The 227213-nt window shown below is 73.1% G+C and carries 206 protein-coding genes, 2 pseudogenes and 1 riboswitch (1 of these 209 running past the window's edge); of the genes and pseudogenes, 105 read left to right on the top strand and 103 right to left on the bottom strand.

Going from position 1 to position 227213, the window contains the following annotated elements; translation table 11 throughout:
• The 3 genes in view from EV562_RS24790 to EV562_RS24780 are tightly spaced (at most 54 nt apart) and all read right to left on the bottom strand, a layout consistent with a single transcriptional unit that may run on beyond the window.
• A protein-coding gene (locus tag EV562_RS24790) for a flavoprotein (RefSeq protein WP_133889054.1) crosses the window boundary here: on the bottom strand, positions 1–209 show its start. 337 nt of this gene lie to the left of the window's left edge; the window shows 209 of its 546 coding nt (coding positions 1–209); its start codon is at positions 207–209; its stop codon lies off the left edge, out of view.
• A 54-nt stretch (positions 210–263) separates the two neighbouring features.
• Entirely contained in the window at positions 264–494 is a 231-nt protein-coding gene (locus EV562_RS24785) for a DUF397 domain-containing protein (protein ID WP_133889053.1), read from the bottom strand.
• Positions 491–1372, bottom strand: a complete 882-nt coding sequence (locus EV562_RS24780) for a helix-turn-helix transcriptional regulator (protein ID WP_133889052.1) — start codon at positions 1370–1372, stop codon at positions 491–493. The genes EV562_RS24785 and EV562_RS24780 overlap by 4 nt, the downstream gene beginning before the upstream one ends.
• A gap of 183 nt (positions 1373–1555) precedes the next feature.
• On the opposite strand from EV562_RS24780, the gene EV562_RS24775 reads away from it, so the two are divergent.
• The gene (locus tag EV562_RS24775) at positions 1556–2878 is read left to right on the top strand and encodes a hypothetical protein (protein WP_133889051.1); all 1323 of its coding nucleotides are present in this window, start codon (positions 1556–1558) and stop codon (positions 2876–2878) included.
• 19 nt (positions 2879–2897) lie between these two features.
• Positions 2898–3614 (top strand): 2'-5' RNA ligase family protein, encoded by a 717-nt coding sequence (locus EV562_RS24770; RefSeq protein ID WP_133889050.1) that lies wholly within the window; start codon positions 2898–2900, stop codon positions 3612–3614.
• Here EV562_RS24770 and EV562_RS24765 read toward each other — a convergent pair.
• Entirely contained in the window at positions 3592–3996 is a 405-nt protein-coding gene (locus tag EV562_RS24765; protein WP_166661972.1) for an ATP-binding protein, read from the bottom strand. The genes EV562_RS24770 and EV562_RS24765 overlap by 23 nt on opposite strands.
• Positions 3997–4320: 324 nt before the next feature.
• Between EV562_RS24765 and EV562_RS24760 the strand changes: the two genes are divergently transcribed.
• From EV562_RS24760 to EV562_RS24745, 4 genes are all read left to right on the top strand, one after another.
• On the top strand, positions 4321–4749 hold the full coding sequence (locus tag EV562_RS24760; RefSeq protein WP_243860147.1) for a DUF6415 family natural product biosynthesis protein: 429 nt from the start codon (positions 4321–4323) through the stop codon (positions 4747–4749).
• Positions 4746–5450, top strand: a complete 705-nt coding sequence (locus tag EV562_RS24755; RefSeq protein ID WP_133889048.1) for a hypothetical protein — start codon at positions 4746–4748, stop codon at positions 5448–5450. Before EV562_RS24760 ends, EV562_RS24755 begins: the two co-directional genes overlap by 4 nt.
• 422 nt (positions 5451–5872) lie before the next feature.
• Entirely contained in the window at positions 5873–6628 is a 756-nt protein-coding gene (locus EV562_RS24750; protein ID WP_133889047.1) for a phage Gp37/Gp68 family protein, read from the top strand.
• Between the two features lie 99 nt (positions 6629–6727).
• Positions 6728–7855: a three-Cys-motif partner protein TcmP gene (locus tag EV562_RS24745; protein ID WP_133889046.1), complete on the top strand. Its 1128-nt coding sequence runs from the start codon at positions 6728–6730 to the stop codon at positions 7853–7855.
• Positions 7856–8328: 473 nt separating this feature from the next.
• Here EV562_RS24745 and EV562_RS24740 read toward each other — a convergent pair whose 3' ends face one another.
• Positions 8329–8778, bottom strand: a complete 450-nt coding sequence (locus EV562_RS24740; RefSeq protein WP_087808829.1) for a DUF1931 family protein — start codon at positions 8776–8778, stop codon at positions 8329–8331.
• Positions 8779–9154: 376 nt separating this feature from the next.
• Here EV562_RS24740 and EV562_RS24735 point away from each other — a divergent pair, with 376 nt between their 5' ends.
• Both EV562_RS24735 and EV562_RS24730 read left to right on the top strand, forming a co-directional pair.
• The gene (locus EV562_RS24735; protein ID WP_133889045.1) at positions 9155–10273 is read left to right on the top strand and encodes a hypothetical protein; all 1119 of its coding nucleotides are present in this window, start codon (positions 9155–9157) and stop codon (positions 10271–10273) included.
• 132 nt (positions 10274–10405) lie between these two features.
• Entirely contained in the window at positions 10406–12619 is a 2214-nt protein-coding gene (locus tag EV562_RS24730; protein WP_133889044.1) for an FUSC family protein, read from the top strand.
• A 35-nt stretch (positions 12620–12654) separates the two neighbouring features.
• On the opposite strand, the gene EV562_RS24725 is transcribed toward EV562_RS24730, so the two are convergent.
• Positions 12655–14436 (bottom strand): helix-turn-helix domain-containing protein, encoded by a 1782-nt coding sequence (locus tag EV562_RS24725; RefSeq protein ID WP_133889043.1) that lies wholly within the window; start codon positions 14434–14436, stop codon positions 12655–12657.
• 319 nt (positions 14437–14755) lie between these two features.
• Here EV562_RS24725 and dnaK point away from each other — a divergent pair, with 319 nt between their 5' ends.
• The 10 genes from dnaK to EV562_RS24675 all read left to right on the top strand — a co-directional run bounded on the left by dnaK (position 14756) and on the right by EV562_RS24675 (position 24797).
• Positions 14756–16651, top strand: coding sequence for a molecular chaperone DnaK (dnaK, locus tag EV562_RS24720; RefSeq protein WP_133889042.1), 1896 nt, complete (start codon positions 14756–14758; stop codon positions 16649–16651).
• Positions 16652–16659: 8 nt separating this feature from the next.
• Positions 16660–17271, top strand: a complete 612-nt coding sequence (locus EV562_RS24715) for a nucleotide exchange factor GrpE (protein WP_133889041.1) — start codon at positions 16660–16662, stop codon at positions 17269–17271.
• 6 nt (positions 17272–17277) lie between these two features.
• On the top strand, positions 17278–18231 hold the full coding sequence (locus EV562_RS24710) for a J domain-containing protein (protein ID WP_133889040.1): 954 nt from the start codon (positions 17278–17280) through the stop codon (positions 18229–18231).
• Positions 18228–18635 carry a chaperone modulator CbpM gene (locus EV562_RS24705; RefSeq protein WP_133889039.1) on the top strand — a complete coding sequence of 136 codons (408 nt, stop codon included), beginning with the start codon at positions 18228–18230 and terminating at the stop codon, positions 18633–18635. The genes EV562_RS24710 and EV562_RS24705 overlap by 4 nt, the downstream gene beginning before the upstream one ends.
• Positions 18626–21268 (top strand): ATP-dependent chaperone ClpB, encoded by a 2643-nt coding sequence (clpB, locus tag EV562_RS24700; protein WP_133889038.1) that lies wholly within the window; start codon positions 18626–18628, stop codon positions 21266–21268. The genes EV562_RS24705 and clpB overlap by 10 nt, the downstream gene beginning before the upstream one ends.
• A complete protein-coding gene (gene trxA / locus EV562_RS24695) occupies positions 21265–21735 on the top strand; it encodes a thioredoxin (protein ID WP_133889037.1) in 471 nt (156 codons plus the stop codon). The genes clpB and trxA overlap by 4 nt, the downstream gene beginning before the upstream one ends.
• A complete protein-coding gene (locus EV562_RS24690) occupies positions 21735–22229 on the top strand; it encodes an Hsp20/alpha crystallin family protein (RefSeq protein WP_087808819.1) in 495 nt (164 codons plus the stop codon). The genes trxA and EV562_RS24690 overlap by 1 nt, the downstream gene beginning before the upstream one ends.
• Positions 22230–22299: 70 nt before the next feature.
• Positions 22300–22728 carry a DUF2267 domain-containing protein gene (locus tag EV562_RS24685; protein ID WP_087808818.1) on the top strand — a complete coding sequence of 143 codons (429 nt, stop codon included), beginning with the start codon at positions 22300–22302 and terminating at the stop codon, positions 22726–22728.
• 63 nt (positions 22729–22791) lie between these two features.
• Positions 22792–23055: a UBP-type zinc finger domain-containing protein gene (locus EV562_RS24680; RefSeq protein ID WP_087808817.1), complete on the top strand. Its 264-nt coding sequence runs from the start codon at positions 22792–22794 to the stop codon at positions 23053–23055.
• Complete coding sequence (locus tag EV562_RS24675) at positions 23055–24797, top strand: cyclic nucleotide-binding domain-containing thioredoxin-disulfide reductase (protein ID WP_133889036.1); 1743 nt, start codon at positions 23055–23057, stop codon at positions 24795–24797. The genes EV562_RS24680 and EV562_RS24675 overlap by 1 nt, the downstream gene beginning before the upstream one ends.
• Positions 24798–24998: 201 nt before the next feature.
• Here the strand turns inward: EV562_RS24675 and EV562_RS24670 are convergent, their stop codons facing one another.
• The 5 genes from EV562_RS24670 to EV562_RS24650 form a co-directional block, all read right to left on the bottom strand.
• Positions 24999–26192: an alcohol dehydrogenase catalytic domain-containing protein gene (locus EV562_RS24670; RefSeq protein ID WP_133889035.1), complete on the bottom strand. Its 1194-nt coding sequence runs from the start codon at positions 26190–26192 to the stop codon at positions 24999–25001.
• A 79-nt stretch (positions 26193–26271) separates the two neighbouring features.
• The gene (locus EV562_RS24665; RefSeq protein WP_133889034.1) at positions 26272–26829 is read right to left on the bottom strand and encodes a type 1 glutamine amidotransferase domain-containing protein; all 558 of its coding nucleotides are present in this window, start codon (positions 26827–26829) and stop codon (positions 26272–26274) included.
• 450 nt (positions 26830–27279) lie between these two features.
• Positions 27280–27588, bottom strand: a complete 309-nt coding sequence (locus EV562_RS24660) for an antibiotic biosynthesis monooxygenase (RefSeq protein WP_133889033.1) — start codon at positions 27586–27588, stop codon at positions 27280–27282.
• A gap of 241 nt (positions 27589–27829) precedes the next feature.
• The gene (locus tag EV562_RS24655; RefSeq protein WP_133889032.1) at positions 27830–28663 is read right to left on the bottom strand and encodes an aldo/keto reductase; all 834 of its coding nucleotides are present in this window, start codon (positions 28661–28663) and stop codon (positions 27830–27832) included.
• A 113-nt stretch (positions 28664–28776) separates the two neighbouring features.
• Positions 28777–29874 (bottom strand): hypothetical protein, encoded by a 1098-nt coding sequence (locus EV562_RS24650; RefSeq protein ID WP_208298412.1) that lies wholly within the window; start codon positions 29872–29874, stop codon positions 28777–28779.
• A gap of 599 nt (positions 29875–30473) precedes the next feature.
• Between EV562_RS24650 and EV562_RS24645 the strand changes: the two genes are divergently transcribed.
• The 7 genes from EV562_RS24645 to EV562_RS24610 all read left to right on the top strand — a co-directional run bounded on the left by EV562_RS24645 (position 30474) and on the right by EV562_RS24610 (position 37516).
• Positions 30474–30932: an Imm10 family immunity protein gene (locus tag EV562_RS24645; protein WP_133889031.1), complete on the top strand. Its 459-nt coding sequence runs from the start codon at positions 30474–30476 to the stop codon at positions 30930–30932.
• 199 nt (positions 30933–31131) lie between these two features.
• The gene (locus tag EV562_RS24635; protein WP_243860146.1) at positions 31132–31848 is read left to right on the top strand and encodes a transporter substrate-binding domain-containing protein; all 717 of its coding nucleotides are present in this window, start codon (positions 31132–31134) and stop codon (positions 31846–31848) included.
• Between the two features lie 358 nt (positions 31849–32206).
• A complete protein-coding gene (locus EV562_RS24630) occupies positions 32207–33037 on the top strand; it encodes an alpha/beta hydrolase (RefSeq protein ID WP_133889029.1) in 831 nt (276 codons plus the stop codon).
• Between the two features lie 86 nt (positions 33038–33123).
• Positions 33124–33324 carry an SCO3870 family protein gene (locus EV562_RS24625; protein WP_133889028.1) on the top strand — a complete coding sequence of 67 codons (201 nt, stop codon included), beginning with the start codon at positions 33124–33126 and terminating at the stop codon, positions 33322–33324.
• A 423-nt stretch (positions 33325–33747) separates the two neighbouring features.
• On the top strand, positions 33748–36414 hold the full coding sequence (locus EV562_RS24620; RefSeq protein ID WP_133889133.1) for a LuxR C-terminal-related transcriptional regulator: 2667 nt from the start codon (positions 33748–33750) through the stop codon (positions 36412–36414).
• Positions 36415–36640: 226 nt separating this feature from the next.
• On the top strand, positions 36641–37177 hold the full coding sequence (locus EV562_RS24615) for a hypothetical protein (RefSeq protein ID WP_133889027.1): 537 nt from the start codon (positions 36641–36643) through the stop codon (positions 37175–37177).
• A gap of 141 nt (positions 37178–37318) precedes the next feature.
• Positions 37319–37516: a hypothetical protein gene (locus EV562_RS24610; protein WP_133889026.1), complete on the top strand. Its 198-nt coding sequence runs from the start codon at positions 37319–37321 to the stop codon at positions 37514–37516.
• A gap of 69 nt (positions 37517–37585) precedes the next feature.
• Here the strand turns inward: EV562_RS24610 and EV562_RS24605 are convergent, their stop codons facing one another.
• Together EV562_RS24605 and EV562_RS24600 are read right to left on the bottom strand one after the other, a co-directional pair.
• Complete coding sequence (locus EV562_RS24605) at positions 37586–38995, bottom strand: DUF2252 domain-containing protein (RefSeq protein WP_133889025.1); 1410 nt, start codon at positions 38993–38995, stop codon at positions 37586–37588.
• On the bottom strand, positions 38992–39621 hold the full coding sequence (locus EV562_RS24600; protein WP_133889024.1) for a potassium channel family protein: 630 nt from the start codon (positions 39619–39621) through the stop codon (positions 38992–38994). The genes EV562_RS24605 and EV562_RS24600 overlap by 4 nt, the downstream gene beginning before the upstream one ends.
• Before the next feature lie 380 nt (positions 39622–40001).
• Here EV562_RS24600 and EV562_RS24595 point away from each other — a divergent pair, with 380 nt between their 5' ends.
• Complete coding sequence (locus EV562_RS24595; protein ID WP_133889023.1) at positions 40002–40466, top strand: SHOCT domain-containing protein; 465 nt, start codon at positions 40002–40004, stop codon at positions 40464–40466.
• A gap of 31 nt (positions 40467–40497) precedes the next feature.
• Positions 40498–40938: a hypothetical protein gene (locus EV562_RS24590; RefSeq protein ID WP_133889022.1), complete on the top strand. Its 441-nt coding sequence runs from the start codon at positions 40498–40500 to the stop codon at positions 40936–40938.
• On the opposite strand, the gene EV562_RS24585 is transcribed toward EV562_RS24590, so the two are convergent.
• From EV562_RS24585 to EV562_RS24575, 3 genes are all read right to left on the bottom strand, one after another.
• Positions 40925–42520 carry an oxidoreductase gene (locus EV562_RS24585; protein WP_133889021.1) on the bottom strand — a complete coding sequence of 532 codons (1596 nt, stop codon included), beginning with the start codon at positions 42518–42520 and terminating at the stop codon, positions 40925–40927. The genes EV562_RS24590 and EV562_RS24585 overlap by 14 nt on opposite strands.
• 106 nt (positions 42521–42626) lie before the next feature.
• A complete protein-coding gene (locus EV562_RS24580; protein WP_133889132.1) occupies positions 42627–43421 on the bottom strand; it encodes an MBL fold metallo-hydrolase in 795 nt (264 codons plus the stop codon).
• 234 nt (positions 43422–43655) lie between these two features.
• Complete coding sequence (locus EV562_RS24575) at positions 43656–44219, bottom strand: hypothetical protein (protein ID WP_133889020.1); 564 nt, start codon at positions 44217–44219, stop codon at positions 43656–43658.
• Positions 44220–44403: 184 nt separating this feature from the next.
• Between EV562_RS24575 and EV562_RS24570 the strand changes: the two genes are divergently transcribed.
• The 3 genes from EV562_RS24570 to EV562_RS24560 all read left to right on the top strand — a co-directional run bounded on the left by EV562_RS24570 (position 44404) and on the right by EV562_RS24560 (position 46702).
• On the top strand, positions 44404–45012 hold the full coding sequence (locus tag EV562_RS24570) for a TetR/AcrR family transcriptional regulator (RefSeq protein WP_133889019.1): 609 nt from the start codon (positions 44404–44406) through the stop codon (positions 45010–45012).
• Between the two features lie 123 nt (positions 45013–45135).
• Positions 45136–45543, top strand: coding sequence for a YciI family protein (locus EV562_RS24565; protein ID WP_133889131.1), 408 nt, complete (start codon positions 45136–45138; stop codon positions 45541–45543).
• Positions 45544–45550: 7 nt separating this feature from the next.
• Positions 45551–46702 carry a DUF6596 domain-containing protein gene (locus tag EV562_RS24560; protein WP_133889018.1) on the top strand — a complete coding sequence of 384 codons (1152 nt, stop codon included), beginning with the start codon at positions 45551–45553 and terminating at the stop codon, positions 46700–46702.
• On the opposite strand, the gene EV562_RS24555 is transcribed toward EV562_RS24560, so the two are convergent.
• Complete coding sequence (locus EV562_RS24555; protein WP_133889130.1) at positions 46674–48248, bottom strand: MFS transporter; 1575 nt, start codon at positions 48246–48248, stop codon at positions 46674–46676. The two genes, EV562_RS24560 and EV562_RS24555, sit on opposite strands and share 29 nt — an antisense overlap.
• A gap of 229 nt (positions 48249–48477) precedes the next feature.
• Here EV562_RS24555 and EV562_RS24550 point away from each other — a divergent pair, with 229 nt between their 5' ends.
• On the top strand, positions 48478–49377 hold the full coding sequence (locus EV562_RS24550) for a virginiamycin B lyase (RefSeq protein ID WP_133889017.1): 900 nt from the start codon (positions 48478–48480) through the stop codon (positions 49375–49377).
• 95 nt (positions 49378–49472) lie between these two features.
• Here EV562_RS24550 and EV562_RS24545 read toward each other — a convergent pair whose 3' ends face one another.
• Positions 49473–50690 carry an MFS transporter gene (locus EV562_RS24545; RefSeq protein WP_133889016.1) on the bottom strand — a complete coding sequence of 406 codons (1218 nt, stop codon included), beginning with the start codon at positions 50688–50690 and terminating at the stop codon, positions 49473–49475.
• A 79-nt stretch (positions 50691–50769) separates the two neighbouring features.
• Here EV562_RS24545 and EV562_RS24540 point away from each other — a divergent pair, with 79 nt between their 5' ends.
• From EV562_RS24540 to EV562_RS24530, 3 genes and pseudogenes are all read left to right on the top strand, one after another.
• Positions 50770–51753 carry a winged helix-turn-helix domain-containing protein gene (locus tag EV562_RS24540; RefSeq protein WP_133889015.1) on the top strand — a complete coding sequence of 328 codons (984 nt, stop codon included), beginning with the start codon at positions 50770–50772 and terminating at the stop codon, positions 51751–51753.
• A gap of 10 nt (positions 51754–51763) precedes the next feature.
• Positions 51764–52285: a glutathione peroxidase gene (locus EV562_RS24535; protein WP_133889014.1), complete on the top strand. Its 522-nt coding sequence runs from the start codon at positions 51764–51766 to the stop codon at positions 52283–52285.
• Positions 52286–52341: 56 nt separating this feature from the next.
• A pseudogene (locus EV562_RS24530) lies at positions 52342–52548 on the top strand (MerR family transcriptional regulator); the annotation flags it as partial.
• Positions 52549–52650: 102 nt separating this feature from the next.
• Here EV562_RS24530 and EV562_RS24525 read toward each other — a convergent pair.
• The 3 genes from EV562_RS24525 to EV562_RS24515 all read right to left on the bottom strand — a co-directional run bounded on the left by EV562_RS24525 (position 52651) and on the right by EV562_RS24515 (position 55020).
• Positions 52651–52842: a DUF397 domain-containing protein gene (locus EV562_RS24525; RefSeq protein ID WP_133889013.1), complete on the bottom strand. Its 192-nt coding sequence runs from the start codon at positions 52840–52842 to the stop codon at positions 52651–52653.
• A 213-nt stretch (positions 52843–53055) separates the two neighbouring features.
• Entirely contained in the window at positions 53056–53913 is an 858-nt protein-coding gene (locus EV562_RS24520; protein WP_133889012.1) for a helix-turn-helix transcriptional regulator, read from the bottom strand.
• Positions 53914–54261: 348 nt separating this feature from the next.
• Positions 54262–55020 (bottom strand): GPP34 family phosphoprotein, encoded by a 759-nt coding sequence (locus EV562_RS24515; RefSeq protein WP_133889011.1) that lies wholly within the window; start codon positions 55018–55020, stop codon positions 54262–54264.
• A 189-nt stretch (positions 55021–55209) separates the two neighbouring features.
• Between EV562_RS24515 and EV562_RS24510 the strand changes: the two genes are divergently transcribed.
• From EV562_RS24510 to EV562_RS24500, 3 genes are all read left to right on the top strand, one after another.
• Positions 55210–58122: a D-alanyl-D-alanine carboxypeptidase gene (locus EV562_RS24510; protein WP_133889010.1), complete on the top strand. Its 2913-nt coding sequence runs from the start codon at positions 55210–55212 to the stop codon at positions 58120–58122.
• Between the two features lie 258 nt (positions 58123–58380).
• Positions 58381–60309: an MFS transporter gene (locus tag EV562_RS24505; RefSeq protein WP_133889009.1), complete on the top strand. Its 1929-nt coding sequence runs from the start codon at positions 58381–58383 to the stop codon at positions 60307–60309.
• Positions 60310–60546: 237 nt separating this feature from the next.
• Entirely contained in the window at positions 60547–62130 is a 1584-nt protein-coding gene (locus EV562_RS24500) for a sodium:solute symporter family protein (RefSeq protein WP_133889008.1), read from the top strand.
• A 66-nt stretch (positions 62131–62196) separates the two neighbouring features.
• Here the strand turns inward: EV562_RS24500 and EV562_RS24495 are convergent, their stop codons facing one another.
• The 3 genes from EV562_RS24495 to EV562_RS24485 all read right to left on the bottom strand — a co-directional run bounded on the left by EV562_RS24495 (position 62197) and on the right by EV562_RS24485 (position 64398).
• Positions 62197–62607 carry a VOC family protein gene (locus EV562_RS24495; RefSeq protein WP_133889007.1) on the bottom strand — a complete coding sequence of 137 codons (411 nt, stop codon included), beginning with the start codon at positions 62605–62607 and terminating at the stop codon, positions 62197–62199.
• Between the two features lie 51 nt (positions 62608–62658).
• The gene (locus EV562_RS24490; RefSeq protein ID WP_133889006.1) at positions 62659–63774 is read right to left on the bottom strand and encodes an ADP-ribosylglycohydrolase family protein; all 1116 of its coding nucleotides are present in this window, start codon (positions 63772–63774) and stop codon (positions 62659–62661) included.
• 189 nt (positions 63775–63963) lie between these two features.
• Complete coding sequence (locus tag EV562_RS24485) at positions 63964–64398, bottom strand: ATP-binding protein (RefSeq protein ID WP_133889005.1); 435 nt, start codon at positions 64396–64398, stop codon at positions 63964–63966.
• A 112-nt stretch (positions 64399–64510) separates the two neighbouring features.
• On the opposite strand from EV562_RS24485, the gene EV562_RS24480 reads away from it, so the two are divergent.
• The 3 genes from EV562_RS24480 (at position 64511) to EV562_RS24470 (ending at position 66135) form a co-directional block, all read left to right on the top strand.
• Entirely contained in the window at positions 64511–65323 is an 813-nt protein-coding gene (locus EV562_RS24480; RefSeq protein ID WP_133889004.1) for a helix-turn-helix transcriptional regulator, read from the top strand.
• Positions 65320–65535 carry a DUF397 domain-containing protein gene (locus EV562_RS24475; protein ID WP_133889003.1) on the top strand — a complete coding sequence of 72 codons (216 nt, stop codon included), beginning with the start codon at positions 65320–65322 and terminating at the stop codon, positions 65533–65535. Before EV562_RS24480 ends, EV562_RS24475 begins: the two co-directional genes overlap by 4 nt.
• A gap of 90 nt (positions 65536–65625) precedes the next feature.
• Positions 65626–66135, top strand: a complete 510-nt coding sequence (locus EV562_RS24470; protein ID WP_133889002.1) for a DUF2165 domain-containing protein — start codon at positions 65626–65628, stop codon at positions 66133–66135.
• Here the strand turns inward: EV562_RS24470 and EV562_RS24465 are convergent.
• Positions 66119–66682 carry a hypothetical protein gene (locus EV562_RS24465; RefSeq protein WP_166661971.1) on the bottom strand — a complete coding sequence of 188 codons (564 nt, stop codon included), beginning with the start codon at positions 66680–66682 and terminating at the stop codon, positions 66119–66121. The two genes, EV562_RS24470 and EV562_RS24465, sit on opposite strands and share 17 nt — an antisense overlap.
• A gap of 106 nt (positions 66683–66788) precedes the next feature.
• Positions 66789–69392, bottom strand: coding sequence for a bifunctional FO biosynthesis protein CofGH (locus tag EV562_RS24460; protein ID WP_133889000.1), 2604 nt, complete (start codon positions 69390–69392; stop codon positions 66789–66791).
• Positions 69393–69600: 208 nt separating this feature from the next.
• On the opposite strand from EV562_RS24460, the gene EV562_RS24455 reads away from it, so the two are divergent.
• Positions 69601–71145 (top strand): CehA/McbA family metallohydrolase, encoded by a 1545-nt coding sequence (locus EV562_RS24455; RefSeq protein ID WP_133889129.1) that lies wholly within the window; start codon positions 69601–69603, stop codon positions 71143–71145.
• A gap of 680 nt (positions 71146–71825) precedes the next feature.
• Here EV562_RS24455 and EV562_RS24450 read toward each other — a convergent pair.
• Positions 71826–72656, bottom strand: coding sequence for an endonuclease/exonuclease/phosphatase family protein (locus tag EV562_RS24450; protein WP_133888999.1), 831 nt, complete (start codon positions 72654–72656; stop codon positions 71826–71828).
• A gap of 94 nt (positions 72657–72750) precedes the next feature.
• On the opposite strand from EV562_RS24450, the gene EV562_RS24445 reads away from it, so the two are divergent.
• From EV562_RS24445 to EV562_RS24430, 3 genes are all read left to right on the top strand, one after another.
• Positions 72751–73164: a nitroreductase/quinone reductase family protein gene (locus tag EV562_RS24445; RefSeq protein WP_133888998.1), complete on the top strand. Its 414-nt coding sequence runs from the start codon at positions 72751–72753 to the stop codon at positions 73162–73164.
• Between the two features lie 93 nt (positions 73165–73257).
• A complete protein-coding gene (locus EV562_RS24435; protein WP_133888997.1) occupies positions 73258–76233 on the top strand; it encodes a BTAD domain-containing putative transcriptional regulator in 2976 nt (991 codons plus the stop codon).
• 200 nt (positions 76234–76433) lie between these two features.
• The gene (locus EV562_RS24430) at positions 76434–76628 is read left to right on the top strand and encodes a sigma-like protein (protein ID WP_133888996.1); all 195 of its coding nucleotides are present in this window, start codon (positions 76434–76436) and stop codon (positions 76626–76628) included.
• Between the two features lie 75 nt (positions 76629–76703).
• On the opposite strand, the gene EV562_RS24425 is transcribed toward EV562_RS24430, so the two are convergent.
• From EV562_RS24425 to EV562_RS24415, 3 genes are all read right to left on the bottom strand, one after another.
• Positions 76704–77252, bottom strand: coding sequence for a hypothetical protein (locus tag EV562_RS24425; RefSeq protein WP_133888995.1), 549 nt, complete (start codon positions 77250–77252; stop codon positions 76704–76706).
• Positions 77253–77377: 125 nt separating this feature from the next.
• On the bottom strand, positions 77378–79762 hold the full coding sequence (locus tag EV562_RS24420) for a PQQ-binding-like beta-propeller repeat protein (protein ID WP_133888994.1): 2385 nt from the start codon (positions 79760–79762) through the stop codon (positions 77378–77380).
• 200 nt (positions 79763–79962) lie between these two features.
• Complete coding sequence (locus EV562_RS24415) at positions 79963–80742, bottom strand: VOC family protein (RefSeq protein WP_133888993.1); 780 nt, start codon at positions 80740–80742, stop codon at positions 79963–79965.
• A 122-nt stretch (positions 80743–80864) separates the two neighbouring features.
• On the opposite strand from EV562_RS24415, the gene EV562_RS24410 reads away from it, so the two are divergent.
• The 3 genes from EV562_RS24410 (at position 80865) to EV562_RS24400 (ending at position 82822) form a co-directional block, all read left to right on the top strand.
• On the top strand, positions 80865–81512 hold the full coding sequence (locus EV562_RS24410; protein WP_208298411.1) for a TetR family transcriptional regulator: 648 nt from the start codon (positions 80865–80867) through the stop codon (positions 81510–81512).
• Positions 81513–81692: 180 nt separating this feature from the next.
• On the top strand, positions 81693–82118 hold the full coding sequence (locus tag EV562_RS24405; protein WP_133888992.1) for a pyridoxamine 5'-phosphate oxidase family protein: 426 nt from the start codon (positions 81693–81695) through the stop codon (positions 82116–82118).
• Positions 82119–82153: 35 nt separating this feature from the next.
• Positions 82154–82822: a pyridoxal 5'-phosphate synthase gene (locus EV562_RS24400; RefSeq protein ID WP_133888991.1), complete on the top strand. Its 669-nt coding sequence runs from the start codon at positions 82154–82156 to the stop codon at positions 82820–82822.
• 7 nt (positions 82823–82829) lie between these two features.
• Here the strand turns inward: EV562_RS24400 and EV562_RS24395 are convergent, their stop codons facing one another.
• The gene (locus tag EV562_RS24395; RefSeq protein ID WP_166661984.1) at positions 82830–83432 is read right to left on the bottom strand and encodes a GNAT family protein; all 603 of its coding nucleotides are present in this window, start codon (positions 83430–83432) and stop codon (positions 82830–82832) included.
• 115 nt (positions 83433–83547) lie between these two features.
• Here EV562_RS24395 and EV562_RS24390 point away from each other — a divergent pair, with 115 nt between their 5' ends.
• Positions 83548–84753, top strand: a complete 1206-nt coding sequence (locus EV562_RS24390; RefSeq protein ID WP_133888989.1) for an NAD(P)/FAD-dependent oxidoreductase — start codon at positions 83548–83550, stop codon at positions 84751–84753.
• Between the two features lie 414 nt (positions 84754–85167).
• Here the strand turns inward: EV562_RS24390 and EV562_RS24385 are convergent, their stop codons facing one another.
• Both EV562_RS24385 and EV562_RS24380 read right to left on the bottom strand, forming a co-directional pair.
• The gene (locus EV562_RS24385; RefSeq protein ID WP_133888988.1) at positions 85168–86058 is read right to left on the bottom strand and encodes a hypothetical protein; all 891 of its coding nucleotides are present in this window, start codon (positions 86056–86058) and stop codon (positions 85168–85170) included.
• Between the two features lie 20 nt (positions 86059–86078).
• Positions 86079–87389, bottom strand: a complete 1311-nt coding sequence (locus EV562_RS24380) for an MFS transporter (RefSeq protein ID WP_133888987.1) — start codon at positions 87387–87389, stop codon at positions 86079–86081.
• A 71-nt stretch (positions 87390–87460) separates the two neighbouring features.
• Here EV562_RS24380 and EV562_RS24375 point away from each other — a divergent pair, with 71 nt between their 5' ends.
• Positions 87461–88552: a helix-turn-helix domain-containing protein gene (locus EV562_RS24375; RefSeq protein WP_243860145.1), complete on the top strand. Its 1092-nt coding sequence runs from the start codon at positions 87461–87463 to the stop codon at positions 88550–88552.
• 297 nt (positions 88553–88849) lie between these two features.
• Here EV562_RS24375 and EV562_RS24370 read toward each other — a convergent pair whose 3' ends face one another.
• The 3 genes from EV562_RS24370 to EV562_RS24355 all read right to left on the bottom strand — a co-directional run bounded on the left by EV562_RS24370 (position 88850) and on the right by EV562_RS24355 (position 90835).
• Positions 88850–89326 (bottom strand): ATP-binding protein, encoded by a 477-nt coding sequence (locus EV562_RS24370; protein WP_166661983.1) that lies wholly within the window; start codon positions 89324–89326, stop codon positions 88850–88852.
• Between the two features lie 487 nt (positions 89327–89813).
• The gene (calD, locus tag EV562_RS24360) at positions 89814–90326 is read right to left on the bottom strand and encodes a calcium binding protein CalD (RefSeq protein ID WP_133888984.1); all 513 of its coding nucleotides are present in this window, start codon (positions 90324–90326) and stop codon (positions 89814–89816) included.
• A gap of 128 nt (positions 90327–90454) precedes the next feature.
• The gene (locus tag EV562_RS24355; protein ID WP_102927498.1) at positions 90455–90835 is read right to left on the bottom strand and encodes an STAS domain-containing protein; all 381 of its coding nucleotides are present in this window, start codon (positions 90833–90835) and stop codon (positions 90455–90457) included.
• A gap of 319 nt (positions 90836–91154) precedes the next feature.
• On the opposite strand from EV562_RS24355, the gene EV562_RS24350 reads away from it, so the two are divergent.
• A complete protein-coding gene (locus EV562_RS24350; RefSeq protein ID WP_133888983.1) occupies positions 91155–91748 on the top strand; it encodes a sigma-70 family RNA polymerase sigma factor in 594 nt (197 codons plus the stop codon).
• Complete coding sequence (locus EV562_RS24345) at positions 91745–93136, top strand: maleylpyruvate isomerase N-terminal domain-containing protein (RefSeq protein WP_133888982.1); 1392 nt, start codon at positions 91745–91747, stop codon at positions 93134–93136. Before EV562_RS24350 ends, EV562_RS24345 begins: the two co-directional genes overlap by 4 nt.
• 120 nt (positions 93137–93256) lie before the next feature.
• Here EV562_RS24345 and EV562_RS24340 read toward each other — a convergent pair whose 3' ends face one another.
• Positions 93257–94000 (bottom strand): helix-turn-helix domain-containing protein, encoded by a 744-nt coding sequence (locus EV562_RS24340; protein WP_133888981.1) that lies wholly within the window; start codon positions 93998–94000, stop codon positions 93257–93259.
• A gap of 227 nt (positions 94001–94227) precedes the next feature.
• Between EV562_RS24340 and EV562_RS24335 the strand changes: the two genes are divergently transcribed.
• Genes EV562_RS24335 through EV562_RS24325 form a run of 3 tightly spaced genes read left to right on the top strand, consistent with a single transcriptional unit; the run spans position 94228 to position 96689 of the window.
• On the top strand, positions 94228–94893 hold the full coding sequence (locus EV562_RS24335) for a DUF4097 family beta strand repeat-containing protein (RefSeq protein WP_133888980.1): 666 nt from the start codon (positions 94228–94230) through the stop codon (positions 94891–94893).
• A 12-nt stretch (positions 94894–94905) separates the two neighbouring features.
• Complete coding sequence (locus tag EV562_RS24330) at positions 94906–95907, top strand: ATP-binding cassette domain-containing protein (protein WP_133888979.1); 1002 nt, start codon at positions 94906–94908, stop codon at positions 95905–95907.
• Positions 95904–96689, top strand: a complete 786-nt coding sequence (locus EV562_RS24325) for an ABC transporter permease (RefSeq protein ID WP_133888978.1) — start codon at positions 95904–95906, stop codon at positions 96687–96689. Before EV562_RS24330 ends, EV562_RS24325 begins: the two co-directional genes overlap by 4 nt.
• A 146-nt stretch (positions 96690–96835) precedes the next feature.
• On the opposite strand, the gene purU is transcribed toward EV562_RS24325, so the two are convergent.
• Positions 96836–97729 carry a formyltetrahydrofolate deformylase gene (gene purU, locus EV562_RS24320; protein WP_133888977.1) on the bottom strand — a complete coding sequence of 298 codons (894 nt, stop codon included), beginning with the start codon at positions 97727–97729 and terminating at the stop codon, positions 96836–96838.
• A 47-nt stretch (positions 97730–97776) separates the two neighbouring features.
• Complete coding sequence (locus tag EV562_RS24315) at positions 97777–98277, bottom strand: hypothetical protein (protein ID WP_133888976.1); 501 nt, start codon at positions 98275–98277, stop codon at positions 97777–97779.
• A gap of 116 nt (positions 98278–98393) precedes the next feature.
• On the opposite strand from EV562_RS24315, the gene EV562_RS24310 reads away from it, so the two are divergent.
• On the top strand, positions 98394–99716 hold the full coding sequence (locus EV562_RS24310) for an ABC transporter substrate-binding protein (RefSeq protein ID WP_133888975.1): 1323 nt from the start codon (positions 98394–98396) through the stop codon (positions 99714–99716).
• Between the two features lie 39 nt (positions 99717–99755).
• Here the strand turns inward: EV562_RS24310 and EV562_RS24305 are convergent, their stop codons facing one another.
• Complete coding sequence (locus tag EV562_RS24305) at positions 99756–101525, bottom strand: hypothetical protein (protein WP_243860144.1); 1770 nt, start codon at positions 101523–101525, stop codon at positions 99756–99758.
• A gap of 201 nt (positions 101526–101726) precedes the next feature.
• Positions 101727–103112: a transcriptional regulator gene (locus EV562_RS24300; protein ID WP_133888974.1), complete on the bottom strand. Its 1386-nt coding sequence runs from the start codon at positions 103110–103112 to the stop codon at positions 101727–101729.
• 319 nt (positions 103113–103431) lie between these two features.
• On the opposite strand from EV562_RS24300, the gene EV562_RS24295 reads away from it, so the two are divergent.
• The 3 genes from EV562_RS24295 to EV562_RS24285 all read left to right on the top strand — a co-directional run bounded on the left by EV562_RS24295 (position 103432) and on the right by EV562_RS24285 (position 106671).
• Complete coding sequence (locus tag EV562_RS24295) at positions 103432–104085, top strand: bifunctional DNA primase/polymerase (RefSeq protein ID WP_133888973.1); 654 nt, start codon at positions 103432–103434, stop codon at positions 104083–104085.
• Between the two features lie 142 nt (positions 104086–104227).
• The gene (locus tag EV562_RS24290; protein WP_133888972.1) at positions 104228–105019 is read left to right on the top strand and encodes an ABC transporter ATP-binding protein; all 792 of its coding nucleotides are present in this window, start codon (positions 104228–104230) and stop codon (positions 105017–105019) included.
• A complete protein-coding gene (locus tag EV562_RS24285) occupies positions 105016–106671 on the top strand; it encodes a transporter (protein WP_133888971.1) in 1656 nt (551 codons plus the stop codon). Before EV562_RS24290 ends, EV562_RS24285 begins: the two co-directional genes overlap by 4 nt.
• A gap of 115 nt (positions 106672–106786) precedes the next feature.
• Here the strand turns inward: EV562_RS24285 and EV562_RS24280 are convergent, their stop codons facing one another.
• Together EV562_RS24280 and EV562_RS24275 are read right to left on the bottom strand one after the other, a co-directional pair.
• A complete protein-coding gene (locus EV562_RS24280; RefSeq protein WP_133888970.1) occupies positions 106787–107677 on the bottom strand; it encodes an alpha/beta hydrolase in 891 nt (296 codons plus the stop codon).
• A 517-nt stretch (positions 107678–108194) separates the two neighbouring features.
• A complete protein-coding gene (locus tag EV562_RS24275; RefSeq protein WP_133888969.1) occupies positions 108195–108887 on the bottom strand; it encodes a metal-dependent transcriptional regulator in 693 nt (230 codons plus the stop codon).
• Between the two features lie 221 nt (positions 108888–109108).
• Here EV562_RS24275 and EV562_RS24270 point away from each other — a divergent pair, with 221 nt between their 5' ends.
• Positions 109109–109864 (top strand): SIS domain-containing protein, encoded by a 756-nt coding sequence (locus tag EV562_RS24270; protein WP_133888968.1) that lies wholly within the window; start codon positions 109109–109111, stop codon positions 109862–109864.
• A 551-nt stretch (positions 109865–110415) separates the two neighbouring features.
• Here EV562_RS24270 and EV562_RS24265 read toward each other — a convergent pair.
• The 3 genes from EV562_RS24265 to EV562_RS24255 form a co-directional block, all read right to left on the bottom strand.
• Positions 110416–111819 (bottom strand): PAS domain-containing protein, encoded by a 1404-nt coding sequence (locus EV562_RS24265; RefSeq protein WP_133888967.1) that lies wholly within the window; start codon positions 111817–111819, stop codon positions 110416–110418.
• Positions 111820–111964: 145 nt separating this feature from the next.
• The gene (locus EV562_RS24260; RefSeq protein ID WP_133888966.1) at positions 111965–112858 is read right to left on the bottom strand and encodes a GNAT family N-acetyltransferase; all 894 of its coding nucleotides are present in this window, start codon (positions 112856–112858) and stop codon (positions 111965–111967) included.
• Between the two features lie 340 nt (positions 112859–113198).
• Positions 113199–114299 (bottom strand): citrate synthase 2, encoded by a 1101-nt coding sequence (locus EV562_RS24255; protein ID WP_133888965.1) that lies wholly within the window; start codon positions 114297–114299, stop codon positions 113199–113201.
• Positions 114300–114538: 239 nt separating this feature from the next.
• Between EV562_RS24255 and pdxH the strand changes: the two genes are divergently transcribed.
• The gene (pdxH, locus tag EV562_RS24250; protein WP_133888964.1) at positions 114539–115243 is read left to right on the top strand and encodes a pyridoxamine 5'-phosphate oxidase; all 705 of its coding nucleotides are present in this window, start codon (positions 114539–114541) and stop codon (positions 115241–115243) included.
• Between the two features lie 105 nt (positions 115244–115348).
• On the opposite strand, the gene EV562_RS24245 is transcribed toward pdxH, so the two are convergent.
• From EV562_RS24245 to EV562_RS24195, 11 genes are all read right to left on the bottom strand, one after another.
• Positions 115349–115975, bottom strand: a complete 627-nt coding sequence (locus EV562_RS24245; RefSeq protein ID WP_166661970.1) for a TetR/AcrR family transcriptional regulator — start codon at positions 115973–115975, stop codon at positions 115349–115351.
• On the bottom strand, positions 115963–116697 hold the full coding sequence (locus EV562_RS24240) for an enoyl-CoA hydratase family protein (protein ID WP_133888963.1): 735 nt from the start codon (positions 116695–116697) through the stop codon (positions 115963–115965). The genes EV562_RS24245 and EV562_RS24240 overlap by 13 nt, the downstream gene beginning before the upstream one ends.
• The gene (locus tag EV562_RS24235) at positions 116694–118262 is read right to left on the bottom strand and encodes a 4-coumarate--CoA ligase family protein (RefSeq protein WP_133888962.1); all 1569 of its coding nucleotides are present in this window, start codon (positions 118260–118262) and stop codon (positions 116694–116696) included. The genes EV562_RS24240 and EV562_RS24235 overlap by 4 nt, the downstream gene beginning before the upstream one ends.
• Before the next feature lie 28 nt (positions 118263–118290).
• The gene (locus EV562_RS24230) at positions 118291–119439 is read right to left on the bottom strand and encodes an acyl-CoA dehydrogenase family protein (protein ID WP_133888961.1); all 1149 of its coding nucleotides are present in this window, start codon (positions 119437–119439) and stop codon (positions 118291–118293) included.
• Between the two features lie 58 nt (positions 119440–119497).
• On the bottom strand, positions 119498–121342 hold the full coding sequence (locus tag EV562_RS24225; protein ID WP_133888960.1) for a biotin carboxylase N-terminal domain-containing protein: 1845 nt from the start codon (positions 121340–121342) through the stop codon (positions 119498–119500).
• An 8-nt stretch (positions 121343–121350) separates the two neighbouring features.
• Complete coding sequence (locus tag EV562_RS24220; RefSeq protein WP_133888959.1) at positions 121351–122949, bottom strand: carboxyl transferase domain-containing protein; 1599 nt, start codon at positions 122947–122949, stop codon at positions 121351–121353.
• Entirely contained in the window at positions 122946–123140 is a 195-nt protein-coding gene (locus EV562_RS24215; protein ID WP_133888958.1) for a hypothetical protein, read from the bottom strand. Before EV562_RS24215 ends, EV562_RS24220 begins: the two co-directional genes overlap by 4 nt.
• Entirely contained in the window at positions 123137–124807 is a 1671-nt protein-coding gene (locus EV562_RS24210) for an acyclic terpene utilization AtuA family protein (RefSeq protein WP_133888957.1), read from the bottom strand. Before EV562_RS24210 ends, EV562_RS24215 begins: the two co-directional genes overlap by 4 nt.
• Positions 124804–125616, bottom strand: coding sequence for a TIGR03084 family metal-binding protein (locus EV562_RS24205; RefSeq protein ID WP_133888956.1), 813 nt, complete (start codon positions 125614–125616; stop codon positions 124804–124806). Before EV562_RS24205 ends, EV562_RS24210 begins: the two co-directional genes overlap by 4 nt.
• A 132-nt stretch (positions 125617–125748) precedes the next feature.
• Positions 125749–127554, bottom strand: a complete 1806-nt coding sequence (locus EV562_RS24200) for a serine/threonine-protein kinase (RefSeq protein ID WP_133888955.1) — start codon at positions 127552–127554, stop codon at positions 125749–125751.
• A 90-nt stretch (positions 127555–127644) separates the two neighbouring features.
• Positions 127645–128580, bottom strand: a complete 936-nt coding sequence (locus EV562_RS24195) for an EamA family transporter (RefSeq protein ID WP_133889124.1) — start codon at positions 128578–128580, stop codon at positions 127645–127647.
• A gap of 360 nt (positions 128581–128940) precedes the next feature.
• Between EV562_RS24195 and EV562_RS24190 the strand changes: the two genes are divergently transcribed.
• Positions 128941–129393, top strand: coding sequence for an NUDIX domain-containing protein (locus EV562_RS24190; RefSeq protein WP_133888954.1), 453 nt, complete (start codon positions 128941–128943; stop codon positions 129391–129393).
• A 140-nt stretch (positions 129394–129533) separates the two neighbouring features.
• Positions 129534–130154 (top strand): SUKH-4 family immunity protein, encoded by a 621-nt coding sequence (locus tag EV562_RS24185; protein ID WP_133888953.1) that lies wholly within the window; start codon positions 129534–129536, stop codon positions 130152–130154.
• A 125-nt stretch (positions 130155–130279) separates the two neighbouring features.
• Here EV562_RS24185 and EV562_RS24180 read toward each other — a convergent pair whose 3' ends face one another.
• Entirely contained in the window at positions 130280–130852 is a 573-nt protein-coding gene (locus tag EV562_RS24180; protein WP_166661982.1) for a DinB family protein, read from the bottom strand.
• Positions 130853–131053: 201 nt separating this feature from the next.
• On the opposite strand from EV562_RS24180, the gene EV562_RS24175 reads away from it, so the two are divergent.
• Complete coding sequence (locus EV562_RS24175) at positions 131054–131698, top strand: dihydrofolate reductase family protein (RefSeq protein WP_133888952.1); 645 nt, start codon at positions 131054–131056, stop codon at positions 131696–131698.
• 128 nt (positions 131699–131826) lie between these two features.
• Here the strand turns inward: EV562_RS24175 and EV562_RS24170 are convergent, their stop codons facing one another.
• Both EV562_RS24170 and EV562_RS24165 read right to left on the bottom strand, forming a co-directional pair.
• On the bottom strand, positions 131827–132255 hold the full coding sequence (locus EV562_RS24170) for a VOC family protein (protein ID WP_133888951.1): 429 nt from the start codon (positions 132253–132255) through the stop codon (positions 131827–131829).
• A gap of 467 nt (positions 132256–132722) precedes the next feature.
• Complete coding sequence (locus EV562_RS24165) at positions 132723–134282, bottom strand: FG-GAP-like repeat-containing protein (protein WP_243860143.1); 1560 nt, start codon at positions 134280–134282, stop codon at positions 132723–132725.
• Between the two features lie 246 nt (positions 134283–134528).
• Between EV562_RS24165 and EV562_RS24160 the strand changes: the two genes are divergently transcribed.
• On the top strand, positions 134529–135689 hold the full coding sequence (locus EV562_RS24160; protein WP_133888950.1) for an alpha/beta hydrolase: 1161 nt from the start codon (positions 134529–134531) through the stop codon (positions 135687–135689).
• 18 nt (positions 135690–135707) lie between these two features.
• On the opposite strand, the gene EV562_RS24155 is transcribed toward EV562_RS24160, so the two are convergent.
• On the bottom strand, positions 135708–138560 hold the full coding sequence (locus EV562_RS24155; protein WP_133888949.1) for an FAD-binding and (Fe-S)-binding domain-containing protein: 2853 nt from the start codon (positions 138558–138560) through the stop codon (positions 135708–135710).
• A gap of 111 nt (positions 138561–138671) precedes the next feature.
• On the opposite strand from EV562_RS24155, the gene serC reads away from it, so the two are divergent.
• A complete protein-coding gene (gene serC / locus EV562_RS24150) occupies positions 138672–139790 on the top strand; it encodes a phosphoserine transaminase (RefSeq protein WP_133888948.1) in 1119 nt (372 codons plus the stop codon).
• Between the two features lie 73 nt (positions 139791–139863).
• Here serC and EV562_RS24145 read toward each other — a convergent pair whose 3' ends face one another.
• Positions 139864–140787, bottom strand: coding sequence for a hypothetical protein (locus tag EV562_RS24145; protein ID WP_133888947.1), 924 nt, complete (start codon positions 140785–140787; stop codon positions 139864–139866).
• 159 nt (positions 140788–140946) lie between these two features.
• Here EV562_RS24145 and EV562_RS24140 point away from each other — a divergent pair, with 159 nt between their 5' ends.
• Positions 140947–142146: a methyltransferase gene (locus EV562_RS24140; protein WP_133888946.1), complete on the top strand. Its 1200-nt coding sequence runs from the start codon at positions 140947–140949 to the stop codon at positions 142144–142146.
• Positions 142147–142226: 80 nt separating this feature from the next.
• Here EV562_RS24140 and EV562_RS24135 read toward each other — a convergent pair whose 3' ends face one another.
• A complete protein-coding gene (locus tag EV562_RS24135; RefSeq protein ID WP_133888945.1) occupies positions 142227–143051 on the bottom strand; it encodes an ABC transporter permease in 825 nt (274 codons plus the stop codon).
• Positions 143048–144019, bottom strand: coding sequence for an ATP-binding cassette domain-containing protein (locus tag EV562_RS24130; protein WP_133888944.1), 972 nt, complete (start codon positions 144017–144019; stop codon positions 143048–143050). The genes EV562_RS24135 and EV562_RS24130 overlap by 4 nt, the downstream gene beginning before the upstream one ends.
• A 101-nt stretch (positions 144020–144120) precedes the next feature.
• Between EV562_RS24130 and EV562_RS24125 the strand changes: the two genes are divergently transcribed.
• Positions 144121–144936 (top strand): TetR/AcrR family transcriptional regulator, encoded by an 816-nt coding sequence (locus EV562_RS24125; RefSeq protein ID WP_133888943.1) that lies wholly within the window; start codon positions 144121–144123, stop codon positions 144934–144936.
• Here the strand turns inward: EV562_RS24125 and EV562_RS24120 are convergent.
• A complete protein-coding gene (locus EV562_RS24120) occupies positions 144910–145899 on the bottom strand; it encodes a WD40 repeat domain-containing protein (protein ID WP_166661968.1) in 990 nt (329 codons plus the stop codon). The two genes, EV562_RS24125 and EV562_RS24120, sit on opposite strands and share 27 nt — an antisense overlap.
• A gap of 112 nt (positions 145900–146011) precedes the next feature.
• Here EV562_RS24120 and EV562_RS24115 point away from each other — a divergent pair, with 112 nt between their 5' ends.
• The 3 genes and pseudogenes from EV562_RS24115 (at position 146012) to EV562_RS24105 (ending at position 148112) form a co-directional block, all read left to right on the top strand.
• The gene (locus EV562_RS24115) at positions 146012–146692 is read left to right on the top strand and encodes a GDSL-type esterase/lipase family protein (RefSeq protein WP_133888941.1); all 681 of its coding nucleotides are present in this window, start codon (positions 146012–146014) and stop codon (positions 146690–146692) included.
• A 101-nt stretch (positions 146693–146793) separates the two neighbouring features.
• A pseudogene (locus tag EV562_RS35680) lies at positions 146794–146985 on the top strand (Uma2 family endonuclease); the annotation flags it as partial.
• 134 nt (positions 146986–147119) lie between these two features.
• Complete coding sequence (locus EV562_RS24105) at positions 147120–148112, top strand: aldo/keto reductase (protein ID WP_133888940.1); 993 nt, start codon at positions 147120–147122, stop codon at positions 148110–148112.
• 143 nt (positions 148113–148255) lie between these two features.
• On the opposite strand, the gene thpR is transcribed toward EV562_RS24105, so the two are convergent.
• The 3 genes from thpR to EV562_RS24090 form a co-directional block, all read right to left on the bottom strand.
• Entirely contained in the window at positions 148256–148828 is a 573-nt protein-coding gene (gene thpR / locus EV562_RS24100) for an RNA 2',3'-cyclic phosphodiesterase (RefSeq protein ID WP_133888939.1), read from the bottom strand.
• 190 nt (positions 148829–149018) lie between these two features.
• Positions 149019–150386 carry an MFS transporter gene (locus EV562_RS24095; protein ID WP_133888938.1) on the bottom strand — a complete coding sequence of 456 codons (1368 nt, stop codon included), beginning with the start codon at positions 150384–150386 and terminating at the stop codon, positions 149019–149021.
• 27 nt (positions 150387–150413) lie between these two features.
• Complete coding sequence (locus EV562_RS24090) at positions 150414–150851, bottom strand: MarR family transcriptional regulator (protein WP_133888937.1); 438 nt, start codon at positions 150849–150851, stop codon at positions 150414–150416.
• A 155-nt stretch (positions 150852–151006) separates the two neighbouring features.
• On the opposite strand from EV562_RS24090, the gene EV562_RS24085 reads away from it, so the two are divergent.
• Positions 151007–151189, top strand: coding sequence for a ribbon-helix-helix protein, CopG family (locus tag EV562_RS24085; RefSeq protein WP_133888936.1), 183 nt, complete (start codon positions 151007–151009; stop codon positions 151187–151189).
• Between the two features lie 24 nt (positions 151190–151213).
• Here EV562_RS24085 and EV562_RS24080 read toward each other — a convergent pair whose 3' ends face one another.
• On the bottom strand, positions 151214–152671 hold the full coding sequence (locus tag EV562_RS24080) for an NCS2 family permease (protein WP_133888935.1): 1458 nt from the start codon (positions 152669–152671) through the stop codon (positions 151214–151216).
• Between the two features lie 203 nt (positions 152672–152874).
• On the opposite strand from EV562_RS24080, the gene EV562_RS24075 reads away from it, so the two are divergent.
• Positions 152875–153162 carry a DUF2530 domain-containing protein gene (locus tag EV562_RS24075; RefSeq protein ID WP_133888934.1) on the top strand — a complete coding sequence of 96 codons (288 nt, stop codon included), beginning with the start codon at positions 152875–152877 and terminating at the stop codon, positions 153160–153162.
• Positions 153163–153272: 110 nt separating this feature from the next.
• A complete protein-coding gene (locus tag EV562_RS24070) occupies positions 153273–155672 on the top strand; it encodes an HAD-IC family P-type ATPase (RefSeq protein WP_133888933.1) in 2400 nt (799 codons plus the stop codon).
• A 4-nt stretch (positions 155673–155676) separates the two neighbouring features.
• Here EV562_RS24070 and EV562_RS24065 read toward each other — a convergent pair whose 3' ends face one another.
• From EV562_RS24065 to EV562_RS24055, 3 genes are all read right to left on the bottom strand, one after another.
• A complete protein-coding gene (locus EV562_RS24065; RefSeq protein ID WP_133888932.1) occupies positions 155677–156435 on the bottom strand; it encodes a calcium-binding protein in 759 nt (252 codons plus the stop codon).
• A gap of 157 nt (positions 156436–156592) precedes the next feature.
• On the bottom strand, positions 156593–159721 hold the full coding sequence (locus tag EV562_RS24060; RefSeq protein WP_133888931.1) for a molecular chaperone Hsp90: 3129 nt from the start codon (positions 159719–159721) through the stop codon (positions 156593–156595).
• A gap of 397 nt (positions 159722–160118) precedes the next feature.
• Positions 160119–161045: a DUF3027 domain-containing protein gene (locus EV562_RS24055; RefSeq protein WP_133888930.1), complete on the bottom strand. Its 927-nt coding sequence runs from the start codon at positions 161043–161045 to the stop codon at positions 160119–160121.
• Between the two features lie 343 nt (positions 161046–161388).
• Here EV562_RS24055 and EV562_RS24050 point away from each other — a divergent pair, with 343 nt between their 5' ends.
• Genes EV562_RS24050 through EV562_RS24035 form a run of 4 tightly spaced genes read left to right on the top strand, consistent with a single transcriptional unit; the run spans position 161389 to position 164905 of the window.
• Positions 161389–162780 carry an MFS transporter gene (locus tag EV562_RS24050; RefSeq protein ID WP_133888929.1) on the top strand — a complete coding sequence of 464 codons (1392 nt, stop codon included), beginning with the start codon at positions 161389–161391 and terminating at the stop codon, positions 162778–162780.
• Positions 162781–162838: 58 nt separating this feature from the next.
• Positions 162839–163348, top strand: coding sequence for a DUF2771 domain-containing protein (locus EV562_RS24045; RefSeq protein WP_208298410.1), 510 nt, complete (start codon positions 162839–162841; stop codon positions 163346–163348).
• 11 nt (positions 163349–163359) lie between these two features.
• Positions 163360–164067: a futalosine hydrolase gene (locus EV562_RS24040; RefSeq protein ID WP_133888928.1), complete on the top strand. Its 708-nt coding sequence runs from the start codon at positions 163360–163362 to the stop codon at positions 164065–164067.
• Complete coding sequence (locus tag EV562_RS24035) at positions 164057–164905, top strand: 1,4-dihydroxy-6-naphthoate synthase (RefSeq protein ID WP_133888927.1); 849 nt, start codon at positions 164057–164059, stop codon at positions 164903–164905. Before EV562_RS24040 ends, EV562_RS24035 begins: the two co-directional genes overlap by 11 nt.
• 19 nt (positions 164906–164924) lie before the next feature.
• Here EV562_RS24035 and EV562_RS35905 read toward each other — a convergent pair whose 3' ends face one another.
• Positions 164925–165308: a cold-shock protein gene (locus EV562_RS35905; RefSeq protein WP_003974650.1), complete on the bottom strand. Its 384-nt coding sequence runs from the start codon at positions 165306–165308 to the stop codon at positions 164925–164927.
• Positions 165309–165484: 176 nt separating this feature from the next.
• Between EV562_RS35905 and EV562_RS24025 the strand changes: the two genes are divergently transcribed.
• Complete coding sequence (locus tag EV562_RS24025) at positions 165485–165763, top strand: hypothetical protein (protein WP_133888926.1); 279 nt, start codon at positions 165485–165487, stop codon at positions 165761–165763.
• On the opposite strand, the gene EV562_RS24020 is transcribed toward EV562_RS24025, so the two are convergent.
• Together EV562_RS24020 and EV562_RS24015 are read right to left on the bottom strand one after the other, a co-directional pair.
• Positions 165712–166374, bottom strand: coding sequence for a haloacid dehalogenase-like hydrolase (locus EV562_RS24020; protein ID WP_133888925.1), 663 nt, complete (start codon positions 166372–166374; stop codon positions 165712–165714). The two genes, EV562_RS24025 and EV562_RS24020, sit on opposite strands and share 52 nt — an antisense overlap.
• Before the next feature lie 34 nt (positions 166375–166408).
• Positions 166409–167416: a hypothetical protein gene (locus EV562_RS24015; protein ID WP_133888924.1), complete on the bottom strand. Its 1008-nt coding sequence runs from the start codon at positions 167414–167416 to the stop codon at positions 166409–166411.
• A gap of 148 nt (positions 167417–167564) precedes the next feature.
• Between EV562_RS24015 and EV562_RS24010 the strand changes: the two genes are divergently transcribed.
• Together EV562_RS24010 and EV562_RS24005 are read left to right on the top strand one after the other, a co-directional pair.
• Positions 167565–170144: a helicase-associated domain-containing protein gene (locus EV562_RS24010; protein WP_133888923.1), complete on the top strand. Its 2580-nt coding sequence runs from the start codon at positions 167565–167567 to the stop codon at positions 170142–170144.
• A gap of 602 nt (positions 170145–170746) precedes the next feature.
• Positions 170747–172390, top strand: a complete 1644-nt coding sequence (locus EV562_RS24005; RefSeq protein ID WP_133888922.1) for a DNA repair helicase XPB — start codon at positions 170747–170749, stop codon at positions 172388–172390.
• 11 nt (positions 172391–172401) lie between these two features.
• Here the strand turns inward: EV562_RS24005 and EV562_RS24000 are convergent, their stop codons facing one another.
• Positions 172402–172587 carry a hypothetical protein gene (locus EV562_RS24000; RefSeq protein ID WP_208298409.1) on the bottom strand — a complete coding sequence of 62 codons (186 nt, stop codon included), beginning with the start codon at positions 172585–172587 and terminating at the stop codon, positions 172402–172404.
• A 283-nt stretch (positions 172588–172870) separates the two neighbouring features.
• Here EV562_RS24000 and EV562_RS23995 point away from each other — a divergent pair, with 283 nt between their 5' ends.
• Positions 172871–174916, top strand: a complete 2046-nt coding sequence (locus tag EV562_RS23995) for an ATP-binding domain-containing protein (protein WP_133888920.1) — start codon at positions 172871–172873, stop codon at positions 174914–174916.
• A 386-nt stretch (positions 174917–175302) separates the two neighbouring features.
• Here EV562_RS23995 and EV562_RS23990 read toward each other — a convergent pair whose 3' ends face one another.
• From EV562_RS23990 to EV562_RS23980, 3 genes are all read right to left on the bottom strand, one after another.
• Entirely contained in the window at positions 175303–175992 is a 690-nt protein-coding gene (locus EV562_RS23990; protein ID WP_133888919.1) for a copper homeostasis protein CutC, read from the bottom strand.
• An 84-nt stretch (positions 175993–176076) separates the two neighbouring features.
• Positions 176077–176760, bottom strand: coding sequence for a maleylpyruvate isomerase family mycothiol-dependent enzyme (locus EV562_RS23985; RefSeq protein WP_133888918.1), 684 nt, complete (start codon positions 176758–176760; stop codon positions 176077–176079).
• 10 nt (positions 176761–176770) lie between these two features.
• Positions 176771–177421, bottom strand: coding sequence for a TetR/AcrR family transcriptional regulator (locus EV562_RS23980; protein ID WP_133888917.1), 651 nt, complete (start codon positions 177419–177421; stop codon positions 176771–176773).
• 93 nt (positions 177422–177514) lie between these two features.
• Between EV562_RS23980 and EV562_RS23975 the strand changes: the two genes are divergently transcribed.
• Positions 177515–178195, top strand: coding sequence for a hypothetical protein (locus tag EV562_RS23975; RefSeq protein WP_133888916.1), 681 nt, complete (start codon positions 177515–177517; stop codon positions 178193–178195).
• Positions 178196–178204: 9 nt separating this feature from the next.
• Positions 178205–179293 (top strand): GNAT family N-acetyltransferase, encoded by a 1089-nt coding sequence (locus tag EV562_RS23970; RefSeq protein WP_133888915.1) that lies wholly within the window; start codon positions 178205–178207, stop codon positions 179291–179293.
• Here EV562_RS23970 and EV562_RS23965 read toward each other — a convergent pair.
• Together EV562_RS23965 and EV562_RS23960 are read right to left on the bottom strand one after the other, a co-directional pair.
• Positions 179275–179589: a DUF4031 domain-containing protein gene (locus tag EV562_RS23965; protein ID WP_133888914.1), complete on the bottom strand. Its 315-nt coding sequence runs from the start codon at positions 179587–179589 to the stop codon at positions 179275–179277. The two genes, EV562_RS23970 and EV562_RS23965, sit on opposite strands and share 19 nt — an antisense overlap.
• Positions 179590–179599: 10 nt before the next feature.
• On the bottom strand, positions 179600–179980 hold the full coding sequence (locus tag EV562_RS23960) for a hypothetical protein (RefSeq protein WP_133888913.1): 381 nt from the start codon (positions 179978–179980) through the stop codon (positions 179600–179602).
• A gap of 67 nt (positions 179981–180047) precedes the next feature.
• Here EV562_RS23960 and EV562_RS23955 point away from each other — a divergent pair, with 67 nt between their 5' ends.
• The 4 genes from EV562_RS23955 to EV562_RS23940 all read left to right on the top strand — a co-directional run bounded on the left by EV562_RS23955 (position 180048) and on the right by EV562_RS23940 (position 183436).
• The gene (locus tag EV562_RS23955) at positions 180048–181007 is read left to right on the top strand and encodes a MurR/RpiR family transcriptional regulator (RefSeq protein WP_133889120.1); all 960 of its coding nucleotides are present in this window, start codon (positions 180048–180050) and stop codon (positions 181005–181007) included.
• Positions 181008–181141: 134 nt separating this feature from the next.
• The gene (gene murQ / locus EV562_RS23950) at positions 181142–182077 is read left to right on the top strand and encodes an N-acetylmuramic acid 6-phosphate etherase (protein ID WP_133888912.1); all 936 of its coding nucleotides are present in this window, start codon (positions 181142–181144) and stop codon (positions 182075–182077) included.
• Positions 182078–182187: 110 nt separating this feature from the next.
• Positions 182188–182757, top strand: a complete 570-nt coding sequence (locus EV562_RS23945) for a hypothetical protein (RefSeq protein ID WP_133888911.1) — start codon at positions 182188–182190, stop codon at positions 182755–182757.
• 85 nt (positions 182758–182842) lie between these two features.
• Positions 182843–183436, top strand: coding sequence for a TetR/AcrR family transcriptional regulator (locus EV562_RS23940; protein WP_133888910.1), 594 nt, complete (start codon positions 182843–182845; stop codon positions 183434–183436).
• Between the two features lie 25 nt (positions 183437–183461).
• On the opposite strand, the gene EV562_RS23935 is transcribed toward EV562_RS23940, so the two are convergent.
• Positions 183462–184211, bottom strand: coding sequence for an SDR family oxidoreductase (locus EV562_RS23935; RefSeq protein WP_133888909.1), 750 nt, complete (start codon positions 184209–184211; stop codon positions 183462–183464).
• 93 nt (positions 184212–184304) lie between these two features.
• On the opposite strand from EV562_RS23935, the gene EV562_RS23930 reads away from it, so the two are divergent.
• Positions 184305–184913: a TetR/AcrR family transcriptional regulator gene (locus tag EV562_RS23930; RefSeq protein WP_133888908.1), complete on the top strand. Its 609-nt coding sequence runs from the start codon at positions 184305–184307 to the stop codon at positions 184911–184913.
• A gap of 27 nt (positions 184914–184940) precedes the next feature.
• Here the strand turns inward: EV562_RS23930 and EV562_RS23925 are convergent, their stop codons facing one another.
• The 7 genes from EV562_RS23925 to thrC form a co-directional block, all read right to left on the bottom strand.
• Positions 184941–185288: a hypothetical protein gene (locus EV562_RS23925; RefSeq protein ID WP_133888907.1), complete on the bottom strand. Its 348-nt coding sequence runs from the start codon at positions 185286–185288 to the stop codon at positions 184941–184943.
• The gene (locus tag EV562_RS23920; RefSeq protein WP_133888906.1) at positions 185285–186826 is read right to left on the bottom strand and encodes a carboxylesterase family protein; all 1542 of its coding nucleotides are present in this window, start codon (positions 186824–186826) and stop codon (positions 185285–185287) included. The genes EV562_RS23925 and EV562_RS23920 overlap by 4 nt, the downstream gene beginning before the upstream one ends.
• A 49-nt stretch (positions 186827–186875) precedes the next feature.
• On the bottom strand, positions 186876–188006 hold the full coding sequence (locus EV562_RS23915; RefSeq protein ID WP_133888905.1) for an NADH:flavin oxidoreductase: 1131 nt from the start codon (positions 188004–188006) through the stop codon (positions 186876–186878).
• 258 nt (positions 188007–188264) lie between these two features.
• Positions 188265–189890: a chaperonin GroEL gene (groL, locus tag EV562_RS23910; RefSeq protein WP_007388714.1), complete on the bottom strand. Its 1626-nt coding sequence runs from the start codon at positions 189888–189890 to the stop codon at positions 188265–188267.
• Positions 189891–190216: 326 nt separating this feature from the next.
• Positions 190217–190420 carry a cold-shock protein gene (locus EV562_RS23905; RefSeq protein WP_004929928.1) on the bottom strand — a complete coding sequence of 68 codons (204 nt, stop codon included), beginning with the start codon at positions 190418–190420 and terminating at the stop codon, positions 190217–190219.
• Positions 190421–190837: 417 nt separating this feature from the next.
• Entirely contained in the window at positions 190838–191113 is a 276-nt protein-coding gene (locus EV562_RS23900) for a MoaD/ThiS family protein (RefSeq protein WP_133888904.1), read from the bottom strand.
• A complete protein-coding gene (gene thrC, locus EV562_RS23895; protein WP_166661967.1) occupies positions 191110–192429 on the bottom strand; it encodes a threonine synthase in 1320 nt (439 codons plus the stop codon). The genes EV562_RS23900 and thrC overlap by 4 nt, the downstream gene beginning before the upstream one ends.
• 17 nt (positions 192430–192446) lie before the next feature.
• Positions 192447–192594, bottom strand: a riboswitch (SAM riboswitch).
• A 141-nt stretch (positions 192595–192735) separates the two neighbouring features.
• Here thrC and EV562_RS23890 point away from each other — a divergent pair.
• The gene (locus tag EV562_RS23890) at positions 192736–193680 is read left to right on the top strand and encodes a glucosyl-3-phosphoglycerate synthase (protein ID WP_133888903.1); all 945 of its coding nucleotides are present in this window, start codon (positions 192736–192738) and stop codon (positions 193678–193680) included.
• A gap of 12 nt (positions 193681–193692) precedes the next feature.
• Here EV562_RS23890 and EV562_RS23885 read toward each other — a convergent pair whose 3' ends face one another.
• A complete protein-coding gene (locus EV562_RS23885) occupies positions 193693–194427 on the bottom strand; it encodes a hypothetical protein (RefSeq protein ID WP_133888902.1) in 735 nt (244 codons plus the stop codon).
• A gap of 146 nt (positions 194428–194573) precedes the next feature.
• Between EV562_RS23885 and EV562_RS23880 the strand changes: the two genes are divergently transcribed.
• Positions 194574–195977 carry a trehalose-6-phosphate synthase gene (locus tag EV562_RS23880; protein ID WP_133888901.1) on the top strand — a complete coding sequence of 468 codons (1404 nt, stop codon included), beginning with the start codon at positions 194574–194576 and terminating at the stop codon, positions 195975–195977.
• A gap of 14 nt (positions 195978–195991) precedes the next feature.
• Here the strand turns inward: EV562_RS23880 and EV562_RS23875 are convergent, their stop codons facing one another.
• From EV562_RS23875 to EV562_RS23860, 4 genes are all read right to left on the bottom strand, one after another.
• Positions 195992–196576 (bottom strand): hypothetical protein, encoded by a 585-nt coding sequence (locus EV562_RS23875; RefSeq protein ID WP_133888900.1) that lies wholly within the window; start codon positions 196574–196576, stop codon positions 195992–195994.
• Between the two features lie 143 nt (positions 196577–196719).
• Positions 196720–197589 (bottom strand): trehalose-phosphatase, encoded by an 870-nt coding sequence (otsB, locus tag EV562_RS23870; RefSeq protein WP_133888899.1) that lies wholly within the window; start codon positions 197587–197589, stop codon positions 196720–196722.
• A gap of 79 nt (positions 197590–197668) precedes the next feature.
• The gene (locus EV562_RS23865) at positions 197669–197902 is read right to left on the bottom strand and encodes a DUF3263 domain-containing protein (protein ID WP_133888898.1); all 234 of its coding nucleotides are present in this window, start codon (positions 197900–197902) and stop codon (positions 197669–197671) included.
• Between the two features lie 46 nt (positions 197903–197948).
• The gene (locus EV562_RS23860) at positions 197949–199193 is read right to left on the bottom strand and encodes an extracellular solute-binding protein (protein WP_243860142.1); all 1245 of its coding nucleotides are present in this window, start codon (positions 199191–199193) and stop codon (positions 197949–197951) included.
• 197 nt (positions 199194–199390) lie between these two features.
• On the opposite strand from EV562_RS23860, the gene EV562_RS23855 reads away from it, so the two are divergent.
• The 4 genes from EV562_RS23855 (at position 199391) to EV562_RS23840 (ending at position 203097) form a co-directional block, all read left to right on the top strand.
• On the top strand, positions 199391–200374 hold the full coding sequence (locus EV562_RS23855; protein ID WP_133888896.1) for an ROK family protein: 984 nt from the start codon (positions 199391–199393) through the stop codon (positions 200372–200374).
• Positions 200374–201519 carry an N-acetylglucosamine-6-phosphate deacetylase gene (nagA, locus tag EV562_RS23850; protein WP_133888895.1) on the top strand — a complete coding sequence of 382 codons (1146 nt, stop codon included), beginning with the start codon at positions 200374–200376 and terminating at the stop codon, positions 201517–201519. The genes EV562_RS23855 and nagA overlap by 1 nt, the downstream gene beginning before the upstream one ends.
• 144 nt (positions 201520–201663) lie before the next feature.
• Positions 201664–202596 (top strand): 1-phosphofructokinase family hexose kinase, encoded by a 933-nt coding sequence (locus tag EV562_RS23845; protein WP_133889118.1) that lies wholly within the window; start codon positions 201664–201666, stop codon positions 202594–202596.
• Positions 202597–202701: 105 nt separating this feature from the next.
• Complete coding sequence (locus EV562_RS23840) at positions 202702–203097, top strand: hypothetical protein (protein WP_133888894.1); 396 nt, start codon at positions 202702–202704, stop codon at positions 203095–203097.
• 58 nt (positions 203098–203155) lie between these two features.
• Here EV562_RS23840 and EV562_RS23835 read toward each other — a convergent pair whose 3' ends face one another.
• Together EV562_RS23835 and cdgB are read right to left on the bottom strand one after the other, a co-directional pair.
• Complete coding sequence (locus tag EV562_RS23835; RefSeq protein ID WP_133888893.1) at positions 203156–204139, bottom strand: CBM35 domain-containing protein; 984 nt, start codon at positions 204137–204139, stop codon at positions 203156–203158.
• A gap of 121 nt (positions 204140–204260) precedes the next feature.
• A complete protein-coding gene (gene cdgB / locus EV562_RS23830) occupies positions 204261–205925 on the bottom strand; it encodes a diguanylate cyclase CdgB (protein ID WP_133888892.1) in 1665 nt (554 codons plus the stop codon).
• A gap of 422 nt (positions 205926–206347) precedes the next feature.
• On the opposite strand from cdgB, the gene EV562_RS23825 reads away from it, so the two are divergent.
• A complete protein-coding gene (locus tag EV562_RS23825; protein WP_243860150.1) occupies positions 206348–206839 on the top strand; it encodes a flavin reductase family protein in 492 nt (163 codons plus the stop codon).
• Between the two features lie 266 nt (positions 206840–207105).
• Here EV562_RS23825 and arfB read toward each other — a convergent pair whose 3' ends face one another.
• Entirely contained in the window at positions 207106–207543 is a 438-nt protein-coding gene (gene arfB, locus EV562_RS23820; RefSeq protein WP_133888890.1) for an alternative ribosome rescue aminoacyl-tRNA hydrolase ArfB, read from the bottom strand.
• Between the two features lie 200 nt (positions 207544–207743).
• On the opposite strand from arfB, the gene EV562_RS23815 reads away from it, so the two are divergent.
• A complete protein-coding gene (locus tag EV562_RS23815; protein WP_133888889.1) occupies positions 207744–208319 on the top strand; it encodes a TerD family protein in 576 nt (191 codons plus the stop codon).
• 145 nt (positions 208320–208464) lie between these two features.
• Here the strand turns inward: EV562_RS23815 and EV562_RS23810 are convergent, their stop codons facing one another.
• On the bottom strand, positions 208465–209121 hold the full coding sequence (locus EV562_RS23810) for a response regulator transcription factor (protein ID WP_133888888.1): 657 nt from the start codon (positions 209119–209121) through the stop codon (positions 208465–208467).
• Positions 209118–210359: a sensor histidine kinase gene (locus tag EV562_RS23805; protein ID WP_133888887.1), complete on the bottom strand. Its 1242-nt coding sequence runs from the start codon at positions 210357–210359 to the stop codon at positions 209118–209120. Before EV562_RS23805 ends, EV562_RS23810 begins: the two co-directional genes overlap by 4 nt.
• A gap of 249 nt (positions 210360–210608) precedes the next feature.
• On the opposite strand from EV562_RS23805, the gene EV562_RS23800 reads away from it, so the two are divergent.
• Entirely contained in the window at positions 210609–211169 is a 561-nt protein-coding gene (locus EV562_RS23800; RefSeq protein ID WP_133888886.1) for a heme-binding protein, read from the top strand.
• 78 nt (positions 211170–211247) lie between these two features.
• Positions 211248–212687 carry a M1 family metallopeptidase gene (locus tag EV562_RS23795; protein ID WP_133888885.1) on the top strand — a complete coding sequence of 480 codons (1440 nt, stop codon included), beginning with the start codon at positions 211248–211250 and terminating at the stop codon, positions 212685–212687.
• 20 nt (positions 212688–212707) lie between these two features.
• Here the strand turns inward: EV562_RS23795 and EV562_RS23790 are convergent, their stop codons facing one another.
• Complete coding sequence (locus EV562_RS23790; protein WP_133888884.1) at positions 212708–213670, bottom strand: bifunctional GNAT family N-acetyltransferase/NUDIX hydrolase; 963 nt, start codon at positions 213668–213670, stop codon at positions 212708–212710.
• Positions 213671–213733: 63 nt separating this feature from the next.
• Between EV562_RS23790 and EV562_RS23785 the strand changes: the two genes are divergently transcribed.
• Positions 213734–214234 (top strand): hypothetical protein, encoded by a 501-nt coding sequence (locus EV562_RS23785; RefSeq protein WP_133888883.1) that lies wholly within the window; start codon positions 213734–213736, stop codon positions 214232–214234.
• A 70-nt stretch (positions 214235–214304) separates the two neighbouring features.
• On the opposite strand, the gene EV562_RS23780 is transcribed toward EV562_RS23785, so the two are convergent.
• Complete coding sequence (locus EV562_RS23780) at positions 214305–215000, bottom strand: pentapeptide repeat-containing protein (protein ID WP_166661966.1); 696 nt, start codon at positions 214998–215000, stop codon at positions 214305–214307.
• A gap of 164 nt (positions 215001–215164) precedes the next feature.
• On the opposite strand from EV562_RS23780, the gene EV562_RS23775 reads away from it, so the two are divergent.
• From EV562_RS23775 to EV562_RS23765, 3 genes are all read left to right on the top strand, one after another.
• A complete protein-coding gene (locus EV562_RS23775) occupies positions 215165–216325 on the top strand; it encodes an FAD-dependent oxidoreductase (protein ID WP_133888881.1) in 1161 nt (386 codons plus the stop codon).
• Positions 216326–216535: 210 nt separating this feature from the next.
• Positions 216536–218038, top strand: coding sequence for an MFS transporter (locus EV562_RS23770; RefSeq protein ID WP_133888880.1), 1503 nt, complete (start codon positions 216536–216538; stop codon positions 218036–218038).
• Positions 218039–218092: 54 nt separating this feature from the next.
• Positions 218093–218974 (top strand): aminoglycoside phosphotransferase family protein, encoded by an 882-nt coding sequence (locus tag EV562_RS23765; RefSeq protein ID WP_133888879.1) that lies wholly within the window; start codon positions 218093–218095, stop codon positions 218972–218974.
• A gap of 28 nt (positions 218975–219002) precedes the next feature.
• Here EV562_RS23765 and EV562_RS23760 read toward each other — a convergent pair whose 3' ends face one another.
• Entirely contained in the window at positions 219003–222362 is a 3360-nt protein-coding gene (locus tag EV562_RS23760; RefSeq protein WP_133888878.1) for a LuxR family transcriptional regulator, read from the bottom strand.
• Between the two features lie 309 nt (positions 222363–222671).
• Here EV562_RS23760 and EV562_RS23750 point away from each other — a divergent pair, with 309 nt between their 5' ends.
• From EV562_RS23750 to EV562_RS23740, 3 genes are all read left to right on the top strand, one after another.
• Positions 222672–223373, top strand: a complete 702-nt coding sequence (locus EV562_RS23750; protein WP_243860141.1) for a response regulator transcription factor — start codon at positions 222672–222674, stop codon at positions 223371–223373.
• A 184-nt stretch (positions 223374–223557) separates the two neighbouring features.
• Entirely contained in the window at positions 223558–224244 is a 687-nt protein-coding gene (locus tag EV562_RS23745) for a DUF4255 domain-containing protein (protein WP_133888876.1), read from the top strand.
• A gap of 5 nt (positions 224245–224249) precedes the next feature.
• Entirely contained in the window at positions 224250–226316 is a 2067-nt protein-coding gene (locus EV562_RS23740; protein ID WP_133888875.1) for an ATP-binding protein, read from the top strand.
• Positions 226317–226337: 21 nt separating this feature from the next.
• Here the strand turns inward: EV562_RS23740 and EV562_RS23735 are convergent.
• Positions 226338–227213: RICIN domain-containing protein (locus tag EV562_RS23735; RefSeq protein WP_166661965.1), on the bottom strand; the 876-nt coding region annotated here is incomplete at its 5' end.

Genomic DNA, 227213 nt, shown 5'->3' with positions numbered 1-227213 from the left:
CCCGGTGACCGCCAGCCCGAGCGGATGGGGCGGCCGGTCTGGGCTTCCACCGCCGCCGCGTCAAGGAAGCCGAGCCCTTGCGGGGTGGCCACGACGCCGACGTCCCAGTGCCGCTCCTGGGCTGCCGTGATCAGTCGGCCGACGTCGGCGGCGACCCCGGCCGCGCAGACCACGATCTGCAGGAACGGCTTGTCGTGCTGGTCACTCACGCGGGCACTCCCAGGTGGCTGCTGACACGGTGCACGTGCGGATTGGCCAGGGTTTCAGCCGACGCAAGTTTCGCCGTCCGTAAAAAGGCCCAGCAGATCATCCAGGGCGGAGCGGCTGAGAATCACCGGTGACAGTTCAAGGTCTTTTGAGTCGCGTACCGCTGCGTACGCACCGAGGTCGGCGATCTCGACGCAATCGTTGGCGCCGCCGCTGTAGGAACTCTTGCGCCAGCGCGCCTTCTGAAGTTCCTCGGCGTGGAGGCGGCGGGGCGGGGGCGTGCTCACGGTTCGAGCTCCTCGGCGGTGCGGGTGAGATGGGTACGGGTCTCGGCGGGGCTGAGGGCCGAGGCCCTGAGCTGGTCGAAGATGTACGTGTAGTTCTGGATGTCGCTCTCGGACTCCAGGTACACGGAGTTGTTGGGGTTCTCCAGCCAGACCAGCGGTGCCGTGGGCTGGGGGAAGGTGAGGATGACGAAGGGCCCGTAGAGGCCGGGGTGGGCGCCGGCGGAGAACGGGAGAAGTTGGATGGTGACGTTGGGCTGCTCGCCGGCCTGGACAAGGTGGGCGAACTGCTGGCGCATCACGGCGGGAGAGCCGATAACCCGGTGGAGGACGGCTTCGTCCAGGACGGCCCACAGGTCGGTGGAATGCTCGCCGGACAGGCGGCTTTCCTGGCGTTCCATCCGTACCTTGACCAGGGCGTCCACCTGGACAGAAGTGAGTTCGGGACGCATCTGGGCGATGACTGCGCGAGCGTAGTCCTCCGTCTGAAGCAGGCCGGGAACGAGCAGGGGCTGGTAGTTGGCCAGCCCGATGGCACCTGCCTCCAGGGCGAGGTAACCGTCGTAGCGGGTCGGGGTGAGAACCGTGGAGTACTTCCGCCACCAGGGCCTCTGCTGTTCCTTGTCGGCACGCACCAGGTCAAGGATGTCGTCACGCAGTTCGGTGTCGGCGACGGCGTAGCAGTCGAGGAGAGCCCGGACCAGTATCGGGGTGGTGCCGCGCTCGCCGGTCTCGATCCGGCTGAGAGACCCCTGGTTGACCTCGATCTTTTTCGACACCTCGGTGAGGGTCAGGCCGGACGCCTCCCTCAACTCGCGCAGCCGTGTGGCGAGCTGGCGTCGGTAAACCGACTGAGGGGCCAGCTTCCTCTTCAGTGCCATGAAGGCAGTCTGTCCATCCACCCGTTGGCGGACAACCCGAATGGGCCAACTTAGCCAGACATATTGCCTAGTTGCGCTTTGCGTCGGCACTCTTGCGTAGGACATCCCGTACGCCGCACGGTCCGGCGTGCGTGCCGTTCACCGAGGAGCCCCTGGTTCCGCCGACGTGTTGGGAGGTCTTCCATGCCCCGGAACACGCTGCTGCGGCAGTTACTCGAAGAGCGCCACCTCACGACTTACACGGCATTCGAGGTGCAATTCTTCCGCGCGGCCAAGAACCTGGCCAAGCAGGCGGATGACCCTCGGCTGGCCTCGGTCGCGGTCTCATCGCGGCAGTTCGACCGGTGGATGAGTGGGGAACTGAAGCAGCTTCCCCGCCCGGACACGTGCCGCATTCTGGAGGAGCTGCTGGGCAGGACTGCCCGCGACCTGTTCGCTTCGCCCTCGGCCTATCCACCGTCCGCCCCGGAACCCCTACCTGCGGACGTTCCACCTTCTCCCCAGCCCGGCCCGCCCGCCCCCGCCGACGACCCGACGGACATTGTCGCCCGAGCCCGCCAGCTGGCCTCCGGCAACGTCGACCAGACCACTCTGTCCTTTCTCGCCTCCCGGATCGAGGGAATCACCGAGCGGTACGAGAAGCACGGGCCGGATGGCCTGTGGGGGCAGACGAAGAGCCTGCACAGCATGGGGCACACCCTGCTCGCCGGTCAGCAACCTCCGGCCGCACGCAAGGAACTGTTCCGGATCGCCGCACGCGCCGGCGGACTGCTCGGCTACATGGCGGTGAACACCGGCGCGTTCCCCCTGGCTGAGGCGTACTGCGCCGAAGCGCTGGAACTGAGTCGGGCGATCGGCGATCTCGACACCGAGCTGTGGGCCTGCGGCACCCACTCCTTCGCGGCGTACTACGCAGGCCGCTACGACGAGGCCGACGCGCGGGCCGCCGCTGCGGTGGACCGGGCGCCGAACCACCCGCAGGCCATCCGGCTGCTGGTCAACGGCCGGGCCCGGGCGCTCGGCAAGCTCGATGACAGGGCCCAGGCCGAGCGGGCCATCGGGCGGGCTCTGGAGCTCTCCGATCAGCATGACGTGGCTCCTGGTCTGACCTCCTGCATCTCCTTCTCGCCGTATGGGCGGGCCCGCACCTTGGCCAATGCGCTGACCGCCCGTGTCGCTCTGCAGGACACCGGGCACGTGCTGCGAGACGCCGAGAACCTCGACGACCTAGTCGAGAAGTCCGACTCCGCGTGGAGCCGCTCGCTGGTCCGCCTCGACGTGGCCACCGCGATGCTTCAACAGCGAGCACCGGACGTGGAGCACGCCATGTCCCTCGGGCAACAGGCGATCACTCTGGCCAGCCCGCTGCCGATCAGCTCGGTGCGACAACGCTCCCGGGACCTGTACGAGCGAGCAGCCCCTTGGCGGTCCCGGCCGGCGGTGCGCGAGTATGGCGAACAGCTCCGCGCCTGGGGCTGTCAGTTCCCGCCTGCTGAGGCAGGGTGATCACGGAGGAGTTCGCCGGGTGTCTTGGCCGCACGTCCAGCTCAGCGCCGATCCCGCAGCCTTCCCTGCCCACCCGCCGGCCGACCTGAGTGACCCGGCGGTGATTGCGGCGCACGACCAGGGCGCCTTCGACGCCGTGGAGACCATGGTCGATCACTGGGACCGACCCGGCTGGACGGCACAGACCCGGGCGTACTACTGGATGCTCACCTTCCCGGACAGCCCAGCGCTGGCCGACCTCGCTCTTCGCTGTCAGCAGCACCTCGCGCCGCTTGGCCTGGATCCGGTCCCCGACGACGGGTTGCACATCACGCTCACACGCGTCGGTTCCGCCGCAGCGCTGCCGCTGAGCCGTCTCGATGACGTCATCAGCACGGCGGCACCGCTTCTCCCGGCGGCCTTCCGCCTGCGGGCGGTCCCGCTCGCGGGTTCTCGGGGAGCCGTACGCCTGTCGGTCGCGCCCTGGGGCCCGGTACTGGCGCTGCACGCGGCCCTCAGCAAGTCCATGGCTTCCCTGGAGCTGACTCCCCGGAAGCCGACCGCGCTGTTCCGCCCCCACCTGAGCCTGGCCTACAACAACCGGCCACGCCCCGCTGCCCCGGTCATCGAGGCCGTCACCCCCCTCCGCGGCCTTGCACCAGTCGATCTGCACGTCCAGGAAGTGCAGTTGGTGGAGCTGCGACGCGAGGAACGCACCTACCGGTGGAACGTCGTCAAGAGCCTGCCGCTCGGCTGATCGCTGCTTTCCCGCGCGGCAGGACGGCAACGACCGCCTTGCCGACGGCAGTGGTCTCCACATACCACCGACGTGCCAGCGTCTGCACCAGCCACAGTCCACGGCCGGACTCGGCAAGCGGATCCGCAGCCGTCTCCGACAGGCGCACCCGACCGTCGTCAGGCTCCGGGTCGTGGACCGCGACGACGACCTGATCCCCGTCGATGTCGATGGTCAGACGGTCAGGGCCGGCAGTCGTGTGTCGCACTGCGTTGCCCACCAGCTCGGATACGACCAGCACTGCGTCGTCCACGCTGAGGACGACGCCGGCCAGGACGGTTCGAACCCGGTCACGGGCCAGGGAGAGCGGCTCGCACCGACCGGTCAGAGGCATCCAGTGCATGTGCGGACTGTGCACTGCCGGGCTTGAGTCGTTCAGCATCGCGGTCGCTCTTCCGGTCGTACGAATGGGCGTGCCCCACAGGGTCCGCTTGTCCGCAGCGCGTCTCCACGCCGTCCCCCCGACGCTTCTCCGCCGCCCGGACGGCGGGGAGACGGCGTATCGGCGGCGTGGAAACGCCCCTACCGCGACGGGAGCCTCGAAGCCGATGGCCGGCCCTCTCCAGAGCCGTCCGGATCGCCGACTTCGCGTAGAGGAGATCACCGTGCCCGCCCCCGTACGAGCTACCTACCGGCTACGCCTCGCTGTGCCAGAGGAGTCGGGGCGATGACGGCCACCACCCTCCGCCCCGGTTGGTCCCATCCCGTGCGAGCCGCCGTACCGCCCTTCACCGAGGCCGGCTTGAGAAGGGTCCTGGAGAAGGTGCAGTGCTGGGCCCCGTATGTCGACGGCTTGCTGCTCGATGACGTGGCAGCCGTCCTGGACGACTACACGCCCACCGAACACGAGGTCGACGAGCACGCGCAGCGCCTTCGCGGCCACCTGATGCGACTCGTCCACCTCGCCGTGGTCTCCAAGGCGGCCGAGAGGGACGAGCAAACAGCCGGCCTCGTCGAGCGCGGGCGCACCATCCGGTCCGAGGAAGTGCCAACGGATCACCGACGTGCCGTCGGACACATCCGACGTATGGCGTGGACGCTCGACGCACTCATTGAACGCCTGGTGGCCCACCAGTGCCTTACGGAGGCGCCGTGACTTTCCCGCTCCTCCGCCTCACGTACAGCCCGCGGGCTGTCGGGTCGAGTGACAAGAGTCTCTCCCTGGTCCCGTACGTCACCCAGAGGGAAGGGGAGGACGCGGCGCCGGACAACCTCGTCATCACGCGCCATTCCTCCGGCCCGCGGCTGTACTACGCGGACGAGGACCCTCGGGACCGAGACCCGCGGGGCGTGCTCTGGGCACGGTGCGGGTGGAACCCTGTCGACGCCGAAGGTCGGATCTCCGGTGTGCCGCAGTGGAAGCTGATGCACCCCCACCGGCAGATGGTGTGCATGCAGACGCTCACCTGCCAGGTCTGCACAGGCCCCGCCCGCACGCCCCTCGGCTTCATCTTTCTCGCCAGCCCCCGGGATCACGATCCAAGTCGGCCGAACATCCTCACCAATCAACCTCCGGTGTGCCGCAGGCACACCCGTGCCGCCGCGAGGCTTTGTCCGCACCTGGAGGACGACCCGACGGTGTTCCTGGCCAGGAGCGCACCCCTGTACGGCGTGCACGGCACTCTGTACGGCCGGGACGAGGGCGGTGTGAAGGTCATCGCACGGCCGGATGCGCCCTTGCCGTACGGCCATCCGAACATCGGGACGTTCCTCGCCTCGCAGCTGGTTCGCCGCCTCACGTCGTTCCGTGTCGTCGGCCTCGACGAGCTGCTCGACGATCTGGCCACTGCCTCATAGATCCCCGCGTCGGGGCCCTCCAGCCTCACCGGCCAGCCAACCGAAGGACAGGGGGCCGGTGAGCGGGGCGGGTCCGAGGAGTTCCCCCGACTCCACCTCTGCACGGACCCGCCCCACCTTCTGCCAGACGACTTGGAGGCAACGTGCACCAACTGATCGCGAGTCCGTTCCTGGGCCAGTACCTCCTCCTCCGGCCCGGTCACGCCAAGGGAGTGGCCATCCCCGAGTCCCGCTTTGCTGACTACTACCCCGGCAGCTCAGGTTCGGCCCCAACACCCCCTTCACAGAACGTACGTTCGACGGGAAGGATGGCGTGATCGATCGCGTGTCAGTTCGGCACGTCGCTCGTTAGGCAGCGCAGTCGAAGCGCCGGGTGGGAAAGACGCTGATGACCAGCGTCCACCCGCTACGGGAGGGGACCCATGGGCGATCGCAGCACAATCGAGTGGACCGAGGCGACCTGGAATCCCACCACAGGATGCGACCGGATCTCCCCCGGGTGTGACAACTGCTACGCCTTGACGTTATCCAGGCGCCTCAAGGCCATGGGTGTCGCCAAGTACCAGACTGACGGGGATCCCAGGACGTCCGGCCCGGGCTTCGGCCTCAGCCCTCACCCAGACGCATTGGCCATTCCCCACCAGTGGAAGGCCCCACGAATGGTCTTCGTCAATTCCATGAGCGACCTCTTCCACGCCAAGGTCCCTCTGGACTTCGTCCGGCAGGTCTTCCAGGTGATTGCCGAGACCCCCCAGCACACCTACCAACTACTGACCAAGAGGGCCCGCAGGCTGCGGCGCGTTGCCGACGAACTCGACTGGCCCTCAAACCTCTGGATGGGCGTCTCCGTCGAAGACGCAGAGCACCTGGATCGTGCCGACGACCTTCGACAAGTGCCTGCTGCTGTGCGCTTCCTGTCCTGTGAGCCTCTTCTCGGTCCGCTTACCGGTCTGCAACTGGACGGCATCGGCTGGGTTATCGCCGGAGGCGAGTCCGGGCCCCACCATCGCCCCGTAGAGGAGGAGTGGCTGGTGGACATCCGCGACGCCTGCAACCACGCCGGAGTGCCCTTCTTCTTCAAGCAATGGGGTGGCCGCAGCCCGAAGTCAAGGGGACGCGAACTCGACGGAGCGACCTGGGACGAGATGCCACCTCGACTGCCAGTCGCAGCCCATTAACGGCCAAAGTCCAGCAGACGCCGTACGCACTCTGGTGGCGTATGGCAACGATGTGTGACCCTCTCCCCAGCGAGGCCGACGGGAGTAGGGGGACCGAAGGTGGCCGTACCGAAGGATGCCGTGTGGGAACGCGATCCGCACACGGCGGCCAAACATGACTTACTCAAGCAGTACTTGGCCGCATGGGCGCCGATTCTGCTGTCACGACTCGACGTGATCACTTATGCCGAAGGCTTCGCGGGTGCCGGCATCTACAAAGAGGGCGAGCCAGGCTCCCCGGTCATCGCCTACGAAGTCTTCGCCGACGCTCTGCAAAGGTTCCCGAAACGTATGCGCGTGATCCTCATGGAGGAGGACGCCCGGCGCGTCAAAGAGTTACAGCGCCAGATGGAGCTCGTCCGCTCCCGGCAAACGGACGACATCACCAAACGATTAGCGGTCGACGTACATCACGGAGATTTCCACCCGGCCCTCCTGGAGAAGCTGCGCGGCATTGGAGCGTTGGGGAAGCCCCTCTTCGTCCTGCTGGACAGCTTCGGCGGGCCCGACATCCCCTTCTCGCTGCTCCAAGAGCTGGGGCGTCATCCCAGCACCGAAGTGATGGTGACCTTCGAGCCCAGCTTCCTCACCCGGTTCGCCGAGAAGCACGACGGTCACCGCCAGCTCGGCGACGAAGCATTCGGGAGCCCGGAGTGGCAAGGGGTCTTCCAGCAGTCCCCCTCGGGCAAGTTCACGTTCCTGCGCGAGCAGTACCGGAACACGCTGCGCCAGGCCGGCTTCACGCACACGCTGTACTTCGAGATGGTCGATGAGGGCGGCAGGATGCTCTACCTGATCTTCGGCACCCAGCACGAGCTGGGGCTGGAGAAGATGAAGGACGCGATGTGGAAGGTGGACCCTTCCTATGGCGTCCGCTACCGCGACCCCAGAGACACTCAACAGCAGATGCTTGATCTCGTCTTCGAGCCGGACACGGCTCCGCTGCGACGGATCCTGCACGACTTCATCTCTGAAACGCCCGACGGGCGAACTATCCCAGAGCTCAAGCGATACGCCCTCTTGGAAACCGTCTACCGGCCCGCCCAGGTGATCGAGACCGTCCGGCAGCTGCGTGAGGCGGGCGCCGTGACGACGGAACCTCGTGCCATCAACGCCAAGACGCGAGTGAGCCTGGCGACGACGCCGCCCACTACCCGTCCGACAGCCGAGCAAGGCGCCCTCTGGTGAGAGGCCGGGAGGGCACATCCAGGGCACATGAGCCTGGGAAACGGCGTTGACCCGTGAGAACTACCGAGAGGAGTTTTCCCAGGTCAACGCACATTCTTGTGCGAAATCCCAGGTCCGCGCCCTCCCGCCCCAATCCCTGCACAAGTGGCAGGACGTCTCATATCGGCCGCACGAGGCGGCACACGGGCCGTACTGCTCGGTGTGGCCCTGAGCTGGGGTTTCCCCTGGCTGGGCGGGCCCTGCCCTAGATACGGCGGCAACAGCCCGAGGCAAGCACCGCCAGCGCTTACTCCCCGCGGTAGCGGTCGGCCCCATCGCTCCCTGGCCGGCGAGGCCCGGCCTGGGCGGAGTTCACGTACGGCAACACGGCGCCAGCCGGACAACGTGCTCCGCCAGGCCGTCGCCTCGGCGGTACCGGTCAAGGACCACGGGCAGTCCCGGCCGTGGCCCGCGCCGCCTGTTCCGGTCCCCACTCACAGCAGGAGGTCGAAGACGGCTCGGGCCTCGTCCCAGTGCTGGGTCTGGGGGTTCTTCAGGTCGGGGTGGAGGATCTTGAAGCTCTGGCCAAGGGCGAGGCTGAGGCCGCCCACGATGTCGGGATAGGCCGCCTCGGTCTCCTCATCGGGCGTGCGGTCCAGAGCGGGATGGGTGGCGAGCTGCTCCAGGATCGGTTTGATCTCCACCTCCTGATCGATCTTCCGGAAGCGGTGAATGCTCTCCTGCAAGCCCTTCGTGATCGGCAGGTCACAGGTACGGATGATGTCGCGCCCGTTGGCCTTGGCCGTGGCCTGGGCGACGGTCAGCAGATCGTAGAGCTTGGCGTCGACGAAGTCGCTGTAGCGCTTGAGATCGTTCTTGTCGACGTTCAGCCCTGCGGCCGCGCGAAAGAACCTCTCGAATCTGGCGATGGACATCACTGTCATGGCGCAACCTCCGGCTGCGGGGGACGGCTGATTCCCGGCCCGTGGGCTGTCCAGCCAGCCTGGCCGACGGGAGCGCGTGAACGCATGCGCATGCCGGGCCGAATCAGGCTCGTTGTCTCGCCCTGCCAGGTCCATGCCTCCCGATCGCCGGGGTTGTCGGACGGATGTGCGGGGCGGGAGAGCCGGGTGGGCAGCAGCCGGGGCCGGCTGACGCGGTTCATCCCGCCCACCAGCCGTTACGACACCGGGCGGGGCCCAGCGCTGTCGCCTGCGCAGGCCGGCGGTACGGCCGGCAGGAGCAGGCGGCGTCGGCGTTACCCCGGACGCGTCTGCGGGAACTTGGGGTCGCGGGGCGGCCGACGAGGAGGTTCCTGTCATGCGGGTGTCGTCTCACGGCGTTACGGTCGTGGCTCTCCTGGCGGATCCGTACACACCGACGGAGATCGCGCAGCGCATGGCCCGGACACTTTCCACTCGGCTCGCCGACAAGGCGGGCCAGGGGCGGCGTTTCGTCGTAGAGGTGGTCAGTGAGCCGTTCACCTCGGGGACGGAGGACCCGCCCACCTTGATGCGCCGGATCATGGACCGCGGGAGTGCGGAGGACTGGGACATCGTCGTGGCCCTCACCGACCTTCCGCTGCACACCCACGGTCGCAGGCTCGCTGTGGATCTGAATCACGAGCACGGCTTGGCGCTGCTCTCTCTTCCTTCGCTGGGGGGCCTGCGGCTGCATTCGAGGGCCCGGCGGGCCGTCGAAGAAGCCGTGCTCGGCCTGGCGGGTCCCCAGACCACGGCGGTCGAAGGACTTCCGCTAGGTCAGCCGTCCCCGCCTCCAGACGATCGTCTCGAGCCTGTTCATCCGGGCCCGATCGGTGAGACGGAAGCCGACGATCTCCGGTACGTCGTCAGCGGACCGCGTGGTTACCTGCGGATACTCGTCGGTATGGTCCGCGCCAACCGGCCGTGGCGGTTGGTGACGGGCTTGTCGAAAGCCCTGGCCGCCGCACTCGCCACCGGGGCCATCGCCACCCTCGACTCCACCACCTGGAGCCTTGCCGAGGCCCTGAGCGCACCGCGCCTCGTGATCGCCATGGTCGGGTCCGTCGGGCTCATGATCGGCTGGCTGATCGTGGACGGAGAACTGTGGCATCGATCAACAGAAGGCTCACCGGAGGCGAGGCAGAGGGCCAGGCTCTACAACGCCTCGACGGTCGTGACCGTGGGTATCGGGGCCCTGGTCTGCTACGTGGGTCTGATGGCCATCAACTTGGTGTGGGCCCTGTTCATCCTCAACGACCAGGTGTTCGCTTCCATGACGCGATCCCCGCTGCACGCCACGGAGTACCTGACGCTGTCCTGGTTCGTCGCGTCGGTCGCCACCGTGGGGGGCGCGCTGGGATCGGGCTTGGAGAGCGACGAGGCCATCCGTGCAGCCGCCTACTCCAAGCGCGAACAGGAACGTCGCCACAGGCTCCAGGGCGCCCACGATGACTAGCCGGGGTCCGAGTCGGACATACGTCGCCGACCGGTGGTCGTTCTTGGGCCCTGCGGCAGTCTCGCCCGCCCGGGTGGTCCACCTCGACCAAGCCGTCGAGCCCCGGCAGGGCGTTCCGGCCGGGCTCACGCCGTGAGGTGGCTTCGGACCTTCGGGGAGGTCGTGCGATCCGGGCTCACGATCGAGGAGACCCGGCTGGAGCCTCTGCTCGCGCTGCGCACGGCTGCGGGGGTGGCGCTGGTCGTCGGGCCCGCGCTGTGGCTGGTCTCGCCCGCGTTCGCCGCGTCCGCCGCCCTCGGGGCCTTCTCCGCGGGTACGGCCACCTTCCAACGCACCTGGCGTCCGCGCAAGGTGATCGCGCTCGGCGCGGGGTCGGGCCTGGCGCTGAGTACCTTCGTGGGCTACCTGGCGGCGGGGCGGCTCGCGACTTTCCTCCCGCTGCTGGCCGTATGGGCCTTTGCCGCAGGGATGGCGTGGGCCCTCGGATCGACCGCTGGGATCGTCGCGGCGACGACGGTCGGCAGCATGCTGGTGACCGTCACTCTGCCCACGAGCGTCGGGCTGGCCCTGGAACACGCCGGCGTCATCGCGCTCGGAGGCGTGGCGCAGGCCGTGCTGATCCTGCTGTTCCCGATCCGGCGGTGGGGGGCGCATCGCGACGCGCTCGCCGACGCGCTGGCCGCCGTGGCCGACTACGCCCGTCGGCTGCAAGACGACCCGGCTGCCCCGTTCGACCCGGAGCCCCTGATGACGGCCCGGGACGCGGCCACCGTGACGCCGTCGCAGGCCCGCACCCGGCCTCCCGTCCTCCACGGCCCCCGGGGCCTCGCCGAGCGCATCGTGCCGGTCGTCGCCGCGCTCGCCGACCCGGACGTCGGCGCCCCGGCGGAGGGGCCCGGGCGGGACCGCGTACGGGAGCTGCTCAATGCGGCCGCCGACGTGCTGGACACGGCCGCGCGTTCGATCCGCCGCGGCACTTCCACCGAGGTTCCGCCCCGCAGCGCGGACGTGCTGAGCCTCAACGGGCAGGGTGAGATACGGGAGGGCCATGCCCGGCAGGCCGGGCAGGGCGAGGTGCTGGAGGGCCATGCCCGGCAGGCCGCCGAAGAGCTCGTGAAGCTGCTCGCCGAGACGTTGGAGGTCGCCGGGGGCGTTGGCGCGCACGAGAAGGCGCCTGCGTCGTCCCGCCCCGCGAGCGCTCAGTTCCTGGTGCGCCCGACCTTGTTCCGGCTGCTCCCTGTTGTCGTCCGGGCGGTCCGCCGTGAGCTGCGCCGCGACTCACCCGTGTTCCGGCACGCCGTCCGCCTGGCGGCGGTGGCCCCGCTCGGTTATCTCATCGCTTCCCCGCTGCCCGTGGGCCACGGGTACTGGGCGCCCATCGCCTCGGTCATGGTCATGCGGCCGGACTTCCACCGGACGTACGCGCGTGCGGTGGGCCGCCTCGCAGGGACCCTGGCGGGCGTGGCCCTCGCCACCGGGATGGTGCGGGCCCTTGGCCCGGACGCCCAGGTGTTCGGCGCGCTCGCGGTGGTGTCGGCGGCCCTGTCGTACACGCTGCTCCGTACCGGCTACGCGTATTCCCAGTGCTTCACCGCCGCCTACGTCGTCTTCCTGCTCGGCATGGGGGGCCATGCGTGGGAGCAGACGGTCCCGGAGCGGGTGGTGCTCACCTTGCTGGGCGGGGCCCTGGCAATGCTGGCGTACGTCGTGTTCCCCGCGTGGGAGACTCCCCGGCTCACGAGTCGGCTTGCGGACTGGCTCGCCGCAAACGGCCGCTACGCGGCGGCGGTGCTCCGCGGCTACGCCGAACCGACCCGGGAGCATCGCGCCGACATGCGCGGGGCCCTGCTGGCGAGCCGGGAGGCACGTGCCGCCTGGCAGGAAGCCTATGACCAGGCGAGGCAAGAACCCGTCCGTCCCAGGGGCCTGACGTCCCGCGAGGCGGAGGAGGCGCAGGAGGCGCTCAAGGGGTTCGACCGAGCGACGATGCTCATGGAGAGCCACCTCCCGGGGGCCGACAGTCGTCCTGCCCCCGAGGTGGAGAGGTTCGCCGAGGCTCTGGAAGCGAATACCGCCCAGGCGGCAGAAGACATGCGCGAGCACAGGAACCCGGACTGGGGGCGCGTGGCGGAGGCGCTCGACACCTGGGAGGGTGCCGCCGGGGACCGCAGCCCGGTCCTGCGACGCGGTGCGGAACTGCAGAAGAAGGCCCTGGACAACCTCGCGACAGCCGTGAGCCGCACACCCTTGGAGCGGGACGTCGGCTCTGCTCGCGAGGAGCAACGGGTGCGGGCGGCTCTGGCTTCGGAGAGTGACGGATCAACGCCCGCCCGCGGGGGTGGGTGAGGGTTTCGGCGTCGAGGAGCGCGGCGTCTCCCGAGTCAGCCGGATCCGCCCAGCACGATCTTCCATACGCGGGTCGCCACCTGGAGGTTGAGCCGGTCCTCGACGTTCGCGAGGTCGTTGCCGCTGATGTCACGGATTCGCTGCAGCCGATAGCGCAGCGTGCTTCGGTGGATCGCGAGGGACGCGGCGGTCTCGTCGTAGTTGCCGCCGCAGTCGAAGTACCGGGTCAGGGTGTCCACCATGGTCGCGTGGTGCCGGGAGTCGTACTCGATGAGCTGCCCGATCCACTCGTGGACGAATGCCTCCAACTGCTGGTAGTCGTTGCCGGGGCCGAGGATGCGGTAGAGGCCGAGCTCGTCGAAGAACGTCGTGCCGTGGCCCTCACGGGAGTGACGGCGCACCTCCAGGGCACGCTGCGCCTCCTGATAACCCCGGGGAATGCTGTTCGGGGAGTCGCACGGGGCGCTCACCCCGATGACCCCTGAATGTGTCCCCGTCTCCACGGCGAGCGCGTCGTACAGCGCCTGGGCGCGCGGCCTGGCGTCGGCGACCAGGACCACGTGATCGGAGCGCCGGGTCAGCAGCGAGCGCATGCCCTGGGCTGTGGCCGCCCGGCCCACGGTCTCCGCGAAGGAGTCATCCGCCGTGCGGTTCGACCACTGCACCACGACGATGTAGTGGCTGCGGTGCAGGTCGTGGCCGATGGCCTCGGACCGGGCGTAGGCGCTCGCCGTGTCCGTCCCGGCCAGGAGGTCGTCGGCCAGCTCGCGGCGCAGTCCCAGCTCGACTTCGGCAAGGTTGCGCAGGTGCGCCAGCTCAAGGGCGAGTGACGTGGCGGCGTGTTCCAGCGCGAGCACGGTGTGCTCGTCTGCCTCGCCTCCGGCATCGATCAGGGCGAGCACGCCCAGGATCTCGCCGTGCGGGCGGACCAGGGTGAGCAGCCGGTCCTCTATCCGTACCGGCCCGGCCTCCCGTGCCACGGCGTGCAGCATCTCGTCCTGACGCACGGGGTCCGGTTCCGGATAGGGGTCGGGCCGGCTGGGGCCGCTCCAGGACCTCAACCGGCCGAAACGGTCCTCGACCAGCGCGGGGAGTCCGGTGAGACCGTGGAGTGCCCGCGTGACGGCTTCCTCTCCGCCGCCCGCGGCGGCGACGTCGGTGATGAGCGTGTGAACGGCCCGCTGGTACCGCTGCTCGGCCACGACCGAGATGAGCTGTCGCTGAAGGGCGGTGCGTTCCTCCCTCACCCGGTGGAGCTCCACCGCCTGGTCACGCAGGCGGCGGTGTGCAAAAGCGAGCGAGAGAGCGGCGGCGGTGTGCCGGACGAGCGTGGCCAGCAGGAATCGTTCCGCCTCGGTGGGCTCGGAATCGGACGTCACCACAAGGTAACCGTGGAGTCGCTCCAGCCCGTGCAGCCCGAGGGCGCGGCCCCAGGGCCTGTCGGGTACGGTCACCGGCCCGTCCTGGCCGGCCAGCTCCCGCACTCTCTGGTCCACCGCCGAGGCGTGATTCCGTCCGTTGGCCGGAGCCGGAAACAGATCACCACCCCTTTCGACGAATCCGGCCTCGGCTCTGTAGGCCCCTACGGCCTCCACGTGGGCCATGGCCAGCCCGAGGATCTCAGCTTCGTCCAGGGTGTCGAGCAGAGCGTAGGAGAGCGCCGCCAGGTCGTTGAGGGCACGGTCGAACTGGCCGGCCGATGGTGGCCGGCCCGCCGCCGGGGCGGCCGCGGGAGCCAGCCCGGCGCCGCCCCGTGGGAGATCGTTCTCCCGGTCGGGGCCGCTGGAGTACGGATCCTGCACCCGGCTGCCGGCCATGAGTGGCTCCGTCCGCCCGAGCCGTCGGTGGACGAGCTGACGGGTACCCGTCCACAAGCCGACTCATTCGAGATACACGACTTGCACCGTCTTGTGCCGACGGTGCGAACGGCCGCGGGCAATCTCGACTCGCCGGGAGCAGGCGTGCTCCTTCTCGTCTCACCACCCTGGGGTGTGTCCGAGAACCTCCGTCCACACCGGCGGCAAGAGCTGGGCGATGCCCGAGGAGCCCGCCCTGCAGGCCAGGAGGTTCCGGTCGTAAGTGAACCCACGCGATCCGGAGAGTCGGCGCGGGCCGCCAGAGCAGGAGGAGATCCTCATGGCCAAGGCAGTGGGCATCGATCTGGGCACCACCAACTCGGTGATCGCCGTGTGGGAGGGCGGCGAGCCGTCCGTCGTGCCCAACAACGAGGGCAACCGCACCACACCATCCGTGGTGGCCTTCACGGACAGCGGTGAGCGCCTGGTGGGCCAGCTGGCCCGTCGCCAGGCGATTCTCAACCCCAAAGGCACCATCTACTCGGCCAAGAGGTTCATCGGCCGGCACTTCGACGAGATCTCGGACGAGGCCAGAGCGGTGGCGTACGACGTCGTCGAGGGCGACGGCGGGGCGGCCCGCTTCAAGGTGGGCGACAAGCTGTACGCGCCTGAGGAGATCAGCGCACAGGTGCTGCGCAAACTCGCCGACGACGCTTCCAAGCAGCTGGGCGAGCGGGTGACGGAGGCGGTCATCACGGTGCCGGCCTACTTCAACGACGCGCAGCGCACCGCCACCAAGGATGCCGGACGGATCGCGGGACTGGAGGTGCTGCGGATCATCAACGAGCCGACGGCGGCCGCCCTCGCGTACGGCATGGACAAGAAGCAGCACGAGACGGTGCTGGTCTTCGACCTGGGCGGCGGCACCTTCGACGTGAGCATTCTCGACGTGGGCGACGGCGTGGTGGAGGTACGGTCCACCGCCGGCGACAGCCACCTGGGCGGTGACGACTTCGACCGGCGTCTGGTGGATCACCTCGCGGACGACTTCCAGAGGGAGAACGGCGTCGATCTGCGCAAGGACCCGCAGGCGCTGCAGCGGCTTTTCGAGGCGGCGGAGAAGGCCAAGACCGAGCTGAGTTCGGTGACGCAGACGCAGGTCAGCCTGCCGTTCATCACCGCCGACGCCTCGGGTCCCAAGCACCTCACCGACTCGGTGATGCGCTCCACGTTCGAGCAGATCACCAGCGACCTGGTGGAGCGGTGCCTGGGGCCCGTCCAGCAGGCCATGGCCGATGCCAAGGTCGGCGAGAGCGACATCGACGAGGTCATCCTCGTCGGCGGTTCCACCCGTATCCCCGCCGTCCAGTCGCTCGTGCGCCGGCTGACCGGCGGCAAGGACCCCAACATGAGCGTCAACCCCGACGAGGTCGTGGCCCTGGGCGCCGCGATCCAGGCCGGGGTGCTCAAGGGCGAGGTCAAGGACGTCCTGCTGCTCGACGTCACGCCCCTGTCGCTCGGGGTGGAGACACGTGGCGGCGTGATGACGAAGATCATCGAACGGAACACCACCATCCCGGTACGCCGCAGCGAGACCTTCTCCACCGCCGAGGACAACCAGCCGGCCGTCGACGTGGTGGTCCTCCAGGGCGAGCGCGAGCGGGCCGCCGACAACCGGGTGCTGGGCCGGTTCCAGCTCACCGACATCCGGCAGGCGCCGCGGGGCGAACCGCAGATCGAGGTCACCTTCGACATCGACGCCAACGGCATCCTCGAGGTCAAGGCCCGCGACCGGGACACCGGCAAGGAACAGGGCATCACCATCAGCGAGAGTTCGAACCTGGACCGCAGTGAGGTCGAACGGATGGTCCAGGAAGCCGAGCGCAACCAGGGCGAGGACCAGGCACTCCGCGAGGCCGTCGACGCCCGCAACGAGCTGGACGCCGTCGCCTACCAGGTCGAGAAGCGCCTCGCCGAACTGGGCGACACCGCCCCGGCGCACGAGAAGGCACGCGCCGAGATGCTCGTGTCCGACGCTCGGGCGGCGGTCAAGGAAGAGGCGGGCGTGGAGCGCGTACGGCCGCTGACCTCCGAACTCCAGCAGGTGCTGGCCGGACTGACGGCTGCCCAGCAGAGCGCCACCGCCGGGGGCGTGCACGGCCAGGACACCGCGGACGGTGGCGCTGCCGGTGGCGGCGACGACGACGTCATCGACGCCGAGTTCGACAAGGACTGAGGCACGCCATGCCCACCCACCCGAACGAACCCGACCGCGCCGCGTCGGACCCGGCCGGGCCGGCGCCGGAAGCCGAACGTCCGCCTCACGGGGATGTGCCGCGACCGGACCCCTCACCGCCTGGACCGGAAGCGGCGCACGGCGAATCGGAACCCGACGCCGTCCGCCCCGAGCCCGCCGACGACGAGTACACGACCGCGGTCCAGGAGCTCGAAGACCGCTGGCGGCGCGCGCTCGCCGACCTCGACAACCTCCGCAAGCGTCATGCCAGGGAGCTGGAGCGGGAACGGGCGGCGGAACGGTCCCGCACCGCCGCCGCCTTCCTCCCCGTCATCGACAACCTCGAACTCGCCCTGAACCACGCCGGTGCCGCCCCCGGCGCGATCGTGGAGGGCATCCGGGCGGTCCGCGACCAGGCGGTGAACGTCCTCGAACTGCTGGGCTACCCGCGACACGCGGAGACCGGCGTCGCCTTCGACCCGGCCCGGCACGAGGTGGTCGGCGTCGTCCAGGACCCCGACGCCCCACCGGGCACCGTCGTCGAGGTGCTGCGCCCCGGCTACGGCGACGGTGAGACGCAGCTCAGGCCCGCCGCCGTGACGGTCGCGAAGCGGGAGTGACGGGTCATGGCACGGGACTTCTACGAGGTGCTGGGCGTGTCACGGACCGCGAGCCAGGACGAGATCCAGCAGGCGTACCGCAAGCTCGCCCGCAGGTACCACCCCGACGTCAACAAGGATCCGGGGGCGGAGGAACGCTTCAAGGATCTCAACGAGGCGTACAGCGTCCTCTCGGATCCGAAGACGCGCGGCCGTTACGACCGCTTCGGCGAGGACTTCCGCAAGATCCCCGAGGACTTCGACGAACGGGTCGCGGCCGGAGCGGGCGGCGGGTTCCGCGCTCGCAGGACCGCGGGCACGGGTGGCCCCCGCGCCCGGTACGCCACCGGCTTCGGCGACGACTTCGCGGGGGAGGGTGTCGACATCGAGGACCTGCTCGGTTCGCTCTTCGGAGCGGGCGCGGCCCCCGGCGGCGTACCGGGAGCCGACCAGGAGGCCGAGCTGCCGCTCACCGTCGAGGAGGCGTACAGGGGCGGCCGCCGCACCGTCACGCTCGCCGGCCCCGGCGGGCAGCCGCGGCGGTACGACGTCGACGTGCCGCCGGGCGTCACCGACGGGCAGCGCATCCGGCTGGCCGGCGAGGGCGGCCGGGGCAGCGGCGACGCCCCGGGAGGCGACCTGTACCTGAGGGTGCGTCTCCAGCCCCATCCCCGGTTCCGGCTGGAAGGCCGCGACGTGCACGTGCAGCTCCCGGTGGCCCCCTGGGAGGCGGCGCTGGGCGCGACCGTGCCGGTGCCCACCCCCGGCGGTGGCACGGCCAAGGTCACGGTGCCCGCGGGCTCGTCCAGCGGCCGGCGGCTGCGACTGCGCGGCGAGGGCATGCCCAATCCCCGCGGTGCCGACGGCGACCTGTACGCCGAAGTCCGTGTCATGGTGCCGTCCACCCTCGGCGACCGGGAGCGCGAACTGTTCGAGGAGCTCGCCGCCACCTCTTCCTTCGACCCCAGGAGGGCACGATGAAAGACCGACCCGAGAGAGCGGCAGGCCCCGTCCGGACCGGGCTGGGCGACCGCCCGGCCCGGACGCCCGCCGAGGTGACCGCCTCCACGGCCGTCCGGTTCGCACTCGTGCCCGCACCGAGGCTCTCCTTGGACGCCGTGGCCCGCCGCTCGGGCCTCCACCCCGATCTCGTCCGCCGGTTCGTCGCCCTGGGACTGGTCGACGCCGAACGCGACGCCGCGGGACAGCTGGTGTTCGATCCCACCGCCCCAGCGGTACTCGCCCGCATCCAGCGGCTGCGCGCCGGACTCTGCCTCAACTACGCGGCCATCGGCCTGGTGCTCGACCTGCTCGACCGCATCAGTCTGCTCGAGTCCGCCCTGCGCGTCCGCGGCACGAGGAGTGAAACACCCCCATGGACATGAACCGTCTCACCCAGAAATCCCAGGAAGCCCTCCAGGAGGCCCAGACCGCGGCCGCCCGTATGGGACAGACCGAGGTCGACGGGGAACACCTGCTGCTCGCGCTTCTCGACCAGGAGGACGGTCTGATCCCGCGGTTGCTGCAGCAGGCGGGAGCCGAGCCGAAGGAACTGCGCGAGGCCGTGCGCGACGAACTCTCCCGCCGCCCGCGGGTCACCGGTCCCGGCGCGGCGCCCGGCCAGGTCTTCGTCACTCAGCGCCTCGCCGGCCTGCTCGACACCGCAGAACAGGAGGCCAAGCGCCTCAAGGACGAGTACGTGTCCGTGGAACACCTCCTGCTCGCCCTGGCCGGGGAGGGCTCCTCGACCGCCGCCGGACGACTGCTCGGCCGGGCCGGCATCACGACGGACTCGTTCCTGGGCGCGCTCACCCAGGTGCGCGGCAACCAGCGCGTCACCTCCGCCAACCCGGAAGTGGCCTACGAGGCGCTGGAGAAGTACGGCCGGGATCTCGTGGCCGAGGCCAGGGACGGCAGGCTCGACCCGGTCATCGGCCGGGACTCCGAGATCCGCCGCGTCACCCAGATACTCAGCCGCAAGTCCAAGAACAACCCCGTCCTGATCGGCGACCCCGGCGTCGGCAAGACCGCCATCGTCGAGGGCCTCGCCCAGCGCATCGTCCGCGGGGACGTACCCGAAGGACTCCGCGACAAGATCGTCTTCGCCCTCGACATGGGCTCCCTGGTCGCGGGCGCCAAGTACCGCGGTGAGTTCGAGGAACGTCTGAAGGCCGTGCTCAGCGAGGTCAAGGCCGCCGAGGGAAACATCCTGCTCTTCGTCGACGAACTGCACACCGTGGTCGGCGCCGGCGCCGCCGAAGGGGCCATGGACGCGGGCAACATGCTCAAGCCGATGCTCGCCCGCGGCGAACTGCACATGATCGGCGCGACCACTCTCGACGAGTACCGCCGGCACATCGAGAAGGACGCCGCCCTCGAACGCCGCTTCCAGCAGGTCCTGGTGGACGAACCCAGCGTCGAGGACACGATCTCCATCCTGCGTGGACTGCGGGAACGCCTGGAGGTCTTCCACGGCGTCAAGATCCAGGACACCGCGCTGGTCTCCGCGGCCACCCTGAGCCACCGATACATCACCGACCGGTTCCTGCCCGACAAGGCCATCGACCTCGTCGACGAGGCATGCGCCCGGCTGCGTACCGAGATCGACTCGATGCCCGCCGAACTCGACGAGATCACCCGCCGGGTCACCCGTCTGGAGATCGAGGAGGCAGCCCTGTCCAAGGAGACCGACCCCGCCAGCGAAGCCCGCCTGGAGGAACTGCGCAGGGAGCTGGCCGACCTGCGCGGCGAGGCCGACGCCAAGCACGCCCAGTGGGAGGCCGAACGGCAGGCGATCCGCCGCGTGCAGGAACTGCGCGAGGAGCTGGAGCAGGTCCGCCACGAGGCGGAGGAGGCCGAACGCGCCTACGACCTCAACCGCGCCGCCGAACTCCGCTACGGACGCCTCCAGGACCTGGAGCGCCGGCTCGCCGCCGAGGAGGAGCAGCTGGCCTCCAAGCAAGGGGAGAACCGGCTGCTGCGCGAGGTCGTCACCGAGGAGGAGATCGCCGAGATCGTCGCCGCCTGGACCGGCATCCCCGTCGCCCGTCTCCAGGAGGGGGAACGGGAGAAACTGCTGCGTCTCGACGAGATCCTGCGCGAGCGCGTCATCGGCCAGGACGAGGCCGTCAAGCTCGTCGCCGACGCCATCATCCGCGCCCGCTCCGGCATCCGCGACCCGCGCCGCCCCATCGGGTCGTTCGTCTTCCTCGGCCCCACCGGCGTGGGGAAGACCGAGCTGGCCAAGACCCTCGCCCGGGCTCTGTTCGACTCCGAGGAGAACATGGTCCGCCTCGACATGAGCGAGTACCAGGAACGGCACACCGTCAGCCGGCTCATGGGCGCACCGCCCGGATACGTCGGATACGAGGAGGGCGGCCAGCTCACCGAGGCCGTACGCCGCAAGCCGTACTCCGTTGTGCTGTTCGACGAGATCGAGAAGGCGCACACCGATGTCTTCAACACGCTGCTGCAGGTCCTCGACGACGGCCGCATCACCGACGCCCAGGGCCGTACCGTCGACTTCCGCAACACCGTGATCATCATGACGTCCAACATCGGCTCCGAGCACCTCCTGGACGGCGTCACGGCCGAGGGGGAGATCAAGCCGGACGCCCGCGCCCTGGTCATGGGCGAACTGCGCGGGCACTTCCGCCCGGAGTTCCTCAACCGCGTGGACGACATCGTGCTGTTCAAGCCGCTCGGCGAGCGGCAGATCGAGCGGATCGTGGAGCTGCAGTTCGACGAACTGCGACAGCGGCTCGCCGAGCGCCGCATCGAGGTCGAACTCACCGATCAGGCGCGTGAGGCGATTGCCCATCAGGGCTACGACCCGGTGTACGGGGCGCGCCCGCTGCGGCGTTACATCTCCCACGAGGTGGAGACACTGGTCGGGCGCGCCCTTCTGCGCGGCGACGTCCAGGACGGCGCGACGGTCCGTGTGGACACCGAGAACGGAGAGCTGGTGGTCACCTACGACCAGCGGGAGGCCGCCGCCCGGGAAGCGAGGGCCGCGTGAACACCAGCCGGACGACGACGGTGACCTGCCCGCACTGCGAGCGCGAGAACCGGATTCCCGTGACCGCCGAGGGACGCCCCAGGTGCGGTCACTGCAAGCAGTACCTGCCCTGGATCGTCGACGCGGGCGACGGCGACTTCCGCGAGGTCGTCGAGCAGGCCACGGTGCCCGTCGTCGTCGATCTCTGGGCGACCTGGTGCGGCCCCTGCCGCATGGTCAGCCCCGCCCTCGAACAAGTGGCTCGCGACCTTGCCGGACGGATCAAGCTCGTCAAGGTCGACGTCGACAAGAACCCACTGCTCAGCCAACGGTTCGAGGTGCAGGCGGTGCCCACACTGCTTGTCCTGGACCGGGGCGAGACGGTCGCCCGGCAGGCCGGCGCGGCACCCGCGCACGTCCTCCGGGATTGGGTCGAACAGGCCATGGCAGGCCGACCGGACCGACGAGAAAGCAGAGGTGATCGGTGATGAACATGCCCGTCCGCAGCCACCGCGGTGGCGCGACAGCAGAGCGGCCTCTCGGGTGGGCCCGTAATCCACTGACGGAATTCGACGAACTGCTCAACCAGATGAGCGGACTGCTCGAATCGACGGTGGGCGGGGCGGCCGCGCCCGCAGCCGCCTGGACCCCCCTCGCGGACGTCACGGAGACCGATGACGCCTTCGAGGTCGAGATCGAACTTCCTGGCGTCAAGAGCAAGGACATCCACGTCGAGGCCAACGGACAGGAACTGGTGGTCACCGGAGAGATCAAGGAAAAGGAGCGCAGCGGCGTCCTGCGCCGCCGCGCCCGCCGAACCGGTGCCTTCGAGTACCGGCTGCGGCTGCCGGGCGAGGTGGACACCGAAAAGGTCACAGCGGAGATGTCGGCCGGTGTACTCACGGTCACCGTCCCCAAGGCGGAGGTCGCCAAGCCCCGTCACATCCAGATCACCGAGAGCGGCGAGAGCGGCGATCGCTGACCCGGGAGCCCGGCGGTGCGGGACCGCGGTCCGGCACCGCCGGCCCGCCGGGAGCGAAGGGAGCCCGGTCATGACCGAGACAGGATTTTCCTCTTTCGACACCATGGTGGACAAGGCGAACCGGCTCCTCAGGGAGATCGAGGAAGCCAACGGCTGGCCCAAAGAGCGCCGTAAGCAGTCGTACGCCGCACTGCGCGCCGTCCTGCACCGGCTACGGGACCGCCTCTCCGTCGACGGGGCCGCGCACTTCGGGGCGCAGCTGCCCACTTTGATCCGAGGCGTCTACTACGACGGCTGGAAGCCGTCCGAGACACCGGTGAAACTCAGCGGCGAGGAGTTCCTCCAGCGCGTGCGGGACGAGTTTCCCTACGCGGTCGACGGTGGCGTCGAACGAGTCGTGCACACCGTGCTGGAGGTTCTGGAACGCCACGTGAGCGAAGGCGAGTGGAACCACCTCAAGTCCGGACTGCCGAAGTCACTGGCCTCCGTGCTGCCGTAGACGCTCGGCGCGCTGCCGCGCACAGCTGCGAAGCGGCCCCTGTCCAGGAAGGAGCACCCCCTCATGGTTACGATCCCCGACCCGCACCTGGCGATGGTGCGTCCCGTGAGTCCGCGTACCCCGGAAGGATGCGAGGAGTGCCTCAGGGTCCACTCCCCGTGGGTGCACCTGCGGCTCTGCCTCACCTGCGGGCACGTCGGCTGCTGCGACTCCTCGCCCCTCAAGCACGCCAGCCGCCACGCGGCCGGCGTCGGTCACCCCGTCGTGCAGTCCTTCGAGCCCGGGGAGAATTGGCGCTGGTGCTACGTCCACGAGGCGATGGTCTGATGAGCAGCGCCGAGCACGGGCAGGGTGGCCCCCGCGAGACACCGGACCAGTACGGGGCGTTCCCGCGCCTCTCACCGGAGCAGCTCCAGGTCCTGACCCCGCACGGGGAGCGCCGCAGGACGGCCGAGAACGAGGTGCTGTACCGCGAGGGTGAGCCGTTCCGGGAGTTCCTCGCGATCCTCAGCGGGACCGTCGAGATCGTCCACGACCACGGCGGACCCGAGGAGCGCACGGTGGCGGTCCACGGACCCGGCCGCTTCCTGGGCGAACTCGGATTGCTGGAGGGCCAGGCGGCCTTCGACACCGCCGTGGTGCGTGAGCCGGGCGAGATCCTCGCCGTACCGGTGGACCGGCAACGCGCCCTGGTCGGCCGCGATCCCGTCCTCGGTGACCTGATTCTCCGCGCATACCTGGGCCGCAGACATCTGCTCATCGGCCTCGGTGCGGGCTTCCGGATCCTGGGATCGTGCTATTCACCGGACACGTTGCGGCTGCGTGAGTTCGCCGCCCGCAACAGGCTGCCCCACCGCTGGGTGGATCTGGAGAAGGACAGGGAAGCGGAGGCGCTGCTGCGTCGGTTCGCGATCCGCCCCGAGGAGACTCCGGTGGTCCTCTGGAAGGGCGACCAGGTGCTGCGCAACCCGAGCAACGCCGAACTCGCCCGGATCATCGGGCTGCCCGCTCCTTCGCCGGAGACAGGGCGGTACGACGTGATGGTGGTCGGTGCGGGCCCCGCGGGACTCGCCGCCGCCGTGTACGGCGCCTCCGACGGCCTCACCACCGCCGTCGTCGACGCTGTGGCCACCGGTGGCCAGGCCGGTACCTCGTCCCGCATCGAGAACTACCTCGGCTTCCCGTCGGGCATCTCCGGGGGCGAACTCATCGAACGCGCGGTGCTCCAGGCCCGCAAGTTCGACGCCCGCCTCATGGTGCCCGCCAAGGTCACCGGGCTCACTCCTCAGAACGACGAGTACGTCGTCACCTTCGCCGACGGGTCGAGGGCTCGTGCGAACGCCGTGGTGCTCGCTTCGGGCGTCTGGTACCGCAGACTCGAGGTGCCCGGCATCGACCGTCTGGAGGGCATCAGTGTCTACTACGCGGCGACCGTCCACGAGGCCGGCCTCTGCCGGGCCGATCCGGTCGCGGTGGTCGGCGGCGGGAACTCCGCCGGACAGGCGGCGCTGTTCCTCGCGAACCACGCGTCCAGGGTCCAGCTCCTCGTCCGGGGCGACGACCTCAACGCGGACATGTCGCGCTACCTCGTCGACCAAGTGGAACGGCACCCGAAGATCGAGGTACTGCTGCACACCGAGGTCCGACGCGTCTTCGGGTCGGAAAAGCTGGAAGCTCTGCTGGTGGAGGACAACACGAGCGGCCGACGGCGAGAACTGCAAGCCGCGGCGCTGTTCGTGTTCATCGGAGCCCGGCCGCGCACGGAATGGCTCAGGGATGTGCTGGCTCTGGACGAGAAGGGCTTCGTCCTCACCGGCGCCGACGCCCAGCCGTTGGCCGATCCGGCCCGGTGGGCTGTTCTCGGCCGTGGTCCGTTGCCATTGGAGACCACCCTTCCCGGCGTCTTCGCCGCCGGCGACGTCAGAAGCGGTTCGGTCAAGCGGGTGGCCGCGGCGGCCGGTGAGGGTGCGATGTCGATCCACCTGGTGCACGAGCACCGCGAGCAGACGGGCAACCTGGTCCGTGCCGCGGGCCCGGAGGGGCGTCGGCCGGTGAGGGGCAGTCGGTGAGCGGACCTGCGGCAGGCGTGTGATGGGTGCTCCCCCCGTGTGGTGAGAAGAAGAACCGCCCACCCCCGGCCCGACTTGCACTGATTGCAGAAGCCGCAGGCGAAGCCTGCGGCTTTCAGGCATCCTGGGCGTCAAGGGACGGGAAACCCGTACGCGAGTCCCAGAATCACGGAGCCGCGCGTACGGGTTGGGTCGCGGGCCTCAGGCGGGAATGAGGCCGTGGGGATCGATGATGAACTTCTCGGCCACTCCCGTGTCGAAGGTCGCGTAGGCGTCGGGGGCGTCGTCGAGGCTGATCACCTTCGTGTTGAGCATCGCGCTCAGGTAGGGCATGCGGTCCCACAGGATCGCCATCATCAGCTCGCGGTTGTAGTGCATGATCGGTGCCTGCCCGGCGGCGATCCGCGGCGACTTGATCCAGGCCTTGCCGAAGTCGATCGGGTACGTTCCCTCTTGCTCGGCCTTCGACCCGGCGAGCGGGTCGGCGCCGTAGACGCCGATGACTCCGGTGGCTCCGCCGGCGCGAGTGGCGTCGATCACCTGGTTGAGGGCGTAGGCCGGGTCCATGTCCTCGGCCTCGCGGCCGATGCCGTGTGCCTCGGTGCCGACGTAGTCGACTGCGCAGTCGACCATGGGTTCGCCCAGGATGGCCTCGATCTGGTCGGTGAGCGCTGCGTCCTGGCTCAGGTCGATCGTCTCGCAGCCGTTCTTCTTCACCAGCTCCAGGCGGTCCTTGTGGTAGTCGCCGACGATGATGCAGGACGCCCCGAGGAGGCGCGCCGCCGCCGCGCCGCAGCGGCCGACCGGGCCGGCGCCGGCGAGGTACACGGTCGAGCCCGGCTTGGCACCGGCCTCCATGAGACCGTGGAAGGCGGTGGGCAGGATGTCCGAGAGCAGCGCCAGGTCACGGATCTTCGCCATGGCCTGGTCCCGGTCCGGGAAGCGCAGGAGCTGGAAGTCGGCGTACGGGACGAACAGGTACTCGGCTTGTCCGCCGGCCCAGTCGCCCAGGTTGAAGCCGTACGCTCCGCAGGACACCTCGGGGTTCGTGGTCTCGCAGACGTCGGTCCGGCGCGCCCTGCAGTTGCGGCATCGGCCGCAGGCGACGTTGAACGGGACGGAGACGAGGTCGCCCTCACTGAGGAACTCGACGTCGGGGCCGATTTCGACGACCTCACCGGTCATCTCATGCCCCATCACCATGCCCTGGGGGACCGGGAAGGACCCGCGGTATATGTGCAGGTCGCTCCCGCAGATGTTGGTGGCGACGATCCTGAGGATGACTCCGTGCGGAGCCTTCTTCCCGTTCGGCATCTGGAGCTTCGGGAAGTCCAGGGACTCAACGCGCATGTCTTTCGGGTTCTGGAAGGTGACGGCGCGGTTGCTGCTTGCCATGACGATCTCCTCTGCCGATCCACGGGGCCTGTCCGTGGGACTGCCGGATGTCAATTCGGTGGCTTGCGACTCCTTCCGATCAGGCGGGCTGGGGTGCGCTGGCGAAGCGTTCGACGATCGCCTTGCAGAAGGCGGGGAGGTCCTGCGGGCCGCGGCTCGAAATCAGCTGGCGGTCGATCACGACCTCTTCGTCGGCCACCTCGGCGCCGGCGTTGCGCAGGTCAGTCCGAATGCTGGGCCAAGAGGTGAGGCGGCGACCGTGCAGCACGTCAGCCTCCGCCAGGGTCCAGGGTCCGTGGCAGATGGTGGCAACGGGCTTCCCGGTCTCCACGAACTCCCCTACGAAGGCGACGGCGTCGGGGTCGGTGCGCAGCTGGTCGGGGTTCATGGTGCCGCCGGGCAGCAGGAGCGCGTCGTAGTCCCCCACACGGGCGTCGGCGACCTTCTTGTCCACGGAAAAGGTTCCGGCCGGGTCGATGTCCAGCTGGCGTGCGTTGATCTCGCCGGTGTGGAGGGACAGGAGTTCAGCCTGCGCTCCAGCGCCCAGCAGTGCGCCGAGAGGCTCTTCGAGCTCGACGCGCTCAACGCCGTCCGTGGCCAGGATTGCGACCTTCCTGCCGTGCAGTTCGTTGGTCATGGTGCGTCATTCCTTCCGGTGGTCGGCGGGCGGCCGGTTCGGGCCCGTGCTGCCGCCGCTCAGCTGCCGTCGAGGTGGAAGAGGACCTGGACCAGCCGTCCTCTCGGTGGCCGAAGGTTGCTGGGACGACTGCCGGTTGTACGCCTTGACGTCGGCCTGGCCCGTCCCCACGGTCTGGTGTGCACATCACCGTGGACGAAGTGCCGCACGAAAAAAGGCCTCACCACTTCCACTGTCCCATCCTCGCAAGACATATCAAAGGGGATGAATCGTTGCGCATGGCCGGTTTTGCGCAGAAAACCCGGCATGCGCTGAGGCATGCCGGGTTCGAGTCCGGCGGGTACACGGCCGCCGTGCGTGCCTACCAGTTGGGTCCGCGCACCGCCGCCGTGTTCAGGGCTGGCTTACGGCCACTGGCTGATCCCCGCCGCCCCGCGGGCAGGACCTGCTCTACGCGGGCTGCTTCTCCACGACGACGTCGAGCTGCTCGATCGTGGGCTCCTCGAAGAGCTTGCCCGTGTTCTCACCGAGCGCTTTCGCGACCGCACCCGACAGATGCGCCTGGCGCCCGTCGTCGTCGGGAAAGGCATCGAAGATTCCGAACGACGAGGGTCCGAACTGAATCCCGAACCACCTGACGGTCTTGGGCTCCCCCTCGACGATCGACAGCCCTTGGTTCAAGAAGTCGCGGACGTCGTCCTCCCTGCCGGGCAGTGCCTCGAGGCGTACCAGAAGCGCTTTGCTGACCTGCGTTGCCATCTTGGGTCTCCTCTGCCTCTACTCGGTTCGCGTGGTCCGTGACCGGGAACGCCGCTACGACCGAGACATTGGCCGTCGTAAAGACTCCTCAGCGGACTGTCGAAGACACGCGCGGTGGAGGCCTCCATCGCCTCCGTGGAACCGTTTGATCCATCCACCGTCACCTGGGACCGCATCACGCGCAAACGCAGTCGGGCTACCAGGCTCAGGGCGGAGCCCAGTCAGGCACGCTGCAGGGGTGTCACAGCATCTCCAGCGGCCGTTCACTCTCCGGCGGCGGGAACGCCCGGTCCAGCATCGCGAGGTCCTCGGCGGTCAGGTCCACGTCCAGAGCTGCTCTGTTCTCCTCGACGTGCGCGCGGGAGGACGCCTTCGGGATCGCGATGACGTCCTCGTGCCGCAGGACCCAGGCCAGGGCGATCTGCGCGGGCGTCGCACCGTGGGCGGCTGCCACGTCCCGCAGCGCCGGGTGGCCGAGCAGTCGGCCCTGCTCGACCGGCGAGTACGCCATGACGGGGATTGACAGTTCACGGCACCTGGGCAGCAGGCTGTACTCAGGACCCCGACGGCTGAGGTTGTACAGCACCTGGTCGGTCTGCGGCGAGGCTCCGGGCGGCAGGTCCGCGAGATCATCCACGTCCAGGTTGCTCACCCCCCAGGAGCGGATGGCACCCTCCCGCATCAGGGACTCGAACGCCTCCACCGTCTCCTCCAGCGGCACGGCACCACGCCAGTGCAGCAGGTACAGATCGATCCGGTCCGTACGCAGCCGGCGCAGGCTCCCCCGGCACGCCTCGGCGACTCCACGGGCGTCCGCGTGGGAGGGGAGCACCTTGCTGACCAAGAAGACCTCGTCCCGCCGGCCGGCCACCGCCTCGGCCACCACTTCCTCCGCCGCGCCGTCCCCGTACATCTCCGCGGTGTCGACGAGGGTCATCCCCAGGTCCAGCCCGGCGCGCAGGGCCGACACCTCGGCCGCGCGGCGCCCGGGATTCTCCCCCATCCCCCAGGTGCCTTGACCAAGCGCCGTGACCGCAACCCCGCAAGGAAGGACGACCGCCCGCGGATCCACCATGGCTTCCTCCTGGGTGTAACGGCGGCCAAGGCCGCCAACCACCAACAGACACGCACTGCCCGATCAGCGCGATTTTTCCGGACCCGGTCGACGGCGCGTCGACGCATCTGCTGTTAACGGTCCTGGTCGCCCTCCAGCATGCGGCGACGCTCTTGCTCACGCTTGGAGTAGGCGGCTGCCCGGATCGCCTCGTCAGTCTCCAAGCCCGATCCAAGGGCGCCGCCCACCGTGGCGATCGAAGCGACGAACCAGGACAGCGTCCAGTACGCCGTGGCGTCCAGCGGGTTTCGAGTGAAGGAGGCGAACACCCTGTCGTTGAGGATGAACAACGCCCACACGAAGTTGATGACCAGCAGACCCACGTAGCAGACGACTACCCCGATGCCCACAGTCAAGACGGTCGAGACGTTGTAGAGGGCTGCCTGCTTCCTCGCCTCCGGTGACTCCTCCGCCGTTCGATGCCACAGTTTCGCATCCACGATCAGCCAGCCGATCATGAGCGCGACAGACCCGACCGTGGCGATCACGAGACGTGGCGTGCTCAGAGACGCGGCGAGGCTCCAGACGGTGGAGTTCACCGTGGCGATGGCTCCCGTGGCGAGTGCGGCTGCCAGGGCCTTCGACAGACCCGGCACCAACCGCCAGGGCCGGTTGGCGCGAACCATGCCGACCAGGACCCTGAGGTATCCGCGCGGCCCACTGGTGACGTACCTCAGATCGGCAGATTCCTCCTCTGCGACCGGGTCTGGTTGGACAGGCGCGTGACGGCCGACGGAAGGCTCCAGCGACAGCCGACTCGATCCAGCCTCTTCACCCTCCCTGGCACGCGCGCCGGCCAAGCTGAGTACGGCTTCCTCCACGGCCCGTCGAACCCTTGTCTGCAGCCGCAGACCCCCCAGCGAGGGAAGGGACAGCAGCGCCAAACCGTCTTCATGACTCAGATCGACCACGAGTTTGCGCCCATGCGAGTGCAGCGGGAGATCGGTGAGGGCCACGACGATGTCCCAGTTCTCCTCACGCCCGCGGTCCCTGATCCGGCGCATCAAGGTGGGCGGATCCTCCGTCCCCGAAGTGAACGGCTCACTGACGACCTCTACGTCGAACCGTCTCCCCCGGCCCGACTTGCCGGCGAGTCGATCAGGAAGTCTCCGCGCCACACGCTGAGCGATCTCCGTCGGTGCATCGGGATCCGCCAGGAGAACCACCCGCATGACTGGACCCTTCTCGTCGGTCGCCCGCGATCGCAGGTGACCAAAGATTGCCTCCGCGGACGTGTCGGCGCACCCCGGCCTGCACCGTTTGCCACGCCGGACCACGATCGGCGCCCAACCCGGAGGCCGGCATCGAGCCGCATCCCTGTCGTCAGTCGGGGCGACCCATGCCCTGACCAGCGGATCCATCGTTTTTACGGAGCACCGACCTTGCCCGCCCCGCACGTCTCCCGCCCACACGACGGGACCTCTCTCGGTGTCCCGAACAGCACATGTTCAGCACATATGAACGCGGGAAGCCCCGCGAAGATGTGAGAACTATGGCGTCATGATTCCCTGACCAGGGCGCGTGTTGCCAGCATTCCCGCAGGTCAAGGCCCAGGTCATAAGGACCTCCTAAAGCGGGTGTCGCAGGTTCGAATCCTGCCGGGGGCACCAGTTCAGCAGGGGCCCACCTCCGGATTTTCGGAGGTGGGCCCCTGCTGACGACCAGGTCCGGGATCTGGGGAGATCCAGCCCGTGCTGTGGCCGCGGCACGCTCCACCGGCCTCTCATCGCACGTGATCACGGCTGTCGGACACCAGTGCTAGAACTCATGCATGGCGTACAGATTCACGGCACGGGTTGCTTGCGGGCTCGACGACCCGGACGAAGACGACTGCATGATGGCGGGTCTGGCCGAGTCGGACGACGAGGAAGCGTTCTCCCTGTTGTTCATGTGCGACTTCGACGAGCCCGACGCTCAGGAAGTGTCCCTGGGCATGGACACCCATTGCCTTGTCACACCCGACCAGGGCACCGCCTACGGCTGCGTCCGCGAAGTCGAGCTGAGCGGCGATGTGCTGCGGGTGCTCCTGGACCCTGCCTCGTTGACCGCCCTCGGTTTGACCGATCCCGTCGTCGAGGCGGTGCTTCGTGCGCCGGCGGCGGACCTGGCACGCATGCGTGACGTGCTACCGCGCATCCTGGAGTACGGACGCCCAGCTGCCCGCCCCAGCCTGATCAGGCTGTCTCGCAGCAATGGCTCTGCCGGTGACGCGGGAGCATTCACTACGTGACCACGGGGACACCGACCTCCGTTTCCCGCGAGGTGTCGGGACGCAGGCACAGGTGGAGCCTGTACCTGCCCACCTTCGGTTCCGGTACCTCGTTGAGGTGAAACCCACCGAGCCGGAGTGGCTCAACCTCCCTTACTGTCCCGAGGCTTTGGCCTCGAATGAGCAAGCAACAGCCGCCTAGGCTCGGGCCATGACGCCAATGGCCGCAGAGCTTGCGCACGACCTGGCCCCCTGCGGGGTGCTGCGGGTCTCCATCAACCTGGGCAATCCGGTCCTTGCTCAGGGGACTCCCGACGAGCCGTCCGGGGTCACTGTCGAGCTTGCCCGTGAGGTGGCCGCGCGTCTGGCGCTCCCGGTGGAGTTCATCTGCTTCGACGCGGCCCGCAAGTCGTACGCCGCGATGGCCGAGGGCCACGCCGACCTGTGTTTCCTGGCAGTGGATCCGGACCGCGAGAAGGAGGTCGCCTTCAGCCCGCCGTACGTGCACATTGAAGGGGTGTACGCGGCACCGGTGGACTCGGCGTTCGTCTCTGCCGACGACGTGGACCGGGAAGGGGTGCGCATCGGCGTCAAGAAGGGGTCCGCGTACGACCTCTACCTGAGCCGCACCCTGCGTCACGCCACCGTGGTGCGCGGCGACGAGGGGATCGGCGTCTTCCACGCCGAGGACCTGGACGTGGCGGCCGGCATCCGCCAACCGCTGACCGCGCATGTTGCCCGGCGGGCCGAACTGCGCCTGGTGGAACCCTCGTTCATGACGATCCGGCAGGCCATGGGTACCACGAAGGAGCGGCGTCCGGAGACCACACAGTGGCTCAGTGACCTCGTGACCGAGCTGGTGACGTCCGGATTCGTCGCCAAGGCACTGCGCCGCTCCGGCCAGGACCCGACGCTGACTGCCCCCATCGCGGTGTGACGCGGGCCTGGACGTCGGCAGCGCCTCGTGGCCCCTACGTGACCGATGGAGCGGTACGGAGCGGGGAACGAGGGTCGTCGTCCTCCATGGAGAAGTGCAAGGACCGGCGGTCGGACCGGTCGCCGTGGGTTGAGCAGGCGACTCGGCGGCCGTGACCGCGGCTCTGGAAGCCTCCGCCGCCGACGGTCGCAGCTTCCGTCCGGGGCTCGGCGGGCGGCGGCAATCTGCGGGTGTGGCCCGCGGGGGCGGGGCGTAACGTGGGCCGTGCATCTGGAGCGCCCGCTGGCGTGCTGATCCCGCGTACCCCCCACCGATTCCTCCGTGGCTGGGGTGCGCCCGGACGAGCGGAGAGTCACCGATGGGTACAGTCACCACCGACGACGGCACCACGATCTTCTACAAGGACTGGGGTCCGCGGGAGGGGGAGCCGATCGTCTTCCACCACGGGTGGCCCCTGAGCGCCGACGACTGGGACAACCAGATGTTGTTCTTCCTGGCGCAGGGCTACCGGGTCATCGCCCATGACCGCCGGGGCCACGGACGCTCCACCCAGACCGCGACCGGCCACGACATGGACACCTACGCCGCGGACGTGACCGCCCTGACCGACGCGCTCGACCTGCGGGGCGCCGTGCACATCGGCCACTCCACCGGCGGCGGCGAGGTCACCCGCTACGTGGCCCGCGCCAAGCCCGGACGTGTCTCGAAGGCGGTCCTGGTGGGTGCCGTTCCTCCGCTGATGCTGAAGACGGAGTCCAACCCGGGCGGCCTGCCGAGGGAGGTCTTCGACGGCTTCCGTGAGGGCGTCGCCGCGAATCGGGCTCAGTCGTTCATCGACATTCCCTCGGGGCCGTTCTACGGCTTCAACCGTCCCGGAGCCGAGGTGTCGCAGGGCCTGATCGACAACTGGTGGCGCCAGGGCATGATGGGCGCCGCGAACGCGCACTACGAGTGCATCGCGGCGTTCTCCGAGACCGACTTCACCGAGGACCTGCGGCAGATCGAGGTCCCCGTCCTCGTCGCGCACGGAACCGACGACCAGGTCGTCCCGTACGACGACTCGGCGCCTCTGACGGTCAGGCTTCTGAAGAACGGGACCCTCAAGTCCTACGAGGGCTATCCGCACGGGATGCTGTCGACGCACCCGGAGGTCCTCAACCCGGACATCCTCGCGTTCATCCGTTCCTGACCCCGGTGGTCCGGCCGGGCGCCCGCGATCACGGCGGAGGTAGCCTCGATGGCGACCAGTTGTCTCTCGGCTTGGGGGAAACACCGATGACCAAGGGCCCGTTCGTCGCCATGGCCGCCGCTACTGCCACGTTGGGGACCGTGCTCGGCGCTCTGACACTTCAGTTGCGCGCGGACGGCTACGAGCAGTACGTCGAGTCCGTGGGCACCTTCAGTGTCCTGATGTTCGTCACGGCGATCCTGACCATGGTCACGTGGGTTCGCGACGGCCGGCCGAACGCGAACTGAGCTGCCGGCCGTGCCGCCGGAGTGGGCACGGCGGAGCACCAGGGAGGCCCTTCCGTCCGAGCGGCGGGAGGGTCTTCGTGCGTCGTACGGGAGGGGACCGGGGCCCCACGCCCGGGCGGTGGTCGGCTGCGACGTCGCGGTGAGCGGCGCCGGGCGGGGTGCGTCGGCCGAGTGAGGGCTCTGCGTCGGCGTGCCCGGGCGGCTGCCCGCAGCGATACTGGGAGCAGCCGCGGGACGACGCTCGCCGGGCGCCGGAGCGACCCCCCGCGGCAGGCCACCGTGGTGGCGACGTCGCCGCCGTCGGAAGGGGGTCGCGATGCACCGCTGGATCGCCCGCTCCGGCACCGTCCTGTCGAGCACCGTCCTGTCCGGCACCGGCGGCCCAGGGCCGTGGGGGTGAGGGGCGTGGTCACGACCGGTGGGATGTCCCCGGAGCCCGTCGGCGCCGGCACCGACCCGCTGGGGGACCCGTACCTGCGTACACGGTTCGCCCCGCCGTCGCGGCCTGCCACCTTCCTGCGGCGGCCGAGGCTCGTCGCGCATCTGGATCAGGCGTCGCGTACGCCGCTGACGCTGGTCAACGGTTCGGCCGGGGCCGGCAAGACGCTCCTGACGGCGGACTGGGCGTCGGGGCTCGGGCTGCCGGTCGCCTGGCTGACCGTCGAAGCCGGGGATCTGCGGCCCGGGGTCTTCTGGGCCTACGTCTTCGAGTCGCTGCGCAGGTGCGGCGCGCGGGCGGACGGCGGCGCCGGGAGGCCCGCGGACTCGGGCGGCGTGGGGCGCGGGCTGCTGTCCTCGCTCGCCGCCGAGCTGAACGCCCGTGAGCGTCCCGTGGTGCTCGTGCTGGACGAGTACGACCGGATGACCGCGCCCGAGGTGGCGGAGCAGGTGGAGTTCGTCCTGCACCACGCGGGGCAGGGGCTGCGCCTGGTCCTCGTCACCCGGACCGAGCCGCTGCTCCCGCTGCACCGGTACCGGACCGCGGACCAGCTGACCGAGATTCGCGGCGCTGAGCTGTCCTTCACCCCGCAGGAAGCGGAGGCGCTGCTGCGACTGCACGGGCTGCGCCTCTCCCCGCCCGCCGCGTCCGCCCTGGTGGAGCGCACCCGGGGCTGGGCCGCCGGGCTGCGGCTGTCCGCCCTGGCGGCGCGGGAGAGCAGCGACCCGGAGCAGTACCTGAAGGAGTTCGAGGCGGACCACAGTACGGTCGCGGACTTCCTGCTGGCGGAGGTCCTGAGGGGGAGGCCGGAGGAGGAGCAGGACCTGCTGCTGCGGGTCAGCGTCCTGGACCGTTTCTGCCCGGCCCTGGCCGACGCCCTGACGCTGCGGACCGATGCCGAACGGATCCTGGCGGGGCTGTACCGGGAGAACGCGTTCATCGAGCGGCTGGGGCACTCCTGGTACCGGCTGCACCCGCTCTTCCGGGAGATACTCCGGGCCCACCTGCGCGCACGCATGCCCGAGGCGGAACCGGAGCTGCACCTGCGGGCCGCCCGGTGGCTCCGCCGTTCCGGCTTGCTGGCGGAGACGCTGACCCATGGTGTCGCGGGCGGCGACTTCGATCTGGCCGCCGGGGCGCTCGTCGACGACCTCGCCATCGGCCAGCTCTTCACGGGCCTGCGCTCGGACGCCCTGGCCCAGCTCTTCGCCGGGATGGGGCCCGAAGCCGCAAGCCCGGCCAGTGACCTCGTACGGGCGGCCGGGGCGCTGACCCGACGCGACCTCGATCGCGGTCTGGACCGGCTGCGGCGGGCCCGGGACCAGTTGTCCGACGCCGAGGAGTCCGGCTCCCCGGGGCCGGCGGCGGCCCGGCTCAGCTGCGCGCTGCTGGAGGCGCTCGCCGCCCGGCTCACCGGGTGCCCTCCGAAGGCCGAGCGGGCCGCCGTGGCGGCCGAGGAACTCCGCCGGGACCTGCCGGACCGGCTGCTGGACGAGCATCCGGAGCTGACCGCCCTGCTGCTGACGCACGTGGGGTCCGCCCGCCTGTGGGAAGGACGCTTCGACGACGCGCGTGCCGTGCTGAGCCGGGTGACCGACGCCCGGGGCGGCTCCGCGACCGTCCTGCCCCGCGCGGAGTCGATGGGGCACCTGGCGCTGATCGACTACCTGGGCGGCTGGCTCGGCCGGGCGGAGCGCAGGGCTCTGGCCTCCGTGTCCGAGGCGGAGCGGGCGGGCCTGCCGCGGCCGCCCGGTGCGGGTCTGGGCCGGCTGGTCCTGGCCGCGGTGGCGGTGGACCGCCAGGAGCTGGACCGGGCGCGGGCCCTGCTCGACGAGACGGCCGGACTGCCGGCCAGGGAGCACGACCCCGTGCCGACCGCGGGGCGAGCGCTTGCCCTCTCCCGCCTCCTCCTCGACGCCGGTGAACCGCACGCCGCCGCCGAGGCGGTGGAGCCGGTCCTGTCCGCGGCCGTGGCGTCCCCCTGGGCGGAGAGCCACGCGGCAGTGGTCCGCTCCGCCGCCTGCCTCGCCGACGGGCGGCCGGACGAAGCCGTACGGCTGCTCCGGGGCGTACGCGGCGATCAGCCCGTGTGCGCCGTGGAGGCGGCGGCGATCCAGGTCGCCGCGGGGCGGCCCGGTGCGGCGGCCGAAGTACTCGGTGCCGTCCGGGCACAGGGACGCACCGGCCCCGCGGTGAGCGTGGGGGCGGCGCTCGCCCGGGCCCGGGCGGCTCAGCAGTCGGGGGACACGGTCGGCGCGCGCGGATTCGTCGCACGCGCTCTTCTCGACGCTCGGCGTGAGCGTCTGCGGCGCCCCTTCCTTCAGGCAGGGGACTGGATCGAACCGCTGCTGGCCACGGCCTCGCTGCGCGACCTCGCGGACGGCTGGCTGCTGCCCGGCCGGCCGCGGGGGCGAGGCGAGCCGCCGCCGCCCGTGTCCGATCAGGCGCCCCTGGTACCGGTGGAGCTGAGCGGACGGGAGCGCGACGTCCTGCGGCGGCTGGCGCGCATGATGACCACCGAGGAGATCGCCGCCGATCTGTACGTGTCCGTGAACACGGTCAAGACCCACCTCAAGAGCGCGTACCGGAAGCTGGCGGTGAACCGGCGCGGCGACGCGGTGCGCCGTGCGCGCGAGCTCGGTCAGCTGTGAAGAGGCGCCGCCTGGACGTGTGAGGGCCCCTCGGCCACGGTGAGTGCGTCAGGGCAGTGCGGCACGGCCTCCCCCGCGGAGGGTGAGGCGCGCGGCGCCGCACTCGGCTGCGATGGGAGAACGCGGGCCGGAGCGCGGTGCCGGGGGCGACGCGGTGCGGGGCGGGGCCGCCGCTTCGTGGACGACCCGGTTCCGGCGGGCGTGGATCCGGCCTCGGAAGGAGAACGTGGTGTCCAGGGACACGGGCAGGGCCGTGCGGGCCGCGGACCGGCGGGAGCGCCGCGCCGACCACCGGGCCCACGCGGACTACACGGGTGGCGTCTACGGCTCCATGCTCGCGGCCTCCGTCGTCGTCGGGGCCGGCTCCCTGGGCTCCTTCCCCCGTGCCGAGCTGGTCCTGTTGCTGTTGCTCACCAGCCTGGTGTTCTGGCTCGCCCATGTGCACGCGGAGCTGTTCGGGGCGCGCCTCGCCCGGCATCCTCCGGACCGCGGGGTGATCCGGCGTGTGTGCCGCGACGAGTGGCCGATCGTCAAGGCCGCGGTACCGCCGGCCGCGGCCGTCGCCGTGAGTCCCCTGCTGGGCCTGAACGTCCAGGGCGCCCTGTGGCTGGCGCTGTCCGTCGCCGTCGCCGGGCAGGTGGGCTGGTCCGTCGCCGCGGCACACCGCGCGGGGGCCTCACGGTCGCTCGTGGTCACCACCGCCTCGGTCAACGCACTGCTCGGTCTGCTGATCGTCGTCGTCAAGATCGCGGTGACGCACTGAGACTCCGGCACTGCCGTGGGAGTCACCTGTAGCGGGTGAGGGCGCCGGAGGGTGACCGGGCGCAGGATCGTCACGGGGGGGGCACCGTCCGCCCCGGACTCCCGGGCGGTGTCCCGAGCCCGTCCAGGGGAAGGACCGCTCGTGCGCTACGAGATCCGCGTCGAGGGACATCTGTCGGAGACGCTGGCCAACGCGTTCCCGGAGCTGGAGCACGTCGTCATGTCCGGTCAGACCGTCCTGTTCGGCACCGTGATCGACGACGCCCAGCTCTACGGGCTGCTCACCCGCTGCCAGTCGCTGGGCCTGCGGGTCATGGAGATGCGGCAGCTCCCGGAATGACTCCGCCGGACGGAACGACATCGGCGGACGGCGTCGCCCGGTCGCACGGCGGCCGGCTCCGGGGCGCCGTCAGGACCGGGCGGCCGTGATCCGGCCGGAGCGGCAGGCCGCCCTCAGGGCCTCGTAGTCGCGTTCGTTCTGGTCGGCGTACGACTGGGCGAACTCGGCGAGCGCCCGGTCGAAGCGGTCGCCGCTCCCCAGGTACGCGGCCAGCGCGACGGGGTCGCCCGAGCGGGCGTGGGCCCTCGCCAGGCAGGCCCCGCACAGCCGGCCGAAGAGGGACAGCAGGTTCGGCCCCATGGTCTCCGGCCGGGCGATGCCCTTCCAGTCCCACAGCTGGCGCACGTAGAAGTCCCGGCCCTTCCCGTCGAGGCCGGTGACGTGGGTCCAGCCCAGGAAGATGTCGCTGGTCGTCTGGATGAGACGCTGGCCCGTCACGACCCTGCGGCCCTGGTTGTCGTGGCGTTCACCGCCCGTGTGGGGGGCCAGCACCGATTCCGAGGCCTCCTTGGCCTGGAGCAGCAAGGGGTCGTCGTCGTCCCTGCCGAGCAGGAGCAGCACCCAGCAGCGGGTGCCGACACTGCCGACGCCGACCACCTTCCGGGCCATGTCCACGAGCCGGTAGTGGCGCAGCAGGTGCCGTCGCTCGGGTGACAGGGTCCGCGCGTAGCCGCTCACCAGGGAGCGCAGTTCCTCCTCCCGGCCCGCCTCGGACGGTTCGTCCAGCAGGTCGCCGAGCGGGGTGATCAGCGGCGGGTCCGGTGTGATGCGCCGGCCCTCGGCCGTGACGCGGGTGAGTTTCGCGAACGCCTTCAGGTGCGTGCGGGTGCGGGCCTTCGCGGCCGCGTCCCTGAGCCGGCGCTCCGCCTCCCCCTCGGTCTCCGTCGCCAGCAGCCGCCGTACGTGTTCGGCGTCGTCCTGGGCGTACCAGATGTCCAGGGTCGGCAGGCCGGCGAACTCCCGCATGCGCGACCGGTAGGCCCGTGCGCAGGCCCGTACGGTGCGGTTCTGCTCCTTGGGGGAGAAGCCGTTCGCCCGGGCCGCGATGACGAAGCCGGCCGCGAGCCGCTTGACGTCCCACTCGAAGGGGCCGGGCGAGGTCTCGTCGAAGTCGTTGATGTCGAAGACCAGGCGCCGCTCCGGTGAGGCGAGGAGCCTGAAGTTCAGCGGGTGGGCGTCCCCGCACAGCTGCGCCCGGAGTCCGCTGTCGGGCAGCCGGGCCAGGTCCGCCGCCATGATCGCCGCCGCGCCGCGGTAGAAGCGGAAGGGCGATTCCAGCATGCGGCCGTAGCGGATCGGCACCAGAGCCGGGACGCGCTCGGCGGACTGGCGCTCCAGGAGGTCGACCGGGTCGGCGCGCCGTTGCCCCGTGTCGTACCGGCCGTGGCTCGAACGGGGTGCCCGTTCGCGGGCCTTCCTGCCGTACGCGGCTCGCTCCGCGGGCGGCAGGGAGGCGGTGAAGGCGCTGGGTACGGTCATGGTCCGGCCTCCGGTTCCTGTACGGGTCCGGTACCGGCGCCCGGTGCGCCCGTCCGTTCCCGGCGCTGTCGGTCCAGTCCGGTCTGCACCGCGCTCGCCAGCACGCGGGCGGCGACACCGACGAGCAGCAGCCCTCCCGCCATCTGCGCCATGGTGAGCACCCGCCCCGTCTCGGAGCGGGCCGTGATGTCGCCGAAGCCGACGGTGCTGAACGTGGTCAGGGTGAAGTACAGCGCGTCCGTCCTGTTCAGCGGCTCGCTGAAGGCGCCGGGCGCGGAGCGGTCCAGCAGGTAGTAGGAGCCGGCGAAGAGGACGAGGAAGAGCATCAGCGTCGCGGCCAGGCCCTCGACGGCTCTCAGCCGTGGGTGAGGGGACCGCGCGATGGCGCGCACCTCCCAGCAGAACACGAGAAGGACCGCGAGCAGGCCGCACACCAGCAGCACCGCCGTGCCGGCCGTGAGCCGCTCGTCCAGGGGCAGCAGGTAGTAGGCGGTGACGAGTCCTACGGCGACGAACACGGCACGCGCGACGGCGACCGCCGTGGCGCCCCGGCGGGAACGGAGCCGTCCGCGTGCGGGCGGTCCTGAAGGGGGTCGGCTCCTGTCTCCTGAGGTCGCTTCGTTCATCTCACGCCACTTCGTCTCGTCCGGGCCGGTGGGCGGATCGTTCCCGAAACCCACCTCAGCGTCCCGACGGCGGCCCGGGATCACCCGTGAGGGGTGACCCCGGCCTCGTCGGCGTGGTCCGGCCGGTGCCCTCTCGGCGCGGTGAGACGCCGGCCGCCGCGGACCGGCGGCCCGCTCGGCGCCGGGGACGCGTTCCCACCGGACACCGGCGGCCCGGCACCCGGCCGCGACCGCCGGGACGGCTCAATCACCCGTGCCGGGTGATGCCTCCACGGTGCGCACGTGACCACCGTGGATCAGGTACGGGACGACGGCCGCCGGGCCACCGTGGATTCCGTACGGGACGACGGCCGCCGGGCCGTCCGGAACGGAGGACGGACATGAGCGCACAGACCTACCTGGCGTACGACTACCCGCTGCTGGGGGCGTTCTGGACGATGCTGATGATCTTTCTGTGGATCATGTGGCTCGTCCTGCTCTTCCGCGTCGTCACCGACATCTTCCGGGACGACGGACTGAGCGGCGGGGCGAAGGCCGGCTGGCTCGTTTTCTGCATCCTTCTGCCCTTCCTGGGCGTGTTCGTCTACGTGGTCGCCCGCGGCAGGAACATGGGGCACCGGGAGACGACCCGGGCCCGGGCTCAGCGGGAGGAGTTCGACGCCTACATCTGGAAGACCGCGGCCGGCGGGACCAACAGCGTCGACGAGCTGGCCCGGCTCTCCGACATCCGGGACCGGGGTGCCATCACGGACGAGGAGTTCCGCAGGGCGAAGGAACTGGTCCTGTCCGGTCACGGCCCGGCAGAGCGGTCGGGCGCGCCGGGCACCGGCGCCTCCGCCCGCTGAACCGTCCGCATCCCACGAAACGAGGTCCGAGATGACCGCGACACACATGCACCACCCGGCACACACCGCGAGGCAGGAATGGGCGACGGGGCTGACCGCCTTCGCGGCGGTGATGCTCTTCCTCGCCGGGCTGCTCAGCCTCTTCCGGGGCATCATGGCCATCGCCGAGGACGACGTCTTCGTCACCACCCCCAACTACGTCTTCCAGTTCGATCTCACCGGGTGGGGGTGGATCCATCTCGCGCTGGGCGTGCTCGCCATGGTCGTCAGCGCCGGGCTGCTCAGGACGGCGATGTGGGCACGCGTCACCGGGGTCGCCATCGCCGGGCTGGTGATCATCGCCAACTTCCTCTCGCTGCCGTACTACCCGGTGTGGTCCGTCATCATGATCACCATCTCGGGCTTCATCATCTGGGCCCTGTGCGTGGTGCAGCGCGGCGGTCGCCCGGCGGGCGGCGTCACTGGCGGCTGAGGGCCCGGGAGGCTCCCGCGGTGACCGTGGTGGCCAGGATCCAGCCGGAGGCGATCAGGGCGTAGGACAGCCACTGGCCTGCGCCCCGGGGGGCGAAGGCGGGTTCCTGGCCGAAGGTGACGACGGGGACGAGGAGGTCGAGGGTGTAGAAGACGGCGTTGAAGGGCGGGGCCTTGCCGGGGTCGAGGGGGGCGGGGGTGTGCAGGGCGAAGTAGAGGGCGCCGCAGGCCAGCAGGGCCAGGAGCCACAGGCCGGCGCGCAGGGGGCGGTAGCCGTAGCCGACGGAGACGTCCTGGACGTGGCCCCACAGGCGGGTGGGCGCGGGGAGACCGGCACGGCGGTCGCGTTGCTTGGCCAGCAGGACCGTACGGGCCTCGTCCTCGTGGCCCATCCTCCGGTAGGTCGCCGCCAGTTGCTCGTAGGGCTGGGGGTGGTAGCCGCCGGGTGAGCGGCGGATCCAGCGGACCCGCTCGGTGGCCGGCAGGGGCGAGGCCAGCGTGTCGTACGTCGTGTCGGTCAGGCGGAGGTCGGCGGGCCAGGTGTCCCGGGCGTCGTGGAGCGTGCCGAGGTGGGCCTTGCGGGCGTCCACCGCTCCGTCGACGGGGCGCCCGGTGCGCAGGTCCGTGTCCCGGGCCTGGGTGGCCCGCAGGGACAGGGCGGTGCCGTCCGGGTGGGTCAGTTCGGCGTCGCGGAAGCTGAGTTCCGTGCCGACGCGCGTGCCGTCGAGTTTCACCCCTCCGTCGACGGTGAGTTTGACGCCCAGGTCGAAGTTGCGGGCGATCGTGACGTCCACCGCCTCCAGGGCGATGTCGCCGGGATTGCTCAGTCGGGCCCCGCAGAATCCGACGGCCGCCCCGACGGTGGCGCCGGAGAGGATGATCCGGCCCTCGGCGCTGAAGCGGGGGTGGCAGGTGAAGCCCTCGGTGACCCGGACGTGGTAGGCGTCCAGGGCGTGGCGGCCGGGGGCCCGGAGCGAGGCGCCCTCCAGGTCGAACTCGCCGTCGATGGACGCTCCGGACAGCCGGAAGGCCCCCTCGACGGCCAGGTCGGTGCACAGTGCGTTGCCTCCCACCTGGGCGTGGATGGCCGTGATGGCCTCGCCGTCGGGGTGGCGGACCGAGGTGCCGGACAGGTTCAGGTCTCCGTGGATCACGGTTCGGGTGAGGACCAGGGGGCCCGTCACGCGGCAGCGGGAGACGACCAGTCCGCCGTCGATCTGCGCCGTGTCGGCCACCAGGCCGGCCAGGGCGCAGTCCCTCAGTATCAGCTCGCGGGTGCGGGCGCCCCGCAGCAGCGGTGCCTCGTCGAAGCGGCAGTCGGTCAGGCGGACCGGTGCCACGACGTCGGTGAAGGCGAGGTCCAGGCGGCCGGTGATGCGGGCGCCGGTCAGCCGCAGTGCGGGGTGGTCACCGGGGGCGTGCTCGGTATGCGCGCCCAGGAGCAGCGCCGTGATGACGTCGGCGCGGACCACCGGGTCCTGTGGTGCCGGGGTGTCCCGGGTGTCCCGGGTGTCGACGGGGCCGCCCTGCGGGTAGGCGTCCCACAACCGGCGTTCGTGGACGTTGAGTTCGTTGAGGCGCACGGGTGGTGATCTTCCTCGGGTGTCCGTGCGCCGGGCAAGCCCCGGGTCTCCTTGCTTGCTGCGGGCGCCGCGTCCGTCAGGCTCCCGCCTGCGCGCGCCGTGTCCGTCAGGCTCCCGCCTCCGCGCCCACCCGCACGTGTTCGCCCGGTGCGCACCGCAGCAGGCGGGCGGCGTGGCCGCGGCGGGCGGCCTCGGCGAGGAAGTCGTCCAGCGGGGAGCGGAAGACCGTGTAGTCGTCGTAGTGGACGGGCAGGGCCCGGCGGGGGCGCAGCAGGTCGAGCAGGTCGGCGCCCTGCTCGGCGTCCATGGTGACCACGAGGCCGCCGGGCAGGGTGGTGCCGCCGAGGTGCAGGACCGCCAGGTGGATGTCCGGGTACCGCTCGGCGATCTCGCGCAGGCCCTCGTACATCAGGGTGTCGCCGGAGAGGTAGAGGACGAGCCGGGTCTCGCCCGTACGGTCGCCGAACTCCAGCAGGCTGCCCATCACGGGCGGCAGCAGGAACCGGGCGGGGCCGGGGGCGTGGCGGCCGGGGAGCGAGGTGACGCGGACGGTGGAGTCGCCGTGGCGCACGGTGTGGGACTGCCAGGTGTGCAGTCCGGTGGCGCGACGGAAGCCGTACAGGCCCTTCAGCAGGCGGGAGCCGTGCGGGGTGGTGACGAACGGCAGGCCCCGGTCCAGGCCGCGGCGGGCCACCCGGTCGAAGTGGTCGCCGTGCAGGTGGGAGAGCACGACGGCGTCCAGGTCCTCGTGCGGCAGTTCCGTCACGTCGAGGGCCGGTTCGGTGACCCGGCGCGCGACCAGTCCGTAGCCCAGGTGGGCCCGCTGCCCGCGGTGGAGGAAGTTGGGGTCCGTGAGGAGGGTGAGGTCGCCGTAGCGGATCAGCAGGGTGGCGTTGCCGATGAACTGGAGGTCCGCGACGCCCTCGGGCGGCTTTCCCTCGGCCCTCGGACCACGCCTCCCCGGCTCCGGCGGTGTGGGCGAGTGGTGCGGCACGGTCGGCTCCCTTCCGTCGCTCGCGGCTCCCCCGGTACTGCCCGAGTGCTCGCGTCGCCCGGGGTCACACCCCCGGCCGGGACCGGCCTGGCTCGGGTCACGCCCGGGTCAGGACCGGCCGGGCTCCGGGTCACACCCCGGTCAGGACCGGCGGCGTGTCCCCCGGGCCAGGCGGACCGCCGACGCCAGGAAGAAGACCCCGCCGAGGAAGGCGTACCCCGCGAGGCTCCCCAGCGACGGGTCGCCGGCGCCCGCCTGCGTGACGAACGAGATCCCGGCCAGCGTCGAGACGGCGCCGCTGACGATCATCGGCCACTGACCGCCCAGCCTGCGGCGGACGGCACCCGTGACGAGCTGGACGATGCCCGCGGTGACGGCCCAGGCGCCCCAGACGCGCAGGACGGCGGGGATGCCCGAGGTCGCGGCGAGGGCGAGGGCCAGGACCGTGAGGGAGCTGATCGCGATGTTCGCGTACAAGGGGACGGCCGGTCCGCCGTTCGCCTTCGCGGACCGTACGTCGACCACCGCGGCCGCGACGTCGAACAGCGGGTAGACCAGCAGCAGCGTCGTGCTGAGCGGGCCCAGCGCGCCGGCGGTGGCGAAGAGCAGGGCGGCCCATACGGCGGCGAACGCGAAGCGGACGAAGTACAGCTTGCGGAGGGTGACGGGGACGCCCGCGGACGCTGCGGCGACGGCGGCGTCCACCGAAGACGCAGAAGGTACAGAGGACACGGAGGGCACAGGAGGCACGGAGGGCACAGGAGGGCCTTTCGGAAGAGGGGGCCGAACCGGTGAGGTAGAACGTTCGGTCTCATCTCGTAGTCAAGAGCCACCCGCCCCCCTTGTCAAGACCGAACGTTCTACCTCACCCCCTTGATAGGCTGTCCGCATGAGTCCGAGCGCGGAAAACCGCACCACCTCCGAAGCGCGAGCCCGGCTGCTCGGCACCGCCACCGAGATCTTCTACGCGGAGGGCATCCACTCCGTCGGCATCGACCGGATCACCGCACAGGCGCAGGTCACCCGGGCCACGCTGTACCGGCACTTCGCGGGCAAGGAGGACCTCATCCTCGCCTACCTCGACCAGGCCGACCGGGGCATCCGGGGGCAGGTGGCGGCGGCCGCGGACAGTACGGCCTCGGCCGTGGGACGGGTCCGGGCCGTGGCGCGGTCCATCGTCGACGGGATCCGGTCCCCCGGTTTCCGCGGCTGCGCCTTCCTGAACGCCGTGGCCGAGTACCCGGACCCGGACCATCCCGTCCACCGGGCCGTACTGGGCCACCGGCAGTGGTTCCTCGACACCGTCACGGAGTTGCTGACCCGGGCCGGCGAGGCCGGTACGCCCGCCGAGGCCGCCGGGCGGCACTTCGTGATGCTCCGGGACGGTGCGATGGCGGCCGGGTGCCTCTTCGATCCCGAGCTGGTCTCCGAGACCTTCCTGCACGGCGTCGAAGGGGTGCTGCGAGACGTCGCGGGGCGGGCGCCCGAGAAGGGCTGAGAGGGGCTCCCGGAAAAAACTTCCGGCCGGCGGCTCCCTCCGTGTCGAGAACGCGCGTCCGGCTCCGTCCCAGAGGTGAAGGCGGCCACAATGGGCCGCACCAGCACCGAGGAGACGACCACCATGGCCAAGTACCTGCTGCTCAAGCACTACCGAGGCGCCCCGGAAGCGGTCAACGGCGCACCGATGGACCAGTGGACGCCGGAGGAGATCTCGGCCCACATCCAGTACATGCGGGACTTCGCGGACCGGCTCGAGAAGACCGGGGAGTTCGTCGACGGGCAGGCGCTCGCACCCGAGGGGACGTGGGTCCGGTACGACGGTGAGGGGAAGCCGCCGGTCACCGACGGGCCGTTCGCCGAGACCAAGGACCTCATCGCCGGCTGGATGGTGATCGACGTCGACGGCTACGAGCGCGCCGTGGAGCTGGCCGGGGAGCTGTCCGCCGCCCCGGGCGCGGGCGGCAGGCCGATCCACGAGTGGCTGGAGCTGCGTCCGTTCATGGCCGAGCCGCCGACCGTCACGGAGTGACCCGACCATGGACGAGGCCCTGATCAGGAGCCTCACGCCCGGCGTGCTGACCGTCCTCGTCCGCCGCGGAGCCGACTTCGCGGCGGCCGAGGACGCGGTACAGGACGCGCTGGTCGAGGCGGTCCGCGGGTGGCCGGACGACCCGCCGCGGGACCCGAAGGGGTGGCTGGTCACCGTGGCCTGGCGGCGGTTCCTCGACGCGACCCGCGCCGACACCGCCCGCCGGCGGCGCGAGGACCGCGTCGAGGAGGAGCCGGCGCCCGGACCCGCGCCGGACGTGGACGACACCCTCCAGCTGTACTTCCTGTGCGCGCATCCCTCGCTGACGCCGTCCTCGGCCGTGGCGCTCACCCTGCGCGCCGTCGGCGGGCTGACCACCCGGCAGATCGCGCAGGCGTACCTGGTGCCCGAGGCGACCATGGCGCAGCGGATCAGCCGGGCCAAGCGCACCGTCTCCGGCGTCCGGTTCGACCGGCCCGGTGACGTCGCCACCGTCCTGCGCGTGCTCTACCTGGTCTTCAACGAGGGGTACTCCGGCGACGTCGACCTCGCCGCCGAAGCCATCCGGCTCACCCGGCAGCTCGCCGCCTCGGTCGACCATCCGGAGGTGGCGGGGCTGCTGGCGCTGATGCTGCTCCACCACGCGCGGCGCGCCGCGCGGACCGCGCCCGACGGCTCCCTGGTGCCGCTCGCCGAGCAGGACCGCGGGCGGTGGGACACCGCGTCGATCGCCGAGGGGGTGCGGATCCTCCAGACGGCGCTCGCCCGGGACCGGCTGGGCGAGTTCCAGGCCCAGGCCGCGATCGCCGCGCTGCACGCGGACGCGCCCACCGCCGGGGAGACCGACTGGGTGCAGATCGTGGAGTGGTACGACGAACTGGCGCGGCTGACCGACAACCCGGTGGTACGGCTCAACCGTGCGGTCGCCGTCGGGGAGGCCGACGGGCCGCGCGCGGGCCTTGCGGCGCTCGCCGCACTGGACGGCTCGCTGCCCCGGTACACGGCGGTGGCGGCGTACCTGCACGAGCGCGACGGCGACCTGGACACGGCGGCGCGGCTGTACGCCGAGGCGGCGCACAAGGCGTCCGGGCTCGCCGAGCGCGACCACCTGACGCGTCAGGCCGCCCGGCTCAACTCCCGTCACCGGCGGGGCCGCTGACCGGGCCGCGAGGAGCGGAGGAGCGGGGAGCCGGCGCGCCCGGCGCCGCGTCCACGCCCGCCGCCCGGCCGCCCGGGTGCCGCAGCGCGCAGAAGTAGCCGACGGCGAGGGCGACGGCCATGCCGTAGAAGACGTACTGATTGGCCTCGGCGAAGTCGAGGCGGACGGCGGACATCGCGTCCCGCATGGCGCTCTGGGCCGGGCCGTCGCCCGTCGGGGTGCGGGCGTCCGCGTTGCCGGTGATCGCCTCCGTGACGTCCCGGGCCATGGAGTGCCGGGCGTCCGGCGGTACCCCGCGGGTGCTCAGGGTCTCCTCGACCCGGTCGGTCATGGAGTGCGTCAGCAGGGTGCCGAAGACGGCCAGGCCGACGCTGGCGGCGTAGTTGCGGACGGTCTGGGTGATGCCGGTGACCTCGCCGTACGAGGAGTCGATCGAGCGGTTGACGGCGTCCGTCGACGCGGGGGCGAGGACGAAGCCGATGCCCGCGCCGGCGAGGGCGGCGTAGGGCCACTGGTCGTGCATGGACAGGTCGGTCAGCTTGCCGGCCCACAGGGCGAAGCCGACGGCGCCGAGGGCGCAGCCGATCCGCATCGCCGGGCGGGCGCCCCGCTTGTCGAGGATGCGGCCGCCCCACTGGGAGGCGAGGGCGAACCCGGCGAAGAAGTACAGCAGGTACAGGGCGGCCTGGTTGGGTGAGGCGCTGAGCGAGACCTGGGCGTAGACCGAGGCGAAGAAGAACACCGGGACGAACGCCAGCATGGCGAAGAAGAGGACCAGCGCGTCCACGGTGAAGGCGCGGTCGCGGAAGACGGCGAGGTTGACCAGGGGGTGGCGGGTGCGCAGTTCGTAACGGCAGAAGGCGTAGAGGACGGCGAGGCCGCCTGCGATGCAGACCCAGGTCGCCGCGTTGTCCCAGCCCCAGGCCGCCGACTGCTGGAAGCCGAGCACGCTCAGGCCCATGCCGGCGACGATCAGCAGGGCGCCCTTCACGTCCAGTGACTCCTCGCGCCGCCGGTCGGGGATGCCGGCCAGCGCGGTCAGGACCAGCGCGGCGACGGCCACGGGGACGTTGACCCAGAAGATCGCCCGCCAGGTCCAGGACGTGAGCCAGCCGCCGAGCAGCGGCCCTACGGCGGTCAGGGCGCCGGTGAGGCCGAAGAAGAGGGCGAGCGCGCGGCCCCGGCGCTCGACGGGGAACACGGCGACGACCACGGCGAGCGCGGCCGGGAAGAGCAGTGCGGCGCCCAGGCCCTGGACGGCGCGGAAGACGACGAGCCAGGTCAGCGCGTAGTCGCCGGAGGGCACGCAGCCGCACAGGACCGAGGAGAGGACGAAGACCAGGGTGCCGACGACGACCACGCGGCGCGGTCCCCACAGGTCCGCGAGGCGGCCGCCCAGGGCGAAGAAGGCGGCCAGGGACAGCAGGTAGGCGTTGACCACCCACTGCATGCCCGAGGCCGACAGGCCCAGTTCGGAGACGATGTCGGGAGCGGCGATCGAGACGATCGTCTGGTCGATGAACGTCATCGCCACCGCGAACATCATGGCGGCGAGGGCCAGGGACTGGGAGGGGGCGCGGCGACCGGCACCGGGCGCGGTCTCGTCCCGCTTGGTGTGGGGTCCGCTCACCAGGTCAGTCTGCGCTCGCGCGGGCGCCCCCGCATCCGCACGCCGGGGCCGTACCGGCGACCCGTACGGCGCCCCGGGCACGGCGCCCGTACGCCGCGGGCAAATGCGTTGGCGGGCGGCATCGGCTCCCCCTAGCGTGGCGTCGGTGAACACGTTCAGCGAGAAGCAAGGCACCGGCTCCGTAGAGGAGTTCACGGTGAGCGACGCGGACGCCGGTCCGTACGCGCTCGCCGAGGGACCCGACGGCGCCCTGTGGTTCACCCTCGTCCACCGGGGTGCGGTCGCCCGCCGGGACCCGGACGACGGGCGGGTGACCGTGCATCCGGTCGGCGAGGGCCCGACCGTGATCGTGCCGGGGCCGGACGGTGCCCTGTGGTTCACCGAGTACCGGACCCACCGCATCGGCCGGATCACGCCCGGGGGCGACTACGCGTCCTTCGCTCCGCTCACCCCCGGGGGCGGGCCGTTCGGGATCACCGCGGGACCGGACGGTGCCGTGTGGTTCACGCTCTCCGCCGCCGACCGCATCGGCCGCGTCACCATGGACGGCGAGGTCACCGAGTACCCGGCGCCCGGCGCCTTCCCGTCCGCCCTGACGACCGGGCCGGACGGCGCCCTGTGGTGCACGCTCAACCAGGGCGACGCCGTCGGACGGCTGACCACCGACGGCCACGGCACCGCGTACCCGCTGCCGGCGGAGGGCGCCGCGCCGGTCGGTATCGCCGCCGGGCCGGACGGTGCCCTGTGGTTCACCGAGATCGGGGCCGGGCGTATCGGGCGGATCACCGTCGGCGGCGACATCACCGAGTACCCGCTGTCCGACCCGGCGGCCAGGCCGCATGCGGTGACGGCGGGGCCGGACGGCGCGCTGTGGTTCACCGAGTGGGGCAGCGGCCGGGTGGGCCGGATCACCGTCGACGGTGACGTGACCGCGTACGCGCTCTCCCGCCCCGACAGCGAACCGCACGGCATCGCCGTGCACGACGGCGCCCTGTGGTGCGCGCTGGAGACCGGCTCCCTGGCCAGGATCGAGGTCCGGTCCTGACCGGTCCCCGGCCCGGTACCGGGCGGCCGGCGACCCGCGCGTCCGGTCCGGTACGGGGCGCCGCGCCCTCCCCCGGCCGGGCGCCCCGCGTCACGTCACGCGGACCGCACCGCCGCCCGCGTCGGCAGCAGGCCGCCGTCGGCCGCGTCCCGCCGGCTCACCGCGGTCAGCGTCAGCGTGACCGTGAGCGAGGCGAGCGCCATCACGGTCATGGCCGTCGCGGGTGAGGTGAACTGGGCCACCGTGCCCGCCAGGGTCGCCGCGACGCCCTGCAGGGTGAGCATCCCGGAGGAGTGCAGTCCCAGGGCGTGCCCGGACAGCTCGTCCGGGGTCAGGGCGATCAGGCGCTCCTGCTGCACCAGGGTCGCCCCGAAACCCACCGAGGCCACGGCCACCAGTACCGCCGTCAGCGGCAGCGGCGGGCGCAGGACGAGGACCAGGTACGGCGTGGCCAGCAGCACCAGGAGCGGCACGCCGAGACGCGGACGGGTCCCGGCCGGGAGCAGCCGGCCGACCGTCACGTCCCCGGCGAGCATGCCGAGCGCGGCACAGGCGAACAGCGTGCCCGCTGCGCGGGGATCGTAGGAGACGTACAGCGACTCGCAGCCCACGACGAGGCCGTTGGGGAGCCACAGCGCCAGGTACAGGTGGCGGCGCGGGCGGGAGGAGAACAGCACGGCGTTGGCCCGCCAGGTGGCCCGTACGGAGGGGCGGCCCGCGGTGCGCGGCGGGCGGCGGCTCAGCCGGAGGGCGACACAGGCGGCCGTGGCGTACAGACCGGCGGCGAGCAGCAGGCACAGGCGCGGTGACAGCAGGACCACGAGGACCCCGCCGACCGCGTAACCGGCGATCTGCAGCAGGCCGTGCATCATGTTGAAGAGGGAACGCCCCGTCAGGTAGCCGTCCCTGGTCAGGATCTCGGTCAGCAGTCCCCAGCGGACCCCGCCGCCGACAGAGGCGATCAGGCCCTTCACGAGGACGACGGCGAGCATCCCCCACACCGGCAGGCCGGGCAGCGCGAGAGCCGCGGTGGTGAGGGCGAAGCCCAGCGAGAGTCCCACCAGCGTCGCCCGCGGCGGCAGCCGGTCGGCGGCGGACAGGAAGAACGTGGCGCCCACCACCTGGGCGAGCGCCGGGCCGAACATGCTGACCGCGGACAGCAGCGGCGAGTTCGTCGCCCGGAAGACCAGGGTGCCGAGGGCGAGGCCGCTCACCGTCTGGGCGGCGACGTTGGCGGCGGTGGAGAGGAAGAGCGGGGTGAACTCCCGGGTGCGGAAGAGGCTCGCGTAGCTTCTGCGGCTCGTGTCTGGCATGTCCGGAGTGTGGGGCGGGCGGGAGACCGGCCGTTAGTGTTTCGCACGGACGCGAAAGGTGAGGTCCGAAGGGGGCCGCATGGGCTGGTGGGAGGTCAACGCCGACACGCTCGCCCGCAGCCGTTTCGTCGTCTCGCCGCTCGACGAGACGCTGGCCTGCCTGAAGCTGCTGCACTCCGGGGCGGCCGGGCACCCCGGCGAAAGGGCGTGGCTCGACACCCACCGGCCCGCCCACCTGCGCCGCATGGCGGCCGACCCGGTGGCCGCGCTGCTGGTCGGCGCGGGGCTCGGCCGGGGGTGGAACGCCGACTTCCTCACCCCCGCCCCGGCCGAGGGCCTCACCTTCGAGGAGGGCGTCGAGCGGATCCGGTCGGCACGGCCCGACCGGGCCCGCGCCGACCTCGCCGTCTCCTGCGGGGGCCCGCTCCCGGCCGCCCTGGACCGCGACGACCTGCCCGAGCGGGCCGCCGCGCTCCTGGAGGAGGTCTGGGCGCGGGCGGTACGGCCGGACTGGGAGCGGCGCCGCCGGGTCCTGGAGGCGGACGTCGTCGCGCGGACCGCCCAGGTGAGCCGGGGCGGCTGGGCGACGGTGCTCGACGCGCTGCGGCCCGGCACCCGCTGGCTGGGCGGCAACCGGCTCCAGATCAACCTCAACCCGTACCCGCCGCGCGAGCTGGCCGGTGCCGAGCTGGTCCTCGTCCCGGTCACCGCGCAGCGGCAGGGCTGGGTCGCGTGGGAGGAACCCGAGCGGTACGCGGTGGTCTATCCGTGCGCGGGCGCCCTCGCCGACGACGGGGCCCGGCGGGTGCCCGCCGCCCTCGGCACGCTGCTCGGACCGGCCCGCGCGGCCGTGCTGACGCTGCTCGCCACCCCCATGAGCACCAGCCAGCTGGTCGGCGTGACGGGGCAGGGCCTCGGCTCGGTCGGCCGGCATCTGCGGGTGCTCCTCGACGCGGGCCTGGTGGAGCGGCGCCGCGCGGGCCGCTCGGTGCTGTACTCGCGGACGCCGGCCGGGGAGGTGCTGACGGAGGCGGGGAGCCGGGGAGGCACCGGACCGGACTAGCATCCGGTGCATGACGAGCTCACCGAACACGCGGAACGACGACAGCCTCCCCCTCGACGTCGAGATCGGCGCCCTCCAGGGCGGGGCCGCGGACCTCTCCCAGTACGCGGGCCGGGTCGTGCTGGTGGTCAACGTGGCCTCCAAGTGCGGGCTCACCCCGCAGTACTCCGGCCTGGAGCGGCTTCAGGAGCGGTACGCCGAGCAGGGGTTCACCGTGCTGGGCGTGCCCTGCAACCAGTTCATGGGCCAGGAGCCGGGCAGCGCCGACGAGATCGCCGAGTTCTGCTCGGCGACGTACGGCGTCACCTTCCCGATGACCGAGAAGGCCGAGGTCAACGGGGAGGGCCGGCATCCGCTGTACGACCGGCTGACCGGCTTCGCGGACGCCGAGGGCCACAGCGGGGACATCCGCTGGAACTTCGAGAAGTTCCTGATCGGGCGGGACGGCAAGGTCGCCGCCCGGTTCTCCCCGCAGACCGAGCCGGAGTCGGCGGAGGTCGTGGCGGCGGTGGAGGCGCACCTCGCCGGTTGACCTACCGGTTGCACCGCGCCGGCCAGGCCGAGGACGCCCGGCTCGTGGCCCTGCCGCGCCGGCCGGCCCGCACCCGGATCACCGAGGCCCGGGTGCGGTACCCGCAGATCCTGGCCGCCTTCGAGGCGGTGGAGGAGTGGATCACGTGGATCACCGTGCGGGGACCGACGGCGGCGGGGTCGTGCCGCGAGGTGTGTTTCACCGACTGGGACGCCGCCGGCGCCGAGGACCCCGTGTGCGACATGGCCTTCCCGGTGAGGTGAGGCCGGATCGGGTGGGTTGGGGTGACGAGGCCCTCTCGGCAAGGTCGGCGAACTGGTCGAGAGGGCTCCGTCGGCGGTACGGGCGGGTGACGCGTGGTGGCGTTACTCCTTGACCGAGGTCACGAAGGCGTTCCACGCGTCGGCGGGGAAGGCGAGGACCGGGCCGGCGGTCACCTTGGAGTCACGGACGGCGAGCGCCGCCACGAGCGGTGACCTGACCTCGACGCACGCGCCGTTTCCCCCCGAGTAGGAGGACTTGGTCCACGAATCCTGGGCGCCCTGAACAATTGCCATGTCTGCTCCGATGGCGAGTCGCGAGTGTGGTTCACGCCAATGACGTTTGATCTTTGGCGTGATCGACGCTACTCGCTGGCCTTCCTGCACGGAGCAGCCATTCACTCGACCGGGTGGCATATTCCAGGTGAGTCTTCCAGTACCCCATGGCGGGGATGTACTATCCCGCCTCCCCCGGCCTTGAGGGCCTGAACGGCCCAGCGACTCAGCGACTCAGCGGGCGTATTCCTTCGCCACGTCCTCGATGAGCTGCCGCGACTGCTCCACGTTGAGGGCCTGCGCCCGCAGGTGCTCGTACATCACCGTGTACTTCTGCACGTCCGGCGCCTTCTCCAGGTACAGGTCGCTGGTCACGCCCTCGATGTACACCACGCTGGAGTCGGCGGTGTCCGCGAACTCCAGGATGGAGTACTGGCCGTTGATGCCGGGGTGCGCCCCGACGTCGAACGGCAGCACCTGCACGGTGATGTGCGGGAGCTGCGACATCTCGGCGACGTGCTCCAACTGCTCCCGCATCACCTGCTTGCCGCCCACCACCCGGCGCAGGCTGGCCTCGTCGAGGACCACCCACAGCCGCAGCGGGTTGTGCTCGGCGGAGATGCGCTCCTGCCGCCGTATGCGGACCTGCACCCGCTTCTCCACGTCGGCGACCGACGTCTCGGGCAACGCGCCCTGGATGAGGGCCTCGGCGTAGGGCCGGGTCTGCAACAGGCCGGTGATGATCTGGGGTTCGTAGGTGCGCAGCGACTCGGCGTCGGTCTCCAGGCCGATGTAGACGCTGTACGGGATGTCCCCGAAGGCGTGCCACCAGCCCTGCTGGCGCGAGTCCTTCGCCATCTGCATCAGCGAGTCGACGATCCGCTGGTCCTCGACCTCATACACCCCGCACAGGTCGCGGACGTCCCGCTGACTGATGCTGCGCCGCCCGTTCTCCAGACGGCTGATCTTCGACTGGGAGACCAGCAGCCGCTCGGCGACCTCCTCGGCCGTCATGCCCTTCTGCTCCCGGAGCCGGCGCAGCTCCTGGCCCAGCCGACGCCGCCTTACGGTGGGATTGACACTCGACGCCACGGGACGTGCACCTCCGGCTGGGTGACTCGCACTTGCCACTTTGTGTATCTGCTGTTGAGCAGACTGCCACCAAGGTGCTTTCCACCGCTGGGAAACGGTCGATATGCGCCGCGTACACGCCGGTTCGGAACACCACCCCCACATGCGGCCGCGCGGAGTGGCGGAACCTTTCCGCGGTCCGGGTGGGCCGGACGTGCGGTCGGTTCCGCCACCCCGCGCGGACCTGCGGCTCCCGTGACCGGGCTTGGGGACTGGCGGTGCGGCGGTGCTGTGGTACGGGTGCTCGTGCTGACGGTGCTGTCGGTGCTGTGGTGCGGTGCGGTGCGGTCGTGCGGTGCGCTCGTGGGGCTAGTGGGCCACCGCTCGCGCCATGGATCCGTGGCGTGGTTGCGCCGGAACACCGTGGGCGGGTTCCGGGGCGGGCCTGCCCCCCGGTCCCGGGGCCTGACGGCCGGCCGGGGCCGGACTGCGGCGTGGCTGTGCCGCAGCGCCGTTCTGGACGTCCATCACCGCGTGCGCCACCAGTCCGCCCATGGGGTCGTGTCTGATGAGGTCCCGCAGCCGGGACCGTGACGAGCGTCCTTCGTTGCCCGGGTAGAGGTGCTTGCCGAGCCCGACCGCGTGGGCCAGGGCGGCGAGCGCCGCGGTCCGCGGGTCCGGCGGGACGCCGGTGCGGATCGCCGAGTCCAGCCGGGCCTTGATCTCCCTGCTGATCGCCGTGTCCGTCGCCTGGTAGCGAGTCGTCGGCAGCACCCCGCACATCTGGCCCTCCACGGCATGCACCATGCCGCATCGCTCCAGATGCGAGAGATAGGTCTGGCGCAGCCCCAGGCGGGGCCCGCCTATCCAGTTGACCGCCCGCACGGGAGCGCCACGCCTTCGCAGCAACTCCAACGCGCAGTCCAGTGTTGGATCTCCTGTCGGCCGTGGGGCCACCACGGCGATACGATCCCCGTCTGGGGCTATCCGTCCGGCCAGCGCCAGCTCCACCAGCTGCGCTCCGGCCAGACCGAGGTCGAGCGACTGCGGCTGCGCGGTGGTACCCGTGGTCGGGTCCAACGCCAGCAGCAGAAGCTCCTCCGGAATTGTTCTGCGGCTCCTGCCCATCCATGCCTCCCCGCGTGGATGACAGACAGGGTGACCCCTCTCACATTGGTCTGTCGAGGGTGCGTGACCGCTTCGTAGTGGAACCAGTAGGTATGTCGTTCTCGTCTTCCGCGTGGGTTCCACCCGTACACAGGACACTGGTAAATGGTTTCGGTACGGGTTCGGTAGCGCGCACAGGACGTGCGGCGCATGGAGGAGGCATCGGTGGCGGGCGAGTCCCCCGACAGGTCGAAGCAGCGCGAGTCGTCGGAAGAACCGACGTCGGGGAGCGCGGGTCCGGTTCCCGAAGCCAGGACCGAGGCGAGCGAACATCGTGATCCGCGGCTCGGGGCGGCACGGGAGGACGCGAAGCGCTCCGCGGGGGGCACGGGGTCCCGCGGCGGCGTCGACACCGCGACCCGGGTGCTGTCGGCCCGTGGGTCGGCTCCGGAGGCGGACGCCGCCGACGGGGCGGCCGACGACGAGGCGTCCGGCACGTCGGACGGCTCGGGCGCGCCGGAGGCGTCCGGCACGCCCGGGGCCGACCGCGAGAAGCCTGCCGCCACGAACGAAGGCCGGCTGCGGGACGTCGTCGCGGCCTGGGTGGCCACCGCGGACGAGCGTGCCGCCGCCAACGCACGACTGGAGGGCGGCGAGGGCGCTTCGGCCGGCGCCGACGCGCCCGAGGGCCAGTCCGAGGGCCAGAAGGCCGCCCCGGCCGAGGACGGCGACAACGGCGAGCCCGGCCCGCGGCAGGGCGCCGAGGAGTCCGAGGCAGCCACCGCGGACGCCACCGGCTCCGACGCCGAGGCCGAGGCCGGTACGCCCTCGGCCTCCGGTCCGGACACGGGTGCGGGTGCGGGTGCGGGTGCGGACGCGGCGTTCGGCTCGGGCTCCGCCACGGACTCGGCTTCCGGCCCGGGCAGGGACGCGGCTTCACGTTCCGACGCAGCGGGCGGCTCGGACCCGGACTCGGCCGCCGGTACCGACACGGGTACGGCTTCCCGCCGGGACGCGGGCTCGGGCTCCGGCACGGGCGCAGCCGGCGGCTCGGACCCGGACACGGGCGTGGGCTCCGGCTCCCGCTCGGACGCCGCTACGGGCACGGACTCCGGCTCGGACACGGGCGCGGACGACCGCTCCGATGCGGCCACCGGCTCGAAGACCGTCACGACCACGGGTTCCGGCGCCGGCACGGGCGCGGACGTCACGTCCCGGCCGGACTCCGGCTCGGACACGGGCGCCCCCACGGGTCGGGATTCGGCCTCCGGGGCAAAGGCGTCCGCCGGGTCCGGCTCGGGTCCCGCTTCCGGCGCGGGCAAGGGCCCGGCGGCCGACGCGGACTCGGGCGCCTCCGCGGGCTCCGGCGCCGCCTCGGCGTCGGACGAGGACGACGGCGAGGGCGAGGGCGACGGCGGCGGCGAGCCGCCGGTGGATCAGCCCACAGCCGTGTTCAAGGCGCCGCGACCCGCCGTCGATCAGCCGACGACCATGCTGAAGCTCGGCGACGCCGCCTCCGCCGCCGGCAGGACCGGCCCGAGCGCCGCCGGCAAGACCGGTCCGGGTGCCGCAGGCAAGACCGGTCCGGGTGCCGCAGGCAAGACCGGCCCCGGAGCCGCCGGCAAGGCCGACCCCGGCGCCGCCGAGCGGACCAGCAAGTTCGTGGCGCTGCGGAATCCGGACGACCCGGCGACCCGCAGGCCCCCGCAGGCACCGCAGGCGACGAAGAGCCCCGAGGCGGCCCCCGAGGAGGCCCCCGCGGCGGCCCGGACGCCACGCACCGGGGTCACCGCGCCCGTCTCGCACGTCGGGCCGGACCGGACCACCCAGCAGCCGCTGCCGCCCAAGCCGCCGCTGGACCTGCTGGCGGAGCTGACCAACACCCCGCCGCCCCCGGAGACCCCGCTGCGGACGACGGTGCGCCGGGTCAAGATCTGGACGCCGCTGGTCATCCTGCTGGTGATCATCATCGGCGTCGTGCAGTCCATGCGCCCGCTGCCCGCGCCGACCCTCGACCTCACGGCGCAGGACAGCTTCACCTTCGAGGGCGGCAAGCCGGAGATCCCGTGGCCGTCCAGCGGGCAGGCCGCGCTCGACGTGCAGGGCATCGGCACCTTCGGCTCGTCCGGCGACCAGAAGCCGGTGCCGATCGCGAGCGTGGCCAAGGTCATGACCGCGTACGTCATCCTGCGCGACCACCCGCTCAAGAGCGGCGCCGAGGGTCCGAAGATCAAGATCGACCAGGCGGCGGAGGAGCAGTCGGAGGCGGGCGACGAGTCGACCGTCCACGTCTACGCGGGCGACTCGATCTCCCAGCGCGAGGCCCTCAAGGCCATCCTGATCGCGTCCGCGAACAACGTGGCGCGGCTGCTCGCCCGCTGGGACTCGGGGTCCGAGAAGGGGTTCGTCGAGAAGATGAACGCCGCCGCGAAGGACCTCGGCATGACCAACACCACGTACACCGACCCGTCGGGGCTGAACAACACGACGGTGAGCACGGCCGTGGACCAGGTGAAGCTGGCCAAGGAGGCGATGAAGGAGCCCGCGTTCCGCGAGGTCGCCACGATGATGTCGTACGACGACTACAAGGGCGCGAACCACGGCAACTGGAACCAGCTCGTCGGTCACAACGGCGTCGTGGGCATCAAGACCGGCACCACCACCTCCGCGCTCGGCAACCTCGTCTTCGCGGCGAAGAAGGAGGTCGGCGGTGAGACCCGGACCATCGTCGGGGCCGTGGTGCGCCAGCCGGCCACCGCGGACAAGGGCATCCTCGCCGCCGCCCTGGACGCCGGCGACCAGCTGATCCGGGCCGCGCAGGGCACCCTGAAGTCGTCGACGATCATCGAGAAGGGCAGCGTCGTCGGGTACGTCGACGACGGTCTCGGTGGCCGTACGCCGGTCGTCGCCACGCAGGACGTCAAGGCCGTCGGCTGGGGCGGACTGACCGTGAAGCTGACCTTCGACGCGGACGAGGTGCCGCACACGGCGAAGGCCGGTACCAAGGTCGGCACCCTCACGGTCGGCGACGGCGGCACCAGCGGCGCGGTGAAGGTGCCGGTGGCCCTGCGGGACGACCTCGCCGAGCCCGGCTTCTCGGACAAGCTGACCCGGCTGGGCTGACACCGGGCCCGTCCGGGCCGCCCGCGACACACACCCCACGCCCCCGCGGTCACCCGGCCGCGGGGGCGTTCGCGTCCCCCGGGGCGTCACCGGAACGCCGGAGGGCCCGCGAGGGGGCCCCGGGGCGCCGGGAGGCCCCGGAAACGGAGGAGGCACCCGTGCGGGGCCGCGTGCTAGCGTCACGAAGCGGGGCAGTCGCCGGTCGTGGGAACGGGACACGGCCCAAAGAAGAAGACGGGACACGGGGAGTGCCTTCAGGTGGCCACTGCGGAGCCGACACGCGCCGACGACGCCGATCCGGGGCCGGGAGCCGGCCCGCGACCGCGGGTGCCCGGGCCCCGCAGGGACGCCGGGGCGAGCCCGGCGGGGGCGGAGAACCCGGTGGACCGGCGCGACGGGCCCGGCCCGGCGGACGGCGACGGTGAGCCCGAGCCCGGCGGCCCGAAGGCGCCGTCGGCCGTGAACACCGCCTTCCTGGCCCTGCGCGAGCGCATGCTGCGCCACCCCGTGCTGTCCGTGACCGTCCTCGCCGGGGTGCTCCACATAGTGTGGTTCTTCACCTTCGCGAACAGCGGCGGCGACCTCGCGGCGCAGGACGCCTGGGCCGAGTTCGTCGGCCGGCACCCGGACTCGGCGTACAACCTCGCCTGGTACGGCGGCATGCACCCGGTCTCGTACAGCGTGATCTCGCCGTACCTGATGTCGGTGCTCGGCGTGCGCACCACGATGATGATCGCGGGGACGATCTCGGCCGGGCTGCTGACGATGATCCTGATCCGCAGCCGGGTGGTCCGCAATCCGCTGTGGGCGTCGCTGGCGGGCCTGTTCGGGCTGCTGGCCAACGCGGTGTCGGGCCGGGTGACGTTCGGGCTCGGCATGATGTTCGGGCTCGGCGCGGTCGCCGCCGTGTTCTGCTGGCCGCACCGCTGGCGGTACGAGCGCTGGGCCAAGGGGCTGTGCGCGGCGCCGCTGGCCGCGCTGTCGACGATGGCCTCGCCGGTCTCGGGGCTGTTCGTGGGCCTGGTGGCGGTGGCGCTGTTCCTGCAGAAGCGCCGGCCGGGTGCCTGGTCGCTGGGCCTGGCCCCGAGCGTGGTCGTCGGTCTTTCGGCCGTGCTGTTCCCCTTCTCGGGCACCCAGCCGATGGGGTTCGGTTCGACGGTGCTGCCGATCCTGTACGCGGGCCTGGTGTACTGGCTCGTGCCGAGCACCTGGAAGACCGTGCGGATCACGTCGGCGGTCTACGGCCTGGCGGTGCTGCTGGTCTGGCTGATCAGCTCGCAGATCGGCTCCAACATCACCCGCCTGCCGATGCTCTTCGCCGGGGTGGTCCTGGTGGCGGCGCTGCCGTTCACGGTGACCAAGTCGCGCAAGTGGTACGCGCTGGTGGCCTCGCTCGCCGTCTTCGCGGGCTGGATCGGCTTCAAGTCGGCCGACGACGCCGTCCACACCACGCCCGCCGCCTCCTGGGCGCGTGAGCTGGCGCCGCTCGTCAACGAGCTGCAGGAGGTCGGCGCGGAGCAGGGCCGGGTGGAGGCCGTGCCCGCCCGCTCCCACCGGGAGGCGTCGGCGCTCGCGCCGTACGTGAACCTGGCCCGCGGCTGGACCCGGCAGGCCGACATGGAGCGCAATCCGCTCTTCTACGACGACACGCTCAACTCGGCGAACTACCACGAGTGGCTGAAGCGCTGGGCCGTGCACTTCGTGGTGCTGCCCAAGGGCGAGCCGGACGGTGACGGCGGCAAGCGGGAGCGGGAGCTGCTGCAGCGGGGCCTGCCCTATCTGAAGCAGATCTGGGGCGACGCCAACTGGCAGCTGTTCCAGGTGACCGACCCGACGCCGCTGGCGGAGCCCGACGCGGTGGTCCGGCGGGCCGAGCAGGACGAGTGGGTCATCGACGTGCAGCGGCCCGGGCGCATCCTGATCCGGATGCCGTACTCGCCGTGGCTGAGCCTCGTCGACGAGGAGGGCGGGAAGCTCCAGCCGCCCCAGGAGACGGAGGCCTCCAGGAACGCCCCGGAGGGCACGCCGAAGACGTACGACAACGTGAACGGCTGTCTGGCGGAGACCGAGGAGACCGCCGAGGGTGACGTGTGGACGACGCTCGTCGCCCCCGAGGCGGGGACGTACCGGCTGGCGTCGCCGTACGGGCTGAAGCGGGGCACGCCGTGCCCCGACGAGCTGAAGTAGCGCCCGGCGCGGCCCGGGCGGTCTCTTCGGAGGCCGCCCGAGATTGTTCATGTAGGTGAACACAGGTCAGCGATCCGAACCTTTTTACTCTCTCTTGACCTTCCCCTTCCTTGTCGTGCCCGCGTCGTCGCACCCACGATGAGCGGGCACTTCGCGGCCTGCCACGCCCTTGCTCCGCTCTAGCGAAGTGCCAACCGGCTGAGCGGAGTTCACAAGGCGGACCCCGGAAGGGGGCACATGAACGGTCTCGACTGGTCCGTGCTCATCGGCTACTTCGCCGTCATGGTGGCGATCGGCGTCTGGTCGCACAAACGCGTGGACGACGTCAGCGACTTCTTCACGGCCGGCGGCAAGATGCCCTGGTGGCTGTCCGGCATCTCGCACCACATGTCGGGCTACAGCGCGGTGATGTTCACCGGCTACGCCGGCATCGCCTACACCTACGGCGTCACGTCCTTCGTGACGTGGTCGTTCCCCATCGCCCTCGGCATCGCCATCGGCTCCAAGCTGTTCGCGCCGCGCATCAACCGGCTGCGCTCACGGCTGCACGTGGCCTCGCCGCTGGAGTACCTCAAGAACCGGTACAACCTGCCCACCCAGCAGGCGCTGGCCTGGTCCGGCATGCTGCTGAAGATCGTGGACGTGGCCGCGAAGTGGGCGGCCATCGCCACCCTGCTCTCGGTCTTCACGGGCATCACCCTCAACCAGGGCATCCTGATCACCGGTGTCATCACGGGCATCTACTGCACGATCGGCGGTCTGTGGGCGGACGCGCTGACCGAGCTGGGCCAGTTCATCATCCAGCTGCTGGCCGGTGTCGCGATGTTCGTGGCCGTCGTGATGAAGCTCGGCGACCACGGCGGCTTCTTCGGCGTCTGGGACGAGCCCGCCCTCCAGGGCCACGGAAAACCGCTGGTCGGCCCGTACGGCACGGTGTTCCTGCTCGCCTTCCTCTTCATCAAGCTCTTCGAGTACAACGGCGGCATGCTCAACCAGGCCCAGCGCTACATGGCCACGCGCAACGCCCGCGAGGCGGAGCGTTCGGCGCGGCTGTCGGCGGTGCTGTGGCTGGTCTGGCCGCTGGTGCTGTTCTTCCCGATGTGGATGGCGCCGCTGCTGGTGGAGTCGCAGAAGCCGGACGGTTCCGACTCCTACGCCCTGATGACCGAGCAGCTGCTGCCGCACGGGCTGCTCGGCCTGGTCATCGTCGGGTTCTTCTCGCACACCATGGCCATGTGCTCGTCGGACGCCAACGCCATCGCGGCCGTCTTCACCCGTGACGTGGCGCCGGTGCTGTCGAAGGCGGCGCGCAACTGGGGTCAGCGGTCGGGGCTGCTGGCGGCCCGGCTGACCACCGTGGTCTTCCTCGGTCTCTCGATGGCGGTGGCGACCCAGGTCGACTCGCCGACGTTCAAGGACATCATCACCGTCGTGATCAAGTGGGTGGCCGGCCTGATGGGCCCGATCGCGATCCCGATGATGCTCGGGCTGCTGCGGCCCTTCCGCCGCTCGGGCCCGACTGCCGCGCTCACCAGCTGGGGCCTGGGCCTGCTCGCCTTCTGGCTGGTCAACTACCCGATCAACTGGAACGTGGACGGCGGGGTGCCGCTCGAGTACCAGGTCTCCATCCCGCTGGCGGTCTCGCTGGTCCTGTACGTCGTCGTCGGCTTCCTGAAGCCGGAGGACACCCCGGAGCGGCTCGCGATCATCGAGCGCGTCAACACGGACGGGGACGACGGCCACTCCGGCGCGGCGGCCGCGGTCCCGGCGCCCGCGGGCGGGGTGGACGACGTGGTGGGCCGCAACCGGGTGGGCGACTAGAGATCCCACCCGAGGGCGCACGTCCGGCCGGCCCGGCCGGTGACCGCGGTCACCGGCCGGGCCGGTTCAGCGCAGTTCCTGGATGCGGATCTGGTTGCCGGCGGGGTCCCGGAGGGCGCAGTCCCGGATGCCGTACGGCTGCTCGGTCGGCTCCTGGACGATCTCGGCGTCCTTGGCGCGGGCCTTCTCGAAGGTGCCGTCGAGGTCCTCGGTGGCCAGGAGGAGCCACCCGTAGGTGCCCTTGGCCATCATCTCGGCGACGGTGCGGCGCTCGGCGTCGGTGATGCCGGGGTCCGCGGCGGGCGGCGCGAGCAGCAGCGAGACGTCCGGCTGGCCGGCCGGACCGACCGTGATCCAGCGCATCCTGCCGTCGCCGACGTCCTTGCGGACCTCGAAGCCGAGCACGTCCCGGTAGAAGGCCAGGGACGCGTCCGGGTCGTCGTGCGGAAGCACCGTGGTGTGAATGCTGATGTCCATGGCCGCCACGCTAGCGGCGGCCCCCGGTGCGGCGCTTCCCGAGACGTGGCCTCAGGCTCGCGGGTACCGCGCCAGCCATCCGGGGGACGAGCCCGCCGGGCCGTGCAGGGCGGGGCCCTGGGTCATCTCCATGGCGAAGTCGTCGGCCAGCTCCAGGAGGGTCGGCCGGCCCTCCAGTTCGGCCAGCCAGGCCGGGGGCAGAGCCGTCTCGCCGTGCAGGGCGCCGAGCAGGCCGCCCGTCAGGGCGCCGGTCGCCGCCGAGGCACCGTCGTGGTTGACGGCGAGCCGCAGCCCGTGCCGTACGTCCTCACCGACGAGGGCGCAGTACACGGCGGCGGCGACCAGGCCCTCCGCCGTGCCCGCGCCGATCAGCTCGGTCACCCGCGCCGGGGTCGGCAGCCCTTGCCGCACCGCGCCCAGCGCGTGCTGCAGGGCGTCCGCCACGGGCTCGTGTCCCGGCCGGGCGGCGAGCAGCGCGAGGGCCCGCTGCACGGCGGCGTCCAGGCTCTCGCCGCGCGCCAGCCCGTGCACGATCACGGCGTACGCGCCCGCCGCCAGGCGCCCGGTGGGGTGGCCGTGGGTCTGCGCGGCGCACTCCACGGCGAGCTGGGCGACCAGTTGCGGCTCCCAGCCGACCAGGAGCCCGAACGGCGCCGAGCGGGCGGCGGCCTCCGGACCGCGCTCGTCGGGGTTCTTGGGTGCCTCGGGGGTGCCCATCGTCTCGTCGCCGAGGCCCAGCAGCAGGGCGCGCGGGGCGTCCCGGCGGACGTACAGCCACTCCTCGTGGGCCAGCCAGCCGTCCTCCTTGCGCCGCAGGTCGGGCCCCCAGTCGCGCTGGGTGGCGGCCCAGCGCCGGTAGGCCCGGTGCAGGTCGGTCGGCGGGTGCCAGGCGCCGGTGTCCCGCCGTACCTGGGCGCGGATCAGCCCGTCCACGGAGAACAGGGTGAGCTGGGTGAGGTGGGTGACGGCACCGCGCCGGCCGTAGGCGGTGGCGAGGTCGGACAGCCCTTCCGCGCCGTGCGCCTCCCGGATCTCGTCGAGGGCGAGACCGTCGACGGGCGCTCCCAGGGCGTCCCCGACGGCCGCACCGAGCAGCGTGCCGCGCACCCGGCTGCGGAAGTCCTGCTGCTCGGCACGCCCCCACACGGCACGGGCTGTCGCGCCCACCTGGACCTCCGCTCGGCGCTGTGCGTACGTACGACGCCCAGCACTGTATGCGAACAGAAGTGGTCGGTCAGGGCTGGAACGGTGTGGAAACGTTCACGCGCGCGTGCCGGTGCACACCTCACGGCAGCGGCGGACGAAGTCCCGGACGTCGGTCTGCCGGGCCTCGTCGCGACTGCCTGACCGTCCGGGTCACGTCCGGCCACGACCCGGTGGCAGTTCGGCCCAGACGGTCTTCGCCGGGGCCGGTCCCGCGCGGACACCCCAACGGTCCGCGTACGCCGCCACGATGCGCAGTCCGCGCCCGGCCTCCGCGTCGTCGGACGCCGGGTCGGGGAGACGCGGGACCCGGTCGCCCCGGGCGTCGGTGACCTCGACACGGAGGGCCCCGCCCGGCAGCAGCCGCAGAGCGAGCCGGAAGTCCCGTCCCGGCACCCGGCCGTGCAGCACCGCGTTCGCCGCGAGTTCGGCGACGACCTGGACCGCCCCTTCGGACGGCACTCCCCAGTCGTCGAGTTGGCGTTCCGTGAGCAGCCGCGCCAGCCGGGCGCCTCTGCGGGTTGCGGACAACTGGACTGCGAAGTGGGGCGCGTTCGGCGTGAAAGGTAGGTCCAATTTCTGATTCACGTCACCCAGCGTGGCCGCCCGTCCCTACTCTGAACAGCGACGACCTCGGTACCGAGAGTGACTGTCCGGGTGCCTGCCGTGGTCGTACGGGTCGTACGTCGGGAGGGAAGACGTGGAGGACGAGGAGGCCGCGGCCGTGCTCAAGGCGGTCGGGCGGCAGATCAAGCTGTGGCGGGAGGCGGCGGGCCTGCGCCAGGCCGAACTGGGGGCCGCCATCGGGTACGGCGAGGACATGGTCTCGTCGGTCGAGCGCGGCCGCCGGGTGCCCAAGCCCGATTTCCTGGACAAGGCCGACGAGGTGCTGGGCGCGGGCGGGAAGCTCGCGACGATGAAGGAGGACGTGGAGAAGGCCCGCTACCCGAAGAAGGTGCGGGACCTGGCCAAGCTGGAGGAGGAGGCGGTCGAGCTGGGGGCCTACGCGGGCCACCACATCCACGGTCTGCTGCAGACCCCCGAGTACGCGCGCGCGTTGTACGCGATGCGCCGACCGGCGTTCACGGAGGAGGAGACCGACCGCTACGTCTCCGCTCGTATGGCGCGAAAGGCAGTCTTCGATCGCGTCCCCCGGCCACAGCTCACCTTCGTCCAGGAGGAAGTGACGCTGCGGCGCCCGCTCGGGGGCAGGACCGTGCTCCGGCAGCAACTCGAACACCTCCTGGACGTCGGGAGGTTGCGACACGTCGAGATCCAGGTCATGCCGACGGACCGCGACGATCACGCCGGGATGGCCGGGTCGCTGCAATTGTTGAAACTGCGGGGCGGCACGGCGTTCGGCCACTCGGAAGCCCAACTGCACAACCGGGTCATCACTGATCCGTACGAGGTCCAGACCCTGGATCTGCGCTATGGGATCATCCGGGCGCAGGCGCTCACGCCCCGTGAGTCATTGGCCTTCATCGAGAAAGTCATGGGAGAAGAGACATGACCCCCGCCCTCGAATGGTTCAAGAGCAGCTACAGCAGCAACGACGGCCCGGAATGCGTCGAGGTCGCCATAGCCCCCGCCCACCCAACCGTCCACGTCCGCGACTCCAAGGACCGCGAAGGCGCCCGTCTGACCTTCGCCGACGTCTCCTGGACGGCGTTCGTGCACACCGTCGCGACGGACGGCCGACGGGCACCCTCCGTGCTCCGTTAGCGCGGCGAGGGACCGCCGGAACGCTGCGAAGAGATCACGTTTCCCGGACCCTCCCGCCCGCCCGCTGTCCGGCTTCGGGATAGTGCTGCCATGACCAAGAACCCCCGCAGCGCCCTTTTACTCGCCTCCACCGTGCTCACCGCGGTCCTCGCCCTCTACATCGCCCTCGTCGCCCTCGGGAACATCACCGACTTCGACAACAACCAGCAGTACGTGCACCACGTCCTCGCCATGGACACCACGTTCAAGGACGACGACCTGATGTGGCGGGCGATCACGAGCAAGGGTCTCCAGGACACCGCCTACGTGGCGATCATCGTGTGGGAGACCGCCGCCGCGCTCGTGCTGATCTGGGCGACCTGGCTCTGGATACGCCGGCAGCACGCTCCCGCGCGGCGCTTCACCACGTACGGCACGCTCATGCTGATGCTGCTCTTCGGTGCCGGATTCCTCGCGATCGGCGGCGAATGGTTCGCGATGTGGCAGTCGGAGGACTGGAACGGGCTGGAGGCGGCGACGCGCGTGCTGCTGTTCAGCGGCGTCGTGCTGATCGTGGCGCACCTGCCGTCCGGAGAGGCGGAGGCTAGGCGACCACAGTGACCGTCGTGCCGGACGTGCCGAACTCCCAGAGCGCGTCACCGTCCGCCTTGGGCAGCCGTATGCCGCCGGTCTTGGCGCCGGAGGCGGCCGGCGGCGGCGAGGAGCCGTCCACCGCGTTGGAGAAGGCGACCCAGACGCCGTCCTCCTGGGTGAAGTACAGGATCTGCTCGATCCGGACCCCGTCGGAGCCCGTCGTCGGTTCCTCGCGGCGGGTGCCGACGCTGTACTTTCCCGGATCGGGGTCGACCGTGCCCGGCCACACCTTGAAGGAGCGCCGGGTGGCGTCGCTGGCGTCGACCAGCCACACCCGGTCCTGGCCGACCGAGTAGACGACGCGCCGCCCGGTGCCGGAATCCTCCGGTACCCGGGCCGGCGCGGTCTCCTTCGGTTCGGGGTGCGCGTCCGCCGACGCCGACGGCTTCGGCTTGGTCGCCGCGGCGGTGGGCTGGGGCCCCTGGTCCGCCTGCACGGCCAGGACGGTCACCGCCGCGATCGCCCCCACGGTCAGACCGGAGACCCACGCCCATGAGGGAAGTCGGGCTGGCACGGGCACGCATCTCCTCAGCTACGAGAACCCCGACACACCGGGGGCCAGATCATCGTACTGCGCGTCCGCCGCTCTCCCGAAGCCTGCGCCCCGGCCCCGTGCCTCCTCAGTCCAGGACCGGCAGCAGCTCCGGCAGGTGCCCGTCCGAGTCCCGCGCCGCCCGCTGCCGCTCCTCGGGGACCGGGCCGTACAGCGTGGTGCGCGGCTTCGCCGGGCGGCCCGCCGCGTCCGCGACCGCGACCAGGTCCTTGACCGACTTGTACGACCCGTAGGACGAGCCCGCCATGCGGGAGATCGTCTCCTCCATGAGGGTGCCGCCCAGGTCGTTGGCGCCGGAGCGGAGCATCTCCGCCGCTCCCTCCGTGCCCAGTTTCACCCAGCTCGTCTGGATGTTGGGGACGTGCGGGTGCAGGAGGAGACGGGCCATCGCGGTCACCGCGCGGTTGTCGCGCAGGGTGGGGCCCGGCCGTGCGATGCCGGCCAGGTACACCGGGGCGTTGGTGTGGATGAAGGGGAGCGTCACGAACTCGGTGAAGCCGCCGGTGCGCCGCTGGATGCCGGCGAGGGTGCGCAGGTGGCCCAGCCAGTGGCGGGGCTGGTCGACGTGGCCGTACATCATCGTGGACGAGGAGCGGATGCCCAGCTCGTGGGCCGTCTCGATCACCTCGATCCAGGTCGCCGTCGGCAGCTTGCCCTTGGTGAGGATCCAGCGGACCTCGTCGTCGAGGATCTCCGCCGCCGTGCCCGGGATCGAGTCCAGGCCCGCCTCCTTCGCGGCGGTCAGCCACTCGCGGATCGACAGGCCGGTGCGGGTGGCGCCGTTGACGACCTCCATCGGCGAGAAGGCGTGCACGTGCATGCCGGGCACGCGGGCCTTCACCGCCCGCGCGATGTCGAAGTACGCGGTACCGGGCAGGTCCGGGTGGATGCCGCCCTGCATGCAGACCTCCACCGCGCCCACCTCCCACGCCTGCTGGGCGCGGTCGGCGACCTGGTCGAGGGAGAGCGTGTAGGCGTCGGCGTCGGTGCGGCGCTGGGCGAAGGCGCAGAAGCGGCAGCCGGTGTAGCAGACGTTGGTGAAGTTGATGTTGCGGGTGACGATGTACGTCACGTCGTCGCCGACGGTGCTCCGGCGGACGTCGTCCGCGATGCCGCACAGGGCGTCCAGCGCGGGGCCGTCGGCGTGCAGCAGGGCGAGTGCCTCGTCGTCCGTCAGCCGCGTGGGGTCGTCGGCCGCCGTGGCGAGCGCGGCGCGCACGTCGGTGTCGATGCGCTCGGGCGCCATGCCGGGGGCGGCGGCCTCGCGCAGGGCGCCCCAGTCGCCGTACACCTCGTCGAAGTCGTCGCGGCGGTCCGACGTGCGGCCCTCGGTGTCGATGGTGGCGTGCAGATCGGTGCGGCCGGTGGCGGTGAACGCCTCGTCCGGCTCCTGCCACGCGTGTCCCTCGACCACCGCGTCCGCGCGGGCCAGGCCGGTCTCCGGGTCGGCGAGCGCGGCCACGTGCGGGCGCAGCCGCGGGTCCAGCCAGGGCTCGCCGCGCTTGACGAACTCCGGGTACACGCAGAGACGTTCCCGCAGCGCGAACCCGGCCGCCCGGGACTTCGCGGCGAGTTCGTCGATCTGCGGCCAGGGGCGCTCGGGGTTCACGTGGTCGATGGTCAGCGGGGAGACGCCGCCCCAGTCGTCGATGCCCGCGCCGATCAGCCGCTCGTACTCCGCGTCCACCAGGTTCGGCGGCGCCTGGAGGCAGGCGGAGGGGCCCATGATGTGCCGGGCGACGGCGACCGTGGCGACCAGCTCGTCCAGTTCCGCGTCCGGCATGCCGCGCATCGCCGTGTCGGGCTTGGCGCGGAAGTTCTGGATGATCAGCTCCTGCACGCCGTGGTAGGCGCGGGAGACCTTGCGCAGCGCGAAGAGGGACTCGGCCCGCTCCTCGTACGTCTCGCCGATGCCGATGAGGACACCGGAGGTGAAGGGCACCGAGGAGCGCCCGGCGTCCTCCAGGACGCGCAGCCGTACGGCCGGTTCCTTGTCCGGGGAGCCGTGGTGCGGGCCGCCGGGCTCGGACCACAAGCGGGTCGCGGTGGTCTCCAGCATCATGCCCATGGAGGGGGCGACGGGCTTGAGCCGCTGGAAGTCCGTCCAGGTCATGACGCCGGGGTTGAGGTGCGGGAGCAGCCCCGTCTCCTCCAGGATGCGGATCGAGATCGCGCGGACGTAGGCGATCGTGTCGTCGTATCCGTGCGCGTCGAGCCACTCCCGGGCCTCGGGCCAGCGCTCCTCGGGCTTGTCGCCGAGGGTGATGAGGGCTTCCTTGCAGCCGAGGGCCGCGCCCTTGCGCGCGATGTCGAGCACCTCGTCCGGCGACATGAACATCCCGTGGCCCGCCCGGCGCAGCTTGCCGGGGACGGTGACGAAGGTGCAGTAGTGGCACTTGTCCCGGCACAGCCGGGTCAGCGGGACGAAGACGCTCTTCGAGTACGTGATGACGCCGGGCCGCCCGGCGGCCTCCAGGCCCGCGTCCCGGACCCGGGCGGCGGACGCGGTGAGGGCGTCGAGGTGCTCGCCGCGCGCCTGGAGCAGCACGGCGGCCTCGGACACGTCGAGGGCGACGCCGTCCCGGGCGCGTTTGAGGGCGCGACGCATGGAGTTCTCGGTGGGGCCGGCGGGGTCGGCGGGTCCGGTTCCGGGGGTCGCGGAAGTCGTCATCCTTCGAGCATACGAGCGGCGTGATCGGCTCCGCCCGCCCGTCCCGGCGACCCGGCCGGCGTTTCCGGACCTCAATGCCCCCTCAATGCGCCGAACCCCTTTCCTTGCCCGGGAGTTCACGGCTCAATACGAGGGTTGCACGCACCACCCCTGCACCACCGACGTCATGTCACCGACGACACGCGACGACGACACCTGGAGCAGCAGCATGTGCGAGGACGACCACGAGCAGGAGCACGGGCACGGGCACGGGCACGGCCGCACCGGAGTCGGCAGACGCGCCGTGTTCGCGACGGGCGCCGCCGCCGCGCTTACCTTGGGAAGCGTGAGCTTCGCCGCGGCGGCACCCCGGGAACAGCGCAGGAGAACCGTGCGCGGCACCCTGCCGCCCGGCTCCCCCGACTTCGTGTACGTGCCGGTCGACGTCCCCCGCGGGGTCCGCGAGATCCACGTCGCCTACACCTACGACCGCCCCGCCGTCCCGGCCGGCACCCAGGGCAACGCCCTCGACATCGGCCTCTTCGACGAGCGCGGCACCGAACTGGGCGGCCGGGGCTTCCGCGGCTGGTCGGGCGGGGCGCGCACGGAGTTCTTCGTCCGCGCGGACGCCGCCACGCCGGGCTACGTCGCGGGGCCGGTGCGGGCGGGCACCTGGCACATCGCGCTCGGCCCGTACACCGTCGCACCGCAGGGCCTGGCGTACGAGATCACGATCACGCTGACCTACGGCGAGGAGGAGCCGGCGCCCCGGCCGGTGTACCCGCCCGAGCGCGCCCGGGGCCGGGGCCGGGCCTGGTACCGGGGCGACTGCCACCTGCACTCCGAGTACTCCGACGGCCGCTACACCCTCGCCGAGATCGCGGAGCAGGCGCGCGCGGCGGGCCTGGACTTCATCAACTCCTCCGAGCACAACACGCACTCCGCGCACCCGCACTGGGCCGGCCTCGCCGGGGACGACCTGTTGATCCTGCTGGGCGAGGAGGTGACGACCCGCAACGGCCACGTCGTCGCCCTGGGCACCGATCCCGGCACCTTCGTCGACTGGCGCTACCGGGCGCGCGACAACCGTTTCGGCCGGTTCGCCCGGCAGATCCGCGGCGCGGGCGGCCTGGTGGTGCCGGCCCATCCGCACGCCACCTGCATCGGCTGCAACTGGAAGTTCGGGTTCGGGGAGGCGGACGCGGTCGAGGTGTGGAACGGGGCCTACACGCCGGACGACGAGGTGGCGCTGGCCGACTGGGACGGCATGCTCGTCGCCGCCGTACGGGACGCCGGGCGGAGCTGGCTCCCGGCGATGGGCAGCAGCGACTCCCACCGCTCCCCCGACGTGATCGGCCGCCCGCAGACCGTCGTCCTCGCCGACGACCTGACCCGGGAGGCGATCCAGGAGGGCATCAGGGCCGGGCGCTCCTACGTGGCCGAGTCGTCGAAGCTGTCCCTGTCCTTCACCGCGTCCGGCGGCCGGGGCGAGCACGCCGGCATCGGCGAGCGGCTGCGCGTGGACCGCGACACCCCGGTCACCGTCCGCCTGGAGGTGACCGGCGCCCCGCGCTGCACGGTCCGCTTCGTGACGGACCAGGGGGTGCTGTTCACCGGCGATCCCCTGCCGGTGTCCGGCGCGGGCACCGTGGAGTGGCGCACGACCGCCTCGTACGCGGCCTACGTGCGGGCGGAGGTGCGGCACGACACGGCGGCGGGCCCCCTGCCGGGGGCGCTGGCCGCCTTCACCAACCCGGTGTTCCTCGGGCGGTAGCCGACGCAGTGCCCGCGGGGCGGTGGCCGACGCAGTGCCCACGGGGCAGTGGCCGACGCAGTGCCCACGGGGCGGTAGCCGACGCAGTGCCCGCGGGGCAGTGGCCGACGCAGTGCCCACGGGGCAGTGGCCGATGCAGTGCCCACGGGGCAGTGGCCGACGCAGTGCCCCACGGGGCGGTAGCCGACGCAGTGCCCACGGGGCGGTAGCCGACGCAGTGCCCACGGGGCAGTGGCCGACGCAGTGCCCCACGGGGCGGTAGCCGACGCAGTGCCCGCGGGGCGGTGGCCGACGAGGCGGCGGCCGGCGGGGCGGCGGCCGACGCGGTGCCGGCGGGGCGGTAGCCGACGCAGTGCCCGCGGGGCGGTAGCCGACGAGTGCCCGCGGGGCAGTGGCCGACGAGGCGGCGGCCGACGCGGTGCCGGCGGGGCGGTGGCCGACGCGGTGCCCGGTCCCGACGTCCACGTCCGTGCCGGGGCGCCGACCGCCGGCACCGACCCGGTGTTCCCGGGGCGCCGGCCGCCGTCATCGTCCCGGTGTTCCCGGGGCGCCGGCCGCCGTCATCGTCCCGGTGTTCCCGGGGCGCCGGCCGCCGTCATCGTCCCGGTGTCTCCGGGGCGGCAGGCGGCGCGGTGACCGGGCCGGCGTCGGCCAGGCGCACGACGAGGTGCCGGCCGCCGTCACCGATCCGGTGTCTGCGGCGCGGTGGCCGCCCCGGTGTCGGCCAGGTCCGCGACGACCGCCGCGTGGTCGGAGGGCCAGACTCCGTCGACGGGACCGGCACCGGCCCGCCGCACCGCGAGGACCCGGCCGAGTCCGCCGGGGCCCGGCGGGCCGACGCGGACGTAGTCGATCCGTACGCTCGGCTCGCCGTCCGCGTGGTCCACGTACGGGTTCGCGGTGTCCCAGGTGCCGGACGGCTCGTCCGGGTCGGCCAGCGCCCAGGCGTCGCGCAGCCCCGCGGCCCGCAGCAGGCGGACCTCCGGCGACTCGGGACGGGCGTTGAAGTCGCCGGTGACGACGGCCGGGTGGGCGGTGCCGTGCCGGTGCCGGTCGACGAACTCGGCGAGGGCTGCGGCCTGTTCGCCGCGCACCGCACCGGCGTGACCGCCCGAGGTCAGATGGACGGTGAAGAAGGGGACCCGGCGCCCGGGCGCGTCCAGCAGGGCGTACGCCGCCAGCCGCCCGTCGTCCAGTTCCGCCGGGGCGGGCAGCCTCAGCACCGCCCGCTCCACGACGGGCCAACGGCTGAGCACCGCGGTGCCGACGCCCACCGCGTGGTCCCCGATCCGCCGCTGCCACCGCTCGGGCGCGGGCGAGGGCCACCAGGCGCAGTGCAGGCCCAGGTCGTGGGCGAGCGACTCGGCGAGGTTCTCGCCTCCGTCGACGGCCCACACCTCCTGGAGCCCGACGACGTCCGGCTTCAGCTCCCGCAGCACGGCGAGGATCGCCTCGCGCCGGTCGGCCCACGGGCCGAACCTCCACCACAGGTTCCAGGTCACGACCCGCACGCCCGCACCACCCGTCTCTCGGCCCCGTTCACACCGTCCCCTTGAGGTTTTCCGGGGAACATGGAGCCACACGAGACGGGAGCGTGAACGGACGATGTCTTCCAACGCCGAGAAGAAGTACCGGGCCGTGACGGCCTTCCAGCGCCGGCTCAACGCGGTCGTGCGCCGGCTGCCCGGCCAGACCCTGCTGGAGACCACCGGCCGGGTCTCCGGCCTCCCCCGCCGGACCCCGGTGGGCGGGCGCCGCACCGGCGACTCCTTCTGGCTGGTGTCGGAGTTCGGCGAGCGGTCCCAGTACGTCCGCAACATCCGGGCCGATCCCCGCGTCCGGGTCCGGCTGCGGGGCCGCTGGTACCCGGGGACGGCCCGTCTCCTGCCCGACGACGACCCGCTCGCCCGGCTGCGCCGCCTCCCCCGCTACAACAGCCTGACGGTACGGGCGATGGGCGCCCGGGCGGGACTGCTCACGGTGCGGGTGGAGTTGGAGGGGCCGGGGGAACGAAGCTGATGGAGAACCTGTGATCGGCGTCTCCCACGGCTGACGTGGTCGGCATGAACAAGGCAAACTGACCTGGTTGCTCAGGATGTCTAGGGGGACGGCATGGACGGTGTACCGCGCGTTCCGGAGCAGCGGCGTCCCGGATTCCCGGCGGAACCGGACGGGCCGGCCGCGCTCCGCTTCGGCGTGCTCGGACCGGTGCGCGCCTGGCGGGGCGAGGAGCCGCTGGCCACCGGCTCGCCCCAGCAGCGGGCGCTGCTGGCCGCCCTGTTGCTCCGCGAGGGCCGTACCGCCACCGCGGCCGAGCTGATCGACGCCCTGTGGGGTGAGGAGCCGCCCTCGCAGGCGCTGGCGGCGGTACGGACGTACGCGTCCCGGCTGCGGAAGGTGCTCGACCCGGGGGTGCTGGCCAGCGAGTCGGGCGGGTACGCCGTACGGGGCCTGGCCGAGGGGGCGTTGGACCTGACGCGGGCCCAGGACCTGGCGGCCGGGGCCGAGAAGGCGCGGAGCTCCGGCGACCTGGGTCACGCCCGTGAGCTGCTGCGCCGCGCGCTGGACCTGTGGGACGGCGAGGTACTGGCCGGCGTGCCGGGTCCGTACGCCCGGACGCAGCGCGTCCGGCTGGACGAGTGGCGGCTCCAACTGCTGGAGACCCGGCTGGACATGGACCTCGACCAGGGGTGCCACGCGGAGGCGGTCTCGGAGCTGACGGCGCTCACGGCGGCCCACCCGCTGCGCGAACGCCTGCGCGAGCTGCTGATGCTGGCGCTGTACCGCAGCGGCCGCCAGGCGGAGGCCCTCGCCGTCTACGCGGACACGCGCCGTCTGCTCGCCGACGAGCTGGGCGTCGACCCGCGGCCCGGCCTCCGGGACCTGCAGCAGCGCATCCTGCGGGCCGACCCCGGCCTGGCCGAGCCCTCGGCACCGGCCTCGGCGGCGGCGACGCCCCTGGTGCGCCCGGCGCAACTCCCGGCCACGGTGCCCGACTTCACCGGTCGCGCGTCCTTCGTCCGCGAGCTGAGCGACGTGTTGTCCTCGGCCTCCGGGGACCCGGCGACGGGCCGCGTGATGGCCGTCTCGGCGCTGGCCGGGATCGGCGGCGTCGGCAAGACGACTCTCGCGGTGCACGTCGCCCACCAGGCGCGGTCCGCCTTCCCCGACGGACAGCTGTACGTCGACCTCCAGGGCGCCGGCGCGCGGCCCGCGGAGCCGGAGACGGTGCTGGGCTCCTTCCTGCGCGCCCTGGGCACCGCCGACTCGGCGATCCCCGACTCCCTGGAGGAGCGCGCCGCCCTGTACCGCTCCGTCCTGGACGGCCGCCGCGTCCTCGTCCTGCTGGACAACGCCCGGGACGCCGCCCAGGTGCGGCCCCTGCTGCCCGGCACGGAGGGCTGCGCCGCGCTGGTGACGGCACGGGTGCGGATGGTGGGCCTCGCCGGGGCACACCTGGTCGACCTGGACGTGATGTCGCCCGAGGAGGCGCTGGCCCTCTTCACGAGGATCGTCGGCGAGGAGCGGGTCGCCTCGGAGCGGGAGGCGGCGCTGGACGTGGTCGGTGCGTGCGGATTCCTGCCGCTGGCGATCCGCATCGCCGCGTCCCGGCTGGCGGCCCGCCGCACCTGGACCGTCTCCGTCCTCGCGGCCAAACTGGCGGACGAGCGGCGCCGGCTGGACGAACTGCAGGCCGGGGACCTCGCGGTCGAGGCCACCTTCGAGCTGGGCTACGGCCAGCTGGAGACGGCCCAGGCCCGCGCCTTCCGGCTGCTGGGCCTCGCGGACGGCCCGGACATCTCGCTGGCGGCCGCGGCGGCGGTCCTCGACCTCCCGGTGGAGGACACGGAGGACCTCCTGGAGTCCCTGGTGGACACCTCGCTGCTCGAATCGGCGGCGCCGGGCCGCTACCGCTTCCACGACCTGGTCCGCCTCTACGCGCGTGCCTGCGCGCAGCGGGACGAGGACCCCCCGAGCGAGCGGGCGGCGGCGCTGTCGCGGCTGCTGGACTTCTACCTGGCCACGGCCGCGGGGGTGTACGCGATCGAGCGGCCGGGCGACCGGACGGTCGAGCACCTGGAGCCCACCTCCTACACGGGCCTGGTCTTCGAGGACCGGGGTGACGCCCTGGACTGGCTCTACACGGAGGCCCAGAACCTGCTGGCCTGCGCACAGCAGCAGGTGACGGGCAGCGAACTGCGCCGGGCCGTCGACCTGCTGTGGGCGACCAAGGACCTGGCCGAGTCCGGGGCCAACGCCAGGCAGTACGAGACGGCCGCGACGGCGCTGCGCGACGCCGCCAGGGCCACCGCCGACATCCGGGCGGAGAGCCGGGCCAGGACCGCCCTGTCCAACGTGTGCCTGGCGGCCGGCCAGTACGCGCGGGCGGACGACGAGGCGCGGATCGCCATCGAGCTGGCCACCGAGGCGGCGGACTCCACGCCCATCGGCTGGGCCGCCACCGACCGGGGCATCATCGCCCTGAGCCAGGGCCGGTACGAGGAGGCGGAGGAGCTGCTGACGACCGCCCGGGACGGCTACCGCGCGGACGACAACCGGCCCGGCGAGGCGAGCGCCCTGTGCAACCTCTCGCGGCTGCACGAACGCATGAACCGGACCAGCAGCGCGATCGCGCTGGCGCAGCAGGGCGTGGAGATCTTCCGGCAGCTCGGCCTCACCCTGCGCCTGGCGAACGCCCGTTACGCGCTCGGGGTGGCGCTGCTGCGGGCGGACCGGCACGCCGAGGGCCTGCGGCAGATGCAGGACGCCCTGGTGATGTTCGGCAGCAACCGCCAGCGGTTGTGGGAGGGCACCGCCCACTTCCGCATCGCGCAGCTGCACCTGGCCGCGAACCGTCCCGCGGCGGCGGCCCAGCACGCGGAACAGGCCCTGGCGATCGGCTTCATCGGCGGCGACCTCATCCGGGGCAGCATCCTGAACACCCTGGGGCGGAGCCTCGGCGCCCTCGGGCAGAGCGACCGGGCGCGAGCCTGCTGGCTGGAGGCCCTGACGCTGCTGGAACGCGCCGACGCCCCCGAGGTGTCGGAGGTGCGCCGCCTGCTCGGCTCACCCGTCGACGCCGCGTGACGGGGCGGCGGCACGGGCGTTCATCGAACGTTTATGGCCGCGGGCCATGCTCTTACCCGGATCCGTCGCGTCGGGGGGCAGGCGGGTCACCGCGGCCGCCCACCCGGGAGGCCGCGCGGAGCCCCTGTCCGGCGATACTCGGGGGAGTCGCCGGACAGGGGCGATCGGCAGCCGTACTCCACGAGTTCCAGGGGAGCAGCATGAGCGAGACCGAGAAGAAGCCGGCAGAGGTCGTCACCATGGAGAACCACGCTCCGGCCCCGCCCGTCGGCGGTGGCGAGGCCAGGCTCCTGGAGAACCACGCTCCCCAGCCCCCGGCCGAGGAGCAGATCACGACGCTGGAGAACCACGCCCCCGCCCCTCCGGCCCTGGGCCTGGGCGGCGGCGCCAAGTAGACCTTCTTCCCGCACGGGGATCGGCCGCGGCGGCGCGGAGGGGAGCCGCCGCGGCCGACGCGTGCGCGGGGGGATTCAGGAGACGGGCTCCGTCACCGTGTGGTCCAGTTCGCAGTGGTCCGGCACGGCGGAGCCGTCGTAGGGGACGCGGACCGGGGTGACACCGTCCGCGGGGACGGTGACCTCCTCGCTGCCTTCGGTGAGTGTCGTGCCGTCCGCGTCCTTGAAGAGGACCGTGACGGGAAACGTGTACTCCACGGCGTTCGGGTTGGTGACCTCGACGGTGGCGTACGGCTGGCCCTCCTCGGCGCAGGCGACCAGCGACAAGACGGCGGCCTCGACGGCGTCGGTGCTGCCGCCGTCCCCGCTGCCGGTGTCGTCGCCGTAGGTGTCGTCGCCGTGGTCGTGGTAGCCGCTGCCGCCGCTGCCGTAGGTGTCGTCGTCCTTGTAGGCGCCGCCGCCCGACGTGGACGACGAACTGTCGTGGTCCTGGCCGGAGCTGCTGCAGCCGCCACCGTCGCCTCCGTGACCGTGGCCGTGGCGGCCGGTCGAGAAACCGGTCAGGCTGAGGACCACCAGTGCCGAGATCGCCGTGTACCTGAGTGCTCGCCCCCGTGTCGTCATGACGATCACGCTAGGGCGTGGATGTCACGGACACGTCACCAGCCGGGCACGGCCCTCCACGCTGTACGGGCCACGGCGGTACGGCCGTCCGCGCGACGCGGGGGCCCGCGGACGTACCGCCTTCCTCACGTCGTGCGGGCCGTCCCCGTGCCCTTCTCCGCGTCCAGGGCGTAGACGCAGCGGTCCTTGCTGCACGCGTACACGATGCCGTCGCGGACCACCGGGGACCCGGTGATCTCGCCGCCGGTGGCGAGCTTCCAGCGCAGGCGGCCGTCGTCGGCCTTCAGCGTGTAGAGGAGGTGGTCGGTCGAGCCGAAGTGGATGCGGCCCTCGGCGACCGCGGGCGCGCCCACGATGTCGCCGCCCGCCTGGAAGCGCCACTTGGGAGTGCCGGTGACCGCGTCCAGCGTGTAGAGGCCCTTGCCGCTGCCCACGTGGACGTGGCCGGCGACGACCAGCACCGGGTCGGTCGAGGAGCGGGCCTCGGTCGCGATGCGCCAGCGGTCGCGGCCGTCGGTGGCGTCCAGGGCGTAGACGGTGCCGAGGTAGTCGGCGAGGTAGACCCCGCCACCGGTCACCGCGGGGCCCGGTACGAAGGTGGGCGGGGCGAGGAAGACCGCGGGGGCCTCGAAGTGCCAGCGGACGTGGCCCGAGGCGGCCTCCAGGGCGAGGACCCGGGTGCCGGCCGCGACGTACACGTAGCCGTCGGGTGCCTGGGTGAGGCGGACCGGGACGCCGCCGCAGGAGGCCGCGTCGCCGATCGGGTACGACCACCTCTCGTCGCCGGTGCGGGCGTCCAGGGCACGCAGGCGGGCGTCCTGCCAGACGTACGCCGTGCCGTCGTGCAGCGCGGCGCCCGCCTCGGGTGACTCGAAGTCGGTCTGGGCGCCGGTGATCTCCCACAGCTTCTGCCCGCCCGAGGCCTCCCAGGCCTGGACGCCGCCACCGCGGGTGGCGGTGAGGACGGTGCCGCGCTCGGCCCGCAGCGCGTACACCCAGGCGTCGGTCTGGACGCGCCACAGGTCGGCGCCCTCGCGGGCGTCCAGGGCGAAGAGGGTGGGGCCGTCGGAGGCGTGCACACGGTCGTCCGCGACCGCCATCGACCAGGCGACGTCCCTGGTCTTGAAGCGGCGGCGTCCGGTGCCCACGTCCAGGGCGTGCACCTCGAAGGAGGTGACGTAGACCAGCTCGTCGGCGACCCGGGGCGTGCCCCAGACGTCGTTGGACATCCGGAACCGCCAGGGGCGCCAGCCGGCCGGCGAGGCCTCCGGGGCGGACACCGGCGCGGACGTCGGGGCCGGTACGGCGGGGTCGGCGCCGTTGACGCCCGGGCGCGGGCGGGACCAGGACGCGGCGAGGGCGGACTCCGGCGGGGGCGCGGCGACGACGGCGGCGCGCATGTCGGCGACGCGCGGTCCCGGGCCGATGGGCACCGCGGCACCGGGCAGCCGGACCGGCCCGCCGTCGGGGGCGGGCACCGCCGGGCCGTGCGCGGGCCGCGCCGGTACGACGGGGTCGTGTGCGGGCGGGGGCGGCGGCGCGTGGCCGGGGCCGCGGGCACCGGACGGGCCCGGTACCCGGCCGCCCGCCGTGGTGGCGGGCTTGATCGCGGGGCGGCCGCCCCGGCGGCCCTCGATCAGGCTGACGGCCCGCTCGGGCAGCCAGGCCGACGCCGTACCGCTGTCGTCGGAGCCGGAGCCGAAGAGGTGCGGGGCGAGCTGGGCCTGGAGGTCGGCCGGGTTGGGCCGGCCGGTGGCCTCCATCTGCATGCAGGACTCGATGAGCGGGCGCAGCTCGTCGGGCAGTCCCTCCAGGTCGGGGCCCTCGCGCAGCAGCATGAAGACCGTCTCGACCGGGTTGGCGCCGTGGAAGGGCGGGTGCCCGGTGGCGGCGAAGACCAGCATCGAACCGAGCGAGAACACGTCGCTGGCGCCGGTGACGCTGCGGGAGTCCTTCGCCTGCTCGGGGGACATGTAGGCCGGGGTGCCGACGGCGACGTTCGTCATGGTCAGCCGGGTGTTGGAGACGCCGGACGCGATGCCGAAGTCGATCACGCGCGGGCCGTCCTCGACGACGAGGACGTTGGAGGGCTTCAGGTCGCGGTGGACCAGGCCCGCGCCGTGGATGGACTGGAGCGCCTCCGCGACGCCCGCGGCCAGCCAGCGCACCGCCTGGGCCGGCAGCGGCCCGCACTCGTTCACTATCTCCTCGAGGGAGGGCGCGGGCACGTAGGCCGTGGCCAGCCACGGCACCGCGGCGCGCGGGTCGGCGTCGACCACGGCGGCGGTGTAGAAGCCGGAGACCGCGCGGGCCGCCTCCACCTCGCGGGTGAAGCGGACGCGGAACAGCTGGTCCTCCGCCAGCTCCGTGCGCACCGTCTTGATCGCCACGCGCCGCCCGGACGCCGAGCGCGCGAGATAGACCAGCCCCATGCCGCCGGCGCCGAGCCGCCCCAGCACCTCGAACGGCCCGATCCGCCGCGGATCGTGCTGCGTCAGCTGATCCACCACTTGCCTGCCACCTCCCCGTACGAGCCGCGCCACCCACATATGTACGCGACCGAAGTGCAGCGTCTCACCACCGCACCCGTGTGGCGCCACGCACCCCGATTCTTCCTGTCCGAAGCGCTGGTGGCGAACCTGGCGACAATCGGGGTGTCTTGCCCGATTACGGGCAAAGGGGCTCTCGCGCGGCCCTTCCCCGCCCCCGTTCAGCGCTCCAGCAGCGCGAACGACGCTCCCTGCCCGTCGGAGACCACGGCCACCCGCCCGTACGACGCCTCGAAGGCCGGCACCCGCACCCGCCCGCCGAGCCGCGTCACCGCCGCGAGCCCGGCGGTCAGGTCCTCGACCAGGAAGTGGACGAGGAAGTGCGGCGGCATCTCGGCGGGGAAGACGTCGGAGACCCGGGCCCGGCCGAAGTCCGGGGAGGCGTCCTCGGCGAAGAGGGCGTCGTGGAACAGGTCGCCGTAGAAGGCGTTGGCGGCCTCCGTGTCCCGCGTGTACAGCTCGGCCCAGGCGAAGGTGCCCGGCTCGCGCCGGCGCCCGAAGCCGGTGAGGCGGCCCGGCTGCCAGAGCCCGAAGACCGCACCGTCGGGGTCGGCGGCGAGGGCGGCGGCGCCCAGGTCACCGACCCGGTGGGGCGGGATGACGAGCCGGCCGCCGCCCGCCCGGACGCGCGCGGCCAGGGCGATGACGTCCGGGGTGTGGAAGTACACGGACCACACGGTGGGCATCCGGCCGTCCGTCTTGCGGACCAGCGCGGCGACCGGCTCGCCGTCCAGGCACGCCCGCACCGACTCCCCCGCAGGGCCCTCCCCCGCGTCCGCGTCCCCGTCCGCGGTCCGGAAGGTCCAGCCGAACAGCTCGCCGTAGAAACGCCTGCCCGCCGCCACGTCGGAGAGCTGTGCGTCCACCCAGCAGGGGACGCCCTCCCGGCGGGCGGCCGGACCGTTTGACGCGCTGTTCTCGAATGCCCCGTTTTCGGCCATGCCGCCAAAGTAACCGCGTCGAGAGCACCGCGCAGACCAGGCGCACCAGCCTCTCTTCGCTCCCGCACCCCATTTGCAGTCGGCCGAATAGCGCTCCGATCACCCGTCGGTAAGCTGACGGCATGACAGGACAAGTGCGTACCGTCGACGGCCGCGTGGCCGGTCGACGTGGGCAGGCGACCCGGCAGAAACTGCTCGACTGCCTCAGCGAAATGCTCAGCTCCTCCCCCTATCGCGATGTCAAAGTCATCGATGTCGCCCGCCGGGCGGGTACGTCGCCCGCGACCTTCTACCAGTACTTCCCGGACGTCGAGGGCGCCGTCCTGGAGATCGCCGACCGCATGGCCGCCGAGAGTTCCTCGCTGGCCGAACTGACGGCGGGCCGCTCGTGGGTCGGCAAGGCCGGCTGGCAGACGGCACAGGAACTCGTCGACGGATTCCTGGAGTTCTGGCGGAAGAACGACGCCATTCTGCGCGTCGTGGATCTCGGTGCGGCGGAGGGCGACAAGCGATTCGCCAAAATCCGCATGAAGATCCTGAATTCGGTGAATTCCTCCCTCACGGATTCCGTCGCCGATCTCCAGGCAAAGGGCAAGGTCGACAAGGACGTGAACCCCGCGGCGATCGCCGGGTCCTTGGTCGTCATGCTCGCGGCCGCCGCCTCGCACCAGAAGGGGTTCTCCTCGTGGGGCGTGAAACAGGCGGAACTCAAGCCGCATCTCGCCCTGTTGACGTATCTCGGCATGACCGGGAAGAAGCCCGCGAAGTAACACCGCGCAATCAGCGGCCCGTCGCGCGGCATCCTGTCATCCCGGCCGCGTCACCGTCCGCCGCTCCCGGCCCACCGCGCCTCCAGCACCTTCGCCGCCCGCCCGGGGAACAGCCGCCCGTCCGGCCGGTGTTGTGCCCGACGGCGACATCCGCTTCCGCACCCGCTGGAGGAGACCGACATGGCCCTGACCCGCGAAGAGCGTGAGACGTTCCTGGCCGAGCCGCACATCGCCGCGCTCGCCGTCGACGCGGGAGCGGGTCGCGCCCCGCTGACCGTGCCGATCTGGTACCAGTACGAGCCCGGCGGCGAGGTGTGGATCATGACGGGCCTGAACAGCCGCAAGAACGAGCTGATCGGCCGGGCGGGCCGGTTCTCCCTGATGGTCGACCGGCTGGAGCCCACCATCCGCTACGTGTCGGTGGAGGGGCCGGTCGTCGAGACGGCCGCCGCGACCGAGGAGGCCCTGCGGGAGATGTCCGCGCGCTACCTCCCGGCCGAGAAGGTCGACGGTTACGTCGCCTTCGCCTGGGCGAACCACGGGGAGCAGGTCATCCTCCGGATGCGGCCCGAACGCTGGGTCTCCACCGACCTCGGCTCCGTATGAGCCCCTGGCGCCCCTGAGGGGACGACAATCGGGGGATGGGAACCGATCTTCACGAGCTGCTGAGGTCGCTGCGGGTGTGGGACCCCGCGGTCACCGCACTGCCGCCCCTCGACCCGGCCGGCGCGCCCGGTGACCCGCTGGAGCTGTTCACCCGGTGGTTCGCCGAGGCGGCCGAGGCCGGCGAGCGCGAGCCGCACACGATGTCGCTGGCGACGTCGGACGCCGAGGGCCTGCCGGACGCGCGCGTCGTCATGCTGCACGGCGCGGACGCGGACGGCTGGGCCTTCGCCACCCACGCCGGCAGCCGCAAGGGCCGCCACCTCGACGCCCGCCCGTACGCCGCGCTCGTCTTCTACTGGCCGGTGCTGGGCCGCCAGGTGCGGCTGCGCGGCCCGGTGGCCGCCGCTCCGGCCGAGGAGGCGCTGGCCGACCTGCACGCGCGCTCGACCGGCGCCCTGGCCGCCGCGCTCACCGGACGGCAGAGCGCGGAGCTGGGCTCGACGGACGAACTGGCCCGCGCCTCCGAGGCGGCCTGGGAACGGGCCGGGCGGGAACCGGACGCGCCGGCCCCGTCCTGGACCCTGTACCGGCTGCGCCCCGACGAGGTGGAGTTCTTCCAGGGCGAGGCCCGCCGGCGCCACGTACGGCTGGTCTACCGGCGCACCCGGGACGACGGCTGGGACCGGCGGCTGCTGTGGCCGTGAGCGGCGGTCAGCGCGTGCCGGGCGGCGCCGGCTCCTCGTCCGTCGCCAGCCGCGCGTGCAGGTGCACGTCCCGGAAGGCGTCGTGCCGCCCGGCCTCGAACATCGCCTCGCGCAGGGTCCCCTCGGCGCGGTAGCCGCTGCGCTCGGCGACCCGGCAGGAGGCCTCGTGCCCCACCGCGTGCCCCAGTTCCAGGCGGTGCAGGCCGAGTTCGGCACAGGCCCAACGGGTGGCGAGCAGCAGGGCCCGGGTCGCGACGCCCCGGCCCCGGGCCTCGGGGAGCACCCAGTAGCCGACCCGGGCCGTCTTCATCGGCAGGCTGATCTCGTTGACGCCGACGTGCCCCAGGGCCGCGCCGCTCTCGTCGTCCGTGATCCGGAACGAGGCCGACCTGCCGTCCGCCGCGTCCCTCGCCCGTGCCCGCAGCGACTCCCGGGCACCGGCAAGGTCGGTCCACGGCTTGAGCGGAGTGTTCCAGCGCTGGAAGTCCGGGTCGAGACAACCGCGCAGCCACGTCTGGGCGTCCTCGTCGGAGGCGGCGTCCCAGGCCCTCAGGCTCAGGCCGCCCTCGCGGGGTTCGGAGGGGACGAGGGAGGGGTCGAGGGTGTACATGCGTGTGTGGGCCATCCGGCCATTCAAGCCCACCGGCCCCCAGGCGTGACCGATCCGCAACCGATTCCGGTCTTGACCGAGACCCATCAACCCAGGGCGCGATTACGCTCGCCGCATGGCCGACTCCACAGCGTCCGCTGAACCGCAGCAGCCCGCCCACCCCGCGGGCCGTCCCGTGTACGTCATAGGCGCCGGCCCCGGCGGTCTCGCCGTCGCCCAGGCGTTGCGCGCCCGCGGGCTGCGGGCCGTGGTCCTGGAACGGGCCGAGCACGTCGGGTCCTCCTGGCGGCGGCACTACGACCGGCTGCGGCTGCACACCACCCGACGCCTGTCGGCGCTGCCCGGCCTGCCGATGCCGCGCCGCTTCGGACGCTGGGTGGCCCGGGACGACGTGGTCCGGTACCTGGAGAAGTACGCCGAGTACCACCAGCTGGAGATCGTCACCGGGGTGGAGGTCTTCCGCGTCGAGCGCGCGCCCGACGGCGCCGGCTGGCTGCTGCACGCCTCCGGGGGCCGGGAGCTGACCGGCGCCGCGGTGGTGGTCGCCACCGGCTACAACCACACCCCGCGCCTGCCGGACTGGCCCGGCCGGGACACGTACACCGGCGAGTTCCGGCACGCCGCCGAATACCGCTCCCCGGCCCCGTACGCAGGCCGGGACGTCCTGGTGGTCGGAGTGGGCAACACCGGCGCCGAGATCGCCGTGGACCTGGTGGAGGGCGGGGCCGCGCGGGTCCGGCTCTCGGTGCGCACCGCGCCGCACATCGTCCGCCGCTCGACGGCGGGATGGGCCGCCCAGTACAACGGCGTCCTGGTCCGCCGCCTGCCGACCGCGCTCGCCGACCGGCTCGCCCGTCCGCTGGCCCGGATCAGCACGCCCGACCTGTCGGCCCACGGGCTGCCCCGCCCGGAAGCGGGCCTGCTGACCCGGGCCGCCCAGGGCGCGATCCCGGTCCAGGACGTCGGCCTGATCGACGCGGTCCGCTCGGGCCGGGTGGAGGTGGTGGCCGCCGTCGAGGCCTTCGAGGACGGCAAGGCGGTCCTCGCCGACGGCACCCGCGTCGCCCCGGACGCGGTGATCGCGGCCACGGGGTACCGGCGGGGCCTGGAGGGGCTGGTCGGGCACCTCGGCGTCCTCGACGGCACCGGCCGCCCGGTCGCCCACGGGGGCCGCACCCCGGCCGGCGCGCCCGGCCTGTACTTCACCGGGTTCACCAACCCGATCAGCGGGATGCTCCGCGAGCTGGCGATCGACGCCGGGCGCATCGCCGCGTCGGTGGCGAAACGGGAGGCGGGGCGGGCGTCCCGGCTGCCCGGCTGACCCCGGCCCCGACGGCCCGGCCGGTCCCTGACCCCGGCCGCCTGGCCAGCCCCGAGTCCCGGCCCGCCCGCGCGGCCGGGGCGGCTCGCCCCGAGCCCCGGTGTCCCGGACAACCGACCAGCACCGGGGGCTCGACCGCCCGGCCAACAGCAGATCCGGGCGGCACGGCAAGCCCCGAGTCCCGGCCGCCCGGCCCGGGACTGGCCCCCGGCCCGCCCCGAGCCCCAGGTCTCAGCTGCGCGGACAGTCACGGGTCCCAGCTGCCCGGTCAGCCCGGGCTCCGTCCGGCTCGCCGCGGCCCCCGGCGAGCCGGCCAGGTCCGGTCCCGGGCCGCGTGTCCGACCCCAGGGCCCGGCGGCACGGCCTGCCCAGGGCTCCGGCCGCCCCGGCCGACCCCCGGTCCCGGCCGCCCGGCTAGTCCCGGGTGAGGATGCGCAGTTCGCCGCCGTCGGGGTCGCCGAAGCGGACGAAGAGCTCGGGGTCCTGCTCGGTGCCGCCGATCGTCCAGTACGTCTGCCCGCCGCACGCGCCGTCGATACGCAGGAGGACGCCGTCGCGGTCGGTGTCCATGAGCTCGTCGTCCCGTTCGAACGTCCACGTGCCGGACCCGTCGCACAGGGACAGGTCGCCCTCCTCGTCGTCACCCGCCTGGACCGGCAGGCGGGTCAGCCGGGCCTCGCCGCCCGGATTCAGCCGCAGCAGGCTGCCGTGCGTGCCGTGCCAGTCCCCGGCGACCCGCGCCGCGGACAGCCGGGGAGGCTCGTAGTCGTCGACCAGGGCGTCCGCCGTCACCGCGCACACCGCCAGGAGGACGAGACTCGCGCCCGCCGAACCCAGCCAGACCGTCCGTCCCCGCCACGACCGTCCGCGCAGGCGGTCGAGGACCAGCACCGGCAGGACGCCGACCCCGGCGAACCACGGCAGGGTGTCGCCGACCGGCCACCCCCACAGCACGCGCACCAGGACCGACCAGCCCGCGCCGATCAGTACGGATCCGGCCAGGTGCCAGGCCCACCGCGGGCCGCGCAGGACGCCGGGCCGCCGGGCCGCCAGGGCTCCCGCGGGCGTGATCTGCAGGGTCGCGTGCGCGAGCCCGAGCAGCGGGAGGACCAGCGGCACGCACAGGATGCCGAGGTAGGCAGCGCCCCCGTACCCGTAGTCGTCCTCGCCCGCCTCCATGGTGAACCACGAGGCGAGCCACACCAGCGGCAGCTGGCCCGCGCACAGCGCGGCCGCCCGGTTCCATTCGTCCTTCGGCCGCACGGGCCGCCGTCCGCCGGGCTTCCCCGTCCTCCCCCACCCCATGCCCGCAGCTTAGGACCTGCTCATGACAGGGCGGGCGCCGGTGCCGGCCTCCGCCGGATCACCAGGGCCATCAGGGCCGCCGCCGCGCACAGCGCCCCGGAGGCGATCCACACGACGTCGTACGAGCCGAAGCGGTCGCGGGCCAGGCCGCCGAGGAAGGCGACGAGGGCGGCGCCCACCTGGTGGGAGGCGAGCACCCAGCCGAAGACGATCGCGCTGTCCTCGCCGTACTGCTCGCGGCACAGGGCGAGGGTGGGCGGGACGGTGGCGACCCAGTCGAGGCCGTAGAAGACGATGAAGAAGACCATCGGCGGGTGGACGCTCGGCGCGAGGAGCATGGGCAGGAAGAGCAGGGAGACGCCGCGCAGGGCGTAGTACACGGCGAGCAGGCGGCGCGGTTCGAAGCGGTCGGTGAACCAGCCGGAGGCGATCGTGCCGACCACGTCGAAGACGCCGATGACGGCGAGCAGCGAGGCCGCGGCGGTGATCGGCATGCCGTGGTCGTGGGCGGCGGGCACGAAGTGGGTCTGGATCAGGCCGTTGGTCGAGGCGCCGCAGATCGCGAAGGTGCCGGCCAGCAGCCAGAACGGGCCGGTGCGGACGGCGGAGAACAGGACCGTCACCGCGCGCCGGGCGGCGCCGGGCACGGGGGCGGGCTTGGGCACGAACGCCTCGGCGCCGTACGGCTTCTGGCCGAGGTCGGCCGGGTGGTCGTGCAGGAGGAGCCAGACGAAGGGGACGACGGCCAGGGCGGCGAGGGCGACGGTGACGGCCGCCGGGCGCCAGTCGTACGTCTCGACGATCCAGGACAGCAGCGGCAGGAAGATCAGCTGCCCGGAGGCGGAGGCGGCGGTGAGCACGCCGGTGACCAGGCCGCGCCGCTCGGTGAACCAGCGGTTGGTGACCGTGGCGGCGAAGGCCAGGGCCATCGAGCCGGAGCCGAGGCCGACCAGCAGGCCCCAGCACAGGATGAGCTGCCAGGCGGAGTCCATCCACACGGTCAGGCCCGAGCCGAGCGAGATCACCATCAGGGCGACGGCGACCACCCGCCGGATGCCGAAGCGGTCCATCAGCGCGGCGGCGAAGGGGGCGGTCAGCCCGTACAGGGCCAGGTTGACGGAGACGGCGGCGCCGATCGTGCCGCGCGACCAGCCGAACTCCGTGTGGAGCGGGTCGATGAGGATGCCGGGCAGGGAGCGGAAGGCGGCGGCGCCGATGATCGTCACGAAGGTGACGGCGGCGACCCACCAGGCGCGGTGCACACGCCGACGGCGGCGGGCCGGCTCCTGCGGGGCCCGCGGGGCTGCGAGGGCGTCGGTTGTCTCGGTCACGTCAACGAGTCTCGGCAGCGCGCGCCGTCCGGACGAGTGGCCCGAAGGACAGGGTTCGCTAGGATCGGGCCATGCCCTCCGCCCCCGCCGCCGCCTCCACCTCAGCCCCCGCCCCCGCCGCCGTCCCCGTCCCCGTCCCCGTCCCCGTCCCCTACGGGACCACCGGCACCCCCGACCGGCCGCACCGCGTCGCCGTCCTCGCCCTCGACGGTCTGCTCCCCTTCGAACTGGGCATCGCACAGCGCATCTTCGGCCTCGCCCGCGACGAGCGCAGGCGCCCGCTGTACGAGGTCGTGACCTGCTCGGTCCGGCCGCCGGGCCCGGTCGCCACGGACGCCGACTTCGACATCCTGGTCGGCAACGGCCCCGAGGCGCTGGCCACCGCCGACACGGTCGTGGTCCCCGCCTCCTACGAGCTGGGCCCGGTCCACGAGGAGGGTGTGCTGACCGCGGAGCTGGCCGCCGCGCTGTCCTTCGTGCGGCCCGGCACCCGGCTCGTGGCGATCTGCACCGGCGGTTACGTACTGGCCGCCGCCGGGTACCTCGACGGCCGCCCGGCGACCACGCACTGGGCCTCGGCCGAGCACTTCCAGCGGCTGTTCCCGAAGGTGCGGGTGGACGCCGACGTGCTGTTCGTCGACGACGGCGACGTGCTCACCTCGGCCGGGGTCGCCGCCGGGATCGACCTGTGCGTGCACATCGTGCGCCGGGACCACGGCACCGCCGTCGCCAACGAGGTGGCCCGCCGCACCGTGGTGCCGCCCCACCGGGACGGCGGGCAGGCGCAGTACATCGAGCGGCCGGTGCCCGATCCGCAGCAGTCGTCCACGACGAGCGCCCGGGCCTGGGCACTCGGCCGCCTGCACGAGCCGATCCAGCTGCGGGACATGGCGGCGCGGGAGTCGATGTCGGTACGCACCTTCACCCGCCGGTTCCGCGAGGAGGTCGGGGTCAGTCCGGGCCAGTGGCTCACCCGGCAGCGCGTCGAACGGGCCCGGCACCTGCTGGAGTCCACGACGCTCTCGGTCGACCAGGTCGCCCAGGACGCCGGGTTCGGCACGGCGCAGTCGATGCGGCAGCACCTGCAGGCGGCGCTCGGGGTCACACCGACCGCGTACCGGCGGACCTTCCGCGCGGAACTGTCCACAGCCTGTGGAGAATGAGCGGGCCCTCCCGAACTCGTCGGCCGGCGGCGCGGCACTGTCCGCCCCGAGCACGGCATCGCGCGCCGCCACCCGACTCCGGCGCTCCCGCCCGGCCCCCGTCGCCCCCGAGGGAACCGCCGCCGACACGATCCGCGCTCGTCGAGGGCTCCGTCACCGAGCCCTCGTCGTCCCCTCGCGGCGGATCGTGGCTACCAGCGTGAGGACATGGTCACGATCCGTCAACCGGCGGGCGGGGGCTCCTCCCGCGCGGCCCGCTCCGCCGGGACGCGCACGGAAGCACACCCCGGCGCACGGCTACACGACCTCGTACGCGAAGCCCTCGTACGCCACCGCGCCGCCGCCGCTGCCGCGGACGGGTGCGGTGTCCTCACCGCCGGAGGAGCGGTCCAGTTCGCACCAGATGCTTTTGCCGGTGCCCTCCCGGCTCCAGCCCCAGCGGTCGGCGAGGCCGTCCACGAGGGCCAGCCCCCGGCCGCCCGTCGCCTCGCCGCCCGCGCAACGGGGCACGGGGGCCCGGTCGCTGGCGTCCTCCACCTCCAGGCGGACGACCGCTTCCTCCGTCTCCCCGGTCACCGGGCCCGGCAGCACCAGCCGCAGGACTGCCGAACGCCCGGTGTGCACCACGGCGTTGGTGACGAGTTCCGAGACGAGCAGGACCAGCGTCTCGGCGACCGGTTCATCGGCACGTATCCCCGACCCGGCGAGCCGCGACCGCGCCCAGCGGCGGGCGCGACCCACTTCCGAGGGGTCTGGACGGACCTCCAGCTGCACTTGAAGCACCTGCACCGCTCACACCATCCGAACCGGCGGACACAAAGGCTCGCGCCTCATGAGGGCCACGATCATGGCCATTTCCAGCATGGCCAGAACAACGACCGGGACGAGGATCACCGAACGTGAATCCCTTGTGGCACAGCATGGTTGACGGACAGTCACGTCAACAAGCGCTTCGGGCATATTCCAGCGCGAAGGAGTACGTGTGCGGCATACTGTGCGACGCACGTTCCGGGAAGTCGAACAGGCGGCGGCCGACGGCCGTTCCACCCTGCGGGGCAAGGCGCACACCGCCGGCTCCGGAGCCGCCCCAGGGGCAACTCCGGCACGGACGGCGCTCGGGAGCACTCGCATCCCGCACAAGGTACCGGAGCGTGGCACCGACTCCGGGCCGTGACGGGTCACACCGCGGACACCACCCGGTAGCGACGCTCCGTGACGCCGCTCTGCCACGATCCGCGACATGCGGCGTCCGAGCGGGGGGCTACTCCGGGACGGTGAAGTAGCGGGCGAAGGCCGGCACGATCTCCGACTCCCCCACCTTGCCGTCGCCGTCCGTGTCGAGCGCCTCGGCGGCCGGCCGGGCGAGCTCCTCGGGCACGCCGAACGCGGTCAGCGCCCGCGCGGTGTCCGCGACGGTGGCCGCTCCGTCACCGTCGGCGTCGGCGACGTCCAGGGCGGCGTGCAGGAAGGGGCGGGCGATCTCGGCGAACCGGTCCGGCTTGTCCCGCAGCCGCTTGACCGCCCCCGTGACGAACTCCTCACGGGTGATGCGCTGGTCGCCGTCCCGGTCGGCGATGCCGGCCAGCCCCTGCCAGAGGGCCTCCGCGCCGCCGTACAGGGCCTGGCCCTTCTCGGAGCGGGCGGCGACGCCGAACTCGGCGAGCAGCGCCTTGGCCGCTCCGCTGAAGTCGGAACGGTCGATGTGGCCGTTGCCGTCCTGGTCGAAGGTGGTGAACCGCGCGGCAATCCTGCGCTCGTACTCGCTGTTGACCATGGTTCTCTCCGGCCGCCTCACGTCGGTGTTCGGGTACGTTCCGCCCGGAGCGTACGTCGCCGGACGCCGTCGCGGACGGGACTTGCCGCGATGGGTCGCGGCGTGCCGTGCCGGTGCCGCGGCACCGGTCACGCGGACAGGGGGCGCGGCTCGTCCCCGGTCGCCGAGGCGAGGTCGGGGTGGCAGTCGAAGAGCCGGCGCACGCCGAGCGCGCCGAGGACGCGGTTGACGTGGGAGCCGTCGACGGCGCCCTGGGCGGGCAGTATCAGACGCAGCCTGCCCTGGCAGGAGCGGATGAGCCGCCGGGAGGCGATGAGGACGCCGACCCCGCTGGAATCGCAGAAGAGGACCTCGGAGAGGTCCAGGACGAGGCTGTGCCGCCCCTCCGCCACCTCGTCGTGCACGCGCTGCCGCAGCACCGGTGACGTCACCAGGTCCAGTTCGCCCGACACCTGGAGCACGGCCCACGGGCCCCGCTCGCCGCCGGTCACATTGAACGTCACCACCATGCCCTTCATTCGTCGGAACGCCTGGCTCCGGCCGAACCGGAAGACCTACTTACGCTTCTTGGCCGCGCGCCTGCCCAGCGGCCGTTCCCGCAAACGCCGTGACGGAAACGGAGCCCGATCAGAAACGGCTTGTTCCAGACGCTTTCGATCCCATTCGATCGATTCCGGTCGCACGTTAAAGGGTAGTGGAGGCGCATATCACCTCCGGTCGACCGGGGGCGCACATTGCCACAAAGGGGCGTGCGCGGTCGGACGTGCCGACTACATTCGGGGACGGGGAGGCCACAGGCTGGGTCCGAAGAGGGGGCGGAGGGACCGCATGGCGAAGAGGGACGTGCCGCTGCGCTGGGACCGCAAGATGCAGCAGCGGCTCGCACGCGGCGAGGCAGCCGCCCTGGGCGAGCTGTACGACCGGTTCGCCTCGCTGGTGCACGGCCTGGCGCACCGCGTGCTCGACGACGAGCGGGCCGCCGACCGCATCACGCGCGACGTCTTCGCGCACGTCTGGGAGCACCCCGACGCCTACGACCCCCGGCAGGGCCCGCTGCGCACCTGGGTCGCCGCGCTCACCCACCGGTTCGCCGTCCAGCGGCTGCGTGCCACCGAGACGGCGGCCCTCGTCCGGGGCGGCACCGGCACCGCTGAGGAGCTGGAGACCAAGGTGCGCCGCGCCTCGGTCGCCGCCCGCGCCGACTACATCGTCCAGTCCATGCCGGCTCCGCTGCGCGCCGCCCTGGAGCTGGCCTACTTCCAGCGCCGCGACTACCGCCAGACCGCCGTCGACCTCGGCGTCACGGAGGACGAGGCCCGCCGCCGGCTGCGTCTTGGGCTCCAGCTCCTGGCCACGGCCCGCGACGCCGGCACCGCGGCGCGACCGCCCGGGGCACCGCCCGGATACGGGGGTGCGGCATGACGGCGTACGACGGGGACGGCGCGTACGGCGAGTACGACGGGAACGGCGAGTACGACGGGTACGAGGGGTACGACAAGAACGGCGGGAACGGCGAGGCCGTCGAGAACGACCGGGACGTCGGGGACGACGGGGGTCGTGGGAGCCACGGCCCTCCCGAGCGTCCCGGGACCGAGGGCCACGACCGCCATGACGGCCGCGGGAAGGGCGCCGGAGCGCGCATACCCCTGCCCCGGGCCCCCGTCGAGGACGGTGGGCGAGCGCTGCCCGAGGTGGCGCCGGCCGCACTGGAGCACCACGTGCTGACGTCGCTGCTCGGGGCGTGGGCACTGGCCGCCTGCTCGGCGCAGGAGGCGGCCGCCGTCGAGGAGCACCTCGGGGAGTGCGACGCCTGCGCCGACGAGGCGCTGCGCCTGCGCGAGGCGGTCACGCTGCTCCAGCGGCCGGAGAGCCTCGATCTGGACCCCGCGCTGCGCACCCGCGTCCTGGACGGCTGCCTGGAGCGGCGCCCGCCCCGGATCCCGGTGCCCGACTGGGCCGCTCCCTACGACGCCGAGACCGCGCGCCTGGACGCGCTGCTCCAGGACTTCGGGGACGCCGAGTGGCACGCCCCGGTCCGGCTGCGCTGGTACGAGGAGGACGGCGCCGCGAGCCGCCGCACCACCGTCGCGGGGGTCATCGCGCACCTGCTGTCGGTCGACGGGACCGTGGCGAGCGCCCTGGGCCTCGACGACCCCCTCGGGGACGTCGCCGCCCCGACCCGGGCACCGGCCGCCCGCACGGAGGCGTACTGGCGGGCCTCGCACTACCCGCCCACCCGCGCGGTGCGGGCGCCCTGGCGTGAGCAGAGTCACGGCATCGTCCGGACGGTGGCGTTCACCGGTGACGCGGGCGGGATGCCGGTCTCGTACGGCGACTTCGAGCTGCCGCTGCGGGACGCCATGCTGGACCGGGCCTTCGAGTGCTGGGTGCACGCGGAGGACATCGCCGACGCGGTGGACTACCCGTACGCGCCGCCGTCCGCGCGTCATCTCAACCGCATGATCGACCTCGCGGCCCGGCTGCTGCCCGGGGCCCTCGCGGCCCGTCGCCGGGCCGGTCGGGCCGCGCCCGGCGACCGCCCGCACCTGGTGACCGCGGGAGAGCCGGGACGCAGCCTGCGGCTGGAGATCGAGGGCTCGGGCGGCGGCGAGTGGCTCATCCCGCTGGACTCGCCCGGAGCGGTGGGTTCCGCCGACCACGAGGTGGCCCACATCGCCCTGGACGGCGTGGAGTTCTGCCGGCTGGCGGCGGGCCACGTGCCTCCGGCCGAGGCGGCGGCCGGTCAGGTGGGCGACCGTGAGGCGATCAGGGACGTCCTGTTCGCGGCGGCCTGCCTGAGCCGGATGTAGGGGGCCGGTCCCGGACGCGGCGCGGGCCCCGGCGCGCCGGGGGGCCGGGGGCGTCGGGGGGCGCGGGCCCTGACGTGCCGGGGGCCGGGGTGTCGCGCGGCGGGACCCGCCCGGCCGGGTTCACTCGGTGTCGGCGTCGGCGTCCGCAGGCGCGGTGGGCGCGGTGTGGAGGACCTCCCGGGCCTGGTCCGCGGCCCGGATGATGCTCTCGGAGATGTAGTCGAGGAAGCGGGCGATGTTCTCCAGGCGCTCGGCCGCCGGGGTGCCGGAGCCCAGGACGGCCACGCCCTGGCGTGCGGTCTCGGCCACCTGGAGGGTCCCGCGGGCGCTGGCGACCATGGACTGGTACCAGACGTCGTCGTCGATGACGTAGCGCTCGCGGCGCGCATCGTCGCGTTCCCGGCGGACGAGGCCCTGGCTGTCCAGGAACGCGACCGCCTTGGAGATGGACGCCGGGCTGACCTGGAGGCGCCCGACGAGTTCGGACGCGGTCAGGCTGCCGGTGTCGCTGACGCAGAGGCACGCCATCACCCGGGCCATCATCTTCGGCGTGCCGTTCTGCATGAAGACGGTGGTCAGCGTCTCCTCGAACTCCCGCACCGCCTCGGTGTCCCGTCCGTGGACGGGCGGGGGCGCCTCCGCTCCCCGGGGGGCCGCCTGCCTGCGCCGGTGGGAGCGACGCTCGGTGGCCCGGTGGGCGAGGTCGGCGCGGTAGGCGGTGGGACCGCCGTTGCGCATGACCTCGCGCGTGACGGTCGAGGTGGGCCGGTCGAGACGTCGGGCGATCTCCGCGTAGGCGAGGCCGTCGGCCAGCCCCAGTGCGATCTGCTGACGTTCCTGCTGGCTGAGCCTGCCTCCCGGCATGGTGATCTCCTTCGCGCTCCTCGGTGGGTCCGACCATAGCGTTCACTCCCACTTCATTGCAATGGACGCACGCCTGACGTTGCATTACTTCACGGTTCGTTGCAACGAAATACTAGCGTTGAACTGCGGTTATCCGAGGATAAGGCAACAACTGTCTTGAGCAATCCATGAACGCAACGTAGCGTTTCCGGTGTCAGAAAGATCGAACGACAGCCCGGGAGGGCACCATGCAGACCTTCGACACCCCCGCCCCGATCTCCGCCGTCCTCGACGTTCCGGCCGGCCGCGTCCAGGTCATCGCCGCCGACCGGGCCGACGCCACGGTCGAGGTCCTGCCCGCCGACGCGTCGAAGGGGCGGGACGTGAAGGTGGCCGAGCAGACCAGGGTCGAGTTCGCCGACGGCGTCCTGCGGATCGAGACCCCGGCGAAGAACCAGTTCATGGGCCCCGCCGGGTCCGTCGAGGTGACGCTGCGGCTGCCGGCCGGCTCCCGCGTCGAGGCCAGGACGGCCGCCGCCGAGTTCCGGGGCGTCGGACGGCTCGGCGAGGTCGGCTACGAGGGCGCGCAGGGCCCGGTCAAGCTCGACGAGGCCGCGAGCGTCCGCCTCACGACCAGCGCCGGCGACATCACGATCGGCCGCCTGGGCGGCCCGGCCGAGATCCGCACCGAGAAGGGCGACATCCGGATCACCGAGGCCGTCGGCGGCGAGGTCGTGCTGCGCACCCGGTCCGGCGACATCTCGGTCGGCGCCGCCACCGGCGTCAGTGCCGCCCTGGACTCCGGCACCGGCTTCGGCCGCGTCCACAACGCGCTCCGCAACACCGACGGCACCCCCGCCCTCACCATCCACGCGACCACCGACCACGGCGACATCACCGCCCGCAGCCTCTGAGGAGCAACAGCCATGACCGACCTTGCCATCGCGGCGAACGGACTGCACAAGTCCTACGGCGACAAGACCGTCCTCGACGGTGTCGACCTGGCCGTGCCCGAAGGAACGATCTTCTCCCTGCTCGGCCCGAACGGCGCCGGCAAGACCACCGCCGTCAAGATCCTCTCCACGCTCGTCACCGCCGACGCGGGCACCGTCCGCGTCGGCGGGCACGACCTGGCCACCGCGCCGCAGGCCGTGCGGGCCGCGATCGGGGTCACCGGCCAGTTCTCCGCCGTGGACGGCCTGATCACCGGCGAGGAGAACATGCTCCTCATGGCGGACCTGCACCACCTGCCCCGCGCCGAAGGCCGGCGGGTCGCCGCCGAACTGCTGGAACGCTTCGACCTCACCGAGGCCGCCAAGAAGCCCGCCGCCACCTACTCCGGCGGCATGAAACGCCGCCTCGACATCGCCATGACCCTGGTCGGCGACCCCAGGATCATCTTCCTCGACGAACCCACCACCGGCCTCGACCCGCGCTCCCGCCACACCATGTGGCAGATCATCCGCGACCTCGTCACCGGCGGCGTCACCGTCTTCCTCACCACCCAGTACCTGGAAGAGGCCGACGAACTCGCCGACCGCATCGCCGTACTGGACGGCGGCCGGATCGTCGCCGAAGGCACCGCCGACGAACTCAAACGCCTCGTCCCCGGCGGACACGTCCGGCTCCGCTTCACCGACCCCACCGCCTACCGCGAGGCCGCCACCGCCCTGCCCACCGGCGCCCGGCACGACGACTCCCTCACCCTCCAGGTCCCCAGCGACGGCAGCCAGCGCGCCCTGCGCACCGTCCTCGACCGCCTGGACCGCGCCGGCGTCGAAGCCGACGAACTGACCGTGCACACCCCCGACCTCGACGACGTCTTCTTCGCCCTCACCGCCACCACCACCCTCCCCGCCCAGACCGCCCAGACCGACCCGGCCGACCCGGCCGACCCGGCCGACCCGATGAAGGAGACCGTCCGATGAGCACCCTCTCCCTCGCCGTGCGCGACTCGTCCACGATGCTGCGCCGCAACCTCCTGCACGCCCGGCGCTACCCGTCCCTCACCCTGAACCTGCTGCTCACCCCGGTCATGCTGATGCTGCTCTTCGTCTACGTCTTCGGCGACACGATGAGCGCCGGCATCGGCGGCGGCGACCGGTCCGCCTATGTCGCCTACCTCGTGCCCGGCCTGCTCCTGATGACCATCGGGTCCACCACGATCGGCACCGCGGTCTCCGTCTCCAACGACATGACCGAAGGCATCATCGCCCGCTTCCGGACCATGGCCATCCACCGCGGATCCGTCCTCGTCGGACACGTCGTCGGCAGCGTGGTGCAGTCGGTCATGAGCGTGGTCCTCGTCGGCGCCGTCGGCGTGGCCATCGGCTTCCGTTCCGCGGACGCCGGCGCCCTGGAATGGCTGGCGGCCTTCGGGCTCCTCGTGCTCTTCACGCTGGCGCTGACCTGGATCGCGGTCGGCATGGGCCTGAGCAGCCCGAACGCCGAGGCGGCCAGCAACAACGCGATGCCGCTGATCTTCCTCCCGCTGATCTCCAGCGCCTTCGTCCCCGTCGACGCGATGCCGGGCTGGTTCCAGCCGGTCGCCGAGTACCAGCCCTTCACGCCCGCCATCGAGACCCTGCGCGGCCTGCTCCTCGGCACGGAGATCGGGCACAACGGCTGGCTCGCCGTCGGCTGGTGCCTCGCCCTGACCGTGCTCGGCTACCTCTGGTCGACCTCGAAGTTCAACAGCGACCCGAAGTGACCGCGGTGACCATCCGGAACCGCACGTCTTCGCCCGGAACCCGTCCGACGGGTCCCGGGCGAAGACGTGCGGTTCCAGGCGAAGACGACCGTGCGGTTCTACGCGAAGACGACCGTGCGGTCCCGGGCGAAGACGACCGTGCGGTTCTAGGCGAAGACGACCGTGCGGCGGCCGTTCAGCAGGATCCGCCGCTCCGCGTGCCACTTCACGGCGCGCGCCAGCGCCTGGCACTCCACGTCCCGGCCGATCGCCACCAGCTGGTCCGGGGTGACGTCGTGGCCGACCCGCTCGACCTCCTGCTCGATGATCGGCCCCTCGTCGAGGTCGGCCGTCACGTAGTGCGCGGTCGCGCCGATCAGCTTCACGCCCCGCGCGTGCGCCTGGTGGTACGGCTTCGCGCCCTTGAAGCTCGGCAGGAAGGAGTGGTGGATGTTGATGATGCGGCCGCTGAGCCGCTTGCAGAGGTCGTCCGACAGGACCTGCATGTAGCGGGCCAGCACGACGAGTTCGACGTTCTCCTCGCGCACGAGCTCCAGGACCCGGGCCTCGGCCTCCGGCTTGGTGTCCTTCGTCACGGGGATGTGGTGGAAGGGGATGCCGTAGGACCCCACCAGCTCCGCGAAGTCGGTGTGGTTGGACACCACGGCCGCGATCTCCACGGGCAGCGCGCCGATCCGCGCGCGGAAGAGCAGGTCGTTCAGGCAGTGACCGAACCTGCTCACCATGAGCACGATGCGCATCTTCGCGTCGGCCCGGTTGATCTGCCAGTCCATGTGGAAGGCGTCCCCGATCGCGGTGAAGCTGGCGCGCAGCTTGTCCACGGTCACCGGCTCACCGGCCGAGAAGTGGACCCGCATGAAGAACAGACCCGTGTCGTGGTCCCCGAACTGCTGACTGTCCTCGATGTTGCAGCCGGTCATGAACAGGTAGCTCGAGACGGCGTGCACGATGCCCTGCTTGTCGGGGCAGGACAGGGTGAGGACGTACTGGTCGGCCGGGGCGTCGGCCGAGGGGACGGCGGCGGAGGACTGCGCGTTCATGCAGCACAGGGTCCCATATCCGGCCCCGCGGCCCGCGTGCCGTCCCGTCAGGCGGACCGGGTGAGGATCTGCAGCACCTCGAGCGTGCGCGGCTCGGCCTCCGGGTCCTCGCCGTCGCTGGTGGCCAGCCGTACGTGCGCGTCGCGGGCCGCCCGCACCGCTTCCGGCCAGTCCGTGTGCTCCAGGTACGCGGTCACCGGCGCGTCCGGCCCGACCTGGTGCATGATCCGCAGGACCCGCAGCACGGCGGTGTCGACGAGCGCCGCCTCCTGCGAGTCGCGGAAGACCGTGCCCACGTACTTCTCGGCCGACCAGTGGTCGAGCCAGGTGTCCTCCACCAGTCGGTACACGGCGTCGGTGACGTCCCCGTAGCCGTCGACGCCGGCCAGCCAGACGTCCCGCTGGAAGGCGGGGGCGGAGAGCATGTGCAGCGCGGAGCGCACCTGACTGCGCCAGCGCCACCACGGCATGTCGTTGAGAGGCATGCCGCCCATGGTGGTGGAGCGACGGCCGCGACGGGAAGACTTCTCCGAACCTTGCACGGTCATCGATCCTACGTTCCCCCTCCCCGCGCACCGCCGGCCCCCGCAATTCACCTCCGCGTCACCACGCGTCGACCGCCGGTCACTCCCGGGTTGGCCGGGTGACGGAATCGTGCCGGGACATGACCGGCAGGCGACCCACCCGCAGCACCCTCCCCGGCGGCCCCCGCGGCCGTTCCCGGGCCACCCGCACCGGCGCGCTGTCCGCAGGTGCGCTGGTGGCGTGCGCGGCGCTCGCCGTCGGCTGCGGGGTCGTCCCCGGTGCCACGGGGGGCTCCGGGGACGACGGCCCGATCACCGTCATGACCTGGGCGCCGCAGGACACCGGCGCGACCAACAAGCCGGGCATGCCCGCGCTCGCCCAGGCCTACGCCCGCTGGGTCAACGCCCAGGGCGGCCTCGGCGGCCGCAAGCTCAACGTCCTGACCTGCAACGACCACAACGACAGCGTGGCCGCGGCGAAATGTGCCCGCCGTGCCGTCAAGGAGAAGGCGGTCGCCGTGGTGGGCTCCTACAGCCAGTACGCCGACTCGTTCTTCCCCGTGCTGGAGGGCGCCCGCATCCCGTACATCGGCGGCTACGGGCTGACCAACACGGAGTTCACCAGCCCGCTGTCGTACCCGGTCAACGGGGGCCAGCCGGCCCTGCTCGCGGGGCTCGGCAGCACGCTCGCCGGGTCCTGCGGGCCGGTCACGCTGGTCCGCCCCGACACCATCGCGGGCGACGAGCTGCCCGCGCTGCTGGACTCGGGGCTGGTCTCCGGCGGGCACGAGCGGTCGCACGACCAGCGGGCGGCGGAGGACGCCACCGCCTACGACGACCAGTCCGCGCAGGCGCTGGCACGGGAGGAGCGGACCGGCCGGGGGGCGCCGGGGTGCGTGGTGCCCGTCCTCGGGGACCGCACCGGCACCTTCATGGACTCCTTCCGGCGCGCCCGCGAGGACCACCCCGGCGTGCGGACCGCGACCGTGCTCGGCAGCGTCGACCAGACGACGATCAACGCGAGCGGCGGGGCGTCCGGGCCCTACGAAGGGGCGTACGTCACCGGCTGGTACCCGCCGGCGGGCGACCCGGCCTGGGCCGGGATGAAGGAGCTGATCGAGGAGCAGGCGTTCGGCGACAACGCCGTCGACGCGGCGGACGCCGGGGTGCAGACGACCTGGATCGCGTACACCGTGTTCAGGGGGGTCGTCGACTCGCTCGGCGACGGCGAGGTGAGCGCCGACACCGTCAGACGGGCCCTCGACGACGGCCTGGAGGTCGGCACGGGCGGGCTCACGCCCGCCCTGCGGTGGACCTTCGCCGACAAGCTGGCCTCGGTCGGCTTCCCGCGCCTGGTGAACGCCGAGGTCACCCTCCAGGTCGTGCGCGAGGGCCACCTGGCCTCGGCCCGCGAGGGCGCCGTGGACACCACGCGCACGCTGCAGAGCGCGAACGTGCTCTAGGGGGTGCCCCGGCAGCCCCCGGAAGGGCGGCCCGGTGGCTCAGAGCTGGGTGGGCTGCCGCTCGGTGAGGCCGTACTGCTTGGCGATGGCGTTCCACAGCTTCGCCGCCTCGGCCTTCTCCTTGCTGGCCGTGCCGCTCTCCCGGTTGGCCGCCGAGGGCTGCGTGGTGGCCTTGCCCTTCTTGCAGCCCTTCTTGCCGGCCGTGCGGTCGGCCCAGGCCGCGTAGTGGTTGTCGGCCGACGCCGAGGCCTGCCACGCCTTGGTGAGCGCGGCGGTCAGCTCGGTGTGCCGGGGCAGCTTGTCCACGGAGAGCTTGCCGAGGCTGTCGACCAGCCCGCTGCGCTGCTGGGCGGCGTCGCGCAGGTCCTTGGCCGCCTGGGACAGGTTGTCGCAGGTCCGCACGTCGCTCACGGCGTTGATCACCGTGGTGCGGCTGTCGCCGCTGTCGGCGAGCAGCTTGTCCAGCTCGACGGCCTGCTGCCGGACCGGGTCGACGGACGGCGAGGCCGAGGCGGCCTCGGACTCGGAGGCGGGGGCCGTCGCGGACACCGTCTGGTTGCCGCCCTTGTCCTCGTCTCCCCCTCCGCTCGCCATCATCGCGCCGGCGCCGATCCCGACGACCGCGATGCCCACACCGACGGCCGCGATCAGCGGCAGCCGCGAACCGGAGCGCCCGCCCCGGCCGCCGTCGTCGCCGCCGGTCCCGCGTCGCCTGCCGTCACCGCCGCCGCCCGGACCCTGCGGGGCGGCGTATCCGGGCCGGTCGCCGGGGTACTGCGCCTGGGGCGCGTCGAAGCGGGGCATCTGCTGGGTGGCCGAGGCCGGGCCGTCGGCGCCGGGTGCGCCGCGGAAGAGGTTGTCGAACTCGGCGGGCGGCTGACGCCCCTCGTCCGCACCGGGGCCGGCACCGAACGGGGCGGGGCCGCCGGGCACCGGCGCGATGTACTGCGTGGCCTCCGCGTCGGGGTGGGACGCCGGGGGCTGGTGCCCGGCCGCGGGCTGCGCGGGGTACTGCGGGGCCTGGCCGAGGTACTGCGTCGACTCGGCGGCGTGCGGCTGCGCGGGTCTCTCCGGCGGCAGCGCACCCGGCCCCGTGGGCGGTATGTGCGGTATGTACTGGGTGGCGCCCTCGTCGGCGGACGGCACGACCGGCGGCATGTACTGCGTGGCACCCTCGTCGGCGGGCGGCAGGGGCGCGGACGGCAGCGGCGCGGCCGTCCCGCCGTACTGCTGCTGGTGCTGCTCGTGCTGCTGATCCGGCTGATGCTGGTGGTGCTGCTGGTACTGGTGCTGGTGGTGCTGCTCGTATTGCTGATGCTGCTGGTACTGCTGCTGTTGGTGGTGCTGACCGTACGGCGGCTGACCGCCCTGGTACGCGTCGACCGCAGACCCTCCGTACGCCGGGGGCTGCGCGCCCTCCGGCGGGAGCGGACCGGGGCCTGCCTGCGGCGGCAGGGCACCGGGCGCCTGGGTCTGGCCGCCCTGCGCGGGTGGCCAGGCGTGCGGCGCGTAGGACGGGTCGGGCGACGGCGCGGACGGCTGGGGGGACTCCGGTGCACCCCACGGCTGGGCTCCGGGCGGGGTGGGCCAGCCCGGGTCCGCCGGCGGGCTCTGCTGCTGCTCGGGCCCCCAGGGCCGGTCCCAGGCCTGGCCGCCGGGTGGCGCCGATGCGGGCGGGCCACCGGCCTGCGGGCCGACGGGCGTGCCGGCCCGGCCGGGCAGCAAGGGCTCCCCGCCGTCCGAGGGCAGCACGATGCCTTCGCGCGCTTGCCGCGCCGAGGGCTCCTCGCCCTGTCCACTCTGCGTCACCGGGACTCCTACGAATGGGGGACCTTCGGAATCGTCGGCTCACGCTACCGGGTCCCCCGAGCCCACTGCCACGCCGCCCGGGGCGTCAACTCCTTCCCTGTGACTGCGGTAACAAAACCCGGCCGCGGCACGCTGTTGATGTCCCTTCGCGCTCACCGCGGCGGATTCTCACGCCGGTTCACGCATCCGCGCCCCGTCCCCTCACGCGGCGGCCTGCAGATCGAGCCGCGCGCCGAACTCCCTGACCACGGCTTCTTCCCGGTACGGCTCGAGCCGGGCCTGGAAGTCGTCCAGGTACTCGGCGCCCCGGTTGGAGCGCAGCGTCTCCAGCAGTTCCACCGCCTTCGTCGCCGTGTGGCAGGCCTGTTCGATCTCGCGCTGCTGCACCTGCGCCGTGGCCAACAGCACATGGCCGATGGCCCGCCTGCGGGCCCGCGACTCGGGGTGCCCGTCCAGGGACTGGCGGGCGTAGCGCGCCGCAGCGTCGGCCTGTCCGAGGTCGCGGTGGCAGTGCGCCAACTCGTCGGCGAGGTAGGCCTCGTCGAAGTGCGCGATCCACACCGGGTCGTCCCCGGCGGCCGCGTCGGCCGACTCCATCGCGCCGACCGCCCGTCCGGCCGCCTCGTGGGCCGCCCGGACGTCGCCGAGGAGCGCGTGGCCTCGGGCCTCGGCCGCGTGGAACATCGACTCCGCGCGCGGCGTCACCCGCCCGCGTGCGCCCTCCTGCGCGGCCCGGGCCAACTGGGCGATCTCGCGCGGGTTCCCGAGCTGTGCGGCGAGGTGGCTCATGGAGGCGGCCAGGACGTAGCCGCCGTAGCCGCGGTCCCCGGCGGCCTGCGCGAGCCGCAACGACTGGATGTAGTACCGCTGGGCGAGACCCGGTTGGCCGGTGTCGACGGCCATGTACCCGGCCAGCTCGGTCAGGCGGGCGACCGTGGCGAACAACTCACGTCCGACCGCCTCCCGGTAGGAACCGGCCAGCAGCCCGGAGACGACGCTGTTCAGGTAGTGCACGAGGACCGGGCGCACGTGCCCGCTGCCGTACTGGTGGTCCAGGTCCACCAGCGCCTGCGTCATCGCCCGCACCGCCGCCACGTCGGACGGGCCCACCCGCGGCCCGGCCGAACGCGACACCTGCGAGTCGGGGGCGGAGATCAGCCAGTCCCGGCTGGGTTCCACCAGCGCCGAGGCGGCGACCGAGGAGCCGGACAGGAAGTCCCGGCGGCCCACGTCGCTGCGCCACAGCTCGCAGACCTGCTCGATGGCTCCCAGCACCGTCGGCGAGAACTGGAGGCCGACGCCGGAGGCGAGGTTCTTGCCGTTGGCCATGCCGATCTCGTCGATCGTGACCGTGCGGCCGAGCTTGCGTCCGAGCGCCTCGGCGATGATCGCCGGTGCCCGGCCCCGCGGTTGCTGTCCGCGCAGCCAGCGGGCCACGGAGGTCTTGTCGTACCGCAGGTCGAGACCGTGCTCGACCCCGCACACGTTGACCCGGCGGGCGAGGCCCGCGTTCGAGCAGCCCGCTTCCTGAATGAGCGCCTGCAGTCGTTCGTTCGGCTGCCGCGCGACGAGAGGCCTTGCGGCCATGGCGTAACCCCCATGCGGTCTCATGCGGTCTCGATCTGTCCCGGCGGATCGTCGGACGAGACGGATCCGGCCCTGAAGATCAATGCCCCGTCGATGTGCCGACAATGCGAGACTTGCGGAGCTTGCGAGGATTGCGTGAACTTCGGGGGCGCCGGCACACGTCGGCCCGTCGGCCCCACCCGTGGCTACCCAGCTCCCGCGGTGAATCCTCCCGCGCGCCCCCGGATGTGCACCCGTGCGCCCCGACCGCGGCGCCGATGCCCCTCCCCCGCGCGCACGGCTCCCGTAACCCCCGGTGGGCGCGGGAGTTGAGGTTCTCGTGGAAGAGACCATCCCCGGCACCGAAGCCGCCCAGATCCCGCAGCAGCGCGGCACGTCGCTGCTGGAGGCCGCCGTTCGCTACGCCGAGGAGCGTCACTGGGACGTGTTTCCCGGCACCTGGCTGGTGCCCGTCGGCGGGGGGCAGTGCTGCTCCTGCGGGGACGCGGCGTGCGCCGCCCCGGGCGCGCATCCGGCGCGCGAGGACTGGGCGGCCCAGGCGTCCGGCAGCGCGACCGTCGTCCGGCGCATGTGGCAGAAGCAGCAGACGGCGTCGGTCCTGCTGCCCACGGGGCGGACCTTCGACGCGGTCGAGGTGCCCGAGACCGCCGGGTTCCTTGCGCTGGCCCGGATGCAGCGGATGGAGCTGACCCTGGGCCCGGTGACGCTGGCGCCGGACCGGCGGATGCGGTTCTTCGTCCTTCCGGGGGCCGGGGTGAAGGTGCCCGACCTGGTGCGTCGGTCGGGGTGGTCGCCGCGGGCACTCGACCTGGGCGTGCTCGGCGAGGGGGCGTACGTGGCGGCGCCGCCGACGCGGATGGGGACGTGGGGGGCGGTGCAGTGGGCCTGCCGGCCGACGCCCGCGAACCGGTGGCTGCCGGACGTGGAGGAGTTGATCTCGGCGTTGGCGTATGCGTGCGGTCGGGATCGTTAGGGGGCGCCGCCCCTTCATCTGCCGGGTGGCTGTGTTCTGGCGGCTGCCGGCCGTCCGTGGTTGATCGCGCTCACGCGGCGGAGCCGCATGTCGACACGGTCCCGCGCCCCTTGTCGGCGCTTCTCCCCCGTAGGGTGCGCAGTTGACGGAGGGAGACGTGGTGAGTGGTAGCGCCGTGCGGGTTCAGGGGCTCTGGAAGCGGTTCGGGCAGCAGGTGGCCGTGGGCGGGATCGATCTGGAGCTGCCGGCGGGCAAGTTCATCGGGCTGGTCGGGCCGAACGGGGCCGGGAAGACCACCACGCTCTCCATGGTGACCGGACTGCTGCGGCCGGACCAGGGGACGGTCGAGGTCGTCGGGCACGACGTGTGGCGCGATCCGGTCGAGGTGAAGGCCAGGATCGGCGTGCTGCCCGAAGGACTGCGGCTGTTCGAGCGGCTCTCCGGCCGGGAACTGCTCGGCTACACGGGCCGGTTGCGCGGGCTGCCCGGCGACGAGGTCGACAAGCGGGCCACGCAGCTCCTCGACGTGCTCGACCTCGCGGGTGCCCAGCACAAGCTGGTCGTCGACTACTCGACCGGCATGCGGAAGAAGATCGGGCTGGCGGCCGCGCTGCTGCACAACCCGGAAGTGCTGTTCCTGGACGAGCCGTTCGAGGGCGTCGACCCGGTCTCCGCCCAGACCATCCGGGGCGTCCTGGAGCGTTACACCGCCTCCGGCGCCACCGTCGTCTTCTCCTCCCACGTCATGGAGCTGGTGGAGTCCCTGTGCGACTGGGTGGCCGTCATGGCCGCCGGCCGCATCCGCGCCACCGGCACCCTCACCGAGGTGCGCGGCGGGGCGGCGTCGCTGCAGGAGGCGTTCCTCGAACTCGTCGGCGCACAGGGCCGGGACGCCGGTACGGACCTGGACTGGCTGGGCGGCGGGGCCCGATGAGCGCGCCGACCTCGCCGGACGCGTCGGTTCCGCCCGCGCCGTCCCCGCCGGGCCCACCGCGCGGCTCCGTCCCCTCGCTCACCTCGGTCTTCGTACGGCTGAAGCTGTCGCTCCTGCGCAACGGGCTGCGGCAGTCCGGCGGGCGGCGAGCCGCCTACATCGCCTCGGCCGTCCTCGTGCTGCTCTTCGCCGCGCTCCAGTTGATCGGCCTGATCGCGCTGCGCGGGTACGCGCACGTGGACGCGCTGGTCGTGCTGCTCGCCGCGGTGCTCGCGGTGGGCTGGGCGGTGATGCCGCTGTTCTTCCCGGGCGGCGACGAGACGCTCGACCCCACCCGGCTGGTGATGCTGCCGCTGCGGCCCGGCCCCCTGGTGCGGGCCCTGCTCACGTCCTCGCTGGTGGGCATCGGCCCGCTGTTCACGCTGTGCCTGTTCGCCGGTTCCGTGGTCGCGGTCGCGCACGGCGGGGCGGCGTACGTCGTCGGTGTCGTCGGCGCGGTGCTGGCGCTGCTGGTGTGCGTGACCCTCGCGCGGGCCGTCGCCGCAGCCAACGTACGGCTGCTGACCAGCCGCAGGGGGCGCGATCTCGCCGTGCTCAGCGGGCTGGTCGTGGCGATCGGCGCGCAGCTCGTGAACTTCGGCGCGCAGCGGCTGGGCTCGTCGGGGCTCGGAGAGCTCGATCCGGTGGCCGACGTGCTGCGGTGGGTGCCGCCCGCGTCGGCGGTCGGCGCGATGGACGCGGCGAGCGACGGGTCGTACGGCGTGGCGGTCGCCCGGCTGGCGCTGACCGCGGCGGCGCTGGTGCTGCTGCTGCGGGTGTGGGCGCGGCATCTGACGCGGCTGATGACGGCGCCCGACGGCTCCACGGTCGAGGGCGACACCGGGGCGGCGCGCGAGCGCGGCTCGGCGGGGGCCGCCCGGTGGCTGCCGGCGGGCCGCACCGGCACCACCATGGAACGCACCCTGCGCTACGTGTGGCGCGACCCGAAGACCAAGGCGGCGTGGGTGACCTCGCTGGCCATCGGCCTGATCGTGCCGGTGTTCAACGCCTGGCAGGGCACCGGCTCGGTCTACTTCGCCTGCTTCGCCGCCGGGATGCTCGGCATCCAGATGTACAACCAGTTCGGGCAGGACACGTCCGCGTTCTGGATGGTGGCCATGACCATCTCGTCGACCCGGGACGCCTACGTCGAGCTGCGGGCCCGCGCGCTGGCACTGCTGCTGATCACCCTGCCGTACGCGACCCTCGTGACGGTCCTGACCACCGCGATGCTCGGCGACTGGCGGACCCTGCCGGAGGCGCTCGGCCTGTCCTTCGCGCTGCTCGGCGCGATGCTGGCGACCGGCGCGTGGACCTCGGCGCGCTTCCCGTACTCCATCCCGCAGGAGGGGTACAAGAACGTCGCCCCGGGACAGGTCGGGCTCGCCTGGATCTCGATCTTCGGCGGCATGGCGGGCGCGGCCCTGCTGTGCGCGCCCGTGATCGCGCTGACGGTCTGGCTGCACGCCGGCGGCGCGGGCGGGTGGGCCCGGCTGCTGCTGCCGGTCGGCGCGGTGTACGGCGCGGCGCTGACGCTGCTCGGCCTGCGACTGGCGGCGCCGCGCACGGCCCGGCGGTTGCCGGAGATCCTCACGGCGGTCAGCAGGGGGTGACGGCCGCGTCCGGTGCGGGCGGGTGACCGCGAGCGGCTGGGCGACGTGGGCCGTCCGGGGCGCTCGGGTGTCCCGGCGGTCCTGGGGGCTCAGGTGTCCCGGCGGTCCTGGGGCCTCAGGTGTCCCTGAGGCCGTCCAGGAAGGGCTCGATGGCCGCCCGCCACGCGTCCGGCTGGTCGTAGTGGACGAGGTGGCCGGCGTCGGCCACCTCCGCGTACTGGCCCCTGGGCAGGACGCGGACCATCTCCTGGGCCTCGGCGCGGCCCAGCTCGCCGTCGAGACCGCGCACGACCAGGGCGGGGCAGCGCACCTGGGTCAGCTCCTCCCAGTGGGCGTCGTACACCCAGGTCTCCCGGGAGCGCAGCATCTGCTCCGGTTCGAAGACGGGACGCCAGCCGTCCGGGGACTCGGCCATCACCTCCGCGTAGAACTCGCCGCGGGCCGGGTTGGGGCGCTCCACCCAGGGGTCGTCCTCGCCGAACCACTTGCGGACGTCGGCGAGCGTGGCGAAGGGGACCGGCCAGGCACGGAACCACTCGGTCCAGGTGTGCTGGGACGCGGCGCCGAGGGCGGAGGCGCGCATGTCGCAGATGATCAGACCGCGGACCAGGTCGGGGCGCTTGGCGGCGAGCTGCCAGGCGGTCAGCGCGCCCATGGCGTGGCCGATGAGGACGGCCGGGCCGAGACCGAGCTGCTCCAGGGCGGCCTCGACGTCCCCGACGTAGGCCTCGCGGGTGTAGGCGCCGTGCGGGGGCTTGTCGCTGCGGCCGTGGCCGCGCTGGTCCAGGGCGACGGCCCGGTGCCGGGCGGAGAGCCAGCGGGCGGTGGGGGCCCAGTGCGAGGCACGGCCCATCAGGCCGTGCAATAACAGCACGCCGGGCAGGTCCTGAGCCCCGGACGCGGCGGCGGTGGCGCCCTGCGTCCGGTCGGTCTTGGGAGGGTCCCCGAACTCCCAGGCGGCGAGGCGCACGCCGCCCGCGCCGGTCACATCGATGCGCCGCGCCATAGGTCCTGGCACCCCCAAGCTCCGCTCGGACCCGCCCGCCCTCGCGGGCCGGCCGGTCCTGTGAACCGTGTCCTGCCTGCCGTGCAGAGTATCGAATACTCATTCGAAAGAGCCGTCCCGAAGGACAACACCCCTCGTTCGAGTGACACCCCTCAGGGATTGATCGCAGCCGCCCGGGGGAGATCTTCAACGGGAGGCGGACCGCTCGGGGAAAACGGTCCGAGGGGATTGACCTTGAGAGCTCGGGGCTCCAGGTCAGCACAGGGGAGGACAGGCCCCGGCGCCACTCGGCGCCGGGGCCCTCTCCGTCTCTCCGTCATCTTCCCTCCCCCTCTCCGGCCCCCGGCGACATCGCTGTCAGCCGCGGCCAGGAGTCCCTCGCGTCTCGCCTCTCGCGTCCACCGCCCCACGGCACAGCCTGGCACGCGAAGCGTCCGGCCGCTGCCGTTCGGCGGCACCGGGTCGCCGAATCGACGGGACCCGGTCAACGGGCCCCGCGGGGCCCTCCCGGGTCCGGTCAGCGCTTGGCGACGAACACGTGGGAGGCGGTCTCCGCCTCCAGCTCGGCGGCCTCGCCGCCACTGCCCACCAGCACGCCGCCGGCCGACTCGGTCACGCTCACCACCGAGCCCGGCTGCACCCCGGCCCTGCGCAGCGTGTACATCAGCTGCGCGTCCGTCTGGATCGGCTCGCCGATGCGGCGCACGACGACCGTCTTGCCCTCGAGCCCCGGGTCGAGGTCGGCGAGGGACACCATGCCCTCGTCCAGGAACGGATCGGCGCCGTCCTTCTCGCCCAGCTCCTCCAGGCCCGGGATCGGGTTCCCGTACGGCGACTCGGTCGGGTGCCGCAGCAGCTCCAGGACGCGGCGCTCGACGGCCTCGCTCATCACGTGCTCCCAGCGACACGCCTCGGCGTGCACCTGCTCCCACTCCAGGCCGATCACGTCGACGAGCAGGCACTCCGCGAGCCGGTGCTTGCGCATCACGCGCGTCGCCAGCCGCCTGCCCTCCTCGGTCAGCTCCAGATGCCGGTCCGCCGCGACGGCCACCAGGCCGTCGCGCTCCATGCGCGCCACCGTCTGGCTGACCGTCGGACCGCTCTGGTCGAGCCGCTCGGCGATCCGCGCACGCATCGGGACCACACCTTCCTCCTCCAGCTCGAGGATGGTGCGGAGGTACATCTCCGTGGTGTCGATCAGTCCGGACATTCGTGCCCCTCGATGAGATTGCCGGAGGCTACGGCCCACCGGCGCGTGCGCTGGCCCTGCACCAATTCTGACGCATACCACCGACAACCGTGCCCCGCCGTCGGAAGCGGCGCCCCGACACGCCCGCTCGCACCGGCCCCGCCGCGTCGACGCCGTATTGACACCGCACTGGTCCAGACCGCACCGTGATCCGCGACACAGCCACACCGAAGGGGCCCCGCATGAGCGACCGCAAGCCGGCCGGCCAGTTCCTCGACGCGGCGATCGATCTCCTGCGCCGCGTGCGCGACGAGGAGGCGGACGGCATCGAGGCGGCCGGCACGCTGCTCGCCGACACCGTGCAGAGCGGCGGCCGGCTCTTCGCCTTCGGCGCCGGGCACTCCTCGCTCGCCGCCCAGGACGTGGTGTACCGGGCCGGCGGGCTCGCCCTGATGAACCTGCTCACCGTGCCCGGCGTCGTCGGCGTCGACGTGATGCCGGCCACCCTCGGCTCCGCCCTGGAACGCGTCGACGGCCTCGCGAGCGCCGTGCTGGACTCCTCCCCGCTGCGCGCGGGGGACGCCCTCGTGATCATCTCGCTGTCCGGGCGCAACGCCCTGCCCGTGGAGATGGCCATGAACGCCCGGGCCCTCGGCGTCCGGGTCATCGGCGTGACCTCGGTGGCGTACGCCTCCGAGACGACCTCGCGGCACTCCTCCGGCACGTTCCTCAAGGACCACTGCGACCTCGTGCTGGACTCCAAGATCGCCGTCGGTGACGCGGAGCTGACCCTGGACACCGTCCCGGCGCCCTTCGCGCCCGCCTCCACGGTCGTCACCAGCGCCCTCATGCAGGCGATGACGGCCACGGCGGCCGCCACCCTCGCCGACCGCGGCGTCGAACCCCCGCTGCTGCGCTCGGGCAACGTGGACGGCGGCCACGAGTGGAACGGCCGCGTCCTGGAGCAGTACCGGGACCGCATCTTCTACCGGCGCTGAGCGCGGGCCGGGGGCCCGCAGACCGCCGGGCTCTGCGGCCGGTGGCGCCGCTCCGGCCATGAGGTGCTCGGGCCGAAGGCCCGCCGACCGCCGCCGGGGCGCCGGTACCGCACCCGCATCTACCCGCGCTGCGCGCGGCCCCGGGACCCGCAGACCGCCCGGCTCCGTGGCCGGTGGCGCCGCCCCGGCCATGAGCCGCTCGGGGCGAGAGCCCGCCGACCGCCGCCGGGGCGCCGGTACCGCACCCGCATCTACCCGCGCTGCGCGCGGCCCCGGGACCCGCAGACCGCCCGGCTCCCACAGACCGCCCGGCTCCCGCAGACCGCCGGGCTCCGTGGCCGGTGGCGCCGCCCCGGCCATGAGCCGCTCGGGGCGAGAGCCCGCCGACCGTCGCCGGGGCGCCGCAGCCACTCAGGCCGCCGACTGCCGCCGGCTGCCGCTGGGGCCGCCGGCGCCCGCCGGAGCATGCCGCGAGCGCGGCGCGCGACCGTCGTCACCGGCGCCGACGAGGCGCCGTGGCTTCTCCCGCGTCGTGATCCGCCGGACCGGCGCTACCGGTGTTCCACCGCGCCGGCCAGGTCCAGCGCCATCGCGATCCGCACCGCCACGTCCTCGGCGTACATCACGTCCTGCCGCTCGAACGCGCTGCGGCCCGCGCCCCGCAGGAACGTGACGACGCCGAGGGTCCTGCCGCGGCTGCGCAGCACCGCGCACAGGCCGTGCACGGTGTCCGTCGGCCACTGCCGGGCCGTGGCCCACCGCCGCACCTGCTCCTCGGGCACCGTCCGCACACCCGCGCTGGCCCGCACCGACCCCGCCCGCTCGACGCACTGCACGGCGGGGTGCCCCTCGCCGTAGCGCACCGGCAGCCCGGAGGTCCCGGACGGCACGCTCGGCCCCGGCGCACCGGACGGCGTGGCCGCGACCCGCACCAGCCGCACCGGCTCGGCCGCGTCGGTGTCCGGCACCGCCCCGCCCACGACCCGGTCGATCAGGGCATGGTCGGCGAACCCGGCCAGCGCGAAGTCCAGGTGGACGACGGCGGCCTCCGCCGGGTCCTCGCACTCGGCCGCGGCACGCGCCGCCCGGTGCAGCTGGTTGGCCCGGAACCGCAGCAGCGACGCCTCCTGCTCGGCCTGCCTGGACTCCGTGACGTCCTGGAACAGCCAGCCGACGCCCAGCGGCACCGGCTCCTCGGCGAGCGGTGAGGCCAGCCGCACGAACCCGCTGCGCCAGCACCGGCGCCGCTCACCCTCCGGCGTGCGCAGGCTCACCCACACCTCGGCCGGCGCGGGCGGCGCGCCCTCCGCCAGGACGTGCGTCAGCGCGTTCTCCAGCTCCTCGACGCCCTGGGCGAGCAGATCGCCGAGCGGCCGCCCGAGCACCGACGTGCGCCCGGCACCCAGGGCACGCGCCGCGTGCGCGTTGACCACGGCGGGCCGCAGGTCCGCGTCGACCAGGACGACACCCCAGCTCGCGTCCTCGAGCAGGGCCTCGCTCAGCGCGATGGACCGCTCCAGGTCGATCTGCGCGTGCACCTCGCTGAACGCGCAGTACACGCCCGCGGGCCTCCCGTCGGGGCCCCGCACCGCCGCGGACTGCGTCCGCACCAGCACCCGGCCGCCGTCCTTGGTCAGCAGGGCGAACTCGTGCACCTGGCGCCCGGGCGCCCGCATCGCGGACAGCAGCCGGTCCTCGACCTCACCGGCGTCCGCGCTGCGCACGGCCCAGCCCGCGAAGCCCCGCCGTCCCACGGCCTCGGCCGCGCTCCAGCCGAGGATCCGCTCCGCCTCGCGGTTCCAATGCGTCACCACCCCGTCCGCGTCGAAGGCGCACAAGGCCGCGTCCATGCCGTCGAGGAGCGCGGCCAACAGGTCCGCGCCGTCCCGCTCGGGCTGCTCCGGCTCGTCCGGCCCCAGCTCGTCGGTGGTCCCACTACGCCGGGAAGCACTCACCTGGACCCCCTGCAGGCTGCGTCCGCCGTACCGTACGTCGGTTCACTCGCTGGCCTTCATTCAACTCGAACGTGATGCAGCACACACCGGGTTCCCGCAACTTCGCGGAAATCGTCGTACTGCGGAAACTCGGCATAAGCCCCCGTCATGAGGGCGCCCCGGGGGAGTCGTCCGGGCGGCCGGCGAGCCTCAGATCGACCCACTCGTCGCGCTCGCCGTCGAGCACGTACCGCTCCGTCTCCACGAACCCCCGCGCCCCGGCGAACCGCAGTCCGTCGGCGTTGGCCGCCAGCACCACGGTCTCCACCACCGAGGCGCCCAGCACGCGCGCGTGCGCCAGGCCCTCCTCGTAGAGCGCCGTGCCGATCCCGCGTCCCCGGTACGCCGGCAGCACCCGGGCGATCACGGTCGCCACCCGCTCCCCGTCCCCGGGCGGTCGCACGGTGGAGCAGCCGACGAGGACGTCCCCGAGGTAGGCGTTGGCCAGGCGGTTGCGCCCGGAGCGTTCCCGCGCCTCGTCCGGGGTCATGGCGGCCGGCGGCACGATGACGTTGTGCACGTGCCGCCACTCCTCCACCATGGCGTCCCCGTCCACCGGCTCGATCCGCAGCCCCGGGCCCGCTCCGGCGGCGACCGGGCCCCGCCGCGCGTCCACCTCGATCTCGATGCGCATGCGTTCGTCCGCGAGCCCGCACACCATCATCGTCGCGGCCGGCCGCACCCGCCCGAACGCCTCCCGCAGCACGGGCCAGCACGGCTCGAAGTCCTCCCGGGCGGGCAGCAGGTACCGCACCCGGACCACGTCCGCGAAGGTGCACCCGGCCGCGGCCAGCGCGGCCCCGATGTTCCGCAGGCACTGCTCGGCCTGGTCCACCACGCCCTCGGGGATCGTCATCGACGCGTAGTCGAAGCCGGTCGTCCCCGACACGTGCACCCGGTCCCCGTCGACGACGGCCCGGGCGTACCCGATCCGTTCCTCGAACGTCGACCCGCTGACCACCGCCCGCCTGACGGGCGGGTCCCCCTGGCGTTTCGTCATGAGCGAAACCGTAGGTGAGCAGCGAAGACGCGTCCATGGGTGATCGACGACGAATCGATCCGGAAAATCATTTGAACCGGCGGCCGCCCGGTTCCTAGGGTGGGCCGTACACGAGAAGGGAGGTGGTTCGGCAGATGTATGACAACCGGACGCGTGAGGTGGCTGCGGGCTAGCGGCCCGGCACCACACGGAGTGCGGCGCCGGGCCAGCGCGTGAAAGACGCGTGCAGCCGGCCCAATCCCAATGCAGTCACCCGACCCGCGAGTCGCCGGTACGTCCGGCCGGCTCCTCCACGGAGGAACCAGACTCGCGGGTCGCCTGCGTTCCGGGACCGGGGCGGTCAGCCCGCGATGTCGTCGTAGCCCTCGATCTCGCGCGGGTCCCGGGTGCCCGGGCCCACGTAGCGGGCGGACGGGCGGACCAGACGGCCGGTGCGCTTCTGCTCCAGGATGTGGGCGGACCAGCCTGCGGTGCGGGCGCAGGTGAACATCGAGGTGAACATGGGCGCCGGGACCTCCGCGAAGTCCAGCATGATCGCGGCCCAGAACTCGACGTTCGTGGCCAGCACGCGGTCGGGGCGGCGGGCGTGGAGCTCGGCGAGGGCGGCCTTCTCCAGGGCCTCGGCGACCTCGTAGCGCGGGGCGCCCAGCTCACGGGCGGTGCGGCGCAGGACGCGGGCGCGGGGGTCCTCGGCGCGGTAGACGCGGTGGCCGAAGCCCATCAGGCGTTCGCCGGCGTCGAGGGTCTTCTTGACGTAGGCCTCGGCGTCGCCGGTGCGCTCGATCTCCTCGATCATGTGCAGGACGCGCGAGGGGGCGCCGCCGTGCAGCGGCCCCGACATGGCGCCGACGGCCCCGGAGAGGGCGGCGGCCACGTCCGCGCCGGTGGAGGCGATGACGCGGGCGGTGAAGGTGGAGGCGTTCATGCCGTGCTCGGCGGCGGAGGTCCAGTAGGCGTCGACGGCGGCGACGTGCTTGGGGTCGGGCTCGCCGCGCCAGCGGATCATGAAGCGTTCGACGACCGACTCGGCCTTGTCGATCTCGCGCTGCGGGACCATGGGCAGGCCCTGGCCGCGCGCCGACTGGGCGACGTAGGACAGGGCCATGACGGCGGCGCGGGCGAGGTCGTCGCGGGCCTGCCCGGCGTCGATGTCCAGGAGGGGTTTGAGGCCCCAGGCGGGCGCGAGCATGGCGAGGGCGGACTGGACGTCGACCCTGATGTCGCCGGAGTGCACGGGGATGGGGAAGGGCTCGGCGGGCGGCAGGCCGGGGTTGAAGGCTCCGTCGACGAGCAGGCCCCACACGTTGCCGAAGGAGACGTGCCCGACCAGGTCCTCGATGTCGACGCCGCGGTAGCGGAGGGCGCCGCCCTCCTTGTCGGGTTCGGCGATCTCCGTCTCGAAGGCGACGACTCCCTCTAGTCCGGGTACGAAGTCGGACATCAGGCGGCTCCTCGTGATCAGTGGTGTACGGCGACCTGGGCGGGAGGCGGTGCGGCGCCCCCATGGATCCACGGTCGTGCTCGACTCGCGGTCCTGCCGGTCACCCCTGTGATGCCCCGTGCGGCCGTCGGTCATCCGGCCGGAGCGGGAGCAAGCACGATATCCCCGCGTGCCGCGCTTGGGGAGTGGGTGCGGCACTCGGTGCCAGCCGGGTCCGGGGGACGGAGGGATGCGGCAGGATGGGCGGCGTGACCGATCGCGAAGCCGATTCCACCCGTCCCGCCGGCGCCGAAGTCCCCTTCGACCTCGCCTCGATGCGCAAGCAGTACCGGGCCGAGGGGCTGGCCGAGCCCGAGCTGGCGGCGACGCCCGTCGAGCAGTTCGCGCGCTGGTTCAAGCAGGCGGCGACGGACGGTGGGCTGTTCGAGCCGAACGCCATGGTGGTGTCCACCGCGGACGCCGAGGGGCGGCCCAGCTCCCGCACGGTGCTGCTGAAGCACTTCGACGAGCAGGGGTTCGTCTTCTACACCAACTACGACTCCCGCAAGGCGCGCGAGCTGGACGCGAACCCGTACGTCTCGCTGCTGTTCCCCTGGCATCCCATGGCCCGGCAGGTCGTGGTCACGGGTGTGGCGCGCCGCACCGGGCGGGACGAGACCGCCGCCTACTTCCGGACCCGGCCGCACGGCTCACAGCTGGGTGCCTGGGCGAGCGTCCAGTCCTCGGTGGTGCCGGGCCGCGGCGCCCTGGACTCGGCGTACGCCGAGCTGGCCGCGCGCTATCCGGAGGGCGAGCAGGTGCCGGTGCCGCCGCACTGGGGCGGGTTCCGGGTGGTGCCGGGGTCGGTGGAGTTCTGGCAGGGCCGGGAGAACCGGCTGCACGACCGGCTGCGGTACGTGGCGGAGGGCGGCGGTGGCTGGCGGGTGGAGCGGCTGAGTCCGTGAGCCGGCCGAGCGCGCCGGCGTGACGCCGGGTCCGCGCCGGGTCCACCGGGGCGCCGCCCGTCCGCCGAGGGCAGAGCGACCTCCCGCGGCGACCGGCCGCCCGGCTCAGTCCAGCGCCTGCTCCAGCAGGCGCGTCCACTGCTCGACCACCCTCTCCCGCCGGGCCGCGTCGTCGGTGAGGAGGTTGGCCAGGCCCAGGCCGCGGGCCATGTCCAGGAGGCCCTGGACGGTCTCGCGGGCGCCGGGGCGGGTCTCGTCGGCGCCCAGGAGGTCGACGGCGACGCGGTGGCTCTCGCGGCCGACGCGGGCCTCCAGTTCGGTGACCCGGCCGCGCAGCTGCTCCTCGTTGGAGGCGGCGACCCACAGGTGCAGGGCGGCGCGGAAGAGCGGGCCGGTGTAGAGGTCGACGAGGGCGGCGACCACCGCGCGCCGGTCCCCGGCGGCCGCGCCGTCGGGGAAGAGGGCGCGCAGCGCGGTGGAGCGTTCCTCGGCGACGTACTCCACGGCCGCCGTGAAGAGGTCCTCGCGGGTGGGGAAGTGATGCTGGGCGGCGCCGCGGGAGACACCGGCGTGCTCGGCGACGACGGAGACCGTGGAGCCGGCCCAGCCGCGCGCGGCGAGGCAGGCCACGGCGGCCTCCAGGAGCCGCTGCCGGGTGGCCCGGCTGCGGTCCTGCTTGGGCACGCGCTCCGCACGCTCGGCCGCGCCCACGGCGCCGCTCACACCACCCATTGCGGATCCCGTCGTTCGAGGAAGGCCGTCATCCCCTCGCGGGCCTGCGGGGAGGCGAACAGCCGGGCCGAGAGCGCGGTCAGGCCGGCCGCGTCCCGGTCGAAGGCTTCCAGCACCCTAGCCGTGAGCAGCCGTTTCGTCTCGGCCAGACCCTGGGGTGAGGCACGGCGCACACCGTCGAGGACGGGTTCGAGTACGGCGTCCACGTCGTCGCCCGCCGCCGTGACCAGGCCGATGCGGGCGGCCTCGGCGGCGTCGAAGCGCTCGCCGGTGAGGTAGTAACGGGCGAGGGCGCGGGGGTCGGTGCGGGGCAGCAGGGTCAGGGAGATCACGGCGGGCGCCACGCCGATGCGGACCTCGGTGAAGGCGAAGGTCGACGCCGTGGACGCCGCCGCGATGTCGCAGGCGGCGACCAGGCCGAGGCCGCCCGCGCGGACGTGTCCGGCGACCCGGGCGATCACCGGCTTCGGCACTTCGGCGATCCGCCGGAACAGGCCGACCAGGGCGTCGGGGTCGGGCGGGTCGCGCAGGTCGGCGCCGGCGCTGAAGGTGGTGCCGGTGTGGGTGAGGACGACGGCGCGGACGCCGGGGTCGCCGCCCGCCGCGGCGAGGGCGTCGGCGAGGTCGCCGACGAGGGCGGCGGACAGGGCGTTGCGGTTGTGCGGCGAGTCGAGGGTGAGGGTCTCGACGCCCCGGGCGCGGGTGCGGTTGATAAGGGTCATCGCCGCTCCCTCAGCTGCCGGCGGAGGATCTTGCCGGAGGCGGCCCGGGGGACGGCGTCGACGAAGGTGACCCGGCGGACGCGTTTGTAGGGGGCGACGCGTTCGGCGACGTACATCATGATCTCGCCCTCCGCGAGCCGGGGTGCGGCCGGCCGGCGGACGACGAAGGCGTGCGGTACCTCGTTGCCGTCGTCGTCGTAGGCGCCGATGACGGCCGCGTCGGCGACGCCGGGGTGGGTGAGCAGGAGGGCCTCCAGTTCGGCGGGGGCCACCTGGAACCCCTTGTACTTGATCAGCTCCTTGACCCGGTCGACGACGAACAGCCAGCCTCCCCCGTCGACGTGCCCGACGTCGCCGGTGTGCAGCCAGCCCTCCTCGTCGATCACGGCGGCGGTGGCGTCGGGCCGGCCCAGGTAGCCCTTCATGACCTGCGGCCCGCGGATGAGGATCTCCCCGGCTTCGCCGGTTCCGAGGTCCTTGCCGGGTTCGGTGAGGGATACGATCCGCATCTCGGTGCCGGCGATCAGCTTGCCGACGGTGCCGGGCGGCGCGGCGGCCATGGCGTCGAGGGGGACGACGTGGGTGCCCGGGGACAGTTCCGTCATGCCGTAGGCCTGGCCGACGGGCGGCAGGCCGAGCCGCTGGGAGCAGGCGGCGGCGAGGCGCGCGTCCAGCGGGGCGGCGGCGCTGACGACGTACTTCAGCGAGGACAGGTCGTAGTCGGTGACCAGGGGGTGCTTGGCGAGGGCCAGGACGATCGGCGGGGCGACGTAGAGGCTGGTGATGCGGTGGTTCTGGATGGCGGCGAGGAACTGCTCCAGGTCGAAGCGGGGCAGCACGACGACGGTGGCGCCGAGCCGCAGCGGGGCGTTCATCAGGGCGGTGAGGCCGTAGATGTGGAAGAACGGCAGCACGGCGAGGACGCGGTCGCCGGGTGCGGCGGGCATCAGCGGTTCGAGCTGGGCGAGGTTGGTGGCGATCTGCCGGTGGGTGAGCATCACGCCCTTGGGCGTACCGGTGGTGCCCGAGGAGTACGGCAGGGCGGCGACGTCCTCCGCGGGGTCGATGGCGACGGACGGTTCGGGTGCGGTCGAGGCCAGCATGTCGACGAGGGAGCGGTGGCCGGGCGCGCTGTCGCAGACCAGGATCTCCTGGACGCCGCCCGCCAGTTCGGCGGCACGGCGGGCGGTGGCGAGGAGCGGTGAGACGGTGACGATCCAGCGGGCGGCGCAGTCCTTCAGCTGCTTGGCGAACTCCTCGGCGGTGGCGAGCGGGTGCACGGTGGTGACGGAGGCGCCCGCGCGGGTGGCCGCGTAGAAGGCCAGGGGGAAGGCGACGGTGTTGGGGCTGTGCAGGGCGAGGACGTCGCCCTTGCGTACGCCGGTCTCGGCGAGGGCGGCGGCGACGCGCCGGTGGAAGCGGTCCACCTGCTCGTAGGTGAGGGTGGTGCCGTCGGTGCCGTCGATCAGCGCCGGGGTGCCGCCGAAGGCGGCGGCCCCGCCGAGCACCGCGTCGTGGATGGGCAGGTCGACGGGCGGGACGTCTGCGTACTCGCTGCGGAACACGGTTCCTCCAACGCGGGCTGTATACGGCCTAGTACGACTTGGGAAGGCCCAGGGTCTGGTGGGAGACGTAGTTGAGGATCATCTCCCGGCTCACCGGGGCGATCCGGGCGACGCGCGACGCCGTGATCAGCCGGCCGAGGCCGTACTCGCGGGTGAGGCCGTTGCCGCCGAGGGTGTGCACGGCCTGGTCGACGGCCTTCACACAGGCCTCCCCGGCCGCGTACTTCGCCATGTTGGCGGCCTCGCCGGCGCCGACGTCGTCACCCGCGTCGTACAGGTGGGCCGCCTTCTGCATCATCAGGCGGGCCAGTTCGAGGTCGATGTGGGCCTGGGCGAGGGGGTGCGCGATGGCCTGGTGGGCGCCGATGGGGGTCTTCCACACGGTGCGCTCACGGGCGTACGCGAGGGCCTTGCCGAGGGCGTAGCGGCCCATGCCGATGCCGAACGCCGCCGTCATCACGCGCTCGGGGTTGAGACCGGCGAAGAGCTGGAGGAGCCCCGCGTCCTCGTCGCCGACCAGGGCGTCGGCGGGCAGCCGTACGTCGTCCAGGGTCAGTTCGAACTGCCGCTCCACGGCGGACAGTTCCATGTCGATGGGGCGGCGTCCGAAGCCGGGGGCGTCGCGCGGGACGATGAACAGGCAGGGCTTGAGCCTGCCGGTGCGAGCGTCCTCGGTGCGGCCGACGATCAGGGTGGCGTCGGCGATGTCGACGCCGGAGACGAAGACCTTGCGTCCGGTGAGGACCCAGTCCCCGGTGGCCGCGTCGCGGCGGGCGGTGGTGGTGATGCGGTGGCTGTTGGAGCCGGCGTCGGGTTCGGTGATGCCGAAGGCCATGAGGCGGGTGCCGTCGGCGAGCGGCGGGAGCCACTCGCGCTTCTGTTCCTCGGTGCCGAAGCGGGCGATGACGGTGCCGCAGATCGCCGGGGAGACGATCATCATGAGCAGGGGGTTGCCCGCGGCGCCCAGCTCTTCGAGGACGAGGGAGAGTTCGGTGATGCCGGCGCCGCCTCCGCCGTATGCCTCCGGCAGGTTGACGCCTATGTAGCCGAGCTTGGCGGCGGCTTGCCAGAGGCGCCGGTTGTCTTCGGGGCTGGCGATGTGGGGGTGGGTCCGGGCGAAGGCCGCCACCGCTGCGCGGAGGGACTTGTGCTCTTCGGATTCGACGAGGGCGGACATCTGTGTGCTCCTTCGGGTGCGGGCTTCGTCGTGGCTTGTCGCGCGGTTCCCCGCGCGCCTAGGACGCTTGCACCACCGCCAGCAGAGAGCCGACCGTCACTTGCTGTCCCGGTACGGCGTTCAGCGCGGCGAGCGTTCCCGTGGCCGGAGCAGTGATCCGGTGTTCCATCTTCATGGCCTCCAGCCACAGCAACGGCTGGCCCGCCTGGACGGTGGTGCCCTCCGTCAGGCCCTCCGCGACGCGGACGACCGTGCCCGGCATCGGGGCCAGGAGGGAGCCGGGGGCGTGCTGGGTGGTGGGGTCGGGGAAGCGGGGCAGGGCGGTGAGGCGCGTGGCGTCGACGTGGACCTGGTCGCCGTAGCGGGCGACGGCGAAGCGGCGCTGCACGCCGTCGGTTTCGAGGACGACCCGCCCGGCGTCGGCGTGGACGACGCGGACGCCGTCGGCGGCGAGACCGGTACGGGTGTGGCGGTAGCGGACCTCGACTTCCTCGCCGTCCACGGCGTAGCGCTTGACCTGGGGTCCCGAGGGCAGGTTGCGCCAGCCGCCGAAGCGGCCCGCGCGGGTGCTCGCGTCGGCCAGGGCGGCGGCCAGGGGGGCGAGCGGGTCGGGGGCGGGCCGCGTCAGGCCGGTCAGGTGGCGGTCGTAGAAGCCGGTGTCCATGCGGCCGGACGTGAACTCCTCGTGGCGCAGCGAGCGGACGAGCAGGTCGCGGTTGGTGACCGGGCCGTGGATCGCCGCCCGTTCCAGGGCGCCGGCGAGGCGGCGGACGGCCTCCGCGCGCGTGGGCGCGTGGGCGACCGCCTTGGCGAGCATCGGGTCGTAGTGGACGCCGATGTCGTCGCCGTCGGTGCAGCCGGTGTCCAGGCGGATGCCGTCGGGCACGGTCAGGCGGTGCAGGCGCCCGGTCTGCGGGGCCCAGCCCCGGGACGGGTCCTCGGCGTACAGGCGGGCCTCGACGGCGTGGCCGCGCGGGGGCGGGGGATCGCCTTCGAGGGCCTGTCCTTCGGCGATCCCGAGCTGGAGGGCGACGAGGTCGATGCCGAAGACGGCCTCGGTGACGGGGTGTTCGACCTGGAGGCGGGTGTTCATCTCCAGGAAGTGCGCCCTGCCGTCGGCGACGAGGAACTCGACGGTCCCGGCACCGACGTAGTCGACGGCGCGGGCGGCGCGCACGGCGAGGTCGTGGAGCTCGGCGGTGAGACCGGGGCTCAGGCCGGGCGCCGGGGCCTCCTCGATCACCTTCTGGTGGCGGCGCTGGAGGGAGCAGTCGCGGGTGCCGAGCGCCCACACGGTGCCGTGGGTGTCGGCGAGGATCTGCACCTCGACGTGGCGGCCGTTCTCCAGGTACGGCTCGACGAACACCTCGCCGTCGCCGAAGGCGCTCGCGGCCTCCGCGCGGGCGGCGGTCAGTTCGGCGTCGAGGTCGGCGAGGTCCCGGACGACGCGCATGCCGCGTCCGCCGCCGCCGGCCGCCGCCTTCACCAGCACCGGCAGGTCGGCCGCGGTGACGTCGGTGAGGGGCGCGAGGCCCATCAGCTCCTTGGCACGGGTCTTGGACGCCATCTCCTCGATGGCCTCGGGCGGCGGCCCGATCCACACCAGCCCCGCGTCCCGCACGGCGCGCGCGAAGTCGGCGTTCTCGGAGAGGAAGCCGTAGCCGGGGTGGACGGCGTCGGCTCCGGCGGCGACCGCGGCCTTCACGATCAGTTCGCCGCGCAGGTAGGTGTCGGCGGGCGACGCGCCCGGCAGGCGTACGGCGGCGTCGGCCACGCGCACGTGGAGGGCGTTCTCGTCGGCGTCCGAGTGCACGGCGACGGTGCGGATGCCCGCCTCGCGGCAGGTGCGGAAGACGCGGCAGGCGATCTCGCCCCGGTTGGCGACCAGTACGGAAGCAATCACTTGGTTCCTCACATCCGGAAGACGCCGAAGCCGCCGCGCGCGCCCTCGTAGGGGGTGGTGTGGACGGCGGACAGGCACAGGCCGAGCACGGTGCGGGTGTCGCGGGGGTCGATGACGCCGTCGTCGTAGAGCCGCCCGGACAGGAACATGGGGAGCGACTCGGACTCGATCTGCTGCTCCACCATGGCGCGCAGGGCGGCGTCGCCCTCGTCGTCGTACGGCTGGCCCTTCGCGGCGGCGGACTGGCGGGCGACGATGGAGAGCACGCCGGCCAGTTGCTGCGGGCCCATGACGGCGGACTTGGCGCTGGGCCAGGCGAAGAGGAAGCGCGGGTCGTAGGCGCGGCCGCACATGCCGTAGTGACCGGCGCCGTAGGAGGCCCCCATCAGGACGGACAGGTGGGGGACGCGGGAGTTGGAGACCGCGTTGATCATCATGGCGCCGTGCTTGATGATGCCGCCCTGCTCGTACTCCCTGCCGACCATGTAACCGGTGGTGTTGTGGAGGAACAGGAGCGGGATGTCGCGCTGGTTGGCGAGCTGGATGAACTGGGCCGCCTTCTGCGACTCCTCGCTGAACAGGACGCCCCGCGCGTTGGCGAGAATGCCGACCGGATAGCCGTGCAGGCTCGCCCAGCCGGTGGCCAGGCTGGTCCCGTACAGGGGCTTGAACTCGTCGAAGTCGGAGGCGTCGACGATCCGGGCGATCACCTCGCGCGGGTCGAAGGGGGTGCGCAGGTCGCCGGGGACGATGCCGAGGAGTTCCTCGGGGTCGTACTTCGGCGGTTCGGCCAGCGGCGGATCGGCGTACGCCTTGCGGTGGTTGAGGCGGGCGACGACGCGGCGGGCCTGGCGCAGGGCGTCCGGTTCGTCGACGGCGAAGTGGTCGGCGAGGCCGGAGGTGCGGGCGTGCATCTCGGCGCCGCCCAGCGACTCGTCGTCGCTCTCCTCGCCGGTGGCCATCTTGACCAGCGGCGGACCGCCGAGGAACACCTTGGCGCGCTCCTTGACCATGATCACGTGGTCGGACATGCCGGGGATGTAGGCGCCCCCGGCCGTGGAGTTGCCGAAGACGACGGCGATCGTGGGGATGCCGGCCGCCGACAGCCGGGTCAGGTCCCGGAAGATCGCGCCGCCCGGGATGAAGATCTCCTTCTGGGAGGGCAGGTCGGCGCCGCCGGACTCCACCAGGCTGATGCAGGGCAGCCGGTTGGCGAGCGCGATGTCGTTGGCGCGCAGGGCCTTCTTCAGCGACCAGGGATTGCTGGCGCCGCCGCGCACGGTCGGGTCGTTGGCGGTGATCAGGCACTCGACGCCCTCGACGACGCCGATGCCGGTGACGAGGGAAGCGCCGACCGTGTACTCGCTCCCCCAGGCGGCCAGCGGCGACAGCTCCAGGAACGGCGTGTCCGGGTCGAGGAGCAGCTCGATGCGCTCGCGGGCCAGCAGCTTGCCGCGCCCCCGGTGCCGGGCGACGTACTTCTCGCCGCCGCCCGCGAGGGCCTTGGCGTGCTCGGCGTCCAGGTCGGCGAGTTTGGCGAGCATCGCCTCGCGGTGGGCGCGGTGGTCGGGGGCGGCCGGGTCCAGGGCGGAGGACAGGACGGTCACAGCGGGGCCTCCTGGGTGTGCGGCGGGGCGGGCACAGCCGGGCCGTCCGGCGTGTACGGCGGGACGGACACAGCGGCGCCCACCGGGACGGGGGCGTACGGCGGGACGGACACAGCCGGGCCGTCCGGCGTGTACGGCGGGACGGACACGACGGCGCCCACCGGGACGGGGGCGTACGGCGGGGCGGTCACAGCAGGCGCTCCGGGATGTCCAGGTGCCGGGAGCGCAGCCATTCGCCGAGCGCCTTGGCCTGGGGGTCGAAGCGGGCCTGTGCGGCGACGCCCTCGCCGAGGATGCCCTCGACGACGAAGTTGAGGGCGCTCAGGTTGGGGAGCCGGTGCCGGGCGACGGGCAGGTCGCGGGCCTCCGGGATCAGCTCGCGGAACCGGTCGCCGGTCAGTTCGTGGGCGAGCCAGCGCCAGGCGTCCTCGGTCCGCGCCCATACGCCGACGTTGGCGTCACCGCCCTTGTCGCCGCTGCGGGCCCCGGCCACGAGGCCGAGCGGGGCACGGCGGACCGGGCCGGGCGGGAGGGGCGGCGGCAGGGGCGGTTCCGGTACCGCTCGGAGTACGGCGGTGTCCTGGGCGGGCGGCACCGCGACCCGGCGTCCGTCGGGCAGGACGGCGACGTGCTCGACGGTGTCCTGGGGGACGTGGACGGCATCGAACACGCCGTAGGGCGCGCCCTTCCCGGGTGGCGCCAGTACGTGGAAGCCGGGATATCCGGCGAGGGCCAGCTCGATCGCTGCGCCGCTCAACGCCCGTCCGACCGCCTGCTGGTCGGTGTCCCGGACGACGAGCCGGAGCAGGGCGCTCGCCGTCTCCTCGGTCGGGGCGTCGGGGCGGTCGGTGCGCACCAGGTCCCAGCGGACGTCGGCGATCTTGCCGAGCGCGGGTTCCATCTGGTCCCGCACCAGTGCGGCCTTGGCCTCGACGTCCAGGCCGGTGAGCACGAAGGCCACCTCGTTGCGGAAGCCGCCGAGGCGGTTGAGGCCGACCTTGAGGGTGGGCGGCGGTGCCTCGCCGCGCACGCCCTCGACGCGGACGCGGTCCGGGCCGTCCTGGGTGAGCCGGACGGTGTCGAGCCGGGTGGTGACGTCGGGTCCGGCGTACCGGGCGCCGCCCGTCTCGTACAGCAGTTGCGCGGTGACGGTGCCGACGTCGACGAAGCCGCCGGTGCCGTCGTGCTTGGTGACGACGAAGGTGCCGTCGGCGTGCAGTTCGGCGAGCGGGAAGCCGGGCCGCCGTACGTCGCCGTCCTGGAAGAAGGCGTAGTTGCCGCCGGTCGCCTGCGCCCCGCACTCCAGCACGTGCCCGGCGACGACGGCGCCCGCGAGGCGGTCGTACTCGGCGGGCCCCCAGCCGAAGTGCGCGGCGGCCGGCCCGGTGACCAGCGCGGCGTCGGTGACGCGTCCGGTGACGACCACGTCCGCGCCGGCCCGCAGGCACGCGGCGATGCCGAAGCCGCCGAGGTAGGCGTGCGCGGCCAGCGCCCCCGGGTGGGCGGCGTTCAGGTCGTCGCCCTCGACGTGCGCGACGCGGACGGGTATGCCGAGCCGCTCGGCCAGCGCCCGTACGGCGTCGGCGAGTCCGGCGGGGTTCAGGCCGCCTGCGTTGGCGACGATCCGGACGCCCCGCTCGTGGGCGAGGCCGAGGCACTCCTCCAGCTGGCGCAGGAAGGTGCGGGCGTATCCGGCGCCGGGGTCCTTCAGGCGGTCGCGGCCCAGGATGAGCATGGTCAGCTCGGCGAGGTAGTCACCGGTGAGGACGTCCAGGGGGCCGCCGGTGAGCATCTCGCGCACGGCGTCGAAGCGGTCGCCGTAGAAGCCGGAGGCGTTGCCGATCCGGAGCACGCTCACCGGGGCTCTCCCTTCGGCGGGCGTCCGGCTCCCGGCGGGCGTCCGGCTCCCGGCGGTCCGGCGAAGGCCTGGGCGATGTCCAGCCAGCGGTCGGCGTCCGGCCCCTCGGCGGCGAGGTCGAGGTCGGCACGGTGGGCGCGCTGGGTGGCGAGCAGACAGAAGTCGAGCGCCGGGCCGGTGACACGCTGGGCGGCGTCCTCGGGGCCGTACGTCCACAGGTCGCCGCCGGGGCCGGTGAGTTCGACGCGGAACGGCTCGGCGGGCGGCGTGAGTCCGTGGGCGGCGTAGGCGAAGTCCCGGGCGCGGACGCCGATGCGGGCGACGTGCCGCAGGCGGTCCGTGGGCGGGCGGGAGACGCCGAGGGCCGCCGCGACGTCCAGGCCGTGCGCCCACGTCTCCATCAGGCGGGCGGTGGCCATGGATGCGGTGGCCATGGGCGGGCCGTACCAGGGGAAGCGGGCACCGGGGGCGGCGGCGCGCAGGGCCCCGTCGAGGGCGGCGCGGCCCTCCCGCCAGGCCGCCAGCAGCACGGCGGGGTCCTGCGCGGCCCCCTCCTCGGCGGCGTCGTCGACGTAGCGGTCGGGCGCGGCGAGGGCCTGTTCGATCAGCCCCTTGAACCCGTCGCCGTCGGTGACGGCGACATGGGCGGCCCGGTCGGTCCAGTGCAGGTGCGCGATCTGGTGGGCGATCGTCCAGCCGGGCGCCGGGGTGGCCGTGCGCCACTCCTCCGGGCTCAAATCGGCTACCAGCGCGTCGAGTTCCTCGCTCTCCTCGCGCAGGTCCTCGATCACGGGCGTCGGGTCGGACACGGGTCGCTCCCCTCGGGCACGGCGGCGTGCGGCGCGGTGTGGTGAGGAGCATGGCAGGGGCGGTGACAACAATCAAGCACGCTTGCATGATTTTCGCGGGACGCTCGAACGCCGCTCGGCCGCCGGGCGTCGCTAGTCCTTCTCCGCGGGCCAGACCGTCAGATCCGTGGTGAGGAAGCCGATGTCCGGCAGGGCGGTCGACTTGACCTCGATGACCATCAGCGCGATGTCGCCGTTGCGGTGCTTGACGCAGATCTCGCTTCCCGCCGCCTTGTCGGCCAGCAGGAGTTCACGGGGGGCCTCCGGGCCGGAGGTCAGCTGACGGCACGTCTCGTACGTGGCGCCGGGACCGCGGACGTTGTGGACCATCACGCTGGTGTCACTCGTCAGTTCGCAGCCCGCGCTCTCGCAGCCGAAGCGGACATCTCCCTTGCGGTCCTTCCGCTCCTTGCCGTTGTGGAGGATCAGCGAGTTGTCCCCCTTCAGCATCGGGGCGTAGTAGACGTGGGCCGCCGGTGCCCTGGTACCGGCCCCGGCCCCCTCCGCCCCCGTGTCCGACGTGTCGGCGGACGGGGCGGCGCCCGGCCCGGCCGACGCCCCGGACGCCCCGGCCTCCCCGTCGGCCGGCGACCCCTCCGCAACCGGCCGGGGCGCGCCGGACGCGGACTCCGCCGCCGCCGACGCGGACTCGGACGCGGCTGCGTCCCGGACCCGTTCGATCCCTCGCCCCGCCGCGTCCAGGAGCGCCGACCCCGCCGCGATCACCAGGCCGCACGCGACGACGGCACCGACCGAGATCAGGACGGTGTTCCTCCGGCGGCGCCTGCGCTCCTCCGGCCCGGCCGGCCGTCGCGGCACCGTCGGGCCGCCCGGTCCGACGGCGCCCGGCCAGGGCCCGGGGACCGCCTGCCAGGGCGCCGGGACGGCCCCCTGCGGCGGAGCCGCCGGCTGCGGAACGGTCCACGGCGTCGTGTGCACCGCGGTCGGCCCCGGTGCCGCGACCGGTGCCGCGGCGGTCGCCGGTCCCGTGGCCGCGGCCGGCGGCGGAACCGTCACCGGCGGCCCGGCGATCTCCCGCCACAGGGCCGGACCGGCCTCCTCCCCGCCGTCCCGGCCCAGCTCCCGGCGGCACCACTCGACGACCTCGGTCGGGGTGGCCCGTTCCCCCGGGTCGGCGGCCAGGCACCGGGCGAGCAGGTCGCGCAGGCGCTCGGGCACCCCGGACAGGTCGGGCTCCGAGTGGACGATCCGGTAGAGCACGGTGGCGGCCGGGCCGTCGCCGTACAGCGGGCTGCCGAGCGCCGCGAAGGCGGCCGTCTGGCCGAGCGCGAAGATGTCGGTGGCCGCCGTGATGTCACCCGCCGACGCCTGCTCGGGGGCCATGTACTGGGGCGTGCCGATGGTGCTGCCCGTGGCGGTGTGCGCGGTGCTGTCGGCGGCGAGCGAGATGCCGAAGTCGATGACCCGCGGTCCGTCGGCGGCCAGCAGGACGTTCGCCGGCTTGAGGTCCCGGTGCACGATCCCCGCGCCGTGGATGGCCTGCAGCGCCTCGGCGACCCCCGCCATCAGCCACAGCACCGCGGGCACCGGCAGCGGCCCGCCGCGCGCGACGACGTCCGACAGGGAGGGCCCGGGCACGTACAGCGTGGCCAGCCAGGGCGGGGCGGCGTCCGGGTCGGCGTCGATCAGTTCGGCCGTGTAGGCGCCCTTCACCTTCCGGGCCGCCCCGATCTCCCGGCCGAACCGCCGCCGGAAGGCCGGGTCGTCGGCCAGCTCGGACCGTACGACCTTGACGGCCACGGGCCGGCCGCCCCGGGTGTGCGACAGGTAGACCCGCCCCATGCCGCCCGCTCCGAGGCGTGCCGCGAGACGGTAACCGGCCACCGTGCGCGGATCGTCGTCCTGCAGGGGCTTGAAGACCCCGGCCGGGTGATTCATCGGTTCCCTCCCCGTGATCCCGATGAGCTGACCAGGGACGCAGCCTATGCGGTGCGACTGCCGCCCGGCCCGTCCGGCGCCGAGGGTGCGCTACGGGACCTCGGGGAGAGCCTTCGCCTTCCGCCGCCCCACCTGGGTCCGTACGGCGCCCATGCTCGCCGCGATGACCAGGGCGATGGCGGCGGACTGGGTGGCGGACAGGGCCTGGTCGAGGATGAGGAAGCCGGCCGCCGCGGCGATGGCGGGTTCCAGACTCATGAGGATGGCGAAGGTCGGCGCGGGCAGGCGGCGCAGGGCCAGCAGTTCGAGGGTGTAGGGCAGGACGGAGGAGAGCACGGCGACCCCGGCGCCCAGCGCGAGCGTCGTCGGGTCGATCAGCTTCGCCCCCGACTCGGCGATGCCCAGCGGCAGGAACAGCAGCGCCCCGACCACCATCGCCAGGGCCAGGCCGTCGGCCTGCGGGAAGCGCCGCCCGGTGCGGGCACTGAAGACGATGTACGCCGCCCACATGGCGCCCGCCGCCAGGGCGAAGGCGGCACCGGCCGGGTCGAGGTCGTCGAAGCCGCCGCCGCTCAGCAGGAAGACGCCGGCCAGGGCGAGCCCGGCCCAGACCAGGTTGACCGCCCGGCGGGAGGCGAAGACGGACAGGGCGAGCGGGCCGAGCACCTCCAGGGTGACGGCGGGGCCCAGCGGGATGCGGTCGACGGCCTGGTAGAAGAGGCCGTTCATACCGGCCATGGCGATGCCGAAGACGACGACCGTGCCCCAGTCGGCCCGGGAGTGGCCGCGCAGCCGGGGCCGGCAGACCACGAGCATGACGACGGCGGCCACCACCAGCCGCAGGGTCACCACGCCGAGCGCCCCGGCCCGCGGCATCAGGCTCACCGCGAGCGCGGCGCCGAACTGCACGGAGATCCCCCCGGCGAGGACCAGACCGACCGGCCCGAGGGAACCGAACCGCCCGCCCGGAGCACCGTCCGGGGCGGACGCCTGACCGGCGGCGGCTGCGGCCTCGGGGGCGGCCACGGGGGCGACGGCCGGGGAGGAGGTGCCGGGCGTGACGCCGGCGTCGGCGCGGGGGGTACTCACGGGGGCTCCGGGCGGGTCTGCGGGTGGATGTCGTTCAGCACACTGTACTGCGCAGTCCACAACAGTGGACTGTGTCAGGCATGTACCGCTCTCACGCAACTGTCAGGGCCGGGTGCCGTCACTGTCAACGCACGTCCGCCAGGCGAACGGGCCGGCCACCCGGAGGCGCCGCCGGGCCGGGCGGGACCGGCCGCCCCGGGGCGCTCCGGGCACGGCGGGAACGGCCGCCCACGGGCGCTCCGGGCCGGGCGGGACCGACCGGTCATACACGCGGACCGACCGGGTACCGTCCGCTCTGTGAGACCACTCCTGACCCGCCTCTGGCGCCTGCTGCGCCCCGTGCAGAGCCGCGTGATGTGGTTGGTGAACGCCAAGTTCGTGGTCGGCGTGACCGGCGTCGTGCGGGACGACGAGGGGCGGGTCCTGATGCTGAAGCACCGGCTGTGGGCTCCGGGCCGCCAGTGGGGACTGCCGAGCGGCTTCGCGCACAAGGGCGAGGACTTCCGGCAGACCGTGGTCCGTGAGGTCAAGGAGGAGACCGGCCTCGACGTGGAGGTGGGCCGGCTGGTCCTGCTGAACAGCGGCCTGCGCACCCGCCTGGAGGTGGCGTTCGAGGCCCGGCTGCTGGGCGGCGAGCTGCGCCTCGACCCGTTCGAGATCCTGGAGGCCCGCTGGTGCCGCCCGGACGACCTCCCCGAGGACGTCCAGCCGGTGTGCCGCCCGCTGGTACGGGGCGAGACGACGCCCTGAGCGGGGGCCGGCGCCCGCCCACGGAGGTCGCGTTCTCAGCGCTTGCGGCCGGTGTCCGCGTCGGGGCCCCGGGGCCTCGTAGAGTGACCCGGACGTCCCCACGGCCCCCGCGCCACCGCTGAGTTCGGAGCCCTGCCCGCATGCTTTTCGACGTCTCCCGCGGCGAACTCGCCGACACCTTCGGCGAGCACCGGCTCGCGACCCTGCCCGCCGCCGCCTTCCCGCCCCTCGCGGCGGGCACCGAGGGCGCCCGCCTTCTCCAGACCGTCGGCGCCCCCACCGGAACGCTCCTGCTGCGTGAGCCCGCCGCCGACGAGGAGGACGGCCGGCTGCCCCTCGTACGGGACGTCGTCGACCCGGAGGACTTCGAGGGGGCGTCCCCGGCAGCGGGCGGCTGGCCCGTCGTCGGCTGGCTCCTCAACGCCCACCTCGCCCTGGACCCGGACAGCGGCACGGTGTACGCCGTCGACCCCGACGAGGAGACGGTGCGGGCACTCCACACGGACGTCTCCTCGCTGGTCCGGGTCACCGCCCGGTTCCAGCGCCTGCTGGAGGAGTTCGCCTTCGGCGACGACGAGGACGAGGAGGCCGGCTTCGTGCGCCTGGAGCGCGAGGTCGAACGCGTCCGCCGGGAGACGGACGACGTCGACCCCCTCCCCTTCCAGGACGACGAGACGGTCTGGGCGGTGGTCGGCGACGAGATCGCCATGGGCCAGCGCTTCGCGGGCGACAGCCCCGGGGCCCGCTCGCTCTACGGCTGACGGCTGACTGACGGCTGACGGCTGACGGCTGACGGCCGCGCGACCGCCGGGTGTCCGCCGGGTGTCCGCCGGTGGGCGGCCGACCTGGGCCGGACGCCGCCGGCAGCTCCCTGCTCACCCCCTGCTCACCCCATGCTCTTGGCGCCGTCCAGGGACTCGCGGATGATGTCGGCGTGCCCCGCGTGCTGGGCGGTCTCGGCGATGACGTGCATCAGCACCCGGCGCGCCGACCACTCGGTGTCGGCCTGGAACCACGGGGCCTTCGGCAACGGCTGGGTGGCCCCCAGGTCGGGCAGGTCGGCGACCAGTTCGTCGGTGCGGCGGGCCGCCTCGGCGTAGTCGGCCAGTACGCCCGCCAGCGTGTCCCCGGGCAGCATCCGGAACTCGTCGGCCCGCCGGGCCCAGTCGGCCTCCGTCATGGCCGTGAAGTCCCCCATCGCGGACGGCCCCTCCACGATGAAGTCCGCCCAGCCCCGCTCGACCGCGGTCACGTGCTTGACCAGGCCCCCCAGACACAGCTCACTGGCCGTGGTCCGCAGCCCGGCCTGCTCGTCGGTGAGGTCGCGGGTGGTGAAGCGCAGGAAGTGCCGGTGCTTGGCCAGCGTCTCCAGCAGGTCGGCACGCTCACCGGTGACGGCCGGGGCCTCGGTCGGGGCGCTGGTGTTCGGTTCACGGGTGGTCGACTCGTCGATGGCCATGGTCTCCGCCTTCCGGTGTTCCTGCTCCGTCGGTACGAGGCCCACGCTAGGCGTCATATAGGTCCGAACATGTCCTAGATCCCCGTTCCGGAATGCATGTCGCACGATGCGGCGATGAGGCGATGAGTTTCCCCGGCCGGGCCGGTCTACCGTTCGTCACATGCGTGACGTGATCGAAGAGGGCCAGGCAGAAGGAGCGACATGACCCAGTTGCTGCGAGTCCAGAACTTCACTGTCTCGAGCGACGGATTCGGCGCCGGTGAGGGCCAGAGCCTCGAGAAGCCGTTCGGCCACGCGGATCCCGGCCAATTGCTCGCCTGGGCCTTCACCACCGACCACCCGCCCGTCGGCCCCGCCGGGAAAGGCACCCGCGGCCTGGACGACTACTTCACCCGGGACTACGCCCGCAACATCGGCGCGGAGATCATGGGCCGCAACAAGTTCGGACCGCAGCGCGGACCCTGGCAGGACCACGAGTGGCAGGGGTGGTGGGGTGACGAGCCCCCGTTCCACACGCCGGTGTTCGTCATGACGCACCACGAGCGCCCGTCGTTCACGCTCTCCGACACCACGTTCCACTTCGTCGGCGGCGACCCGGCCGCGGTGCTCGCCCGGGCGAAGGAGGCGGCGCGGGGCCGCGACGTCCGGCTCGGCGGCGGGGCCACGACCATCCGGCAGTTCCTCGACGCCGGCCTCGTCGACACCCTGCACGTGGCGGTCGCGCCGACGGAGCTCGGCTCCGGGGCCCGCCTGTGGGAGTCCCCCGACGAGCTGCTCGACCGGTACCACCGGGACGTCGTGCCCAGCCCGAGCGGCGTGACCCACCACCTGTTCTGGCGGCGGTGACACCGGACCGACCGGGCCGGACGACAGGATCCCGGACGGCTGCCTCGCCGGGCTCCACCCGCGCGCCTCGGTGATCCGCTCCGAGGCCCTCACCCGAGGCGCGTCCTGATCACCGCGCTGTCACCCCTTCACGGGCGGGCGTACGGCCGGGTCATGACCTCCATGTTGTGCCCGTCCGGGTCGGCGAAGTAGACGCCGCGCCCGCCGAACAGACCGTTGGTCCGGCCGGGTTCGGTGTGGGCGGGGTCGGCGTAGTAGGTGACCCCGACCGCCTCCAGTCGCGCGATCACTGCGTCGAAGTGCTCGTCGGGGATGAGGAAGGCGTAGTGCTGCGACTGGATCGGCTCGTTACTCTTCTCGTAGTAGTCGAGCGTCACACCGTTGCCGAGGTCGACCGGCAGGAACGGCCCGAACGGGGCGCCGACCCTCAGGCCCAGGACGACGGCGAGGAACTCGGCAGACAGGTACCGGTCGCTGGCGTAGACGGCGGTGTGGTTCAGCTGGACGCCGGTCCTCGGCAGTTGGGATTCGTGCAGGTGCTGCTGGTCATGGGACATCTGTGCGTATCTCCGGTCTTGGGTCCGCTGGAACTGGGCGCCGGATGCGGGCGCCGGGAAGCGAAGACTCGAAGAAGGGGGCGGGCCTCTTGCCCGCCTCGGGCTCACGCCGAGGCCGGGAACCTCACTCGTGCGTGGCCCATGGCCGACCCGGCAGTCACCCGACCGACCTTAGCGATCACCACAGGCGGGGACAACACCATTCATCGGCCACATCCGGCCGCAGTCCGGGCCCGCGACCGGATCCACCGCGGCACGCTCACGACGGGAGGCAGAGCCGGCGCGGTCAGCGGCAGCGGCGACGAGAGACCGAGGCAGACGTGGCTGCCCTCGCCGCGTCGGATCGGCCCGGCACCGCTGATCACGACCCGGTACGCGCCCTAGGGGGTGTCGTTTGGATCTTGCCGTGGGTCGCGTCGGCAACAGGGCACCGTCGCCCGGAGCCGGCCTGATCCAAACGACACCCCCTAGTGGGCGACCTCCCCACCGCCCATCAACAGGCCCAGCCCCTCGGTGTCGTCGAAGGCGTCCCCGGACAAGCGGGTGACCCCCTCGATGGAGGGGCCGTCGGCGGTGCCGCGCAGCAGGTAGGCGACGCCGTCGACCGTGTCGCTGCCCGGCGCGGTCACCACGAGGTCGGCGTGGCCGTCGCCGTCCAGGTCGGTGAGGCCCACCGCGCTGCCGAAGTCGGCGTCCCCGCCCGGTGCGGCGCCGAGGTCGTCCCCGTCGAACAGCCGGGCGCCCGCACCGCTGAGCCCGTCCGGGCCGCCCGCCAGGAACAGCACCTGCTCCGGCCCGGGCTCCCCGTAGACGTCCCAGCGGGGAGCACCGGCGACCACGTCCGCGTACCCGTCGCCGTCGACGTCCCCGGTGTCCAGGCCGGTGAAGACGGCGTCCTCGTCCTGGGGTTCCTCGCCGGGCACGCCGGCGGTGTCCCGGTCGACGGTCGTCGTCCTCCTCCCCGGTCCGTCCTCCGACCCGTACACCACCGTCACCGAACTGCGGCTCGCGTCGCCGCCCCTGGGGCTGAGGACCAGGTCGCCGTAGCCGTCGCCGTCCACGTCGCCGATCGCTCCCTCGCCCGCGTCGGGAAGCCGGACGCCCTCGGGCTGCGTGAAGCCGTCCCGGCCGCCGCGCAGGTAGCTCACGGGCCGGTTCAGCTCGGCCCAGGGCGCCTCGGGGTCCGGATCGGCGGCGTGGAAGCTCACCAGGTCGTCGATGCCGTCGCCGTCCAGGTCCCCGGCGACGAGGTCCACGTAGTTCGCGTCGCCGACGCCGGGGGCGGGCCGGCGCGGGGCGGGGACTCGGCCGGTCCCGGCGGGGGTGCCGTCCCGCCCGAAGGGACCCTTGAGCAGCCCCTTGTCGGAGCCGAGCCCGAAGACCAGGTCGGGGTGCCCGTCCCCGTCGAAGTCCCCGGCGGTGAGCTGCTCGTCCAGGATCGGGTCGTCGTCCCAGGCGACGTGACTGACGTCGGTGCCGGGCACCCGCGTCGCGCGCCGCAGCCCGTCCTCGGACCCCCACACGATGATCACGCTCGCCTTCCAGTCGAAGACGGATGCGGCGAGGTCGGTGTACCCGTCCCCGTCGAAGTCGCGGGCCACGACGTCCGACCCGAAGAACGCCTCGTCGCGGTTGCTTCCCGGGATCCCCGGGTCGTCCTGCGTCAGGTACTGGCACCGGGCGATCCCCGTCCCGTCCCCCGCCCCGTAGGCGACCTCGACACTCCCCCCGCCGGCCCCGCCCGCCACGCTCCCTCCCGACCCGAGGGCCAGGTCGGGCCGCCCGTCACCGTCGAAGTCGGCGGCGCCCTCCGGGGCGGACGCGGTGGCGCGGGCGGTGTGGGCGGTACCGGTCCCGCACGCGTACGGGGCGGCGATGCCGTCCGGCTCGCCGTCGGCGATCACCATCCCCGCGACGACCGCCAACACGACGACGGCCGCGCCGCTCCCGACGCCCCAAGCCCGCCTGCCGAACCGCCGCCGCGGGGCCTTCACCTGATCGTCCGAGCCGTCCATACGGACGATCACGCGACGGCCGCACCACGCGGTTCCGCCACCTCGGACCGTCCGGTGCCCGACGGCCGGCAGATCCGCTCGCCCCGCCCGCTCCTCACGGCCGCCTCACGTGTGGCCGGAAGCCGGAGACGTGGACTCCCGCTGCCCGGCCCGATACCACGGTGCCACGCCACCCCCGGAGGGTCATCCTCCGGGCGCACCCCAAGTACGCCCCGGAGTTGACGTGTTGAGGACTGCTGGGGACCTAACGTCGGCCGTATGACCGCCGGATCGCGCACCTCACGCAGAACCGTCCTGACCGCCCTTCTGGCGGGAGCCGTGTCCGTCCCCCTCCTGGGGGCCGCCCCCGCGTCGTCGGCCTCCGCCACCGCGCTGGAACTGCCCTCCCCCGCCGGCCCCCGTCCCGTGGGCCGGCGCACCCTGCACCTCGTCGACCGGCACCGCAGCGATCCCTGGGTGCCGACGGCGCGGGGCCGGGAGTTGATGGTGTCCGTGTCCTACCCGGCACGCTCGTCCGACGGGGCCCCGGCGGCGTACATGACCGAGAGCGAGGCGCAGCGGCTCCTGGAGCTGAAGGGACTGGCCGGGGTCGTGCCGGCCGCGACGGTCGCGGGGACGCGCACGCACGCACGGCTCGCCGCGCCGGCCGCGGCGGGCCGCTTCCCCTTGCTGCTCCTGTCCCCCGGCTTCTCCGTGCCGCGCACCACGCTCACCTCGCTCGCCGAGGACCTGGCCTCCCGCGGGTACGTCGTCGCCGCCGTGGACCACGCCTACGAATCCGTCGGGACGGAGTTCCCCGGGGGGCGGGTCCCGCCGTGCGTGGCCTGCGACCGGGTCGGCGTCGACGTCGACGAGGCCACGGTCGTGCGGGGCCGGGCCGCCGACCTGTCCTTCGTGATCGACGAGCTGACCGACCGCCGGAGTGCGGGGCCGCTGGCGCGCGTGATCGACCCGGGCCGGATCGGCGCCGCCGGGCATTCGATCGGCGGAGCGGCCGCCATGGCCACGATGGCGGCCGACCGCCGGGTGCGGGCCGGGGTCGACCTGGACGGGGGCTTCTTCGTACCGGACGCGGGGCACCGCATCGGCCGGCGCCCGTTCATGATGGCCGGCGCCGAGGCGATCCACGGTCCCGGCAACACCGCCGGCGACTGGGCCGCCACCTACGACCGCCTGCGCGGCTGGAAACGCTGGCTGACCGTGGCCGGGGCCGGGCACTTCTCCTTCACCGACATCCCCTGGCTGGCCGAGCAGCTGGGGCTGGCCGATCCGGAGGTGCCGCTCCCGGGCGAGCGGGGCTGGTACATCACCCGCGACTACGTCGGCGCCTTCTTCGACCTCCACCTCCGGGACATCCCCCAGCCCCTCCTCCACGGCCCCACGCCCTCCCACCCCGAGGTCGTGTTCCAGAGGCCGTAGCCGGCCTCGCCGGGACCGTCACTCCAGCCCCTCCGCCAGCACCTCCGCCAGATGCCGCCCCCGCACCCCCGCCAGCTGCTCCAGCTGGGTCCGGCACGAGAAGCCGTCCGCGAGGACCACCGCGCCGTCCGGTGCCTCGCGCACCGCCGGGAGGAGCCGGTCCTCCGCGCACGCGACCGACACCTCGTAGTGGCCGTCCTCGAAGCCGAAGTTGCCCGCGAGGCCGCAGCAGCCGCCGCTCAGCTCGCCGGTGAGGCCCGCCGACTCGCGCAGGCGCCGGTCGGCCGCGTCGCCCAGGACCGCGTGCTGGTGGCAGTGGGTCTGGCCGACCGCCGGGCGGTTCACGGCAGGCGGGGTCCAGTGGGGGGCGTGACGCTCCAGGGCCTCGGCGAAGGTCAGGACGCGCTCCGCGAGCCGGGCCGCGCGCGGGTCGTCGTGCAGCAGCTCGGGCAGGTCCGTGCGCAGGGCGGCGGCGCAGCTCGGCTCCAGGACGACGACCGGCGCGGAGGTCTCCAGGACCGGGGTCATCAGGTCGAGCGTGCGGCGCAGCACGGCGCGGGCGCGGTCCAGCTGGCCCGTGGAGACGTACGTCAGGCCGCAGCAGACCCGGCCCCGGCGTGCCGTCAGCAGGGCCAGCGGCGACTTCGACGTGCCGTCGCCGACCGCACCGGGACCCCGCAGCGTCGGCGGCAGCGCCACCCGCAGCCCCGCCGCCTCCAGCACCCGCACGGCGGCCCGGCCGACGGAGGGCGAGAGGTGCTCGGTGAAGGTGTCCGGCCACAGGACCACCAGGTCACCGTCACCGGCCGGCCCCCGGCGCCGCCCCCGCCACCACCGGCTGAACGTCTCCCCCGCCAGCCGCGGCACCTCCCGCTCCCCCGCGATGCCGCCCAGCCGCTTCGCCACCGCGGCCAACGGCCGTACGGACACGAGGGCGTTGACGACCGGGGCCGTGCGCGTCCGGGCCGTCCAGCGCAGCCACACCGGCAGCCGGCCCATCGCGTAGTGGGCGGCGGGGCGGCGGCGCCCCGCGTAGTGGTGGTGCAGGAACTCCGCCTTGTACGTGGCCATGTCGACCCCGACCGGGCAGTCGGAGCGGCAGCCCTTGCAGGACAGGCACAGGTCCAGGGCGTCCCGGACCTCCGTCGACCGCCAGCCGTCCGTCACCAGCTCCCCGGCGAGCATCTCGTGCAGCAGCCGGGCGCGTCCGCGCGTGGAGTGCTCCTCGTCCCCCGTCGCCCGGAAGGAGGGGCACATGACGGACGAGCCCGTCACCGACGTCGTACGGCACTTGGCGACCCCCACGCAGCGGCGCACCGCGGCCGAGAAGTCGCCGCCGTCGGAGGGGTAGCCGAACTCGACGTCCACCGGTTCGCGCGGCAGGACGGAGAAGCGCAGGTTCGTGTCGAGCGGGGCCGGGCGGACCAGCATGCCGGGGTTGAGGAGGTCGTCCGGGTCCCAGACGGCCTTCGCGCGCTCGAAGAGGGCCACCGTCTCCGCGCCGTACATCCTCGGCAGCAGCTCCGCCCGCGCCTGCCCGTCCCCGTGCTCCCCGGAGAGCGAACCGCCGTGCGCCACGACCAGGTCCGCCAGCTCCTCGGAGAAGCGCCGGAAACGGGCCACCCCGGCATCGGTCAGCAGGTCGAAGTCGACGCGTACGTGGATGCAGCCGTCGCCGAAGTGCCCGTACGGCGTGCCGCGCAGACCGTGGGCGGACAGGAGGCTCCGGAAGTCCCGCAGGTAACCGCCCAGCCGGGCCGGCGGCACCGCGCAGTCCTCCCAGCCCGGCCAGGCCTCCGAACCGTCCGCCATCCTGGTCGCCGTACCGCTCGCGTCCTCCCGGACGCGCCACAGCGTCCGCATCCCGGCCGGGTCGGTCACCACCCGCGCGTCCACGACGTCCGCCGCCCGGACGACCGCCCGGGCCCGCGCGCGTGCCTCCGCCTCCGTGTCGCCGCCCGTCTCCACGAACAGCCACGCGCCGCCCCGCGGCAGGCCCTCCGTGGAGGGCACCAGGTCGACCGCCATGCCCTCCACCGTGAGCGGGCCGAGCGGCAGCAGCCCGGCCGCCGCCTCCGCCGCGCCCGCCTCGTCGGCGTAGCCCAGCACCGCCAGCGCCCGCGCGCGGGGGGACTCCACCAGCCGGACGGACGCCTCGGTCAGCACGCCCAGCGTGCCCTCCGAGCCGCAGAAGGAGCGGGCCACGTCCGCGCCCCGCTCCGGCAGCAGCGCGTCCAGCGCGTAACCGGAGATGCGGCGCGGGAGGTCGGGGAAGCCGGTGCGCAGACGGGCCAGGTCACCGTCCACCAGCTCGCGCAGACCGTCCGGCGCCCCGGCCCACTCCCGCCCGAGCCGCAGCCGCCGGCCGCGCGCGGTCAGCACCGTCAGCTCGCGCACGCTGTCCGCCGTCGTGCCCCACGCCACCGAGTGGGAGCCGCAGGAGTTGTTGCCGATCATGCCGCCGAGCGTGCAGCGGCTGTGGGTGGAGGGGTCGGGGCCGAAGCGCAGCCCGTGCGGCGCGGCGGCCTCCTGGAGGCGGTCGAGGACGAGTCCCGGCTGGACGACGGCCGTACGCGCCCGCGGATCGAGACCGACCAGCCGGTTCATGTGCCGGGTGAAGTCCAGCACCACTCCCGTGCCCGTCGCCTGCCCCGCGATCGACGTCCCGCCGCCCCGCGCCACCACCGGTACGCCGTGCTCCCGGCACACCTCCAGCGCCGCCGCCACGTCCTCGGCGTCCCTCGGCGCCACGACACCCAGCGGGACCCGCCGGTAGTTCGAGGCGTCCATGGTGGTCAGCGCCCGGGAGGTGACGTCGAACCCGACCTCGCCGCGGACGGCCCTGCGCAGTGCTGCCTCCAGATCGGTCATGCCCTCCAGCATGGGCGCTCGTAGCTCCGTACAGGTCCGCCGGGCGGAGATCTCGTCTCATCGGACGGACATGTCTTCGTCCGGTTTGGCCGAGGCGATACGCTCCGGCACGTGGCTGAGATCCAGATTCCTGCTGACATCAAGCCCGCGGACGGTCGATTCGGCGCGGGTCCCTCCAAGGTGCGGGTGGAGGCGCTGGACGCCCTGGCCGCCACCGGTACGTCCCTGCTCGGCACCTCCCACCGCCAGGCGCCCGTGAAGAACCTGGTCGGCAAGGTCCGCGAGGGCATCCGCGACCTGTTCCGGCTCCCGGACGGCTACGAGGTGATCCTCGGCAACGGCGGCTCCACCGCGTTCTGGGACGTCGCGACGCACGGCCTGATCGAGAACAAGTCGCAGCACCTGAGCTTCGGCGAGTTCTCCTCCAAGTTCGCCAAGGCCGCGAAGCTCGCCCCCTGGCTGGACGAGCCGACCGTGGTCTCCTCCGACCCGGGCACCCACCCCGAGGCGCGCGCCGAGGCCGGCGTGGACGTGTACGGCCTCACGCACAACGAGACGTCCACCGGTGTCGCCATGCCGATCAAGCGCGTGGCCGGTGCCGACGAGGGTGCCCTCGTGCTGGTCGACGCGACGTCCGGCGCGGGCGGCCTGCCGGTCGACGTCGCCGAGACCGACGTCTACTACTTCGCCCCGCAGAAGTCCTTCGCCTCCGACGGCGGCCTGTGGATCGGCGTGTTCTCCCCGGCCGCGATCGAGCGCGCCGAGCGGATCCACGCGTCCGGCCGCCACGTCCCGGAGTTCTTCTCGCTGCCGACCGCGATCGACAACTCCCGCAAGAACCAGACGTACAACACCCCGGCCCTCGCCACGCTCTTCCTGCTGGGCGAGCAGCTGGACTGGATGAACGGCCAGGGCGGCCTGGACTTCACCACCGCCCGCACCAAGGACTCCTCGTCCCGCCTGTACTCCTGGGCGGAGGAGGCCAAGTACGCGACCCCGTTCGTCACGGACCCGGCCAAGCGCTCGCAGGTCATCGGCACGATCGACTTCGCCGACGACATCGACGCCGCCGCCGTCGCCAAGGTGCTGCGCGCCAACGGCGTCGTCGACACCGAGCCGTACCGCAAGCTCGGCCGCAACCAGCTGCGCGTCGCGATGTTCCCGGCGATCGACCCGGCGGACGTCGAGGCCCTGACGAAGTGCATCGACTACGTGATCGAGAAGCTGTAACCGCTTCTCCCCGGACGACCACGCAGGGCGCCCCGCGGACCACCGCCGGGCGCCCTGCGTGCATCCGTACGCTCTACTCCTCGCCGAACAGCTCCTCGGCCCGCGTCACGCTCAGGGAACGGTCGAGCCAGGAGCCCAGCACATCGAGGTCGGTGCAGCCGGTGACCCGCTCCCGGACGGAGCCGGGGACCTCGATGCCCCGCACCTCGAGGATATGCAGAATGTCCTCGGCCTTCCCCTCGGCCTTGCCCTCGGTCTGACCCCTGGCACGTCCTTCGCGCCAGGACTCTTCGACGATCGTGTTGCTGCCCGGGAAGTTCGGGGTGTAAGTGGCCATCAGATGCCTCCAGTAGTCACGGCCCGGGCCCTCACCCAGACCGATTTCGACGATCTCCGCCCAGTCCACCCGGTCCACGTCCGCGGAGCCGGACTCCTCGGCGTCGTCCGCCACTCCTGACGCCAACGCGTCCAGTATCGCAGTCAGCGCCGGGTCCTTGACGTGGGCGAGCGCGGAGAAGACGGCCACTCCGAGGTCCTGGGCCGCCTCGGCCGACTCAGTGATGGCGGGAAGAATCCCAGGCCCAAGGACCAGCGGAAAGACGACCATGCTCGTGTGGAACCCACGACCGACACGGATCGGCTCCGACGCCCAGGCCGCGGTCGCTTTGTCCTTGCACACCACCAGAAGAAACGGCGGCAAGCGGTACTTGGCATACATGTGGGCCAAGTAGTACGTCCAGCTGCTGTGCTTGTCCGGATCCGGCTTGCCCTGCGACTCGACGGCGAGGACGAAGCCTCCCTCGTCACCAGGCACCCGCACCCGGAACACGCTGTCCACTCGGCGCTCAAGTGGCCTGATCTCGGTGAGATCAGTGTCCAAGGGCTCGATTGCGGTGTGCTCCGGAAACCCGATGCCCGCCCGGTTCAAAAGCCGGGCTAACAGCCCCGGATCCACCCGGAAGATCCGGTGCAACGCCTCATGCGGTGAACTGACCATGTGACAGAACGTAATCAGCGAGGAGCAATAAGTACGGCCGCACGAGACGGAATCAGCCGTACGAGTGAGACATGCCGAAGGCTCATGCCGCCGTCCATTGCTCGAGAGCTCGCCCCACGTCTTGCACCTGACACCGTGTGAGGACCTAGCGTTGCCGCTGTGGGCGACGACGGGGTGTGGTGGACGGTGGGCGAACTGGCGCTGGCGTCCGGGGTGTCGGTGCGGGTACTGCGGTACTGGGACGCGTTGGGCGTGGTGTCTCCCGAGCGCACGCCGAGCGGCCACCGCCGTTACGGGCCCGCGCACGTCACCCGTCTCTACCGGGCGATGGCCCTGCGCCGGACCGGCCTGGGGCTCCGGCGGATCGCCGCTCTGCTGGACCACGAGGATCCGGATCCTGCGGCGACCTTGCGCGCCCACCTCGGCGACGTCGAGGAGGACCTCAGGCGGCGGAGCCGGCTCCGGGACCGGCTCGTGGCGGCGCTCGGGAGTGCGAAGCCGGACCAGTTGATGAAGGTGATCGAGACCATGACCATGTTCGAGCAGTACGTGCACGGCTACCGGGCCGAGGAAAGCACCCGGCTCGCGGACCAGGCGGACGCGCTGGTCGAGTTGCTGCACGGCGACACCCGGTTCAGGCCCGGCGAACGGGTCCTGGAGATGGGGTGCGGTGTGGGCGCGCAGACCACCGCCCTGGCGTCCCGCAGCCCCCGCACGCACTTCGTGTCGGCCGACATCGCCCCCGAGTCGCTGGCGACGGCCTCGCACCGGGTCGCCGCGGCGGGGCTGACGAATGTCGAGTTCGCCGAGAAGGACGTGTTCACCCTTCCCGAGCGGGCGGGCGGATTCGGCGAAGGTTCCTTCGACCACGTCTTCGTGTGCTTCCTGCTCGAGCACCTGGCCGATCCGGCCGACGCGCTGCGGCGGCTGCGGCGCCTGGTCCGGCCGGGCGGCACGATCACCGTCGTCGAGGGGGACCACGGCTCGGCCTATTTCCATCCGGACGACGCGGCCGCGCGCGCCGCCATCGCGTGCCAGGTGACGTTGCAGCAGCACGCTGGCGGCGACGCCCTCATCGGCCGGCGGCTCTTCCCCCTGCTGCACGGGGCGGAGTGGGCGGACATCGCCGTCGGGCCGCGCACCGTCTACGTCGACGGCAGTCGGCCGGAGCTGGCGGACAGCTTCACCCGACGTACCTTCACCGCGATGATCTCGGGGGTCCGGGAGCCCGCCGTCGCGGCGGGGCTGATCGACCCGGACACCTTCGACGCGGGCATCGCCGCGCTGCGGCGCACGGCCGGACCCGACGGGGTGTTCTGCTACACGTTCTTCAAGGCGGTCGCGCACCGCCCGGCCTGACCAGGCCCGCGTGCACCCACCGGCGGCCGCTGTTCCCTGCTGCCTCTCCCGGCCCCCGGGCCCGGCCGTCCCCGACGGTCCTACCGGCTCAGTCGCTGGAACCTCCGCACCGCCAGCGGCAGGAAGACCGCCGTCAGCACCACCGGCCACACGCCCGCCATCAGCAGCGCGTGCTGTTCGACCCACGAATCGCCGCCGCCGACCGGTGTGCCGAACAGGTCGCGGGCGGCGGCCGCCGTGGAGGAGACGGGGTTCCACGCGGCCACCCAGCCCAGCCAGTCGGGCATGAGCTGCGGGGCGACGAAGATGCTGGAGATCATCGTCAGCGGGAAGGCCACGGCGAACAGGCCGCCCGCCGCCTCCGGGTTGGGGACCAGCAGGCCCAGCCACACACCGATCCAGATGAGCGCGAACCGCAGCCACAGCAGCAGTCCGAACGCGGCCAGGAACCCCCAGCCGCCGTCCGGGCGCCAGCCCATGGCCATCGCCGTCAGCATCATGATGGCCAGCTCGGCGCAGGCGACCAGCAGGTCGGTGACCCCACGCCCGGCCACCACCGCGGACGAGGCCATCGGCATGGAGCGGAACCGGTCGGTGACGCCCTTGACGGAGTCGTGGACCACGACGGTCGCGGTGTTGATGAAACCGAAGGCCATGGTCATCGCGAACATGCCCGGCATCAGGAAGTCCTTGTAGTCCCCGCCGCCCGGCACCGTCATCGCGCTGCCGAAGACGTAGCCGTAGAGGAGGACGGACAGGATCGGGAAGCCGAGCTGCCAGGCGATGTTGACGGGCTGGCGCCGGTAGTGGAGCAGGCCGCGGCGGACGAGGTTGGCGCAGTCGGCGAGCAGCCAGTGCAGCCGCCCGCGCTCGGGCGCGGCCGTGGCCGGGTCGAGGGCGCTCATGCCGCCACCGCCTCCTCCGCGGCAGTCGTACGGAGTCCGGTCAGGCGCAGGAACACGTCGTCGAGGCTCGGCCGGCGCAGGCCGATGTCCTCCACGGCGACGCCCTCGTCCTGGAGGGTGCGGGCCACCTCGGTCAGCGCCGCCACCCGGTCGGTGACCGGGGCGTGCACGCGCGAAGCCTCCTCGTCCGCCTCGGGTTCGCCCTCGCAGACCCGGGCCACGGTCTTCACCACCCTCGGGATCTCGGCCCGGTCGGCGACCACGACCTCGATGCGGTCGCCGCCCACCAGGTCCTTCAGCCCGTTGGGGGTGTCGTCGGCGATGGCCCGGCCCTGGTCGATGACGGTGATGCGGGAGGCGAGCTTGTCGGCCTCCTCCAGGTACTGCGTGGTGAGCAGCACCGTCGTGCCGTCCGCCACCAGTGCGCGGACCGCCTCCCAGACCTCGCCGCGGCTGCGCGGGTCGAGGCCGGTGGTCGGCTCGTCCAGGAACAGGACGGCCGGGGAGAGGATCATCGACGCCGCGAGGTCGAGGCGCCGCCGCATGCCGCCGCTGTACTCGCCCACCCCGCGGTCGGCGGCGTCGGCCAGGTCGAACCGCTCCAGCAGCTCGGCCGCCCGGACCCGGGCCCGCCTGCCGCCCAGGTGGAACAGGCGCCCGAACATCTCCAGGTTCTGCCGGCCGGTGAGCACCTCGTCCACGGCCGCGTACTGGCCGGTCAGACCGATCCTCGCGCGCACCTGCCGGGCCTGCCGGACGACGTCGAGGCCCGCCACCTCGGCCCGTCCCCCGTCCAGCCGGACCAGCGTGGACAGGATGCGCACGGCCGTGGTCTTGCCCGCGCCGTTCGGCCCGAGCAGGCCGTGCACGGTGCCCTCGCGGACGGCCAGGCCGAAGCCGGCCAGCGCGTGCTTGTCGCCGTACCGCTTCTCCATGCCTTCGGCCCGCACCGCGTATCTCTCACCCATGGGTCCCCGTCCCTCCCTCTTGCCGACGCACAACTGGGTACACCGTACCCGATTGCGCGTACGCCGTACCCAGTTTTCCGGCGCGGATTTAGACTGAGCTCATGGCGAGCGGCACGGAGACCAGCGGCAGCGGCGACATCGGCCGCACCCTCGAACTGTTGTGGGACACCGGCCGGCGCCCCAGCCGGGGCCCGAGGCCGGGCCTGACGCTGGAACGGATCGTGGAGGCCGCCGTCGAGGTCGCGGACCGGGAGGGGCTCGGCGCGGTCTCGATGCGCCGGATCGCCGCCGAGCTGGGCACCGGCGCCATGTCCCTCTACCGCTACGTCCCCGGCAAGGGCGAGCTGATCGACCTGATGCTGGACCGCGTGCAGCGCCCCTCGGAGGACCCCGCCGGCCTCGGTGACGGCGGCTGGCGTGCGGCGCTCCAGGCCCTCGGCCGCGCCACGCTGGCCCTCTACCGCCGCCACACCTGGCTGCTGGAGGTCAACCAGTCCCGCCCGATCCTCGGCCCCTCCGCCCTGGACGGCATGGAGAAGGTGCTCGCCCGGATCAGGCCGATGGGCCTGACCGACCCCGAGCTGGTCTCGGCGATCGTCATGATCGACGGATACGTCGTCGGGGCCGCCCGCACGCAGGTGTACGAGCGGGAGGCCGAGCGCAGCTCCGGTCTGACGGACGCGGAGTTCTGGCGGGCCCAGCAGCCGGTACTGGAGAAGGCCATGACCAGCGGGCGCTACCCCGTGCTGTCCTCCCTCTCCGAGGACGCCTTCGGCACCGGCTTCGACCACTTCGAGTTCGGGCTCCAGCGCATCCTCGACGGGCTGGAGGTGCTGGTGAGCGCACGCCGGGCGGCCGGCACCCCCGACGGTCCCGGCACGCCCGCGGAGTCAGCGGCGCCGGAACAGCCGGCGTAGCCCGAACACGGCGACGAGCGCGACGAGCAGTCCCACCGCGCCCACCTTGAGCGTGCCGCCGTCCGGCCCGTCCGCCCCGTCGGAGTCCCCGCCCGAGGCGTTCGAGCCGCCCCCGCCCGAGCCCCCGTCAGGACCCGGCACGTCCTCGGCCTTCACCCGGCTGCCGGCCCCCTCCATGCCGAGCAGCAGCTTCTTGCCGTCGGTGGTGTAGGTGGCGGACTCCCCCTGGCCCAGAGGCACGCTGATCCGCCCCTGGCGCTGGATCTTCCCGCCGTTCCAGCCGTACCAGATGCCCCCGAGGTAGCCCCGCACGGCGATCTGCTCGCCGTCCGGGGAGAAGGCGGCGTCCGTCGCCCACAGGTCCACGGGGACGGTCGGCCTGAAGACGTTGGTGCCGGAGGACGAGAGCTTCGCCGGGCCCTCGTACAGGTGCCCGCCGTCCTCGTTCTTGTCGATGAGGTAGACCCGGCCGGTCTTCGGGTGGACCAGCATCGACTCCGCGTCGCGGGAACCGTCGGCGTACTTCACCACGTACTGCGTCGCCTTGACGGTCTGGTCCTTCAGCTCCGTCGGCTCGGGCAGCTCGTAGATCCACACGTACGGCCAGGTCACGCCGTCGTTGTCGCCGATGTCGCCGACGAAGATCCGGTTGCCCGGTCCGATGCCGATCGCCTCGACGTCCCGGGGCGTGCCGACGCCGGACAGCGCGACGCGGGCCACGGTCCTGCCGGTGGCGCCGTCGACGGCGTAGAGGTACGGCCCGGTGTCCTGGTCGTTGTGCGTCCAGTAGACGCCGGGGTGCAGCCGGGACGCGGCGAGGCCGCTGGACTCGGTGATGCGCGGGTCCTCGATGGTGAACCCGTCGCTCCCGGCGGGCGCGTCCGCCCCGTCCGCCGCCGAGGCGGGCACGGCGAACGCCCCCACGAGGAGGGCGGAGGCGAGGAGGGCGAAGGGTCGGCGCATGCGCCAAGCCTGCCATCCCGCGCGGGCGTTCACGTCGGCGACCGTCCCGCCGGTCACCCTGCGTGGTCGGGCTCACATCGCGCCGGCCAGGCGGATCGTCCATGATGAGCGGATGCTCAGGTTCATGTTCGTCGGTGACTCCATGACGATCGGAAGCGCCGGCGAACACACGTGGCGCTACCGGCTCTGGCGGCACCTGCGCGACTCCTGCGGCCGCCCCTTCACCTTCGTCGGCCCGCGCGAGACCCTCCACGACCAGGTGACGGACGCCCCCACCTCGTACGCCTACGCCGAACCCGACTTCCCCCGCGCCCACCTGGCCGGCTGGGGCGAGGGCTGGCACCACATGACCCCGCTGATCGGCGAGGCGGTACGGTCCTGCCGCGCGGACGTGCTCCTGGTCTCGCTGGGCCTGATCGACCTCGGCTTCTACACCAACGCCGAGCAGACCGCCGACAACGTCCGCGACTTCGTGGCCGCGGCCCGGTCGGCGAACCCGCGCGTCCGCGTCGCCGTGATGCCGGTCCTGCACAACATCCGGGTGGAGGCCGACGAGTCCTTCGCCGAGCAGGTCATCCGGTTCAACGAACTCCTCGCCAAGACGGTCGCCGACCTGGACGACCCGCGCTCCCCGCTGCTGCTCGTCCCGCCGCCGGTGCCGTGGGACTTCCACACGGACACCTACGACGGCACCCATCCCAACGAGAGCGGCGAGCACCGGATCGCGGAGGCGTTCGCGACGGCGATGGACGAGGGGTGGGGGCTGGGCGGGCCGTACTCCGCCCGCCACTAGCGCCCTGGCACCCGCGTGTCCTCCCGTGACCGCGTCACCGTGCGTATCGTTGTACCGCGCGGCCGTACTCGTCGCTGGGTCAGCCGGGGAGGAGCGCCACGATGACCGTCCTTGACGACGGGATCGCCATGGCCGACGCCAACACCCAGCGCCTGGACGAGTGGTTCGAGCGGCTGGAGCGGATGCCCGTCCCCGAAGGATTCAGGGTCGAGATCGTCGGGGGCAGCGTCCACATGACACCGCAGCGGGACACGCGCTGGGGCATCATCCGCCGGATCGTACGGCCCATCGAAGGTCGCCTTCGGGCAGGAACTGGACCTCACCGGCACGGTCCTCGATCTCACGCTTCCCACCGCCGACTTCCCCCGCGACTGACCACCCGCTCCCGCTTGCCTGGAGCGCACTCCAAGTCGTTGGCTTGGGGACCATGGAGTACACGCAGCTGGGACGCACAGGACTCAAGGTCAGCCGGCTCGTCCTCGGGACGATGAACTTCGGTCCGCAGACCGACGAGGCCGACAGTCACGCGATCATGGACGCGGCGCTGGACGCCGGTATCAACTTCTTCGACACCGCCAACGTGTACGGCTGGGGCGAGAACAAGGGCCGTACCGAGGAGATCATCGGCAACTGGTTCGCCAAGGGCGGCGACCGGCGCGACAAGACGGTCATCGCCACCAAGGTGTACGGCAACATGGCCGCCGACGGCGACGCCTGGCCCAACCACGACAAGCTGTCCGCCGTGAACATCCGGCGCGCGGTCGACGCCAGCCTCAAGCGGCTGCGGACCGACCACATCGACCTCTACCAGTTCCACCACATCGACCGGGACACCGGCTTCGACGAGATCTGGCAGGCGATCGACACCCTGGTCCAGCAGGGCAAGGTGCTCTACGCCGGGTCCTCGAACTTCCCCGGGTACAAGATCGCGCAGGCCAACGAGACCGCCGCCCGACGCGGCGGGACCATCGGCCTGGTCAGCGAGCAGTGCCTGTACAACCTGGCCGAGCGCCGCGCCGAGATGGAGGTGATCCCGGCCGCGCAGGACTACGGCCTCGGCGTCATCCCGTGGTCGCCGCTGCACGGCGGGCTGCTCGGCGGGGTCATCAAGAAGGAGGTCCAGGGCGGGCGCCGGGCCTCGGGGCGGGCGGCCGACACCCTGGCCGACCCCGCGAAGCGCGCGCAGATCCAGGCGTACGAGGACCTGCTCGACAAGCACGGCGTCGCACCGGGCGAGGCCGCGCTGGCGTGGCTGCTGACCCGGCCCGGAGTGACCGGCCCGATCGTCGGCCCGCGCACCGCCGAGCAGCTCGCGTCGGCGCTGCGGGCCGTGGAGCTGGAGCTGTCGGACGAACTGCTGGCCGGGCTCGACGAGGTCTTCCCGGGACCGGGGCCCTCTCCGGAGGCCTTCGCCTGGTAGGCGCGGCGGCAGCGGGACGAGCGGGGGCGGCCGGCCGCGGGGCTGATCAGCCGAGGGCCGCCGCCACCGCCACCACCACGAGCATCAGCACGAGCACACCGGCCATGATCCGGTTACGGGTCTTCGGGTCCACGCCCCCGAGCCTAACCGGCGGCGCCGAGCGGATGACGGGCGACCGCCTCGTAGCGGGGCTGCTCGCCGGGCACACCGGAGGCGGGCAGGTTGCTGCGGACCAGCGCCAGGTCCGTCACCGTCCAGGCAGGTCCGGTGAAGCCGGCGAGCGCCTCCACGAAGGGGCGCACGTCGGCGGCCTGCCTGCTGCGGGCCAGCGTCAGGTGCGGCGTGTAGCGCCGGTGCTCCCCCGTCCCGGCGCCCGCCTTGCGCCCCGCCGACTCCGCGCGGTCCGCGAGCAGCCGCAGCGCCGCCAGGTCGCCCTCGGCTCCCGCCCACAGGGCCCGCCCGTGCCCGAACTGGCCGCCGCCGTGCAGCGCCAGCGGGAAGGGGGCGGTGCGATGCGCGGCCCGCTCCAGCCGGGCCGACAGGCCGGGTACGACGTCGTCGTCGACCTCTCCGTAGAAGGCGAGCGTGAAGTGCCACCCCGGGCGGCCGGTCCAGCGCAGCCCGTCCGCCCCGGGCAGCCCGCGCAGCGCGGCCACCTCGCCGGCGAGGGAGGCGGTGACGTCCTCGGGGGGCAGCACGGCGGCGAACAGTCTCATGCCGGTCAGTCTCCCTGGTGAAGGCGTGCACGTCCGCGCGTGTCCCGGTCACCGTGCGTACCGTCGTACCGCGCGGCTGCACTCGCGTCGGGGGCAGCCGTCGACCCGACCGGCAGCGTCGTCGGTCTCACGCGGAGGACCGACGGCTTCCCCCGCGACTGACCGGGCCGCCCGGGCACGGGCCCCGGGCCTACGCCGCCGGTGCCAGGGCCTCCTGCCGCTCCCTCGGCACGAACCGGACCTGCGGGTGCCCCCGGTGCCAGCCGACCGACAGGCGCAGGTTGCCGACGCGGGCCAGGACCAGGCCGACGACGAGGGCGGCGGTGGCGGCGACCGCGCCGCCCGCGGCGAAGCCGACCCGGGCGCCGTAGGTGTCGGTGACCCAGCCGACGACGGGGGCGCCGATCGGGGAGCCGCCGAGGAAGACCATCATGTACAGGGCCATCACCCGGCCCCGCATGGCCGGGTCGGTGGACATCTGGATGCTGGTGTTGGCGGTGACGTTGACCGTCATGCTGAAGACGCCGATCGGGACCATGAGCAGCGCGAAGAGCCACAGCGCGGGCGCCGTCGCCGAGACGACCTCCAGGGCGCCGAAGCCGATGGCCGCCGCGATCAGGACGCGCAGCCGGGAGGTGCCCCGCCGGGCGGCGAGCAGCGCGCCGGCGAGGGAGCCGACGGCCATCAGGGTGTTGAAGAGGCTGTACGCCCCGGCGCCCGCGTCGAAGACGTCGTCGGCGAAGGCGGACAGGAAGACCGGGAAGTTGAAGCCGAAGGTGCCGATGAACCCGACCAGCACGATGGTCCAGATCAGCTCGGGGCGCCCGGCGACGTAGTGCAGGCCCTCCCGCAGCTGGCCCTTGCCGCGCGGGGCGCGCTGGACGGTGTGCAGCTCGCGGGCGCGCATGAGCAGCAGGCAGCTGAGCGGCGCGACGAAGGACAGGCCGTTGGCGAGGAACGCCCAGCCGGTGCCCACGCCGGTGATCATCAGCCCGGCGACGGCGGGGCCGACCAGGCGGGCGGACTGGAAGTTGGCCGAGTTCAGGCTGACCGCGTTCTGCAGCTGGTCCCGGCCGACCAGCTCGGAGACGAAGGACTGCCGGGCCGGGTTGTCCATGACGGTGGCCAGGCCCATCGCGAAGGCGGCGACGTAGACGTGCCAGACCTGGACGTGGCCGCTCAGGGTGAGGACGGCGAGGGCGAGGGCGGTGAGGGCCATCGCGGACTGGGTGGCCAGCAGCGTGGGCCGCTTGCGCAGCCGGTCGACGAGGACGCCGCCGTACAGGCCGAAGAGCAGCATCGGCAGGAACTGCAGGGCGGTGGTGATGCCGACGGCGGCGGAGGAGCCGGTGAGGCTGAGCACCAGCCAGTCCTGGGCGATGCGCTGCATCCAGGTGCCGATGTTGGAGACGACCTGCCCCAGGAAGAACAGGCGGTAGTTCCTGACCTTCAGGGAGGCGAACATCGACGTCTTGCGGGGTGTCACCGGGTTGCGGGCGGTCGGATCGTCGTGGCCGTCAGGTGCGGGGGCGGAAGCTGCTCCGGATCCCGTACTCAAAAGGGTTCGCCTCCTCGCGAAAACTGCTTACCGGTGTGCGAGCTTCTCCAGCACGGGGGCGGCGGCGCGCAGTTTGGCCCACTCGTCCTCGTCCAGTCCCTCGACCAGGGTGGCCAGGAACGCGTTCCGCTTGCGGCGGCTCTCCTCGAGCATCACCACGGCCTGCTCGGTCTGCGTCACGACCTTCTGTCGCCGGTCCTCGGGGTGCGGCTCCAGCCGGACCAGGCCCTTCGCCTCCAGCAGCGCCACGATGCGGGTCATCGAGGGCGGCTGCACGTGTTCCTTGCGGGCGAGCTCGCCCGGGGTCGCACTGCCGCAGTTGGCCAGGGTGCCCAGTACCGACATCTCGGTGGGGCTGAGCGACTCGTCGACCCGCTGGTGCTTGAGTCGACGGGACAACCGCATCACGGCGGAGCGCAGGGAGTTCACGGCGGCGGCGTCGTCGCCATGCTTGAGGTCCGGCATGTTCCTTAGCTTAACTCATTAGTCTCGCGAAATACCACCGCACAGGCGTCCGTCTGCCCGTGACGCCCGCCACTGAAACGCACAGTTCACCCGTACGAGTGAGGCGTTTCCGGAATTCGGAGCATCACCCCGCGGGCGGGGGCGACTCTCGGGGCATGGGGACCAGCGTGCTCAGCCTGCGGATGGACGGGGAGCTGCTCGACCGGCTCCGGCACCACGCGGCGAAAAGGGGAATGAGCGTCCAGGACTATGTCGTCCGGACGCTCATTCGGGATGACTTCGACGAGCGGTTCCAGTCCGCCGTGGAGGAGACGGAACGGTTCTACGGGGTGCCGTGACCCGGGAGGATCAGGTCAGGCCGATCAGGTCAGGCCGAGGGCCGGCATCAGGTAGTAGAAGGCGAAGACCGCCGACACCACGTACATCGCCACCGGCACCTCACGGCCCCGTCCGGCCGCCAGGCGCAGCACCGAGAAGGTGATGAAGCCCATGCCGATGCCGTTGGTGATCGAGTAGCTGAACGGCATCATCAGCATCGTCACGAAGGCCGGGACGGCGATCGTGAAGTCGGACCAGTCGATCTCCCGGATCGACCCGGCCAGGATCAGGAAGCCGACCGCGATCAGCGCCGGGGTCGCCGCCTGCGACGGGACCATCGTGGCGACCGGCGTGAGGAACAGCGCCAGGGCGAACAGCGCGCCGGTGACGATGTTGGCGAAGCCGGTGCGGGCGCCCTCGCCGACACCGGCCGTGGACTCCACGAAGCAGGTGGTGGCGGAGGCGGAGCTGGCACCGCCCGCGGCGACCGCGACACCGTCGATGAACAGGACCTTGTTCATGCCCGGCATCTGGCCCCGGCCGTCGGTCAGCTTGGCCTCGTCGCTGACGCCCATGATCGTGCCCATCGCGTCGAAGAAGCACGACAGCAGCACGGTGAAGACGAACAGCACGCCGGTCAGCACACCGACCTTGTCGAAGCCGCCGAACAGGCTGACGTCGCCGACCAGCCCGAAGTCCGGGGTGGCGACCGGGTTGCCGGGCCACTCGGGGGTGGTCAGGCCCCAGGACGGGATGTCGGTGACGGCGTTGATGATCATCGCGAGGACCGTCATCACGACGATCGAGATCAGGATCGCGCCCGGGGTCTTGCGGACGATCAGCGCGAGGGTCAGCAGCACGCCGAGGACGAAGACCAGGACGGGCCAGCCGTGCAGGTGCCCGCCGGTGCCGAGCTGGATCGGGACCGTGGTCTGGGCGGCGTCCGGCATCCGGGTGATGAAGCCGGAGTCGACGAGCCCGATGAGCATGATGAACAGGCCGATACCGATCGCGATGGCCTTGCGCAGGCTGTAGGGCACCGCGTTCATCACGCGCTCCCGCAGTCCGGTGGCGACCAGCAGCATGACCACGAAACCGGCCAGCACCACCATGCCCATGGCGTCCGGCCAGGACATCCGCGGGGCGAGCTGGAGGGCGACGACGGAGTTCACGCCGAGGCCGGCGGCGAGCGCGATCGGCACGTTGCCGATGACGCCCATCAGCAGCGTGGTGAACGCCGCCGTCAGAGCGGTCGCGGTGACCAGCTGGCCGTTGTCGAGCTGGTGGCCGTACATGTCCTTCGCGCTGCCCAGGATGATCGGGTTCAGCACGATGATGTAGGCCATCGCGAAGAAGGTGGCCAGACCGCCGCGGATCTCGCGGGGCAGGGTGCTGCCCCGCTCGGAGATCTTGAAGTAACGGTCGAGACCGTTCTGCGGGGGCCGTCGGTCTTCCGGCGACTCGGGGGACGGGGGGACCTTGGCGGCGGCCGAGGTGGACATGCGGGACCTCATGCACCAACAGGTTCCCCCACGGCCTTGTCGGTGTTCCTGTTGGTGTTTTCTACGAACGAAAGCGGTCAGAGACAAACGGGTTCAGTATGAACGTATGAGCCACTGATCGCTATCTCCGCGCGTAGACCCGTGAAATCGCTGCGTGGCGCCGCGCCGTCAACCCGTTCGCGCGCTCCTCGTAAGCTGTACGCATGACGAAGTGGACACCCACGCACGAGGCGCCGGAGCCCCTGGAGGGCCCCGTGGTTCCGACCGTTGTCGGCGGCACCATCCTCTGGTTCGTCCTCTTCCTGGTGCAGCTGCCCTTCTACGGCTGGTTCGACGACCGGGGGCACGCCTGGTGGGTGTGGACCTGCCTGGCCGGCGCCGGCCTGGGCCTGATCGGCATCTGGTACGTCCGGGGCCGCGACGCCGCCCTCAAGCGGGCCGCCGCCGCGCCGGGACCGCAGGGCACGCGGACGGACCGGCCCACCGCCTAGACCGGCCGTAGTACCTGGGCAGCACACCGAGCCGGTACGTCTCGTACCCAGGTCGGATCTTCTCCGCGCTCGGTGGGTGAAGCCGTAAAACCGCACGTACCGTCGAATGCATGACGCATCTCGACGCGGACAGACGCGATCCCGCGCACCCCGCGCCCGCCGTTGACCCCTCTTCGTCCGCGACCGGGCTCACGGCGGCCGGAGTCGCCGAACGGATCGCGCGCGGACAGGTCAACGACGTGCCGGTGCGCAGCAGCCGCTCCCTGGCCGACATCGTCCGCGGCAACGTCTTCACCCGGTTCAACGCGATCATCGGCGTGCTCTGGGTGATCATGCTGTTCGTCGCGCCGATCCAGGACAGCCTGTTCGGCTTCGTCATCCTCGCCAACACCGGCATCGGCATCGTCCAGGAGTGGCGGGCGAAGAAGACCCTCGACTCGCTGGCGGTGATCGGCGAGGTCCGTCCGACGGTGCGCCGGGACGGCAGACCCACCGAGGTCGCCACGTCCGGCATCGTGCTGGACGACGTCCTCGAGATCGGCCCCGGCGACCGGGCCGTCGTCGACGGGGTGTGCGTCGAGGCGGACGGGCTGGAGATCGACGAGTCGCTGCTGACCGGTGAGGCCGACCCGGTGGTCAAGCAGCCCGGCGACCAGGTGATGTCCGGCAGCTTCGTGGTGGCGGGCGGCGGCGCCTTCCGGGCGACCAAGGTGGGGCGCGAGGCGTACGCCGCGCAGCTCGCCGAGGAGGCCTCCCGCTTCACCCTGGTCCAGTCCGAACTGCGCAGCGGCATCTCCACCATCCTCAAGTACGTCACGTGGATGATGGTCCCGACGGCGATCGGCCTGATCCTCAGCCAGCTGCTCGCCAAGGACAACGAGCTGGACGACTCGATCGCCCGTACCGTCGGCGGCATCGTGCCCATGGTCCCGGAGGGCCTGGTCCTGCTCACCTCCGTCGCCTTCGCGATCGGCGTCGTCCGGCTCGGCCGCAAGCAGTGCCTCGTACAGGAGCTGCCCGCCATCGAGGGCCTGGCCCGGGTCGACACCGTCTGCCTGGACAAGACCGGCACCCTCACCGAGGGCGGCATGGACGTCACCGCCCTGCGCCCGCTCGACGGCGCCGACGAGCGGCGCGTCCGCACCGTGCTGGGCGCCCTCGGCCGGTCCGACCCCCGCCCCAACGCCTCCCTCCAGGCCGTCGTCGCGGCGTACCCGGCCCCCGAGGACTGGCACCGCACCGGGTCGCTGCCCTTCTCCTCGGCCCGCAAGTACAGCGGGGCCGCCTTCACCGAGGCCGACGGCACCTCCAGTACGTGGCTGCTGGGCGCACCGGACGTGCTGCTGGCGGAGGACGACCCCGCCCTCGCGGAGACCGGGCGGCTCAACGAGCAGGGCCTGCGGGTGCTGCTGCTGGCCCGCGCCGCCCGCGAACTGGACGACCCGGGGGTGGCCGAGGGCGTGACGCCCACCGCCCTGGTCGTCCTGGAGCAGCGGCTGCGCCCGGACGCCGCCGACACCCTGCGCTACTTCGCCGAACAGGACGTCCGCGCCAAGGTCATCTCCGGGGACAACGCGGTGTCGGTCGGCGCGGTGGCCGCCAAGCTCGGGCTGTCCGGGGCGACGGTCGACGCGCGCCGGCTGCCCGCCGAGCGGGAGGAGATGGCCGGCGCGCTCGACGAGGGCACCGTGTTCGGGCGGGTCACCCCGCAGCAGAAGCGGGACATGGTGGGCGCCCTGCAGTCACGCGGCCACACGGTCGCGATGACCGGCGACGGCGTCAACGACGTCCTCGCCCTCAAGGACGCCGACATCGGCGTGGCGATGGGCTCGGGCTCGGAGGCGACCCGGGCGGTCGCGCAGATCGTGCTGCTGAACAACAGCTTCGCCACGCTGCCGTCGGTGGTGGCCGAGGGCCGCCGCGTCATCGGCAACATCACCCGCGTGGCGACGCTGTTCCTGGTCAAGACCGTGTACTCGGTGCTGCTCGCGATCCTGGTGGTCTGCTCGCAGGTCGAGTACCCGTTCCTGCCCCGCCACCTCACCCTGCTCTCCACGCTCACCATCGGCGTCCCCGCCTTCTTCCTCGCCCTCGCCCCGAACAAGGAACGGGCCAGGCCCCACTTCGTACGGCGCGTCATGCGCTACGCGATCCCGGGCGGAGTGGTGGCGGGCGCGGCGACGTTCGCCACCTACCTCCTCGCCCGGCACCACTACGCGGGGCCGGGCGCCCTGGACGCGGAGACCAGCGCGGCCACGCTGACGCTGTTCCTGATCTCGATGTGGGTACTGGCGATCATCGCCCGGCCGTACACGTGGTGGCGGGTGCTCCTGGTCGCGGCGATGGGCCTGGCTTTCGTGGTGGTCCTGGCGGTGCCGTGGCTCCAGGACTTCTTCGCGCTGAAGCTGGTGGGAGTGACGATGCCGTGGGCCGCGGTGGGCATCGCGGCGGCCGCGGCGGCCGTACTCGAACTCCTGTGGAGGTGGGTGGACCGCCGCTTCCCCGTGTAGTGGGCTACTTGACGTCGACGAAGTCGGAGACCGAGGTGATCGCCCCGGACGCCGAGTTGCCGGCGAACACATAGCGGTAGTAGCCGTCCGCGGTCGCCTTGACGGTCGTGCTCAGCTTGCCCGCCGAACTGCTCTTGACGCTCTTCAGCGTGGTGTACGCCTTGGCCCCCTTCTTGAGGTACTGGAGCTGCACCGACTGGCCGCTGTACGCCCCGTACTTGAGGGTCTCCCAGTTGGCGCGGGACAGCTTGCCGGTGACGGTGAGGGTCTTGCCCTTCTTCACCGGCTCCGGCGCGGCGTTGGTCGTCAGGGCGCTGCCGCGCTGGAACTTGAAGGACCCGGCCTTGTCCTTCCAGACGTAGTCGCCGTCCTTGGCGTCGATCCAGACGCCGACGTACCAGGTGCCGGCCATGGCGTTGCCGAGGTAGTCCGTGCGCGGGTCGATCTTCACCGAGGCCGTGCAGGTGGAGGTGGTCGCGCCGGCCTTCTTGCAGGTCGGCTTGCCCGTCGACTCGTACCCGTAGCCCGGGCCCTTCAGGTCGAAGGAGTCGGCGCCCAGGATGCCGGAGTTGTCGGTGGCCGTCACGCTGACCGAGAAGGTCTTGGCGCTGCCGGTGCCGATGGACACCTTGTTGTCGCCGTCCACGACGACCTTGGTGATCCGGGTGTCGCCGTTTCCGCCGTCGGCCTGCGCGGCCGGGACGGCGAGGGCGGTCAGGGCGAGGGCGCCGGTGGCTGCTGCCGCCAGGACTCGTGTGCGCATGTGTTCCCCACGTCAGGACAAGGGGCCCCGGCGGTCGTCACCGCGCCGGGACCCGGAGGGTCGTGAGTCTGCTGACTCGCCTCATAGATCCACGGCGCGGCGCGATGGTTGTACGTCACGTGAAGAAAATGTGTGCACACCTTCACATTCGGTCGGTTCAGTCGAACCAGCGGTCCCTGGCCAGCTCCTCCGTGCGGGACTCGTCCTCCAGCAGCGCCGCGACCTCGAAGCGGCGCGGCCACTGCCCGGCCGCCCAGGCCAGGCCCGCGGCCACGCCCTCCAGGGTCGCCGCGTGCAGCGCACCGTCGTCGGTCAGCCGCCAGTCGATCTCCACGCCGTCGACGACCAGTTCCTCGTGCTCCACGTAGCACGCCGGGGTCCGCGTCCCGAGCAGCGTGCGCACCGGCTCCGGTACGTCGTGCTCGACGCCCTCGGAGTCCACGCGGCCGGTGACCGACTCGCTCAGCCGCCGTACCTGGAACAGCTCCGCCAGTTCGGCGGCCCGGGCCGGGCGGACCGGCAGCAGCGGCACGCCGGACGTGAAGGGCAGCAGGTCGGGCGAGTCGACCACGACCGCGTCGGCGGCGTCCACCACGCGCACCTCGCCGTCGACCACGGCCCGTACCTCGTCCGGCAGGGTGACCTGCTCCGGGTCCAGTTCGGCCAGCGCGCCGTACAGGGCGTGCAGTTGGGCGGCGGTGACCGGGCGGCCGGGGTCGGCGAGGCGGTCCAGGAGTTCGGCCGCGCCACCGGGTTCGTCGAGGAGGGCGGCGACGGAGGTGCGCACGCCCAGCGCCCGCAGGACCTGCTCGTCCTCGAAGCCGGTCGCGTCGGCCTCGTCGTACAGGCCCCGCAGCAGCGGGTCGCCGCCCGCGGCGCGCAGTCCGGCCGGGCGGCGGCCGCCCAGCACCGGGTTCCCGCGCAGCCACCACGCGGTGTACGGCCGTACGACCTCGTGGGTGCCGTCGTGCAGCAGGACGCGCACCGGCTGGATCAGCGCGTCGCGCAGCGGCGGCCGGGACAGCAGGGCGAGGGCCTCCGGCCAGTGCGCGTCGTCCACGAGGTCGAGGTCGCGCACGGCGACGATCTCGGTGGCGACCGGCGGGACGGGGCTGTCCGGGAAGCGGTCGAGGACGTCCTCGCTCCACACGTCCACGGCGTCCAGCAGTCCCGCGTCGTCGGGCTCGGCGAAGTCACCCTCGCGGGGCTCCAGTTCGTCGGGGTCCAGGACGACGTCGGTGGCCCGGACCAGGGCGAAGGTGACGAGGACGCCGCAGGCGGCCAGCGGCTCGGGGCCCCACTTCTCGGCGAGTTCGGCGTCCACGGCGGCGAGTTCGTCCTCGCGCATGACCCGGGCGAAGGGGCCGTCGGGGAAGACGAGTTCGCCCGCCGGGGAGAGTTCGCCGTCCTCGTCGGGCAGGGCGAGGGCGCCCAGCCAGGGCTCGTCGCCGGGATCGAGTCCGGCGTCGCGGACCAGACCGAGGACGGTGTCGGCCAGTTCCTCGGCGTCGAGGGCGTCCTCCTCCCAGTCGACGCCGCCCTCGTCGTCCAGGGATGCGGCGACGGCGGCCCGGACCTGCGGGGTGGTGAGCACGGCACGCGGAGTGGCCGGGAGTGCACCGAGCTTCTCGAGCAGCGGGTGGGTGGCGTCGGGGTGGGCGACCTTCAGGCCGAGGCGGGTCAGGACCTCCGGGTCGAGGGAGGCGGCCTCCGGGGAGGGCAGCAGCACCTGCCGGGGACCGATCGTGGTCCGGCCGTCGGCCAGGGGCACCGGCAGCCCGGACAGCCGGTCGGGGTCGACCCCGGCGAGGCTGTCGTAGAGGCCGCGCCACCAGGCGGGTGCCTTCTCCAGACCCGCCAGCCGGTCGATCGCGTCGGTCAGCGGCACCCGGGCCACGCCCAGTGTGCGCAGCTCGGCGCGGCGTTCGAGACCGGCGGGCAGCAGGGTCGGCAGCACCTCGGCGAGCACCCGCACGGTGTCGGCGCCCGCGCCCTCCACCACTTCGGCGTCGCGGGGCCGCAGCGACTCCGGGAGGTCGTCCTCCGCGTCCCGTCCGCCGGAGGGAAGGGCGGGCGGCAGGAAGGAGGTACGGGGGAGCCGGGCGAGGATCGCCTGCCGCAGCGCACCGTCCAGCTCGCCCCGGCCCAGCGCGCCGGGCACCAGGTCGACGAGGCCGGCGGAGACCGGCCGCCAGTCGGCGAGCAGTCCGGCGTAGGCGTCGGCGGCCCGCTCCGTCAGGAAGTCCGTCAGCGGTCCCGGCGCGGCGTGCCGGCGGGTGGCGTCCAGCGGGAAGGACGCGATGAGCAGCGCGGGCACCCCGAGCGGCTCGTCGCTGGGCGTGGGCGCGTGGACCACGGGGCTGGTGCCGGGGCGCGCGGGGGCGCCGTCGGCGTCGACGGGCACCGCCCAGGTCACGGACCAGTGGGGGCGCAGCCGCTCCTCCACCGGCCGGTCGGCCAGGAGGTCGGGGGTGAGCGGGCCGTGCGCGGCGGCGGTGCGCCAGCGGGTGACGCCCTGCCGGGAGTCCTCCACGACGGTCAGCCCGTCCTCGTCGCGGCGGGTGAGGGTGCGGACCTCGTCCCCGGCCTCGACCACGACCTCCGCCAGGCCCGGCAGGGCGAGGAGCAGGGCGTCGTCCACGGCGTGCAGGAGCCGTTCGGCGAGGTCGGCGGCGGCCGTGTCGCGCAGCGGCAGGATGACGGCCGTGTCGTAGGGGTCGGGGGCGCTGCCCTCGGCGGGGAACGGCAGCCGCAGCAGCGGGACGTGTCCGTCGCGCCGCCGGATCTCGTCCCCGAGGCCGGGACTGTGCCGGGCGGTGTCGGCGGCCAGGTCGCGGGCCTCGGCGAGCGACCAGCGCACCCCTCCGTGCCGGCCGACGACGGCGGGCTCGTCGGTGACGGCCAGCACGGCGGCGAAGCCGACCCCGAACCGGCCGACCGAACCGGGTGCCGCGTCCCGCTTGGCGGAGGCGCGCAGGGTGACCAGCGACTCGACGCCGCTCGCGTCCAGCGGGGCCCCGGTGTTGGCGGCGACGAGGACACCGTCGCGCAGGGTGAGCCGGAGCCGTCCCGGCACGCCGGAGCGCGCGGCGGCGTCGGCGGCGTTCTGCGCGAGCTCGACGACCAGCCGGTCGCGGTAACCGCCGAGGACGAGGTCCTCCTCCGCGTTGGCGTCCTCACGGAACCGGGCCGGGCTGGTGGCCCAGGCGTCCAGCACCCCGCGCCGCAGACGTGCCGTACCGAACGGATCGGCACCCTCGGCGGCAGGCCGTACGAACATGCTCACGGTGACTCTCCTCATCGACGGACCACGAAGGTACCGCCCCGGCACTCACCCGACGGAACGCAGATCGCGCACCGGTGTCCGCGCCCGGCCCCTCGCAGCCCCGGCCGGCATCATCCAGCCCGTCCGGCGTCCGAGGACGAGCCCGCCAAGGCCCCACGGCGGCCCGGCAACCCGGCAACCCGGCAACCCGGCAACCCGGCAACCCGGCCGGCATCATCCAGCCCGTCCGGCGTTTGAGGACGAGGCCGTCAAGGCCGAAGGGGGGTCCGGGGGCACAGCCCCCGGGACGCGAGCCGCAACGCACCCGCACCGGAGAACGCACCCGCACCGGAGAACCCACCCGCACCGGAGAACGCCCCCGCACCCGAGCCGCCCCGCCGAGGGACGCCCCCGCCCCTTACGAGTGCCCCAGCTCCGCCGAGTCCTGGTCCTCACCCACCGGCACGGAACCCGAGTCCGCGGCCGGCCGCAGCGGGAACGGATCCACCCGCGTCTCGTCGATCACCGGCGGAGCCACCCGCGGCGGCTTCGGCATGACGGCCGCCTCGGAGTGCCCGCCGCAGCCGTAGGCCAGCGACACGACGTGGCCGTCGGCCGGGGAGAACTCGTTGGCGCACACCCCGAAGGCCTGCCCGAGCGAACCGCCGATGCGGGCGAGGAACCCGCAGCTGACGCAGGAGGCGGGGGCCGCCTGGGCCATCGCGGTCTTCGGGCCGTAGCCCTCCTCCCAGCGGTCGGCCGCGACGTGCAGGCCGTACCGGGACAGCACCCGGGTGCGGCGCAGGCCCAGCTCCTCGGCGACCGCCGAGATGGTGCCGCGGGCCGGAACGGCCGACAGCTCCGCGGGCGGCCCGGCGGTCACCTCGGCGTCCTCGGCCTCGACCAGGTCGGCCATCTCGTGCGAGACGACGGAGTTCGGCGGCGGCTCGTCCTCGCCGGTCCAGCCGGGCTCCAGACGCAGGTCCTCCGCGTCGGTGGGCAGCAGGTCACCGGGGCCCATGTCGCCGGGGCGCAGCCGCTCGCTCCACGGCACCCACTCGGGGGCCAGCAGCGCGTCGGGGCCGGGCAGCAGCACCGCCTCGTCCACCGTGACGATCTTGGCGCGGGAGGCCCGGGCCACCGTCACGGCCCAGCGCCAGCCCCGGTATCCCATCTCCTTGCAGGCGAAGTAGTGGGTGACGACCCGGTCGCCCTCCGACACCATGCCCTCGTGCTCGCCGACGATGCCGGGGGCGGCGACCTCCTCGGCTGCGGCGCGGGCGAGGTCGACGGCCTCGGCGCACAGGCGGTCAGGGGTGCGGCTTCGCGTTGTCGCTGCGCTCACAGGTATCGCTTCTCTCCATACGCCGTCTCACGAGTGCGCCGCTTCCTGCGAGAGGCGGACGGAGCGGACCTGTGGACCGCGTCGACGTCCGCGCCCAGTCGCGCTCGGGCGCACCTACGTCATCCATTCTGCGGGATGGCCGTACGGCGCGCGGCCGAGAACGTTCGCCACGGCGCGCTACGCACGCTACCTGCTCATGTGCCCTGGGCCTACACCGACGGGAGTTTCGGCGGACAACGGTCCGGCGATCCGCGCCGTGCCGGCGTCCCTGTCACCCGACTCGATCACCGCCATACGTGCCGTATCGACGCTACAGCCGCCGTGAACGGGGCACTATGACGGGGTGGCAGCCGCACGGACGGAGTTCAAGCGCGGGAGCCGTGGGCGCGGCCCCGGCTCCCGGTTCCGTGCGGTCGGCCGGGTGCTGCGCCTGCCGGTGACCGGCACCGCGCGCGGCATCCGCCGGGCGACCCACGCGCACGGCGCGGGCGAGTCGGGCCTCGGCAAGCTGATCGAACTGCACGGGGTGAACGGCGCGGGCGACGTCATGATCACCGTCGCGCTCGCCTCCACCGTCTTCTTCTCCGTCCCCACCGACGAGGCGCGCGGCCGGGTCGCCCTGTACCTCGCCATCACCATGGCGCCGTTCACCCTCCTCGCGCCGGTGATCGGTCCGCTCCTGGACCGGCTGCCGCACGGCCGCCGCGCGGCGATGGCCTGCGCGATGGGCGTCCGGGCGCTGCTCGCGCTGGTGCTGTCCGGGGCGGTCGCCACCGGCGGGATCGAGCTGTACCCGGCCGCGCTGGGCGTGCTGGTCGCCTCCAAGGCGTACGGCGTGGTCAGGAGCGCGGTGGTGCCGCGGCTGCTGCCGCCCCGGATCTCCCTGGTGAAGGCGAACTCGCGGGTCACCCTGTGCGGACTGCTGGCCACCGGCGTCGCCGCGCCGATCGGCGCGGGACTCCAGCAGGTGGGACCGCGATGGCCGCTGTACGGAGCCTTCGTGATCTTCGTGGCGGGCACCGTGCTGTCGTTCACGCTGCCCCGGAAGGTGGACTCCGCGCGCGGCGAGGACCGGGCGCTGCTCGCGGCGGACGAGGAGCACCTGCCGGGGCCGCTGCGCAAGCGGGGCAGGCGTCCCGGGCTGCGCACGGTGGGCCCGGCGGTGACGCACGCGCTGGCCGCCAACGCCGGCATCCGCTGCCTGACCGGCTTCCTGATCTTCTTCCTGGCCTTCCTGCTGCGGGTGCACCCGCTGACCGGCCAGAGCGCCGCGGTGTCGCTGGGCATCGTCGGCGTCGCGGCCGGCGCGGGCAACGCGCTGGGCACGGCCGTCGGCGCGTGGCTGCGGTCCCGGGCGCCGGAGATCATCATCGTGACGGTGGTCGCGGTCGTGGTGGGCACGGCGACGGTCACCGCGGTGTTCTTCAGCGCCTTCCTGGTGGCGTGCCTGGCGGCGGTCGCCGGATTCGCGCAGGCGCTGGCCAAGCTGTGCCTGGACGCGCTGATCCAGCGGGACGTGCCGGAACAGGTGCGCACGTCGGCGTTCGCCCGCTCGGAGACGCTGCTCCAGGTCTCCTGGGTGCTCGGCGGCGCCGTCGGCATCGTGCTGCCGCTCAACGGCACGCTGGGCCTTTCGGTGGCCGCCGCGATCATCGCCGCCGGGTGGCTGACGACCGTACGGGGGCTGCTCGACTCCGCCCGGCACGGGGGAAGGACTCGGCCGAGGGTGGCGTGACCACGCCACGCCGTACCCAGGTGGGGGGCGCGGCTGGGCCGCCGTATAGCCTTCCGCCATGACCACGTTGCCCCGCGGCACCGCCGCTCTCGGACACCGCGTTGTGCGCCGCCGCCGCGCCGTCGCCGCCGCAGGCGCCGTGTCCGCCGGACTGCTCCTGCTGTCGGCCTGTGACGAGCCGACCCCGATCTCGACGATCACGGTCGGCAGTGACTCGGTCAGCTCCGAGGCCACCTGCGGAGGAGAGGGCAAGACCCTCTCGGCCGACGAGATCGACAAGTGCCTGCAGGACAAGGACGCGAAGTCCATCACCGTCGACCAGGACGAGACCGTGCGCTTCGGCGTCGACCCCGACATCGCCGACAAGCACTGGACGATCCTGATGAACGGTCAGCAGCTGGTCGAGGACAGCGACAAGACCTACCGCACCGTGCCGGGCAGCGTGTTCTTCAACGCGCAGTACGGCGCCAAGGGCAACTCGACGAACGTCGCCGTCGCCGCCCGTGACGGCAAGGACGAGAGCCAGAAGATCACCGGCGTGTGGGTCTTCAAGCTCAAGAAGGACTGACCACGTCCCCCGTGCGCCTCCTCGTGGCCACCGCGGTCCCCGCCGAACGGGACGCGGTGGCCGGGGCCTTCCCCGCCCCGGGCGCTCGGGTGCCCCGCCCGGGGATCGTCCTGCACCGGCTGCCGGAGGGCTGGGACCTGCTGGCCGCCGGAGTCGGCCCGGCCCTCGCCGCCGCCTCCACCGCCGCCGCCCTGACCGCCGCGGCCCTCGACGGTACGCCCTACAACCTGGTCGTCTCGGCCGGCATCGGCGGCGGCTTCGCCCCGCACGCCCCCGTCGGCTCGCTCGTCGTCGCCGACGCCGTCACCGCGGCCGATCTGGGCGCCGAGACCGCCGACGGCTTCCTTCCGGTCACCGACCTCGGCTTCGGCACCGTCACCCACCGCCCGCCGGCCGGCCTCGTCGCCGCCGTCGCCGCCGCGACCGGCGCCCGCCCCGGCACCGTCCTGACCGGGTCCACGGTCACCGGCACCGCCCGGCGCGCCGCGCTGCTGCGCGAGCGCCACCCGAACGCCCTCGCCGAGGCGATGGAGGGCTTCGGCGTCGCCGAGGCCGCCGCCGCGCACGGCGTGCCGGTGCTGGAACTGCGCGCGGTCTCCAACCCGGTCGGCCCGCGCGACCGCGCCGCCTGGCGCATCGGCGAGGCACTCGCGGCCCTGACGGACGCCTTCGGGAAGCTCGCCCCCGTCCTCACGAGTTGGAACCCACATGAGCGCTGACACTTTGCGGATCGCGTACTCCCCCTGCCCGAACGACACCTTCGTCTTCGACGCCCTGGCCCACGGCCGGGTCCCGGACGGCCCCGCCCTCGACGTGACCTTCGCGGACATCGACATCACCAACGGCATGGCCGAACGCGGCGAGTTCGACGTGCTGAAGGTGTCGTACGCCGTGCTGCCGTACGTCCTGGACGACTGGGCCCTGCTGCCCTGCGGCGGTGCGCTGGGCCGGGGCTGCGGACCGCTGGTCCTGACCCGTCAGGCGGACGCCGACCTACGTGGACGCACGGTCGCGGTGCCGAGCGAGACGTCGACCGCCTACCTCCTGTTCCGCCTCTGGGCGGCGGACACGGTGCCCGGCGGGGTCGGCGAGATCGTGGTGATGCCCTTCCACGAGATCATGCCGGCCGTGCGGGACGGGAAGGTCGACGCGGGACTCGTGATCCACGAGGCACGCTTCACGTACCAGAACTACGGGCTGCACAAGCTCGCCGACCTGGGCGAGCACTGGGAGCGGACCACCGGGCTGCCGATCCCGCTCGGCGCGATCATCGCCAGGCGGTCCCTGGGCGAGGAGACGCTGACCCGCCTGGCCGAGGCCGTCCGGACGTCCGTCCGCGCGGCCTGGGACGATCCGGAGGCATCCCGCCCGTACGTCATGGAGCACGCCCAGGAGATGGACCCGGCCGTCGCCGACCAGCACATCGGGCTGTACGTCAACGAGTTCACCGCCGACCTCGGCGAGGACGGCTACGCGGCGATCCGGGGCCTGCTGACCCGCGCGGCGGCCGAGGGACTGGTACCGGCCCTCGGCCCGGACGCGCTGGCGTTCCCGTAGGACGAGCGGGGCGGGAGGGTCAGACGTCGAGCTGGTCGGCGACCGCGCGGAGCAGCCCGGCGATCTTCTTGCCCGCCGTCTTCTCCGGGTAGCGGCCGCGCTCCAGCATCGGCGTGATGTTCTCCAGAAGGGTCGTCAGGTCCTGCACGATGGAGGCAAGCTCGTCCGGCTTCTTGCGCTGCGCGGCCGCGACCGAGGGTGCCGGGTCGAGCAGGGCCAGCGAGAGGGCCTGGTCCCCGCGCTGCCCGGCGACGACTCCGAACTCGACGCGCTGCCCCGGCTTCAGGCTCTCGACTCCGGCGGGGAGGACCGAGGAATGGACGAAGACGTCACCGCCGTCGTCGCGGGAGAGAAAGCCGAAGCCCTTCTCACTGTTGAACCACTTGACCTTGCCGGTGGGCACCGTCTGTCCTCGTCCTCGTACTCGTCGGAAAACTGCTCGGAAACCTGCTCGAAAAACGGCTTATGACAGCACTTGGGCGGATCGTCCGGACCCGCCGGTACCAAGGCTAATGGCGTGGAGGCCGGTGACAAGACGTCCCCCGGTCGTTCTTCAGGCCTGGGAACTACCCTGGTCGGGTGCGTGAACAAACCCAAACGAATTCCGCCGCGCCCGGTGACCGGTTGATCCGCGCCGGGGCGATCGTCTTCTTCGTCGGCGCCGTCGCCACTCTGGTCACGGTGGCCCCGCTGCTGCTGGGCACGTCGCCCTTTCCCACCTACATGTTCGGACTGAGCATGCTGATGGCAGTGGGTTTCCTGGTCGCCGGCGCCGGGGTGCTCCGGTCGATCGCCGCCGGGCGGCGTCAGGCGCGTGCCGCGTCGAGGTCCTCGGTGTCGCCCTCGCCGTCCCGGTAGGCCGCCAGCCACCGCGGGAAGGCGGTGAGGTCGGCGAGGACCACGTCGGCGCCGGCCGCGCGCAGCTCCTCGGCGTCGCACGGGCCGCTGGCCACGGCGACCGAGCGGGCCCCGGCGGCGCGGGCTCCGCGTACGTCGCCCACGTGGTCGCCGACGTAGACGTCCGCGTCGTGCTCGCGCAGGGCGACGGCCTTCTGCTCGGCCCACAGGCCGCCGATCACGGCGTCCGGCTCGATGCCGAGGTGCGCCAGGTGCAGCTTGGCGTTCGGCTCGTACTTCGCGGTGACGACGACGGCACGCCCGCCGGCCGCGCGCACGGCGGCGACGGCCTCGCGGGCGCCGGGCAGCGCGAGCGTCGGCTCGATCGCGTACGCCGGGTACATCTCCCGGTACAGATCGGCGACGGCCTCGATCTCGTCGGCGGGGAACCAGTGGGCCAGCTCGTCGGCGAGCGGCGGGCCGAGCCGGGTGACGGCCAGGTCGGCGTCGACGTACGTCCCCGTGCGCGCGCTCAGCTCCAGGTAGCAGGCGCGGATGCCGGGCCGCGAGTCGATCAGCGTCATGTCGAGGTCGAAACCGACGGTGGGCGCGGAACGGGACGTGGAGGACATGGCCCCCATTGTGCCGGTCCCCCGGCGGGCCGGGTCAGCCGCGGGGGCGGCGGGCCCGCCACAGCAGGTACAGGGCGGTGGCCACGGCGGCGGTGCGCAGGACCCAGGGCCAGGTGTCGGCGACGGCCTCGTTCAGACGGCCCTCGGCGACCGGGTCGCCCCAGCGGCCCTCGGTGCGGCCCCACAGCCAGACGGCCCCGGCGGCGGCGACCGTGCCGGGCAGGCCGAGGACGGCCCACTTCGACTGGGCCGGGGTCAGCCGGCGGGAGAGGTAGGCGATCAGCCAGCCCAGGCCCAGGGGGACGAGGCTGCCGAACACGGCGCCGGCGACCAGCAGGGCCGCGGCGAGCAGCAGCAGGGGGTTGTTCCAGCCGCCCTCGGGCCACAGGCGGCGCAGGCGGCGGCCCCTGGCCCTCACCGCGGCCCCGGCCGCCCGGTCGCCGGCCTCCGCCGGAGCGGCGGCCCCGGGCACCTGCCCGTCGGCGGCGGGCTTCTTCTCCGCCTCGTCCTGCGGTTTCGGCGGCCGCCTGAGCAGCTCCGGGATCTCGACGCCGCCGACGAAGCCGGGCACGCTGTCGCCGAGGACCGAGCCGGCGAAGGGGCCGTCGTCGACGCGCCACCAGTCGGGTTGGCGCTCGCTCCCGCTCCCCAGCTCCGCCGCGCTCGCGAGGTGGGGCGGGGAGGCGGCCGCAGGACCGGCCGGGGGCTCGGGTGCGGGGCGCCGCCGGCCCTTGCCCCGCTCGGCGTCGCGGGGCCCCGGGTCCCGTTGTTCGGGCACCGCCGTGGGCGCGGGCGCCCGGCCGCTCGCGCCGCCGGGGCCGCCCGCCGCGGTGACGACGTCGTCGGGGTCGCCCAGCCGGTCCAGGATGCGGCGGACGGCGGCGGGGCTGTCCACGGCGGTCTTCGCACGGTGGCGGTCGATCTCGTTGCGCAGTTCCGACACCAGCCGCATGCGGGTGGCCGACGGCAGCTGCCGCTGCTGGGCCACGTCACCGACGCGGCTCAGATACTCGAAGACGACCTGATCGCTCTCGATCCCCACGTTCCCCTCCGGGGCGGTGCGTTGCGGTACCCGTCGTAGCCCTCGTAGCCCGTCGGACGACGGTACCCAATTCTCGGCGGCCGGCCGACGGCACCGCACCGTCGCACGCACACCTCCGCCGTCGTACCCACCCGCTAACGTGGACCGGATGAGCACCGAGGAGAAGTCCGCGGCCCCCCGGTCCCTCGCGGAGGCGCTCCGCGTCAGGGACGACGTCTCGCTGGCCGCCCTCCTGCGCAGCCGTCCCGACCTCATCACGCCCGTGCCGACCGACCTCACCCAGCTGGCGACCCGCGCCGGCACCCGCGCCTCGGTGGTGCGGGCGCTGGAGCGTCTTGACCGGTTCGCGCTGCAGACCGCGGAGGCGCTGGCCGTGGCGCCCGACCCGGCGTCGTACGGGGAGCTGCTGGCGCTGATGGGCGGTGACGAGGAGGACCCGGTGGTCGCCGCCGCGCTGCCCCGGGCCGCCGCCCTGCTGCGCGAGCAGGCGCTGGTGTGGGGCGGCGACGACCGGCTGCGGCTGGTGCGCACCGCCCGTGAGCTGCTCGCGCCCTCCGCGCAGCATCCGTCCCCGACGGGGCTCGGTCCGACCGTGCGGGAGGCGACGGCGGGGATGTCCCCGGGCCGGATCCAGGAGATCCTCGCCGCCGTCGGGCTGCCCTCGACCCATGACTCCGTCTCCGCCGTGTCCGCTCTCGGCGCGCTCTTCACCGACCGGCGGCGGATGGCGGCGCTCCTCGGCGGGCTGCCCGAGGAGTCCCGGGAGGTCCTGGCCCGCCTGGTGTGGGGTCCGCCGTACGGCCAGGTCACCCACGATCCCGCGGCGCATCTGCGGGCGCTGCTCGACCGCGGGCTGCTGCTGCCGACGGCGCCCGGCACGGTGGTGCTGCCCCGCGAGGTCGCGCTGCACCTGCGCGCGGGCCGGGCGCACCGGGTGCCCGAGCCGGTGCCGCCGCCGGTGGAGGCGGCCGCCGCGCACCGTCCACAGGTTGTGGACGCCACCGCGGCCGGGCAGGCCCTGGCGGCGCTGGCGACCGTGGAGGAGCTGCTGAAGGAGTGGGACGAGGGCGGCCCCGCGGTGCTGCGGTCCGGTGGTCTGAGCGTGCGCGACCTGAAGCGGACCGCGGTCGCCCTGGACGTGCCGGAGCCGGTCGCCGCCTTCTGGGTCGAACTGGCCTACGGGGCGGGCCTGATCGCCTCCGACGGCGAGGCCGAGGAACGCTACGCGGCGACCCCTGCGTACGACGAGTGGCGCGAGCTGCCGCCGGCCGAGCGGTGGGCGCTGCTCGCGCGGACGTGGCTGACGGCGACCCGGACGGCGGGCGTGGTCGGCGGGCGGGACGCGAAGGACCGCACGCTCTCGGCGCTGGGCCCGAACCTGGACCGTTCGGCGGCACCGGAGGTGCGGCACCGGGTGCTGGCCCTGCTGGCGGCCCTGCCCGAGGGCGCCTCGCCCGTCGAGGAGTCGGTGCTGGCCCGGCTGCGCTGGGAGCGTCCCCTGCGCGGCCCGCAGCGGGGGGCGGGAGCGGCGCGGGAGGAGGATCTGCGCAGCCGGATCGCGCGGTGGACGCTGTCGGAGGCGGAGTTGCTGGGCGTCACCGGGCGCGGTGCGCTGGCGGCGCCGGGCCGGGCGCTGATCGGCGCGCCCGAGGCGCCCCGCCCGGCGTCGGAGGAGCCCGAGGGGCCGGGCGCCAAGCTCCCGGTCCACCATCACCGCACGGCCCCGGCGGTCGTTCCCCCGACCCCCGCGGAGCGGGCCGCGGCCGCCGCGGCCGCGGCCCGGTTGCTGGCCCCGCTCTTCCCCGAGCCGCTGGACCACGTGCTGCTCCAGGCCGACCTGACGGCGGTGGCGCCGGGGCCGCTGGAGCGGGGGCTGGCCGACGTGCTGGGCGTGCTCGCGGACGTGGAGTCCAAGGGCGGGGCGACGGTCTACCGGTTCACGCCGGGGTCGGTGCGCCGTGCGCTGGACGCCGGGCAGAGCGCCGCCGACCTGCACGCGTTCCTCGCCCGGCACTCCCGTACGCCGGTGCCGCAGCCGCTGACGTACCTGATCGACGACGTGGCCCGGCGGCACGGGCGGCTGCGGGTGGGCGCGGCCTCGGCGTACGTGCGCTGCGACGACGACGCGACGCTGGACGAGATCCTCGCCGACCGGCGGGCCGCCGCCCTCGGTCTGCGCCGTCTGGCGCCCACCGTGCTGGCCGCGCAGGTCGATCCGGCGGCGCTGCTGGAGGGGCTGCGGGCGATCGGGTTCGCGCCGGCCGCCGAGTCCGCCGCCGGTGACGTGCTGATCGCCCGCGCGGACTCCCACCGCACCCCGCCGCGGTCGGCGCCCGAGCCGGTCCCGGACGGTCCGCCGGCGCCCGACGACACGCTTCTGGCGGCGGCGATCCGTGCCGTGCGCGCCGGTGACCTGGCCTCCACGGCCCCGCGCAAGCCGGGCCCCGGGGACGCCGGGGACGGCGGCGGAAGCGGCGCGCCGGGCGGCACGCTGCCCCGCACGGGTGCCGCAGAGACGCTGGCGACGATGCAGGCGGCGGTGCTGACCGGCGAGGCGCTGTGGATCGGTTACGTGAACGCCGAGGGCGCGGCCAGCCAGCGGGTGATCGCGCCGATCCGGGTCGAGGGCGGCTTCGTGACGGCGTACGACCACACGGCGGACGAGGTGCGCACCTATCCGCTGCACCGGGTCACGGGCGTGGCGGAGCTGGCCGACGACGCGGGCTGAACCGGCGGACGGCGCCTGCGCACGAGGCGCCCCGCACGTCCGGGTGTACCCGGTGGTTCCCGCGCGCCACGCCGGGTGATCGAAGTACGGCCGCCCGCCGCGCCACCGGCGTCCCGGCCCCCCGCCGCGACGCCGGGTCCCGGCCTCCACCGCGACGCCGGGTCCCGGCGTTCGCCGCCGCGCCGGTCCCGGCGTTCGCCGCAAGGCCGCCGCCGTCGGCCTCGGCGGAGACGCCGCCCCCCGGCCCGGCCCATCCGCGACGGCGCCCCGGGCCGGACCCCGGACCGGGGCGCCGCCCTCCCCCCCCGCGTCCCCCAACGGTCTCCCCTGCGCGACACGAGCACCGCGTCCTCCCGGTCCGCGCCCCTCTCCACCGCCGGTCTGCCGTCCCTTCCACGGCCCGGTCCACCTCGCCGCCTCCGTCGCCGGCCCGGTCACGGCCGCGGCGCGTTCAGCGCTCTCGCCCCGGGGCCGCGGCGGCGGAGGGGCCGCTCGTCGATGCCTTCGACGTCGCTCTCCGGCAGGCCGCGCCCCGCGATCAGGCACACTGGACGTTTGGCCGAGCCGTCGTCCGGCCGTACGCACGCGAAAGGGTGCCGCCCGTGAATGGTCCGCTGATCGTCCAGTCCGACAAGACCCTGCTCCTCGAAGTCGACCACGAGCAGGCCGGCGACTGCCGTCGGGCCATCGCGCCCTTCGCCGAACTGGAGCGGGCGCCTGAGCACATCCACACCTACCGGGTGACCCCGCTGGGCCTGTGGAACGCGCGGGCCGCGGGGCACGACGCCGAGCAGGTCGTGGACGCGCTCGTCGAGTACAGCCGCTACCCGGTGCCGCACGCGCTGCTGGTCGACATCGCCGAGACGATGGACCGCTACGGCCGCCTCACCCTCTCCAAGCACCCGGCGCACGGTCTCGTGCTGACGACCACCGACCGCCCGGTCCTTGAGGAGGTGCTGAAGTCGAAGCGGATCGCGCCGCTGGTCGGCGCCCGCATCGACGCCGACACGGTCGCCGTGCACCCCTCCGAGCGGGGGCAGATCAAGCAGACGCTGCTGAAGCTGGGCTGGCCGGCCGAGGACCTCGCCGGGTACGTCGACGGCGAGGCGCACCCCATCGAGCTGGCCCAGGACGGCTGGGCGCTGCGCCCGTACCAGGAGCAGGCGGTGGAGAACTTCTGGCACGGCGGCAGCGGGGTCGTCGTCCTCCCCTGCGGTGCGGGCAAGACGCTGGTCGGGGCGGGTGCGATGGCGCAGGCCAAGTCGACGACGCTGATCCTGGTCACCAACACCGTCTCCGCCCGGCAGTGGAAGCACGAGCTGATCAAGCGCACGTCGCTGACCGAGGACGAGATCGGCGAGTACAGCGGCACCCGCAAGGAGATCCGGCCGGTCACCATCGCCACGTACCAGGTGCTGACGACCCGGCGCAAGGGGGTCTACCCGCACCTGGAGCTGTTCGACTCCCGGGACTGGGGGCTCGTCGTCTACGACGAGGTGCACCTGCTGCCGGCGCCGGTCTTCAAGTTCACCGCGGATCTCCAGGCCCGGCGGCGCCTCGGTCTCACCGCCACCCTGGTGCGCGAGGACGGCCGCGAGTCGGACGTGTTCTCCCTGATCGGCCCGAAGCGGTTCGACGCGCCGTGGAAGGAGATCGAGGCGCAGGGCTACATCGCACCCGCCGACTGCGTGGAGGTCCGGGTCAACCTGACCGACTCCGAGCGGCTCGCGTACGCGACCGCCGAGGCGGAGGAGAAGTACCGCTTCTGCGCGACGACCGACACGAAGCGGAAGGTGACCGAGGCGCTCGTGCGGCGCTTCGCCGGCCAGCAGATCCTCGTCATCGGCCAGTACATCGACCAGCTCGACGAGCTGGGCGAGCACCTGGGCGCTCCGGTGATCAAGGGCGAGACGTCCAACGCCCAGCGGGAGAAGCTCTTCGACTCCTTCCGGCAGGGCGAAGTCAGCGTGCTCGTCGTCTCGAAGGTCGCGAACTTCTCGATCGACCTGCCGGAGGCGACGGTCGCCATCCAGGTGTCGGGCACCTTCGGGTCGCGGCAGGAGGAGGCCCAGCGCCTGGGCCGGGTACTGCGGCCGAAGGCCGACGGGCACCAGGCGCACTTCTACTCGGTCGTCGCCCGCGACACCCTCGACCAGGACTTCGCCGCCCACCGCCAGCGCTTCCTGGCGGAACAGGGCTACGCGTACCGGATCATGGACGCGGACGAGGTGCTGGAGGGAAGCTGAGGCCGCCGGTCTCAGTGCCGGCGGACACCGGCCTCCTCGCCGTACTCGCCGAGGACGACCACGTCGAAGGCGGCGCCCGCGAACACCCTGACGGCGCGCAGGGTGTCACCGAGCCGGTGCCGGTGGCCGGCGGCCACGGGCGTGGCACCGGACGCGCGGCCCGGTGCCGGGGCGGGGGAGATGGTTGCTGCGCTCATGTCTCCATGGTGCGACCGCACACCCCCGGCCCGCATCGGTCTGCGGACCCAGTCGTCGCCCGCCTCCGCTCCTACCGTGGAGGGAGCGCACCCCCGGAGCGGATGACGTGATCCCCTAGGGGACGTCCCGCGGCGCCGAAATCGGTTGGCCCGCGCCGGGTCCGCTCCCTTACACTCTCCGCTCTTGCCCGCCTCCCCACGGAGTGCCGCCGTCCGGACGGAAACCGGTCGGTCCACGCGCGTTCCGCGCCCACCGCACCGCAGGTCATCCGGAGGCACCCCCTTGTCCACGCCCGTCCACGACGACCCCCTGTCCAGGGAACGCTCCCATCTGGCCGCGTCCCGCTCCGCCCTGCGCGCGATGCGGGCGGACGTGGAGTCGCTCGACATCTCCGACGTCACCGCGAACTGGGTCAACGCCGCCGTCCTGGAGCGGCAGATCGAGGAGCGCATCAAGGCGCTGGCCGACCTCAGCGGGACCCCCCTGTTCTTCGGCCGGCTCGACTACCTGCACGCTCCGGGTGCCGCGCAGGCCGAGGGGGCGGAGGGAGAGCGGTTCTACGTCGGGCGCCGGCACGTGCACGACGCGGACGGCGACCCGATGGTGATCGACTGGCGTGCGCCGGTCTCGCAGCCGTTCTACCGGGCCTCGAAGAAGGACCCGCAGGACGTCTCGCTGCGCCGCCGCTTCGGATACACCGGCGGCGACCTCACGGCCTACGAGGACGAGCACCTGTCCGACCCGGCCGAGGCGGCGACCACCAGCAAGCTGCTCCAGCAGGAGATCGAACGGCCCCGCGTCGGACCCATGCGGGACATCGTGGCGACGATCCAGCCCGAGCAGGACGAGATCGTGCGTGCCGGACTGGCCGGTTCGGTCTGCGTGCAGGGCGGCCCCGGCACCGGGAAGACCGCCGTCGGCCTGCACCGGGTCGCCTACCTCCTGTACGCGCACCGCGAGCGGCTGGCCCGCACCGGCACCCTGGTCATCGGCCCGAACCGGTCGTTCCTGCACTACATCGAGCAGGTGCTGCCGGCCCTGGGCGAGCTGACGGTCCGCCAGGCCACCGTCGACGACCTGGTGGCGCACGTCGAGGTGCGCGGCACGGACGAGGCGACGACGGCGGTCGTCAAGGGGGACGCCCGCATGGCCCAGGTGCTGCGCCGGGCCCTCTACTCCCACGTCACCCCGCCCGCCGAGGGCGTCGTCGTGGTGCGCGGCTCGCGCCGCTGGCGGGTGCCGGTGCACGAGCTGGAGGACATCGTCCGCGAGCTGCTCGCCCGGGACATCCGCTACGGCGCCGCCCGCGAGGCGCTGCCGCAGCGGATCGCGCACGCCGTGCTGGTGCAGATGGAGCGGGCGGGCGAGGCGCCGGACGACCGGGTGCAGAACACGGTGGCGCGCAACGCGGCCGTGAAGGCGCTGGTGAAGTCGGTCTGGCCGCAGGTGGACCCGGCGAAGCTGGTGCTGCGGCTGCTCAGCGACGCGGACTTCCTCGCCGAGCACGCCGAGGGGGTGCTCACTCATGAGGAGCAGAAGGCGGTGCTGTGGGTGAAGCCGGCCCGCTCGGTGAAGTCCGCCCGGTGGTCGCCCGCCGACGCCGTACTGATCGACGAGGCGACCGACCTGATCGAGCGCACCCACTCCCTGGGCCACGTGGTCCTGGACGAGGCGCAGGACCTCTCCCCGATGCAGTACCGCGCGGTGGGCCGGCGCTGCACCACCGGCTCGGCGACCGTGCTCGGCGACCTGGCGCAGGGCACCACGCCGTGGGCGACCCGGAGCTGGGAGGAGGCGCTGGGGCACCTGGGCAAGGGCGAGGCGGTGGTCGAGGAGCTGACGGCCGGTTTCCGCGTGCCGACGGACGTCATCGCGTACGCCTCCCGGCTGCTGCCGCACATCGCGCCGGGGCTGACGCCGGTGGCGTCGATCCGCGAGAACCCGGGCTTCTTCGACATCCGCACGGCGCCGGAGGGGACGGCGGACGTGGTGGCGGCGTGCCGCGAGCTGCTGGGGCGGGAGGGCTCGGTCGGGCTGATCGCCGCCGACGCGAGGGTGCCGGAGCTGGCGGCGGCCCTGGCGGCGGCCGGGATCGGTCACGTCGGTCCCGGCGAGGAGACCACGCAGGCCACCCGCCTGACCCTGGTGCCGGCCTCGCTGGCCAAGGGCCTGGAGTACGACTACGTGGTGCTGGACGAGCCGCGGGCCGTGGTCGACGGCGAGCCGGACGAACGGACGGGGCTGCGCCGCCTCTACGTGGCGCTGACCCGGGCGGTGTCGGGGCTGGTCGTCACCCACGCGACGGGGCTGCCGCCGCAGCTGGGGTGAGCCGCCGGCGCCCTGGACGCGGCGACACCGTCGGCCGCCGCCCGGCCGTCCGGCTGGAGGCTGGCGCACCCGCGTCCCGTCGCCCCCGAGACCGGCTCGGTCTCCGTCGTCGTCGCGCGCGTGCGCTCCGTGCTCCAGCCGCGGGTCAAGGGGCTGGGCGATCTGGAAGCGCAGGGGCAGTCGGGCGCCGGGGTACGGGGCGAGGCCGACCGGCGCCGGCCGGGTGCCTCCCCCGCTCCCGGCCTCGCTCGTCGAGCGGTAAGCGGCCCCATCGCCCGCCCGTGCCGCCCGTGCCGCTCCGGGGGCACCCCCGTGCCGCCCCCCCGGGGGCACCTCCCGGGCCGTTCAGGTACCGGGGGGGCGCGACGGCCCGCGGCCGGGGGCGGCTACTCGCCCAGGACCCGCCGCCACTGCGCGACCGCGTCCGCCGACACCGGTCCCTCCCACCCCGCCGGCCGGGCCGCGCCGCCGATGTGGAAGCCGTCGATGCCCGCGTCCAGCAGCCCGGGCACGTGCTCCAGCCGCAGGCCCCCGCCCACCAGCAGCTGCTGCTCGTACCCCGGCTCCCCTCGCCGCCGCGCCTCCGCGAGGAGCACGGTCAGGCCCTCGTCCACGCCGCCGGCGGCCCCCGCCGTCAGGTAGGTGTCCAGGCCGGGGAAGTCCGCGAGCTGCTTGCGCAGCGCGTCCCGGTCCGCGGCCCGGTCGATCGCGCGGTGGAAGGTCCAGCTGCACCCCTCCAGCTCCTTGGCGATCCGCTCCACCGCGCCGAGGTCCACGTCGCCCTCCGCGTCGAGGAATCCCAGGACGAACTGCGTGGCCCCGGCCTCCCGCAGCTCGCCGGCGACGCGCGTCAGCCGCTCGACGTCACCGGCGGCGAACCCGTCCGCGAGCCGCAGCATCACCCGCAGGTCGATGTCGACGGCGGCACGGATCGCGGCGACGGTCGCGGCCGACGGGGTGAGTCCGTCGGCCGCCATGTCGGTGACCAGTTCGAGGCGATCCGCGCCTCCGGCCTGGGCGGCGACCGCGTCCTCGACGTCGAGGGCGATCACCTCCAGGACTGCACGCTTGCTCATGGGACCCCATTCGTCGGCCTGCTACAGGTCTAGTCCAATCCAAGACTACGCCCCGGCGGCAGGCCCGGGTGCCCGTGCCGCCGCTCAGTCGCCGAAGATGTTCAGCTCCGCCTCCTCCACCCCGGCCAGCTCGTACCCGGCCGCCCCGTCCAGGGGACGGCCCGCGTAGAGCCGTACGAGGGTGGCGCCGTCACCGATGAACCGGCCCGGCGGCCGCTCCCCGCTCACCTCGCCCAGCTTCAGGGGTTCGTCGAGGTCGTCGAGGTCGGCGTGGAGCGGCACGTGACCGCGCGCCCGGGTGACCGCGCCGAGCAGCGCGAGCGCCTCCGGAAGTCCGCGCCCCGCGTACGCCCCCGGCTCGCCGAAGGTCACCCGCAGATCGCCTGCGTGCACCCACTCGCCCAGGGCGACGGCGTCCAGCCTGGGGTCGGACCGGGCGATCACCGGGCCCGCCTCGGTCATGCCGCGTTCCAGTTCGTCGAGGACGCGGGCGTTGCTCCAGTCGGCGCGTTCGGCGATGTCGCGGTCGTTGCACTCGGGCGAGAAGACGCCCTTCTCGAAGCGGCCCTCCACCACCCGGAGCAGCGCGGAGGAGCAGTGCGCCAGCACGTCGCGCACGGTCCAGCCGGGACACGCGGCCACCGGCAGCGCGAAGTCCGCGTCCGGGCGGGAGCGCAGCAGGGGTACCAGTTCGTCGCGTTCGAGCAGCAGCAGTCGGCCGGGCAGTTCGGGGTCGCGTACGTCGTGCAGGTCTGCGGGAGTCGTCATGGACTCCACGTTAGGGGCCGAGCAGGTCCTTCAGTTCGGCGTCGAAGAGAAGAGCCGGGTCGAATCCCATGCCGGTGAACTGGCCCGCGAGCTCCAGGGACAGGACGCCGTGCAGCCGGGTCCAGAAGGACAGGGCCCGGTGCAGGGCGGCCGGGTCGGCCGCCCGCTCCCCCGCCCACTGCCGGTGGGTGTCGAGGTGCGCGTCGAAGGCGTCGGTGCCGCCGTCCCGCGCGGGCAGCGCGGCGCAGGCGTCGACGATGACCGCCATGGTCTCGGCGGCGATCTCGGTGATGTCGCCGGGTGCGTGGTAGCCGGGGACGGGGGTGCCGTGGATGAGGAAGTAGCGCTGCGGGTCGTCCAGGGCCCAGGCGCGCAGGGCGTGCGCGAGGGCGGCCGGGCCGGCGCCGGCCTCGGCGGCCGCGCGGAAGGTGTCGGCCTGGCTGCGGTAGGCGTCCCGGATGAGTTCGGTGATCAGCTCGTCGCGGCCGTCGAAGTAGCGGTAGAGCGCGGGTCCGCTCATGCCCATCCGCTTGGCGATCGCGTTGAGGGAGAGCGCGGAGGCGCCCGCCGTGGCGATCTGCTCCCAGGCGTGTTCCTTGATCTCCGCACGCACCTGGGTGCGGTACCGCTCCCGCGGGGTGCTCGTGCGCGCCTCCGTCATGGTCCGTCCGCCGCCTCTCGCCCGGCTCGTCCGGCCGGGATCTCCTCAGGTCGGTTAGAAGCTATCACGATCATTATCTGGAAGAATGCGCGCATGGCCGCCCCCGATCCCGCCGCCCTCGACGTCCTGCGCAACCGGTTCGCCCGCGCCCTGGCGGGAGTCACCGCTCCCGGCACCGCCGCCCCCGACCCCACGCCGTACGCCGACCACCTGCTGGCCCGCTGGCAGGAGCCGCAGCGGCGGTACCACACCCTCGCGCACCTCACCGCCGTCCTGGACCACGTCGACGTGCTGGCGGAGCACGCCCGCGACGTGGACGTCGTACGCCTCGCCGCCTGGTTCCACGACGCCGTGTACCTGCCCGACCGGTCCGAGAACGAGGAGCGCTCGGCCCGGCTCGCCGAACGCGCGCTGCCCGAGGCCGGGGTGACGGCGGAGAAGACCGCCGAGGTGGCCCGGCTGGTCCGGCTCACCGTCACCCACGCCCCGGCCGGCGACGACCGCGACGGGCAGGTGCTGTGCGACGCGGACCTGGCGGTCCTCGCCTCACCGCCGTCGGCGTACGCGGCGTACACGGCGGCCGTCCGCGCGGAGTACCACTTCGTGCCGAGCGACGCCTTCCGCGCGGGCCGGGCCGCGATCCTGCGCCAACTGCTCGGCCTGCCCGCCCTGTTCCACACCCCGTACGGACGGCGGGAGTGGGAGGCGACCGCCCGCCGCAACCTCACCGGCGAGCTGGAAATGCTGTCGCTCCCGGACACCCCGGACGTCTAGCGTTCCCCCATGCGGACCATGGGCGGGGAACAGGTGGCGGAGGCCGTCGCGGGCGCCGTGGCGCTGCTGCGGACGGCGGCGGACCGGGACTGGCGCGGCATGCGGGCCGGGCGGCTCGACTGGGACTGCCGGTACACGGCGGAGCACGTCGCCGACGACCTCATCGCCTACGCCGGCCAGTTGGCCGGGCGCGCCACCGAGGGGTACGTCCCCTTCGGGATCACTCTGGAGGAGGCCGCCGGCAACGAGGACGTGCTCCAGGTGATCGAGACGACCGGCGCCCTGCTCGCCGCCACCGTCCGCACCACCCCGCCCGAGGTGCGGGCCTTCCACCCGTCCCCCTTCCGCAGCGCGGACCGCGAGGGCTTCGCCGCGATGGGGATCACCGAGGTGCTGCTGCACACCCACGACATCGCCGAGGGCCTCGGGCTGGTCCACGAACCGCCCGCCGAGCTGTGCACGGACCTGCTCACCCGGATCTTCCCGCACGTCCGGCCGGGCGCCGACCCCTGGCGCACCCTGCTGTGGGCCACCGGACGCGGCGACCTGCCGGGCCGCGCCCCGGTCACCGAGTGGCGCTGGTGCAACAACCTGGTGGTCCCGGCCGAACGGCTCACCCTCCAGGGCGTCACGCCCGCCGCCGCCACCGACCTCGCCGCGGGCGGCGACGGCGGCTTCGCGTGGGCCGGGGGCGGCCCCTTCCAGGGCACCCGGGACGCCGCCGGCATGCTGCTGAAGGCGTACGAGGCGGGGGTGCACCGGCCGGAGTGGGGCGTCTTCGTGCTCGTGCGGCGCGCGGACGGGCACGCGGTCGGCGGCATGGGCTTCCACGGGGCGCCGGACGAGGACGGCCGGGTGGAGATCGGCTACGACCTCGTCGAGGCGGCCCGGGGGCGGGGGTACGCGACCGAGGGGCTGCGCGCGCTGTCCGCGTGGGCGCTGGCACGGGAGGAGGTGACGTCCGTGTGCGCGACCACGGACCGGGAGAACACCGCGTCGCAGGCGGTCCTCGTACGGGCCGGGTTCACCCGGGCCGCCGGGGAGTCCGCCGCGGGCGGCGAGGGCGCCGGGCAGGTCGCCTACGAGCTGCGCGGCTGAGCACCGGCGCCGGGAGCGGACCCGGGGCCAGGACCGGCGGCACCCTTGCGGCGGCGCAGTCCCGCCCCGTGCAGCAGCCGCACCACCTCGCGACTGCTGACCTCCAGCGCACCGGCGGACACGGCGTCGGCGTACCGCTGGGCGGGCAGGTCGTAGTGGTCGCGTTCGAAGGCGCGGCGCGGCACGCCCAGGGCCGCGGCGAAGGCGTGCAGTTCGGCGTAGGAGACGTCGCTGACCAGGTGCGACCACAGACGGCCGTGGCCCGGCCAGGTCGGCGGGTCGATGTAGACGGTCACCGGAGGGTCCTCACGCCGGGGCACCGCCGGGGGCCGCGCCCAGCGAGCCGACCGCCGCGACCTTCACGCCGGCCTTGCCGCACACCCAGTGCGGATCGGGACCCAGCTCGGGCTCGACGTCCAGCGCATGGGGGTCGCCGGACCCGCACACCGGGCACAGCGGCCAGCGGCCGTACCGCTCCAGCAGGGCGTCCTGCACGTCCTGGGCGACCAGCCCCGCCACGAACTCCGCGCCCTCGGGCCACTGCTCGACCCACCAGCGCCGCTGCGCGACGGACTCCTCGACGAGCGAGACGACGTCCGGTTCGGCGACCTCGCCCGCCACCAGATCGGCGAGCACCAGGGCGCGCGCGGCGTGCAGCGCCTGCTCCAGGGGGCTGATGGGGTCCATGCACCCATTGTGCGCACTCTTGACCCGCGGACCGAAACGAAAATATCTTTCATGAGTGACCGATGAACTGAAGGAAACTTTCGCCAGCGCCTCCGGGGGCCGCCGCGCCGCCGGCGGCGGGAGCGCGCCGCCCGCGCCCGCCGCCCTCGCGGCCAAGGTGCGCACGCTGGCACCGTCGATGACCCGGTCCATGCAGCGGGTCGCCGAGGCCGTCGCGGGCGACCCGGCCGGCTGCGCCGCCCTCACGGTCACCGGCCTGGCCGAGCTGACCGGCACCAGCGAGGCGACCGTCGTCCGCACCGCCCGGCTGCTCGGCTACCCCGGCTACCGTGATCTGCGCCTCGCGCTCGCCGGGCTCGCCGCCCAGCAGCAGTCCGGCCGCGCGCCCGCCATCACCACCGACATCGCGGTCGACGACCCGATCGCCGACGTGGTCGCCAAGCTGGCCTACGACGAGCAGCAGACGCTCGCGGACACCGCCGCCGGCCTGGACACCGTCCAGCTCGGCGCGGCCGTCGCCGCACTGGCCGCCGCCCGCCGCACCGACGTGTACGGCATCGGCGCCTCCGGCCTGGTCGCCCAGGACCTCACCCAGAAGATGCTGCGCATAGGGCTCATAGCCCACGCGCCGGGCGACACGCACCTCGCCGTCACCAACGCGGTGCAGCTGCGCGCCGGGGACGTGGCCCTGGCGATCACGCACTCCGGCTCGACGGGGGACGTGATCGAACCGCTGCGGGTCGCCTTCGAGCGCGGCGCGACGACCATCGCCGTCACCGGCCGCCCGGACAGCCCCGTCACCCAGTACGCCGACCACGTGCTGACCACGTCCACCGCCCGGGAGAGCGAGCTGCGGCCGGCGGCGATGTCGTCGCGGACCAGTCAGCTGCTGGTCGTGGACTGCCTGTTCGTGGGGGTGGCGCAGCGCACCTACGAGTCGGCGGCGCCGGCGCTGGCCGCCTCCTACGAGGCGCTGGCGCACCGGCACGGGGCGCTCCGCGGGGTCGCGGGAGACCGCGGCAGGTGACCGCCGTGCGCGACCACCGGTCCGTTGCGGCTGGTCGCGCCCACGCGGCACAGCCGCACATCGGCACAGCCCCGCGCCCCTCGGAGCCTCGCACCGCCCGGCATCCACACGTCACTGGAAAGAGCCATACCCTCATGACCTCCACCCCCCACCACCCCGACATCCGTTCCCAGTTGGAGACGCTGACCACCGAGGCGTTCCGGCCGGAGCTGGCCGAGATCGACCAGCTGCCGACGCTCGACATCGCGCGGCTGATGAACGGCGAGGACGCCACCGTGCCCGCCGCCGTCACCGAGCGGCTGCCCGAGATCGCCGCCGCCATCGACGCGGTGGCCGCCCGCATGGCGCGCGGCGGGCGGCTGGTCTACGCGGGCGCCGGGACGGCCGGCCGGCTCGGCGTGCTGGACGCCTCGGAGTGCCCGCCCACCTTCAACACCACCCCCGGGCAGGTCGTCGGCCTGATCGCGGGCGGCCCGGACGCCATGGTCACCTCCGTCGAGGGCGCCGAGGACTCCCCGGAGCTGGCCCGCGCCGACCTGGACGCCCTCGCGCTGACCGCCGACGACACGGTGGTCGGCGTCTCCGCCTCCGGCCGCACCCCGTACGCCGTCGGCGCCGTCGAGCACGCCCGCTCGCTGGGCGCCCTGACGGTCGGCCTCGCCTGCAACGGGGACAGCGCCCTGGCCGCCGCCGCCGAGCACGGCATCGAGGTGGTCACCGGACCCGAGCTGCTCACCGGCTCGACGCGGCTGAAGGCCGGCACGGCGCAGAAGCTGGTCCTGAACATGCTGTCGACGATCACGATGATCCGGCTCGGCAAGACGTACGGGAACCTGATGGTGGACGTCCGCGCCTCCAACGAGAAGCTGCGGGCCCGCTCGCGCCGCATCGTCGCGCTCGCCACCGGCGCCGGCGACGACGACATCGAGAGGGCCCTGACGGCGACCGACGGCGAGGTCAAGCACGCGATCCTGGTCCTGCTGGCCGACGTGGACGGCCCCACGGCCGCCCGCCTCCTGGAGGAGTCCGCCGGCCACCTGCGGGCGGCCCTGAGGGCGGCGCTCGGCTGACCGCGCCGGACGGTACGCGGGCCGGCAGGGCGTCGGGTGGCGGTAGCCCGTGCCCGTCCCGTCCGGCCGTCCGCCCGGGGCGGCCGGTGCCGTGTGCGATTCTGAGGAGCATGAACCACGCCCAGCTGACCGCCCTGGGCCGCGCCCTGCGTCTCCTCGGTGAGCACGGCGAGGCCCTGACCGCCGACACCCCCGAGGCCAAGCTCCACGAGGTCCGCGCGGACCTGAAGCGCGCGCTGGACCAGCTGGAGGAGAGCGTCACGACGGCGGCGCCCAGCACCCGCTGCCCCGAGCACCCGAACGGTCCGGTGGACGCGGCCGCCCCCGACCTCTGCCTGCTGTGCGAGACCCGCCGCCGCACGGCCCGCCGCGCCGAGTACAACGGCGGACCGCTGCCCGCCCGGCCCACCGAGCCGGTCCCCTCCCGCTACGGCGTGCGGGGCGACCGGCCGCAGCCCCAGCAGCGGTGGCTGCCCGAGCTGTGGACCGGCCAGACGTGGCAGCTGTGCGGCACCCCGCGCCGTGACCGCCGCGAGGCCGAGCTGTACATCGCGGCCCAACTGCGTGGTCCGCGCGCGGCGACGGCGTACCGGCTGGTCCACGAGTTCACCGACTACGAGGTGCTGCGGGTGTGGGGCACACCGGTGCGGGTGGACATCGAGCCGATGGGCGGCCTCTGACCGGGCCTCCTTCCATCACTCCATCCGTAGTACTCTGCCTGGAGTACTGTGAAGGCGCGTGCGCGCCCGGAGCCGGGAGCCGGACATGGTGAGACGCAACGACCAGCGCCGCGCCGCCCTCGTCGACGCCGCGATCGAGGTGCTGGCCGCGCAGGGCGCCCGGGGCCTGACCTTCCGGGCGGTGGACACCGAGGCCGCCGTCCCGGCCGGCACCGCGTCCAACTACTTCGCGAACCGCGACGACCTGCTCACCCAGGCGGGCGCCCGCGTCTACGAGCGGCTGCATCCCGACGAGGCCACCATCGCCCGCCAGCGCGCGGCCGGCCGCGACCGGGACACCTACGTGCAGCTGATGCGTGAGCTGGTCGACCGCGTCGCCTCGTTCCGCACCGGCTACCTCGCCCTGCTGGAGCTGCGCCTGGAGGCCACCCGGCGCCCCGAGCTGCGCGCGGTGCTGACCGAGCGCGTCCGCGAGGACGTGGCCGCCAACGTGGCCTACCACGAGGCGTCCGGCTTTCCCGGTGACGCCATGGCCGTCAAGCTGCTCATGCTCGCCCTGAACTGGCTGATCGTCGAACAGCTCACGCTGCCGGACGTGTTCACCGAGGAGGAGCGGGACCGGCTGGTGACGGCGGCGGTGGAGCGCATCGTGGCGCCGGACGGAGCGGACCGGGGCTGACCCCCCGCCGTTTCCCCCGCCGGGGTCAGATCTGGTTCTCGCCGCCGTCGACGTACCAGTTGGCGCCGAGGACGAAGCTGCTCTGGTCCGAGGCGAGGAAGGCCACCACGGCGGCGACCTCCTCGGGACGCCCCATCCGGCCGATCGCCGTGTCCCCGGCGAGCTTCGTCTGGACGGCGGGCGCGTTCGACCCGCCGAAGAGGTTGGTGATCCCGGGGGTGTCCACCGGCCCGGGGGAGATCGCGTTGACCCGGACGCCACGGCCCTTGAGCTCGTTGGCCCAGCCCCGCGCGAAGGTCCGGACGGCGGCCTTGGAGGCGGCATAGAGACTGAACGCCTCCGCTCCGTTGTCGGCGGCGGTGGAGGCGTTGAGGATCACCGAGGCACCGTCGTTGAGCAGCGGCAGCGCCTTCTGCACGGTGAAGAGCGTGCCCCGCACGTTGACGCCGAAGATCTCCTCGTACCGCTCCTCGGTGATCTCCTCCAGCGGCACGAGCGAGGCGGTCGCCGCGTTCGCGAAGACCACGTCGAGTCCCCGGCCGCGAGCGCGGACCGCGTCGTAGAGCCGGTCCAGGTCGGCCGGGTCCGAGACGTCACCGGCCACCGCCGTGACCCGCTCGGCGCCGATGACCTCCACGGCCGCGTCCAGCACGGCCTTGCGCCGCCCGGTGATGAACACGTGCGCACCCTCGTCCGCCAGCCGCACCGCGCTGGCCAGACCGATCCCCGTGCCGCCGCCGGTGACGACGGCGGTCCTGCCTTCGAGCTGTCCCATGGTGAATGACCTCCAGAGATTCAGTACCGATCGGTACTGAAATCGACCGTAGCACATCTGTACCGACCGATACGGAAGACGTAGACTGGCGGCATGGAGACGCGACGGAAGGGGCCGACCGGCCGGCCGAGGGGCTTCGACGCCGACGAGGCCCTGGAAAAGGCCATGCGGGTCTTCTGGGAGCAGGGCTACGAGGGCGCCAGTCTCACCGACCTGACCGGCGCCATGGGCATCACCCGCACCAGCATGTACGCGGCCTTCGGCAACAAGGAGGACCTGTTCCGCAAGGCGCTCGAACGCTACGAGGAGGGCCCCGCCTCCTACGTCGCCCGCGCCCTGCGCGAACCGACCGCCCGCGAGGTGGCGACCGCCTTCCTGCGGGGTGCCGTCCAGGTCAGCACCCGCCCCGACTGCCCGGCCGGCTGCCTGGGCGTCCAGGGCTCGCTGGCCTCGGGTGAGACCGGACGCTCCGCGCGCGACCTGCTCGCCGACTGGCGCGAAGGGGGCGTCGGCCGGCTGCGCGACCGGTTCCGGCAGGCCGTCGACGACGGGGACCTGCCGCCGGACACCGACCCGCTGCACGTCGCCCGCTACCTCATGACGTTCGCCAACGGCATCGCCGTGCAGGCCACCGGGGGCGCGGACCGGGAAGAGCTCCAGCGGGTGGCCGACACGGCCCTGCGCGACTGGCCACCCGCCTGACGGCACGCCTGGCGCCGCGCGGCGGAGTCAGGAGCGGCGGCGCTCCAGGAAGCGGTGGGTGGTGACCACGGTCAGCCCGGCCACGCCGTAGGCCAGCCACCAGCCCCCGGTCCGGTAGTCGTCCGCCGCCCCGTCCGCCTGGGCCTTCCTCTGCTGCTCGTACGTCCGGGTGCCCGCCGAGCGGCCGTCGGTGAAGTCGTACAGCTCGCACGTCTGGCCCGGCTTCATGGGTCCGGAGCGCTCCGCGTCCCCGTACTCCTGGATGATGCCCGTGCACCGCGGGGTGTCGCCCGCGGTCGCCGCCTCGGTGAGGAAGTACCCGCCGGCGACGACCGGGACGACGAACAGGCCCAGCAGGACACCCCGGAAGCTCACGCCTCCTGGCCCACCAGCGGCAGCGGCGTGAACTCGTGCCCGTCCCACAGGCGCCGGGAGGTCTCCTCCGGGTACGGCGCGACGGCCGGCTCGGCGTCGAACACCCGCACGAGGCGCCGGCGCGTGTCGTACGCGGGCCAGCCCGGGTCGCCGGTTCGGGCGAACGCCGTCCAGTCGGCCCGGAAGCGGGAGGACAGGGCCAGCGCCTCCTCGGACGGCTCCGCGCCGCCGAACTGGAGCAGCGCGAGACTCTCCTGGAAGGTGCCGAAGAGGAGCGGGATGTCGAGGGCGTGACAGGCGCCCAGGGCGCCGTCGAAGGCGGGGGCGGGCCAGGTGAGTTCGTAGACGTGGGCCCGGCCGCCGCCCGCGAGGTGGGCCTCGGCCAGGTGCAGCGACGGCATCGCGAACAGCCAGTCGGTCTGGACGCGTTCGTAGAGGTCGTTGGCCGACGCCTCCGGGAACGCGGCACGGTAGGCGGCCTCGCCGCCCGGGGCGTACAGGCGCAGGGCGGCGCTCGCGCGGTCCTCGCCGATCTCGCCGAGCTTGCCCGCCAGCGCGGTGAAGAGGCGGTTCTCGTCGCGGTTGTGACCGGCCATCAGGTCGACGTCCCGGGCCGCGCCGGACGCCAGCGCCCGCCACGGCGTGACCGGCAGGAACTCACCGTCCACGACGGGCGCGTACGGGGTGACCGTCGGCGCGGCCCGGCCCCAGCGCGGCACGTTGCCCGGCATCTTCGGGGCGAGGGCCTGCCCGGCCCTGACGAGCTGGTCCGGAGCGATCCCCGCGAGGTCCTCGACGGTCGGGCGAAGGCCCAGCTCGCCGGCGAGGGCGGTACCGATGTCGGCGGCGAGTCCGGTGGAGAAGAACGTGCCCGGCACGCTCTGGGCGACGGCCCGCCGGAAGAGCCCGGCCGCGCGGGGCATGGCCAGCAGGGACGCCACGGAACCGGCGCCCGCCGACTCGCCGAAGACCGTGACCTGGTCGGGGTCACCGCCGAACGCGGTGATGTTCTCCTGCACCCAGACCAGCGCCGCGACCTGGTCGAGCAGGCCCCGGTTGGCGGGGGCGCCCTCGATGTGGGCGAAACCCTCCATGCCGAGGCGGTAGTTGAGGGTGACGACGACGAGGTCGCCGTCGGCGGCGATGCGGCGGGCGTCGTAGGCGGGGCTGCCGGAGTGGCCCATCTTGTAGGCGCCGCCGTGGATCCAGACCATGACCGGACGGCGGGCGGCCGGGTCGGGTGCCGGGGTCCACACGTTGACCGTCAGCCAGTCGTCGCCCGCGGGCACGTCCGGCGGGCCGGCGGCCCCTACGGCCCCGAGGTCCTGCGGGGGCGGCGGGCCGAAGGCGAACGCGTCGCGTATGCCGTCCCAGGGGCGGGGGCGGCGCGGGGCGGCGAACCGGGCGTCCCCCACCGGGGCCTGGGCGAACGGTATGCCGCGGAAGACGGTCAGACCGTCCTCGTCGCGACCGCGCACCACGCCGCAGCCGGTGCGCACCACGGGTTCTGCCGACTCCACGGATCCAGTGATCGTCATCCCACGGACCCTACGCCGCGGTACGCACCGCGCCCGGCCGAGGGTCCCGTCAGCTCAGGGTCTTGATCGCCGCCGCGTCGTACGGGGCGAGCGCGTCGAAGCGGCCGGCGAGGACCTTCTCGGCCCACTGCGGGTCCTGGAGCAGGGCGCGGCCGACGGCGACGAGGTCGAACTCGTCGCGCTCCATGCGGTCGAGGAGGTTGTCGAGGCTGCCGATCGGGGCGCCCTGGCCCTGGAAGGCCTTGGTGAAGTCGCCGTCGAGGCCGACCGAGCCGACGGTGATGGCGGTCTTGCCGGTGAGCTTCTTGGTCCAGCCCGCGAGGTTGAGGTCCGAGTCCTCGAACTCGGGGACCCAGTAGCGGCGGGTGGAGGCGTGGAAGGCGTCCACCCCGGCCGCGGCCAGCGGGGAGAGGATGGCCTCCAGCTCCTCGGGGGTCTCGGCGAGGCGGGCGTCGTAGGCCTCCTGCTTCCACTGCGAGTAGCGGAAGATCACGGGGAAGTCGGCGGAGACCCTCTCCCGTACGGCGGCCACGATCTCGGCGGCGAACTTCGTCCGGGCCACGGGGTCGCCGCCGTAGGCGTCGGTGCGGCGGTTGGTGCCGGACCACAGGAACTGGTCGACGAGGTAGCCGTGGGCGCCGTGGATCTCCACGCCGTCGAAGCCGAGGCGCTCGGCGGCCGCGGCGGACTCGGCGAAGGCACCGACCACGTCGTCCAGGTCGCTCCGGGTCATCGCGGTGCCGGTGGGCTCGTCCTCGCCGATGCGCAGGCCGGAGGGGCCGACGGCGGGGGCGTCGGCGAAGGGCGGCTCCCCGGCCTTGCGGACCATGCCGATGTGCCACAGCTGCGGGACGATCGTGCCGCCCGCCGCGTGCACCGCCTCGGCGACCTTCGCCCACCCGGCGAGCTGCTCGTCGCCGTGGAAGCGCGGGACGCGGTCGCTCTGCCCGGCGGAGTCGTGACCGACGTAGGTGCCCTCGGTGACGATCAGCCCGACACCGGCGGCGGCGCGGCGCGCGTAGTACGACACCACGTCCTCGCCGGGGACGCCGCCCGGGGAGAACATGCGGGTCATCGGCGCCATCGCGATGCGGTTGGGCACGGTGAGGCCGTTGATCACGGCCGGGCGGGCGAGAAGCCGGGCGGCGCGCGAGGCGGCCTCGGCGGGGGTGACGGTCACGTGGGGGCTCCTGAAGTCGATACCGGACGGTATGTGCGCGCGCATTCATCGCACTCCTCGGTGAACCCTCCCGCCCGGCCGCGGCATTCCGTCCACGGCCGCCGACCCGCCGTGACCCGGACCACATCCGGCGGGCCGGTCGGGGCCGGTCGGGGCCGGTCGGGGCCGGGTCACGGAAACGCCCGAGGGCGGCACCCCCCTCGCGGGGAGTGCCGCCCTCGGTCCGTGCGGGACGGCCGATCAACCGGAAGCGGTCGATCAGAAGTCCATGTCACCGCCCGGCATGCCGCCCGGGGCGCCCGCCGCGGCGGCCTTCTCCGGCTTGTCGGCGATGACGGCCTCGGTGGTGAGGAACAGCGCGGCGATGGAGGCGGCGTTCTGCAGCGCGGAACGGGTCACCTTCGCCGGGTCGATGATGCCCTCGGCGATCATGTCGACGTACTCGCCGGAAGCGGCGTTCAGGCCGTGACCGACGGTCAGGTTGCGGACCTTCTCCACGACGACGCCGCCCTCGAGACCACCGTTGACGGCGATCTGCTTCAGCGGGGCCTCCAGGGCGAGCTTCACGGCGTTGGCGCCGGTCGCCTCGTCACCCGACAGCTCCAGCTTCTCGAAGACCTGGGAGGCCTGGAGCAGGGCCACGCCACCACCGGCGACGATGCCCTCCTCGACGGCCGCCTTCGCGTTGCGAACGGCGTCCTCGATGCGGTGCTTGCGCTCCTTGAGCTCGACCTCGGTGGCGGCACCGGCCTTGATGACGGCCACGCCGCCGGCCAGCTTCGCCAGACGCTCCTGGAGCTTCTCGCGGTCGTAGTCCGAGTCGCTGTTCTCGATCTCGGCGCGGATCTGGTTGACGCGGCCCTGGACCTGGTCGGCCGAGCCGGCGCCGTCCACGATCGTGGTCTCGTCCTTGGTGATGACGACCTTGCGCGCGCTGCCCAGCAGGTCCAGCGTGGCGTTCTCGAGCTTGAGGCCGACCTCCTCGGAGATGACCTCGCCGCCCGTGAGGATGGCGATGTCACCGAGCATGGCCTTGCGGCGGTCGCCGAAGCCCGGGGCCTTGACGGCGACGGACTTGAAGGTGCCGCGGATCTTGTTGACGACCAGGGTCGACAGGGCCTCGCCCTCGACGTCCTCGGCGATGATCAGCAGCGGCTTGCCCGACTGCATGACCTTCTCCAGGAGCGGCAGCAGGTCCTTGACGTTGCCGATCTTGGAGTTGGCGATCAGGATGTACGGGTCGTCGAGCGACGCCTCCATACGCTCCATGTCGGTGGCGAAGTACGCCGAGATGTAGCCCTTGTCGAAGCGCATACCCTCGGTGAGCTCCAGCTCCAGACCGAAGGTCTGGGACTCCTCGACGGTGATGACGCCTTCCTTGCCGACCTTGTCCATGGCCTCGGCGATGAGCTCGCCGATCTGGGTGTCGGCGGCGGAGATGGAGGCCGTGGAGGCGATCTGCTCCTTGGTCTCGACGTCCTTGGCCTGCTCCAGCAGGGCGGCGGAGACGGCCTCGACGGCCTTCTCGATACCGCGCTTCAGGGCCATCGGGTTGGCGCCGGCCGCGACGTTGCGCAGGCCTTCCTTGACCAGGGCCTGGGCGAGAACGGTCGCGGTGGTCGTACCGTCACCGGCGACGTCGTCCGTCTTCTTGGCGACTTCCTTGACCAGCTCGGCGCCGATCTTCTCGTACGGGTCCTCGAGCTCGATCTCCTTGGCGATGGAGACACCATCGTTGGTGATCGTGGGGGCGCCCCACTTCTTCTCGAGGACGACGTTGCGGCCCTTGGGGCCGAGCGTCACCTTGACGGCGTCCGCGAGCTGGTTCATGCCGCGCTCGAGGCCGCGCCGTGCCTCCTCGTCGAACGCGATGATCTTGGCCATGTGAAGTGGTCCCTCCAGGACTGGGGGTGATTCCTTCGGACCGCGCCCGCGCCCGCGACGGACGGCTCGCCGGCCTTGTGGTTCCTTCCCCACCCGGCCTGCGGGCCTCACCGACCCGGTCCTTCGTTGTCACTCTCACCTTCAGAGTGCTAACGCCAATGATTAGCACTCGGCATGGTCGAGTGCAAGCGCCTCTCGGGGATCGGGCCCCGCGCTCAGCCACCCGCGAACAAGGGGACGGCGCGCCTCCGGGCAGGCCGAAGGGCCCGTACCCAGCGGGTACGGGCCCTTCGGATGAAGACCGGGTGCTGTGGTGGCCGAGCGTCTCAGGCGCTGAGGCGAACCATGTCGGCCTGCGGGCCCTTCTGACCCTGCGAGATCTCGAACTCGACCCGCTGGCCTTCTTCGAGGGTGCGGTAGCCGTCCATCTGAATCGCGCTGTAGTGGACGAAAACATCCGCACCACCGTCGACCGCGATGAAGCCGTACCCCTTCTCCGCGTTGAACCACTTGACGGTGCCCTGAGCCATGCCTAACTCCCCTATTACTGGCCCTTGCACAGATCCGCACTTCGCGGACCCGGGTCAGACCTCACCCCCCACGACTGGGGGCGTGCGCCGGAACGCGTCGACCGCGGCTGAATGTATCTGTCCAACTGCCGTCTGCAACAGGTCAATCGGACGAGAAATCTGGACGCACCCGGTCCGGAATGTAGCGAGAATTCGCCTGAATTCGGGTCAAGTCGGGGCACACAAAGGGCACAAAAGCCGCACAATACGCCCGCACTTTGGCTGCTTCTTGTCGGACGAGCGGCAGGAATCAACGGTTCCCGTTGTTTCGAGCGGGAGCGCGTTCCCCAACTCTACCGCGCTCAATCACATGGAATTGCCCCCTCCGTTTCTCTCACGGAGAGGGCAATACGCACTGCAAGGTGTATCTGCGGAGGATCAGCCGCCGGCGACCGCCGGGATGATCGAGACGCCCGCGCCGTCCGGCGTCGCCGTCTCCAGGCCCTGCTCGAAGCGCACGTCGTCGTCGTTGACGTAGACGTTGACGAAACGGCGCAGCTTGCCCTGGTCGTCCAGGACGCGGGCGGCGATGCCCGTGTGGTTCTTCTCCAGGTCGGAGATGACCTCGCCGAGGTTGGCCCCCTCGGCGCTGACCTCGGCACTGCCGCCGGTGTAGGTGCGCAGGATGGTCGGGATACGAACGGTCACGCTCATGCGAGGCCAGCCTCTCGGAAGGAGTCCAGGTTGGGACGGATCGTGGCGGTGAGGCCGGTGCCGGCCACCGCGTCGAGGGTCTTGAGGCCGTCGCCGGTGTTGAGGACGACCGTGGTCAGCGACGGGTCGAGGACGCCGTCCTCGATCAGCTTCTTCGTGACGCCGACCGTCACGCCGCCCGCCGTCTCCGCGAAGATGCCCTCGGTACGGGCGAGCAGCTTGATCGCGTCCACGATCTGCTCGTCGGTCACGTCCTCCACGGCACCGCCGGTGCGGCGGGCGATGTCGAGGACGTAGGGGCCGTCGGCCGGGTTGCCGATGGCCAGCGACTTGGCGATGGTGTCCGGCTTCTGCGGCCGGACCACGTCGTGACCGCCCTTGTACGCCGTGGAGACCGGCGAGCAGCCCTCGGCCTGCGCGCCGAAGATCTTGTACGGCCTGTCCTCGACCAGGCCGAGCTTGATCAGCTCCTGCAGCCCCTTGTCGATCTTCGTGAGCTGGGAGCCGGAGGCGATCGGGACGACGAGCTGGTCGGGCAGCCGCCAGCCGAGCTGCTCGCAGATCTCGTACGCGAGGGTCTTGGAACCCTCGGCGTAGTACGGGCGCAGGTTGACGTTGACGAAGCCCCAGCCCTCGCCGGCCGGGTCGCCGATCAGCTCGGAGCAGAAGCGGTTCACGTCGTCGTAGTTGCCCTCGATGCCGACCAGCTCGCCGCCGTAGACGGCGGCCATGACGACCTTGCCCTGCTCCAGGTCGTGCGGGATGAACACGCAGGAGCGGAAGCCGGCCCGGGCGGCGGCGGCACCGACCGCGCCGGCCAGGTTGCCGGTGGAGGAGCAGGACAGGGTGGTGAAGCCGAAGGCGCGGGCGGCCTCGATGGCCTGGGCGACGACGCGGTCCTTGAAGGAGTGCGTGGGGTTGCCGGAGTCGTCCTTGACGTAGAGCCCGCCGGTGACGCCCAGCTCGCGGGCGAGGTTGTCGGCCTTGACGAGCTTGGTCCAGCCGGGGTTGATGTTCGGCTTGGTCGCCACGTCGGCCGGGACGGGCAGCAGGGGGGCGTAGCGCCAGATGTTCGCGGGGCCCGCTTCGATCCGCTTGCGCAGCTCTTCGGTGTCGTGGCCGGAGAAGTCGTAGGCGATCTCCAGCGGGCCGAAACACTCCTCGCAGGCGAAGACCGGTCCGAGCGGTACCCGGTGGCCGCACTCCCGGCAGCTCAGGGCGGTGGCGGGGCCGAGGTCGACGGGGGAACCCGAGGCGTTCGCAGAGGACGCGGTGTTCGTGGGGTTCGTGGTGCTTTCGGCAGTCTGCACAGCCATGGAGGCGAGGCCCTTTCTCCTCATCTTCCTCACGACGCATCTCGCCGTGAGACGGATTTGGCACCTTCCCTAGCCGGGAGCCTCGCCACGTCTGTGTGACAAGAGCCGGCTGGAGGGTTGCCGGGGCTTCATCGGGCCGTATCCCTCTGCCCCTCTGGATGAGCGGTATGTGGTTGTTTTTCCGTTGTGCACGCGGCGACCCCGGCATGCGGTGGTCCCTCGCGTTGTTCAAGACTGTAACCGAAGGCCAGGACGGTTGAGATAGTCGTCCGTACCGCGAGATGGATCACAAAGGAGCCACCGGACGTGCTGGAAGAAGTCGAGCGCTGGCTGGCCGCACGCTCCTGGCGCGCCGCGGACCGGCCGGTCCAGCAGCTCCTGTCCGCCAAGCGCGCCACCGGGCAGTCGGTCAGCGTGGTGCTCCCCGCGCTGGACGAGGAGGCCACGGTCGGCGACATCGTCACGGTGATCCGGCGGGAGCTGATGGGCCGGGTCCCGCTCGTCGACGAGGTCGTGGTCGTGGACTCCGGGTCGAGCGACCGTACCTCGCAGGTGGCCGCGGCGGCCGGTGCGCGCGTCGTGCACCGCGACGCGATCCTGCCCCGCATCCCCGCCGTGCCCGGCAAGGGCGAGGTGCTGTGGCGCTCGCTGCTGGTCACCGGCGGGGACATCGTCTGCTTCGTCGACGCCGACCTGCGCGAGTTCTCCGCCGACTTCGTCTCCGGGATCGTGGGCCCGCTGCTGACCGACCCGGACGTGCACCTCGTCAAGGCCATGTACGACCGTCCGCTCGGCGCCGCCCCCGGGCAGGGCGGCCGGGTCACGGAGCTGATGGCCCGCCCGCTGCTCAACATGCACTGGCCGCAGCTGGCCGGCTTCGTCCAGCCGCTGGGCGGCGAGTACGCGGCCCGCCGCTCGCTGCTGGAACGGCTCCCGTTCCCGGTCGGCTACGGCGTCGAACTGGGCATGCTGGTCGACGCGTTGCACCTGGTGGGGCTGGACGCGCTCGCGCAGGTCGACGTCGGGGTGCGCGTCCACCGCCACCAGGACGGCCGGGCGCTGGGCCGGATGGCCGCCGCGATCTACCGCACCGCCCAGCTCCGGCTGGCCCGCGGCCACCTGCTCCGGCCGGCCCTCACCCAGTTCGAGCGGGGCGCCGACGGCTTCGAGGCGCGCACCCACGCCGTGGACACCGAGGAACGGCCCCCGATGACGGACATCGCGGAGTACGCGGCCCGGAGGGTGGCGTAGGCCTCGGGGGTCTCACCCCGGGACGCCGTCCGACCAGCGCCACCGGCCCGCCGAGTCCTGCTCGCAGGTCAGGTACTCGCCGCCCCGGCCGTGGGTGCTCAGTCCGTGGTGCTTGTTCGCGCAGAACTGGCCGTCGGCGTAGCAGTTGCCCGCGGGGCTCTTCAGCTCGCAGGCGCCGGAGCCGCCGCCGGTACCGCCGCCCCCGGTGCCGCCCGTACCGCCGCTGGTTGTGCCCGTGCCGCCGTCCCGTGTCTTCGACGGCTTCGGGGTCGGCTTCGGCGTGTGCAGCAGGCGCCCGGCGCAGTCGCGACCGTCGCGGGGGACGGTGAAGGTCACGGCGCCGGAGCCGCCGCTCTGCTCGCAGACCTTCTCGCCGCTGCCCCAGGAGGAGGCCCGCTGCCCGGTGCCCTGGAGGACCACGGTGTAGCCGACGTCCGCCTTCTCGGCGGCGCGGACGGCCGCCGCGATGCTGCCGCCGGTGAGGTCCGGCAGCGTGACGGGGGTGGGCGTGGGGGTGGGCGCCGGAGCCGGGGTCCCGGTGGCGGGGGACGCCTCGGGGGTGGGGCTGTCGCCCGGCGTCGCCGTGCCGGTGGCGGTGGCGGCCGGCGTGACCGCCGCGGCCGGCTCGTCCGCCCTCGTCCCCGTGTCGCCGTCGCCGCAGCCCGCCAGGGCCAGGGCGCCGGCCGCGATCAGCGCCGCCGTGCCGGCGAGTCCGCCGGTGCGCGGGCGCCGTGTACGTATGGGCATGCTTCGCCCACCCCCCAGATAGTTGAAATGCGCACCGCACATCCTCGGCCTGTTCACACTTCCTGCACAAGTCGTGTGACCGAATCGCAGCCGAGGGGACGCCTGCGCACGTTTGAGGTCTGAGGGGCCGGGCTAGGTTGAGGCGTATGGCTTCAAGCTTCGGTGCTGCTCAGGTGCTGGTCGCGTCCAATCGGGGACCGGTTTCGTACGAGGTGCGGGAGGACGGGTCGCTGCACGCCAAACGGGGCGGTGGCGGTCTGGTCTCGGGGCTCTCGGCCATCGGGCCGGACGCCGGCGCGCTGTGGGTGTGCTCGGCACTCGGCGAGGGCGACCGCGAGGCGGTGCGGCGCGGGGTCGGCGAGGACGGCGTACGGATGCTGGACGTGCCGGCCGACGTGCACGCGGACGCGTACAACGGGATCGCCAACTCGGTGCTGTGGTTCGTGCACCACATGCTCTACCAGACGCCCCTGGAGCCGGTCTTCGACGCGGAGTTCCGGCGGCAGTGGGCCTCCTACGAGGCGTACAACCGGGCCTTCGCCGAGGCGCTGGCCGAGGAGGCGGCCGAGGGCGCGGTCGCGATCGTGCAGGACTACCACCTGACGCTGGTGCCGGGGATGCTGCGCGAGCTGCGCCCCGACCTCAGGATCGGCCACTTCTCGCACACGCCGTGGGCTCCGGTCGACTACTTCCGGCTGCTGCCGGACGACATCGCCGAGCAGGTGCTGCGCGGGATGCTGGGCGCCGACCGGCTCGGGTTCCTCACCCGGCGCTGGGCCGACGCGTTCACCGCCTGCTGCGACGCCGTGGTGGGCGGGCTCGGCGGTACGGAGATCGGCGTGCACGGGCTCGGCGCCGACGGCGACTTCCTGCGGAAGCGCTCGCACGAGGCCGACGTCGAGGACCGGATGGCGGTTCTGCGGGAGGAGATCGGCACGGCGCCGGACGGGAGCCCGCGCCGCACCGTCGTGCGGGTGGACCGGACCGAGCTGTCCAAGAACATCGTGCGGGGGCTGCTGGCGTACCGGGAGCTGCTGGCGGGGCGGCCCGAGTGGCGCGAGCGGGTCGTGCACGTCGCCTTCGCCTACCCCTCGCGGCAGGATCTCGCCGTGTACCGGGACTACACGGCCGAGGTGCGGCGGGTCGCGGAGGCGATCAACGAGGAGTTCGGCACGCCGGGGTGGACGCCGGTGGTGCTGAACCTGAAGGACGACTTCGCGCGGTCGCTGGCCGCCTACCGGCTGGCGGACGTGGCGCTCGTCAACCCCGTCCGGGACGGGATGAACCTGGTCGCGAAGGAGGTGCCGGTGGTCTCCGACGCGGGGTGTGCGCTGGTGCTGTCGCGGGAGGCGGGGGCGTACGAGGAGCTGGGCGAGGACGCGGTGGTGGTGAACCCGTACGACGTGGTGGGGACCGCCGACGCGCTGCACCGGGCGCTCGGCCTGCCGGCCGGGGAACGGGCCGAGCGGTCGAAGCGGCTGGCGGCCGCCGGCACCGCGCTGCCCCCGGCGCGGTGGTTCCTGGAGCAGCTCGACGCGTTGCGGGGCTGACGGGCGGGCGCGGGCTACCCGGCCTGGACCGGCGGGCAGGTGCCGGTGTCCGCGCCGATCGAGTTGATCTCCGCGTTCGACCGCGGGTCGCCCGCGTAGTCGAGCTGATCCGTGCACTTCACCCCGTCCCCCTTCGGAGCGCCGGACGACGAGCCGCCGGTCCGCGGGGCGGGGCAGGTGCCGGTGTCCGCGCCGATCGAGTTGATCTCCGCGTTCGACCGCGGGTCGCCCGCGTAGTCGAGCTGATCCGTGCACTTCACCCCGTCCCCCTTCGGAGCGCCGGACGACGAGCCGCCGGTCCGCGGGGCGGGGCAGGTGCCGGTGTCCGCGCCGATCGAGTTGATCTCCGCGTTCGACCGCGGGTCACCGGCGTAGTCGAGCTGGTCCGTGCACTTCACCCCGTCCTGCTTCGGGGCGCCGGACGACGAGCCGCCGGTGGCGGTGCCCTTGCCGGCCGCGGGGGGCGCGGTGGCGGTGGGTGAGCCGGAGGCCAGGGCGTCGTGGGGGCCGCCGCCGTCCTGGCCGGTGCCGCAGGCGGTGAGCGCCAGGCCGAGGGCGACGGTGGCGAGGGCGAGCATCGGGGTCTTCCGAACGGTCATGGCGGTTCCTCCACGGTCCTGGGCCTGCGCCTCGGTGAACAGGCTCTACGGCGTGCAAGAGCCGGGGGCCGCGGACCGGGTTGCCCCGCCACCGGCGTCCGGACACGCCTGTGACGGGCGGGGGAAACGGCCGTGACGTTGTCTCAGGCCAGCCGGTGCGCGAGGGCCGCCAGGAGGGCCACCACTCCGGCCGGGCCGGGCACCTCGACGTCCGCGCGCTTGCTCAGTTCCGTCACCTCGTCGCTTCCGCTGCAGACCAGGAGCCCCGGGATGCCCTCGGCGCGGAGGGTGTCGACGGCCGCGTAGGCCGGGAGGTCGCCGAGGTCGTCCCCGGCGAAGAGGACGGAGGCGGCGCCGAGGGAGTGGACGTACGACCTGAGGGCGGCGCCCTTGTCCATGCCGGGCGGGCGCAGCTCCAGGACCATGCGGCCGGGCTCGACGATCAGGCCGTGACGGGAGGCCAGGTCGGCGAGGGGAGCGCGCAGGGTGTCGAAGGCGGCCCGCGGGTCGGGGGCGCGGCGGGTGTGGACGGCGACCGCGTGGCCCTTGTCCTCCGTCCAGGTGCCCTCCGCCGCCCCGGACCGCTCCAGCAGCCCCGGCAGCTCGGCGCGGACGGCGGTGACGCCGGGGTGCGGCTCGGGCGTGGTGAGGGTGCCGGTGGCGGCGTCCCAGCGCTCGGCGCCGTAGTGGCCGAGGACGACGAGGCGGTCGAGTCCGGGTACACCGGCGAAGCCGCCGTGACCGACCGCGACCTCGGCGGGGCGGCCGGTGATCACCGCGATCGAGGCGACCTTCGGCGCCAGGGCCGCGAGCGCCGGTACGGCGTCCGGGTGGGCGCGGGCCTGGTCGGGGTCGGGCACGATCGGGGCGAGCGTGCCGTCGAAGTCCAGCGCGACCACCGCGCGGCCCGGGTGCGCGAGGAGGGCGTCGAGCCCTTCGCGGCCGGCCGCGGTCGCGGGCGTCGGCAGGGAGTGCGGGGAGTCGTCTCGGGTGGAGTCCTGGTGGCTGCCCATACCGCGAACCTATCCCGCACGGGCCGGGCGCACGCCTCCCCCGCGGTCCGCCCGTCCGAACCGGCGGGACGCGGGCGCTCTAGCGCTCCGCGCGGCGCGACTCGCGTACGCGGCGCAGGCGGTTGACCGTCACCGGGTCGGCGGCGAGGGCGCGGGGGTCGTCCAGGAGGGCGTTGAGGAGCTGGTAGTAGCGGACGGGGGCCAGGCCCAGCTCCTCGCGGACGGCGCGCTCCTTGGCGCCGGGGCCGGAGAAGCCCCGGCGTTCCAGTGCGAGGATGCCCCGCTCCCGCTCGGCCAGCTCTCCCAGGTCCATGTAGGGCACCGTAACGCCCGCCACCGACAGCGCGCCCGCCCCGCGGCTATTCCCCGCTGCCCGCCCGCATCGCCGTCAGCTGGATCTGGGCGAGTACGTCTTTGGGGCTGCCCCCGGGGGCGACCGCCTGGCCGATGCGCTTCTTGACGTCCGCGCTGACCGAGGCCCAGGAGGTCTTGCCCACCGGGTACAGCTCGGAGAGCAGCAGCTCGTCGAGGAACGGCTTGAGCTTCTCGTCCTCCGCCGCGCCGCTCATGGTCCGCGACGCCGAGGTGGTCACCGGCAGCAGGTCGTACTCGCGGGAGAAGTCGACGACGTTCTCCTCGCTGTAGACGAAGTCGAGGAACTCGCCGATCTCCTTCTGGTGGCCGTTCTTCTTGAAGGCCGTCATCCAGTCGGTGACCCCGAGGGTGTTCTCGCTCTCGCCGTCGACGCCGGGGGTGGTCACCATGCCGTACTTCACGCCCTTGCCGGACGCCGTCTTCATCAGCGAGGGGTGCCCGTTGAGCATGCCGACGTCGCCGTTGGCGAAGGCGGCGAAGGCGTCGGCGCGGTCCAGCTTGCCGGGGGCGACCGGGCCGGTCAGGCCCTTGGCGACCAGTTCGTCGCGCAGCCAGGTGAAGGTGGTGACGTTCTGCGGGGAGTCGACGGAGTAGGTGCCGACGTCGTCGGTGTAGCCGCCGCCCCCGCTGAGCATCCACTGCATCGTCTCGGCCTGCGCCTCCTCGGCGCCCAGCGGCAGGGCGTACGGGTACTTCACGCCCTTCTCCTTGAGCGCCTCGGCGGCCTCGGCGAGGTCGTCCCAGGACGTGGGCGGGGTGACGCCGGCCTCGGCGAAGAGGGTCTTGTTGTAGAAGAGCACCCGGGTGGAGGCGGCGAAGGGCATGCCGTACTGCACGCCGTTGACCTGGCCGGCCCCGGCCAGCTGGGAGACGAAGTCGGCCTGGACCGGGATGGAGAGCACGTCGTCGGCCCGGTAGAGCAGGTCCTGGTCCGCGTAGTCGGAGTAGGCGCCGATCTGCGCCATGGCGGGGGCCTTGCCGGCCTCGACCAGCTCGCGGACCTCGCGGTCCACGTCGCTCCAGGAGTAGACGGTGACGTCCACGTGCACGTCGGGGTTCTTGGCCTCGTAGGACTTCACCAGCTCGTCCCAGTACTTCTGGGAGCTGTTGTCCTTGCTGTCGCCGTAGTCGGCGGCGACGAGCTCGAGTGTCACCTCGCCGGAGTCGCCGGTGAGGCCGCAGCCGCCGAGGACCGCCGTCATGCCCAGTGCGGACACCACCGCGATCATTCCTGTCCTACGCCGCTGCACCTGTTCCCCAACCCTGCCGACGACTCGTCGTTCACCCCGCGCCGTCCACTCGCGTCGTCCCCCGCGTCGTTCACCCGCGTTGTTCTCTGCTCGTTCGCGCGTTCGCTTACCGGATTAAGGTCTACACCACGTAAGTGGACTAGACCTCTCCCGGGTAGACGGGCCACACTGTCCCCGTGAGACATGTCATCGCCCTCGATGTGGGCGGCACCGGGATGAAGGCCGCCCTGGCGGGGCCGGGGGGCGAGCTGCTGCACCAGGCGCGCCGGGCCACCGGCCGCGAGCGGGGCCCCGAGGCGGTCGTCGCCGGCATCCTCGACTTCGCCGCCGAGCTGCGGGCCTACGGCGCCGACCGCTTCGGCGAGCCGGCCCGCGCCGCCGGCGTCGCCGTCCCCGGCATCGTCGACGCCGAGCAGGGCGTCGCCGTCTACGCGGCCAACCTCGGCTGGCGCGACGTACCGCTGCGGGCGCTGCTCGGCGAACGGCTCGGCTCCGTTCCGGTCGCCCTCGGCCACGACGTGCGCACCGGCGGACTCGCCGAGGGCCGGATCGGTGCCGGCCGGGGCGCCGACCGGTTCCTGTTCGTGCCGCTGGGCACCGGGATCGCGGGTGCCATCGGCATCGACGGACGCGTCGAGGCGGGCGCCCACGGCTTCGCGGGCGAGATCGGCCACGTCGTCGTGCGCCCCGGCGGCATCGCCTGCCCGTGCGGGCAGCGCGGCTGCCTGGAGCGGTTCGCCTCCGCGTCGGCGGTCAGCCAGGCGTGGGCCCAGGCCTGCGGCGACCCGGCGGCGGACGCCGCCGACTGCGCCAAGGCCGTCGAGTCGGGCGACGCCCGTGCGCTCGCCGTGTGGCAGGACGCGGTGGACGCGCTCGCCGACGGGCTGGTCGCCGCGCTCACTCTGCTGGACCCGCGGGTCCTGATCATCGGTGGCGGCCTCGCCGAGGCGGGGGAAACCTTGTTCACACCGCTGCGGGACGCCGTCCGGCGGCGCGTCACCTTCCAGAAGCTGCCGAAGATCGTCCCCGCCGCACTCGGGGACACCGCCGGCTGCCTGGGTGCCGGGCTGATGGCCTGGGACCTGCTCGCCGCTCCGACGGCGTCCGGCACCACCGCCACGACTTCCACGACCGCGACTCCCCCGGAGGTAACCACCTGATGGCCCCAAGCAAGGTTCTCGCCGGTGCCCGGGTGGTACTGCCCACCGGGACCGTGGACGACGGCCGCGTGATCGTCGACGGCACGCGGATCGTGGACACGGCTCCCCCGCAGGCCCAGGTCGTCGACCTGCCGGGCCACTGGGTGGTCCCCGGTTTCGTCGACATCCACAACCACGGGGGCGGCGGCGCCTCCTTCGCCGGCGGCACCGCGGAGGACGTCCTCAAGGGCGTCGAGACCCACCGCAGGCACGGCACCACCACGGTGGTGGCCTCCGCCGTCACCGGCGACCTGGACTTCCTCGCCCGGCACGCCGGGATGCTGGCCGAGCTCGCGCAGCAGGACGACATCGTTGGCATCCACTTCGAGGGGCCGTTCATCTCCCCCTGCCGCAAGGGCGCCCACGACGAGCAGCTGCTGCGCGACCCGGACCCGGCCGAGGTGCGCAAGCTGGTCGACGCGGCGCACGGCCACGCGAAGATGATGACGCTGGCGACCGAGCTGCCGGGCGGCCTGGACTCCGTACGGCTGCTGGTCGAGCACGGCGTGATCGCGGCCGTCGGGCACACCGACGCCACCTACGAGCAGACCGTGCGGGCCATCGACGCGGGCGCGACCGTCGCCACGCACCTCTTCAACGCGATGCCCCCGGTCGGCCACCGCGCCCCGGGTCCGATCACGGCGCTGCTTGAGGACGAGCGGATCACCGTCGAGCTGATCAACGACGGCACCCACCTGCACCCGGCCGCGCTGCAACTGGCCTTCCACCACGCGGGTGCCTCCCGGGTCGCGTTCATCACCGACGCGATGGACGCGGCCGGCTTCGGCGACGGCCGCTATCTGCTCGGCCCGCTGGAGGTCGAGGTCGCCGACGGCGTGGCCCGGCTGGTGGAGGGCGGCTCGATCGCGGGCTCCACGCTCACCCTGGACCGCGCGTTCAAGCGGGCGGTGACCGTCGACCGGCTGCCCGTCGGGGACGTCGTCGCGGCGATCTCGGCCAACCCGGCGCGGCTGCTGGGCCTGGACGACCGGGTCGGCTCCCTGGAGCCCGGCAAGGACGCCGACCTGGTGGTCCTGGACGACGCCTTCGACCTGGTGGGCGTGATGCGCCGGGGCGAATGGGTGGTCGATCCCCAACTGGGCTGATCCGTCCCCGACTCCACCCCCGGAACGGGCCGGTGACGGCCGCTCCGGGGGCTGGGCCGACCGCCGCCCGTTTGGCATGATCGTGTCGTGGAGCACGGCTCCGCGGACACATCCAGCCGCAGACGATCGGGGGAGGTCGGCACGGTGATCCTCACCGTCACTCTCAACACCGCGCTCGACATCACCTACCGCGTCCAGGGCTTCAGGCCCCACGCCTCCCACCGGGTGACCGAGGTGACCGAGCGGCCCGGCGGCAAGGGGCTGAACGTGGCCCGGGTGCTGGCGGCCCTCGGGCACGAGGTGACGGTCACCGGCTTCGCGGGCGGCACCACCGGGGACGTCGTCAGCGAGCGGCTGGCCGGGGTGCCCGGGGTGAGCGACGCGCTCGTGCCGGTCGCGGGCGCGACCCGGCGGACCGTCGCCGTCGTCGACGAGCGCACCGGCGACACCACCCAGCTCAACGAGCCGGGTCCGGCCGTGGCGCCCGCCGAGTGGACCGCCTTCCAGGAGGCGTACGCGGACCTGCTGACCGGAGCCGCCGCGGTGGCCCTGTGCGGCAGCCTGCCGCCGGGGGTTCCGGTGGGCGCCTACGCCGGGCTGGTGCGCACCGCGCGCTCCGCGGGCGTGCCGGTGCTGCTCGACACCAGCGGGGAGCCGCTGCGGCGGGGCCTGGCCGCCCGCCCGGACCTGATCAAGCCGAACGCCGACGAACTGGCCGAGCTGACCGGCACGCACGAACCGCAGCGGGCCGCGCAGGCCGCCCGGCGCCGCGGTGCCCGCTCGGTGGTCGCCTCGCTCGGTGCCGAGGGGCTGCTCGCGGTGACGCCGGAGGGCCGCTGGCGCGCCGCCCCGCCGGCCCACGTCCGCGGCAACCCGACCGGCGCGGGCGACTCCGCGGTGGCGGGCCTGCTCTCCGGCCTGGTGGAGCACCTGCCCTGGCCGCAGACGCTGGCCCGGGCGGTGGCCCTGTCGGCGGCGACGGTGCTGGCGCCGGTGGCGGGCGAGTTCGACCGGGCGGCGTACGAGGAGCTGCTCGGGCGCGTGGTCGCGGTGACGGCGGAGGCGGGCGCGGCGTGATGATGCGCCACATCATGACGCAAAAGAGGCACGCTGTAGATCAAACGCTCCGCTAATGTCGTGAACATGATCTTTAAGTAGACCCGGAGCCGCAGGACCGTACAGTTGATCGGCACAGCAATGGGGGCCATCGCTCTTACTGTGGCGACATCGAACACCGCCCAGGCCACCCCCCTTCAGCCTGAATGTTCGACCACAGGCGCGTGGGGATACGTCTACGCAGACTGGTACGGCGCCGCCAGTCGGATCGACTTCCAGATGACGTTCTCAGACACGAAGGCGGACGGGCATCACGCCGCTGCCCGACTAGTGACCGAGGACGTCAATGGGGTGAAAAAGTATTGGCCGTGGCATAAGGACACGAACGGCGCCAACAATGGCGCAGTCGACTACAACTCATACGCGACGAACAGCTCAGGCATATTTGACTGGGGGGTCCAGGTAGGCAGGTTCGAAGGAAGCACCATGCTGAACTCGTGCACTGACTGGGCAATCGCCTGACACTCAGCACCTTGATGTGGGGCGGCATCGCGCCGTCCCACATCCGCGGACGGCGTCTCTACTGCGACTCCGTCTCTAGCCAGAACTGATCGAGATTCACGTTGCACTGGTCGCCCTCGTTGCAGGCCAGCTCGATCGTGTTGGTTCCCTTGGTCAGGTTCACGTTGGCCCAGGTGGTCTGCCAACCTTTTTCCCAGTCCCCCTCAGGGGTGCCGCCGAAGTTCTTCATGTTCAGCGGACGCGGGGAGGCTTTGCCGTTGACGACTAGGGTCGCGTCAGCGTCCTTGCCCGGGATGCCGTAGCGCACATTCAGCCGGTAGCTCCCGGCCTTCTCAATTCCGTCGACGGTCCAGGTGACCTTCGCGCCGACCTGGTTGAAGCCCGTGACGTAGACACCACCGTCTGCCTCCGCACCCTCGATGTCCGAGGCCGTCCCCATGCCCGGCGACAGCCGCATCGCCTTCGCCTCGACGGAGGGCAGCTCGACCTCGTCGTCGCCGCCGCCGCTCGCCGACGGGCTCGGCCCGGTGCTCTGGGACTGGGTGGGGGTGGTGTCACCGCCCGCCTCGTCGCCGCCCTTGTCGTCGTCGGTGCCGCTGCTCGTCATGGCCACGGCGATGCCGATGACCACGGCGGCGACGACCGCCACCGCGCCGATCAGCAGGCCCTTGGTGTTGGGGCCGCGGCGTCCGCCGCCCCCGCCGTGCCCGGAGGGCTGCTGCGGGCCCGCGGCGCCGCCGCCCCCGCCGGGGAGGGTCTCCGGGGCCGCGTAGTGCGCGTTCGGCTGACCGTAGACGCCCTGCGGCTGACCGTAGGCGCCCTGCTGGGGCGGGGCGGCCTGGCCGTAGGCGGCGGTCTGCGCGCCCTGGGACTGCGGTGCGCCGTACTGCCGTGTGCCGACGGGACGCACCCGGTTGACCGAGTTCGGGTAGCCGTAGCCACCGGACGGCGGCTGGGCCCCGTTGGCCTGCCCGTCGGCGTAGAGGTAGCCGAAGGGGTCGTCGTCCTCGGGCGTGCTCGCGCCGTTGTTGCCGGGCGTCATCCCTAGGTCTCCTAACCAGATGCGTCGCGTGGTGCGGTACGGGTGGGTGAGAGAGCGAGCCTACCCGCTCCCACTGCCCCAAACGGGTGACTCATACCGCATCAGCGCACTGACCTGCGGTTCATCCGGCACGACGATGTTGTTTGGGACGAGATCGTTTCTCGACGTACATCCGCTCGTCGGCCGACTTCAGCACCTCGTCCGCCGTCATGCCGCAGTGGGCCCAGCCGATGCCGAAACTGGCGCCCACGCGGACGGCCCGGCCCTCGGCCCTGATCGGCTGGATGATCTCGCCCCGCAGCCGTACGGCGAGGTCCTGGGCGTCGGCCCGGCCGAGCCCGTTGGCGAGGATCACGAACTCGTCGCCGCCGAGCCGGGCCACGGTGTCGCCGTCGCGGACGCCGCCGCTGAGCCGCCGGGCGACCTCGATGAGCACGGCGTCGCCCGCGTTGTGACCGAACCGGTCGTTGATCGACTTGAAGCCGTCCAGGTCGCAGAAGAGGACGGCGAGCCCCTTGGCGCCGTCGTCGCGGCCGTCCTCGGGCGCCACGGCGTGCACGTGGTGGTCGAAGGCGCCGTACGGCTCGGCGGCGGCGCCGAAGTCGAAGGTGTGGCCGCCGGAGTCGAACACGGCGGAGTGCCCGTAGGCGGCGTCCATGGCGTCGGCCACGGCCGCGTGCGAGGACTGCGGGCGCTGGCACAGCCGGGCGGCGAGGCGGGAGCGCAGCTCGGCACTGTTCGGCAGGCCGGTGAGGGAGTCGTGGGAGGCGCGGTGGGCGAGCTGGAGCTCGCGGCGCTTGCGCTCCTCGATGTCCTCGACGTGGGTGAGCAGGAACCGCGGCCCGTCGGCGGCGTCGGCGACGACGCTGTTGCGCAGCGAGACCCAGACGTAGGTGCCGTCGCGGCGGCCCAGGCGCAGCTCGGCCCGGCCGCCCTCGGCGGAGGTGCGCAGCAGGGTGCCGATGTCCTCGGGGTGGACGAGGTCGGAGAAGGCGTAGCGGCGCATCGCGGAGGCGCGGCGGCCCAGCAGGCGGCACAGCGCGTCGTTGGTGCGCAGGATGCGTCCGTGCTGGTCGCCGCCCATCTCGGCGATGGCCATGCCGGAGGGGGCGTACTCGAAGGCCTGCCGGAAGCTCTCCTCGCTGGCCCTGAGCGCCTGCTGGTCGCGCTCCAGGCGGACCAGGGCGCGCTGCATGTTGGAGCGGAGGCGGGCGTTGCTGATCGCGATGGCGGCCTGGAAGGCGTACATCTGCAGCGCCTCGCGGCCCCAGGCGCCGGGTCGGCGGCCGTTGCGCGGCCGGTCCACGGACAGGACGCCGATCAGCTCCCCGCTGCTGCCGCCGCCCATCGGGCCGGGCGCGTACATCGGGGCGAAGAGCCGGTCCGAGGGGTGCCACTCGTCCTCGAAGCGGGGCGCGGGCCCGTCGGTGTACCACTGGGGGACGTCGTCGTCGTCGAGGACCCAGCCCTCGGTGTGGGGTATGAAGATCAGGTCGCCCCACTGCTCGCCCATGTTCAGGCGCCGGTCCCAGGACGCGCGGGAGCCCGAGCGTCCGGTGATGAGCGCCTCGGCGGCCTGGTTGCCGGCGAAGGCGGCGACGACGAGATCGCCGTCGGGGCCGACCAGGTTGACGCATGCCAGCTCGTAGCCGAGGGCCTGCACGACGCCGTCGGCGACGGCCTGCAGGGTGTCGGCCAGGCTGCGGGCCTTGTTCATGTCGGCCATGGCCTGGTGCAGCTGCCGCAGGGAGGCCAGGCGGACATAGGGCTCAGAGTCGGTCTCCATGCTCGCCCTCCCCCCGAGACCTCGCAGTGAATCAAGGGTGCTCTTCGGCACCTTTACCGACGGTGCCCTTGCAGGTTCCCCGCCACTGAATCACAGCGCGCTCCCCACTCGGTACACAGGGTCAACAATTACCGCTTCTTGTGACTCAAGTCACAGCGAAACATGAACAATTGAGTGGGGTTTCTGCGTTTTCTCTGTGCGTTTACCGAACGCAAAGTTTGTAGGTATGCGCACATCTCTGCGCGGCTCCTTCTGTGGTCCTAGGTCCTGTTTGGGACCGGGGCCCGATGTCCCGCCGATCTCCCGGAGATTAGCGTGGCGGAGTGCCGAATACCGCGTCTCTCACGCCCCTTGCGTCCCCGTTCCCGTCGCCCGCCTCCGGGCATGCTGAGGGGGTGAGCAACGAGGAGTTCCGTGCCGCCATGTCCCGGCTGGCCTCGGGCGTGGTCCTGGTGACCGCGCAGGAGCCGCCGCTGGACCCCGACGACCCGCTGGCCCCGCGCGGCGAGGACGTCGGCATGACGGCGACCGCCTTCATGTCGGTGTCCCTGGACCCGCCGCTGGTCCTGGTCAGCCTGCGCGAGGGCTCCCGCATGGACGACCTGCTGGACGAGCAGCCCCTGTGGGCCGTCTCCGTCCTCGCCGAGAGCCAGCGGCACATCGCGGGCCGCTTCGCGATGAAGGGCCGCGTCAGCGACCGCCTGCTGTTCGCGGACATCCCGTACACGCGGGGCGGGGCGACCGGGGCGCCCCTGGCGGGCGGGGCCCTCGCGACGCTGGAGTGCCGCACCGAGCAGCGGGTGCCGGCCGGGGACCACACCCTGGTGATCGGCCGGGTCCTGACCGCCGCGCTGCCGAGCGCGGACGGAGGGCCGCTGACGTACTTCCGGGGGCGCTACCGGCAGCTGAGCTGATCGGAAACGGCTCGCCCGAGGGGCGGGGACCCGCCTGTGGTGCGCCCATGACGACCGGCCCCGGGCTCCGACTGGAGACGATCACTTCCGCGAACCCCGCCGCCGCCCACGGCATCCGGGGGCGCCTGGCCCCGGCTGATCCTGGACGGCGACCGCCCGTCGGCTTCCGGCCCCCCGGGGGGTTCTACCCGGGTCCCGGCTTCCGCCCGGACGGGTCGACCAGCGGGATCAGACGGTGGGCGTGCTGAAGACGGCCTGACCAGGGCTCAGTCCCAGTTCTTCGGGGAGCGGCCGCGCTTGGTCTGCGAGCGCTCCTTCTTCTTCCGCAGCCGGCGCTCGTTGATACCGCGCGGGACGCGGGTCGGCCTGCGGGGCCTGGGCGGGGGCGCGGTGGCCTCGGCGAGCAGGGCGGCGAGGCGTACGGCGGCGGTCTCGCGGTTGCGCCACTGGGAGCGGTGCTCGGAGGCGCGGACGGTGACGACGCCGTCGGCCAGGCGCCCGGCCAGCCGCTCCAGCGCGCGCTGCTTCCACACCTCGGGCAGGGCCTCGGTGCGCGCCAGGTCGAACCGCAGTTCCACCGCGGTGTCCGTGGTGTTGACGTGCTGTCCGCCGGGCCCCGAGGAACGCGAGAAACGCCAGACGAGCTCGGCCTCGGGCAGGGAGACGGAGCCGCGGATGACATGGGGACCGGACATACCCTCCATGTTCCCGCCCCCGGACGGCCCACGTCACCCCAATATCCCGGCCCCGGCGCCTCCCCCGGTGTGCGGTCCCGCCCGCACGACCCACCGCCGTCTCGGTAAAGAAAGTAAAGAGAGGCGGAACCTTGTGGACCCCCCTCGACGTTCTTGGTGGTAGCTGTAGCTTTCTTGCCGTACGTAAACGAGGGAAGGGACTCCCAACAATGGCTGTAAGCCTGTCCAAGGGTGGCAACGTCTCGCTCACCAAGGAGGCTCCGGGCCTGACCGAAGTCACCGTGGGGCTCGGCTGGGACGTCCGCACCACCACCGGCACCGACTTCGACCTCGACGCCTCCGCGATCGCGGTCAACACGCAGGGCAAGGTCTACTCCGACGCCCACTTCGTCTTCTTCAACAACAAGCAGACCCCGGACAACACCATCGTCCACACCGGTGACAACCGCACCGGCGAGGGCGCCGGCGACGACGAGGCGATCAACGTCAACCTGGCCGGTCTGCCGGCCGACATCGAGAAGATCGTCTTCCCGGTCTCGATCTACGACGCGGAGAACCGCTCGCAGAACTTCGGCCAGGTGCGCAACGCGTACATCCGCATCGTCAACCAGGCCGGCGGCGCCGAGATCGCGCGCTACGACCTGTCGGAGGACGCGGCCACCGAGACCGCCATGGTCTTCGGCGAGCTGTACCGCAACGGTGCCGAGTGGAAGTTCCGCGCCGTCGGCCAGGGCTACGCCTCGGGCCTGGTGGGCATCGCCCAGGACTTCGGCGTGAACGTCTGACGTTCAGCCGCCCGTCCGTCCCTTGCGGAGGCCCCCCGGATGTCCGGCCGGGGGGCCTTCCGCGTCCCGACGGCGGAATCGGGGCGGCGAGGAGGGCGAGGTGGTGCGGTGAGCAGGGCGGGTGTGCGGCGAGGAGAGTGGGGCCTCAGGGCAGCAGACGCTGTTCCTTGGCCACCGCGACCGCTCCCGTGCGGGTGTCGACGCCGAGCTTGCCGTAGATGCGGCGCAGGTGCGTCTTCACCGTGGCCTCGCTGATGAACAGGGCGCGGGCGATCTCCCGGTTGCCCCGGCCGGTGGCGAGCTGGGCCAGGATGTCGCGCTCCCGGTCGGTGAGGGAGGGACGCGGGCTGCGCAGCCCGGCCATGACCCGGCCGGCGACCGGCCCGGAGAGCGTCGTACGGCCCCGGGCGGCGGCGTGGATGGCCGCGAACAGTTCCTCGGGCCGTTCGGCCTTGAGCAGGTAGCCCGTGGCGCCCGCCTCGATGGCGCGGGTGATGTCGGCGTCGGTGTCGTACGTGGTGAGCACCAGGACGTGCGGGGCGCGGCCGCCGGCCTCCGTGGTGAGGCGGCGGGTGGTCTCCACGCCGTCCATGCCCGCGCCGAGCTGAAGGTCCATCAGCACGACGTCCGGCGCCAGCCGTGCGGTGAGCGCGAGCGCCTCCTCGCCGGTGCCCGCCTCGCCGGCCACCTCGATGCCGGGGGCGCTGTCGAGCAGGGCGAGCAGCCCGGCGCGTACGACGACGTGGTCGTCGCAGACCAGGATGCGCACGGGGACGGGCCCGCCGTCCGCCGGGTCGGTCATCGGGGTGCCTCCTGCGGGTCGGCCGGGCCGGTCGGGGTCGCCGTCAGGGGCACGGCGGCGGACAGGGCGGTGCCCTCGCCGGGGGCGGACTCCACGGTCAGGGTGCCGCCGAGCTGGCGCAGCCGGGCGCGCATGGCGGGCAGCCCGTGTCCGCGCACCCCGGCGGAGGTGTCGGACGGCTTCGCCGGGTCGAAGCCGTGCCCGTCGTCGGTGACGTCCAGGACGACCTCGTCGTCGAGCAGGGTGAGGCTGAGCACGGCGCTCGACGCCGCCGCGTGCTCACGGACGTTGGCCAGGGCGCCCTGGGCGATGCGCAGCAGGGCCGACTGGACGCGGTCGGGCACGGCGGGGACGCGCGCGTCGTCGTCGACGTGGACGCGCACGGCGAGGTGGTCGCCGGACTCCCGCGCGGCCAGGGACCGCAGCGCCGCCTCCAGGCCACCGCCGCGGGCGAGGTCGGCCGGGGCCAGGTCGTGGACGAAGCGGCGGGCCTCGGCCAGGTTGTGCTCGGCGACGGAGGCGGCCCCCCGGACGTGGGCGCGGGCCTTGTCCCGGTCCGACTCCCAGACCCGCTCGGCGGCCTGGAGCAGCATCCGCTGGCTGGACAGGCCCTGGGCGAGGGAGTCGTGGATCTCCATGGACAGCCGCTGGCGTTCGGCGAGGGTGCCCTCGCGGCGTTCGGAGGCGGCGAGTTCGCGGCGGGTGCGGAGCAGGTCGTCGATCAGGGCACGCTGCCGGGCCGCCTGCCGTTCGGTGTGCAGGAACACGGCCGCGGCGACGGCGGCGACGGCGGGCGGGGCGAGCAGCAGGTTCGGGTCGAAGCCTCCCGCGAGCCGCAGCTGCGCGGCGACGACGAACACCGTCAGGACGGTGACCAGGACCAGCGCCGCCCGGGCCGGCAGGGTGCGCAGGCCGGTGTAGAAGAGGGGCACCGCACACCAGGCGAAGCTGGGCGCCAGCACGACCAGCACCATCCAGACCACGACCACCGGCCCCAGCCGGGCCAGGCGCCGTGCGACGGGCGGGGCGCCGGGGCCGGACGTCGCGGTGCCGTCCAGGACGGGGCCCAGCAGGTGCAGCACCGCGAGGGTCAGGGACAGGGCGAGGACCCACGGGGTGCGGGGCTCGCCGGGGTGGCGCAGCAGGAAGCGGGCGAGGGCGCCACCGAGCAGGAGGAAGAACGCCGCGTGCATCACGGCGCCCAGCCACCGGCCGTCCGCGTCGTACGACTTCGGCATCCGGTCTCCGCCTCCTCACACCCGTCTCGCGCCGCGCTGCTCCCCAACCTGCCGGTAGGGGACCGCTGAGCTGCGCGAGCACTCCCATGGTGCCCTCTTCGGGCCCCCCGCGGGTCAACCGATCGGACGACCCCGCCGTCATCCGTTCCGTTCCCCGGGAGCAGCCGGAACGACGACCGTCCGGCCCCGGTGCGGGCCGGAGAGTGGGAGCACGAACCCGAACGTTCCCATCCACAGGAGCAGCCCGCCATGAAGAAGACCCTCTCCCGCCGTGCCCGCGTCGCCACCGGCGGTGCCGTGCTCGCCGCCGTCGCCGCCGGCACCTTCGGCACGGTGGCCGCGAACGCCTCCGCGCCCGAGGCGGCCCCGGACCCGGCCGCCGCCCCCGCCGTGGCCGGCAAGCGCGACACCACCACCTCCACCCACCTGACGACCGACGCGGCCACCGAGGCGGCGCAGGCCGCGCTGCGGGCGGCCGGGAAGGAGGGGCAGCGGATCACGGTCGCGGTCGTCGACCGCAACGGCAACACGATCGTCACCCTGCGCGGGGACGGTGCCGGCCCGCAGTCGTACGAGTCGGCCGAGCGGAAGGCGTACACCGCGGTCTCCTGGAACGCCCCGACCAGCGAACTGGAGGGCCGTCTGGAGAACGCCCCGAACCTGAAGGACATCCCGGGCACCCTGTTCCTCGGCGGCGGCGTCCCGGTCACCGCCGGCAAGGCGCCGATCGCCGGCATCGGCGTCGCGGGTGCCCCGTCCGGCACCCTGGACGAGAAGTTCGCCCGGGCCGGTGCGGCGGCGCTGAACTAGCACCGCCGGACCGTCTCCCGGTCCCCAACAACCGCTCCCAGCGGGCGTTTCACGTGAAACACCCCATAGGATCACGAGGTGCGCACCCTCCGTCTGTTCGTCACCGCCGCCACCGCCCTCGCCCTCGCGGCATGCAGTGGCGGCGGTGCGGTCGACGGCACCCCCGGCGGCTCGGGCGTGCGCGACCCGTACTTCCCCAAGGCGGGCAACGGCGGCTACGACATCGGCCACTACGACCTGGCCCTGGACTACGACCCCGCAAGCGGCCTCGGGGGCGACGCCGAGGGGGACACCGAGGCCGGGCACCTCTCCGGCACCGCCACGATCACCGCCCGCGCGACCCGGGACCTGTCCGCCTTCGACCTCGATCTCAAGGGCCTGGACGTCGAGAAGGTCACCGTGGAGGGCCGGGACGCCCGCTTCAACCGGGCCGGGCAGGAACTGACCGTCCGACCGGCCGACGAGCTGAAGGACGGGGAGACCTTCCGGGTGACGGTCCGTTACTCCGGCGAGCCGGAGACGATCACCGACGCCGACGACTCCGAGGAGGGCTGGCTTCCCACCGCCGACGGCGCGGTGGGACTGGGTGAACCGACGGGCTCCATGGCGTGGTTCCCCGGCAGCCACCACCCGTCGGACAAGGCCACGTACGACCTCACGGTGACCGTGCCGGAGGGCCTCGGCGTGGTGTCCAACGGCGAGTTGCGCGACGAGCGCACCCGGGACGGCCGTACGACGTTCACCTGGCACACCGCGGAGCCGGTGGCGAGCCATGTCGTCACGGTCGCGGTCGGCGAGTGGAAGACCGGCCGATCCACCACGGACGACGGTCTGCCCGTGTACACGGCCGTCGACCCGACGCAGGCCGGCGCGAGCCGCAAGGTCCTGAAGCAGATCCCCGAGATCATGGACTGGGCGCAGAAGAACTTCGGTCCCTACCCCTTCTCCTCCACCGGCGCGATCGTCGACCGCGACGAGGACGCCGAGTACGCCCTGGAGACCCAGAACCGGCCCTATTTCCCCGGCACTCCCGACACCGTGCTGCTCGTCCACGAACTCGCCCACCAGTGGTACGGGAACTCCGTCAGCCCGAAGACCTGGCGGGACATGTGGCTCAACGAGGGCTTCGCCACCTACGCGGAATGGCTGTGGGAGGAGGACCACGGCGGCGACACGGCCAAGGAGACCTTCGAGGCGCTCTACGACGGCACGTACTACGACGACGAGGACGAGAGCGACTCGGTCTGGGCCTTTCCGCCCGCGGACCCGCCCGACGCGGCGCACCTCTCCGACAGCCCCGTGTACCAGCGGGGTGCGATGGTCCTGCACAAGATCCGCGAGACGGTCGGCGACGACGCCTTCTGGGAGCTGCTGAGCGGCTGGTCCGCCGCCCACCGGCACGGCAACGCGGACACCGCTGACTTCACGGCGTACGTGGAGAAGTCGGCCCCGCACGAGGACTTCACGGAGATCTGGGCGGACTGGCTGCGCGGGGACGGCAGGCCCGAGTCCCCCTGAGGCGGTGCCGGTCCGCCGTCTCAGCCCTCGAAGCCGTCGAGCAGCAGGGCCAGGTCGGGCGGCCAGAGCGGCTCGGGTGCCTCGGCGAGTTCGGCCGGGGTCCACCAGCGCCAGGTGAGGATGCCGTCCGCGGCGTGGGCGGCGGCGAGGTGGGGGCCGGTGGGCTCGCGGCGGGGGCCGTGGGCGACGTAGATGTGCTCGTACTGGCGGACGGGACCGACGCTCAGGTGGGTGAAGTCGTGTTCCCAGGTGCACAGCAGGGGGCCCGGCTCCAGGTCGGTCCAGCCGGTCTCCTCGCGCACCTCCCGCAGGGCGCCCTCGCGGGGGCCCTCGTCCGCCTCCAGACCGCCGCCGGGCATCGCCCAGTGCACACCGACCTCGACGTTGTCGTAGCGCAGGAGGAAGACCGCGCCCTCGGGGTCGAGCACGGCGACCCGGGCGGCCCGGCGCGGGGTGCGCGGGGTGCCGCTCTCCAGCTCCCTGCGCAGCACCGTGCAGGGGCGGCCGGCGTCGTGGTCGCGGCGGTGGCCGACGGCCGTGTAGCCGAGGGCGGTCCAGAAGGCGAGCGCGCCGGTGTTGCCGTCGAGGACGGCGAGCCGTACGGCGGTGCGGCCCGCGTCGCGGAAGCGGTCCTCGATGAGGGACGCGAGCCGTCGGCCGTACCCCCGCCGGGCCAGGCCCGCGTCCACCATCAGCAGCCCGATCCACGGGTCCGGGTCCGCCGGGTCGGGGTGCCGGGCGAGGGTCACCGCGAGCCCGACCAGCCGGCCCGCGTCCCGGGCGAGCAGCACCTCGGCGCCCGGCCGCGCCAGTTCTCCGGCGAGCGCCGCCGCCACCTGCTCCGGGCGGACGTCCTCCGGGTCGGGGAAGTCGCCGCTGAGCGCGTGGAAGGCGCGCTGGGAGGCGTAGAGGGCGGTGAGTTCGGTGAGGACCGGGCCCGGGATGTCGTGGTCGGGGGTGAGGGCGAGCGGGGTGAGGATCACGGGGGCAACGTACCCGCCGCTCGGCGGCGCGGCCCGCTCCGGCGCCATGACACCATCACCCTCGTGCTCGACATCGGCTACGCCCTCTCCACCCGCTTCCCGGACCCGCCGCAGACGGACTACCGGCGCGCGGACGTCCGCGCCCTGCGCCACGACCTGTTCTGCGGGGACGTGTACCTCGCCGACACCAGGGCGGACCGGGAGCTGTCCACAGCCTGGGGATGGGTGCCGGTGCTCGACTTCGCGTGGGCGCTGTGCGACATCGTGGAGCACGTCGACCGGGACCCGGCGGGCTCCCGGGCGTCCCGGCCGCAGCGGGCGGAGCTGGACTTCACCGAGTCCACCGACCGGCTGCTCTTCGAGCGCCGCTTCGGCTGGGTCGACATCGAGGCGGAGTGGCTCCCGGCGGACGAACCCCCGCTGTCCTTCTCCCACGCCGAACTGCGCCGGGAGGCCCGGGACTTCCTGCACGACCTGCTCGCCGACCTCACCGACCTGCACGAGGACCTGGCGGACAACCCGGCGATCTGGTCCCTTCAGGCCCGCTTCCCGCGGGTGACCTGAGCCCTCCCCCGGACCGTCCGGCCCGGCCCGGCACCCGGACCTGCTCCCGCTCCCGCTCCCGCTCCCGCTCCTAGTGATCCTCCGCCAGCACCCGCAGCCCCAGCTCCGCCGCCAGTACCGGGGCCAGGTCGAGGAGCTGGGCGGGGCTGATCACCGCGCCCGAGAGGCGGTCCACGCCGCGGGACAGCTCCAGCGGTGCGGCGCCGCGCAGGTCCACGTCGGTCAGGGTGGCCGCGCCGAGGTCGGCCTGCTTGAGGGCGCAGTCCACGAACTCGACCCGCTCCAGGCGGGCACCGCCGAAGTCCGGCTCGACCAGGACGCAGCCCTCGAAGACGACGTCCTTGAGGCGGGCCCGGCGCAGATTGAGGTAGTCGATCTTGCCGCCCCGGATCAGGACCCGCTCCAGTACGGCGCCGTGCAGCTGGGTGCCGCCGAGGCGGGCGTCGAGCAGCTCGACGTCGCGCAGGGTGGCCTCGGCGAGGTTCGTGCCCACGCCGCGCACGGCGGTGAGGACCGTGTCGAGCAGCCGGGCCCGGGGCAGTGACGTCTCGTCCAGCGCGCAACCCGTCAGCAGGCAGTCCATGAAGCGGGCGCCCGAGCCCTCCTGCCCGGTGAGGTCCGCCTCCCGGAACTCCAGCGCGTCGTAGTCCCCGTCCGGCTCCAGTCCGCCGTCCGCGTACGGCGTGAGCGGCGGGAGCCGCAGCTCCGGACGCCTCGCCCCGCGCACCGTCGTCGTACCGCGCCCGCCCGTCGCTCTCCTCACCATCCCCCCATGCTGCCCCCTGCCACCGACAGCCGCCGCCGGCCTGCGGAAACGCCCTTCCTCCCGGCGGGATGTCACACCCGGTACCCCCGCGAACGTCCTAGGGGCGGACGGCCGCCGCACCGGGTGGCCCGGCCGCGACCCCGACCCGAGGGAGAACCCGAGTCATGCATCGCATCACCGTCATCGGCGGCGGCTTCGCCGGACTGACCGCGGCCATCACCGCGGCCGAGGCGGGCGCCAAGGTCACCGTGCACGAGGCCCACCACACGCTCGGCGGGCGGGCCAGGACCGCCGACGGCCCCTACCGGACCAACGACGGCCCGCACGCCCTCTACAACGGCGGCCCGCACTGGTCCTGGCTGCGCCGGCACGACCTGATCGGCCCGCTCGCGCCCCTTCCGCCGCTGGAGGCGGCCCGGCTGCGGCTGCGGCACAGGGGTGCGCTGCGCCGTACCCCGCCGTTCGCCATGCTGAAACTGCTGCGCCGGGGCGTCGGCCCCGCCCCGGTCGAGACCGACTTCCTGACCTGGGCGGCCGGCGTCGCGGGCGAGGAGGGCGCCCGGGCCGCCGCCCACTACAGCGCCGTCGCCCTGTTCCACCACGACCCGGGGTCGCTGTCCGCCGCCTTCGTGCAGGAGCGGCTGCGCCGGGCCGCCAAGCTGCCGCCCGAGGCGCACTACCCGCGCGGTGGCTGGTCCACGGTCGTGGACCGGATGGCCGCCCTGGCCTGGAACCTCGGCGTCCGGATCGAGACGCTCTCCCGCGTCGACACCCTGCCCACCGACGCCCCCGTCATCGTCGCCACCTCCCTCGACGCGGCCCGCCGGCTGCTGGACGACCCGGCGCTGACCTGGCCGAGCGGCCGGACCGCCCTGGTCGACCTGGCCGTACGGACCCGGCGCGGCGACGCCTTCGCCGTCTCCGACCTGGACGCGCCGGGGTGGATCGAGCGGTTCACGGCGCAGGACGGCACCCTCGCGCCGGCGGGCGAGCAGCTGATCCAGGGGCAGATCCCCCTGGCGCCGGACGAGTCCAAGGCGGACGGCACCGCACGGGCCGAGGAGCTGCTCGACCTCGGCTTCCCCGGCTGGCGCGAGCGGCTGACCTGGCGGCGCGAGGCGGTCGCGCACGGCCGTACCGGCGCCGTCGACCTGCCCGGCACCACCTGGCGCGACCGGCCGGCCGTCGACCGCGGCGGCGGTGTCTACCTCGCCGGTGACCAGGTCGCCTCGCCCGGTCTGCTCTCCGAGGTCTCCTTCAACAGTGCCCTGACGGCGGTCTCCCTCGCCCTCGGACGGCACGAGCTCGACCTCAAGCATGCTTGAGGACGCTGACCGGGCGCCGCGCAGGCATCCCCACGAGCGCGTTTTCGGGAGGTCCGTCATGCACGCCGTCCGCGCGCACCGCGCCCTGGAGAACGGGGAGACGACCGGGAAGGGGGTGCCGGAACCGTGACCGCGGGAAGGCGGCGCCGATCCGTTCCACGGGGCGCGCAACAGGATGCGATACGTCCCGAACCATGGTCTTCTGGCCCAATGAGTGGCTCCCGGACCGGTGAACCCGGCGCGCCCGCGGAGGCCGATCCCCGCCGCTGGTGGGGGCTGGTCGTCATCGCCCTGGCCCAGCTGATGGTCGTCCTCGACGCGACGATCGTGAACATCGCGCTGCCCTCCGCACAGCGCGACCTCGACATGTCCGACGCCAACCGGCAGTGGGTGATCACCGCGTACACCCTCGCGTTCGGCGGTCTGCTGCTGCTGGGCGGCCGGGTCGCGGACCTGGTGGGGCGCAAACGCACCTTCGTCATCGGCCTGATCGGCTTCGCCGGTGCCTCGGCGATCGGTGGCGCCGCGACCACCTCGGTGATGCTCTTCGGCGCCCGTGCCCTCCAGGGCGTCTTCGCCGCCCTCCTCGCGCCGTCCGCGCTGTCCCTGCTGACGACGACGTTCACCGACCCGAAGGAACGCGGCAAGGCCTTCGGCATCTACGGCGCGCTGGCGGGCAGCGGCTCGGCGATCGGCTTCATCGTCGGCGGCGTGCTCACCGAGTACCTCAACTGGCGCTGGTGCCTGTACGTCAACATCCCCATCGCCGTCGTCGCCGTGATCGGCGCGTTCGCCCTGCTGCACGACCGGCCCGGGCACGCCGACGCCCGTCTCGACGTGCCCGGCGTGATCCTCGGCTGCGGCGGTCTCGTCTCCCTCGTCTACGGCTTCAGCGAGGCCCAGCCCCGCGGCTGGACCGACCCGCTGGTGCTGTCCCTGTTCGCGCTGGCCGTGGTCCTGCTGACCGCCTTCGTGTGGTGGCAGACCCGGGCGGCCACGCCCCTGCTGCCGCTGCACGTCATCCGGGACCGCAACCGGGCCGGCTGCTTCCTGACGATGATGCTGGCGGTCATCGGCATGTTCGGGCTGTTCCTCTTCATGACCTACTACCTCCAGGTCATCCTGGGCTACTCCCCCGTGCGGACCGGCCTGGCGTTCCTGCCGCTCACCGCGGCGATCGTCGTGGGCTCCACCCAGATCTCGGCCCGGCTGCTGCCGCACGTGGGCCCGCGCATGCTGATGGTGCCGGGCATGCTCCTCGCCTCCGGCGGCATGGTGATCCTCACGCGGATGACCGTGCACTCGGCGTACGCCTCCGAGATCCTCCCGGCGCTGCTCCTGATGGGCCTCGGCATGGGCCTGACGTTCATGCCGGTGTTCTCCACGGCCACCGCCGGGGTCGCCCCGAAGGACTCCGGCGTGACCTCCGCGACGGTCAACACCTCGCAGCAGGTGGGCGGCTCGATCGGTACGGCGCTGCTCAACACCATCGCGACCAGTACGAGCGCCTCGTGGATCGCCGCGCACCTGACCGACCCCTCGCAGCGGGAGCTGATCGTGCGGGAGGGGATCGTGCACGGGTACACCGTCGCCATCTGGGTGGCCGCGGGCGTCATGCTGCTGGCGGGGATCATCGCGGGGGTGATGGTGACGGCGAAGGCGCCGAAGCACGGCCATCCCGCGCAGAGTCCGGTGCGGGAGCCGGTGGGCTGAGCCGGGCGGGTAATCCGGGTGCCCGGGAACGGGGGCCCCGGTAGCCTCGGCCGGGTGATTGTCGTACCCGAAAGACTCGCGGCGTCGCAGGCGAAGTACAACGGGGAGGCGGGGCGCGCGTTCGTGGCGGGGCTGCCCGCGCTGGCGGAGGACTTCCTCCGGCGGTGGGACCTGCGGCTCGACGGGCCGTCGATGCACGGCTGGGCGGCGCTGGTGCTGCCGGTGGTGCGCGGCGACGGCACCGAGGCCGTGCTGAAGCTCCAGATCGCCGACGCGGAGTCCGAGGGCGAGCCCGTCGCCCTGCGGGTGTGGGCCGGGGACGGCGCGGTGCGGCTGCTCGACCACGACGCGGCCACCGGGACGATGCTGCTGGAGCGCCTGGACGCCGGTCGGATGCTCAGTCACGTCGAGGACTCCCGCGAGGCCGTCCTGGTCATCGCCCGGCTGCTGGCCCACCTCACCGCGACCCCCGCCCCGCCCGGGATGCGCCGGCTCGGCGACATCGCGCGGGGCATGCTGGAGCGGACGCCCGGGACGCTGGAGCGCATCGCGGACCCGGCGGACCGGCGGCTGGTCGCCGACTGCGCCGCCGCCGTGCGCGAGGTCGCCGACGAGCCGGGCGACCGGCTGCTGCACTGGGACCTGCACTACGAGAACGTGCTCGCCGCGGACCGCGCCCGCTGGCTCGCCATCGACCCCAAACCGCTGGCCGGCGACCCCGCGTTCGACCTGCTCCCCGCGCTCGACAACCGCTACGACCCGGCGCAGACGCGCTGGCGTTTCGACGCCATGACCGACGTCCTCGGCCTGGACCGGGAGCGGGCCCGCGCCTGGTCCCTCGGCCGCGTGCTGCAGAACAGCCTGTGGAACGTCGAGGACGGAGACCCCCTGGAGCCGCAGCAGTTGGAGATCGGGCGGCTGCTGCGCGACCTGTGAGCGGCGCCGCGTCCCCGCCCGGAGGCCCTCAGCACCGGGAGTCGGGGTCCGGCTCCCGGGCGCGTTCCCGGCGTCCGCCGCGCTCCAGCGCGCCCGGCAGCTCCGTCCGGCGCCGTATCCGCAGTTTGCGGTAGGTGCTGGTCAGATGGGTCTCCACGGTGCGCCGGGCGAGATGCAGCAGCTCGGCGATCTCGGTGTTGGTGCGGCCGTCGGCGGCCAGTTCGGCGATCCGGCGCTCGCTGCCGGTCAGGGCCCCGGCGCCGGTGCGGGAGGCCACCGGGCTGCGGGCGCCGCCCTCGCGCAGGGCCTGGTCGGCCAGGGTGAACCAGCGCAGAGCGCCCTGGCGTTCGGCCAGTTCCGCCGCCTCGCGCAGCCGGGCCCGGGCGCGTCCGCGCTCGCCCGCGTCGAGGAGCTGGCGGCCCTGGGCGAGCAGCGCGGGGATCAGCTCGGTGTCGGTGTCGGCGGGCGCGTCGCGCAGGGTCCGTACCGCCTCCTCGGCCAGTTCGAGACCGCGCCGCCCGCCGGTCGCGGTGCCCAGCACGCGCAGCGCTCGGCCCACGGTGCGCGGGGTGTTCCACACCCGGGCCAGCCGCAGCTCCTCCGTCGCCAGGGCCAGCGCCTCGGGGCCGCCGCCCAGCGCCAGCCGGCACTCGGCGACCGCGGTGCGCCACGGGGTGACGACGGGGCTGATCACCTCGCGGGCCGCCTGGCGGCGTCCGCACTCCAGGAAGTCGTGCAGGGCGCCCGCCGGGTCGCCGGTGGCGGCGCGCAGCACGCCCCGCGCGTACAGGTAGCGGTTCAGCTCCCAGTTCTCCGGCGCCTCGCGCAGGTCGAAGCGGTCGGCGTAGCGCAGGGCCTCGTCGGTGCGGCCGGTGTGGACGAGTGCCGTCAGGGCGTGGGCGTCCCGGTTGGTGGGGTGCGGGCCGGGTCCGGGGTCGGCGGCGAGTGCGAGCAGCCGGGTGTGCCGGCCGCGCGCGGCGGCGATGTCGGCGCGGGTGTTGAGCAGGGCGTGCTGCATCGGGTGCAGCAGGGCGGGGTGCTGTCCGGCCAGGCCGCGTTCCACGAGCCTCTCGGCCTCGTCGAGTTCGTCGGCCCATTGGGCGACCGCGGCGGCCGTGCCGAGGAGGAAGGGTTCGGCGAGCGGGTCGGTGGGCTGGGCCAGCAGTCCCCGTACCCGGGCCATCGCCTCCTCGGCGGAGATCAGCGCGGCCGTCGCCGCGTACCGCACCAGCAGGGCCTGTCCGGCGGTGCCGACCAGCTCCGGGGAGTGCCGTCCGGTCTCGCACAGCCACCGGTACACCTCCTGCCGGGTGGCGAGGTCCTCGTCGGACAGCAGCGCGGTGGCGGTCTGCACGGTGCGGGCGAGACCCGGGTGGCCGGAAAGGCGGCCCTCCGTGCGGCGCAGCACCTCCATCGCGGTGCGGATCTCGCCGCGGCCGGCCAGGGCGGTGCCCAGGGCGACGGCGGTGCGCACCTGGTTGCGGGGCTCGGCCGGCAGGTGCTGGGCCTCGGCGAGCCGCGCGATGGCGGCCGGGGTGTCGGCCGACGCGTACTCCAGGGAGCCCAGTTCGGTCAGCAGCCGCTGGCGGAGGCCGTCGGGCAGCGGTTCGTCCAGGGCCCGGCGCAGGTAGCCGACGGCGTCGGCGGGCCGGGCGTCGTGCACGGCGACGGTCACCGCGTCGCGCAGGACGCGCAGCGCCCAGGACAGGCCGACGGCCGGGGTGCGCAGCAGGTGCCGGGCGACCGCCTCGACCCGGTCGCCGCGGCGCAGCATCGCCTCCGCCGCCGCCCGGTGCACGGCCTCCCGGCGCGGCCGGGGCCAGCCGGTGAGGACGGCGTCGCGCAGCAGCGGGTGCGCGTAGCGGGGACGCCCGCCCGCGTCGGGGCGCAGCAGCCCGAGCCGTGTCATGGCGGCCAGCCAGCCCTCGACCCGCACGGGGTCGGCGCCGGCCGCCTCGGCGAGCACGTCCACCGGGTCCCCGGCCGGGCCCGGCGCCCGGGGCGGGGAGGGAGTACGCCAGAGCGTCGTGCGGTGCGGGGCGTGCGCGGGCGGATCGGTACGGCCGTAGGCGGCGGCGCCGGGCGCGGACCGGGGGCGGTCCCCGTACCGGGCGTGGGCCGCGGGCGTCGGGGACCAGGCGTGCGGCGCCCCCGCCCCGTCGCCCGGCTCGGTGGGGTGCGGGTAGGGGCCCTGCTCGGCGTGCTCCGGGCCGGAGCCCACTCCCGCGGCGGCCGGGAAGGCCGCGCCGTACGCCCACGACGGCGACGTCCGCGGGTCCCCGGCGCCGTCGGCCGGGCCGGCTCCCCACGCGTCCGGGCGGCCGTCGTCCGGGTCGGCTCCCCACCCGTCCGGGCGCCCTTCGGCCGGGTCCGGCCCCCACACGTCCCGGCAGCCCGGTGCGATGTCCCCGGGCCGGCGCGTGCGCACCGCCGGGGTGTCGTGCGGGTGCCGGTGCACGGGTTCGGACGGCGGCGTCCACGGGTGCGCGAGGGCATGCCGAAGCGCGCCCGGGGGCGGCGGCGGACCGGCGGGCCGGTCCTGTGCCGGTTCCGGACCGGCGGGCCCGGCCTGCTCCAGGGCGGCGAGGGAGCGCGCCACGTCGGCGGTCGCGGGGCCCGCGCCGTTCAGCCACCAGGAGACGGCCGCCGGGTAGGACCCGGGGTACAGCGCGGCGCAGGTGACCGGCACGGGTGCCAGGCCGTCCGGGTGCGGGGTGCCGCCGAGGTCGTCCAGCAGGGCGTGCAGGAGCAGCGGGCTGCCCGCACCGGCCAGGACCACCTCCCGCGTCCACGGCGCGGGCGCGTCCGGGAAGGCGTCGCGGACCAGCTCGGCCGCCGCCGCGTCGCTCAGCGGGGCGAGGGTGTGGGTGCGCACCAGGGACGGCGGCAGCGCCTGGGTGAGGCCAGGGGGCCGCGGGTCGATGTCGTACTGGCTGCGCTCGGTGGCGACCAGCAGGAGCGGTAATCGGTCGGCGTGCCGGGCCGCCTCCGCCAGCCAGCGGCGGGAGGAGTCGTCGGCGAGGTGCACGTCGTCGACGGCCACCACGACCGGGCCCTGGTCCGCGTAGGAGCGCAGCAGCCGCCACAGCCGGGCCGCGCTGCCCCGGTCGTCGCCGCCCGGCGTCATGTCCGCGAACTCCGGTACCGGGCCGAGGAGATGGAGGACCATGGAGAAGGGCACCGAGGTGTCCTCGGGCGAGCAGCGCACGCGCAGCACCCGCAGGCCGCGATCCTCGGCGTGCCGGGCGGCGGTCTCCAGCGCGGAGGTGCGTCCGGTGCCGCCGGCTCCGCGCAGCAGGACGAGGCGGCCGGTGCCGGCCCGTGCGCGCTCGATCTCGGCGGCCAACAGCGCGTGGGCGTCGTCGCGTTCACGGAGCGGTCCGGTCATCGGTGCCTCCTGTGGTGGATGGTGTTCCCCCGGTGGGTGAGACGAGCGATCGCGGTCGACGGTGGTGCGAAGTGGCGCGGGTCACGGTGACTCGCGGCCGGTTCCCCCGGTCCGCGCGTCCCCGCGCGAGTCCGGTGACGTGCCCGGACCTCTGCCCGGGGGGCACTTGCGGTGGCCGGAGCGCCGGTCTCGTGGTGTACCTCGTGGTGGTCCACGATTGCGAAGACCCAGCGGTCCCATAAGTGTGGAACAAGCACATCCGCTACCGGCCTGTGCTGGATTGCGGGCACGTGAAGAGGGGGGAAACGGTTGTTCAACTCACCCCGGAACACCACCACATCGGTCACGTCGGCCACCTCGGCCCGTGGCTCGGGGCCGGCCGTCGGCGTGGTCGACCGGCGGGTCCCGGTGGCGGTGTCCGCTCCGGACCCGATCAGCCGCGAGGGCGCGGTCAGCCAGTTGCGCCGGCACCCGGAGATCGACCTGCGCGAGGAGTCGGGGCCCGGCACGGTGGCCCTGCTCATCGAGGACGCGCTCGACGACGGGGCACTGACCCGGCTGCGCCGCATCGTGCGCAGCGAGGGCTCGCGGGCCGTGCTCGTGGTCGGCGCGATCCGCGAGAGCGAGCTGCTCGACGTCGTCGAGTGCGGTGTCGGCGCCATCGTCTGGCGGCACGAGGCCACCGCCCACCGGCTGGTGCAGGCGGTCCTGGCCGCCTCGCGCGGCGACGGCGACCTGCCCGCGGACCTGCTGGGCCGGCTGATCAGCCAGGTCGGCACCCTGCACCGGGGCGCGGCGGGCCGCCCCGGCGCCCCCTCGCTGGGCCTCGCACCCCGAGAGGTGGACGTCCTGCGGCTGGTCGCCGAGGGTCTCGACACCGGAGAGATCGCCGGCAAGTTGTCCTACTCCGAACGCACCGTCAAGAACGTCATGCACGGGCTCACCACACGGCTCCATCTGCGCAATCGCGCCCACGCCGTGGCCTATGCCCTCCGGGAAGGCTACATCTGACCGAACGGGCAATCGAACAGGGACCCTTGGGCCCGTACGGGCAGCGCCTGCTGCCCGGCCGTCGTCCCCGCCGCGCGTGCGGACGGGAGGGCTCCGGGGGCACGATCGACGACGGGCGTCGTTGAACGGGCCGGCTACGGGCCGGGCGCGGGCCGTACGGGCAGGGCTAGGCGGGAGCACGAGCGTGATCCACGAGGTGGACGAGGTCCTCAAGGCCCTCCTCAAGAGCGGGGCGTTGGCGGACTCGGGCATCGACGTGGCCTTCGAGGCTCCCACCCGTGACTGGGCGGCCCGCCGCAACGCCCCCGTGGTCAACACCTACCTGTACGACATCCGCGAGGACGTGAGCCGCAGGCACCGGGGCCAGATGGCGGTGCGCGACCAGGACGACATCGTCGTCAAACGCCGTCAGCCGCCCCGCTGGTTCCGGCTGTCGTACCTGGTGACGGCCTGGACGAAGACCCCGCAGGACGAGCACCGGCTGCTGTCCGCCGTCCTGGCGACGCTGCTGCCCCGTGAGCTGCTGCCGCCCTCCGAACTCCCCGGCTCGCTGGGCGCGCTGGGGCTGTCGGTGCCGCTGACGGTGGCCGGCATCCAGACCGAGTCCCGTTCCCTCGCCGAGATCTGGTCCGCCCTGGGCGGCGAGCTGAAGCCGTCCCTCGACCTGGTGGTGACCGCGCCCTTCCCGGCCTTCCCGGAGTACGAGGCGGGGCCGCCGGTCACCGAGGGCGCGACGGTCCGGGTCGGCGGCATGGAGGGCGACCCGCCGCTGCCCGAGGGGCGCTCCCACCGGCCGCACCAGGTGGCGGCGGCGCGTACCGCCCGCGCCGCCCGCAAGGGCGCCCAGGACGGCCGTACGAAACGGCAGTGAACCGCGTGACGACTGTGAACACCCCCCGCACCGGCGCGCCGGCCGCCGGAGCGCCCGCGCCGCCCGCCGGGCCCGGTCCGTACGACGACCCGGCACAGGTGCTGCTCGCCCGGCTCGGCGTCCTGCGGTCCCGGGTGACCGCGCTGGTCGAGCACCGCACCGCCGACGACCCCACGGCCGACGACCCGCTGCGCGGCCTCTACCTGCCCGACGAGGCCGTCCACCACCTGCTGCGCACCTGGCCGTCCGGCACCGGCGCGTCCGGGACCGTGGAGCCGCCGGTCACCGCCGGAGGTCCGGCCGGACCGGGGGACCGGCTGGCGCGGCTGGCCGGGCGGACGGGACTGACCGAACTGGACACGGCCGCCCTGCTCGTCGCCCTCGCGCCCGACGTGGACCGCACCTTCGAGCCGCTCTACGGCTACCTCAACAACGACGTCAGCCGCCGGCGCGCGACCGTGGGCCTCGCCCTCGACCTGTGCGGGGTGGCCGCGCACGCGACGGCGGCCCGCGCCCGCTTCCACGCCTCCGCGCCGCTGCGCGCCCTCGGCCTGCTGGAGGTGGAGGATCCCGAGCGTCCCTTCCTCACCCGTGCGCTGCGGGTCCCGGACCGGCTGATCGGCCATCTGCTCGGCGACGACACCCCGGACGCCGCGCTCCTCGGCCTGCTCCTGCCGATGCCGGACCCGCTGCCCGCCCCGGGCACCGACGCCGACGACTTCGTACGCCGGCTGGCCGGCCGGCTGCGCGAGGGACCGCTCACCGTCTACCTGCGCGAACCGCGCGAGGGCGACGGCCTGGCCGCCGTCGCCTCCGTCCTGGCCGCCGCGGGGGTCGACGCGCTGCGCTGCACCGAGCCCGCGGACCACGTGTCCGAGCTGCTGCGCGAGGCCCGCCTGGGCGGCCGGGCGGTCGTGGTGGCGGGCCTGCCCGACAAGCCGGGCCCGCTGGTGCGGGCGCTGACCGAGGCCGGGGACGTGACCGTGCTCGTGACGGACCCCCGCCCCTACGATCCGCACTGGTCGCCGACCGACCCGCTGGTCCTGGACGCGCCGGGCCGCCGGGCCGGTGGCGCGGCCGCCTGGCGGGCCGCGCTGGGCGCCGACGCCGACGGGTTCGACCTGGCCTCGGCCGTCGCCCCGTACCGGCTCGGCGGGGACCGCATCCAGCGGGCCGCGCACGCCGCCCGCGCCCTCGCGGCCTTCGACGGCACCCCGGTCACCGCGGACCACGTCCGGCTCGCCGCCCGGCGGCAGTCGGCCTCCGGCCTGGAGAGCCACGCCCGGCGCATCCGGCCCGCCGTGGACTGGCAGGACCTGGTGCTGCCCGGCAAACCCCTCGTCCAGCTGCGCGAACTCGCCCTGCGCGCCCGCCACCGCGACCGTGTCCTCGGTGACTGGCGGCTCAGCGCGGGCGGTGGCCGCGGCCGGGGCGTCCTCGGCCTGTTCGCGGGCGAGTCGGGCACCGGCAAGACCCTGTCGGCGGAGGTCGTCGCCGCCGACCTGGGCCTCGACCTGTACGTGGTCCAGCTGTCGTCGGTCGTGGACAAGTACGTCGGCGAGACCGAGAAGAACCTGGAGCGGATCTTCACGGAGGCCGACCGCACCGACGCCGTGCTGCTCTTCGACGAGGCCGACGCCGTCTTCGGCAAGCGCTCCGAGGTCAAGGACGCACACGACAAGTACGCCAACATGGAGAGCGCCTACCTGCTCCAGCGGCTGGAGTCCTTCGACGGCATCGCCCTGCTCACCACCAACCTGCGCGCCAACATCGACGAGGCGTTCACCCGGCGCCTGGACCTGGTGGTCGACTTCCCGTTCCCGGACGCCGAGCAGCGGCTGGCGCTGTGGCGGCACGGGCTGTCCCGGGTCCCGACGGCCGACGGCATCGACCCGGAGCCGCTGGCCCGGGAGTTCGAGCTGGCCGGCGGTTCGATCCGCAGCGCGGTGGTCACCGCCGCGTACCTCGCCGCCGGGCGCGACGACACGGTGCCGGCGGACGACCTCCTGGAGGGCGCCCGCCGTGAGTACCGCAAGGCCGGCCGGCTGGTCCCCGGGGAAGGCGGCTGGTGACCGCGGGGACCGGCCGGGCCGTCAGTCCTTCTTCGGGTGGATGATCTCCCACTCCTGGTCGTCGACGTTGCTGCAGTTGTCGAGCACCAACTTGGAGAAGAGGGACCCGCCGTTCGCGCCCTCCACTCCGAGGCACTTCTGGTTGCTGGAGAAGTTGCGGATCCAGTAGGCGCCGCTCTCCTGCTTGTCGACCCACCAGAGCTGGTTGTCGGTCGACGTGGTGCTGTCGCAGTGGAACTCGGTGACCGGTGTCCCCACGGCGGCCGCACCGTGGTACGGCAGGTCCATGCAGAACTTGTCCTTGATGTTGCGGATCTGGAAGAGCGGCGCGCCGCCGGGGCCGCCCTTCTTGTACTTCACCTCGAGGTTCCAGATCTGGTTGTCCCCGTCGGTGTCGTCACAGACGGCCTGCTGGACGGGTCCGTCGGCCACGCCCTTGTCCCGGCCGGGGAGTTCGGCGCACATGTGGCTGATGGTGTTCCGCAGCAGGATGTTCTCGGCGGGGACCACCGGCTTCGGGGCCGGCTTGGCGGGCTTCTTGGTCTCCCCGCCGCCCTTGCCCTCCTCGTCCTTGTCGGCACCGCCGCCGTCGTCCTTCGACTCCTGAGCGACCGGCTGCTGGGCCTGCGGCTGCTCGGCGGGCGCGGACTCGGGGGTGCTGGGCAGGGCCAGCGCGCTCTCGCTGGGGCTGGGCGAGAGGGCGACGCCCGCCTGCTGGGTCTGCTCGGTGGCACTGGTGCGGACCTGGGGCTTGTAGGCGATCCAGATCATCACGAACGCGAGCGCGAGGGCCACGGAGATCCCGAGGAACGTGGCCAGCCAGCGGGGCAGGAAGCCGCGCTGCACGTACGTGCCCTCGACGTCGGTCGGATCGACGCCGGAGCGGCGCACCGCCAG

It is taken from the genome of Streptomyces sp. BK208 (assembly GCF_004364245.1).
In the GTDB taxonomy this organism is placed as follows: Bacteria; Actinomycetota; Actinomycetes; order Streptomycetales; family Streptomycetaceae; genus Streptomyces.
The sequence above is the reverse complement of the archived record's forward strand: the minus strand, read 5'-3'. Positions and strand labels throughout refer to the sequence as shown.

Excerpts from the sequence above, each read along its gene's own strand:
- EV562_RS24780 (WP_133889052.1), bottom strand. The coding sequence starts at position 1,372 with ATGGCACTGAAGAGGAAGCTGGCCCCTCAGTCGGTTTACCGACGCCAG.
- EV562_RS24775 (WP_133889051.1), top strand. The coding sequence starts at position 1,556 with ATGCCCCGGAACACGCTGCTGCGGCAGTTACTCGAAGAGCGCCACCTC.
- EV562_RS24765 (WP_166661972.1), bottom strand. The coding sequence starts at position 3,996 with ATGCACTGGATGCCTCTGACCGGTCGGTGCGAGCCGCTCTCCCTGGCC.
- EV562_RS24760 (WP_243860147.1), top strand. The coding sequence starts at position 4,321 with ATGACGGCCACCACCCTCCGCCCCGGTTGGTCCCATCCCGTGCGAGCC.
- EV562_RS24750 (WP_133889047.1), top strand. The coding sequence starts at position 5,873 with ATGGGCGATCGCAGCACAATCGAGTGGACCGAGGCGACCTGGAATCCC.
- EV562_RS24740 (WP_087808829.1), bottom strand. The coding sequence starts at position 8,778 with ATGACAGTGATGTCCATCGCCAGATTCGAGAGGTTCTTTCGCGCGGCC.
- EV562_RS24735 (WP_133889045.1), top strand. The coding sequence starts at position 9,155 with ATGCGGGTGTCGTCTCACGGCGTTACGGTCGTGGCTCTCCTGGCGGAT.
- EV562_RS24725 (WP_133889043.1), bottom strand. The coding sequence starts at position 14,436 with ATGGCCGGCAGCCGGGTGCAGGATCCGTACTCCAGCGGCCCCGACCGG.
- dnaK (WP_133889042.1), top strand. The coding sequence starts at position 14,756 with ATGGCCAAGGCAGTGGGCATCGATCTGGGCACCACCAACTCGGTGATC.
- EV562_RS24715 (WP_133889041.1), top strand. The coding sequence starts at position 16,660 with ATGCCCACCCACCCGAACGAACCCGACCGCGCCGCGTCGGACCCGGCC.
- EV562_RS24710 (WP_133889040.1), top strand. The coding sequence starts at position 17,278 with ATGGCACGGGACTTCTACGAGGTGCTGGGCGTGTCACGGACCGCGAGC.
- EV562_RS24705 (WP_133889039.1), top strand. The coding sequence starts at position 18,228 with ATGAAAGACCGACCCGAGAGAGCGGCAGGCCCCGTCCGGACCGGGCTG.
- clpB (WP_133889038.1), top strand. The coding sequence starts at position 18,626 with ATGGACATGAACCGTCTCACCCAGAAATCCCAGGAAGCCCTCCAGGAG.
- EV562_RS24690 (WP_087808819.1), top strand. The coding sequence starts at position 21,735 with ATGAACATGCCCGTCCGCAGCCACCGCGGTGGCGCGACAGCAGAGCGG.
- EV562_RS24685 (WP_087808818.1), top strand. The coding sequence starts at position 22,300 with ATGACCGAGACAGGATTTTCCTCTTTCGACACCATGGTGGACAAGGCG.
- EV562_RS24680 (WP_087808817.1), top strand. The coding sequence starts at position 22,792 with ATGGTTACGATCCCCGACCCGCACCTGGCGATGGTGCGTCCCGTGAGT.
- EV562_RS24675 (WP_133889036.1), top strand. The coding sequence starts at position 23,055 with ATGAGCAGCGCCGAGCACGGGCAGGGTGGCCCCCGCGAGACACCGGAC.
- EV562_RS24670 (WP_133889035.1), bottom strand. The coding sequence starts at position 26,192 with ATGGCAAGCAGCAACCGCGCCGTCACCTTCCAGAACCCGAAAGACATG.
- EV562_RS24665 (WP_133889034.1), bottom strand. The coding sequence starts at position 26,829 with ATGACCAACGAACTGCACGGCAGGAAGGTCGCAATCCTGGCCACGGAC.
- EV562_RS24660 (WP_133889033.1), bottom strand. The coding sequence starts at position 27,588 with ATGGCAACGCAGGTCAGCAAAGCGCTTCTGGTACGCCTCGAGGCACTG.
- EV562_RS24655 (WP_133889032.1), bottom strand. The coding sequence starts at position 28,663 with ATGGTGGATCCGCGGGCGGTCGTCCTTCCTTGCGGGGTTGCGGTCACG.
- EV562_RS24650 (WP_208298412.1), bottom strand. The coding sequence starts at position 29,874 with ATGCGGGTGGTTCTCCTGGCGGATCCCGATGCACCGACGGAGATCGCT.
- EV562_RS24645 (WP_133889031.1), top strand. The coding sequence starts at position 30,474 with ATGGCGTACAGATTCACGGCACGGGTTGCTTGCGGGCTCGACGACCCG.
- EV562_RS24635 (WP_243860146.1), top strand. The coding sequence starts at position 31,132 with ATGGCCGCAGAGCTTGCGCACGACCTGGCCCCCTGCGGGGTGCTGCGG.
- EV562_RS24630 (WP_133889029.1), top strand. The coding sequence starts at position 32,207 with ATGGGTACAGTCACCACCGACGACGGCACCACGATCTTCTACAAGGAC.
- EV562_RS24625 (WP_133889028.1), top strand. The coding sequence starts at position 33,124 with ATGACCAAGGGCCCGTTCGTCGCCATGGCCGCCGCTACTGCCACGTTG.
- EV562_RS24620 (WP_133889133.1), top strand. The coding sequence starts at position 33,748 with ATGTCCCCGGAGCCCGTCGGCGCCGGCACCGACCCGCTGGGGGACCCG.
- EV562_RS24605 (WP_133889025.1), bottom strand. The coding sequence starts at position 38,995 with ATGACCGTACCCAGCGCCTTCACCGCCTCCCTGCCGCCCGCGGAGCGA.
- EV562_RS24600 (WP_133889024.1), bottom strand. The coding sequence starts at position 39,621 with ATGAACGAAGCGACCTCAGGAGACAGGAGCCGACCCCCTTCAGGACCG.
- EV562_RS24595 (WP_133889023.1), top strand. The coding sequence starts at position 40,002 with ATGAGCGCACAGACCTACCTGGCGTACGACTACCCGCTGCTGGGGGCG.
- EV562_RS24590 (WP_133889022.1), top strand. The coding sequence starts at position 40,498 with ATGACCGCGACACACATGCACCACCCGGCACACACCGCGAGGCAGGAA.
- EV562_RS24570 (WP_133889019.1), top strand. The coding sequence starts at position 44,404 with ATGAGTCCGAGCGCGGAAAACCGCACCACCTCCGAAGCGCGAGCCCGG.
- EV562_RS24565 (WP_133889131.1), top strand. The coding sequence starts at position 45,136 with ATGGCCAAGTACCTGCTGCTCAAGCACTACCGAGGCGCCCCGGAAGCG.
- EV562_RS24560 (WP_133889018.1), top strand. The coding sequence starts at position 45,551 with ATGGACGAGGCCCTGATCAGGAGCCTCACGCCCGGCGTGCTGACCGTC.
- EV562_RS24555 (WP_133889130.1), bottom strand. The coding sequence starts at position 48,248 with ATGATGTTCGCGGTGGCGATGACGTTCATCGACCAGACGATCGTCTCG.
- EV562_RS24545 (WP_133889016.1), bottom strand. The coding sequence starts at position 50,690 with ATGCCAGACACGAGCCGCAGAAGCTACGCGAGCCTCTTCCGCACCCGG.
- EV562_RS24540 (WP_133889015.1), top strand. The coding sequence starts at position 50,770 with ATGGGCTGGTGGGAGGTCAACGCCGACACGCTCGCCCGCAGCCGTTTC.
- EV562_RS24535 (WP_133889014.1), top strand. The coding sequence starts at position 51,764 with ATGACGAGCTCACCGAACACGCGGAACGACGACAGCCTCCCCCTCGAC.
- EV562_RS24525 (WP_133889013.1), bottom strand. The coding sequence starts at position 52,842 with ATGGCAATTGTTCAGGGCGCCCAGGATTCGTGGACCAAGTCCTCCTAC.
- EV562_RS24515 (WP_133889011.1), bottom strand. The coding sequence starts at position 55,020 with ATGGGCAGGAGCCGCAGAACAATTCCGGAGGAGCTTCTGCTGCTGGCG.
- EV562_RS24510 (WP_133889010.1), top strand. The coding sequence starts at position 55,210 with ATGGAGGAGGCATCGGTGGCGGGCGAGTCCCCCGACAGGTCGAAGCAG.
- EV562_RS24500 (WP_133889008.1), top strand. The coding sequence starts at position 60,547 with ATGAACGGTCTCGACTGGTCCGTGCTCATCGGCTACTTCGCCGTCATG.
- EV562_RS24495 (WP_133889007.1), bottom strand. The coding sequence starts at position 62,607 with ATGGACATCAGCATTCACACCACGGTGCTTCCGCACGACGACCCGGAC.
- EV562_RS24475 (WP_133889003.1), top strand. The coding sequence starts at position 65,320 with ATGACCCCCGCCCTCGAATGGTTCAAGAGCAGCTACAGCAGCAACGAC.
- EV562_RS24470 (WP_133889002.1), top strand. The coding sequence starts at position 65,626 with ATGACCAAGAACCCCCGCAGCGCCCTTTTACTCGCCTCCACCGTGCTC.
- EV562_RS24460 (WP_133889000.1), bottom strand. The coding sequence starts at position 69,392 with ATGACGACTTCCGCGACCCCCGGAACCGGACCCGCCGACCCCGCCGGC.
- EV562_RS24455 (WP_133889129.1), top strand. The coding sequence starts at position 69,601 with ATGTGCGAGGACGACCACGAGCAGGAGCACGGGCACGGGCACGGGCAC.
- EV562_RS24445 (WP_133888998.1), top strand. The coding sequence starts at position 72,751 with ATGTCTTCCAACGCCGAGAAGAAGTACCGGGCCGTGACGGCCTTCCAG.
- EV562_RS24435 (WP_133888997.1), top strand. The coding sequence starts at position 73,258 with ATGGACGGTGTACCGCGCGTTCCGGAGCAGCGGCGTCCCGGATTCCCG.
- EV562_RS24430 (WP_133888996.1), top strand. The coding sequence starts at position 76,434 with ATGAGCGAGACCGAGAAGAAGCCGGCAGAGGTCGTCACCATGGAGAAC.
- EV562_RS24425 (WP_133888995.1), bottom strand. The coding sequence starts at position 77,252 with ATGACGACACGGGGGCGAGCACTCAGGTACACGGCGATCTCGGCACTG.
- EV562_RS24415 (WP_133888993.1), bottom strand. The coding sequence starts at position 80,742 with ATGGCCGAAAACGGGGCATTCGAGAACAGCGCGTCAAACGGTCCGGCC.
- EV562_RS24410 (WP_208298411.1), top strand. The coding sequence starts at position 80,865 with ATGACAGGACAAGTGCGTACCGTCGACGGCCGCGTGGCCGGTCGACGT.
- EV562_RS24405 (WP_133888992.1), top strand. The coding sequence starts at position 81,693 with ATGGCCCTGACCCGCGAAGAGCGTGAGACGTTCCTGGCCGAGCCGCAC.
- EV562_RS24400 (WP_133888991.1), top strand. The coding sequence starts at position 82,154 with ATGGGAACCGATCTTCACGAGCTGCTGAGGTCGCTGCGGGTGTGGGAC.
- EV562_RS24395 (WP_166661984.1), bottom strand. The coding sequence starts at position 83,432 with ATGTACACCCTCGACCCCTCCCTCGTCCCCTCCGAACCCCGCGAGGGC.
- EV562_RS24390 (WP_133888989.1), top strand. The coding sequence starts at position 83,548 with ATGGCCGACTCCACAGCGTCCGCTGAACCGCAGCAGCCCGCCCACCCC.
- EV562_RS24385 (WP_133888988.1), bottom strand. The coding sequence starts at position 86,058 with ATGGGGTGGGGGAGGACGGGGAAGCCCGGCGGACGGCGGCCCGTGCGG.
- EV562_RS24375 (WP_243860145.1), top strand. The coding sequence starts at position 87,461 with ATGCCCTCCGCCCCCGCCGCCGCCTCCACCTCAGCCCCCGCCCCCGCC.
- calD (WP_133888984.1), bottom strand. The coding sequence starts at position 90,326 with ATGGTCAACAGCGAGTACGAGCGCAGGATTGCCGCGCGGTTCACCACC.
- EV562_RS24355 (WP_102927498.1), bottom strand. The coding sequence starts at position 90,835 with ATGGTGGTGACGTTCAATGTGACCGGCGGCGAGCGGGGCCCGTGGGCC.
- EV562_RS24350 (WP_133888983.1), top strand. The coding sequence starts at position 91,155 with ATGGCGAAGAGGGACGTGCCGCTGCGCTGGGACCGCAAGATGCAGCAG.
- EV562_RS24345 (WP_133888982.1), top strand. The coding sequence starts at position 91,745 with ATGACGGCGTACGACGGGGACGGCGCGTACGGCGAGTACGACGGGAAC.
- EV562_RS24340 (WP_133888981.1), bottom strand. The coding sequence starts at position 94,000 with ATGCCGGGAGGCAGGCTCAGCCAGCAGGAACGTCAGCAGATCGCACTG.
- EV562_RS24335 (WP_133888980.1), top strand. The coding sequence starts at position 94,228 with ATGCAGACCTTCGACACCCCCGCCCCGATCTCCGCCGTCCTCGACGTT.
- EV562_RS24330 (WP_133888979.1), top strand. The coding sequence starts at position 94,906 with ATGACCGACCTTGCCATCGCGGCGAACGGACTGCACAAGTCCTACGGC.
- EV562_RS24325 (WP_133888978.1), top strand. The coding sequence starts at position 95,904 with ATGAGCACCCTCTCCCTCGCCGTGCGCGACTCGTCCACGATGCTGCGC.
- purU (WP_133888977.1), bottom strand. The coding sequence starts at position 97,729 with ATGAACGCGCAGTCCTCCGCCGCCGTCCCCTCGGCCGACGCCCCGGCC.
- EV562_RS24315 (WP_133888976.1), bottom strand. The coding sequence starts at position 98,277 with ATGACCGTGCAAGGTTCGGAGAAGTCTTCCCGTCGCGGCCGTCGCTCC.
- EV562_RS24310 (WP_133888975.1), top strand. The coding sequence starts at position 98,394 with ATGACCGGCAGGCGACCCACCCGCAGCACCCTCCCCGGCGGCCCCCGC.
- EV562_RS24300 (WP_133888974.1), bottom strand. The coding sequence starts at position 103,112 with ATGGCCGCAAGGCCTCTCGTCGCGCGGCAGCCGAACGAACGACTGCAG.
- EV562_RS24285 (WP_133888971.1), top strand. The coding sequence starts at position 105,016 with ATGAGCGCGCCGACCTCGCCGGACGCGTCGGTTCCGCCCGCGCCGTCC.
- EV562_RS24280 (WP_133888970.1), bottom strand. The coding sequence starts at position 107,677 with ATGGCGCGGCGCATCGATGTGACCGGCGCGGGCGGCGTGCGCCTCGCC.
- EV562_RS24275 (WP_133888969.1), bottom strand. The coding sequence starts at position 108,887 with ATGTCCGGACTGATCGACACCACGGAGATGTACCTCCGCACCATCCTC.
- EV562_RS24270 (WP_133888968.1), top strand. The coding sequence starts at position 109,109 with ATGAGCGACCGCAAGCCGGCCGGCCAGTTCCTCGACGCGGCGATCGAT.
- EV562_RS24260 (WP_133888966.1), bottom strand. The coding sequence starts at position 112,858 with ATGACGAAACGCCAGGGGGACCCGCCCGTCAGGCGGGCGGTGGTCAGC.
- EV562_RS24255 (WP_133888965.1), bottom strand. The coding sequence starts at position 114,299 with ATGTCCGACTTCGTACCCGGACTAGAGGGAGTCGTCGCCTTCGAGACG.
- pdxH (WP_133888964.1), top strand. The coding sequence starts at position 114,539 with ATGGGCGGCGTGACCGATCGCGAAGCCGATTCCACCCGTCCCGCCGGC.
- EV562_RS24245 (WP_166661970.1), bottom strand. The coding sequence starts at position 115,975 with ATGGGTGGTGTGAGCGGCGCCGTGGGCGCGGCCGAGCGTGCGGAGCGC.
- EV562_RS24240 (WP_133888963.1), bottom strand. The coding sequence starts at position 116,697 with ATGACCCTTATCAACCGCACCCGCGCCCGGGGCGTCGAGACCCTCACC.
- EV562_RS24230 (WP_133888961.1), bottom strand. The coding sequence starts at position 119,439 with ATGTCCGCCCTCGTCGAATCCGAAGAGCACAAGTCCCTCCGCGCAGCG.
- EV562_RS24200 (WP_133888955.1), bottom strand. The coding sequence starts at position 127,554 with ATGAATCACCCGGCCGGGGTCTTCAAGCCCCTGCAGGACGACGATCCG.
- EV562_RS24185 (WP_133888953.1), top strand. The coding sequence starts at position 129,534 with ATGCTTTTCGACGTCTCCCGCGGCGAACTCGCCGACACCTTCGGCGAG.
- EV562_RS24180 (WP_166661982.1), bottom strand. The coding sequence starts at position 130,852 with ATGGCCATCGACGAGTCGACCACCCGTGAACCGAACACCAGCGCCCCG.
- EV562_RS24175 (WP_133888952.1), top strand. The coding sequence starts at position 131,054 with ATGACCCAGTTGCTGCGAGTCCAGAACTTCACTGTCTCGAGCGACGGA.
- EV562_RS24170 (WP_133888951.1), bottom strand. The coding sequence starts at position 132,255 with ATGTCCCATGACCAGCAGCACCTGCACGAATCCCAACTGCCGAGGACC.
- EV562_RS24160 (WP_133888950.1), top strand. The coding sequence starts at position 134,529 with ATGACCGCCGGATCGCGCACCTCACGCAGAACCGTCCTGACCGCCCTT.
- EV562_RS24155 (WP_133888949.1), bottom strand. The coding sequence starts at position 138,560 with ATGACCGATCTGGAGGCAGCACTGCGCAGGGCCGTCCGCGGCGAGGTC.
- EV562_RS24145 (WP_133888947.1), bottom strand. The coding sequence starts at position 140,787 with ATGGTCAGTTCACCGCATGAGGCGTTGCACCGGATCTTCCGGGTGGAT.
- EV562_RS24135 (WP_133888945.1), bottom strand. The coding sequence starts at position 143,051 with ATGAGCGCCCTCGACCCGGCCACGGCCGCGCCCGAGCGCGGGCGGCTG.
- EV562_RS24130 (WP_133888944.1), bottom strand. The coding sequence starts at position 144,019 with ATGGGTGAGAGATACGCGGTGCGGGCCGAAGGCATGGAGAAGCGGTAC.
- EV562_RS24125 (WP_133888943.1), top strand. The coding sequence starts at position 144,121 with ATGGCGAGCGGCACGGAGACCAGCGGCAGCGGCGACATCGGCCGCACC.
- EV562_RS24120 (WP_166661968.1), bottom strand. The coding sequence starts at position 145,899 with ATGCGCCGACCCTTCGCCCTCCTCGCCTCCGCCCTCCTCGTGGGGGCG.
- EV562_RS24115 (WP_133888941.1), top strand. The coding sequence starts at position 146,012 with ATGCTCAGGTTCATGTTCGTCGGTGACTCCATGACGATCGGAAGCGCC.
- EV562_RS24105 (WP_133888940.1), top strand. The coding sequence starts at position 147,120 with ATGGAGTACACGCAGCTGGGACGCACAGGACTCAAGGTCAGCCGGCTC.
- thpR (WP_133888939.1), bottom strand. The coding sequence starts at position 148,828 with ATGAGACTGTTCGCCGCCGTGCTGCCCCCCGAGGACGTCACCGCCTCC.
- EV562_RS24090 (WP_133888937.1), bottom strand. The coding sequence starts at position 150,851 with ATGCCGGACCTCAAGCATGGCGACGACGCCGCCGCCGTGAACTCCCTG.
- EV562_RS24085 (WP_133888936.1), top strand. The coding sequence starts at position 151,007 with ATGGGGACCAGCGTGCTCAGCCTGCGGATGGACGGGGAGCTGCTCGAC.
- EV562_RS24080 (WP_133888935.1), bottom strand. The coding sequence starts at position 152,671 with ATGTCCACCTCGGCCGCCGCCAAGGTCCCCCCGTCCCCCGAGTCGCCG.
- EV562_RS24075 (WP_133888934.1), top strand. The coding sequence starts at position 152,875 with ATGACGAAGTGGACACCCACGCACGAGGCGCCGGAGCCCCTGGAGGGC.
- EV562_RS24070 (WP_133888933.1), top strand. The coding sequence starts at position 153,273 with ATGACGCATCTCGACGCGGACAGACGCGATCCCGCGCACCCCGCGCCC.
- EV562_RS24065 (WP_133888932.1), bottom strand. The coding sequence starts at position 156,435 with ATGCGCACACGAGTCCTGGCGGCAGCAGCCACCGGCGCCCTCGCCCTG.
- EV562_RS24045 (WP_208298410.1), top strand. The coding sequence starts at position 162,839 with ATGACCACGTTGCCCCGCGGCACCGCCGCTCTCGGACACCGCGTTGTG.
- EV562_RS24035 (WP_133888927.1), top strand. The coding sequence starts at position 164,057 with ATGAGCGCTGACACTTTGCGGATCGCGTACTCCCCCTGCCCGAACGAC.
- EV562_RS24020 (WP_133888925.1), bottom strand. The coding sequence starts at position 166,374 with ATGTCCTCCACGTCCCGTTCCGCGCCCACCGTCGGTTTCGACCTCGAC.
- EV562_RS24010 (WP_133888923.1), top strand. The coding sequence starts at position 167,565 with ATGAGCACCGAGGAGAAGTCCGCGGCCCCCCGGTCCCTCGCGGAGGCG.
- EV562_RS24000 (WP_208298409.1), bottom strand. The coding sequence starts at position 172,587 with ATGAGCGCAGCAACCATCTCCCCCGCCCCGGCACCGGGCCGCGCGTCC.
- EV562_RS23990 (WP_133888919.1), bottom strand. The coding sequence starts at position 175,992 with ATGAGCAAGCGTGCAGTCCTGGAGGTGATCGCCCTCGACGTCGAGGAC.
- EV562_RS23985 (WP_133888918.1), bottom strand. The coding sequence starts at position 176,760 with ATGACGACTCCCGCAGACCTGCACGACGTACGCGACCCCGAACTGCCC.
- EV562_RS23980 (WP_133888917.1), bottom strand. The coding sequence starts at position 177,421 with ATGACGGAGGCGCGCACGAGCACCCCGCGGGAGCGGTACCGCACCCAG.
- EV562_RS23975 (WP_133888916.1), top strand. The coding sequence starts at position 177,515 with ATGGCCGCCCCCGATCCCGCCGCCCTCGACGTCCTGCGCAACCGGTTC.
- EV562_RS23970 (WP_133888915.1), top strand. The coding sequence starts at position 178,205 with ATGCGGACCATGGGCGGGGAACAGGTGGCGGAGGCCGTCGCGGGCGCC.
- EV562_RS23960 (WP_133888913.1), bottom strand. The coding sequence starts at position 179,980 with ATGGACCCCATCAGCCCCCTGGAGCAGGCGCTGCACGCCGCGCGCGCC.
- murQ (WP_133888912.1), top strand. The coding sequence starts at position 181,142 with ATGACCTCCACCCCCCACCACCCCGACATCCGTTCCCAGTTGGAGACG.
- EV562_RS23945 (WP_133888911.1), top strand. The coding sequence starts at position 182,188 with ATGAACCACGCCCAGCTGACCGCCCTGGGCCGCGCCCTGCGTCTCCTC.
- EV562_RS23940 (WP_133888910.1), top strand. The coding sequence starts at position 182,843 with ATGGTGAGACGCAACGACCAGCGCCGCGCCGCCCTCGTCGACGCCGCG.
- EV562_RS23935 (WP_133888909.1), bottom strand. The coding sequence starts at position 184,211 with ATGGGACAGCTCGAAGGCAGGACCGCCGTCGTCACCGGCGGCGGCACG.
- EV562_RS23930 (WP_133888908.1), top strand. The coding sequence starts at position 184,305 with ATGGAGACGCGACGGAAGGGGCCGACCGGCCGGCCGAGGGGCTTCGAC.
- EV562_RS23920 (WP_133888906.1), bottom strand. The coding sequence starts at position 186,826 with ATGACGATCACTGGATCCGTGGAGTCGGCAGAACCCGTGGTGCGCACC.
- groL (WP_007388714.1), bottom strand. The coding sequence starts at position 189,890 with ATGGCCAAGATCATCGCGTTCGACGAGGAGGCACGGCGCGGCCTCGAG.
- EV562_RS23905 (WP_004929928.1), bottom strand. The coding sequence starts at position 190,420 with ATGGCTCAGGGCACCGTCAAGTGGTTCAACGCGGAGAAGGGGTACGGC.
- EV562_RS23900 (WP_133888904.1), bottom strand. The coding sequence starts at position 191,113 with ATGAGCGTGACCGTTCGTATCCCGACCATCCTGCGCACCTACACCGGC.
- thrC (WP_166661967.1), bottom strand. The coding sequence starts at position 192,429 with ATGGCTGTGCAGACTGCCGAAAGCACCACGAACCCCACGAACACCGCG.
- EV562_RS23885 (WP_133888902.1), bottom strand. The coding sequence starts at position 194,427 with ATGCCCATACGTACACGGCGCCCGCGCACCGGCGGACTCGCCGGCACG.
- EV562_RS23880 (WP_133888901.1), top strand. The coding sequence starts at position 194,574 with ATGGCTTCAAGCTTCGGTGCTGCTCAGGTGCTGGTCGCGTCCAATCGG.
- EV562_RS23875 (WP_133888900.1), bottom strand. The coding sequence starts at position 196,576 with ATGACCGTTCGGAAGACCCCGATGCTCGCCCTCGCCACCGTCGCCCTC.
- otsB (WP_133888899.1), bottom strand. The coding sequence starts at position 197,589 with ATGGGCAGCCACCAGGACTCCACCCGAGACGACTCCCCGCACTCCCTG.
- EV562_RS23865 (WP_133888898.1), bottom strand. The coding sequence starts at position 197,902 with ATGGACCTGGGAGAGCTGGCCGAGCGGGAGCGGGGCATCCTCGCACTG.
- EV562_RS23860 (WP_243860142.1), bottom strand. The coding sequence starts at position 199,193 with ATGATCGCGGTGGTGTCCGCACTGGGCATGACGGCGGTCCTCGGCGGC.
- nagA (WP_133888895.1), top strand. The coding sequence starts at position 200,374 with ATGGCCCCAAGCAAGGTTCTCGCCGGTGCCCGGGTGGTACTGCCCACC.
- EV562_RS23835 (WP_133888893.1), bottom strand. The coding sequence starts at position 204,139 with ATGACGCCCGGCAACAACGGCGCGAGCACGCCCGAGGACGACGACCCC.
- cdgB (WP_133888892.1), bottom strand. The coding sequence starts at position 205,925 with ATGGAGACCGACTCTGAGCCCTATGTCCGCCTGGCCTCCCTGCGGCAG.
- EV562_RS23825 (WP_243860150.1), top strand. The coding sequence starts at position 206,348 with ATGTCCCGGCTGGCCTCGGGCGTGGTCCTGGTGACCGCGCAGGAGCCG.
- arfB (WP_133888890.1), bottom strand. The coding sequence starts at position 207,543 with ATGGAGGGTATGTCCGGTCCCCATGTCATCCGCGGCTCCGTCTCCCTG.
- EV562_RS23815 (WP_133888889.1), top strand. The coding sequence starts at position 207,744 with ATGGCTGTAAGCCTGTCCAAGGGTGGCAACGTCTCGCTCACCAAGGAG.
- EV562_RS23810 (WP_133888888.1), bottom strand. The coding sequence starts at position 209,121 with ATGACCGACCCGGCGGACGGCGGGCCCGTCCCCGTGCGCATCCTGGTC.
- EV562_RS23805 (WP_133888887.1), bottom strand. The coding sequence starts at position 210,359 with ATGCCGAAGTCGTACGACGCGGACGGCCGGTGGCTGGGCGCCGTGATG.
- EV562_RS23800 (WP_133888886.1), top strand. The coding sequence starts at position 210,609 with ATGAAGAAGACCCTCTCCCGCCGTGCCCGCGTCGCCACCGGCGGTGCC.
- EV562_RS23780 (WP_166661966.1), bottom strand. The coding sequence starts at position 215,000 with ATGGTGAGGAGAGCGACGGGCGGGCGCGGTACGACGACGGTGCGCGGG.
- EV562_RS23775 (WP_133888881.1), top strand. The coding sequence starts at position 215,165 with ATGCATCGCATCACCGTCATCGGCGGCGGCTTCGCCGGACTGACCGCG.
- EV562_RS23770 (WP_133888880.1), top strand. The coding sequence starts at position 216,536 with ATGAGTGGCTCCCGGACCGGTGAACCCGGCGCGCCCGCGGAGGCCGAT.
- EV562_RS23760 (WP_133888878.1), bottom strand. The coding sequence starts at position 222,362 with ATGACCGGACCGCTCCGTGAACGCGACGACGCCCACGCGCTGTTGGCC.